The organism is Streptomyces sp. SD15 (genome assembly GCF_054462255.1).
On record NZ_JBTLMO010000004.1, the window covers coordinates 57,672 to 288,357 of the forward strand.

Genomic DNA, 230,686 nt, shown 5'->3' on the forward strand with positions numbered 1-230,686 from the left:
CAGGTAAGGTAGTGCTCGCACCGACCGGTGAAAGCTGGTCGGGGGCAATGCGGACGTAGCTCAGTTGGTAGAGCGCAACCTTGCCAAGGTTGAGGTCGCGAGTTCGAGCCTCGTCGTCCGCTCCAGGAAGCAAAGGCCCCGGTCAGTCGACCGGGGTCTTTCTCGTGTGCCCCCGCAATGTCGGCTGTCCGTGGCGTCTGACATTTGTCATGCGGACCGATGACACCGCGCACTGCTGCCGGGCCCGGTCCGCAGCGACGCTGATTCCATGAACACGAACGAGCAAGATGACGTGATCGAGGTCACTGATCTGCGGCGCGTGTACGGGGGAGATTTCGAGGCCGTGCGCGGAGTCACCTTCTCCGTGGGCCGCGGCGAACTCTTCGCGCTGCTGGGGACGAACGGCGCGGGCAAGACGTCCACGGTCGAGCTGCTCGAGGGCCTCGCCCCTCCGGCCGGCGGCCGGGTCCGGGTCCTCGGGCACGATCCGTACGGGGAGCGCGCGGCCGTCCGGCCCCGGATCGGTGTGATGCTGCAGGAGGGCGGCTTCCCCTCCGAGCTGACCGTCGCGGAGACCGTACGGATGTGGGCGGGCTGCACGAGCGGGGCCCGGCCGACCGCGGAGGCCCTGGACATGGTCGGGCTCACACGACGGTCCGGCGTACGCGTGAAGCAGTTGTCCGGGGGCGAGAAGCGACGCCTGGACCTGGCGCTCGCACTCCTCGGCCGCCCCGAGGTCCTCTTCCTCGACGAACCGACGACCGGACTCGACGCGGAAGGGCGCCGGGGCACCTGGGACTTGGTGCGGGAGCTGCGCGACGCCGGTACGACCGTGCTGCTGACCACGCACTACCTGGAAGAGGCGGAGGAACTGGCCGACCGGCTCGCGATCCTCCACGAGGGACACATCGCGGCCTCAGGCACCCCGGCCGAGGTGACCGCGTCGCAGCCGTCCCGGATCTCCTTCGAACTGCCCGCCGGCTACTTCCTCGGGGACCTGCCCCCGCTCGCCGGACTCGGCGTGACCGACCACGAGACGGCGGGCCGCGCCATCAAGCTGCGCACCAACGAACTCCAGCGCACCGCCACCGGACTGCTGATGTGGGCCCAGAAGAAGCAGGTCGAGCTGCGGGGGCTCGATGTGCGGTCGGCCTCGCTGGAGGAGGCGTTCCTGCGGATCGCGCGGGACGCGGCGGGGGCGGCCGGGCCCGGCGCCGCAGCCGCGGATCGTCGTACGGGGTTCAAGACGGCTGAGGAGACGGTGGCGTGAGCGCGACGGTTGTGACGACGAAACCCACAGGGACTGCTGCACGGACCACCACGGCGGCGGGGCGGATGGCCGCCCTCGCGCGCGCCGAGCTGACGCTGCTGGGCCGCACGAAGGCGACCCTCGCCGCGGCCTTGTTCGTGCCGCTGGCCTTGCCGTTCAGCCTCCGCTCGACGGTCGACCAGATGGATCTGCAGGGCACCGGGCTCTCGGTCGGCTCGGTCGTCCTGCCGTCCTCCGTCGGCTTCTCGCTCCTCTTCGCCGTCTACAGCTCGCTGGTGAGCGTGTACGCGGCCCGCCGCGAGGAGCTCGTCCTGAAGCGGCTGCGCACCGGCGAGCTACGGGACGCGGAGATCCTCGCGGGCGCGGCGCTGCCCTCGGCCGCGATCGGTTTGGTGCAGTGCGTGGTCCTGACGGTCGCGTGCGCCGCGCTGCTGGACGTCGGGGCGCCCCAGGCACCCCTTCTCGCGGTCCTGGGGCTGCTGTTGGGCCTGGCCATGTGGCCCCCGCTCGCGGCGGTCACCGCGAACTTCAGCAGGAGCGTGGAGGGTGCCCAGGTCGCCGCCATGCCGCTGATGGTCGTGTCGCTGATGGGCTCCGGCACGTTCATCCCGCTCGAGGTCATGCCCGACCGGCTGGCCTCGGCCTGCGAACTGCTGCCCCTGACGCCGGTGATCACCCTGATCCGCGGCGGCTGGACCGGTGACCTCTCCGCGTACGACGCCCTGGGCGCCGTCGGGACGGCGGTGGCCTGGATCGTGCTCGCGGTGTTTGCTGTACGACGGTGGTTCCGGTGGGAACCGCGGCGGTGAGCATCGACTCAGGGGCGGGCATGCGCGAGGCGGGCGGCTGGTGGCGGGGCAAGAGCACACCGGCGAAGGTCGAGACGTACACGCGGTGGTCGTTCCACTTCTTCGCCGTGATCGAGATCGCGGCGTTCGGGCTGCCGGCCTTCGGCCAGGTGGGGTCGCGGCTCGCGGGCTGTCTGTTCCTGATGGTGTGCGCGCACGCCGGGCTCTGTGCCGTGGCCGCGTCCCGGGCGCTCGACTGGACACGCGGCAGCCGTGAGCAGCCCGTACGACTGCTGTGGGCGCTCGGCGTGGTCACGGCGCTGATCGCGAACGTCGCGCTCGCGCTCACCACGCACGGTCCCGGTGGCGCGGACGCGGACGCCGCGGCGGGGTCGCTCTTCGTGGGCTCGCTCGCCTTCGGTGCCGGCACCATGGCGCTCGGCGTCCGCAACCGGCGGCGCGTGATCGCGATCGTGGCGGGCGCGGGGGTGGGCGCCGGAGTCGTGGCGTTCCTGCTGGGCCTGCCCGGGCCCGCCGCGCTGGGCACGGCGTTCGCGGTGCTGGTCACCGCCGGGTTCCTCGCCTTCACCTCCGTCTTCTCCGTCTGGCTGCTCAACTCCGTCTACGAACTCGACGAGGCCCGCGAGACCCGCACCCGGCTCGCCGTCGCCGAGGAGCGGCTGCGCTTCGGGCGCGATCTGCACGATGTGATGGGCCGGAACCTGGCGGTGATCGCCCTGAAGAGCGAGCTCGCGGTGCAGTTGGCGCGGCGCGGGCGACCGGAGGCCGTGGAGCAGATGATCGAGGTCCAGCGGATCGCGCGGGACTCGCAGCGGGAGGTGCGCGAGGTCGTACGCGGCTATCGCGAGGCCGACCTGCGGGCCGAACTCGCGGGCGCCCAGGGCGTGTTGGCTGCCGCCGGTATCGACTGCGAGGTAAGCGGCTCGGCGACCGGACTGCCCGCGCAGATCCAGTCGGCGCTCGGCTGGGTCGTACGGGAGGCGACGACGAACGTCCTACGGCACGGGGACGCGGAGAGCTGCGCGGTGTCCCTGCGGGTGGCGGAGGGGCGGGTGACCCTCACCGTCGAGAACGACGGGGCGCCGGACGCGGGGGCCGATGCCGACGCCCCGGAAAGGGGGTCGGGGCTCGCGGGGCTGCGGGAGCGGCTGGCGGAGGTGGACGGGGTGCTGCGGGCCGGGGTGTGCGGGGGTGGCCTGTTCCGCCTCACGGCACAGGTGCCGTTGCCTTCAGGGGAGGTGCCGTTGCCTTCAGGGAAGGTCCCGGCCCCTGTCTCGGCCCCGGAGTCGGTCTCGGCTCCGGGAATCGTGCCGTCCCCCGTCTCTCCACAGTGAGTGAGGTCACCTCATGACATCCGTACCGGCATCCGTACCACCTGTGCGCCTGCTGCTCGCCGACGACGAACATCTGATCCGGGGGGCGCTCGCCGCGTTGCTGGCACTGGAGGACGACCTCGTGGTGGTCGCCGAGGCGGCGACCGGTCCGGAGGCACTGGCGATGGCGCTGGCGCACGGGCCCGACGTCGCCGTCCTGGATCTGCAGATGCCGGGCGCGGACGGTGTGAGGGTGGCCACATCACTGCGGGCCGACCTGCCCGACTGCCGGGTGCTGATCGTGACGAGTCACGGTCGGCCGGGGCATCTGAAGCGGGCGCTTGCGGCGGGTGTACGCGGGTTCGTCCCGAAGACGGTCAGTGCGCAGCGGCTCGCGGAGATCATTCGCACCGTGCACGCGGGAAACCGTTATGTGGACCCGGAGTTGGCCGCCGACGCGATCTCCGCCGGTGACTCGCCGCTGACCGCGCGCGAGGCCGAGGTGCTCGAGTTCGCCGCCGACGGGGCGCCCGTCGCGGAGATCGCGGAGCGGGCCGCGCTGTCGCAGGGGACGGTGCGGAACTATCTGTCTTCGGCCGCGGCCAAGCTGGGGGCGGAGAACCGGCATACGGCGGTGCGTCTCGCACGTGAGCGAGGTTGGGTATAGTTGGTCTCGCGCCACGGCGCAACGCGGACGTAGCTCAGTTGGTAGAGCGCAACCTTGCCAAGGTTGAGGTCGCCAGTTCGAACCTGGTCGTCCGCTCAGGGAAAGAAGCCCCCGACCCTCCCGGGTCGGGGGCTTTTTCGTGTGTTCCCTACCAGCTGGTGCCGGTGAGGCGCTCGTACGCCTCGATGTACTTGGCGCTGGTCGCTTCCACTACGTGCGGCGGCAGCGCGGGGGGCGGCTGCTCGCTCTTGCGGTCCCAGCCGGACTCGGGGGAAGTCAGCCAGTCGCGGACGAACTGCTTGTCGAAGGACGGCTGGGAGCGGCCCGGCTCCCACTCGTCGGCGGGCCAGAAGCGGGAGGAGTCCGGGGTCAGCACCTCGTCGGCGAGGATGAGCGTCTCGCCCTCGTAACCGAACTCGAACTTGGTGTCCGCGAGGATGATCCCGCGCGCCCGCGCGATCTCGCGGGCGCGGCCGTAGACGGCGAGGGTCGTCTGGCGCAGCTGGGCCGCGGTCTCGGCGCCGACCTGGCGGGCGACCTCCTCGTACGACACGTTCTCGTCGTGCTCGCCGACCGCGGCCTTGGTCGCGGGGGTGAAGATCGGTGCGGGGAGTTCCGAGCCGTCGACGAGGCCCTCGGGGAGGGCGAGGCCGCAGACCGTGCGGGACTCGTTGTACTCGACCAGGCCCGAGCCGGTGAGGTAGCCGCGTGCGACGCACTCGACCGGGACCATCCGGAGGGACTTGCAGATCAGGGTGCGGCCGGCCCAGTCGGCGGGGGCGCCCGGCGGGAGTTCGGTGCTCAGCACATGGTTGGGGACCAGGTCGGCGAGCTGGTCGAACCACCAGAGGGAGAGCTGGGTGAGGACCCGGCCCTTGTCGGGGATCTCGGTGGGCAGCACCCAGTCGAACGCGGAGATGCGGTCACTGGCGATCATCACGAGGTCGCCCGCCTCGTTCTGGTACAGGTCGCGCACCTTGCCGGTGTGCAGATGCACCAGACCCGGAACCTGGAGGGGCTCGGGCTTTTCGACGAATCCGGACACGGTTCCTCCCCGTAGTTCTGTCCAACGGCACCGATTGTCCCCTACCTGGGGGCGACCTGTTGCGGCAGGTCAGGGCCTGTCCGGCGGATCATGCCGGAAACGCGGGCCCCGCCTGCGCTGACGGGTGCCCGTTGCCGCTCTCCGACTGGGTCCGCCGGACAGGTCCTAGCGTCGGAGCGCCTCGGCCGGCTGTATTCGGCTGGCGCGCCAGGCCGGGTACAGGCCGGCCAGCAGACCGGTCAGCAACCCGGTCACCGGGGCCGAGAGGACGGTCACCGGGTGCACGACGGGTGTCCACGCCCGGGCCGCCGCCACGGCCACCACGGTGATGGTGCCGAGCGATGTCCCGATCAGCCCGCCCAGTGCCCCCAGCGCGCCGGACTCGGCAAGGAACTGGCTGGTGATGTGCCGACCGCGGGCCCCCAGAGCGCGGCGCAGCCCGATCTCACCCGTGCGTTCCAGCACGGCGACCAGGGTGGTGTTGGCGATGCCCACCGCGCCGATGACCAGGCAGATGGCGGCGAGGAGCAGGAACAGCTGGTTGAGGTCGGAGCTCACGGACGAGCGCAGGGCCTTGGGATCTGGTGGAGGCACCGCCTTGAAGCGCTCGGGGTGGGCCGGGTCGAGGGCCAGCGGCGCCTCGTCGGCGATCTGGGTGGCCGCACCCAGATCGGTGGAGACAAGCATCTTGGCGGGTGCGTCGGCGCCCGGCTCACCCCAGACCTCCTGGGCCACCGTGGCGGGAATCACGACCGACAGCAGAAGGTCGGCCTTGCGCTCCACATCGTTGACGATGCCTATCACCGTGAACGCCCGGTCGCCGATGAAGACAGCCGGCTGCGTGTCCAGCGTCGTGATGCCGAGCCTGCTGGCCATGCCGGAGCCGATGACAGCCACAGGCTCGGCCCGATCGACGTGAAAGCGATCGAAGAGCCGCCCTTCCTGGAGCGTGGGGGAGGCGGCCTGGAGAACCCCCGAGGAAGCCGCGACCACCTGGGTCTCGTCCTCGGCCATCGAGGCACCGACCGGAGCCGAGCGCACCGTCTCGTCCTCCGAGAGCGTCACCGGCCAGTAGACCCCGGCGCTCTGCACCCCGTTCAGGTCCTCGATGCGTGCGTCGGCATCCTCGGGAAAGGACATTCCGGCGAACGAATCCTCCGGGTCACCGACGTCTTCGACCGTGACCTCGGTCGCGGTGAGCGCGTTGAAACGCGAGTCGATCTGGGACGAGGCCGTCGCCGTCAGACCGAGAATGGCGACGAACGTGCCAACTCCCAGGACGGTCCCGAGCGCGGTGAGGGCCGATCGTGCCGGCCGTTGGAGCATCCCCGCCACAGCTTCGGAGAGCAGGTCTCGGAAGGCGAAACGGGAGGGCTCGACTTCGGGGACGCGGCGCGCGCGGCGGCGACGTCCGCTCGGTCTCATGGGGTCACCTGCACAGCTCCGGCCTGAGCGTTCTCGCTGAGAACACCGTCTCTGATGGAGAGAGTCCGTTCTCCTCTGGCCGCCACCGACGGATCATGCGTGATGACGACGATGGTCATCCCGTCCCCGTGCAGTTCGTCGAGGAGGCCCAGAATCGAGTCCGCGGTGGCCGTGTCCAGGTTGCCCGTCAGCTCGTCGCACAGCAGCAGCGAGGGACGGCCGACGATCGCACGCGCGATGGCGACCCGCTGCCTCTCCCCTCCCGACAAGCGGGTCGGCAGCGCGTCCATACGGTGTCCGAGCCCCACCCGGACCAGGGCGTCACGGGCTCTGGTCCGGCGCTCGGAGCGAGGCACGGAGTCGTAGACCATCGCCAGCAGGACGTTCTCCAGCGCGCTGCGGTGGGGCAGCAGATGAAAGGCCTGGAACACGAAGCCGATCCGGCGTCCGCGCAGACTGGTGCGTTGCGCGTCCCTGAGGTTCACCGTGTCGATGCCGTCGAGCAGATACCGGCCGTCCGTGGGCGCGTCGATGAGGCCCGCGATGTTGAGGAAGGTCGACTTCCCGGAGCCCGACGGTCCTACGACCGTGACGTACTCTCCCTGGCGGATCACCAGGTCCGTGGGACGGAACGCGCACACGGGCGGCGGTCCCGGATAGGTGAGGCCCACGGCACGGAACTCGATGACCGGAACCAGGGTCACGAAACACCGTCCTCTTCGCCGGCCGCGGTGTTCCCGCTTCCCACGATCACCTTGTCGCTCTTGGCCAGAGCCCCGTCGGCCGCGGGAGTGACCTCGACATAGCCGTCGCCGGACAGCCCCGCGCGCACCTTCACCCGGCGCCGGTCACCGCTCGCTTCGAGCACCGTGACGACCGTACTGCCGTCGGCCGCCGCGGAAACGGCCGAGTACGGCACCACGAGCACCTTGCCCTTGGAGTTCGCCGCCTCGACCGTCAACCGCACGTCCTGGCCGGCGAGTTCCACCGGGATGGTGTCGTCGGGTTTGACGGTCATGGTGTAGAAGACTCCCGACGCCCCGCTGTCCTCGCTGCCCTCCTCGCCGTCGCCTTCGGCTGCGGCATCGGCTGTCTCCGGATCGGCGATCGACGCCACCATGCCGTCGAACTCGTCACCCGTCGCCTCCGAAAGGACACGCACGCTCTGCCCGGTCCGCACGACACTCTTCTGGCTGGGCGTCAAAGTTGCCTGGACAGCAAGCGCCCCCGAGGACACGGTCATGACCTTGCTCACGGCTTTGTCGCCGACCCGCACGGGGACCGACTCGACCCGGGCGGGAAAACTGTCCAGGACGACGGTCTCGGCGGCGGGTAGCATCGCACCGGCTTGGAGCCTCGCGTCGGTCAGCGTTTGCTGCGCGGTCGCCAGATCCTCCTCGGCACGCGCCTCGTCCGTCGCGTCGGCATCGCTGTCGGCCCGCACATCCTGAAGCGCCCTGTCCGCCTGCGTGACCGCCTTCGTCGCGGACTCCACCTGAGAGGCCCCGTCCTGCGAGACCGGCTGAGGCTCATAGCCGATCGACGTGTAGAAGGAGGCCAGCGCGCTCTGCGTACCCGCGCCGAACTCCCCGCTCGTATCAGTGCCCGAGCCGAATCCGAGGTCGGACAGCGCCCGTTGAAGCTGCTTGACGTCGTCGCCCTTCGCGCCTGGCTTGAGGTCCCGGTAGGCGGGAAGGGAACCACGCAGCACGAAGACCGGGCGTCCCGATATCTCGACGAGCACCTGCCCCGCCTTCACCTTGTCCCCGGCCTCGACCGGCAGCTTGGTGACGACGGCCGTGGCACCCTCGGCACTGCTCGCGGAGGGTGAGACGGTCACCGTGCGGTCTGCCGCGACCAGTCCTCTGACGATCACCGACTCTTTCAGGACCCGGTACTCGACCGGAGCGGTCAGGACGTCGCGCTCCGGTGCACCGGCGTCGGCGGCCGCCTGGGCGGGCGACTTGATCAGCGTCGAGGCGGCGATGCCCGCCCCGGACAGGACAACGGCGCCCACCACCACCGCGATCAGCAAGGTGCGCCGACGGGTCAGTGGGGAACCGCCGGTGCCACTGGCCTGCTCAGCGGTAAGCCCGCTCGTGTCAACCTGCGTTGAGCGCCTTGTTCGCATTCTCAATCCACTTGGCAGTCTTGTCCTTGGCGTCCTGGAGAATCTCGGCGTTCTCCTCGATCACCTGCTTCTCGTAGGCGGACACCAATGCCACGCCGATACCGAGGTAGTTGACCTTCTGCTTGCAGCGCATGTCCGCGACGGCCGTCGTTGTCTCCGCCTTGCCCACCTGGCTCGTGTCCGACCAGCGCTTGTCGTTCCGCGGCTCGGTGGGGGTGTCGTACTCGTACCCCTGGCTCTTCATGCAGTCCGACCACTCGGCGGTCGACTTCTCGTAACGGCTGTCGCTGCGCACCTTGGTCATGGCCTTGCCGCGCGCCGAGGAGACCATCATCTCCGCGTAGCCCTCGCCGAAGCCGCCCTCACCCGCGCCGGCCTTGGAGCCGTCGGGCATCGTGATCTCCTGTGGCGTCGTGGCTCCCTTGGTGAGGGTGCGCAGCGCCTCGCCCTCGCATCCCCCCTTGGGAACGGTCTTGCCGTTGAAGGTCGCGATACGTCCGGACAGCAGTTGTCCCTGGAGCTTCGTCGTCTTCTTGGTGTACGTCGCCTCAGCCGACTGCCCCTGGGTGTTCTCGTCCTGGGGGCTTTCGTAGCCGTACTGCTCCACCTGCGACACCGGCGCCACCTGGAACTCCGAGTGCTCCAGGTAAGCCTTGCCCGTGTACGCCCCCAGAGGCTGCGGGTTGTCCGGGTAACCGAGCTGTCGCATGCACTGGTTGACCAGCAGGATGCGTGCCTTCTTGAGCGTGTAGTTCTCCTCCGGCGTCGAGAGGTACGCGTCGAGCGGCGTGGAGATCTTCGCCGGGTCCAGGCTGCTGGGGGTCGGCACGGAGCCCAGGTCCGGCTCCGCGGACGCGGACCCCAGCCCCCCGCATCCGCTCAGCGCCGCCATCGCCACGAGGACGACAACGGCGCTACGCCTGGCGGCTGTGAGGTGTGTCAGCATCCGGTCTTCTTGAAGGAGGAGAACTCGTTGTTGTTGTCGTAGAACGTGAGGTACTGGAAGTTGCGCGACGCGAAGTAGCTGGTGTCCCCGTAGTTGATGTCCCACCAGAAGGTGAAGCCCGCGCAGGAGGTGTACGTATCCGCGTCGTTCGATGCCGCGCCGATTGAGTCGCCCAGGTAGGACGAGTCGATGAGGTAGTACATCCCGTGGAAGTTGGGGTGCGGGTCGTTCAAGTCGTAGTAGCCGTAGTGGTAGCTCGTCGGCTCCTGGTAGTCGAACACACAGATGTTTCCGGCATCCGTGCAGTCGCCGTCCCCGTCGGCCTGGGCGGTGACCGCCCCTCCGACCACGAGGGACGCTGTGGCCACGCCCAGGACAACGGCACGGCCGATCGAGTTTCTTATACGCATTCCTGTTGCCTCTCGCGATGTCACGAAGAACGTCGTGACGTGACGGACAACAGGAGAGGGCGATTGCGCTCGCCGCAGGAGCCCCCCCTGAGCAAGTCCAAGTCCCCCCGGTGAAACCGGACTTGAACTGCGAGGAACATACAGGGAACGTAAGAGCTTCCACAAGATCAGATAAACATCTTATGAAGGCCCCTCATATGGGATCAGTCGCGTTTGCAGATGCGGTCCAAAAGGTTTGCGGTGGCGCGTTGGATACGGGTGTCGACGTGGCCGGGGCGGTCGAGCGCCGGGGACCAGGCGAAGGTTCCGGATGCGAAGACCAGGGCGCCGGAGGGCGCTCGGTAGAGGGAGGTTTCCTGGTGGCGGACGGTGCCCTGGCTGTCCCGGTACGGGGAGTGGGCCAGGAGGATACGGCCGTGATGCTCCGGCAGCGGGGTGCGCGGGAAGTAGCGGTCGGCCTCCCCCGCGACCATGCCGTCGAGCTCGTCGCCCTCGTGCGCGCCGGTGGCCTCCCACAGCCAGTGGTCGGCGTTGCGCACGACCATGGGGTGCGGCTCGGGGACTCTCCCCGCGTACTGGATCCCGATCAGCTGTTGCTCCGGACGGTCGATTTCGCGCCAGAGCGCCGGCTTTCCAGGGCCTCTGCGCTTGCGGCAGGTGAGCAGGCGGTCGGGGACGCCGGACGGGGACGGGCCCAACTCGACCTGCCAGTACATGGTGTTGGCGGAGAGGAAGACCAGGGAGGTGCCGTTTTCGCGGGCGAGTTCCGCGGTGCGGCGCATCGGCGTCGACCAGTACTCGTCGTGGCCCGGGAAGACCAGGCCGCGGTAGTGGGTGGGATCGACGCGGCCGGCGTGCAGGTCCCGGGCGTCGGCGTAGGCGAGGTCGTAGCCGTAGCGCTCGGCCCAGCGGATGAAGTCGTAGGCGTGGCCGACGTGGAGGGGGAGGCCCGCGCCGGCGTACGGGCGGTCGAAGGAGACCGTCGTCGCGGCGTCGGACTCGCCGAGCAGACGGCCGTTCTCGTCCCAGGCGTGGTAGAGGCTGGCGCCGGTGTGGCCGTCCTCCGGGTAGAGGTTGTACGCCTGCCAGGTGACGTCCGGGAGCAGGAGCAGCAGGTCCGCCGGGTGGTTGTCGCGGACCGTGAAGGGGACGTGGGAGCGGTAGCCGTCGGCGGTGGTCAGGACGGCGACGTATGCGCCGATGTTCCAGTAGCTCGGGATCTGCAGGCGCCAGGACAGCCACCAGTGGTGGCAGGAGACCGTGCGGTCGGCGGTCAGGGGTGGTGGCTGGACGATGCCGGAGAGGCGGGGGCTGGTGGTGATCTTGCTTGCGCCGTCGCCGCCGTAGTGCCCGATGCGGTAGATGTCGACGCTGAATTCCTGAGGCGGGTCGACGGTGACGTGGAAGTCGATGGCCTCGCCGGGGGCTGCCGCGCCGGTAGTGGTGAAACCCTTGATCTGGCGGTGAACGTCATCGGCCGAACGAGGGCCGCCGACTCGGGGACGGGGGATGGGGGGCTTGCGTGTCCCTTGCGCGCGTGTCTCTTGGGGGAGGGCGCCGGACCGGCGTTCGAGGTGGTCGGCGAGGTCGATGTGGCCGGTGGCTGGGTCGATGTGATCGATGTACCACGGGACGACGTGGCCGGTGTCGTCGAAGTAGTGCTCGTCGCCGCGGAGCCAGGGGACTGGGCCCTGGCCGAAGGGATCCGTCACGGCGTGCGCGAGTGCTCCCGACTCCCAGCGGCGGATCTGCTCCGACCCCATGCCCTTTCCCTCCCTCGTGCCCCCGTCGGTTCCGTAAGCCTTGGTCCTGCCGTGGCCCTGCCGGTCCTGCCTTGGCCCCGCCTTGGCCCTGTCGGGGTCCTGCCTGGCCTTGCCTCGGTCTCGCTCGCCTCGGTCTTGTGCGCGATCGATCCCAGCACATCACATTACGCACGCGGTCCGTCACCGTTCGTCGCGAATAGGTGTGATGGGAAGGCGAGGCTCCGGATTTGGTGTTCGCCGTCGTCGGCGCCCCCGGCAACGCCCTCACACCAGACGAACCGGCTTTTCAGGGCGGACGCCCAGGTGGCGGAGCCAGTCCCGGAGGGGGCCGGGGTCCCCACGCTCGACGAGAGTCAGGACGCGCGGGCCCAGGTCGGCGGCGCGCTCGCCGCCGACGAGCAGCGACGGACCGTCGAGCCAGTCGAGCCCCGGCGCCGCCCCGGCGGTGTCCATCGCGGCGCAGCAGACCATCGCGGTGACATGGTCGGCGAGCAGCTCACGCCCGGTACGCGGCGGCTGGAGCGGAAAGAGCGGCAGCATCCCGTCGTCCCAGAACGCCCGGTCGGGCCCCGCCTGCTCAGCGCCCCCGCCCGGCGCGGTCGCCACGGCCGGCGCCGCTGTCTCCTCACGGGCCACCTCCGCTCTGAGGCCGGCCGCAAGCGCCGCCGTCCGCTCATTGCCGAGGGCGAGGTCCCCGTCGTCCTCATCGTCGCCCTCAGCCCCGTCCAGGCCTATGCCCATCTCCTCGTACGCCCCCCGACGATTGGTGGCGAGGGCGGTGGCGGCCGGGTCCGGGTCGGGGCCGGTGCTGTCGGCGGGCGACGCGGTCAGGTGGTCCATCACCCGTCTCAGCGTCGGACCGACCTGGTCGGGCGCCGTCGGGTCCGTGGGGTGGCGGACGCCCAGCGCGTCCAGGACCCGGTGCAGGCGGGCCGCGTCGGTGCGCCATTTACGGTCCACGACCTCGTCCGGATACTCCTGCCAGTCCACCGGCGCCCAGTCGGGTCCGGACTCGGCGGGCCCGCCGTGGAAGAGGCGGGCGGCGAGCAGCGAGGCCGCCTCGTCCATCGTGCCGGGCTCTTCGAGCAGGTCGCAGGCGGGGCGCTCGCCGAGGCGGGAGGCAAAGCCCTCGGCCAGGCGGTCGCGGCGCGACAGCTCGGTGAGGGCCGCGACCACGCCCGCGTCCAGCCGGGCGGGCCAGCGGCCCATCCGCCAGGCGGGCAACGCCACGCGGGTCAGCAGCCGGTCCCAGCCCGCGTAGGCCAGGCCCACCTGTTCCTGCGCGACGATCCGCAGGCCGTAGTCCACAGCCTGTGCACGCTCGGCCGCGGCGGCCGCCACTCCCCGCTCCATTTCTGCCGCGTGGCCCCGGCAGCTGCGCAGCAGCAGGCGGGTCACCCAGCCGACGCCGGCGAGGACCGTACAGACCGGCCGGCCGTGGGTGGGCACCGAGGTCACGGCCACGGCCGCGTCCAGGCCGCGTACGAAACGACGGGCCGCGGCTATGTCGGGGTGGGCCGAGGGGCCCGTACCGGCGACGACCGGGGCGAGGACCGCGCGCAGCTCCCCGACCCGCATCCACCACAGGAAGGGCGAGCCGATGACGAGGACGGGTGCGGCGGGGGTACGGCGCGGGTGAGCCAACCCGCCTCGCACTCCTCGTACGCCTTCTATTTCGTCCCTGTTCTCGGGTGGTGGTGGGCCGTGCGCCGGGTGGGTGCGGTCCTCCAGCCAGCTGTCGCAGTCGGGGGTGAGCGCTATGGCGGAGGGGGGTGGGACGTCGAGGCGGTCGGCCAGGTCCCGGACCATGCGGTAGAGGTCGGGCGCGGACTCCTCCGCGACCGCGACCGTGGGGCTCACGGCGGGCCGGGCCCGGGCGACCACGAGCGCGATGCCCGCGGCCGCGAGGAGGACGAGTGCGGCAAGGATCGCCACGATCCAGCGCGTGATCCCCCAGCCTCCGCCGGTGATGTGGCCGGTGGAGACGCCGACGAGCAGCACGACGGCGACGGCCGCGGGAAGCAGGGCCACGGCCAGCGCCCTGCTGCGGATACGCAGCACGGCGAGAGCCCGGGAGCGCGCGGCCTGCGCGCCAACCTCCACACCCATACCGGTCACGACCGGACGTCACCCCCAACTGTCGGCCCGGCGCGCGCTGTCTCACAGCCCGCGCTCACGAATGCCCTGGCGTTGCTCACTCCCCCACTGTGGCACCCACCACTGACATCGCAATGCCGGTGGGCCAAGTGCCGGAACGCTTTCGCCGCACCCTAGTTGGGGCCCCGGCCCCCGTCAGCCGGATACGGCATCGGTCACTCGATGGAATGCCTTTGGGGAAAGGTGGATGACGGTGGGCAACGATCAGGCCCCGGATTCCGTACGGAATCCGGGGCCTGGGGTTCTCGGGTGAGCGTCACGGGCACACGGGCACATGCGCACTTGGCTAGGCGCCCGCCTTCGCCTCCAGCGCCGCCTTCGCCGCGATGTCCGTACGGTGCTGCGAACCGTCGAGGCCGATGCGGGAGAGCGCCGCGTACGCGCGGGCGCGGGCCTCGGTGAGGTCGGCGCCGATCGCTGTGACGGAGAGCACCCGCCCGCCCGCGCTCACGACCGCGTCGCCGTCGCGCTTCGTGCCGGCGTGCAGGACGTACGCGTTCGGGGCGTCCTGGGCCGCCACCTCGTCGAGCCCGGTGATCGGGTCGCCGGTGCGCGGGGTCTCCGGGTAGTTGTGCGAGGCCACGACCACGGTGACCGCCGCGTCGTCGCTCCAGCGCAGCGGTGCCAGGTCGGCGAGGGTGCCGTTCGCCGAGGCCAGCAGCACTCCGGAGAGGGGGGTCTTCAGGCGGGCGAGGACGACCTGGGTCTCGGGGTCGCCGAAGCGGGCGTTGAACTCGATGACCCGTACGCCACGACTGGTGATCGCCAGACCCGCGTAAAGAAGGCCGGAAAACGGGGTACCGCGGCGGCGCAGCTCGTCGACCGTCGGCTGGAGGACGGTCTCCATGACCTCGTCGACCAGCTTCGGGTCCGCCCAGGGCAGGGGCGAGTACGCGCCCATGCCGCCGGTGTTCGGGCCCTCGTCGCCGTCCAGCGCGCGCTTGAAGTCCTGGGCGGGCTGCAGCGGGACGACGGTCTCGCCGTCGGTGATCGCGAAGAGGGAGACCTCGGGGCCGTCGAGGAACTCCTCGATGACGACTCGGTCGCAGGCGTTGGCGTGCGCGCGGGCCTTCTCGAGGTCGTCGGTCACGACGACGCCCTTGCCGGCCGCGAGACCGTCGTCCTTCACGACGTACGGGGCACCGAAGGCGTCCAGCGCCTCCTCGACCTCGTCCGGCGTCGTACAGACGTACGAGCGTGCCGTCGGGACGCCCGCACCCGCCATCACGTCCTTGGCGAAGGCCTTGGAGCCCTCCAGCTGCGCGGCCTCCTTCGAGGGGCCGAAGCACGGGATGCCCGCCTGGCGCACGGCATCGGCGACCCCGGCGACGAGCGGGGCCTCCGGGCCCACGATCACCAGCTCCGCACCGAGCTCGGTGGCCAGCGCGGCCACGGCGGCGCCGTCGAGGGCGTCGACCGCGTGGAGTTCTGCCACCTCCGCGATGCCTGCGTTCCCGGGGGCGCAGTGCAGGGCGGTGACGTCGGGATCGAGGGACAGGGAACGGGACAGGGCGTGTTCGCGGGCGCCGCTACCGATGACGAGGACCTTCACGGGGTCAGCCTAACCGCCGGGGGCGGGTGCTTTTGTGCGGGCTTCCGAAGCGGGGGGTGGGGACGATTGGTGGGATCGTCCTAAGGGGGTCTTGTGGATGTGGTCTTGTGATGAGGTCTTCTGGACGGGGTCTTCTGAACAACCCCGCTCGAGACACTCCTCCTTCGCCGGCCCCTTCGTTCTGGAACTCCGCGTTCTAGAACTCCGCGCACTCCTCGCTCTAGAACTACTCGTTCTGGAACTCCTCCACCACCGTGGCCCCCAGTTCGCGGACGATCAGGTCGTGGCCCGAGAGGGCGGACTCGTCGAGGTCGGGGTCGTCGTCCTCGGGGATGTCGTCCTCGGGGGCGACCGGGGGCGGTTCGTGGGCGGCGGGGGGCGGGGTGGGTGCATGAGCCGGTGCGGCCGGAGCCTGGCCCGCGGGCGGGCCCTGCGGCGTGGCGGGGCGCGGCGCAGGGGCCGGTGGCTGCTGGGGCGCTGCGGGCCGCGGCGCGGCCGGAGCGCCGCCGTAGCCCCCGCCGAACCCAGGACCCGTGGTCGCCACCGGTGGTGGTGCCGAGCCGCCCGAGGCGTCGACGATCGCCTCGATCTTCCACTGGACGTTGAACTGCTCGGCCAACGCCTGCTTCAGCACTTCCTCGCTGCCGCTGCTCGCGAAGTTGTCCCGAGCGCCCGCGTTGACGAAGCCGATCTGCAGGGTCGTGCCGTCGTAACCCGTCACCTGCGCGTTCTGGCTGAGCAGGATCCAGGTGAAGCGGCGGCGGTTCTTCACCGCCTCCAGGATGTTCGGCCACAGCATGCGGGGGTCGAGGCCACCGGCCGCGGGAGCCTGAGCCGGAGCGGAGGCGGGTGTGGATGGGGGTGCGGCGGCAGGAGTGGGAGCCGTCCGGGGAGCCCCGGGCGCGCTGGACGCGGCGGGCCCGGCCGGAGCCTGCCCACCACCCGCGGGTGCCGCCGTCGGCCAGCCACCGGGACGCCGACCGCTGCCCGCGGCCGTCGCGGTGGGCCAGGCACCGGGTGCGGCTCCTGGCGGGGAAGCAGGGGGCGCGGCCGGAGCCTGCGGCTGCTCGACCACCGCAGCGGCGGGCGGGGGCGCGGCAGCAGCCGTGTACGCGGCCGCGGGCGCCACCGGGGCAGGAGCCGTCCCCGCGCCCTGCGCCGCAACACCGGCACCGGCGGTTCCGTACGTCCCATGCCCCTCAGCTCCAGCTCCCTGCCCGCCAGGTCCCGCCGACCGCACGGCGGCGCGAGCCGCGGCGGCCCCGCCCCCCGGCGGAACCGCCGGAACGCCCGAGACCGGCGCCCCTCCATGGACTTCAGGACCGGGGACGTACCCCATGGCCGGCCCGCCCCCGCCGCCGCCGGAGAAGTTCACCCCGCGCTCCATGCGGTCCAAGCGGGCCATGATGGAGCGCTCGTCCCCGTACGCGGCGGGCAGCAGCACGCGCGCGCAGATGAGTTCGAGCTGGAGGCGGGGCGAGGTGGCGCCGCGCATCTCCGTCAGCCCCTCGTTGACGAGATCGGCGGCACGGCTCAGCTCGGCGGCACCGAAGACACCGGCCTGGGCCTGCATGCGCTCCACCACGTCGGACGGGGCATCGATGAGCCCTTTTTCCGCCGCATCGGGCACGGCAGCCAGAATCACCAGGTCCCGCAACCGCTCCAGCAGGTCGGCGACGAACCGCCGGGGATCATTTCCGCCCTCGATCACGCGGTCCACGACCTCGAAGGCCGCGGCGCCGTCCCCCGCGGCGAAGGCCTCGACCACGGAATCGAGCAGCGACCCGTCCGTGTAGCCGAGCAGTGAGGTGGCCATGGCGTACGTCACACCGGCTTCGGCCGCGCCCGCGAGGAGCTGGTCCATCACGGACATGGAGTCACGCACGGACCCGGCACCGGCCCGCACGACCAGCGGCAGCACCCCGTCCTCGACAGGAATGCCCTCGTGCCCGCAGACCTCGCCCAAGTACTCCCGCAGCGTCCCCGGGGGCACGAGCCGGAACGGATAGTGATGCGTCCTCGACCGAATTGTCCCGATGACCTTCTCGGGCTCGGTCGTGGCGAAGATGAACTTGAGATGCTCCGGCGGTTCCTCGACCACCTTCAGCAGCGCGTTGAAGCCGGCTGACGTGACCATGTGGGCCTCGTCGATGATGTAGATCTTGTACCGACTGCCGGCGGGCCCGAAGAAAGCCTTCTCGCGCAGGTCACGGGCATCGTCCACACCACCATGGGACGCGGCGTCGATCTCGATGACGTCAATGGACCCCGGCCCGTTCCTTGCCAGGTCCTGGCAGGACTGGCACTCGCCGCACGGCGTCGGCGTCGGCCCCTGCGCGCAGTTCAGACACCGGGCCAGGATCCGCGCGCTGGTCGTCTTGCCACACCCACGCGGGCCGCTGAACAGGTACGCGTGATTGACCCGGTTGTTCCGCAGCGCCTGCTGCAACGGGTCGGTGACATGCTCCTGCCCGATGACCTCGGCGAACGACTCCGGGCGATAGCGGCGGTACAGCGCGAGAGACGACACACATACGAGGTTATAGGCGCCCACTGACAACGAGGACCGCTCGCTGACGCATCCCCCGAGGGGCCGCTCGCCGACGGATCACTGAGGAACCGCTCGCCGACGCATCGCCGAACCATCCCCGCAAACGCAAGCGCCCCCCACGCACCCGCCAGAGCCAACCTACCCTTGCTGCCTTCCGGCCCTGGGGGAGTTCAGTCAGATAGCGCCACGTGAGGGGCTCCGCACAGAGTACCCGATCGCAGCGGGGGGAACGAGTTCGCGAGCACTCCTCAACGTCTTGTATTGTTTGCCGCGGAGGATTCGCCTAGAGGCCTAGGGCGCACGCTTGGAAAGCGTGTTGGGGGCAACCCCTCACGAGTTCGAATCTCGTATCCTCCGCCAGTGCCTCACCGGGCACGATGTCGAAGGGCCCCACCGCTTGCGGTGGGGCCCTTCGACGTTGTCCGTCTCAGTTTCCGTCTCAGTTCACCGATCCGCTGACATCCGGTTCAGCCGCCTGCGATGCTGCGCGTCATGCTCATGATCGCCACCGCATCGGCCAACGTGCGCGGCGCCGTTGACGCAACGCTGGCGCGCCGACGGGCCGCTCTGGAACTGAGGGGCCAACGCACAGGCGACCTGAGCCTCGCGGACACCAAGAGCCGCGCTGCGCCGACGCGCGCCCACTGGTGGATAGGGCCGGTGGCCATGAGTCGATCACCGCATTGAGCGGCCCACGGCCAAAAGACGATGGTTGCGGACGCTGCCCCCTCCGGAACAACGAAGAGACCACCCATCCGGCCGGGTGGTCTCTTCGTTCTAGGGCCTGTCCGACGGGTCGCGTCACCGACCCCGCACCCGACAGCACTGTCACCCGAATGGCCCAACATGACGTGCCACCCACATGGGTGAACATCAAGCTGATTAGTGCCCCAACCGAAGGCAATCCGTGAAAGGCGAACCAAATGCGCATTCGACGAATCCTCGCCGCCGTCATCGCGACGGCAGCCCTCGCCGGACTCGGCCTCACAGGCGCCGCCACCGCCGCCACCGCACAGGGTGCCCCATCCGTCGTCACCCCTTCTGAGTGCAGGGAGGGCGGCGGAACGCCCGATCTGGCGGACAACCGCTGCAAGGGCGGTACGTACGACGGGGAGCAGATCGACTAAACCCCACAAGGCGCCCCGCAGCCACGCGCCGCGGGGCGCGGGGCGCTCCCGCGCGAGCGTAGCCGGGAGAGTCGCAGGGACTGTGCCGACCCGTCGGGCACGCTAGGTCCGAGTCGGCCCGGAAACACGCGGCGGGCGGGAGCTCCCGAACGCCGTCGCGCGCGAGCGCAGCGAGCTGCCAAGGTTTGCGCGGCCGTAGGCCGCACCTTCTGTTACTGAGGCAAGAAGCCGGGGGTTCCTTGCCCAAGCTCGCCGGAGGCGACCGAGGTAGTCCGCCTCCGGCGGGGGATCGGCCGGCACCGGGATGGAGGGGGCGCCGTTCCCGACTGCGGGCCCGTAGGGGCGTGCGTGTGGTGCTCCCATCCCGTCCACCATCGACCCAGGCAGAGCCGAGCAGACGCGGCCCCTGGCGTCCAGGTCGTTCGTACAGTGGCGCGCTCCACCTGGACGCCATGAACCACGCCCGCTCCACGGTGTGTGGGTCGACGGCGGACGGGATGGGAGCTGGGGTGGGTGGGGTTGAGGCCGCTCCACCGACCTTGACGGATGCTGCGCGCGCGACCCACCCCCGCCAGGCCACGGCCCAATGGGGGCAGGGAGGGCACCACCAAAGGGCGGATACCGGGACGAGAGGGCCGTCAGTGCTTGGCGATCCCCATGCCGAGGAAGATGCCCGCCAGCAGTGCGACGCTGCCGACACCCATCACTGCCCAGGTCCCGCTTTGCGTAGCGCCGAAAGTCGTGGTCATTCCTGCTTGAGTCGCTGCCTGCGTGGCTTGAGCCCCGGCCATGGCTGCTTCTTGCACCGCAAGAGCCGTCTCCAGCGTTTGGACCTTGGTCTCCAGTTCAGATGCTTCCATCGTCATTCCTTTCTGCGTTGTGCCACTACCGGCTCAACGTCGATCGGTGTCCCGCCGACGCGACACGGTCTCCGCCGGCGGGGGCCGGAACACCCGTGATGAGTGCCACGGTCTTCGGAGGGTGAGGGATGATCACCTACGCGGGGACGAGCGGTCGCCGGACGACTGATCCACCGGGCGGGCGGCTGCGGAGGCCATGAGGGCCAGCATGAGCGCGATCACGCCGACGATGATGTTGTTGACGATCGTCCTGGTGGTGCTGACGTCGCCTGCCACGACCCACGGCGCAAAGATCGTCCACACGCTGAGCGCGCAAGCGGCCCACGCCATGCTGTGCGACCGCTCGTATGCCCGGCCGAAGCCACCGCTCATGATCACGGCGTATGCGATGCCGACGATCAGATTGTTGACCGCCAGGGTGGAGAACTCGTTGAAACCCGCGATCCACGGTGAGGCCGCCAGGTAGAGGCCTGTGATCAGGGCCATGGCTTCGACGGCCTGTGCCCTCGGAGTAGTCGCGACACGCTCGGCCATCTCGTGCCGATTTCGCATGGCGAGGATGTCGGGATGCGTTGCCATGTCCGACCGGGGCTGTGTCGTCATTCCGATACCTCCGATTTGCCTGTTATGTCTACTACGTGAAAGCGAGTACCCAACGAGGACGGGGTAACCGTCGCTGAGCTGCGTGAGTCCGAAGACGCTGCGGGGGAGGTGGCCTGCGGGGCACTTCTCGTTGTGGAGCTGGAGCCGAAAGGGAGCCTGTGTCAAGACCGCGTACGGCGACTGACACCAGCGACTGACACCAACAAGCACGAACAGCGGCGCTCGGCTCCGGACCTCGGTGGACGATCGACCGAGGCGCAGGGCAGGCTGGTCGACTTCGGCAGCGCCGCATGATCGACCTGATAAGGATGCGGGCCGAATTCAAAGCCTGTGCGCGGTCGTGCCCCATCCGTGCCCGACCGGGAACTCACGGGGAACTGCGGTCACCAAAAGGCAACCTGCATGGCGAAGGCCCCGGACCGATGTTGCTGGTCAGGGGCCTTCAACCTGCGCGGTGGGTGTGGGATTTGAACCCACGGTGACTCGCGCCACGACGGTTTTCAAGACCGTACGCCGCAGCCCAAGGCGTATAGATGCTGTGGGAGATGGGGGTCGGTCAGTCGCCAGTGAAGACAGGGACGATCACTGCTGCGATCGCAGAGAGTAGGCCCACTACGGCCAAGAAGGCGTTGAACTTCTCTTTCGCAGTAGGGAAGACGGCACGACTCATGTCTCCGACCTTGCTCCGCAGCACGATCATCTTGAGCTTCTGCCAACGATGCTGGCGGTTTCGGCACCCCATCAGCACGCCATAGGCGTTGTTCCGACAGTATGTCCGTCCGTCGCGATTGACCGCCCCACACCAGACCGGAACCTGGAAGGAGGCGAAGGCGAAGACCGCAACGGACAAGGCAGCGACAACTGAGAGGGCCCATTGCTGGGTCCAGGCGACGATGAGAACCCCAACCGCGATGTATCCCCAGTACAGGCGCATGGCTTCCCCATGAACGCGAAGCCTAATGGCATATGCGCAGGTCAGACAGCGGCAAGAACTAGACAGAGTGCGTCGCCATGGCGTGTAGCTACCTCTTGGCTTCTGTTGCCTCTGGCGGAGTGGCCTGGGCCGTCCGAGGCCGCTCAACAGCGGTCGACAACAACCAATGACGACCACTCAGGCAGCCGCGACCAGGCCCGGAGCTGCAAAAACGCAGGCCCCCAAGATCCCCGACAAGACCCAGGGCAAGAAGACAGGCCTTGAGTCGCCCATTGAGACGTTGAGCGCGGCAGGCATCGTCAGTGGTGCCGCCTAGAGTGCGCAGCATCAGCACTGGATCGAACACCCAGGGGTGGGACATGAAGGAGCCCGAGCGGTCCGCACTGCTGCGGATCACCGGTAGGTACGGCGGCAGTGTCGTGGTCGAGTTGAACGACTCCTATGCCCCGGGCATCCCGGACGTGAAGGGACAGCTCCTGGTCCACAACGACTTCGTGGCCGGTGTCCTCGACACCTATGTGGATCCAAGAGACCTGGCCGGCTGGGCACACGTATTGGACGAGGTCGCCGCGGGGCACGACGCCGTCTGGCGTGAGGCTGCGCGAGTCGCCGAGATCGGCATCCGCCTGAACTGGCGGGAGGACGACCACGATGGGATCACGGTCACCATCGCAGACCAGCAGACCACCAGGCTGGCAGTCTCCCTCACCATGGATCGCGGCTGGATCGACGAGCAGCGTGCCCTGCTTGAGAGGCTCCGCGCCGTCTGGGCGCACCTGATCCCCGCGGACTGAGGAGCTTCAGAGGGGATCAGCCCGTGCCACAGGCGTGCCAGATTGCGCGGGGACTCACGGAGAAAAGCGGCGGTCAGCGGGACTCAGGTGCCGCAGGCACCGAAGTCGGGGTTACCGAGGTCAGCGACAGCCTCGCCCCACCTCGCCCTCCTAACGCGGTGCTCTGAGAAGCTGTGCGTGCCGCACTCGGCACGTGAGATGGCTGTCATCATCATTGGATGGCAGGCAGGCAGCTACCGGCCGGTTGGACCCTGGAGGAGATCCGCAAGGTCTCCGGCGACCGGGAGGCCACACCTCTCGACACCGATCGCGTCGTGATGGGCTGGCCGGCACAAGGCGAGCGGCTCTACCTCGAGATCGTCTTGGGATTTCATGGACTCTGTCTGGTGAAAACCGTCAACGACGACGACTGGTACATGGGCAGCCTGAACAACGACGGCAGCGTCACCTGCTGGAGCACCTACGGCGACCTCTACGAGGCACTTCGCGGCCTGTAGCCCGACGACACCTGTACCGGCTGGACGGCGACGCCCGTCTCAGTTTCCGTCTCATTCAGCGCCGTTCACGGCCGTTCAGACGAGACCCGAAGCCGTCCCAGCGCAGACGCTCAGCCGCCAATGAACCCAGGCGAACGGCCCTGAACAAGCCCCACCACTCCACCAACACAGTTGGAAAGCGTGTTGGGGGCAACCCCTCACGAGTTCGAATCTCGTATCCTCCGCCAGTGCCTCACCGGGCACGATGTCGAAGGGCCCCACCGTTCGCGGTGGGGCCCTTCGACGTACGCAGTCTCATCTGCAGTCTCAACGCGCCCCTGCGGAGCCCTCCGGGCCGCCCTCGTCGGCAGCCTTGGCCACCTCCCAGATGAGACCTCCGACCCGCTGCGCCACGTCGGCCAGGATCCCTCCCGTCACGTGCTGGTAGCGGGCTGCCATCGCGGTGGACGACCACCCCATGATCTGCATCACCACTCGTTCCGGAACGCCGAGGATGAGCAGGACCGTGGCAGCGGTATGCCGGGCATCGTGCAGACGGCCGTCCCGCACCTTGGCGTCAGTCAGTAGCTGCTTCCACGCGTCGTAGTCCGTGCTGGGCACCAGCGGCTGCCGGCGACCGCCGCAAGGCGCTCTCGGAAGCTCGGCGCGTAGTGAAGCCTGGTGGGCTCGTAGCCGCAGCAGCGATCAACTGCTACGCCTCACTGCTCGAGCACGTCACGTACGCGCACTTGCACACCGACCACATGCAGGACGCGATCTCCAAGATTCTCGCTACCGCGGTGCATGATGGCCCCCACTTCACCCTGGCCTACTTCCACCGTGCAGAGGAGCTCGCCGATGAGCTTCGGGAGTCGGGGCTTACCAACGTGGCGGTCTTCGGGATCGAAGGCCCAGCATGGTCGCTGGTATGAACGGGGCATTCCGGTGCGCTGCTTTAGTCCCCGACGGCGCGGCCTTCTCCCGCAATGAACCGCCAGACGAGGGCGTGGCCCAGGATGATCAGGGCAATCAGCATGAGTGCCTCGGCCTGGATAGGGCGCAGCCCGACGTGGCCGGCGAGTTCGGGGAACGCGCCGACGACCGCGATCAGGGCGTAGAGCAGTGTGGAGCCGGCCTGCTGCCAGGCGACGAAATCGTCGCCGCCGGTGCGGGCCAGCAGCCGCACGGTGCACACGCAGCCGACTACCGCGATGGCGATGAAGGCCGCCCGCCAGACCTGCGGCTGCTCGGTGCCGCCGACCTGGGCGAACAAGCCCATCACGGCGGGCAGCAGGAAAGACAGGTAGACCCCGCCGACGACGCGGCGCTGGGCGGGGTCGCGCATCCAGTCGGCACGACGCTGAACGACGTTCCACCACAGGCCGACCAAGGTGAAGCAGGTCGCGGAGAAGAGGGCGTAGAAGGTGGTGATATCCATGGACGACGAGGGTTGCAGTGCTCGCAGCCCCGACCTGCGCCACACGCCGTGCGCCCGCCCCGCCCCCGCCGGTACGGACTAGCCGCCGGCACGCGGCCTGCTTCCATGCGGAGCATCGGTGACTGACGAGAACGCCGCGAGGTGCGGTGCCAGGCAACGCGGGCCCTGCATGATCCAGAAGACAGGGCCCAGGTCCCGCGCATCCGTCCGGGCATGGTGGGATGTGCGGCATACGGAAGTGGTCTGCGGCCATCCTTCACCGTCTTCGCCTCGGACGTCGACGACCTGGAGAAGCTGGTCCCGGACACGATCGTCGTCAAGAAGGTGTGACCCGACCCGCTCCGGTCTCAGCAACCCCTCACGAGTTCGAATCTCGTATCCTCCGCCAGTGCCTCACCGGGCACGATGTCGAAGGGCCCCACCGCTTGCGGTGGGGCCCTTCGACGTTGTCCGTCTCAGTTGGTTTTTCCGACAGCGCCGGGCGGCTGCCAGAGAACATCCCCCGACTTGTTGCGCGCCCTGTGTGCCGTCCGGCCCGTGGCTGGTGCTCTTGTGCACACTCGCCGACACAATGGTAACAATGGAGATAGTATCTCTCCCGATACTGTCGCCTACGGGGGTGTTCCCATGCGTCGTTTCATCGGGCGGGACCGCGAGCTGAGTGTGCTCCGTGACGCCTTCGAGTCAGTTCACGATGCCTCCGGGTCGGCGAAACCAGGCCAATGCATCCTCATGCGGGGAAGGCGGCGGGTCGGCAAGTCCAGCCTCGTCGAGGAGTTCCTCCGACGCACCGAGGCACCGAACCTCTTCTTCACCGCGGCGGGCGGCACGGCGGCGGACGAATTGACGGAGCTGCTCGACGCCGTCGCCAGATCCTCCCTGCCGGAGCGGGAACTGTTCTCGGAGGAGACCCCGGAGCAGTGGAACGCCGCATTCAGGCTGCTTGCGGAGATTCTTCCCGACGACAGCCCGAGCGTGGTCGTCATCGATGAGGTGCCGTATCTCATGGACCGCATCGACGCCTTCGAGGGCATGCTCCAGCGGGCGTGGGACCGCCTGCTCAGCCGCAAACCCGTACTCCTCCTCCTGGTCGGATCCGACCTGTCGATGATGGAGGCGCTGAACAGCTACGACCGCCCCTTCCATCAGCGGGGCCGGGAAATGGTCGTGGGACCGCTGAACCCGGCCGACATCGGCGAGATGCTCGGCCTCTCGTCGGCGGCCGCCTTCGACGCCGCTCTGATCACGGGCGGTCTCCCGCTGATCTGTGCGGAGTGGCGGCCTGGAGCGGATATCTGGGAGTTCCTCGGCAACTCGCTGGACAACCCGATCTCGGCGCTGCTGGTATCCGCCGAGCGCTCACTGGCCGCGGAGTTTCCACCGCAGGCGATGAGCAGGGAAGTCCTGCGGGCCATCGGAAGCGGAGAGCGGACCTTCACCAACATCGCGCGCGCCGCCGGCGGCATCGCCCACACCACTCTCACCCGAGCCACGGATGTCCTGACCGAGAAACGGGTGGTGGCAGCCGAACTGCCCCTCTCCCTGCGGCCGTCGAAGGAACGCCGCTACCGAGTGGCCGACCCTTACCTGCGGTTCTGGCTCGCGTTTCTGGATCCGCACATGGCGGAGATCGAGCGGATGCGGGGAGATCTCACGCTGAGCCGGATCAAGGAGCAGTGGGCGAGCTGGCGGGGCCGCGCGATCGAGCCCCTGGTCCGGGAATCGCTCGCCCGCCTCCTGCCGGACGGGCTGCTGCCCGCCGCCCCGGCGATCGGCGGGTACTGGACCCGCAGCAACGACGTCGAAATCGACTTGGTGGGCGCCGACCGGCAGCCGGTGGCCAAGCAGTTGCTCTTCCTCGGCTCGGTCAAGTGGCTGGAGAACTCCGCGTTCGACAGCCACGACCTGGCCGCGCTGCAGAAGCACCGGGCTGCGATCACCGACGAGCCCGTGCCGCTCGTGGCGGTCTCCCGCAACGGGGTCAGCTGTTCCGGACTCCAGGCGGCCTACGGCCCCGAAGAGCTGCTCAGCGCCTGGCGGAGGGCATGAGCGGGCTGAGCTCCCGTGGTTGCGGTTCTGGTTGCAGTCGCCTCGGTCCGGCGCGGGTCCGGCCGGAGGCCTGGGTGCGATGTCCTGTTGACGCCCGGCGGTCGGTCCCGGGCGAGAGGTGAGTAGCCCCCGGGCCCATGGTGCAGCTAGCTCCACCATCGGTTCGGGGGTGTACGTACTCGTCTCGGCGAGCGGGCGACGGCATCGTTGAACCCAGATGATCCCGGCCGATTCCGGCTGATCCCGAGGTTCACCGCTCCCCCCCGCCCGGAAGGAAACCACCATGAATTCGCTGCTCTCGTCGAGGCCTGGAACGGCGTACGAGACGCAGCCCGTGGCTCCCGGTCCGGCCGTTCCCGGTGCGTTCGCTTCCTTCGCGCGGTTCGTACTGTTCGGCGGCGGTGTCGGGGTCGCCTCCAGCGGCGCCGTGGCACTGCTGGCCGGGCTGATGCCCTGGGCGGTGGCGAACGCGCTGATCACCGTCGCCTCGACGATCCTCTGCACGGAGCTGCACGCGCGGTTCACCTTCAGGAGCGGGCGGCGTGCCGAATGGCGTCAGCACGTGCAGTCCGCGGGGTCGGCCACGGCCGCCTACGCGGTGACCTGCGCCGCGATGTTCGTCCTGCACATAGTGCAGTCGTCGCCCGGGATACTGACCGAGCAGATCGCCTACCTCGGCGCCGCCGGGCTCGCCGGCATCGGTCGCTTCCTCGTCCTGCGCCTGTTCGTCTTCGCCACCGGCCGAAGCCGGAACGCGGAGAACCGGAACCCGGGGAACCGGAACCCGGAATACCGCAACGCGGAGAACACCTCTCCGGTGCGCTGGCCCAGATGGAATGGCGCGGGCGTGCTGACCGCGGCCCGCTCCGGAGCACTGGCGACGGTCTGAAGCAATGGAATGGCCTGAAGCGACGGTCTGAAGGACCACGTCAGGAGAGAGGCGGGGCCCCACAGGGGAGCCCCGCCCCACGCGTCTGCCGGGTCCGGGTCAGGCGGGCGTCACAGGGACACCGCGACCGCGTTGAACGTCGTCTCCGGCGTCTGCGGGGTGGTGAAGCGGGCGTTGACGAGGTACAGGCGGTCGCCGAAGCGGGCGACGGTGGTGGGGACGTCGAAGCGGGGATCGGTGATCGTGCGGCGCAGGGTGGCGGTGGTGACCTTGGCGTCGAGGTCGAACACGCTGATCAGGTTCAGCCGGTTCTGTACGACGTACAGCGTGCGGCCTATGCGGTAGAGGCCGTCGCCGTTGACCACGGTGTCCGCGCCGACCAGCGTGATCTTGGTGGCGTACCCGGTCTTGAGGTTCACGTTGTAGAGCTCTCCCGGCGAGCTCTTGACCACGATCAGAGCCTTGCCGTCGGGGGTGCCCACGATGCCGTTGGCGTTGTTGACGTCGGGCGTCTGGACCCAGTCGCCGGTGAGGGGGAGCGCGCGGACCTCTCCGTCGCGGCCGCGCGGTACGCCGTAGAGCACGGCGTCGCGCGAGTCGGTGAACCAGGCGCGGGCGCCGAGCAGGGTGACGTCGTTAATGAAGTGGCCGGTCGGGACGGTCAGTTGATACGTCGTCACCTGCTCGCCGGTGCGAGAGTCGACGATCCGGGCGACTCCCGTGTTTCCGGCGATGTACAGCAGGCCGTCGTCGTCCAGCTTCAGGCCGACGGACACCTGGCCGGTGCCGCCCGGGTAGAGGATCTTTCCCTCGCCGGTGCGCAGGTCGGTGCGGTAGACGGCGCCGTTGGCGCGCGAGCCCATGTAGGCGTACGGCTTTCTGCCGATGGCGATGCCCTCGGGGAGAAACGCGTCGGGGAGCGGGAACTCGGTCGGCCAGGTGGCGACTCGGCCGGCGGAAGCGACGCTCGCGGCGCTTGCCTGGCCGGCGCCGGCCGCCGCCGCGAGTGCGGCGACGGCGGCACCGCCGAGAACGGTGCGCCGGGAGGGCTGGGGGTGGTTTCGGGTCATGGTTTCCGGGCCTCCGTGCGGAGTGGGGGGAAGTCTTCAGACTCGACAACTCAACTCAACACGACACGACATGGCATGACACGAGGCGCTACGAATCGACAGGAGATCGACAGGGCGCGCATCGATACGACTGGACACGACTCAACCCTGGACCGCGCACTCCGAGCATGGCGGGTCAGCCGATCTTCACGGTCTTCGACACCGTGACCTGGTCGATGTCGGTGGTGCGGACCGTGGCCTTCAGCGTCCAGGTGCCCGGCACCGGAAGGGTGACGCCGTCCGCCCCCCAGTAGCCGCCCAGGTTCGTGAGCTCGGCGTCGATCGGGCCGATCTCCTGCGCGGACAGGGTGAAGGTGAGGCGGAGTTCGGGGACCGTCGCGATGCCGCCGTCGGGGCCGAAAATCACGGCCTGCACGGAGTTCTCGCCCACCCGGCCCGGCGCCAGTTCGATCTGTACCTTGCCGTGGCCGCCCGGCGTCCCCACGTCGAACGGGATCACCGTCATCGCCGCCGGGGGCTGCTCGGACGCCGCGCTGCCCGACGCCGCGGCGGCCTCGGTCTCGGCACGGCCCGGCTGAGTGCCCGTGAGCAGGGTGGTGATCACGAGCACGACGATCCCGACGCTGACCTCCGCCAGGACCGAACGACGCAGCGCGCGCCGGTACACAGCGGTCCGATCGGTGGGATCACCTTCATCGGTCGAATCACTCTCATCGGTGGGATCACTTTCATCGGTGGAATCAGCAGGGGCAGCGGCGTCGGAGGGCAGATCAGCCCGTACGTCCTTGGCGGCGGCCCCGGCCATCTCCGGCACCCGTTCCCTCACCGCCACCCGTTCCTCCGCCACCAGCATCAACCGCCCCGTCCAGCGCCGCGAGAAACCCGCCCCCGCCAGCAGCAACAGCACCGCGGCCAGCTTGACGGTGAGGATGCGGCCGTACGACGTCGAAGTCAGGGCGTCCCAGGAGCCGAGGCCGCGCCAGGACTGGTAGACGCCGGTGACGACCAGGACGGCGACCGAGGTGAGGGCGAGGCGGGAGAAGCGGTTGACGGTGGCCGCGGGGAGCGGCTCGGCCGACCGGTACAGCGCGGTGAGCAGGGCCGTCAGACCGCCCAGCCAGACCGCCATCGACAGCAGGTGCAGTACGGAGGAGGCCATCGCCACGGGGACCTGGATCCCGGCGGAGGCGTGCTCGGCGGCGGCCCAGGTGACCGCGAGGGAGATGGTGAGCAGCCCGCCGAGCGCGAGCACGCCCCGGTTCCGCCCCCGCTCCCGCTCCGCCACCTGATGGACGGGATAGAACACCGCCGCCCCCAGCAGCACCAGCCGCGCCGCCAGCGCCAGTCCCGGCCTGCTGGTCAGGGTCTCGCTCAGGACGGACGGGTCGAAGGCGTCCGCGGGACCGCTGCCGCGTTCGTACGGGCCGCGCAGGAGCAGCAGCGCGACGGTGGTCAGGACGAGGGTCCACCAGCCCGCGAGGAGCAGCCGCCGTACCGGGCCGGGGAAACCGCAGACCAGGACGAAGGCGGACGCGCCGATGAGGAGGGCCAGGCCGCCGTACGCGACGTAGCGGGCGAGGTCGTAGAGCGTGCCGGCGGCGCTGTTCCCGTTGGGGTCGGAGGGCAGGACGACGCTGGTCGCGGACGGCTTGCCGATGGAGAAAGTGAAGGCGCCGGAGACCGGGTGGCTGTCCGCCGAGACGACCCGCCAGGCCACGGTGAACGTGCCGGTGCCCAGGCCCTTCGGCAGGCTCACACGGGCGGTGTCGGAGCGGTCGCCCGCGTGCCCCGGCTCGCCCGTGTGGACGCGCCGGTTGTCCGGGTCGAGCACCCGGAAGGAGTCTTCGAGGAGCCCGATGGACTCGGTGAAGGTCAGGGTCACCTGGGTGGGCGCCGACTTCAGCACGCTGCCGTCCTGCGGATCGGAGCCCGTCAGTGCGGCGTGGGCGGACGCGCCGCCCACGCCGCCGAAGAGCACCAGAACCAGCACCGTGCCCAGCAGTGCCAAGCCCCGGACGACGTGCCGTCGCTCCCGCTGTCCGCGTCCGCCACGTCCGTTCACACGCCGTCTCCGTATCCGTGTTTCCAGGGTCTTGGATACGTACGGACGAATGGGGCGCCCGTACTCACCCGACCGGCAACGCACCCTCCCCGAAAGCCGTCTTGCGGGTCAAAAAGGCCAGTTGGGCGCGCTTCTCGGGCAAGTAGACCTCGGGCAGGTCGATTTCGGGAAGCACGATCTCCGCTTCCGGCACGAAGCCCTGCCGGACCAGCCGGTCGATCGCCTTCGTGTTGCGCGCGTCGGGTTCGACCACGACCCGCTGCCGGTCGAGGCCGATCAGCGCGTAGGTGGTGAAGGCGGCCAGCAGGGCGGACGACCAGCCCGGTCGGCCGCCGCCGGGCCCCGCGGGGCCGATCAGCAGATGGATGCCGATGTCGCCGGGCTCGACGTCGTAGCACTCGCTGACCCGGTCGGCCTCGGGCTCGTACGTCTGGAAGAGCGCCGCCGGTTCGCCGTCCTTGACCGCGAGGAAGGCGTGGTGGGTGTCGAGCGAGTCCAGATGGACGTACGTCTGCAGGACCTGGTCCTTCGTGAGCCCGTTCATGCCCCAGAACCTGGCGCGCTCCTCGGTCACCCAGCCGTGGATCACGTCCAGGTCGGCGTGCGGGTCGACGGGCAGGATGCGAACGGTGCCGAAGCCGTCGAGCCGCTGCTCGTGGACGGCCTCGCGGGTGTGGGCGTACGGCTCAGTGGTCATGGTTCTCTTCTGCTTCCTGTGCTTCCTGTGCTTCCTGTGTGAGCTGCTTCCAGTCGGTGATCACCGGGGCCAGGTCTCCCTTGAGCCACAAGGGGAGTTGGTCGCGGTGGTGGGCCGAGCCGGGGACGCCCGAGGCGCCGAACGGAACCACCCACAGACTGTTCTCGCGGTCGGCGAGGTCCCAGACATAACGGGCGGCGGGGCCGCGCGCGCTCAGGTCGGTGAGGCCGGGGACCGCCGAGGTGCACAGCACGCAGTCGTGGTCTCCGGAGAGACCTGGTTCGTCGTACGAGGTGGTGGTGAGCGCGCGCCAGGGGGCGAGGCGGTGGGTGTCGCCCCAGGTGCCGAGCGGCTCCGCGGCCGCCTCCTCGACGGCTTCGCGTACGAGGGCGGCGCGGTCGATGCCGTACAACTCCTCGGCCTTCAGCAGGTTTTCGAGGGCGAAGCCGATGCGAGGGAGAAGGGCGAGCCAGGGGCGGAAGATCTCCGGGTACGGGGGCGGGTCGGCCAGCGCGGCGAAGGCGGGGTGGGCGGCGAGCCGTCGTACGACCCCGCCGCGCACCGCGGAGTACGCCGCCGCCCCCGTGCTGTCGGCCGTCATCCGGCGGTCCCAGCGCAGCAGCCGGTCGCGCAGGGCCGTCGCCTCCAGGGTCAGGCCGTCGAGGGCGGCGAGGTGGTCCATCAGGGGGGCGGCGGAGGCGAGATGGGTGTCCATGTGGATGTCCGCCATCTCCGGGGCCGACCACGCGGGCTGCCGGTCGAGGAGGTGGCGGATGCGCGCGGCACGGTGGACCGGGGCGAACTCGACGCCGAGCGGGGTCGCGGGCCCGCGCTGGTTCGCCATCACGGCGACACCGTCCGCGAGATCCTCGGCGGTCCCGTACGGCATCTCGTGCCAGCCCTGCCACTCGTGTCCCGGCTCCCAGGCGGCGACGATCCGCGTGCGGTTGTCCTGGCCGCGGACCGGGACCCGGCCCGCGACCCGGTGCAGGACGCCGCCTTCGGTGTCGGCGGCCTGGACGACGTTCACCGGCTCGACCCACTGGTCGAACGCCCGGTCCACGTCGGCGACCCGGCGGGCGCGGAGGAGCGGGAGGAGCGCGCTGAAGCCGAGGTCTTCGGTGACGCGGGGCGGGTAGCGCAGGCTGAGGGGAGCGGTGGCGGCGTCCTCGTCGCTCCCGGCGTCCTCGTCGCTCCCGATGCTCCCGATGCTCCCGATGACGATCGGTCCGCGTGCTGTCTCGATCACCTCCACCTCGACCGGCTCGCCGCCCGCCACCTCGATCGTCTCGACATGCCGGGCCACCGGCCGCCACTCCCCGTCCGGGTCCAGAGCTTCCAGGGCTTCCAGGGTCTCCGGTCGCTCCACGGCCTGCGGCCCGACCCGTCGCAGCCGCTCCCGGTACAGATCCTGGTAGTCGGCCATCGCGTTGGTGATGGCCCAGGCGACCGTGCCCGTGTGGCCGAAGTGGGCGATGCCCGGGATGCCGGGGACGGCGAGGCCGACGACGTCGAACTCGGGGCAGGAGAGGTGGATCTGCTGGTAGACGCCGGGGTCCTCGATGAAGCGGTGCGGGTCGCCCGCGATGACCGGTTGCCCGGTGACGGTCCGCTCGCCGGTGACGAGCCAGCCGTTGCTGCCGGAGGTGCCGGGCCCGTCGGTGGCGAAGAGCCCGACCGCGTCGGCGCCGAGCCGGCGGACGACCTCCTCGCGCCACAGCTTGGCGGGGAAGCCGGCGAACAGGATGTGCGTGGCGAGCCACACGCCGAGCGGGGTCCAGGGCTCCCAGCGTCCCGGGGCGAGGCCCGTCTCCGCGAATTCCGGTGCGCGGCGGGCGCCTTCGGCCAGCCCCTCGTTGACTCCGTCGACGTACGCGACGACCCAGTCGGCGGTTTCCGGGTCCGTTCTCGCCAGGGCTCTGAAGCAACGTCTCGCGGTGTCGTCGAGCCGGGCCTGCCGTGCGAACCGGTCCCAGGCGACGGCCTCGGCGCCGAGGAACGCGGCAGAGGTGCCCTGCGAACGGTGCCGTTCGACCTCGAGCTGCCAGGCTCGGTCGGCGGCAGTGGTACGGCCCTGGGTGTGGGCGAGCTCGCGTGCGTCGCCGGCGCGCAGGTGCGGGATCCCCCAGGGGTCACGGTAGATCTCGACGGTCACGTTCCATCCCCAATTTTCTCAGGTTAGGCTAACCTAACTCCCAATGTGCCGAAATCGTACGCGAGGGGTGGAGACGCGATGGGCCAGGGGCACGGCTGGGAGGGCGCGGTACTCAAGCTGCTGCGCGGCAAGGACTTCGCGTTCACGGTGACCGAGGCCGAGGACGTCACCCCGCGCTACCGTCGGCTGCGCCTCACCGACGGCGGCACGCTCGCGGCGACCGGCGTGCACCCGACCATGTGGGTCAGGCTGTGGTTCGACACCGCGGGCAGGCCGCACCAGCGGGCGTACACGCTGGTCGACCCCGATCCGGCGGCCGGCACCTTCAGCCTGGAGTTCGCCCTGCACGACGGCCGCGCGAGCGACTGGGCACGGGCGGCCCGCCCCGGCGACACGATCGAGGCGACGGTCCACGGCAGCGCCTTCACGGAGCCGAGCCCGGCGCCCTCCCACGTCTTCGCCGTAGCCGACACGGCCTCGCTCCCCGCCCTCAACTCCCTCCTGGACACGGTGGGTACGGCCCCGGCGACGATCTGGTTCGAGACGGACCACGGCACGGACGGACTCCCCCTCCGCGCCGCCCCCTCCCGTCACGACCTCCGCGAGGTCCCCCGCCGCGACCAGGGCGCCCACCTCGTCTCCGAGATCAAGGCGACCCTCCCCGGCCTCCTCAAGGACCAGCCGGCCCCGTACGTCTGGATCGCCTGCGACACCACCACGACCCGCTCCCTGACGTCGTACGTCCGCAAGGACCTGTCCCTGCCGAGGCAGCGGGTGAACGCGATGGGTTACTGGCGCGCTGCCTGAGCGGTCCCCCCGCCCGGGGAGGCATCCCTCCCCCTCGCGCGGGATCATCGAGGCATGGACGTCACCCTTCACATCGCCCAGGATCCCGACGCCGACGAGCTGCTCGGCCGGAGTCCGCTCGCCGCTCTGATCGGGATGCTGCTGGACCAGCAGGTGCCGATGGAGTGGGCGTTCAAGGGACCGCGCACGATCACCGAGCGCCTCGGCACGGACGAACCGGACGCGCACGAGATCGCGGTGTACGACCCCGAGAAGTTCGCCGCGCTGCTGTCGGCGAAGCCCGCCGTGCACCGCTATCCGGGCTCGATGGCCAAGCGGATCCAGCAGCTGTGCCAGTACCTCGTGGAGCACTACGACGGAGACGCCGCCGCCGTCTGGGAAGGCGTCGGTACGGGCACCGAACTCCTCCGGCGGCTCAAGGACCTGCCCGGCTTCGGCGCCCAGAAGGCCCAGATCTTCCTGGCCTCCTCGGCAAGCAGTTCGGCGTGCGCCCCAAGGGCTGGCGCGAGGCCGCGGGTCCGTACGGCGAGCCGCAGTCCTTCCGCTCGGTCGCCGACATCACCGGCCCGGAGTCCCTCGCGAAGGTCCGGGCCCACAAGCAAGAGATGAAGGCGGCGAAGGCCTCCGGCAAGTAACCGCCACTCCTACGCGTCCGTACCTGGTGGTCCCACTCTCCCTGGGGGCTGCCGCCCCCAGGCAGGGGTCCAGGGGGCGCAGCCCCCAGGGATGGGACGGGTCGGGCGGCGGGGGCGAGAAACCACCCCGCACGACGTCCCCGTCCACCACTCGGCCCACCCCGATGGCACCCCACCCCCGCCCGGCCAAAGCATGAATCATGACCGAGGCACCAAGCGACTCCCCCTGGGGCCCGCAATACGACGACCGCCAGATCCACGGCCGCGGCCGCGGCCGCACCCCGCATGTCCCGCGCACGCTCTGACCCACGGCGCACGTCACGTCGTACGTCACCCGTCCTGTCGTACGTCACACGTCATGTCGAACTCCGCCCCATACGTCAACTTCGCGCCCAGCTCATAGGCCAAGAGGGCGGATCTCCCCGCCGGCCCGATGCGCCGCCCTCCCGCGGTGGGGACATGCCTCCCATGAGACCCACTCCGCACCGGCGGCCGTACATGCTGCGCCGGCACGCGTGGATGCGGGTTCTGGCGCTGCTCGTCGTCACGGCTCTCGCGGCGGGCGCGTACGTCGAGGCGCACGCCGTGGACCACGTCGCGGCCTCCTCGGAATCGGGCGGCGGCGCCGAGCACGACGTACTCGACACGGCACTGCGACCGCCCGCCCGGCAGGAAGACCGCCCCCTCGCCCCACTGCGGCCCGCACCTCACCCCGCTCCCGGGCTTTCGCGGCCCGCGCGTCGCCCCCGCTCCGTACCGGCATCGTCCGTCCCCACCCCGCGCGCCCTGCGCTCAGTGGTCCTGCGCTGCTGACAGGCCCGGCCCCCCTCCGGACCCCTCCGTCACAAGCCGACCACCGAACGCAAGGACACAGCCATGCCCAACGATCCGTACGCGGTCCTCCGCGCCCTGCTGCGCGCCGAAGCCGCACGCAACGCGCCCAAACCGAAGCCGGAGTCGCGGCCCGGGCCCGCCGACCGGCAGCAGAGCACACCCCCCAAGGAATCCGGAAGCAACTGAGCGGCCAGGCAACAACGAAGGCGACCGCCCCGATACGGGGCGGTCGCCACGCCTGCCACCCGCCTTCCCACCACCGACTACCGTCTGCGTCGCGCCGTCCCGAAGAGCGAGCGGGTGATCTCCCGCCCGATCTGCGTACCCACCGACCGGGCCAGGGACTTGAAGATGCCGCTGCCGACCACCTGCTCGACGACCGAGGCTTCCTCCTTCCCCTCCCTCTCCCTCTCCCTGGAACCCTTGGTGCGTCCCTTCGGCGGCGCCTGCGCGGCTTCCTGGGCAGCCTGTGCGCGGGCGGCCTCCCGCGCGGTGAGCTTCTCGTACGCGGACTCGCGGTCGACCGCCTGCGCGTAGCGCCCGTACAGGGAGGACGCCTTCACGGCCTGGCCCAGGACGGTCGCGTCGACCGGGCCCATCAGGGACTGCGGCGCCCGCAGCCGGGTCGCCGCGACCGGTGTCGGCGCGCCCTTCTCACTCAGCACGGTGACCACGGCCTCGCCGGTGCCGAGTCCGGTGAGCACCTCCTCCAGGTCGTACGCGGAGTTGGGGAACGTCTTCACCGTGGCCCTGAGCGCCTTCTGATCGTCCGGCGTGAAGGCACGCAGCGCGTGCTGAACCCGGTTGCCGAGCTGGGCCAGGACGTCGCCCGGAACGTCCTTCGGCGTCTGCGTGACGAAGAAGACGCCGACCCCCTTCGAGCGAATCAACCGCACGGTCTGGGTGATCGAGTCCAGGAAGGCCTTCGACGCGTCGGTGAACAGCAGATGCGCCTCGTCGAAGAAGAAGACGAGCTTCGGCTTGTCGGCGTCGCCGACCTCCGGCAGATCGTGGAAGAGATCCGCGAGCATCCACATCAGGAACGTCGAGAAGAGCTGCGGTTTGTCCTGGACCTCGGGGAGTTCGAGAACGGACACCATGCCGCGCCCGTCCGACGCCGTCCGCAACAGCTCGCTCGTGTCGAACTCCGGCTCACCGAAGAACGGGCTCATGCCCTGCGCCTCGAACGCGGTGAGGGAACGGAGGATCACCCCCGCCGTGGCGGTCGACAGCCCACCGATCCCCTTCAGCTCCGCCTTGCCCTCGTCCGAGGTCAGGAAGGTGACGACCGCGCGCAGGTCCTTGAGGTCGACCAGTTCCAGGCCCTTCTGGTCGGCGTAGTGGAAGATCAGGCCGAGCGACTGCTCCTGGGTCTGGTTGAGTTGGAGCACCTTGGACAGGAGCACCGGACCGAAGCTGGTGATCGTCGCCCGTACGGGGATTCCGTGGCCCATGCCGCCGAGCGCGAGGAACTCCGCCGGGCAGCCGGTCGGCGTCCACTCCTGCTGGACCTCCTGGGCGCGCGCCCGCACCCTGTCGTTCGACACGCCCGGCGCCGAGATCCCCGAAACATCACCCTTGATGTCGGCGAGGAACACCGGCACGCCCTGGGCCGACAACTGCTCGGCTATCAGCTGCAGCGTCTTGGTCTTGCCGGTGCCGGTCGCGCCGGCGACCAGGCCGTGCCGGTTGAGCATGGGCAGCGGGATGCGGATCTGGGCGTCCGACAGGCACTGACCGTCCCAGAGCAGGGCGCCCAGGTCGAGAGCGGGCCCGGAGAAGGCGTACCCGGAGGCGATCTCCAGGGCCTCCTCGGGAAGCGCGGCGCCACCACTCATGGCCTCGGATCCGACGCCACTCGCAGTACTCGCAGCACGCGCACCCGCGGATCCAGCACCGCTCGCACCCTCGGATCCGGCGCCGCCGGCACCACTCACACCTTCGGGTGCCACCGTCGGCGGTCCCTCGCTGTCACTCATGTCAGGCCCCTGTTCCCTGTTCGGGTGCGCCCAGCCGGTGCGGGCAAGCCAGGCGAGTTACCGTTATGCCCGCGTTTGCAACGTCTTTTCCAGCGTCGCACTCCGCCGCCATGGCTGCGCCCGGAAGGTCTGGGCCGGTAGGCTTTCCGTGTGATCTTCAAGCGCATCGGAAACGGCCGGCCGTACCCCGACCACGGCCGGGAAAGCACCCGGCAGTGGGCGGACGTCGCGCCGCGCCCGGTCCGCCTCGATCAGCTCGTGACGACGAAGGGCCAGCTGGATCTGGAGACCCTCCTCGCCGAGGACTCCACGTTCTACGGCGACCTCTTCGCTCACGTCGTGAAGTGGCAGGGCGACCTGTACCTCGAGGACGGCCTGCACCGCGCCGTCCGAGCCGCGCTGCAACAGCGGCAGGTCCTTCACGCGCGCGTCCTCGAACTCGACTGACCTCGCGGGCGTACGGGTTGACCCTTTTGGGTTGGACTGGGCGCGGGGCAATGATCATTTAGTAGGCATCGCCGCCGCAGCGCATTACGCTGCGCTCATGAGCATGCTCACTCCCCCTGGCATGGGCGGCCAATACCGGATCACGGGGGACAAGTACCCACGGATGCGCCGACCCCGGGGGCGCCGCAGGCTCGTGTTCCTGGTCGTCGCCTCCGTCACCGCGCTCGGGCTGATCAGCTGGGGAACCCTGCAGCTCATCGACGTCTTCACGGGCGGCGGTGACAAGGCCACGGCGGTCGGTGCCAAGACGGACTGCGCATCCAAGGCCGGCGCTTCGTCCACGGCGTCCGCCGCACCCGCCGACCCCCAGGCCCTGCCCAGACCCGGCCAGATCACCGTCAACGTCCTGAACGCCACGCCCCGCAGCGGGCTCGCCAAGGAGACCGCGGACGAGCTGAAGAAGCGCGGGTTCCGCATCGGCGACGTGGGCAACGCGACGGAGGCGTACGACAAGAAGGTCAAGGGCTCCGGAATACTGCTCGGCGCCGAGTCGGCCGTCCAGGCGGCGCTCCCCGTCCTGAGCACCCAGCTCTCGGGCGCCACGGTGAAGACCGACGGGCGCGCGCAGGCCGACCAGGTCGACCTCATCATCGGCAACGACTTCAAGGCGCTGACGGAAAAGGAGGACGCCGACAAGGCGCTGGCCGTCCTGGCCCAGCCCCAGCCGACGCCCTCCACCACACAGAAGAGCTGCTGAGCTTCGTAGGTACGCCACTCACGCTTTCGTAGGTACGCCACTCACCTGCAGAGCGGCGTGCCTACTCGGCTGCCCCGTACATCCGGTCCCCCGCGTCGCCCAGGCCCGGCACGATGTAGCCGTGCTCGTTCAGGCGTTCGTCGACCGATGCCGTGACGACGGTGACCGGCGTGCCCGCGAGGTCGCGCTCCATGACCTCGACGCCCTCCGGGGCGGCGAGGAGCACCACGGCGGTGACATCGTCCGCGCCGCGCTTGATCAGTTCCTGGATCGCCGCGACGAGCGTGCCGCCGGTGGCCAGCATCGGGTCGAGGACGTACACCTGGCGCCCGGAGAGGTCGTCCGGCATGCGGGTCGCGTACGTGGACGCCTGGAGCGTCTCCTCGTCGCGCACCATGCCCAGGAAGCCCACCTCGGCGGTCGGCAGCAGCCGCACCATGCCGTCGAGCATGCCGAGGCCCGCGCGCAGGATCGGCACGACCAGAGGGCGCGGGTGGGACAGCTTGACGCCCGTGGTGGAGGCGACCGGGGTCACGATGTCGACCTGCTCGGTGCGTACGTCCCGGGTGGCCTCGTACGCGAGCAGGGTGACCAGCTCGTCGGCGAGCCGCCGGAAGGTCGCGGAGTCGGTGCGCCGGTCGCGCAGGGTGGTGAGCTTATGGGCGACCAGGGGGTGGTCGACGACGTGGAGACGCATGCCGATAACAGTAACCGCGCCCCCGCGTCCCTCGCGCTGGCGTCAAACCGCCCGTCCGAGGGAAAGTGGGAGAGACGGACCCGGACCTGGGGTGGTGTGCCTATGCCGGACCGGGAAGAGCGGCACCCGGAGCAGCTGGAGCGTCGGAAACGGCAGGAACCGCCGGAACGGCAGGAATCGCCGGAACGGCAGAAACCGCCGGGTTCGCCGGAATCGCCCGAACGGCAGGAGTCGGACGCCGAGCGCAGGCGGCGACGCGCCCAGTTCCTCCGCGAGCGGGCCGAGGCGCGTGAGCTGCGCGACCGTGTCCAGCCCCGGCGCGCCAAGGCCGCCCGCCTGCGTCACGCCGTGCGCATGCGCACCTTCCGTTGGTAACTCCGTCGGCGTCACGCCCACGCCGTGCGGGCGGGGACATGCACGTGTGACGCCGAGTGCCGCGTACGATCCGCTGGTAGCGATCAAAAGTGGCAGACACAGCAGGCCGAAGACATCCCCTGAACGCTCTGTTTCTGCCACGATTCCGAGTGGGTGGGGCTCGGAGCAGCACTCCCCGCCCATCAACCTCCGCCGGGGGGACCCCCAACCGGCACGCCTATGACCAGTGGGAGAGTCACGGTGTACTTCGCCGCACTGCTCGCGCGCACCGAAGACGGGTGGGAAGCGAGCGACACAGAGCTCGACGATGTGGAAACCCTGTCGGATCTGACCGACCTGGCCCGTGAAGCCTCGGAGGAGGACACGGTGCTCGTACTCATCGAGCAGGAGGACGCGTGGTTCGGCGTCGTCCGCCTGGACGGTGAGGAAGACCCTCGTATCTACGTCTCGGACGCCGCCGCCGCTGCCCGCAGCTCGTACGGCGAGATCCTGCTCACGGACGAACTACTAGGACGGGAGCCCGGCGACGACGACACCGACCTGGACTCCCTCGACCTGGACGGCACGGAAGACGGTGAGCCCGACAACGCAACCGACGCCGACGACGAGGACGAGGAGGCGTCCGGCGAGGCCGTGTCGCACAGCCCCGTCGGAGACCGCGAGATCCTCGCCGACCTCGGTGTGAGCGAGAAGGAACTCCTCGCCCTGGACGAAGGCGACGCGCTCAGCACGATCGCCGACGCCCTGGGAGCGGCGGAGGTCCTGGAGACCGTCCGCTAGCTTTCCGGGCTGGGCGGTTTTCCGGGTACGTGGCTCCCCGGGTCGGGCAGTTCCGGGTACGCGATTTCCCGGGTGAACGGCCCTCCGGGGTGCGCGGCTTCCCGGGTGCGCGTTTCCCGGCTCCGCGGCTTCCCGGGCGGGCGGTTTTCCGGGGGGCGCGGCTTCCCGGGGCCGGTCGTTTCCTGGGGTGCACAGTTTCCCGGCTCGGGCGGTTTCCCGGGTTAGGTTTCCCGGGTGAGCATCACAAAAGAGACGTTTCCATCAGATCCGGTACGCGAACGCTGGCGGGCCGCGATGCGGCTCGCCCTGGACGAGGCCGACCGGGCCGTCCAGGGCGGTGATGTCCCCGTCGGCGCCGTCGTGCTGTCCACGGACGGTACGACGGTGCTCGCGGCCGGTCACAACGAACGCGAGGCCACCGGCGATCCGACCGCGCACGCCGAGGTGCTCGCGATCCGTGGTGCCGCCCAGCGGCTCGGCGAGTGGCGGCTGTCCGGCTGCACGCTCGTCGTCACGCTGGAGCCCTGCACGATGTGCGCGGGCGCGCTCGTGCAGTCCCGGGTCGACCGGGTCGTCTACGGCGCCCGCGACGAGAAGGCGGGCGCGGTCGGCTCCCTCTGGGACCTCGTACGCGACCGTCGGCTCAACCACCGGCCCGAGGTGATCGGCGGCGTACTCGAGGACGAGTGCGCGAGCCGCCTCACCGACTTCTTCCGCGACCGCTGAGCGCACCCCACGAGCGCCGGGAGCACGGGAAACGGATTTCAGACCACGACCCACCTTGGGGTAGGGTCTCCCTCGGTAGCGTGTCCGAGCGGCCGAAGGAGCTCGCCTCGAAAGCGAGTGTGGCGCAAGTCACCGAGGGTTCAAATCCCTCCGCTACCGCTTGAGAAGGGCCCCGTCGACAGACGGGGCCCTTCGTGTTTCCGTGTACCCGGATAAGCCCCGGCGCCGCCGCTCGCAAAAGGCGTCGCCCAGCGGGGCCGTTGATCCTAAAAACGGGTGTGAAGGTTACACTCACCGCCGGCAACAGGGGGCCCAGCGGGCGCAGCAGTCACAGGGGAGGCCGCGATGGCGGTGAATTCGAAGAAGATCGCCGTCTATGTGCTCGTGGTCTTCGTGGTCTACGTGATCATCACGGATCCGGCGAAGGCGGCCGATTACGTACAGATAGGGTTCGAAGGTATTTCGAGTGCCGCTCAGGCCATAGGCGACTTCATGACGTGGATCGCTGAAGGGGCCAAGGACTGAGCGGCGACCCACGCGCCACCAGGGAGTGCCCGTGATCCGCCATCTGGTCCTCTTCAAGCTCAACGAGGGTGTCGAGCGCGACGACCCGCGCGTCGCCGAGGGCGTGGCCGCCTTCCGCGCGCTCGGCGGTCAGATCCCCGAGCTGCGGTTCTGGGAATGCGACTGGAACATCACCGACCGGCCCATCGCGTACGACTTCGCGATCAACTCCGCGGTCGACGACGCCGACGCGCTGAAGCGGTACTTGGAGCATCCCGCGCACCAGGCGGGCGTCGCACTGTGGCGCGAGTTCGCGACCTGGGTGATCGCCGACTATCCGTTCTGACCCGCGCGCCCCGAAGCCCCTCGCCGGAACCGGCGGGGGGCTTTCTGGCGTATTGCGCCCCAACTCTCCCCAAATCCCCTTCAACACGGCCTTATACGGTGCTTGCACACAGTGCACATGTCTTGTGATGCTATGACCGCTTTTGACGGATGCGTTGACAGATCTGATGGATCATAGAGGTGGAGTTGACCGTGCCGGCCAGTACTGCGCCTCAAGCACCACCCCAGGAGCAAGCGCTGCTCCAGGAACGGCAGCCGCTCCAAGAACGGCCACCACTCCAAGATCGCGCACCGCTTCAAGAACAGGCGCCACTCCAAGAACAGGAGTCACCTCAGGAAGCCACCCCGGAGCGACGACGCGGCGCCGACACCCGGGCCCTCACCCAGGTGCTCTTCGGCCAGCTCAAGACGATGCAGCCGGGCACCTCGGAGCACCACCGCGTACGCGGGGCGCTCATCGAGGCGAACCTTCCGCTCGTCCGCTACGCGGCCGCCCGCTTCCGCAGCCGCAACGAGCCGATGGAGGACGTGGTCCAGGTCGGGACGATCGGGCTCATCAACGCCATCGACCGCTTCGACCCCGACCGGGGCGTGCAGTTCCCGACCTTCGCGATGCCCACCGTCGTCGGCGAGATCAAGCGGTACTTCCGCGACAACGTCCGCACCGTCCACGTACCCCGCCGACTGCACGAGCTGTGGGTGCAGGTGAACAGCGCGACGGAGGACCTCACGACGGCCTTCGGGCGCTCGCCCACGACCGCCGAGATCGCCGAACGGCTGCGCATCACCGAGGAGGAGGTGCTGTCCTGCATCGAGGCGGGGCGCTCCTACCACGCGACCTCCCTCGAAGCCGCCCAGGAGGGCGACGGGCTGCCGGGACTGCTCGACCGGCTCGGCTACGAGGACCCCGCCCTCGACGGGGTCGAGCACCGCGACCTCGTACGCCACCTTCTCGTACAACTGCCCGAACGCGAACAACGCATCCTTTTCCTGCGCTACTACAGCAATCTGACGCAGTCACAGATCAGTGCCGAACTGGGAGTCTCCCAGATGCATGTGTCAAGGCTGCTCGCCCGCAGCTTCGCGCGTCTTCGATCCGCAAACAGGATCGAGGCGTAACCGGTAAGAGCGAATCGTTCAACGGATCCCTTTCCGACAGTTCAGCGTCGAAAAACCGTCAGACCCCCTTTTTCCAGGGCCGATTCATCCCTTCCATGTCGACATGTCACTACAGCGTGTTGCCGACATGTGACATTCTGCCGGAAGAGCGTTTGCCGCGGCCCCGCCGCCGGTATTCAGGTGGAGGCTGCGTTCCTCCGACGGGAGCGTCCGCCGCGACCGTCCGCGACCCAAAGGGGGTGGCATGTCCGCAGACCAGGGCAGCTCCAAGGTGCTCACGCTCATGAAGAGCGAATCCGCGCCCGACGCGCTTCACGATGTCCCGGCCCTCCCGGCCCCCGACGCCGACCCGGCGCTCTCGGCCCCCGATGCCGCACCGGTCCTCCCGGTCGCCCCCGAGACCTCGGGAGCCATCGACACCCGCACCCTGTCCCGCTCCCTGTTCCTGCGGCTCGCCGCACTCGGCGAGAACAGCCCGGAGCGCGCCTACGTCCGGGACACCCTGATCGAGCTGAACCTCCCGCTCGTCCGGTACGCGGCAGCCCGCTTCCGCTCCCGCAACGAGCCGATGGAGGACATCGTCCAGGTCGGCACGATCGGCCTGATCAAGGCGATCGACCGCTTCGACTGCGAACGCGGCGTGGAGTTCCCCACCTTCGCGATGCCGACGGTCGTGGGCGAGATCAAGCGGTTCTTCCGCGACACCTCGTGGTCGGTGCGGGTGCCGCGCCGCCTCCAGGAACTGCGACTCGCCCTCACGAAGGCCAGCGACGAGCTCTCCCAGAAGCTCGACCGCTCCCCGACGGTCGCCGAACTCGCCTCGGTCCTCGGCGTGTCCGAGGAGGACGTGGTCGACGGCCTCGCCGTCGGCAACGCGTACACGGCGTCCTCGCTGGACTCGCCGGCCCCCGAGGACGACGGCGGCGAAGGCTCCCTCGCGGACCGCCTCGGCTACGAGGACACCGCCCTGGAGGGCGTCGAGTACCGCGAGTCGCTGAAGCCGCTGCTCGCCAAGCTCCCGCCCCGCGAGCGCCGGATCATCATGCTGCGCTTCTTCGCGAACATGACCCAGTCGCAGATCGGCGAGGAGGTCGGCATCTCGCAGATGCACGTCTCCCGGCTCCTCACCCGGACCCTCGCCCAGCTGCGCGAAGGGCTCATCTCCGACTGATCCCTTCTTGATCCTGTTGTGAACGCTTGCCGACCGCTTCATAATTGACGGATCGTCAGCCACACTGGCGCGATGCGTCGAGCGACTTGGCTCCATGGCCGTCGAGGCGCCCTGGTGGGCGCCTCGACGGCTGTTGTCTGTCTGAGTGCCGTGGCGGCCGCCTGCGGAGGTGGTGGGGGCGGCGGCGGTTACGTGGCGGTGGGAGCGCCCGCGCAGTCAGGGGCGGCCGTGGCCCCTACCGGGGACGTCTCACTGATGCCGCTGACCGGAGGAGAGGCTTCCGCCTCTCAGGGAGGCGCTCCGCCCGGGAGTTCGGGCCCAGGTCCAGGAACAACCGCCTCGGGCTCCGGTGGCACCGGGGCGGGCGCGAGCGCCGCGAGCAGCGGTACGTCGACACCCGCTTCCGGGGGTGCCGACTCTGGTCGTACGAGGGGAAGTTCCGGCGCTGCGTCCGTGCCGCCGGCCGTCCCCACACCCACCACCCCCGGGCCCGCCGCCCTCGACGTGGGCGAGCCCCTGCGGGAGGCCGCCGATCAGCGCTGGTGCGAGAACGTCACCGTCTCCTTCCACAACACCGGGGGCAGCGCGGTGCGTTCGGGCACGGTGACTTTCGGGACGCACATCATCGGGGCGCTCGGCATCGACTGGGCGACGATCGGATCGACCGAGGACCTGCCCGCGCCGATCGCCGCCGGAGCGAGCAGGCAGAAGACCTGGACGGTCTGCGTCGACGCCTGGCGCGTGCCACTGGGCATGCACATCGAGACGCGGGACGTGTCCGTCCAGTGGAAGTGACTCGTCTTCTCCTTGTTCTCCTACGTGTCCTGCTGCGTGTTCTGCTCGCGGGGCGTCCTTATGCCAGCGCGAGCCACGCCACCGCGGCCACGACCACCACGGCGACGACGACGCCGAGGATCAGACCCATGCGCGGGCCCGCCGGGGCGGCCGCCTGCTGCTGCCGGGCCTGGGGGCCCTCGTCGACGAAAGCGCGGAACATCTGGGTGCTACCCGCGGGGTCGTAGTTGCCCTCGGGGCCCTGGGTGTTTGCCATGGCCCAGGACCCTAGCGAATGCGCGAGGGTTGCCCAAGTGCGGGGCCCCATGAAGGCCTGACACGGGCACACCGCCCCAGGCACCGGGCATACCGCCCCCGACCTGCAAGTTTACATTTGCCAATGCTTGCCTTTGCCAAGGTTTTAGGTCCAGAGGCCCGATTTAGTTTGCCTGCAGCAACCAACTTATTTATGGTTGCCCTAAGCAACGAAACAACGGGAGGCGTGATGGCCGAGCAGGCGCAGTACAAGGAACTGGCTCGCCAGCTCAGTGCCATCGGCGCCGTGAAGAGGGAGATGGCGCGGATCCTGCCGGTCGACTGCCCGGCGGGTTCCGCCGCCGTGCTGACGCTGATCGACCGGTACGGAGAGATGCGGATGAGCAGGCTCGCCGAGCTGCTCGCCGTGGACATGTCCGTGACCAGCCGCCATGTCGCGCACATCGCGGACCGCGGCTGGATCGAACGGTCCCCCGACCCGGCCGACAAGCGCTCGCGCATCCTGCGCCTCACCGCCGAGGGGCACCAGCAGCTCGACGAACTTTCCCGGCGCACCTCGCAGCTCTTCGCCGACCGGCTGAGCGACTGGTCCGATCACGAGGTCGGGCAGCTCATCCAGCTGATGGGCCGACTGCGCGAAAGCTTCGGCGACTGCCGCTCCACGCAGCAGCGACCGCCCCAGGCGCCCCCGCATGCAACAGACGTAACAGAACTGACCACCCGTACACCCGCGTAAGTACGTAAGAAAAGGAAGCCCATGGCAACGACCACACCATCCGGTGTGCGGGGCTCTCACGCCAAGCACGGAGGCGCCCCCGACGGCGCTCCGATGACGCACCGACAGATCATGGAGGCGCTCTCCGGGCTGCTGCTCGGCATGTTCGTCGCGATCCTGTCGTCGACGATCGTCACCAACGCCCTCCCCGAGATCGTCGGCGACCTGGGCGGCGGCCAGTCCGCCTACACCTGGGTCGTCACCGCCTCGCTGCTGGCCATGACCGCGACCACGCCCCTGTGGGGCAAACTCTCCGACCTGTACAGCAAGAAGGCGCTCGTACAGATAGCCCTGGTCATCTACGTCCTGGGATCGGCCGCCGCGGGTCTGTCGCAGAACACCGGCATGCTCATCGCCTGCCGTGTGGTCCAGGGCATCGGCGTCGGCGGTCTGTCCGCCCTCGCGCAGATCGTGATGGCCGCGATGATCTCCCCGCGTGAGCGCGGGCGCTACTCCGGCTACCTCGGCGCGACCTTCGCTGTCGCAACCGTCGGCGGTCCGCTGCTCGGCGGAGTCATCACCGACACGAGCTGGCTCGGCTGGCGCTGGTGCTTCTACGTCGGTGTGCCCTTCGCGATCATCGCGCTGATCGTGCTGCAGAAGACCCTGCACCTGCCCGTCGTGAAGCGGGACGTGAAGGTCGACTGGGGCGGCGCGTTCTTCGTCTCCGCCGCGGTATCGCTGCTGCTGGTCTGGGTCACCTTCGCCGGTGACAAGTACGACTGGGTGTCCTGGCAGACGTACGCGATGGTCGGCGGCTCCATCGTGCTCGGGCTGCTGTTCGTCCTCGTCGAGTCGAAGGCGAGCGAGCCGATCATCCCGCTGCGGCTGTTCCGCAACCGGACCGTCACCCTGTCGTCGATCGCCTCCCTCTTCGTGGGTGTCGCGATGTTCGCCGGCACGGTCTTCTTCAGCCAGTACTTCCAGCTCGCCCGGGGCAAGTCGCCGACGATGTCCGGCGTCATGACGATCCCGATGATCGCCGGTCTGTTCATCTCCTCCACGGTCTCCGGCCAGGTCATCACCAAGACCGGCAAGTGGAAGCACTGGCTCGTCGCCGGTGGCGTCCTGGTCACCGCGGGTCTGGGTCTGCTGGGCACCATCCGGTACGACACGGACTACTGGCAGGTCGCGATCTTCATGGCGGTCATGGGTCTCGGCATCGGCATGATGATGCAGAACCTGGTGCTGTCCACGCAGAACCAGGTGGCCCCCGAGGACCTCGGCTCCGCCAGCTCCACGGTGACGTTCTTCCGTTCCCTCGGTGGCGCGATCGGCGTCTCCGCGCTGGGCGCGGTGATGGCCACCCGGATCACCGACTACATCAAGGACGGCCTGGCCGACCTCGCCCCCAAGTACGCCAAGCTGGCGTCCGGTTCCAGCTCCGACAGCATCCCGGACATGGACAAGCTGCCCGAGCCGCTGCGCACCGTCATGGAGAGCGCGTACGGCCACGCCATCGCGGACGTCTTCCTGATCGCCGCGGGCACGGCGCTGATCGCCCTCTTCGTGACGCTGTTCATCAAGGAAGTCCCGCTGCGGACCTCGGGCTCGCTGGCCCAGGCCGCGGACGCCAAGGCCGCGGACGCCAAGGCCGAGGCTCCGGCCGCCGAGCCGGTCGAGGCGAAGGTGCCGAGCTGGGCCGTCGCGGAGACCGAAGCGGGTCCCGAGGGCACCCAGCGCCTGGCCGCCGTCGCCACTGCCACGAAGGAGACCTCCCCGGTGCCCACTTCCGGCGGAATCCCGATACGCGGACACGTCCGCGGCGCCGAAAGCGCACCCGTCCCGCAGGCCGCGGTCACGCTGATCTCGCTCGCGGGACGACAGCTGGGCCGGTCGGTCGCACAGGCCGACGGCTCCTACGCGGTGGACGCGCCCGGCACGGGCTCGTACGTCCTGATCGCCTCCGCCGACGGCTTCCAGCCGCAGGCCTCGACGATCATCGTCAACGACGAGCCGGTCGCCTACGACATCCTGCTGAGCGGCACGAGCGGGCTGAGCGGGCTGGTGCGGGCCGCCGAGACCGGGACCCCGGTCAAGGACGCCATGGTCATCGTGACCGACGTCCGCGGTGATGTGCTGGCCACCGGGACCACCGGCGAGCAGGGCGAGTTCAGCTTCGCCGAGCTGGTGCCCGGCCCGGTGACCATCGCGGTGAACGCGGCCGGCCACCGCCCGCAGGCCCACCCCGTCGAGGTCGGCGGCACCGGGGTCACCCGGGTCGAGGTCGAACTCAGCTCGGGAGCGCAGCTCCAGGGTGTCGTACGGGCGCCCGGCGGGCCGCTGGGCGACGCGCGGGTCACGCTGGTCGACGCGGCCGGCAACGTGATCGGCACGGCCAGGACCGGTGCGGACGGCGCGTACGCCTTCACCGACCTGGACAGCGGCGAGTACACCGTCATCGCGACCGGCTACCCGCCGGTGGCGACGGCACTGACCGTGGGTGGTCGCGGCGTCGACAACCACGACATCGAACTCGCCCACCCCGGCGAGTAGGTGAAAGGCCCCGGCCCGTGGGGAAGCGCGCACTCTGAGCGGAGGTGCGCCCCCACGGGCCGGTTTCATTGCTAGGCAGGAGTGAGTAGGACATGGGACTGACCGCACGGATTCGTACGCGGGACGGATGGGCCGTATCGCACGCGGTCGTCACGGTGACCGACATGACGGGCACGCAGGTGCTGCGGGCCGAGGCGGACGCGGAGGGCGCCGTACGGGACGCGAACGCACTCGCCCCCGGCGCGTACACCGTGATCGTCACCGCGGTCGGGTACGCGCCCGCGGCGTCCAGCGCGATCGTCACGGCGAGCGGACGGGCCGAGATCGGCACCGTGACGCTCGCCCGCCAAGGCGGCACCGAGCTGCCGCCGCCCGGACCGTGGGCCATCGACCCGGCACACTCGTCCGTCGGCGCGGTGGCGCAGCACCTGGGTATCTCCAGCGTGCACGGACGGTTCACCGAGTTCGCGGGCACGATCGAGATCGCCCCGGACGAGGTGGCCAAGTCCCGCGTCGAGGCGGTGATCCAGGCCGCCTCCATCGACACGGGCAACGGCATGCGCGACGGCCACCTGAGGTCACCGGACTTCCTGGACGTGGAGACGTACCCCGAGATCACCTACCGCTCGACGGGCCTGACCCCCGCCGGCTCCGACCGCTGGACCGTCCACGGCGAACTGACCATGCGTGGCGTCGTACGGCCGGTGGACCTGGACCTGGCGTACCTCGGCACGGGTGGGGACCCGTGGGGCGGCACGCGGGCGGCGTTCCGGGCGACGACGGAATTGCACCGCGAGGACTTCGCCATGAATTACAACCAGGTCGTCCAGGCGGGCATCTCGGCGATCGGCACGACGCTGAAGGTGGAGCTGGACGTCCAGGCGGTGCAACAGACGTGAGGTGAGGCGCCTCACAGGGGCGCGGGGCTGTGACATGGTGCGGCTCCGCCGCGTGGGCGCGACGGGCCACAAAGAACCCGCACCCGAACAACCACCCTCTACGCTCCCCCTATGGCACCGAACATCGCGACGAACACCCCCGTATCCCGCGAAGAACTACTCGACTTCGTACGCCCCCGTCACCGAGCCATCCTCCTCACCCGCCGCACCGACGGCAGCCCCCAGGGTTCTCCCCTGACCTGCGGGGTCGACGACGCCGGGCGGATCGTCGTCTCGACGTACCCCGAGCGCGCGAAGACCCGCAACGCCAAGCGGGACGAGCGGGTCAGCCTGATCGTCCTGAGCGACGAGTGGAACGGACCCTGGGTGCAGATCGACGGGACGGCCGAGGTCCTCGACTCGCCGGACTCCGTCGAGCCCCTGGTCGAGTACTACCGGAACATCGCGGGCGAGCACCCGGACTGGGACGAGTATCGGGAGGCGATGCTCAAGCAGGGCAAGTCGATCATCCGGGTCACGCCGGTGAAGTGGGGCCCGGTCGCGACCGGGGGCTTCCCGGCCCGGCTGGCAACCCAGGACTGACCAGCACCTGTCACCCGCCCTCACTGCGGGCGACCATGGACTCGATGCCCGCGATCAGGGTCTCCAGGGCGAAGGTGAAGTCGCGTTCGCGCATCTCCTCGACCGTGTCGCCGCCGCGGGCCTCCATGAGGTCCGCGGCGCTCTCGAGGAGGACCGCGAACTGCGGCTGTCCGCTGATCGAGCTCATGGCCTGGCGGAAGTACTCGTCCTGCGTCATGCCCGCCGCGGCGCAGCGCTGCACGAAGTGGCCCTCGATGGTGCCGAAGCCGTACACGAACTGGAAGACCGCCGAGAGCGCGCCCATCTGGCCGTACGGCGGCAGGCCGGTGGTGCGGACCACCTGCTGGACGCGGAGCGAGAAGGCCATGGAGTGCGGGCCGATGTTCAGGAAGGTGCCGCTGAGCGGGGACACCCAGGGGTGGCGGACCAGCAGCGCGCGGTAGCCGGTGGCGAGGGCGCGGAGCTGGTCGCGCCAGTCGACGCCGGACTCGGGGTCGGGCAGCTCCAGTTCGCCGTAGACCGCGTCCAGGGCGAGTTCGAGCAGGTCGTCCTTGGTGTCGACGTACCAGTACACGGACATCGCGGTGACGTTCAGCTCGGCGGCCAGCCGGCGCATGGAGAACTTCGCCATTCCCTCGGCGTCCAGGAGTCGCACCGTGGCCGCGGTGATCCGGTCCCGGTCGAGCCCCGACGGCTGACCGCCGCCGCGCGCCGTGCCGCCCCGGGGCGCCTTGCCCTCCAACCAGACGCTGGTCCGCGCCGGGCGCTCGGCCCGGTCGGCTGCCCTCACCATGGCGCACCTTCCTCGGAACGGTGGATCCCTGATGCTTCACAACGGGGGATCCCTGATGCTGATGCTAAGCGCGCCTCACGCGGAACCTGCCATCGCGGGGTCTGCCCTCCCCCAGTACTTAACGTCTGGGTGGTACCCCCACCGCACGCCGTAGCAACGCCGCGGCCAGCAGTCCACCGAGGAGTACGGCCACCGCTCCCACCAGCTGGCTGGTCTCCAGTCCCGACGAGAACGCGTCCGTGATCCGCCCGCGCTCCTGGGCCGAGTCCGCCGACGCGAGCGCCGCCGGCAGGGAGGCCGCCGCCAGCGGAATCAGCGCCGCGAAACGGGAGTTGAGCACCGCGCCGAGCACCGCCACGCCCAGCCCGTTACCGAACTCGGCGAGCGTGCCGTTGATGCCCGCGCCCACGCCCGCCTTCTCCGGCGGGATCGCGCTCATGATGGCGTACGCCATGGCGGGGTTGGCCACCGCGCAGCCCGCGCCGATGAGCAGGAGTCCGAGGAGTGTGCCGCCGTACCCGTGCCCGGTGAGCGTCGCGATCGACACCAGCCCGGCCGACATCGCCACCATGCCGAGCGCGATCGACACCGGTGTGCCGAGCCGCGCCGTCCACTTCGCCGACAGACCGGAGAAGTTCAGCGCCACGACCGTGAGCGCGAGCGGCGCCGTCCGCAGTCCGGCCTCCAACGGGCCGTACCCCAGGACGAATTGGAGGTGCTGGGTGAGCAGGAAGAGCGCGCCGCCCATGCCGAAGGTGATGAGCACCGCGCCCGCGACGGCCCCGGTGAAACGGCGGTCGCGGAAGAAGTGCAGGTCGAGCATCGGGTACGGGATCCGGCTCTCCCAGTACGCGAACCCGGCCAGCACCACCAGCGCGAGCGCCGCCGTGGCCAGGACTCGGACCGACGCCCAGCCGTGCTCGGGGCCGGAGATGATCGCGTACACGAGCGCGGTCATGCCGATGGTGGAGAGGAGGGCGCCGAGGAGGTCGGGCCGGTCCCCTCGCGGATTCTTTGATTCCGGTACGAGGGCCACCACCGCGGCGAGTGCCAGCGCCGCCACCGGGAGGTTCAGCAGGAAGATCGCGCCCCACCAGAAGTGGTTCAGCATGAAGCCGCCGAGGAGGGGGCCGGCGGCGAAGCCGAGCGCGTTGACGGCGCTCCAGATGCCGATGGCCTTCGGATGCTCGTCGGGGGTGAAGATCTGCATCGCGACGGCGAGCGTGGTGGTCAGCAGGAGCGCGCCGCCGACGCCCATGCCCGCCCGTGCGGCGATCAACTGGCCGGTGGAGTCGGCGAGTCCGGCCACCAGTGAGCCGATGCCGAACAGGACGAGCCCCGCGATCAGCATCTTCTTGCGGCCGTAGCGGTCGGCCGCGCTGCCCGCCGTGAGCAGCAGCCCTGACTGCACCAGCGAGTACGCGTTGATCATCCACTGGATGTCGGAGGTGGCGGCGCCCAGCTCCTGGGTGAGGGAGGGGATCGCGACGTTCAGCACGGTGTTGTCGAGCAGCACGGTGAGCTGCGCGAGGCAGATGACGCCGAGGATCAGCCAGCGCTGGGGATGCCCTTGGGAAGTCGACATGCTGTACACCGTAGAACACTTCCTATACGGCGTACAACGAGCGTACGACGAGGTGATCCCGCACCCCACGCGCAAAGGGCGGTGGCCCGGAGCGGGATCGCTCCGGGCCACCGCCCCTCACAAGGGTCCCTCGGTCAGCTCGTCGGCTGCGTCAGGTCGTAGAAGGTGGCCGAACCGACCGTCACCTTCGTGTAGTTGGCCTCGACCCACGAGGTGATCTGGGAAGAGGTGCCGGTGCTGCTGCCGCCCATGCCGCCGCCGCTGCTGCCGCTCGAGATGAAGTAGTGGATCTTGCCGTCCGTCACGTACTTCTTGAACTGGGCCAGCGTCGGGGACGGGTCGGTGCCGTTGAAGCCACCGATCGCCATCACCGGCTCGCCGGTGGCGAGCTGGTAACTCGCGGAGTTCTGGGCGCCGATGGCCGCGGCCGCCCAGGTGTAGTCCCCCGCGTTCTTCTGCAGCAGCTTCTTTGCCTCGGAGGTGACGGTCGCGCCGTTGAGCAGACCGCCCATGCCACCGCCGCCCATACCGCCGCCTTCGCCACCGCCCATGCCGCCGGGCATGCCGCCCTGCTGACCCTGCTGACCGTTCTGGGTGGAGCCGTTGCCCTGCTGGTTCTGGCCGCCGCCCGGGAAGCCGCCCATGCCGCCGCCCGTCGGGGGCTGGCCCATGCCGCCGCCCTGCGAGCCGTTCGGGGTGGTGCCGTTGCCGCCCTGCTGGGTGTTGCCGCCGCCGGGGAAGCCGCCGCGCATGCCACCGCCGCCACCGCCACCGGGACCGCCACCCATCATGCCGGCGCCGGACGGACCGGCCGTCACGATGGAACCGGTGTGCCCGGTGTTCACGGTGGACAGCGTGTACGCGGTCGGACCCGCGACCGAGGCCACGAAGCTCAACCCGACCGCCGCGAGGGCGAGCTGACGGCCCAGTTTGGCCGCGAAGATCAGGCCGAGCGCGCCGACCAGACCGCCGACGAGGACCAGCCACTTCAGCCAGGGCAGGTAGTCGGAGGTGCGGTTGAGGAGGACGTATCCCCAGGCCGCGGTCGCGGTGACCGCGCCTGCGAGGGTCAGCGAGGCCCAGATCCTGGACCGCTCCTCCCACAGCACCGTCGCGCCCATGCCGACGACGGCCGCGAGGTAGGGGGCCAGGGCCACCGTGTAGTACTGGTGGAAGATGCCGGCCATGTAGCTGAAGACGACCATGGTCATCAGCAGCGCCCCGCCCCAGGCGAGGAACGAGCCACGGACCAGGTCGGTGCGCTTGGCCTTGCGCGTGAGCACGATGCCCGCGACGAACAGGATCAGCGCGGCCGGCAGCAGCCAGGAGATCTGGCCGCCGATCTCGGAGTTGAACATCCGGTTCCAGCCGGTCTCGCCCCACTGGCCGGTGCCCCCGGCTCCGCCACCGCCGCCGACGCTGCCGGTCTCCTCGCCGTTGATACGGCCGAGCCCGTTGTAGCCGAAGGTCAGTTCAAGGAACGAGTTGTTCTGCGAGCCGCCGATGTACGGGCGCGACGACGCGGGCCACAGCTCCACGATCGCGACCCACCAGCCGCCGGAGACGACCATCGCGACCGCCGACAGCCCCAGCTGTCCGAACCGCTTCTTCAGCGCCACCGGCGCGCAGACCGCGTACAGCACGGCGAGCGGCGGCAGGATCAGGAAGGCCTGCAGGGTCTTGGCGAGGAAGGCGAAGCCGACCGCGACACCCGCCCAGACCAGCCACTTCGTCCGGCCGTCCGCAAGCCCGCGGATCACGCAGTAGACCGTGACGGTCATCAGCAGCGCGAGCATCGCGTCCGGGTTGTTGAACCGGAACATCAGCGCGGCGACGGGAGTGAGCGCGAGCACCGCACCCGCGATCAGACCGGCCGCGGGGCTGAACCGGCGGCGCACGGCCGCGTACAGGACGCCGACCGTGGCGACGCCCATCAGCACCTCGGGGACGAGGATCGCCCAGGAGCTGAGGCCGAAGATCCGCACCGCCAGGGCCATCGGCCACAGCGAGGCCGGGGGCTTGTCGACGGTGATGGCGTTGGCCGAGTCGAGCGAGCCGAAGAAGAAGGCCTTCCAGCTCTCGCTGCCGGCCTGGACGGCCGCGGAGTAGAAGGAGTTGGCGTAGCCGGAGGCGCTCAGGTTGTAGAGGTAGAGCACACCGGTGACGACGAGCAGGCCGAGGAAGGCGGGGCGCACCCAGCTCGGGTCCTCGGGCCGGCCGCGCCAGACGCGGCGCGCGAAGGGCTGCTTGGGCTCACCGGACTGCGGGGCCGCGGTGGGTGCGGCGGGCGCGGCGGGTGCGGCGGGCTCTTCCAGGGCTCTCGGCGGCCCCACGGAGGGACTCGCGTCCCCGGAGAGACTCGCGTCCCCCTGATAGCTCGTATCGGACTGAGTGGTCATCGTGCGTCCCTCGGGTCGTGATCGTGCGGGCGCACCGCCTGCAGCTGCATGGTTGCGTCCCCCCAGGTGCGGTTCGCGGCGTCACTGGCGCGGAACTCGTCGGTGCCGTGCGTGTGGTGGTACGGAGATTGCGTGGCCGCCGGGCGCTGCGGCAGCGGCGGGTGCTGGTGGCCGTGGGCCGCCGTCGTGTACGTGGCCGAGACCGGGTGGTGCGAGGCCGGGTGGTGCGAGGCCGGGTGGTGCGAGGCCGGGTGGTGCGACGCCACCACCGTGGACGGCGTCTCGTCACGCCGGTCCGGGAAGACCCAGGCCCGGAAGAGCAGGAACCGCAGCACGGTCGCCGCGAGGTTGGCGGCGATGAGCACCGCCAGTTCCGTGGAGTGCGAGGGGTCGGCCGTCGCCGCGCTCAGGGCGGTGAGCGAACCGCTGGTGAGGGCGAGACCGATACCGAAGACGACCAGGCCCTGCGCCTGGTGCCGGACGGCCCCGCCCCGGCCACGCACCCCGAAGGTCAGCCGCCGGTTGGCCGCGGTGTTGGCGACCGCCGAGACGAGCAGAGCGAGCGCGTTGGCGATCTGCGAGCCCGAGAACGACCGGAAGGCGCTGTAGAGCACCAGGTAGAAGAGGGTGGACAGGGCGCCCACCACGCAGAAGCCGACGAGCTGGCGGGCCAGTCCCGTGGGTACGTCGGTCAGGTCACGGTCGCGCGGGTCGTCCCCGAACGGGCGCGCGAGCCGGTCGAGCGGCAGCGACCCGGTGGCGAGGGCACGGCCGACGCGCCACACGCCCTTCAGGTCGTCGGTCGCGGTCTTCACGATGTGGACCGTCGAGTTCGGGTCGTCGACCCAGTCGACCGGCACCTCGTGGATGCGCAGTCCGGCGCGCTCGGCGAGCACCAGCATCTCGGTGTCGAAGAACCAGCCGGTGTCCTCGATCAGCGGCAGCAGGACCTGGGCGACATCGCGGCGGATCGCCTTGAAGCCGCACTGCGCGTCCGAGAAGCGGGCCTGCAGCGAACCGCGCAGGATGAGGTTGTACGTGCGACTGATGAACTCCCGCTTGGCGCCGCGCACCACGCGCGAACTCCTCGCCAGCCGGGAGCCGATCGCCAGGTCCGAGTGGCCCGAGATCAGCGGGGCCACCAGCGGCAGCAGGGCGTTGAGGTCGGTGGACAGGTCCACGTCCATGTAGGCCAGGATCGGAGCGTCCGAGGCCGACCACACGGTGCGCAGGGCGCGGCCGCGACCCTTCTGCTCAAGCCGGAAGGACCGGACCTCCGGGATCTCCGACTCCAGCCGTGCGGCCACCTGGGGGGTGGTGTCCGTCGACGCGTTGTCCGCGACCGTGATGCGGAACGCGTACGGGAAGGTGCGCTTGAGGTGATCGTGCAGTCTCACCACACACGGCTGGAGGTCCTTCTCCTCGTTGTAGACGGGGATCACTACGTCCAGGACAGGCGTACCGGCATTTCCGGCCGGGAGGTGCTCCCGCGCCGGCAGGTTGCCGGGAGAAGAGTCGGTTCGCATGGGAACGACTCTGTTCAAGCCCCCTGTTGCACCCATGTGGTGGCACTGTGCTGCGCCTGTGAGTGCAGTTGCGCCTTTGTTTCCATCGTTTCCACGAGGGGTTCGACGGGGAGCGCGGGCAGGTGCAGGGTGAACACGGTCCTGCCGGGCATGCTGTCGACGGTCACCGCACCGCCGTGCGCGGACGCGACGGCCTGGACGATGGCGAGCCCGAGACCGGTCGAGCCGGAGGAGCGGGAGCGCGAGGAGTCGCCGCGCGCGAAGCGTTCGAAGACGCGCGGGAGCAGGTCGGGCGGGATACCGGGGCCGTCGTCCTGGACGTCCACGCACAGCCACGGACCGTGCCGGTGCACGCGCGCGGTGACCGTCGTACCGGGTGGGGTGTGCGTTCTGGCGTTCGCGAACAGATTGACCATGACCTGTTGCAGCCGCGCCGCGTCCGCCAGTACGAGCGCGGGCTCGTCCGGCAGTTCGAGGCGCCAGTTGTGATCGCGCCCGGCCGCCCGCGCGTCGCTCACCGCGTCGATGACGAGCGGTACGAGGTCGGTGTTGTCGTACTGGAGCGGGCGTCCGGCGTCGAGCCGCGCGAGCAGCAGGAGGTCCTCCACCAGCCCGGTCATCCGGCTGGCCTCGGACTCGATCCGGCCGAGGGCATGCCGGGTGTCGGGCCCGGTCTCCTCACGTCCGCGTCGGGTCAGCTCGGCGTACCCACGGATCGACGCCAGCGGCGTACGCAGCTCATGACTCGCGTCCGCGACGAACTGACGTACCCGCATCTCGCTCTGCTGGCGCGCGTGCAGGGCGCCGTGGATGTGGTCCAGCATCCGGTTGAGCGCGGCGCCGACCTGGCCGACCTCGGTGTGCGGGTCGGACTCGGACTCGGGGACACGCTCGTAGAGGGTGACCTCACCGGTGTGGAGGGGGAGTTCGGAGACGCGGGTGGCGGTGGACGCGACCTTGCGCAGGGGGCGCAGGGCGACACCGACGAGGACGCTGCCCGCGATGCCGGCGGCGATGAGACCGGCACCGGTGACGCTGATCTCGACGAGGATCAGGGTGTCGATGGTGTTGGTGACGGACTCGGTGGGGATCGCGACGTAGTAGGCGCCCCTGGCGCCTTCCTGGTACTTGACGCGGTACTCGCCGAGGCCGGGGAGGTCCACGCTGTGCACGCCGGTCCTCGAGACGGAGCCGAGCGCCGCCCGTTGGACCGCGGTGAGGTCCTGGGCGGTCATGCTGTCGAAGCCGCCGGTGCTGGCGGCCTTCTCCTTCTTGATCTTCGCCTCGGTGATCCCGCCGTTCTCCACGACGGCGGCGATCGTGTTGACCTCGTTCGGTCCCCGGGTGAGGAAGGTGAAGGGGTCGCTCGTCGCAGAGGCGTCTTCGCCGTTCCCGCCGTCCGGCGGACTGTCGGCCGGGCCCTCGCCGTCCGGCTTCACGGGGCCGCCGGCCGCCCGCATGGCGGTCTCGTCCAGCGTCCTGTCCAGCTGCTTGAACAGGTGCTGCCCCAGCGCGATGGTCGTCACCGTGCCGATCACGGCGCAGACCACGGCGATCAGGGTGACCGCGGAGACGACCAACCGCGTCCGCAGTGTGCGCGGCTGTCGTCCTCGCCTCTGCTTACGCGGCCGTCGTCGCCCGCTCATGACGCCGCAGGCTTGATCAGGTAACCGGCTCCGCGCCGGGTGTGGATCATCGGCTCACGTCCCGCGTCGATCTTCCGACGCAGGTACGAGATATAGAGCTCGACGACATTGGCCTGGCCGCCGAAGTCGTACGACCACACGCGGTCGAGTATCTGCGCCTTGCTGAGCACACGCCGGGGATTACGCATGAGGAACCGCAGGAGTTCGAACTCCGTGGCGGTGAGGTGGATGTTGTCACCGGCCCGGGACACCTCGTGGCTGTCCTCGTCGAGGGTGAGATCACCGACGACCAGCACGGAGTCGGAGCGCCGGTCGGCGGCACCGGAACGGCGGATGAGCCCGCGCAGCCGGGCCACGACCTCTTCGAGGCTGAACGGCTTGGTGACGTAGTCGTCGCCGCCGGCCGTCAGTCCCGCGATGCGGTCCTCGACGGCGTCCTTGGCGGTCAGGAAGAGGACCGGTACCTCGGGCAGCTCGCGCCGCAGCCGACCGAGGACGGTCAGCCCGTCCATGTCCGGGAGCATCATGTCGAGCACCACGGCGTCGGGCCGGAACTCGCGCGCGGTCTGCACCGCACCCGTCCCGTCACCCGCGCTGCGGATCTGCCAGCCTTCATAGCGAAGGGCCATGGACAACAGCTCGGTGATCGACAACTCGTCGTCCACCACCAGCACGCGGACGGGGCTCCCGTCCGGCCTCAGCAGTTCGGTGCGCCCCTGGGGCGAGGTCGTGGTCATAGCGGACACCTTGGCGGGGTCCTCTGAGAGCATGCTTTCGGGAACCTGTGATTTCCCTGAGAAACCCACAGGTGCCTCTCAGGGAACTCCTGGGAAGATCACGAGGTTCCCCGGGGGCACTCACTCAGGAAGCGATCTCGAAGAGGTGAGCGCCGTTCTCTTGACGTGCGGTCGGTGTGTGCGGACTTCGAGTGCGAGCTGGTGCAAGTTCAACGGCGAGGACAACCACGTCCACCTCCTGGTGAACTTCCCGCCCAACCTGTCTGGCGACTGAAACCCGTCGGCCGTCAGCCGTCAGCCGTCAGAAGAGTCCGTCCTGCGTCACCCCCATCCCCGCACCCCCGATCCCCCCGATCCCCCCGACTCCGAACTCCCTGACCGGCACGGTCACTTCGTGTTGATCCACGGCAGTCAACTCCCACCCCGTCATGAGCCGCGTATCGAGAACGACCACCCCACGCCCGGTCGCCAGATGCAGATCGGGCCCGGCGGCAGCAACCAGCTCACCGCTCACCTCACCACCCCCGACCAGCTCGCTCACGAAGCCGACGGCGGCCGGAAGACCCCGCAGCCCGAACACCCCGAAGTGATCCACGACCTGGAACGGCGCGCGCTCCAGGGACTCGGGCCAGCCGTCGAGCAGCCCCACACGAGCGTGCAGCTCCCGAATCTCGGCGACCCGCTCTTCCGCCCCCGGCAACCTCGCCCGCACCGCCCGCTTGTCGGCGTACGGAATCCGGTCCGGCACCTTGAGCGCGGCCCGCAGCAACTCCTCGGCCCGCCGGGCGGCCATCAAGGGCCCCTGCCCCAGCCAGCTGAAGGTGACGGCACCCTGCTCCAACAGCCGCGCGGACCCTCTCTCGACCCCGGTGATCCCGACCTTCACCATCCCGGGCCCGAACCACGCGAGATACACGCGGTACGGTCTCGGATCGTCGGCCATCGTGTCGGCGGCGACGGAGTGCGCCCGGTCCAGCCGCGCGCATTCCTCGCACCGGGCCCCCGTACTCCGCCCTGAGACGCCTGCCCGCACGGGGCACGCGTTACCCCGCGCCCCCACACACGTCCGTACGCCCCCGTCCACCACCCCAAAGGCCACCCGCTTCCCCCAGGACAGCGCACTGCCCCGCGCACCGCTCCAGCGCAACACCGGGCCGTCCGCCGACCACCGCAGCCCCGAACATCTCCACGCCTGTGCCATCACTCAAAAGCGTAGGGGCTGCCACTGACAACGGCGGCGGACGACCGGGTCCGCCGCCACCACTGCCGTCGTCAGACAACGGGCTCCGTCGCCTGCTCACCCCGCACGGCGACGTCGGTCACGACCGCGGGCCGCCCCCACCGCCCGGCACCCGACGCACCCCGGATGCCCGTCCCGCGCACCGCGATCCCTGACCCGCCACCCCCGCTCCGCGACGGGCCGACGCCCGGGCGGCTTGCCCCACCCCGCGAGATGGAGCACCCAGGTGACCACCACCCCGATCACCACGACCGCCAGCCCGCCCCACACCCCCAGGGCGTCCCCCACGCAGAGCCCCACTCCGCTCCACGCCGCCCCCACGCTGGCGATCCCGAACCCGGCCCACCCGGCGAGGGTGTGCCCTTCGTCGTGCTGATGTGCGCTCACGTATCTGCCTCCCTGGAAACGAGACGACCGAGACCACCAAGATGAACCAGATGAACGAAACAGAACAGAAGGCCATGGAAAAGCCCCGCTCCGATGATCGGAACGGAGCTCTTGCCTGTGCGCACTCAGAAGGGAGGCGAGTCCGGTTGGGAAGGTGCGCGATTGGCACCCTTGAGCAGGTTGATGATCCGCTCATGGGTGTCTCCGACTCGATCAACTACCTGCACTTTGACGAATACGTTCTCCACCTCGCTCATGGCCTCCTCCGTGAACCAGCCCAGGAACATCAACTGTTCCCCTGGGATAGGCCGGCCAGGTCCTATGAGGTCGAGGGCAAAATCTCGCCTGCTCAGGAGCGCTCGGCTTTCCATCGAGTCCACCGCCGCCTGATGGGTCATCCAGTCCGAAGAGTCAGCGGCACCGCCCCGGGCCTTCGCGGTGGACGTGTAGGTGACCCAGTAGCTCAGGTGCGTCGTAACAGCCACGTCCTGGCCGCCGTTGAACAAGTGGCACGCCCAAGCCAATCGGCTGTCCGGGGCCATGCCGTCAATGACGCGGCCGAAGTAGCCGATAGCGGGTCTGACGGTGCGCGCGTACTGGGCACGAGCCAGAGATGCCCCGCCCGTGGCGAGGACGGCCGCCGTCGCGCTCTGGATGTCCAGAAGCTTGAGCTTCCACGGCCAGTCACGGGTAACTCGCTGAGGGAGGTTCTCCCGGACCAGGGTGTAGCAGAGGAGCAACACCGCGAGCCCTACGAGTACCAGCAGGAACTTTGAGAACAGCCCGTTCCGGTGGACCACGCGCTGCGTCGTCTCCATGCCCCCACCCCAGTCGCCCCGCCTAGTTGATCAAACTCTAGGGAGCAATCTTGGATGGAGACAGAGGGCGTGGACGCTTGAGTACTGCGGCGCGCTGGGTGACGACTGTGAGAGCGCCGACACCCCGTTGCTGTACTTCCCTGCTGTACGACCCGAAAACGCCAGGGGCCCCGGATCTCTCCGGGGCCCCTGGTCTGTGTGCACTCGGCAGGATTCGAACCTGCAACCTTCTGATCCGTAGGCGCGTGCAGCACCATCACGAACCGCTCGCCTGCTGGAATCTGTCGGCTCGTCCACCCATCACGGGCGTGCCACGGTGCGCGGTTGTACGCCTCTGTTGATGTCAGCTACTGATGTCACGCAACATGTCCCGTTCGGGGGCGGCTGCTGGGTTGCGGTACTTCACTGCTGTACGCCTGCCTCTGGACTCGGCTCCGCGTGCGAGCAGGAGTACTCGCCTCGGATGGACAAAGCGTTGAAACGGGCCTCGTGCGTTGGTCGCCGCTGCGACGAGGGATGTGCCGGGGCCCGTTTCTGATGTTCGTCGATCAGGCCGGAGGCGTGTGGGGTGGGTCAGAAGCAGCCGGGTCCGATGGAGGGGTTGAAGCAGGCGTTGGAGCCGGGGCCGCCGTCGTTGGTGTTGGTGCCGGGGCCACCGAAGAGCGCGTCGTTGCCGGGACCGCCGAAGAGGGCGTCGTTGCCGTTGTTGCCGTTCAGGTTGTCGGTGCCGTTGCCACCTTCGATGCGGTCGTTGCCGTCGCCGCCGGACAGCACGTCGTTGCCGTCGCCGCCGCAGATGAGGTCGTTGCCACCGCGGCCGTCGACCACGTCGTTGCCGCCGAGAGCGAAGATCACGTCATTGCCGGAAGTGCCGATCAGGATGTTGTTGCCGTTGGTGCCGGTGATGGTGGCCGTGGCGGTCGCGCAGGTCAGCGCCGGCGCCGGAGGGGGCACGACCCCGATCGCCACCCCGAACGGGAGGTCGTCGACGGGGACGGTGGCCACGACGGTGTTGGTGGCGGTGTTGATCACGGACACCGTGTCGTCGTTGGCGTTGGTGACGTAGGCGCGGGTGCCGTCCGGCGACACCGCCACCTCTCGAGGCGCATCGCCGACGGGGATGGTGGCCACGACGGTGTTGGTGGCGGTGTTGATCACGGACACCGTGTCGTCGTTGGCGTTGGTGACGTAGGCGCGGGTGCCGTCCGGCGACACCGCCACCCCCTGGGGCACATCGCCGACGGGGATGGTGGCGACGACCGTGTTCGTGTTCGTGTTGATCACGGACACCGTGTCGTCGTCGGAATTGGTGATGTAGGCGCGGGTGCCGTTCGGCGACACCGCCACCCCGAACGGGAAGTCGCCGACGGGGATGGTGGCGACGACCGTGTTCGTGTTCGTGTTGATCACGGACACCGTGTCGTCGTCGGAATTGGTGATGTAGGCGCGGGTGCCGTTCGGCGACACTGCCACCCCGATGGGAGCATCGCCGACGGGGATGGTGGCGACGACCGTGTTGGTGTTCGTGTTGATCACGGACACCGTGTTGGCGCTGAAGTTGGTGACGTAGGCGCGGGTGCCGTCCGGCGACACCGCCACCCCCAGGGGCTCAAGGCCGACGGGGACGGTGGCGACGACCGTGTCGGTCGCGGTGTTGATCACGGACACCGTGTCATCGGCGCGGTTAGTGACGTAGGCGCGGGTGCCGTCCGGCGACACCGCCACTCCCCACGGCGCATCGCCGACGGGAACCGTGACCACCACCGTGTTCGTCGCTGTGTTGATCACCGACACCGTGTCATCGTTGAAGTTGGCGACGTAGGCGTAGGTGCCGGGCGGCACGGCCTGGGCGGGCTGCGGGGCCACCATGGGCAGGGCCAGGCCGGCCACTAGGACGAGACCTGCCACCAGCGCCCGCAGCAACCCACCCCACCACGAGCGACGCACTCGAAGACCAGGCGGCGCCGACGACGGGAGGGCCTCCTGCGCGCCCACCCCCCTCACGGTTTGACAGATAGTCACAGCAATCCTCCCGACCGGGCTGACAGAATGGACATATTATGACAGTTCGCCACATTCAATATGGCGGGGACACGCGACCGCCCCGACCATGGGCCGGGGCGGTCGCCTGGACGTTCGTGCGCCCCACCGAGACCGCACCCGGTCCGGTGCCGCGACTGAACCGGAGGATCCGGGGCACGGAGGCGGGCGACTGGACCCAGGCACGGTGAGCACGACGGGCCGGGAGGGGCACCCTCCGCCGACAATCACTCGGCAGGGGGGAGGCTCAGGAATTCGTTGATCCGGCGCAGGGTGGCGCACCCACAACGCTTACGCACGTGCCGTACGTGCCTGACGATCCCTCGGATACCCGTAAGGCATGTACGAAAACGGCCACTTGCCCTACATGCCTGCTGCCTCGCTGGCACCCGAGATAACCACGGTGCTGCTGATCCTGGGAGTGTCCGAGCGTGCCGTGATGGGGCTCATGGGCTGGTCGTCCACGGCCATGGCCGCGCGGTACCAGCACATGGTCGACACGGTCCGCACCAATATCGCCCGACAGGGCGGCGGACTCATCTGGAAGCCGGACGGAGCATGGCACGGACGACGACGATGACGGGCTCGCCGGGGCCCTCGTGAAGGCCCAACTGAGACGGAAACTGAGACGGAGAACGATGAAGGGGCGGTCCCAATCGGGCCCACCCCTTCATCTACCAGCGGTAGCGGAGGGATTTGAACCCTCGGTGACGGGTTACGCCACACTCGCTTTCGAGGTCTGTTCGTGCTGGTCAGAGCGTGATCCAGAGTCGTTCAGCCTTGTTCATCCTCGTACTCTCGGCCGTCGCGTGAACCGCTGTGGACGTCGTCGGACGAGGGTGAATGAGACGTCTGAGAACGTCGTTCACCTCCACAAGCCCACCGACCCCCCGACCGGCGAGACGGCGCCGACCGTGCTCACCGTGGTGCCGGACGCGCCGCCGGCGCCGCCCGTTCCCCTGTGGGTGCGCTCCGGGCGTGCGGTGAAGTCGGCCGTCACGCATGAGTCGACCCGGGCGCCGGTCCGGGCGGTCGCCCGGCACGGGTCCTACACGTTCAACGGGGGCCGGATCGTGGCCCGCCGCACCTGGGACGGCAAGACCGGCGCCCGCTACGAACGCATGATCCGCGCCGCCGAAGCCGCGGGGAATCTGGAAGCGGCGGAGGAGTGGGAGGAGCGCCTGACACGCTTCCGTGCGGCCCGCCATCACCGCCGCATGGACCTGCTCCACTCGCCCCTGGAAGCCGCCAAGGGCGTCGCGGTCGGCGCCGGTATGAGCGTCGGTGTGCTGGTCGCCCTCGGTGTCGTGATGGCGATCAACTCGGGCGAGGTGCGGGACGTGGTCACCCCGCTGTCCGCGACCATCGACTTCATCGCCCTGCTGATCCGGATCGTGCAGATCGTGTGGGGACCGGCGCTCACCATAGGCCCGTTCCTCGCGCTGCTGGCCCTGTGGTCGGTCGGCCGCAAACAGCACGCCGCACCCGCGTGGGCGCTCCCCGCGAACGTCCGCAACGGTGAGGGTGAGCCGATCACCCCGTCCATCGTGGTCAAGGCCCTGCGCGATCTCGGCGTCCCGGCCCTGCGCAACGCCATCAAGGAGATGGGCGACGCCGGCGCGTCCATGCTCGGACCGATCCGGATCGCCGGATGCGGTGTCGAGGTGGACGTGACCCTGCCCTCCGGGGTGGCGACGAACGAGGTGCAGCAGCGCCGCCGGAAGCTCGCCGAGAACCTGACCCGGCATGAGCACGAAGTGTTCATCACGATCCCGGAGGCGGCCCGCACGGTCCGGCTGTGGATCGCCGATTCCGGGGCGCTGGACGAACCGATCGGCCCCTCTCCGCTGGTCACCGACGAGACGATGACCGCGAACTACAAGACCGGCAAGGCCCCGTGGGGGCAGGACCTGCGCGGCGACGCCGCCGCGATCAGCCTGTATCAGCGGCACCTGCTGGTCACGGGCCTGTCCAACCAGGGCAAGACCGCCGCCCTGCGCGCCCTCGCCCTGTGGCTGGCGCTTGACCGGTCGGTGCAGTTCTGGATCGCCGACCTGAAGGGCATCGGCGACTGGGCCATGTTCGAGGGCATCGCGCAGGTACTGATCGAGGGCCCCTCCGACGAGCACGTCATCCAGGCGACCGAGATGGTCGAGGACGCGGTCGAGGAGATGAACCGGCGGATCGAGGCACGCCGCAAGGACCCGAGCATCGTGTTCGAGCCGCTGATCGTGCTGGTGGATGAGGCGCAGTTGGCGTTCATGTGCCCGGTCGTCGGCGACGACAAGCGGCCCTACGGCGGCTCCAAGGCCACGTCCCGGTACTTCATGGCCGTCCGCAAGGTCCACAACCAGGGCCGTGCGGTCGACGTGCTGATGTGGCAGGGCACGCAGGACCCCACCGACCAGAACCTTCCCAAGCTGGTCCGGGAAGGCGCCCACACCCGCGCCTCCCTCTGGGCACGGAGTCGCAGGCCCGGATGGCGCTGGGCGACAAGGCCGTGGACGGCGGCGCCGCCCCGCACCTGCTGCGCCAGGGTCTGGACAAGGGAACCCTGGTCGTCGCTTCGGACGGCATCACGATCCCCGCCGGGCAGGCGTCCATCACGGTGCGGACCCACTTCATCGACGAGGACCCGGCCAAGGGGGTCGCCGACCGGGCCAAGGCCCTGCGCGACGGCGTCACCACCCTGCGCGTGGTCGACCAGGGCGAGGAGCGGGACGCACTCGCGAAAACACCCTTTTAGGGAGGCGGGGAGGCACGCAGGTCAGACCGCTGAAAACCCCCTCCATACGCCTCCCGCAAGGGGGTGGCCCCGCCTCCCCAGATCAGCACCGGAAGGGATTCCGCATGTACCCCGAACACCCCGCCCACGGCCGGTACGAGACGGCCGTGGACGTCCACCACCCACCCCGCTCACCCCCGTCGTCGCCGCGCCGGCGCCCCTCGTGCCCATGCAGCCGGGCAACGTCCCGACCGTGGCGAGCATCGTCCTGCCCGACGGGCGGGTCGTCACCGGCTACGCCATCAACCCCACCCAACCCGAACCCCTCGCGGCCAAGCCGCCCGTCTCCCGCGCGGCCGTGAACATCGCGCTCGGGGGGATCGGGTTCGGCGCGGTCTGTGGCGGGCTCCTGCTGCTCACTACGTTCATCGCCGCACTCACCGCGCTCATCACCCAACTGATCACGCTGGCCGCCGTCATCTTCGGCGGATGGATCGCTGTGCAGATCTTCTCCGCGAACGGCTCCAAGGGCGGGACCACGGTCAACATCCGCAAGGCCGTGATCAAGCGCAACCACTTCCACGGCTGACGGTTCAGCCGCTCGCCGCGCCGGCCCGCCGACGGTCCCGGCGGTACTGGAAGTACGGCTCGCTCACCGCGAAAGCGGCCGCATACAGCATCCCGCCGAGCCAGGCCAGACCCGTCAGGAAGTGCAGGACCACGACCCCCGCCGCGTAGAACGGCACGTTCCGGCAGAACACCCACAGGTGCCGCGTCCACGGCCGTCCTGCCCGCTCGCCCACCACACCGACGGGCTCCCTCGCCTGCTCCTCCATGCGCCGCTCCCCCTCAAAGAGCACACCTGCACATTCAACTGCCAACCACGCCAAGGGCGACCCCGCATCTCGCCAAAGAACTGGGTCGCCCTTGCCAACCAGCACCCGCCAAAGGAACTGGAGACATCCAGCATGACCCAACCCACCACCCTCCCGCGAGCCTTACCGCCGGAAGATCCCGCCGGGAACGATCACCAAGTGAAAGGACGGCCGCTATCACGCAGCCGCCTACGTCTACCGCCCCGACGGCACGCGGACCCGGAAGTTCGTCTACGGCAAAACCCGTTCCGAAGTCGCGGACAAACTGACCGAGTTGCAGGAGCTGACCCGTCAGGGCATCCCGGCCGCGTCATCAACGATGGCGTTCGGCGACTACCTGACGTACTGGTTGGCCACCGTTGCCCCGGAGCGGCTGAAGCCAGCAACGCTCAACAGCTACGAGGGTCTCTCTCGGCTCTACATCCGTCCCGCCCTGGGCAAAAAGCGGCTCAACCGGTTGTCACCGACGGACGTGCGACGGTTCCTGACTGAGTTCAAGGTCGCCTGTCTCTGCTGCTTGCGGGGCGCCGACAAGGAGCGAGCCGAGGACAAGCGGGTCTGCTGCGCTGTGGGCCGCTGCTGCAAGCGTCGGCCGTCGGCGCGCACGGTGCAGTACATCCACGCGGTGCTGAGGTCTGCACTGCAACAAGCGATGCGAGAGGAGCTGATCGCGAGGAACGTCGCTCGGATCGTAGAGACACCGACGGTTGACAGCCAGGAGGTTCGTCCCTTGGACGCGGCAGAGGTCCGGATGTTGCTCAAGGTCGCCCAGCCCCACCGCCTCTACGCGTTGTGGCTGTTGCTCGTATCCACAGGCTTGCGACGTGGGGAGGCTCTCGCCCTGACGTGGTCGGACATCGACCTCACCGCGGGAACACTCCGGGTCCGGCGGAACGTGCAGCGCATCCGGCGGGAACTCATCTTCGGCACTCCCAAGACGAAGCGCTCCGTGCGCACGATCTCACTGCCTCAACGCTGTGTGCGGGCTCTCACCGCACACCGCGAGCAGCAGGAACGCGAGCGCAAGGTCGCGGGGGCGAAGTGGAAGCCCACACCGGGGCAGCCAGCCGGACTCGTGTTCACCACGACGACCGGGGGTGTCACGGACCCAAGGGGCCTGAACCGGATGCTCACGATCTTGTGCCGTGACGCACGGGTGCGGCGGGTGCGGGTGCACGATCTGCGACACACATGCGCCTCTCTGCTGCTCGCCCAAGGCGTCGACGCCCGCACCATCATGGAGACGCTGGGCCACAGCACGATCACGATGACGCTGGACACGTACGCGCATGTGATGGGGACGGCTCTGCGGGCTGCGTCCGATCGGATGGACGACGTGTTGGGCCCCGACGTTTCCGAAGATGATCCGGAAGGCGAGAGCGCAGCCTGATCGGCGCAATCCGGGGACGTTGATGTCACCCGTTGATGTCAAAGGCCCCGCCGGTTGAACCGGCGGGGCCTTTGACCTGTGTGCACTCGGCAGGATTCGAACCTGCAACCTTCTGATCCGTAGTCAGATGCTCTATCCGTTAAGCTACGAGTGCTTGTTTTGTTTTTTTCCTGCTTCGTCCCGCTACCCGGGCTTTCGGCCCGCTCGCGGCGACAGGAAGAACATTACATGACTGCCGCCGCCATGTGAAATCCGTTTGCCGCACCCGTTGTGAGCTGGGCAAACGTGCCTCAGCAGGGGGTAACACCGAAGCCCCGGTCCAGGTGGACCGGGGCTTCGGATCTTGTGGCGGAGGCGGAGGGATTTGAACCCTCGATGGGCTTTAAGGCCCAAACCGCATTAGCAGTGCGGCGCCATAGACCGGACTAGGCGACGCCTCCAGCACAACCCCCCGCGCGAGCGCGAGTGGTGCGTGCAGATGATGACACAGCCGAGCGGGCTGTCACCAATCGGCTCCTACGGTACTAGGCAGGCGGGTCGCAGGGCAAAGCCGTAAGAGCCGTGGCGGCCCGCGCAACCGCGCGGCACGCGTGGCGTTAGTCAGGTCATGTTCCGTAGTCAGGGTCAGGTCATGATCCGTCGTCTCGTCCTCGCCGTCACCGCGTCCGCCGCCGCGGTGTCCGCCGTGCCCGCCATGCCCGTCGCCGCGTACGCGTACGCGGAATCCACCCCACCACTGACCCCGGCCCAGGCGGAGGCGCCTCCGCCGGTCCGTGCCGACGACGCGGGGGACCGGCTGACCGTGACCTTCCGCGACGCGGGAAGCGGTGCGGATAGGACGGACGGGGCGGACGGAGCGGACGGGACGTACGAGCTGCGGTGTCATCCCGCCGGCGGCAGCCACCCCGGCGCGGCCGAGGCCTGCGCGACGCTGGACCGGAGGACCACCTGGGGCAAGGACCCCTTCGCTCCGGTGGCGCCCGGCACGATGTGCACGATGACGTACGGCGGTCCGGCCACCGCGCATGTCTCCGGGACCTGGGCCGGGCGCCCCGTCGACGCGCGGTTCCACCGGGCCGACGGGTGTCAGATCGCGCGCTGGGACGCCTTGGTGCCTCTGCTGCCGGACACCCGTTCATAGGCGGCGCACGGCTCGGTCACGGTGATGTCATGGATCCGTGGAGGGAGCCATCAGGAAGCGAAGAGGGATCGACGAAGTCGAAATGCGCGGTCACAGCTTCTGCGTCTCTTCTGCGTGCGACCTCCCTCTCATCCGGCGCCGCCGGCGCGACCTCTGCCCGTAGACTCCCTCGCGTGACACGCTGCGGGACGGTTGGCAAGATGGCCCTCGCGGTCGGCAAGGTGCGGTAACAGGGAGGAAGCGTCTCGTGAGCAGCAGGCCATCCCGAGGCGCTGCTCGCCTCGCAGCCATACTGGACGCGCTGCCCGATGCGTTGGTGCTGGTCAACGCCAATGGGACCGTCGTCAACGCCAACAGCATCGCCCTGGAGGCCTTCGAGGCCCCGGGCACGGCTCTGGTGGGCCGGGGGCTGCTCGATCTGCTGCCGCAGTTCGACTCCCGGCTGATCCCGGGATCGATGCGGCGGCCCGAGACCATCGACCAGAGCGGGCGGACGAAGCCGACCCGGATGATCGCGCGCCGGACCGACGGCAGCGAGTTCCCGGTCGAAGTCACCAGCGCGAATCTGGAGAACGGCCAGCAGGCCTACGACAGCTACGGCCCGACCCCTGACGAGCTGCTCATGCTCGTCGTACGTGATCTGTCCGGCACCGTCGATACCGAGGCCGAACTCGCGCGTTCGCAGCGCCAGACCGAGATGATCCTGCGGGCCGCGGCCGAGGGTGTCGTCGGGACGGACACGGACGGGCGGGTCGTCCTCGTCAATCCGGCCGCCGCTCAGATACTCGGTTATCGGGCCAGCGATCTCGGCGGCCAGGACCTGCACGCCCTCATCCTTCACTCGCGCGCGGACGGCGAGCCCTTCGCGTACGAGGAGTCGCCGCTCGCCGACACCCTGCGCTCCGGGCGCAAGCACCGGGTGCGCGGGCAGGTGCTGTGGTCCAAGGCCGGGGACCAGGTGCCGGTCGACCTGACGACCGCGCCGGTCCGGGACGGGGATCAGCTCGTCGGCGCCGTCATGACCTTCACCGACCGGCGGCCGTACGACACCCTCGCGGAGGAGAAGGACGCCGAGGCGACGCGGCACGCGGAGGAGCTCGCGCGGATCGCGGACGAGCACGCGGCTGAGCTCGAGGCGCTGCGTGAGACGCATGCGGCCGAGCTGGCCGAGGTGGGCGAGCGGCACGAGGAGGAACTCGCCGCGGGCGACGAGCGGTACGCGGCACTCGGCGAGCGCGAGAAGGACCGGTACGAGGCGCTGACCGCCCGGCACGAACAGCTCCTCGCCGTGCTCGGGCAGTCCCTGCGTGGACCGCTCGACCAGCTGCGCGGCGAACTGTCGAAGCTCGCCGCCGACGACGCCGGACAGCTGTGGCCCGAGGCCAACCAGGTTCTGCACCACCTCGCCGCGGGCTATTCGCGGATCACCACTCTGGTCGACAACGTGCTCGGCTATCAGCGGCTGGACGCGGGCGCCGAGGACATCGTCCGTACGAAGGTCATGCTCGACGCGGTCGTCGCGGCCGGTGTCGACGGGGCGGTCGAACTGATCGGGCCCGGACGCGTGCAGTTCGCCGTGCACGCGCCGCCCATCGAGGCCGAGGTCGACCCGCAGCGGCTCGCCACCGCGCTCGCGCATCTCGTCGCGGACGTGGCGGGCGTCGACGCGACCGGCAACGCGCCGGTGTCCGCCGGCGGCTACATGGACAACACCGTCGTCGTGGCGGCGGCGCAGCGCGGCGAGGTCGTACGGATCGAGGTGCGCGGGCCGTACGCCGGGGGAGACCCGGTGCACGAGCCGATCGTGCGCGGGATCGTGCGCGCGCACGGCGGAGTGCTGCAGACGCACGAGGTACCGGGGATGAGCGGCAGCGCGTTCGTGCTCGAGGTGCCGATCGGGGGCGGAGCCGGGGCGGTCGCGCCGTCCGTGGAGGCCGAGGCCCAGGTCCAGCCCCAGATCGAGCCCCAGGTTCATGGCTCGACCGGTGCCGAGGTCGCCCTGCCCGAGCAGGCCTCGCATCAGAGCGGTGGCAGGCGCCGGGCCCGGCGGTCCTCTGTGGACGCCTTCCTGGAGAGCGAGGTCGCCACGGAGCTGCCGACGGCGTCCGATGCCGGTGCGGCCGCTCCCACCGGGCGGCGCCGGCGTCGTATGGCCGCGGAGCAGGAGACCGGCGCGGAGTCGGTGACAGCGGATCCGGCGGTTTCGGCGGTTCCAGCGGTTCCGGCGGCTTCGGCCGTAGCGATTCCGGCGCAGGGGTCGGGGGGCGAGGGCTCCGGTCACGGCGACGGCTCCGGTGGTACCGGGCGCCGACGCGGACGGCCGAGTCCGGCCGAGGGCGTCGGCGACGGTGTCTCCGAAGGCGCGGTCGTCATGGCGGCCGAGCACGCGGCGGGGACCGCGGCCGTGGGTACGGGGCTGGGCGGGACGGTGCCTCCGCAGGGGGTGCCCGTGCCCGCCGGGCGGCGTACGCGGCCGGACGGCGAACAGCATGCGCTGCCGCCCGCGTTGCCCGCGGCTCCCAGCGCGCCGCATACTCAGCCGAATTCTCAGGGGGGACCGGAGGCCGGTGTCTCCGCCGAAGGCGCCGGTGCGCAGCCGAACGGGCGGCGTCGGCGTGCGCTGGCCGCGGCGGCCGACCGCGCTGCGGCGCCGCAGGACGGGGGCGCCCGCCCGGTGTTCGCCCTTCCGCCTGCGGAGGCGGACCGCTCACCCGAGTACGTCCTGGCCCAACAGCAGGCCCAAAGGGCCCAGCAGCAGGCTCTTGAGCAGGCGGGCGACGCCATCGGCAGCGGCGCCGGCCACGACCAGAGTGACGAAGGCCGTCACGACGCGATGCCGCACGACCAGGCCGACGATCACACCCCGCCCCAGCCGCACCCCGTTTCCAACCCGACGGGCCGACGCCGCGCACGCCAGGCTCCGACGGTGGCTCCGGTGCAGTCGGATGCGGTGGGGACCTCCCCGCAGCGCGTCCCGGCGCAAGGCGTCCCGGCGCAGGCTGTCCCGGCGCAGGCTGTCCCGGCGCAGGGTGTACCGGCTCAGGGTGTACCGGCTCAGGGTGTACCGGCACAGCCGACCCCGGTGCCGGGAGTCCCTGCACCGGCCGCCGCGCAGGCCCCGGCCCCGGCTGCCCAGCCCTGGCCCACCCCGGGCGCCGACGACACCTCCGGCGCCGGGACCCCCGTACAGCCCGGAACCCCCGTACAGCCGGCCGCGCAGCCCGGCGTGCCCGCGCAACCCGCGCCCCCCGCCCCGGCGGCCACCCCACAGCCACAGATGCCCGCCCCCGCCGCGCCCCTCCCCCCGGAGCGGCCCACGCCGCCGCAGCCGCAGCGGGCCGCTCAGCCGCTGCCCGCGGAGGCCGCCGCGCCGGTCGATCCCAACTCGACGCAGGGACGCGCGATCAGCGTGCGGACGCTCGGGCAGGGCGTCCCGTTCAGCCGCCAGGCCGCGCCGAACCAGGGACAGCCCCAGGCACAGGCCGCCACGCCCCTTCCGCATCAGACCAACGGCTCCGGCCGTCGCCGCAAGCTCGGTACTCCCCCCGAGCCCGCCGCCGAGCGCCCGGAGACCGCGGCCCGTCCGCATCCGTCGGCCGGGCAGGCACCCGGGCCCAGGCTGCCCGGAGCCACCGAGGGCGCCGGACGGTCGTACGCCATAGGAGCCCCGGACAAAAACGCCGACGAAGGTCCCGAGCCGCTGGACGGTCCCGGCGGCGCGGTCGAGGTCGCCGATCAGCCGCAGCCGCGGCCCCTGGACGACGAGTTGCCGCCGGAACCGCTGGACAACCCGCGACGCCTGCTCGTGTGGCCCGCGCCGGACGTGACGACCCAGCAGGCGCTGAGCGACCGCGGCTACCGGCCCGTCATCGTGCACTCGCGCGAGGAGGTCGACGCGCAGATCGCCGCGTTCCCGGCCGCGCTCTTCGTCGACCCGCTGACCGGTCCGATCACGCGTACGGCACTCCAGTCGCTGCGGCAGGCCGCCGTCGCCGCCGAGGTGCCGGTGCTGGTGACGGCGGGACTGGGGCAGGCGACGCGCGAGGCGGCGTACGGCGCCGATCCCGCCGTGCTCCTGAAGGCGCTGGCGCCGCGGGACTCCGAGCAGCACCCGCCGCGCGTCCTGCTCATCGAGGAGCACGCGGAGATCGCGCTGGCACTGACCTCGACGCTCGAACGGCGCGGTATGCAGGTCGCGCGGGCGTCGACGGACGCGGACGCCGTGACGCTGGCCTCGCAGATGCGGCCGAACCTGGTCGTGATGGATCTGCTGCAGGTACAGCGTCGTCGTTCCGGGATCGTCGACTGGCTGCGGGCGAACGGGCAGTTGAACCGCACCCCGCTCGTCGTCTACACCGCCGCCGTCGACCGGGCCGAACTGCCGCGGCTCGCCGCGGGCGAGACGGTCCTGTTCCTCGCCGAGCGCTCGACGAGCGTCGAGGTGCAGGAGCGGATCGTCGACCTGCTCGCACGAATCGGTACGAACTGAGCGCGCTCACCGGGCGGTGAGCCGTCGTGCCACCGCCCGTACACGCTCGACTGGAAGACGGTTTCGATACGTCGATGAGCTGCGCGTACGCCGATGCGCTGTCCATACACCGGAGCGCTGTCCGTACGCCGGGCGGGGAGCCGTGGGGCGGGCACCCCGCCCGGCGTACGGGGCCGTGTCAGAGCTTCGTCACGTCCAGCTCGCCCTCGGCGTACTTCCGGCGCAGTACCTTTTTGTCGAACTTGCCGACGCTTGTCTTCGGGACCGACTCGATGATCGTCCAGCGCTCGGGAAGCTGCCACTTGGCGATCTTGGCCTCCTCGGCGAGGAAGGCACGCAGCGACGCGAAGTCGGCGGTGGCGCCCTGCTTGAGGACGACGGTGGCGAGGGGTCGCTCGCCCCACTTGTCGTCGGGGACGGCGACGACGGCGGCCTCGGCGACCTCCGGGTGGGACATGAGGGCGTTCTCCAGGTCGACGGACGAGATCCACTCGCCGCCGGACTTGATGACGTCCTTGGCACGGTCGGTGAGGGTCAGGAAGCCGTCGGGGCTGATCGTGCCGACGTCGCCGGTCTTGAGCCAGCCGTCCTCGCTGAACTTGTCGGCGGGACGGAGGACTTCGGCGCCCTGGCCGCCGTAGTACGCGCCTGCGATCCACGGGCCGCGCACCTCCAGCTCGCCCGCGGACTCGCCGTCCCAGGGGAGCCGCTCGCCGCCGGGGCCGGTGAGGCGGGCCTCGACGCCGGCCGGGAAACGGCCCTGGGTGAGGCGGTACGCGAACTCCTCGTCCGGGTCCACGACACCGGCCGGCGGCCGGGCGATCGTGCCGAGCGGCGAGGTCTCCGTCATGCCCCAGGCGTGGCAGACCCGCATGCCCAGCTTGTCGAAGGCCGCCATGAGCGAGGGCGGGCAGGCCGAGCCGCCGATGGTGACCTGGGTGAGGGAGGAGACGTCCCGGGGCTTGGCGTGCAGCTCACCGAGCAGGCCCTGCCAGATGGTGGGGACGGCCGCGGCGTGCGTCGGCCGCTCGGTCTCGATCATCTCGGCGAGCGGCGCGGGCTGGAGGAAACGGTCCGGCATGAGCATGTTGATGCCGGTCATGAACGTGGCGTGCGGCAGGCCCCAGGCGTTGACGTGGAACTGCGGGACCACGACCAGCGAGGTGTCCTGGTCGGTGAGCCCCATCGACTGCGCCATGTTGACCTGCATGGAGTGCAGGTAGATCGAACGGTGGGAGTAGATGACACCCTTGGGGTCGCCGGTCGTGCCGGAGGTGTAACACATGGCCGCGGCGGCGCGCTCGTCCAGCTCCGGCCAGTCGTACGTGGTCGGCTTGCCCGCGATCAGCTCCTCGTACTCGTGCACCCGCACGCTCGCTCCGGCGAGCAGCGACCGGTCGCCGGGCCCCGAGACGACCACGTGCTCGACCGTCTGCAGATGAGGGAGCAGCGGCGCCAGCAGCGGAAGCAGCGAGCCATTGGCGATGATCACGCGGTCGGCGGCATGGCCGACGATGAAGACGAGCTGCTCCGCGGGCAGGCGGAGGTTGAGCGTGTGCAGCACCGCCCCCATGGAGGGGATCGCGTAGTACGCCTCCACGTGCTCGGCGTTGTTCCACATCAGCGTCGCCACGCGGTCGTCGCCCTCGATCCCGAGGTCCTCGCGCAGGGCATGCGCCAGCTGGGCCGCCCGGGCCCCGATCTCGGCGTAGGAGCGGCGCTGCGGCTCTCCCTCACCTGTCCAGGTGATCACCTGCGATGTGCCGTGGATGACCGACCCGTGGGTCAGGATCCTCGAAATCAGCAGCGGTACGTCCTGCATCGTGCTCAGCACGGTGTCCTCCCGGGGCGACATTGCCTACGAGGCGGTAAGGGTTGCGCTGATTCTGCGCACATACCGTTCGGTATGTCACTAGTTCCGGGCGATCGATCAGGTTACAGGGCCCACCGGGGGGCACCACAAAGGCTCAGGGGCACCGACAGGCTCCAGGAGAGGTCACCGCACAGGCTCGAGTAGAGGTCACCGCACAGGCTCCAGCTCAGGGTCCTCGCGCAACTTGCTCAGCGCCCGCGACACCGCTGACTTGACCGTCCCGATGGAGACACCGAGCACCTCCGCCGTCTGCGCCTCGCTCAGGTCCTCGTAGTACCGCAGTACGACCATCGCCCGCTGCCGCGCCGGCAGCTTCATGATCGCGCGCCACATCGCGTCGTGCAGCGCCTGCTGCTCGGCCGGGTCCCCGGCGGGCATCCCCTCCGGTTCCGGCATTTCGTCGCACGCGAACTCGTCGACCTTGCGCTTGCGCCACTGCGACGTCCGGGTGTTCAGCAGCGCACGCCGTACATAGCCGTCGAGCGCCCGGTGGTCCTCGATCCGCTCCCACGCGACATACGTCTTGGCCAGCGCGGTCTGCAGCAGGTCCTCCGCGTCGCTCGGGTTCGCGGTCAGCGACCGGGCGGTACGCAGCAGCACCGGCTGACGGGCCTTCATGTACGACGAGAACGACGGGTATGCCGCGTACGGAAGGGTCCGCGTCGCGACGTTCGCAGCGCTGGTGCAGACGAGTGTGGTCATGGCTCCACGCTAGGAGTGCCCCCTACTCTTTCGGATCGGCCGCAGGTCCCGAAGCCGTGTCCCCCTCAGGTTGTAGGAAGGGGGTTGACCCCACCTCCTGAGGGTGGATGAGCGGCGCCTGCACCCTGAGGGTTCATCCCTGAGAGACGAGTACCGGGGTAGTACACCTCCTACTCCTCCCCTGTTCCTTCCCCCGTTCCTTCCCCCGTTCCTTCCCTTATTCCGTACCCAGGATCAGCCCCGACGTGGGGACCCCGGTGCCCGCGGTGACCAGGGTCCGGCGGGCGCCCGGTATCTGGTTCACGGACGTGCCGCGCAACTGTCTTACCGCCTCCGCCACCCCGTTCATCCCGTGCAGATACGCCTCCCCGAGCTGCCCTCCGTGCGTGTTCAGCGGCAGCCGCTCCGCGGCGACGAAGTCCGCGGCCTCCCCCGGCTCGCAGAACCCGAACTCCTCCAGCTGCGACAGCACGAACGGCGTGAAGTGGTCGTACAGGATCCCCACGTCGATGTCCGTAGGGGCCAGCCCTGAGGTCCGCCACAGCTGCCGCGCCACCACCCCCATCTCCGGCAGCCCGGTCAGATCGTCCCGGTAGAAGCTCGTCATCTGTTCCTGCGCTCGGCCCGCGCCCTGGGCGGCCGCCGTGATCACCGCGGGCGGGTTCGGCAGATCACGGGCACGCTCCAGGGAGGTGACCACCAGCGCCTGGCCTCCGTCCGTCTCCTGGCAGCAGTCCAGCAGCCGCAGCGGCTCCACGATCCACCGCGAGGCCGCGTGCTCGGCGAGCGTGATCGGTCTGCCGTGGAAGTACGCCGCCGGATTCGTCGCCGCGTACTTCCGATCCACCACGGCGACATGGCCGAACGCCTCGGGCGTCAGTCCGTACCTGTGCAGATACCGCTGGGCCGCCATCGCCACCCAGGAGGCAGGCGTGAGCAGCCCGAACGGCAGGGACCACCCCAACGCCACCCCTTCCGCCGACGGCTCCCGCTGCTGCACCCCGGCACCGAACCTCCGTCCCGACCGCTCATTGAACGCGCGGTAGCAGACCACGACCTCGGCCACCCCCGTCACCACCGCGAGCGCCGCCTGCTGCACGGTCGCGCAGGCCGCCCCGCCTCCGTAGTGGACCCGCGAGAAGAAGGACAGCTCTCCGATCCCGGCTGCCTGGGCGACGGTGATCTCCGGGCTGGTGTCCATCGTGAACGTGACCATCCCGTCCACATCGGCCGGCGCCAGCCCGGCGTCGTCGAGCGCCGCCCGCACCGCCTCCACGGCGAGCCGCAGCTCACTGCGCCCGGAGTCCTTGGAGAACTCGGTGGCGCCGATCCCGACGATCGCCGCCCTTCCGCCAAGGCCGTCCCTCGTCCGTACGCTCACGACACGGCTCCCGCCGGGGAGGAGGGGACCGGGGCGCCGGCCGTGACCGTCACGGTCACCGCGCCGGTGACGTGCTTGCCGATGCCGTTCGCCCCGACGACCTTCACCGTGACGGTGTCGCCGCCGAACTCCTCGACCGTGCCGGTCAAGACCATGGTGTCGCCGGGGTAGTTGGGCGCCCCGAGGCGTATGGCCACCTTGCGGAGAGTCGCGCTCGGGCCGAAGTGATCGGTGACGTACCGCCCGACCAGCCCATTGGTCGTCAGGATGTTCATGAAGATGTCCGGCGAACCCTTCTCCCTCGCCAGCTCCGCGTCGTGGTGCACGTCCTGATAGTCGCGCGATGCGATGGCCCCGGCGACGATCAGCGTGCGGGTGATCTCGATCTCCAGCGGTGGCAGCCGGTCACCGATCCTCAGGTCCGCCGTCACGACTCCCCCTCTCCGCGCTCTCTCCACTCACGATCAACTGACCCAACTCCTGCAAGACTTCACTCCCACACCCCAGATACGCGTCCAGCTGTCTTCCCCACAGGAAGTGCCGATGCACGGGGTGCTCCAGGTCGGCCCCCGTCCCGCCGTGCAGATGCTGGCCCGTGTGCACGACCCGCTGCCCCGCCTCGGACGCCCACCATGCGGCGGTCAGGGCGTGCGTCGCGTACGCGAGCCCCTCGTCGCGCCGCCATGCGGCCTCGTACGCCGTCACCCGTATCGCCTCGGTGTCCATGTACGCGTCGGCTGCCCGAAGCTGGACCGCTTGCTTGGCGGCGAGCGGGCGCCCGAACTGCTCGCGTGTATTGGTGTGCTCCACGGCTCTGGCCAGCGACCCCGCGCACACTCCGGCCTGCAGCCCCGCGAAGGCGGTACGGGCGGTGGCGAGCACGTCGTCATACGTGCCGTCGTCCCACGTGTCGTCGTCCCACGCACCGTCGCCATACGTGCCTTCGCCATACGCGCCGTCATCGCCGTCGTGATGCGCGCCGCCGTCCCCACCCAGCGGCTCAGCCGGTGTCCCGTCGAGGGTCAGCCGACCTGCCGACCAGGGCGCCGTCAGCTCCACCGGCGCGCACCGTGCATCCGCGGTCCGCGCCAGCCACAGTCGACGCCGGTCGTCCGCGACGAGCACGTGGGTGGCGTCCCGCAACCACGGCACCACGGGGACAGTTCCACTCAACCGCCCCGGCGCTCCCCTCCGTACCTCTCCGGCCCGCACCGCGCCCGGCTCGAACACCGCCCCGCACACCACCACCGTCCCGTCCCCGATCCCGGGCAGCAGCCGCTCCCGCTGCTCCGGTGAACCGTGGGCGGCCACCGCCAGCAGCCCGTACACACAGCTCGCCGCGAACGGAACCTGGGCCGTGGTCCGCCCCTGCTCCTCCAGGAGGAGCACCAGACCGAGAAGCCCGGTGTCCTGCACGGCCGACACCAGCCCGGCCGCACACAGCGCCTTCCACAACTCGACGTCACTGCCGGTCCCCGCCGCGGCGAGCCGCTCGTGCGTGGAGAGGTCGCCGAAGATCCGCGCGGCCAGATCACGGGCGGCCGTCTGCTCCTCGGTGGGCGTGAAGTCCATGTCAGCACTCACCACCTTCCGCACGTCCACCGAGGTCACGTGAGTCACCGCCCCGGAAGACCGGCAGCACCAACTCCTCGTCACACCGCTCGAATTGGAGTCGCACGGGCATCCCGATCCGCACCTTGTCGTACGGCACCCCGATCACGTTGCTCACGATCCGCACGCCCTCGGCGAGCTCGATCAGAGCGACCGCGTAGGGAGGGGAGAAGGCCGGGAAGGGCGGATGATGCATGACCACGTACGAGTAGACGGTCCCGTCGCCGCTCGCCTCGACCGTGTCCCACTCCAGGCAGCCGCACGCGGCGCACCCCGGCAGCCAGGGAAACCGCAGGGCCCCGCAGGCGCCGCATCGCTGGATCAGCAGCTGATGCCGCCCGACGCCCTCCCAGAAACCCGCGTTGTCCCGATTGACCACTGGGCGGGGGCGCCTGACGGTCGGCTTCCTCCGCGTCGGCGCGTATTTGAGGATCCGGAACCGATGGGTGCCCGCAGGCTCCCCTCCCGCTCGTACGTCCATCCGCGTCGTGACGAAGTGCCCCGTGCCCAGCTTGGTCGTCTTGCGCTCGGAGACCGACTCGATCACGGCGTCGAAGGTGATCTCGTCACCGGGCCGCAGCGGCCGCAGATACTCCTGCTCGCAGTCGGTGGCGACCACGGAGGTGTACCCGGCGTCGTCGAGCAGCCCGAGCAGCTCCTCGTACGCGTCCGAACGGGCGACGTGCCCGGAGAGGCCGCCCATCGTCCACACCTGGAGCATGGTGGGCGGCGCCACGGCGTCGGGTCCCTCATACGCCGGATTGGTGTCGCCCATCGCCTCGCACCAGTGCCGGATCATCGGCTCGTTGACCGGGTCCTTGCCCATGCCCGCGACGGCGGCCGCGCGCCCCTCGTACGCCTTGAGACGCATCCCCCACTCGTCACTCACGTCGCTCACCGCCGCCCCCTCATCATCCCGAGCCGCATGGTCGCCACGATCTCCCGCTGCACCTCGCTCACCCCGCCCCCGAACGTGTTGATCTGCGCCGCCCTGTTCATCCGCTCCAGCTCGCCGTCCCCGAACATCCCCGGCGAACCGGAGCGCACCAGCGCATCCGCTCCCACAATTTCCTGACACATTCGGTACACCGCGACCGCCGATTCGGTTCCCACCACTTTCACGCCGCTCGCGTCGCCCGGGGCCGGCCGACCGGCCCCGACATCCCCCACCAAACGCCAGTTGAGCAGGCGTGATGCCGCCAGCCGGGCATGCACCTCGGCCAGCCTCGAGCGCACCCACGGCTCGTCAACCCGACGCCGACCCGTCACCGGATCGGGGGTGAGCGCCGCCTCCAGCGCGGCCGCGTAGAAGTCCTCCGCCTGCATCCCGATCGCGGCAAGCGCGACCCGCTCATGGTTGAGCTGGTGGGTGATGAGACCCCAGCCGCCGTTCTCCTCCCCGACGAGATGCGTGGCGGGGACACGGACGCCGTCGTAATACGTGGCCGTGGTGGTCAGCCCGCCCACCGTCTCGATCGGCGTCCAGGAGAACCCGGGCGCGTCCGTGGGCACGAGGATGATCGAGATGCCCCGGTGCTTGGGCGCGTCGGCGTCGGTGCGGCAGGCCAGCCAGATCCAGTCGGCGTTCTGGGCGTTGGAGGTGAAGATCTTCTGCCCGTCGATCAGCCAGTACTCACCCTCCGGCTCCGCGCCCTCCGGCACCGCACGCGTCCGCAGCGAGGCGAGGTCCGTCCCCGCCGAGGGCTCCGAGTACCCGATCGCGAAGACGAGGTCCCCGCTCAGGATGCGCGGCAGGAAGTACTCCTTCTGCTCCGGGCTCCCGTACTCCATGAGGGTCGGCCCGACGGTGTTCAGCGTGACCATCGAAACCGGCACACCGGCCCGGTACGCCTCGTCGAAGAACACGAACTGCTCGTCCGCGCCGCGCCCTTGCCCGCCGTACGCGACGGGCCAGCCGAGCCCGAGCATCCCGTCGGCGCCGATGCGGCGCAGCAGGGCACGCCGCCGCCCGGGGTCGTCGGCGGACGGAGGCCCCTCGGGCATCAGGTCCCGGAAGTACGCACGCAGCTCGGCGCGCAGCCGTTGCTGGCGCTCGGTGGGGGCGAGGTGCACGGCGGCGGCCCTCCCGGACCTCGTACGAACAAGGGTTTCTGACTGTCCGTCAGACAATGGGGACTGTCAAGGTCACCGGACACCCGTGCGCAGGAGACGCACGGCAGAAGGCGGCACTCGCACGGCACCCGAAAAAACGTCTGCGCGACGGCACCGAAGTACCGCCGCGCAGACGCGTTACACCCCAGAAAGCACACCCCACACGGTGTTTCACGGCCGAGGAGCCCGATAAGGGCGCATCGACCTCCGACTCACCAGAGGTCGGTGAAGTTGACGACGGTGTTCGACTGGTCGATGGCCGTGAACGCGGAGCGGTTCACCTGAGCCGTGTTGCTCTGGTTCGAGGCGCCGGAGCCGACCGCCTGCTGCTGCGTGGTGGAGGAGTTGCCGCTGTTGTCGTGTCCGACCCCGCTGCCGCTGACGGTTGCCACGCCTGCGTTCGATCCGTTGTCCGCGAAGGCGCCGTTGTCTGCCGCCGCGACACCCGTGAAGAGGGCGGCGGCGAGGGGCAGGGCCGAGACAGCGGCGAGAACACGGGCAGTACGGATGCTTGCCATGTGAATTCCTCCAGAACCAGGTGTACAGAACCAGATGTACGAGCCAGATGTACGAGCCAGTTGCACGAGCTAGACGCACGCACCCGTGCGCACCGGGAAGTACGGCTTGTTCCAAGGCAGTTGGCCGACCGCCTCAGCGTTGTTCACGACGTCGCGAGTCCAGACTTGCCCATCGAATCCCCGGCGAACCACCCCGGAAGCTCTGATTCCCCCTCAAGCGTGAGGACTTGTCGATAAACACCCTTCGTGACAGCAAAACCCCAGCTCAGCCTGGGCCGGGCGACTCAATCCCAGGCGCCGCAAGGGGTGAAGCGTTCCGCCACATTTTCGGCCAATATCCCCCGGGGCCCCGGTGAGCGCCCACGTGCCAGGCGCACCCTTCCTTTTTTCGAACACTCGTACGAAAATAAAGGCATGGCCACCACCGACCGGCAGGCCACGACCGTGGCCCTGGCCCACGCCCTGTCCGCCGCCGAGCGCGGCCTCGCGGTGATCCCGCTGTCCCGGACGAAGCTCCCAGCCCTGCGTTCCCCCCACCGCGCCGCCCCTCACCACGACGCCCCTCACCGCGACGGCCCCGACCACCCCACGACACCCGCCTGCCACGGTGAATGCGGCCGGTTCGGACACGGCGTTTACGACGCCTCGACCGACCCCCGCCGCATCCGCGAGCTCTTCGCCGCCGCTCCCTGGGCCACCGGCTACGGCATCGCCTGCGGGCTCGAACCGCACCACCTCATCGGCGTCGACCTCGACACCAAATCGGGCACGGACTCCTCGACTGCCCTGCGCGAGCTGGCCCTGCGCCACCTGTTCACGATCCCGGAGACCGTAGTCGTCCTGACCCCCAGCGGCGGCCGCCACCTCTGGCTCAGTGGACCGCCGGACGTGGTCGTCCCCAACTCGGCCGGCCGCCTCGCCCCCGGCATCGACATCCGCGGCGCCGGCGGCTACCTGGTCGGCCCCGGCTCACGCACCGACCACGGCGTGTACCGCACGGCTCCGGGCACCGCGCAACTGCCGCCCGCGCCCTGCCCGCGCGCACTTCTGCGCCTGCTCACGCCTCCGCCCCGTACGCACCACCGCACGCCCCCTGCGACCGGCCAACACGGCCAGGGACTCGTCCAGTTCGTGCTCGCCGCCCACGAGGGCCAGCGCAACACCCGCCTCTTCTGGGCCGCTTGCCGCGCCTACGAGAACGGCATCGGCCCGGACCTCGTAGACCCTCTGGTCGCCGCGGCCCGGAGCGCGGGCCTCAGCGAACGCGAGGCCCGCGCGACGATCGCGTCGGCCGCGCGGATGACGGGGCGAGAGACGGGCGGATGACAGGGCGTCGACCCCAGCCTTCGCACCCGTAGTTCGCCTCGAGATGGTCGCTGCGGTCCTCATCAGCGGCCGGTGCGTTCTCAGGAGTAGAAGCCAAGCCAGTACTCGTCATGACCGCATGCGAAGTCATTCGGGCGGTCCACCCGCAGCACCTCATACCGGGCAACAAAAACGTCCAGGGCCTCATGGAGCGAGCAACCGAGATGCTCACGGAGCGTCTCGATGCCGCGGATGATCTGCTTGGCGAGGATCTGGTCATCAGCGACGTCGACTGCGCCACCATCGGTCATGACCGTGATCGAAGTCGATCGGTACCTCGTCTGCAAGCGAATTCGCTGCCGCGGACCACTCGACAGGAGGCCGTGCCCCAACCGTGCCCGATCGAGCGGGAAACCGCGGCGCCCAACGGACACCCGCAGGCACCGCGCAACACGACGGCCCCTGACCGATTGACCTGGTCAGGGGCCGTCAAACCTGCTGCGGTGGGTGTGGGATTTGAACCCACGGTGACATCGCTGCCACGACGGTTTTCAAGACCGGTCGCCACTGAGCCTCGAAGTTACCCCTGGCCAGCACCTTGGGGTCACTGGGTAGTCAAGGGGGCTCATCCTGGCCGCAGGATGGCCGCGAGGTCGGGTGCAGTTCAGGGCTGTACGCGCTCTGCGGCGTGAGCGTTGTCGTCCTTGGCCTGGGCTCGAGTACCGGGGGTGACACAGACGAGGTCGCTGGGTTGAGCCTCACGCCACACGAACCCAGATTTGCACGTGGGGTCGGTGGCGCTGATCCGGCGCTCTGCTGCGTGAGCGTTGTCATCCTTGACCTGGGCGCGAGTACCGGGGGTGACACAGACGAGGTCGCTGGGGGCAGCCTCACGCCACACGAACCCAGATTTGCACGTGACCGACACTGAGGGCAGCTCCGGGACCGCCCCCGCCGCAGTTGGCAGCATGATGCTCCCTGCCACTGCAACTAGAACAGCCGAGGCAACGGTGATCACGCGAGGACGCTTGAGAATACTTGCCATGCTTCGTACTCCCTGTCGTGGGATTTCGGGACTCTCCATCCCGCGTACTCGAACGGTGCACTGACTTGAGAAGACCGTGACCGGGCAGCATCATCGTGGTGCGACATGTACGCAGGGCCCTGACTCCCGAACTGGAGCGCCTCTGCTGTCAGATGAAAGTCGTGCGGCCTGACCAATCACTTCCGCGTATGCCATTGCGATAGCCATAGCGTGCAGACGGTTTATTGGAGATTCCTGCCTCTCCCTACCGGGTCCTGATGCTCAGCATGGCACTTCACTCTTTTGGGTGCATCTTGAGTGATCTGCGAGCGCAGTGCACAGATTCCCCGGTGCTGACAGGCTTGCTGGCCTGTGCGCGTGTCCTCAACCGGCCTTTCTTACGTCACGGTTGTCATCTACACGCCCGGTCGGCACCGCCGAGACTTCGACTGCGAACGCTTCCGTGCGGGTGCTGGCGCGGCCAGCCTTCCCGGCCTCCCCTTCGTTCATGGCGCGCTTCACAGCGCCCACTCGGGCCCTCAGTTCCGCTCGGCTGCGTCCGGCACAAGCCGACTCGTGAAGCCCGCGTCGCGCAGACGCTCGTACGCGGCGGCCACGTCGTCGGGGATGCGCTGCTCAATCATGAACCCCTGCTTGGGGTAGACCATGAGCCGCTGCTGAGCGCCGACCAACATGTCGATCACGAGGCGCGCGTCCTGGATGGAGTCGACATACTCAATCATTGCCATGGGAGTGGACGTGCTCAGCCACTCAACTTCGGGCCACAGTTTGCGCGCCGTGGCGTAGGCCCGGCGTTCCTCGTACGGTTTGCTGACCAATAGGACCGACGAGACGGGGACGCGCCGTGCTTCTAGCAGTGCGCGAGAGAAGCGGATGTTCTCTCCCGTGTTCCGGGCGTGCGGCTCGACGAGGATCGCTTCTCCGGAAACTCCCAGCTCCACCGCTCGCTCGCGGTTAGTGCTCAGCCTCCCCCTGCGGCATGCGGTCACGCGTCGTAAGGCTGGTCGCTCCGGTGAACACGATCAGCGGCACCATGCCGCGGTGGTAGAGATCAGCGGTCGTGTCCGCCACCCCGAGATCGTGGCTGCCGAGCCCGATCGCGACAGAGCATGGGCGCACCTCATGGCCCATCTGCTGGAAGTCCCAGAGCCGTTGAGCGTCGGCCCATGCCTGCGCTGAGATCACTTGCTCTCGCCCTCCGCTTTCGCTGAGTCGGGAACCTCGAAGTCGTAGGTCCATGCAAAGCGCATTGCAGCATGAACCCCGATCGCGAATTCCACCACGGTCCCGTCTGCGGTGAAGGTAGTGCGGTGGAGTTCCACCACCCACTCGTCGGGCGAGAGTTGGAGGAGCTGGGTTTCCTCAGCCGTGGGGACGCGCGCAAACAGCGTCTCCCGCATGTGGTCGATCTCGTATCCGGCGTCGTACAGGACGCGGAAACCGCCGCCTCGCCCGGCTGGGCCCGGCGTGGGGTCGACGATGCGTGTCCCTTCCACGTGCTCGGGACGGTAGTAGCTGGTCAGAGTATGGGTTGGTTGCGAACCTTCCTTGACCACACGCGCACGTGCATAGACGTCGGCACCCTCATGCAAGCCGTGCGCTTTCGCCACGATGGCCTGGCGGGGAGTGGCCCGAGCGGGCGCGCGCGGCATGCGTGGCGCTGGTGACCGCTTCCAAGGCCAACGACAAGGGCAGCTTGGGTGTCCGGCTACTGACTGATCTGCGCGATCACGTCATGGTCGGCATCGATCGCCTGCCCACCGTCGCCATCCTGGACCGGCTCAACGCCCTGGACGACGCCCCGTGGGCCGATCTGCACGGCAAGCCGCTCGACAACCGGCGCCTGTCGAAGATGCTCGCGGAGTACATGACGGCCGACAACGAGCCCATCGGCTCCCGCAACATCAAGACCGCCGGGAGCGTCCTCAAGGGCTACTACGCCGCCGATCTCTGGGACGCATGGGCCCGCTACTGCCCCCCACCCCCGGAAAGTCCGCTACCTCCGCTACCCGGCACCGAAAACATGGTCTGACCTGCGACAACGGGGTAGCGGCAACCGCCACCGCGACCCGCTACCCCGCCGCTACCGCTGCCCCTTCCCGCTACCTCAAACAGGCCCCTGACCTGCGCAGTAGCGGCGGTAGCGGACTTCCTGGAAGGGCCGAACGGCCAGACACGTCGAAGGAGTCACCACCTTGGCCAGCACCAAGATGCTCAAGCTCCCCGAAGTCCTCGAAGAGATCGAGATGAGCCGCGCAGCCTTCTACCGGATGCGCGCCCGCGGCAAGGCACCGAAGCTCATCAAGCTCCCGAACGGGCAGCTCCGTTGCCGTCGCGGTGACTTGGACGCGTGGTGGGCCGAGCACGAGATCGCAGCCTGACCGTTGACCATCCCGAAGGGACCCTGCCAGGCGACGGGGTCCCTTCTCCATGAGGGAGCACGATGCACAGCTATGACGTGCGCGTTTGGAACATCCGCAAGCGCCCCAGCAAGGCCGCTCCGTTCCAACTGCGCTGGCAGGTGGACGGGACGGAACATCAGGAGAAGTTCGCAACCAAGACGCTCGCGGACGCCCGCCGCGCGGAGCTGTTGACCGCGACCCGCACGGGCGAGCCGTTCGACACGGAAACCGGGCTTCCCGTCTCGGAGATGCGCGAGCGCAACCGCACGAGCTGGTACGCCCATGCGCACGCGCACGCCGCGCGGAAGGCCGACCGCAGCGGCAAAGCACCGCGCGAGCATCGCAGAGAGCCTGACCATCGCCACGATGGCCGTGTGCCCGGCGGGGAAGGGACGCCCGGCTGACGAAGTCCTACGCCGCGCGCTCTACCAGTGGGGATTCAACGCCGGCCGCCATGGCCAGGAATTGCCGGAAGCCGAGGCCAAGGCGCTGGCGTGGGTCGAGCGCTACGCGCCGGCCGTGGTCGACCTCGACAGTGCCAAGCGCATGCGCACGGTGCTGGAACACCTGGCCAAGCGCCAGGACGGCAAGCCAGCCGCCGCGAACACCTTCCGGCGCCGCCGCGCTGTGCTGAGCAACTGCCTACGCCTGGCAGTCGAACACGAGTTGCTGCCCGGCAATCCCCTGCTCCGCGTCCACTGGGAGACCCCCAAGGCAGTGGAGGAACTGGACGTACGCAGCGTGGCCACTCCCGCACAAGCACGGGCGCTACTGGACGCCGTCCGCGCGCAGGGCCCGCGCGGTGCTCACCTGGTCGCGTTCTTCGCCTGCATTTACTACGCCGCGATGCGGCCGGAAGAGGTGTCCATGCTGAGCCCTGACCAGTGCGACCTACCCGAGGAAGGGTGGGGTCGGCTCATGCTCGCCGGCGCCCGCCCGCAGGTGGGTTCCGCCTGGACCGACGATGGCAAGCCGTACGAGGAACGACAGTTGAAGCACCGGGCCCGCCGCGCGGTCCGGCCCGTGCCCATTCCGCCGGTCCTGGTCGCCATCCTGCGCGCCCACCTCGAAGCGTTCGGCACCACGGCCGAAGGTCAACTGTTCAGCGCGGTACGCGGCGGTCCGGTCCGCTCGCAGGAATACGGCGCGGTGTGGAAGGAGGCTCGCAGGAAGGCGCTCACCGTCGCGCAGGTGGCCTCTCCGCTGGCCGCCATCCCGTACGACCTACGGCACGCCTGCGTGTCGTTTTGGCTCCGCTCCGGGGTGAGCCTTGCCGAGACGGCACGGCGTGCGGGGCAGAGCGTCGCCGTCCTCCAGCGCTACTACGCCAAGGTGTTGGACGGCGAGGAAGCCAAGATGAACGCCCTGATTGAGCAGGGGTTGGCGGAGCAGGAGGAGGATGCCGACGGCGCGTGAATCCTGGCCGCAGGTTGGCCGCACGCACTGGTCAGAGGTGGGATACCGCCGAATCAAGGTGAGACACGGTGCACGCACAAGGGGTGCCTCTCTGGAGAGTGGCACCCCTTGTGACCTGCGAGCCTCTGACCTGCTGCGGTGGGTGTGGGATTTGAACCCACGGTGACATCGCTGCCACGACGGTTTTCAAGACCGTTCCCTTAGGCCGCTCGGGCAACCCACCCCGCGCCGCCCACGATTGTTGGTGGCGCGGGGACAAGACTAACCGGTCAGCTGTCGCCCTCGCGCTGTCCGAGGGTGACCTCGGCGGTCTGGGTCTTTCCGTCGCGCGTGTACGTGAGCTTGACGACGTCGCCGGGCTGGTGGGTCCAGATCTCGCCGATGAGGGTCGGGCCGCTGTCGATCACCTGGTCGTCGAGCTTGGTGATGACGTCGCCGGGCTTGAGGCCGGCCTTGTCGGCCGGGCCGCCGGAGGTGACGGCGGCGGAGCCGCTCGCGCCTTCCTCGGTGATCTTCGCGCCGCCGGTGCCCTCTTCGAGGGAGACCGACGCGCCGATCACCGGGTAGACCGGCTCGCCCGTCTTGATCAGCTGCTGGGCGACGTGCTTCGCCGAGTTGATCGGGATGGCGAAGCCCAGACCGATCGAGCCGGACTGGCTCGTGTCGCCCAGGCCGCCGCCGCTCGTCGACTGAATCGCCGAGTTAATGCCGATGACAGCGCCCTGCGCGTCCAGGAGGGGGCCGCCGGAGTTGCCCGGGTTGATCGAGGCGTCGGTCTGCAGAGCGCTCATGTACGAGGCCTTGCTGCTGGCGCTGCCGTCGCTGGAAGCCACCGGGCGGTTCTTGGCGCTGATGATGCCCGTGGTCACCGTGTTGGAGAGGCCGAAGGGCGCGCCGATCGCGATCGTGGAGTCGCCGACGGCCACCTTGTCGGAGTCGCCGAGAGCGAGCGGCTGAAGGTTCGACGGGGCGTTCTCGAGCTTGATGACCGCGACGTCGTAACCCTGTGCGTGGCCGACCACGTCGGCGTTGTACTTCTTGCCGTTGGGGAAGGTCGCGGTGACCTTGCCGCCGTCGACCGCGTCCGCCACGACGTGGTTGTTGGTGAGGATGTGGCCCTGCTTGTCGAAGACGAAGCCGGTGCCCGTGCCACCCTCGCCGCTGCTGCTCTGGGCCTCGATGGTGACCGTGCTCGGCAGCGCCTTGGCGGCCACGCCCGCGACGGTGCCCGCGTCGCGCTTGAGGGTGCCGCCACTGTCCGCGGCGGAGACCGTCGTCGAGTCGGTGGAGTCGTCGTTGTCCTTGGCCAGCGAATAGCCGATGCCGCCGCCGACGCCGCCCGCGACCAGTGCGGCCGCCAGGATCGCGGCGACCAGGCCGCCGCGCCCCGACTTGGGCTTCGGCGCGGGCTGCTCGTAGGAGGAGCCCCAGCCGCCGGCTCCCGAGCCGCCGCCGTCCGCGTACGACGGGGTGGCGGGCGGCGGAGGCGGCCAGCCTGCCTCGGCGGCGGAGGCCGGTGCCCCGGCGCCGTATCCCTGTGGGTCAGGGGTTCCGGCGCCCACGGACGCGTACGCCGACTCGGGCTCCTGCACGCCGGGGGCGCTCGGAGGCACCGCCGGGATCGGAGCGGTCGGTGCGCCCTCTCCGGGCGCAGCGGTCCGCGCGGAAGCAGCGGGAGTTTCCACCGGCACAGGAGGTGCGGACGGGGCCGGGGGGACTGCGGTGCCCTCGTTCTCGGTGCTCACAGCTCTTCTCCTCGATCCACGGCTGTTGTTCTCGGTCGCACTCGGTCACGCTCACTCACGCTTGTCGATGGCCCGGCGCGATTCAGCTGTGCATGTGCTTTTGTACGTGGTCAGCTTTTCCCACGGGACGTCAGGGCACCATAAACGGTGGCTGTGGGTCCTCGACCATCCTTTATATCGGACCTTTCGGGCGTAACAGATAAATTCCTGGCGTCTCCCACCCCACGCCTGCCCCGCGGCGGTGGCACCATGACGCGGTGACCCACGCACGACAGCACCCGATCCAGGTCGTCGCCCATCGCGGAGCCTCCGACGAGGCCCCCGAGCACACCCTGGCCGCGTACAAGAAGGCGATCGAGGACGGTGCCGACGCCCTCGAGTGCGATGTCCGGCTGACCGCGGACGGACACCTCGTGTGCGTCCATGACCGCCGGATCAACCGTACGTCCAACGGCCGCGGAGCGGTCTCGGCCCTGGAGCTCGCCGAGCTCGCGGCGCTGGATTTCGGCGCCTGGAGGAACCGCGACGAGGCCCCCGACTGGGAGTACGGCCCCGGAGACCCCGAGGACACCTCCGTCCTCACCTTGGAGCGGCTGCTCGAACTCGTCGCCGACGCTGGTCGCCGCGTGGAACTGGCCATCGAGACCAAGCACCCCACCCGCTGGGCCGGCCAGGTCGAGGACCGGCTGCTGTTCCTCCTGAAGCGCTTCGGCCTGGACTCCCCGGAGAGCGCCGCCACCTCGCCCGTACGCGTCATGAGCTTCTCGGCGCGCTCCCTGCACCGCATCCGGGCCGCGTCCCCGACGCTGCCGACGGTCTATCTGCTGCAGTTCATCTCGCCCCGGCTGCGCGACGGGCGACTGCCCGCGGGTGTCCGGATCGCAGGCCCCTCGATGCGGATCGTGCGCAATCACCCCGGGTACATCGAACGACTGAAACGAGCCGGGCACCAGGTGCACGTATGGACCGTGAACCAGCCCGAGGACGTCGATCTCTGCGTTGAGCTGGGCATTGACGCCATCATCACCAACCGCCCGCGCGCGGTACTGAGCCAGCTCGGCCGCTGACCTCACCACGCCTGCGCCGGAGGCGCATCGCCAAAACACAGAAGACCACCGTCGAAATCCAGCCAGCTGATGACAGGGAGTGCCCCGGCGCGTTCGGTCCGTATTCGATTGTTACGAGTGCGTCAGGACACGTGGATCGGCCGGTTTCCGGTCCAGGCCGAAGGGGCATCCACACCGTGGCGTGGGGCAAAGGAGGTCTCGGGGGTGGCGTTGGTGGTGGCACAGGAGGTGCCCACGTCGTCGAGCATGGCCGTACCCCATGGCCCTGCGGGCGTGGGGACAGCAAGGCATCGGATGCGGGATCAGCTGCGCACCGGTGGAGTGGCGGAATCGGTCATCGACGATGCCGTACTGATCCTTTCCGAACTGCTGAGCAACGCGTGCCGGCACGGCAGGCCACTCGGCGACGCGCTGGCGGGTGACGGCGACGTCCGGGCCGCGTGGCGCGTCGACGCGGCCGGAAGACTCATCGTCGAGGTGACGGACGGCGGTGGTCCGACCCGCCCGGTTCCGGCCACGCCCTCGGTCACCGCCCACGGCGGCCGCGGGCTGAACATCATCACAGCACTGGCCAAGGACTGGGGCGTACGGGACGACGCCCCCGGAGAGGTCACGGTGTGGGTCGTCGTCCAGGAAAACGTGGACGACTCGGCGGGCGGGTACCGACATGACGAGTTCGCTACGCGCGTCACGCCGCCGCCCCCGCGACGGCCACCGCACATGCCGGACGCGGGGATACCCGAGCTGGACTTCGCGGACGCCTTCGACGACCTGGACTGAGAACGACCTGGACTGAGAACGGCTTGGACTCACAAGGGCTTGGACTCACCAGGGCTTGGACTGAGGACGAGTCCGGCTGAGACCTACGGCTGAGAAAACGACTGGGCCCGAGCCCTACTCGGGCCAAGAACTACTCGGGTCGAAACGTATGAGCTGAGGCGCCTTGTCCACAGGTTCCCGTCCGCCGTCGCACGAACGGCTAGGCTCGCGCCGTACGAGACGAGCCGTGATCGGGAGACACCCACGATGGCCAAGAAGCGACCCCAGACGAAGGCCAAGCAGCCTCAGATCAGCGACGGGGCTGAAGGAAACTTTCCGGTTGTCGGCGCTCGCGAACCCTGCCCCTGTGGCAGCGGCCGCCGCTACAAGGCCTGCCACGGCCGAGCGGCCGCGCACGCGGTGACCGAGCTGGTGCAGCGCCCCTTCGAGGGCCTGCCGGGCGAGGCCGACTGGATCGCGCTGCGCGAGCTGGTGCCCGCCGCGACCGTCGAGCTGAAGCTCAAGAAGAGCCTCCCCGAGGGTGTCCCCTCGGTCACGCTCGCCACCGTCCTGCCGATGGCCTGGCCCGCGCTGCGCCGCGACGACGGCTCGGTCCTGCTCGGTCTGCAGAACGACACGGCGTCCGGCGACATCAGCCGAGACCTCGCCGACACCCTCCAGCGCGCGCTCACCGCGACGCCCGGCACCCCGGTCCCGGGCCGCCGCGCCCCGGCCGACGGCCCGCGACTGCAGGAGCTGCTCGACCCCGAAGGCACGTTCGAGCCAGTTGTGCACGCGGGCTTCGAATTCTGGGTCCCGGACGCCGAGCACTCGACACCCGAGGTGGCCGCCTCCCTGGAGCGGGCCAACGCCGCGGCCATCCCCACCGTGAAGCTCTCCGGCGTCGACGCGGCGTACTGGTGCGAGACCCCGGACAAGAACCACCTGCGCTGGGTCATGCCGTACCCCGAGGAGCAGCTTCTGGACGCTCTCGCGCGGCTGCACGCGGCCGGTCGGTCGAGCCTCGGTGAGGGCACCCGCCTGGTCGGCTCCTTCCGTGCGCACGGGCTCACCGTGCCGGTCTGGGATCTGCCGTCCGGCGTCACGGCCGACGACGTCGAAAAGCCGGCGGCCGAGTTCGCCGAGCGCCTCGCGACCGCCCTGGCCACGGACGCGCCGCTGACCGCGGACGAGCGCCGGGCCCGCGGCGGCCTCACCAACCGACAGGTCACACTCAGCTGACACACAGGACAGGAACTGACCGACCAGTCAGCTGGTCGGGGTCTCACGGAACAAGTGACCCCTGTCACAACTCCCGGTCGTGACAGGTAAATCCCTGTCCGAATAGCCGAGATCGAATTTGCGAACCGCCGATCTCTTGTTACCGTTCGAGTAGCCCGGTTGCTGGTGCATCCCCCGTCGCCAGCAACCGGGTCTTTCCATGTACGGATCCACGTACGGATCCATGTGCGGTTTCTGTATGGATCCCCGGGTGACGTCAACCGCCTTGCTACGGCGCCGAGTTGCTCCCCGAGCGCAACAAAAGCGGTCCATACCCGTCGCCCTTCGAGAACTCCGCGACCGCCGTGTACGCCGCGTACGCCCCCATGTCACCCGCCGTGCGCTCCCTGGGCGTCTCGCATACCCCGGGGTCGTCCTGTGCGTCCACCACGCAGTTGATCTGCACCGTGTGACCGCCGGGCCCCAGGAGGCTCAGCGCGGAGCTCAGCCCGTCGCCGGTCGCGTTGCGGTAGTAGGTACGCGCCCAGGTCTCCTCCCCCTGGGTCAGGACACACGTCTGCGCCTCGATGCCGTCCGGCGAGGAGAGTTCGGGGCCGCACCGAGCGGCGGTGGCCAGGCCGAGGCCCAGCAGCCGGGGCGAGGGCGTGGGCGTGGGCGCGGGAGTCGACCCCTTGTCGTCGCCATCGCCATCGCCATCGCCGACGCCGACGCCGACGTCCTCGACGTCATCGACGTGTTCGGATGCACGTACAAGCGCAGGGGTCGCGTCGCCGACCGGTCCTGCGGATGCCACGGCCAGCGGCAGGGCGATCGTGAACGCCACGGCGATCGCCAGCGCCACCAGGCGAACTTTTCGGGGGTCCGGGGGGCGCTCCCCGGGATGACGCAGCATGAGGGGCAACATAACGAGCGCGGGTGGGCGCGCGGCTCACCGCGCGCCGGGCACGCTACAACTCGGGCGCGCTCACACCCGTACGAGTGAGTGCCTCCACCACGGCATCCACCACGGCCTCCACGTCGGGCACCCAGGGCGCCGCGGAGCCGGGCAGTGGTGCCCGCTCCCAGCGGATCTGGCCCAGGCCGGTCTCGGACGGGGGCAGTGCGATGTAGCCGCCCTCCCCGTGGAAGCGCAGAGACCCGGGCACGAAGTCCTGGGCATAGAGGAGCTCGCCGAGCTGCTCCATCGAATACGGCGCCACGAGAATCGCCCAGCGCGTGGGGGCAGCGACGACCGGGCCGAGGCGCATGCCCTTGCCGTCGAGCGCGTCGAGCGCGCGGGCCGCCGCGAGGGCGGGCAGGCTCACCGCGCAGGGGGCCTTGCCTCCGGTGGCCAGCACGATCGGTGCCGACGGCCGGTTGGTCCACCACCAGCGCACCATGCGCTCGTCGGTGGTGGCCGCGAGGAGGCCGGGGTCGAAGGGATGAGCACCGGGCACCGTGCACTCCGGGTCCGGGCACCCGCAGTGGGCACGCCCCTGCGGGTCCGGTGCCACACCCGGGAGTACGGGCCACTGCCAATCGGTCGCGAAGGTCAGGGCCGCGCTGAGCATCTCAGGCCTGCCGTTGTTTCGCCTGGACAGGAGCCTGCGTCGCCTTCCGAGGATCTCGCGCATGAGCGCTCGTTCCTTTCCGTTGCACGCCTGGCAACACCGTGGATCACATCACACCATGTGTCGATCACTTCACTGTGCGTACCTGCTGGCGCATCACACCCTTGTGCGAGACAAGGGGAACCCATCTGGGCCGAGCGTTGGCTGCGTCCGCGTCCATACTGCGTCTGTCTAAAGCATGGGCATGGCGTGGGGTGGCGGCGCCTGGCGTTTCTCGTCCCGCGTATTTCTTGCCGCCTCCGCCACGGGAGGATGGGGCACGGTCGTCGGTGGTTAAGACGCCCGGGTCCGTTGCCAGGTTCCGGGCGGATCCCAACCACCCCTGGCCTTCACCGAGTACGTACCCAACACGACCGCTGTGACGCTCCGTCGAACTAGGCCAGTCGACCTCAATAACCCGTTACCCGAGTCAGTTTTAAGCCAACTTCACTTTCCCGCAAGAGCCTCACCAGAGTCTCACGGACACCAGGAATCCCAGCAGGACAATGCTGGACATCTCCTCACGAGTGCGTGTACATGTGGAGACACCGCTAGCGGCGCAGAACGACATGGGGGTTTGCGATGCTATTGAGCAATACGCACCGGTCGGAAAGCCGGACGCCATGAACGCCCCTCACCTTCCGAAAGTGGCCGGAATCGATTCCACGGTTCCCTCGCCCGCACACACTGTCGCGCCGACGTCTTCCGTCACGGGTACCTCTTCGGCCACCTCATCCACCGGCCCAGGAGCTGTATCCACCGGCCCAGGAGCCGTTCTGCAAGATCGTCTCGCGGGGTGGGTATCCGATCTCACCACGCTCCACGAGCTCACCGAGCGCTTGGTGCGCACCGCCACACTGAGCGACGCACTCCAGGAACTGCTACGCGCCGGAGCCGCCCTCGTGGGCGCCCGGCGCGGTCTCGTCGTCATGGAACCGGGCGACGGACTCGGCCCCGACACGACGATCGGCCTGGGTCTCGCACGGGCCGATCTCGGCCACATCGAGACGGTCCCGCGCAGCTGCATGTCGTACGGGAAGATCCTGGACGGACTCCCGGGCGGCGACGGCGAGATCGCGCAGCCGGATCTCTTCTCCGAGGACGGGCTCGACCCCCGCCACCGCGAGGTGGCCGCCCGGCTCGGCTACGCGGCGAGCTACGCGCTGCCCCTGTCCACCGAGGCAGCCGGCCGCCTCGGCGCCGCCGTATGGCTCTACGACGAGCCCGCCGAGCCGGTGGAACGCCAGCGACATCTCATCGGCCTCTACGCCCGGTACGCGACCGAGCACCTGGCACGGCTGCTGGAACTGGTCCGCACGCGCGCGTGCATGACGACGATCTCCGAGGAACTGCTTCCGCCGCGGCTGCCCCGGGTCTGCGGCGTGCAGCTCGCGGCCCGGCACCGCACGGGTCCGCGCGGCGGCGGCGACTGGTACGACGCGCTGCCGTTGCCCGACGCCACGCTCGGCCTGGCGGTCGGCTCCGTCACCGGTTCCGGACCCAGCGCGCTCGCGGCGATGGGCCGCCTGAGGGCGTCCCTGCGGGCGTACGCCGTGATGGAGGGCGAGGACCCCGTCGCCGTTCTGTCCGACCTCGAGCTGCTGCTGAGGCTGACCGAGCCCGCCCGCTCGGCGACGGCCCTGTTCGCGTACTGCGAGCCCGCGGCGCGCAAGATCACGATGGCCGGCGCCGGGCACAGCCCGCCCCTGGTGATCGGCGCGCGGCGCACCGAGTTCGTGGAGACCTCCCTGTCCGCGCCCCTGGGGATGCTCGCCTGCTGGGAGGCGCCCAGCGTGGAGCTGTGCGCGGAGCCCGGCGAGACCGTGCTGCTGTACACGGACGGACTGCTGCACCGCACCGGTGACGCCATGGACCGCGCCTTCGCCCGGTTGCACGCGGCGGCGGCGAGCGTCCCGCGGGGGATGCGCGACGACCCGGGCGCCGTCGCCGATCACGTCCTGCGGAGTGTGCTGCCGGACGGGCTCGACGAGGCCGACTCCGAGGAGGATGTGGTGTTGCTGGCGGCGCGCTTCGAGTGAGCCGTAGGTAACAGGTCTTCCCGCCCTGGGCCTTCTCCTGTACGACCGTACGATGGGGGAGGTTCAGAGTCGTATCTAGGAGGCAGACCGTGTCGGAGGCGCTCAACCCGGAGACCCCGGAAGCCGTACTCGACGACGCCGCTGACGCAGCGGGCGAAGAAGAGCCGATCAAACAGCGTAAGAACGGCCTGTACCCGGGCGTGTCCGACGAGCTCGCCGAGAACATGAAGTCCGGCTGGGCCGACACCGAGTTGCGCGGCCTCACGCCGATCGCGCAGGCCGAGTACACCGCCGCCCGCCGCGCCGCACTCTCCGCGCGCTTCCCGGGAGAGCGCCTGGTCGTCCCCGCGGGCAACCTGAAGACCCGCTCTAACGACACGGAGTACGCCTTCCGCGCCTCGGTCGAGTACGCGTACCTCACCGGCAACCTGACCGAGGACGGCGTCCTGGTCCTGGAGCCGACCACCGCCGGGCACAAGGCGACGATCTACCTGCTGCCGCGTTCCGACCGCGAGAACGGCGAGTTCTGGCTGTCCGGGCAGGGCGAGCTGTGGGTCGGCCGCCGCCACTCCCTCGCCGAGGCCGAACAGCTGTACGGCATCCCGGCCTCGGACGTGCGTGAACTGGCCGACAAGTTGCGCGAGGCCACCGGTCCGGTCCGGGTCGTGCGCGGCTACGACGCCGGCATCGAGGCGGCGCTCACCGACAAGGTGACCGCCGAGCGCGACGAGGAGCTGCGGGGCTTCCTGTCCGAGGCGCGACTGGTCAAGGACGAGTTCGAGGCCGGGGAGCTGCAGAAAGCCGTCGACTCGACGGTGCGCGGCTTCGAGGACGTCGTACGGGTCCTGGACAAGGCCGAGGCGACCAGCGAGCGCTACATCGAGGGAACGTTCTTCCTGCGCGCCCGGGTCGAGGGCAACGACATCGGCTACGGCTCGATCTGCGCCGCCGGCCCGCACGCCTGCACGCTGCACTGGGTGCGCAACGACGGCCCGGTCCGCTCCGGCGACCTGCTCCTGCTGGACGCGGGCGTCGAGACGCACACGCTCTACACCGCCGACGTCACGCGCACGCTGCCGATCAACGGCACGTACACGGAGATCCAGAAGAAGATCTACGACGCTGTGTACGAGGCCCAGGAGGCCGGTATCGCTGCCGTGCAGCCGGGTGCCAAGTACCGCGACTTCCACGACGCCGCGCAGCGCGTGCTGGCCGAGAAGCTCGTCGAGTGGGGTCTGGTCGAGGGCCCGGTCGAGCGCGTCCTGGACCTCGGTCTGCAGCGCCGCTGGACCCTGCACGGCACCGGCCACATGCTCGGCATGGACGTCCACGACTGCGCGGCCGCGCGGACCGAGACGTACGTGGAGGGCACCCTCGAGCCGGGCATGTGCCTGACCGTCGAGCCGGGTCTGTACTTCCAGGCCGACGACCTGACCGTGCCCGAGGAGTACCGCGGCATCGGCGTCCGCATCGAGGACGACATCCTCGTCACGGAGAACGGCAACCGGAACCTGTCCGCGGGGCTGCCGCGGCGCTCCGACGAGGTCGAGGCGTGGATGGCGGAGCTGAAGGGCTGATACGAGACGGGTGGCCGGGTACCGATGAGAGGTACCCGGCCGTTCGTGTGCCTGGGACGCCGCCGTCAAGTGGCGACTGGCCCGTGAACCGACCCGCCCCGCGTCAGGCCGCGAGCCCGGCCCGTGAAGCGGCCACCACGGGCAGCGAGTCCACGAACAATGCCCCCGCGAGCAGTCCCCCGCTGCCACGGGGGCTCCACGCGCGCGCGTGGAGGTCGTCGTCGAAGACGGTCAGGGCCTCCCGGCCGGCCGACGTCGCAGTGCTGCCCGCTGCCAGCACGCCCCGCGCGCCCGCCTGCACATGGCGGAGGCCGTGAGGGCCCGCCGTGTACAGCAACTCGGTGTCCTGGAGCGTGGACATGACGGTGAGCAGGGCGTCGAGCCAGGCGTACGGCTCGGGCGCACCGGCCGAGCGGGAGGTCGCGAGCGCGTCCAACGCCCGCCGCACGTGCGGGAATCCGGCGCGTGCCTCGCCTCGCGCCCCCGCCGCACCGTACTTCGCCGACACGGACGACCCGCGGGAGGGCCGCCGCGGCGCCCCCCGGTCGGGGTGCGCCGCGATCCGCTTGGCGGTGGCGGTGACGTCGCTGCCCATCGCCCGGGGTTCCAGGGCCGCCGCCGCGACCAGGAACCCGAGGGCCCACAACGCCCCGCGGTGACCGCCGCCCGCCAGGGCCACGGAGTGCTCGGTGGAGCGGCCGATCGCGCCCAGCTCCGCACGGAGTGCGGACGTGGGTTCGCCGGTGCGGCGGGCGGCGGCCGCCATGGCCGCGAGGCCGGGCGCCAGCGCCTTGGCCGACCAGCGCAGAGCACAGAGGTCCCGGCGGGTGGCCCGGGCGCCCCGATCGCGCGGGTCCGGCAGTCCGGGCTTGGGGGTGAGCTCCAGTTGCCACGTCAGCGCGGCCACGGCGGCCTCCGCCAGCGTCTCGTCCTCGCGGCTGCTCATGGCCGCACCTTACGAAGACGCCGACGCGGACGGGCTGGCACTGTCGCTCGGGGCGTCGCTCGGCGGCGTACCGGCCGGGGCGTCGCCCGGGGCGCCGCTCGGGGGCGTACCACCGCCACCGCTGCCCGCGCCGGTGCTCTCGGCGTCGGGGTCGATGCCCAGGGTGATGAACCCCTTGTATCCCTTGGACGGGTCCTTCTTGTGAACCGGCTTCAGGGTCAGCAGGCCGCCGGCCGCGCCGTTGTCCTCGTACACCATGTCGTCGGCGAGCTTGGTGTAGCTGCCGGTGTGCTGGGAGTACGGCTCCAGCGCGAAGATCTCCGCGGCGACGTCGTCGTCGAAGAACAGCTGGCCGGTGAAGTTCACCGTGCCGCCCTCGTACGTGCCGTCCTCCTTCTCGCCGCCGGTGTGCACCCTGACGTGGATGTGGCAGGTGCGCGGCGTGTACCAGCCGGGGAAGATCGTCTCGAACTTCACGACTCCGTTGGCGCCTGCGACCTGGTAACCGCGCAGGTACGTCTTGTCGTTGGCGGTGGAGCCGTCCTCGCTCTCGGCGGGGGCCGAGCCGCCGGGGTTGGCGGTGGTGTAGCCGGAGTAGTAGCCCCAGGCGTCGCAGTGCCAGATCTCGACGGCGGCGCCGGCGACCGGGGCGCAGGAGTCGGTGGTGTCCTGAACGGTGATGCGCAGTGTCAGCGGGACGCCGCTCTTGCCCTCGGTGATGTCCTTCCGCACCAGGGCGCCGTCGAGGTAGTACGGCCCCTCGGTGACGCTGGACATCAGCACGCACTGGCCGCTGCTGCTGGAGGTCGCCGAGACGGTGGTCTCGGCCTCGGTGGTGGTGGTCGTCGTCTCGTCGGCGAAGGCCGACTGGTAGCCGGCGACCGCCAGCCCGCCCGCGGCGACCGTGCCTCCGGTCACCGCTAGGGCGCGGCGCCGGGTGATCGTGGTGTTCTTGTGGTTCCCAGTCATGATCCGAAGCTAGGAAAGGCTCCCGTCAGGGATGTGGGGTAAGGCTGTGAGGAGGCTAAGAATCGTGAGAAAGCTGAAGTCGGCGGGAAATCGCCCTCCAAGGTGGGGGCCTTGGGCGGGAGACCCCTAGAACGCCAAGCCGTGGGACAGCAGGAGCTGATCGGGGGCCGGGGGGACCCTCCTCGGGAACCGCCATGCATGGGGTGGGGGAGACACCGGGAGACACTGCCGACCAGATGCGCCAAAAGCCGGTCCGGGACACCGCGGCGCGCCCTCACCACGCGTAGGGGAGATCCACCAACACCCACGCCGAGGGCCGCCCGTGACAACACCGGCGGCCCTTCGGCCCGCCGGCCTGGGCCGCACCGGGTTCGGGCAGTGGCGCCTCCGCGAACGCGGCATCGGCCATCAGCTCACGTCGTCCTCTGCGCGGCACCGACGTCCGGCCGGGGCACCTCTCAGGCGCTGACCGGCGCCTACATCCTGGCCGGGGAGCCGGCCGCCGTGGACCACACGGCGGCCTTCGCGGCGTACGAGCGGGAAATGCGGGGATACGTGACGGAACATCAGCAGGCCGGCCGGGAAGGAGCCCAGCGATTCTTCATGGGCACCCTCCCCCAGGAGATGCTCGACATGCTCGCCGCGAACGCGCCGGAGGCGTCCACGGAGACGGTCAGGCTTGAAGGACTACTCACCTGACCAGCACGGCTAGGACCTGTCCGGCCGATCACCGTGGAGGACTCGCTACACCGCCATCAAAGGGGCGTCCTTCCTCCACTTGAGGATCTTGTCGAAGCTGACCACCGCGCCGCCCTGCCCCGGCTCATTGCCGATCTGGACGTGGTCGGCGAGTTCCTGGATGAGACACAGGCCCCGGCCGTGCTCGGCGTCGGCGCGGACGGGGCGGAACGGGGTGCGGGAACGTCCTGAGGGGAAGCCGGGTCCGGAGTCGGAGACTTCGATGCGGCACTTCTCGCCGTCGAGGTAGGCAGTGACCCGGTAGGCCTCGGAAGAGGCACCGGTGTCACCGCCGTGCTCGACGGCATTGGCGCAGGCCTCACTGAGGGCGACGGAGAGGTCGTACGAGACGTCCGGGTCGACGCCCGCCGTCTCCATCGTGCCGAGCAGCAGGCGTCTGGCGAGCGGAACGCTCGCAGCCTCGCGCCGCAAATGGAGTGACCACCAGATGCTCATGCTCCAGCCTCCTGGCCGCGGCTCGACATACCGTTACGTATTGCCGCAAGCACCCGTGCGCAATCGCCCACTTGACGTGATGCCGCCCATACGGTGGACGCGCGCGCGACCGGGATCGGTGTATGTGCGGGCGGGTACCCCAGATGGCGCCGCTGATCCCCCGAGACAGCGCGGGCGAATTCCCCCCAGATACGGATCTTCCGTACGGTACCCAGCGGAACGTCACCTTGTGGACCTGCCGTAGGGGGCGGGTCAGGCCAGTGCGATGATGAGCCCGCCATGACTGCCCCCCACCAACGAACGGCGCGCTCCGGATACGAGGTCCGGACCCTGCGGGCCGCGGTGTTCGCCGCGGTCTGCGTCGCGCTGGCCGCGGCAGGTCATGGGATCGCCTCCTGTACCACGGTCCCCCTGTGGACACTGGGCGCCGGATTCCTCGCGGTCTTCGCCGTCGCCGCCGCGCCGGCGGGGCGCGAACGTTCACTTCCGGGCATCGCCGCGCTGCTCGCCGTCGGCCAGACCGCGCTGCACACACTGTTCGGGCTCGGTACGACGACTGTCGGCTCCAGTGTCTCCGGATCCATGTCGATGGCCGACGCCTCGCTCGTCGAACGTGCCGCGCGGCTGGTGTGCGGTACGACCGCGGCGGCGATCAGCCCCGCGCAGGCCCAGAAGATCCTCGCCGACGCGCGGATCGACACGGGTACGACGCTCTCCATGCACCACCCCGCGGACGCGATGTCGACCACCGCGGACTCCTCGATGTCGGTGCTGCCGTCCCTGCCGATGCTGCTCGGCCACGTCCTCGCGGCCCTCGCCGCCGGATGGATGCTGCGCCACGGGGACCTGGCACTGCTGCGGCTCATGCGACTGTCCGCGCACGGGGTCACGGAAGGGGCGCTCGTACGGTCCCTGCGCGGGGCGCTCGCACTCGTACGCGCCCTGCGGGCGGGACTGCCGGGAACGCCCGGTGTGGCACCGCGCGCCCCGCGCACCGCGCTGCTCACGCCGCCGAAGCCCCGTACCACCACGCTTCAGCACACCGTGATCCGGCGCGGACCGCCACACTCCACCGCTCTCGTCCTCGCCGCCTGACACGACGCGCCTCTCCACGAAGTCCAAGGGGAGCCGTCGTGCGGCACGCGCGCGTGCCGTTGTCGCACGCGCACCCCTTACCTCATCGGAATTCCGTGATCGAAGTTCCGTATCGGACTCACAGTGGAGTGTTCCCTTCCATGAAGGCTTCCCGTATCGCCGCCGCCGGCGCTGTCGCCGCCTCGGCCGTCCTCGCCCTGTCCGCCCCGGCCTTCGCGCACGTCAGCGTCCAGCCGGAGGGCGAGGCCGCCAAGGGCGGCTACGCCGTCGTCGACTTCAAGGTCCCCAACGAGCGTGACAACGCCTCGACCACCAAGCTCGAGGTCACCCTCCCGACGGACCACCCGCTCTCGTCCGTCATGCCGCAGCCGCTGGACGGCTGGTCCGTGAAGGTCACCAAGAGCAAGCTGGACACCCCGGTCACCCTGCACGGCGAGAAGATCTCCGAGGCCGTCTCCAAGGTCACCTGGACCGCCACCGGCAAGGGCATCGAGCCGGGCTTCTTCCAGAAGTTCCCGCTCTCCATCGGCCAGCTGCCCGAGGACGCCGACGAACTGGTCTTCAAGGCGATCCAGACGTACTCCAACAAGGACGTCGTGCGCTGGATCGAGGTGCAGGAGGAAGGCGCGGAGGAGCCCGAGAACCCGGCTCCGGTGCTCGCGCTCTCCGCCGCATCCGAGGGCGACCACCACGGGGCGTCCGCCACGGACGAGGCCACTGCCGAGGAAGCCTCCGACGAAGCCACGACCGCCGCCGTCCCCGCGGCCGCCGAGTCCTCCTCCGACTCCAGCGACACCACCGCCCGCGTCCTCGGCGTCGTGGGCATCGTCGTCGGCGCGGCGGGCGTGGCGTACGGCGTTCTGGCCGGGCGTCGGCGTACCACCGCCTGAGGCCCACGCACCCTTTCCGTTGTGCACCGGCGGGTCGTACGGCCTCGTCAACGACGTCATCAGACGTTGTCAACGACGTCGTGCGACCCCGGTGCACGCCGGATCCCTCACATCTGGGACATTTTTCTATGCGCAAGAAGACGTATGCCGCGGTCGCCCTGTTCGCCGCCGCCGCACTGACCCTTTCCGCCTGCGGCAGTGGTGACGACAGCAACAAGCCGATCGCCGACGTGTCCGCCGAGTCCGGCTCGGGCAAGGTCGCGACGGTACTCGACCAGCCGTTCGAGAAGCCGGACCTCGTACTCACCGATACTCAGGGCAAGAAGTACGACCTCCGGGCGGAGACCAAGGGCGCGCCGACGCTGATCTACTTCGGCTACACCCACTGCCCCGATGTCTGCCCGCTGACGATGAACAACCTCGCCGTCGCAAAGAAGCAGCTGCCCCAGGCCCAGCAGGACAAGCTCCGCGTCGTGTTCGTCACCACCGACCCGGACCGCGACACCCCCTCCGCGCTGGGCAAGTGGCTCAAGGGCATCGACTCCGACTTCGTCGGCCTGACCGGCGACTTCGCCACGATCCAGGCCGGCGCCCGCACTCTGGGCATCTCCATCGATCCGACGTCGAAGGACAAGGACGGCAAGCTCGTCTCCGTGCACGGCACCCAGGTCATCGCGTTCTCGCCGAAGACCGACGGCGGCTATGTGCTGTACGGCGAGGACGCCACCGTCGACGACTACACCAAGGACCTGCCCAAGCTCATCAAGGGACAGAACCCGTGAGGCGTCCGGCGGGAACCGCCGTAGTGATCGCCGCGGCCGCCCTGACGCTCGCGGGGTGCGGCGCGGACAGTTCCGCGAACACCTCGGCCAAGCCCGAATTGAAGGTCACCGGCGCCTACATGCCTGCCCCCAGCATGGACACCATGGCGGCCGGCTTCTTCACCGTCACCAACTCCGGTGGCGCCGACACCCTGACCTCGGTCACCAGCGACCTCTCCGACGACGTCACGCTGCACTCCACCAAGGGCGGCGCGATGAAGGAGGAGAAGTCGTTCGCCATACCCGCGGACGGCACGCTCGGCTTCGCGAGCGGCGGCAACCACCTCATGTTCGAAAAGCTCACCCACAAGCCCCAGGAGGGCGAGAAGGTGTCGCTGGAGCTGCACTTCGCCAAGACCGGCACGGTGAAGATCTCCATGCCGGTGAAGTCCGCGACGTACAACCCGAAGACCGGGCACTGAGGGAGCGATCACTGTGACGCAGACCATCACTCCCACGGTCGTCGGCCGTAGCACCGCTCTTCGGGTACGGACGCTGCTGTTGCTGTTGCTCGCCGTCGTGGGCTCGGTCCTCGCCGGTGCGGCGCCGGCCTCCGCACACGCCGCGCTGACCGGAAGCGACCCGCAGCAGGGAGCGGTGGTCGAACAGGCGCCCACTCAGGTCTCGCTCACCTTCTCCGAACAGATCGCGCTGTCCGACGGCTCGCTCCGCGTACTCGACCCCAAGGGCAAGCGCGTCGACACCGGCAGGGCGACCAACCTGAGCGGCACCACGTACGGCGTGAAGCTGCACTCGGGGCTGCCCGACGGCACCTTCACCGTCACCTACCAGGTGGTCTCGGTGGACAGCCACCCCGTCTCGGGCGCGTTCACCTTCTCCATCGGGGCGCCCTCTCAGACCTCCGTCGCACTGTCCGACCAGACGGCGGGCGGCGGAGTCGTCGGCGCGCTCTACGGAATCGGGCGCTATGTCTCGTACGCCGGATTCATTCTCCTCGTCGGCGGCGCGGCCTTCGTACTGGCCTGCTGGCAGCGGGGGGCCGGAGTCCGGCCGGTGCAGCGGCTCGTGGTCTCCGGGTGGCTCGCGCTGACCGGCGCCACCCTCGCGCTCCTGCTCCTGCGCGGCTCGTACGTCGGCTCCGGCAAGGTCGGCGACATCTTCGACCTGACGCTTCTGGGGCAGGTGCTGCAGACCAAATCGGGTGCGGCTCTGGTCTCGAGGCTGCTGCTGCTCGCTGCGGGCGCGCTGTTCATCGCGGTGCTCTTCGGGGCGTACGCGCGGCGTGACGAGGCAGACCGGTCCGACTCGTCCGACGAGGCCGCCGACGAGAAGAATGACCTCACCTTCGGGCTCGCGATCGGCGGCGCCGTCGTCGCGGCGGGCCTGGCCGCGAGCTGGGCGATGGCCGAGCACGCTTCGACCGGCGTCCAGGCGGGCCTTGCGATGCCCGTCGACGTCCTGCACCTGCTGGCGGTCGCCGTCTGGCTGGGCGGTCTGTCGACGCTCCTCGTGGCGCTGTTCCGGGCGCCGGCCGAGGCACAGATCGAGGCGGCGACCGTACGGCGCTTCTCGCGCGTCGCGTTCGGCAGCGTGACCGTGCTGGCCGCGACCGGGATCTACCAGTCGTGGCGCCAGGTCGGCTCCTGGTCGGCACTCACCGGCACGGCGTACGGACAGCTGCTGCTCGTCAAGGTCGGCCTGGTGGCGGTGCTCGTCGGCATCGCGTGGATCTCGCGGCGCTGGACGGCGCAGCTGTCCGAGGCGCCGCCCGCGAAGGCCGTGGCGGCCAAGGCCATGGCAGGCAGAGCGGCGCCGGCCAAGGCGGCGAAGCAGCGTGCGACGGCGAACGAGCCCGCCGCGGTGGCCGCGGACTCCGGAGACTCCCGGCGCGCCTCCCAACTCGCCCGGCAGCGGGCCGCCGTGGCCACGGCGCGCGAGAAGCGCATCCGCGATGCCGACCCGATCCGTACCGGCCTGCGCCGCTCGGTGCTCGCGGAGGCGGGTGTCGCGGTCGTACTGCTGGCCGTCACGACCTTGCTGACATCGACCGAGCCGGGGCGCACGGAGGAAGCCGCCCAGCAGGCCACCGCGTCCACGTCGCAGCGGTCCGGACCGCTGTCGCTGAAGATCCCGTTCGACACCGGCGGCGAGGACGGCAAGGGCACCGTGGAGGTCACCCTCGACCCGGCCGGGGTCGGCAGCAACGAGATGCACGTCTTCGTGGTGCGGCCGAACGGCAAGGCCTTCGACGTCCCCGAGGTGAAGGTCGCCTTCACCCTCGCCGCCAAGGGCATCGGCCCACTGCCCGTGACCCCTGACCGCATGGCCACCGGGCACTGGTCGGCGAGCGGGGTCCAGCTCCCCATGGCGGGCGACTGGAAGATCGCGGTGACCGTGCGTACCTCCGACATCGACCAAGCGACCGTGAACAAGAACGCGAAGATCGGCTGAACCTCACCATGGCTGACCAGTCCACTCCGGGGGCGCCCGCTCAGAAGTCCTCTCAGGGCTCGTCTCAAGGCTCGTCTCAGGACTCGTCTCAAGGCTCCTCTGAGGGCTCGCCTCGAGGGGCCGACGGCGTCTTTACGCGGCGCCGACTGCTCGGCACCGCCGGTGCCACCGGTCTCGCCCTGGGCGCGGCCGGAGGCGCCGCCGGGTATGGGGCGGCACCCTCCGCCGACAACGCCACGCCCCTGACCTCGCTCGGCGCGGACACGGTGATGTTTCACGGGAAACATCAGCCGGGCATCACCACGGCCCTCCAGGCACGCGGCCATCTCGTCGCGTTCAACCTGGCGGCGGGCGCGGGCCGCAAGGAGGCAGCCGCACTGCTGCGCCGCTGGTCGACGACGGCCCAGAGGCTGATGGCGGGCGAGGCCGCCGCGCACGACGACACGGACGTCGCCCGCGACGCCGGCCCGTCGTCCCTGACGGTCACCTTCGGCTTCGGCCACAGCTTCTTCGCGCGTACGGGTCTGGAGAAGCAGCGCCCGGTCGCCCTCGACCCCCTGCCCGACTTCTCCTCCGACCACCTCGACAAGGCGCGCAGCAACGGCGACCTGTGGGTGCAGATCGGCGCGAACGACGCGCTGGTCGCCTTCCACGCCCTGCGCGTGATCCAGAAGGACGCGGGCGGCGCGGCCCGGGTGCGCTGGCAGATGAACGGCTTCAACCGTTCGCCCGGCGCCACCTCCCAGCCGATGACGGCCCGCAATCTGATGGGCCAGATCGACGGCACCCGCAATCCGAAGCCGTCCGAGTCCGACTTCGACCAGCGCATCTTCGTGCCCGCCTCCGGCGACCCGGCATGGATGGCGAACGGCTCGTACGCCGTCGTACGACGGATCCGGATGCTCCTCGACGACTGGGAGAAGCTCTCGGTCACCGCCCAGGAGGACGTCATCGGGCGGAAGAAGGCCAACGGGGCACCGCTGACCGGCGGCACCGAGACCACCGCGATGAACCTCGACAAGACCGACGCCGACGGGAGGCTCGTCGTCCCCATCAACGCGCACGCCCGCATCAGCCGGCCCGACCAGAACGGCGGCGCCGCGATGCTGCGCCGTCCGTTCTCCTTCCACGACGGCTTCGACCCGGACGGCGTGCCCGACGCGGGCCTGCTCTTCGTCTGCTGGCAGGCGGATCCGCTGCGCGCCTTCGTCCCCGTCCAGCGCAAGCTCGACCGGGGCGACGCGCTGTCCACGTTCATCCGCCACGAGGCGAGCGGGCTGTTCGCGGTGCCGGGCGGGGCGGCGGAGGGGGAGTACGTGGGGCAGCGGCTGCTGGAGGGGTGAGGGCCCCCTTCGGGCCGCGGTTTCCCCAGGCGTGAGCCGGGTGGGACACGGCCCATTAGGGTGAGGTCATGCCAGCCAGCTATGCGTATCTCGGTCCCGAAGGCACCTTCACCGAAGTCGCCCTGCGCACGCTTCCGGAGGCTGCCACCCGGCAGCTCGTCCCGATGGTGTCGGTTCCCGCCGCGCTGGACGCCGTCCGCAACGGCGAGGCCGATGCCGCGTTCGTGCCGATCGAGAACTCGGTGGAGGGCGGCATCACCACGACGCTCGACGAGCTGGTCGCGGGCAAGCCGCTGATGATCTACCGCGAGGTGCTGCTGTCGATCACCTTCGCGCTGCTGGTCAGGCCCGGCACGAAACTGTCGGAGATCAAGACCGTGTCCGCGCACCCCGCCGCGCAGCCGCAGGTGCGCAACTGGATGAAGGCGAACCTCCCGGACGTGCTCTGGGAGTCCTCGGCCTCGAACGCGGACGGTGCCCGACTCGTGCAGGAGGGCCGGTACGACGCCGCCTTCGCGGGCGAGTTCGCTGCCGCCACCTACGGTCTGGAACCGCTGGAGACCGGTATCCACGACGCGGAGAACGCGCAGACACGCTTCGTACTGGTGGGCAGGCCCGCCCGGCCCGCCGCGCCGACCGGTGCGGACAAGACGTCCGTGGTCATCTGGCAGCGCGACGACCACCCGGGCGCCCTCCTGGAGCTGCTCCAGGAGTTCGCGGTGCGCGGCGTCAACCTGATGCTGTTGCAGTCCCGGCCGACCGGCGAGGGCATCGGCAACTACTGCTTCGCCATTGACGCCGAGGGCCACATCTCGGACAGCCGTGTGGGCGAGGCGCTCATGGGGCTCAAGCGGGTCTGCCCTCAGGTGCGCTTCCTCGGCTCGTACCCCCGCGCGGAGGTCGACCCCAAGGACGTACGCGCGCCCCGGGCCGGTACGTCGGACGGCGAATTCGCCGCCGCGTCGGACTGGCTGGCGCGCTGCCAGGACGGCCGGTTCTAAGCGGTTCGCGCCCCGCCGCCGCGACTCGTTCTCGCCAGTCTTACCTGCAGATTGTCGTCATCCACAGTGTTATCCACAGGTGGGCTTCTCGACCTGGGGACAAGTCGACAACGAAGCGCTACATCGTCGACAAATCGGCCTACAGGCCCCCACTTCGTCCACAGCTCGGCACATCACCCCTCGTCCACCCTTTTCCCTTGATCAACCCTTTAGGGGGAAGCATTTCCACTCGAACGTGGGTGCAGGGGTGGTTTGACCCGGGAATCCTTCGTCCCACATGCGGCTTTCGGAATGATCACCTCCGAAGTCCACAGATCTTCCGCACAGCCTGTGGATAACTTTTCGGGGATATGGGCCCCTGTGGACAACCCCCACCAAGTTCCGTTCTCCACAAGGGAGTCCGGTCAACCGGTCAACCACCGTCTGCCCCGTTTCAGGGAGTACCGTCCCTTTCATTGACGCTCATCGACGATCAAGGGAGCGAGTGAGGGAGCGGGGAAGGGATTCGCTCCGGCATTTCACTCATAACGCAACAGACCCCGCACACCGGAATATCGAGTCGTTGGCCGGAAGCACGCACCGGTAGCCTTGAGGGGTGATTGACCTTCGCCTGCTCCGTGAGGACCCCGACCGTGTGCGTGCGTCGCAGCGCGCCCGTGGAGAGGACGTCGCACTCGTCGACGCCCTCCTTTCCGCCGACGAGCGGCGCAGGTCGTCCGGCGTCCGCTTCGACGAGCTCCGTTCCGAGCAGAAGGCGCTCGGCAAGCTGATCCCCAAGGCCTCCGGTGACGAGAAGGCAGAACTGCTGAAGAAGGCCGGCCGGCTGGCCGCCGACGTCAAGGCGGCCGACGCCGAGCAGCACGAGGCGGACGAGGAGACCAAGCGGCTCCTGCTCCAGCTCGGCAACCTCATCCACCCGGACGTCCCGATCGGCGGCGAGGAGGACTTCGTCGTCCTGGAGACGCACGGCACGATCCGTGACTTCGGCGCCGAGGGCTTCGAGCCCAAGGACCACCTGGAGCTCGGCGAGGCGCTCGGCGCCATCGACGTCGAGCGCGGCGCCAAGGTGTCCGGCTCGCGCTTCTACTACCTGACCGGTGTCGGCGCGCTCCTGGAGCTCGCCCTCGTCAACGCGGCGATCGCGCAGGCCACCGAGGCCGGCTTCATCCCGATGCTGACCCCGGCGCTGGTCCGCCCGCGCGCCATGGAGGGCACCGGCTTCCTCGGCCAGGCCGCGGAGAACGTGTACCACCTGGAGAAGGACGACTACTACCTGGTCGGCACCTCCGAGGTCCCCCTCGCGGCGTACCACATGGACGAGATCCTCGACGCCGACAAGCTGCCGATGCGCTACGCCGGCTTCTCGCCGTGCTTCCGCCGCGAGGCCGGCACCTACGGCAAGGACACCCGCGGCATCTTCCGGGTGCACCAGTTCGACAAGGTCGAGATGTTCTCGTACGTCGACCCCGAGGACGCGGAGAACGAGCACAAGCGGCTCCTGGACTGGGAGAAGCAGTGGCTGACCGGCCTCGAGCTGCCCTTCCAGGTGATCGACGTGGCGTCGGGCGACCTCGGCGCCTCCGCTTCCCGCAAGTTCGACTGCGAGGCGTGGATCCCGACCCAGGGCAAGTACCGCGAGCTGACCTCGGCCTCGAACTGCAACGGCTTCCAGGCCCGCCGCCTGTCCGTGCGGATGCGCGACGGCAAGAAGGTCCAGCCGCTGGCCACGCTGAACGGCACGCTGTGCGCCGTACCGCGCACGATCGTGGCGATCCTGGAGAACCACCAGCTGGCCGACGGTTCCGTGCGGGTGCCGGAGGTGCTGCGTCCGTACATGGGCGGCCGTGAGGTCCTGGAGCCGATCTCCAAGTGACCGGTGCTACTGGCTCGTTCCCCTACAAGCTCGTAGCGACCGATCTCGACGGGACGCTGCTGCGCTCCGACGAGACGGTCTCGGAGCGTACGCGTGAGGCGCTCGCCGCGGTGACCGCCGCGGGCGCCGCGCACATCGTCGTCACCGGGCGCGCGGTGCCGTGGACCCGGCACATCCTCGACGACCTCGGCTACGAGGGCCTCGCGGTGTGCGGCCAGGGGGCACAGGTGTACGACGCGGGGGAGCACCGGCTGCTCACCTCGGTGACGCTGGACCGACAGCTGGCGGGTCTCGCGCTCGCCAAGATCGAGGCGGAGGTCGGCCCGCTGCTGCTGGCCGCGAGCCGCGACGGGCTCGACGGCGAGGTGCTGGTCGGGCCCGGTTACCGGAGGCTGGAAGGCTCGCTCCCGGTCCTGCCGATCAAGGACGCGGCGGACCTCTGGTCGGCGCCCCTGAACAAGGTGTACGTGCAGCACCCGACGCTCTCGGACGACGAGCTCGCCGCGGTGGCCACGGAGGTCGCGGGCGGACTCGTCGGCGTCACGATGGCCGGAGCGGGGATAGTGGAACTTCTCCCCCTCGGCCTCTCGAAGGCGACGGGGCTGTCCCTGGCGGCCCGCCGCCTCGGCGCGAAGGCCTCGGACACCATCGCCTTCGGCGACATGCCGAACGACATCCCGATGTTCGCCTGGGCCGCCCACGGCGTGGCCATGTCCAACGCCCACGACGACCTCAAGTCGGTCGCGGACGAGGTGACTTCGTCGAATGAGGAGGACGGGATCGCCGTGGTGCTGGAGCGGTTGCTGACGTAGCCGAAGCATTGGCTGTAGCCGTGGCCGTGATCGGGCCCGGCCCCGCCCGCCCTGAAACGAGGGCGGGCGGGTGGGGAAATCCCGCCGCGCAGCGGCGGATCGGGACGCCGCCGAACCGCAGCGGCAGAGTTTGGGTGGGCGGCCCGCGCGGCGAACGCGCGCTCGAAGCGGCCGCCCCGGGCAGCCCCCCGTGCGAGGCGGGTTCGACGGAGAGGTGACTACTCCGGAACCCCCCGCGGGCTGCCCTGTAGGGAGCTCGACGGACTGCTACTGATGGGCATCGTCGCGCTCCTCTCCCAGAACGTGGCGCCGACTCGATGCGGCGGCGCGGACAGAACTACTGTGCCCGCACGCCGACTTGGGCGCCACTGATTAAAGACCGCCCTCGAAGGGGTTCACCGGCGGCGCCACCTGCGCCGCCGGGCCTTGCTGAAGAACCACCCGGCCGGCGGCTCGTCGGAGCGCCAGGGCTGCGGGTCGGGTCCCCCTTCGCGCCAGCGGGCGGCGAGCATACGGGCGCGGGCCGAGGGTTCGGTCGTCCCCGCGGACCGTATGAAGTTCTCGTCGAGTTCGAGGTCGTCCCAGACGTCCTCGGACTCCCGCTGTTCCTCACCCTGCGGTTCTGCCATCCCCGTTCCTCCTAGCCGTACATCCTCTTCGGCCAGTTTGCCCAGACAGGGGTGAAGTTCCTGTCAAGAAGAGGGCTCACTCCTCCCCGGCAAGCGTCAGTGTCCGCAGCTTCTGCCCGGCGTACCAGGTGGCGAGCACGGTGACCGCGACCAGCAGCACCGTCGCGGTCGGCAGGCTCACGTCCGAGGTGACGAGGTCCCCGTCGGCGACCTTGTGGCCCACCGCAAGCGCCCACTGCTGGACGCTGAGCGTGCGGGCGCCGGACACCAGCGACCCGAAGAGGGTCTCCCAGACGAGCGCGTAGATGAGCCCGAAGACCACCGCGTGCCGGGTCACCGTCCCCAGGAGCAGGAACAGGGCGGCGTACGTGATCGACGCGACCAGCGCGGCCACGGTGTAGGCGACGGCGATCTGCTGCCCGTTGCCGTTCAGGATCATGCCCGCGATGAAGGTCGGCACCGCCGAGAACGCCATGGTGACGCCGACGGCGACGATCAGCTTGGTGTAGATGATCGTCGGCCGCTTCAGGGGCTTGGCGAGCAGATACACCACGGAGCCGTCGTCGATCTCGGGGCCGATCGCGCCCGTACCGGCGATGACGCCGATGATCGGCACCATCGTGGCCAGCGCGAACCCGCCGAGCAGGTCGGAGGCCACCTGGTCGTCGGCTCCGGTGAAGCCGCGTACGGCAGCCGAGATCACGATGAGCAGGACGGGCAACGCGCAGAGGATGAGGGCCCGGCGGCGGCCGAGCAGGGCTCGATAGGTGAGCCGGGCGACTGTGGGGTCGTACATTTTCGGCCTCCTACGCCGCGACGAGATACGAGAAGACGGACTCGAGGGACTCGTCGGAGGGCGAGACCGTGAGCAGCCGGATGCCGTGCTCGCGCGCGACGCGCGGCAGCAGAGCGGTGAAGCGGCCGAAGTCGACCGCCTGGATGCGCAAGGCTCCCTCGTCCAGGTCCACTTCGATGCCGGCCGTCGACGGGTCGGCGATCAGCGCGGCGGCCAGCTCCCGGTCGTCGCTGGAGCGGACGAGGTAGCGGTGCGGGCGGTCGGTCATCAGCCGGCGGATGCGCCGGAAGTCACCGCTCGCCGCGTGCCGTCCGGCAACGATCACCTCGATGTGCGCGGCGAGTTGTTCGACCTCTTCGAGGATGTGGGACGAGAACAGCACCGTGCGGCCCTCGTCGCCCATGCGCCGCAGCAGGTCCATGAGCTGCATGCGCTGGCGCGGGTCCATGCCGTTGAAGGGCTCGTCGAGCAGCAGCAGGGAAGGGTCGTGGACGAGCGCGGAGGCCATCTTCACGCGCTGCCGCATGCCCTTGGAGTACGTCGAGATCTTGCGGTCCTGCGCGTACTCCATCTCGACCGTGTTCAGCGCCCGCTGGGCGGTCTTTTCGCCGAGGCCGTGCAACTCGGCGTTGGCGACGACGAATTCGCGGCCGGTGAGGAAGTCGTACATCCCCTCGCGCTCGGGGACGATGCCGATGTGCCGGTAGATCTGTTCGTTGCGCCAGACCGACTGGCCGTCGAGGGTGACGGTGCCCGTGGAGGGGGCGAGGAAGCCGCCCATCATGTTGATGAGGGTGGACTTTCCGGCGCCGTTCGGGCCGAGCAGGCCGGTGACGCCGGGCCCGATCGTCATCGTGATGTCGTTGACCGCCACCACGTTGCCGAACCAGCGCGAGACGTGGTCGATGTTGAGCGTGGTCACAGCCCGACCTTTCGGTAGCGGCGCATCAAAAGGCCGTAACAGCCCACGATGAGACCCAGGACGACGATGAGGTGGACGACGCCCTGCCCGGTCGAGGGGCCTTCCCCTCCGGGGTAGGCGGAGGTGGCGCCGAGGAAGGCCGTCTGCACTCCGTCGATGAGCGTGATGGGCGAGAAGAGCCCGAGCCAGGGGACCGCCGTGGTGCTGGACTGCTCGAAGGCGATGGCCTGGACGGTGGACACCGCTCCGTAGGAGATCGTCAGCACGGCGATGACGGCCGCGATACCGAAGCCTCGGCGCGGGGTGACGGCCGAGATGACCAGGCCGATCCCCGCGAAGAGCAGTGACAGCAGTGCCACGGAGACCATTGCCTGCGCGAATCCCTTGGTCTGGTCGGCGAAGTCGAGCTTCGCCAAAAGCGCCCCTGCATAGAGCACGATCAGCGGCGCGGCCGTCAGGACGAACAGCGCCGAGGCGAGCGCGGCGTACTTGGCGCGTACGTAGTCGACGGTCTCGATGGGTCGGGAGAAGTACAGCGGCACGGTCTTGAAGCGCAGGTCGCGCGAGACGGACTGGGGTCCCTGGGAGGCGACGTACAGGCCGATGACGGCCTGCAGGATGACCGCGTAGCGCGTGTAGTCGACGGGCAGGTCCTTCGCGTTGGTGGCGACCGTCACCGCCACCATGATGAGTGCGGGCACGCACATCACCACGAGGAGCAGCATCGGCAGCACCTTGGACTTGATCGAGCGGCCCAGGCCGTAGGCGCCGCGCAGGGACTGCGAGTACAGCGAGCGGCGGGCGTAGGCGCGGCCGAGGCGCGGGCCGTCGTAGTGGCGGTAGCCGATGTTGTGGATGCGGGTCTGTTCACCGCGCTGGGCCGGTGTCTGGATCCGGGGCTGCTCAACTGCCATGTCCGACCGCCTCCTTCCGCTGCTCGTGCTCGTCGCCTTCGGTCTCGTCGCTTTCGGTGCGGAAGACCTCCGCGATGTGGTGCCTGCGCTGTTCCATCCGGACCAGGCCGAGGCCGAGGTCGGCGACGATGTCGCGGACCAGGTCGTACGTCTCCTCGCCCTCCGCCGTCAGCAGCAGGATGTGCCCGGCGCCCGGCAGCCCGCTGCCGTCGTGGGTCTCGACCCCGCGCGCGTGGAGCGCGTCGCGCACCGCGCGGGTGCCGTCCGGGTGCTCGTCGGTGTCGGTGACCTCGATGGCGAGGGTCGTGGTGGTCTGGGTGAAGTCCGTGGTGGAGCTGGAGCGCAGCAGCTTGCCGCCGTCGATGACGACGACGTGGTCGCAGGTGCGCTCCAGCTCGCCGAGGAGGTGTGAGGTGACCAGGACCGAGATCCCGAAGTCGGTGTGGATGCGGCGGATCAGGCCGAGCATCTCGTCGCGGCCGACCGGGTCGAGACCGTTGGTCGGCTCGTCGAGGAAGACCAGCTGGGGGTCGTGGACGAGGGCCTGCGCGAGCTTGACGCGCTGCTTCATGCCCGTCGAGTAGCCACCGATGGGGCGGTAGCGCTCCTCGTACAGGCCGACATGGCGCAGCGTGTCCGCGGTGCGCTCGCGGGCCGCGGCCGGCGGGAGCCCGGACATGCGCGCCATGTGGACGACGAACTCGGTGGCCGAGACGTCGGGCGGCAGGCAGTCGTGCTCGGGCATGTACCCGACCCGCTCGCGGATGGTGCCGCCGTCGGTGGCGACGTCGAGGCCGAGCACCTGTGCGCGGCCCTCCGTGGCGGGGGACAGCCCCAGCAGGATCTTGATCAGAGTGGACTTCCCGGCTCCGTTGGCTCCGACGAGTCCGGTCACGCCGGGCCCCACGTCCACGGAGAGCCGGTCAAGAGCGGTCACCCTGGGGTACCGCTTGCTCAGGCTTTCGGTAGCGATGACAGTCACGTCGTCGACGGTAGTGGCGCACGCCACAGCAGGCGTCACCCCACGGAGCTGGATTCGCGTCCGCCTTCAGTCGTACGGGCCCGTAGGGGTCCCCCTGAGGTCGAACAACCGGCAACCGCTCATCCACATCGGAGCGGTTGTCCACAGGCGCCCTGCAGGTCTATTGACGCAGCCTCTAACGACTGTCACATTCACGAGTGTCACGTTACGAACACGTACCGCGGTCAGCGTGGACATGGTGGAGCGGGTGGCATGACAACGGCAGCGGCAGGCGAACTCTCGGCGGAACTGCGGGGGTTCAGAGACGTACAGCGCCTCGCGTACGAGTGCGCGGAGGCGGTCGCGGCGCGGCTGAAGCCGGGTGTGACCGAGCGCGAGGCGGCGCGCATGCAGCGCGAGTGGCTGGGCGAGCACGGGGTGCGCGACTGGTTCCACCTGCCCTTCGCCTGGTTCGGCGACCGCACGGCGTTCGCGAACTTCCGCATCCCACTGCAGTTCTTCCCCACCAACCGCCGCCTGGAAGCGGGGATGCCGTTCATCCTCGACATGGCCCCCGTCCACAGGGGCTTTACGGCGGACATCGGCTACTCGGGCTCCCTGGGCCCGAATCCCGTGCAGGACAAGCTGCTCGCCGACCTGGAGGCGCACCGAGAGCTGATCCTGCGGGAGGTGCGCGAACGCAGGCCCCTGCGCGAGATCTATGAGGACGTTGACCGGCTCATGGTCCGCCAGGGCCATGCGAACCGGCATCGCGCGTACCCCTTCGGCGTGATCGCGCACAAGGTCGACCGGGTGCGGGAGCGTCCCTGGTCGCCTCGCCTGTTCGGGTTCGGCACGCAGTCCCTGAAGGGGCTGGCGAGCGACGCGCTGCACGGGCACCGCGACGGCTGGTCGCCGCTGTGGTCGCCGTACAAGTTCTCCGACCATCCGCCCCGGCCGGGGCTGTGGGCGGTCGAACCCCACCTCGGATTCCGGGGTACGGGTGCGAAGTTCGAGGAGATCCTGGTCGTCACCGACTCCAAGGACCCTGATCAGAGCGCGTTCTGGCTGGACGACGAGCTGCCGCACGTGCGGCGCTGGGCGGAGGACAAGTGAGTCTCGAGGGCGCGCGCGAGCGCTGGGTTCGGACGGGCGGAGTCGAACTGTGCGTCGCCGAGTTGGGCGATCCCGCACAGCCCACGGTAGTGCTCGTGCACGGCTATCCGGACTCCAAGGAAGTGTGGTCCGAGGTCGCGACACGCCTCGCCGAGCGCTTTCATGTCGTGCTCTACGACGTCCGAGGACACGGCAGATCGACGGCGCCGCAGCCGCTGCGCGGCGGGTTCACGCTGGAGAAGCTGACGGACGACTTCCTGGCGGTCGTGAACACGGTCAGCCCCGACAGGCCGGTGCACCTGGTGGGGCACGACTGGGGCTCGGTGCAGTCCTGGGAGTTCGTGACGGTGGAGCGCACGGAGGGCCGGATCGCGTCCTTCACGTCGATGTCCGGGCCGTCCCTCGACCACTTCGGGCACTGGATCAAGCAGCGGGTGAAGCGGCCCACCCCGCGCAGGATCGGCCAACTTCTGGGCCAGGGAGCCAAGTCCTGGTACGTGTATCTGCTGCACACCCCCCTCCTGCCCGAGCTCGCCTGGCGCGGCCCGCTCGGCAAGCAGTGGCCGAAGATCCTCCAGCGGGTCGAGAAGGTGCCTTTGGGCGGGGGCGACTATCCGACCCCGTCACTGCCCTCGGACGCGGCGCACGGTGCCTGGCTGTACCGCGACAACGTCCGGGCACGGCTGAGCAGGCCGCGTCCGGATGCGCACGCGCACGCGCCCGTGCAGCTCGTCACGCCCCTGGGGGACCCGTTTCTCTCCGAGCGGCTCTACGACGAGCTGGAGCAGTGGGCCCCGGGGCTGGTGCGTCGCACGCTTGGGGCCAAGCACTGGATTCCGCGCACGCGTCCCGATCAACTGGCCGCCTGGATCACGGAGTTCGCGCAGGCCCATGAGGGCGGCGCATCCGTGCCTCCGGCCCTGGCCACCGGCAAGTACGCGGACCGGTTCGGCGGACAGCTCGTGCTGGTCACCGGCGCGGGCAGCGGCATCGGGCGGGCCACCGCCTTCGCGTTCGCCGAGGCCGGTGCGCGTGTGGTGGCCGTCGACCGCGACGCCGAGGGCGCGACCCGCACGGCGGAGATGTCCCGGCTGATCGGCTCCCCCGAGGCCTGGGCCGAGACGGTCGACGTCTCGGACGAGCAGGCCATGGAGAAGCTCGCGGACAAGGTCGCCACCGAGTACGGCGTCGTGGACGTGCTGGTGAACAACGCCGGGATCGGGTTGTCGGGCTCCTTCTTCGACACGACTCCGGAGGACTGGAAGAAGGTCCTCGACGTCAACCTGTGGGGTGTGATCCACGGTTGCCGGCTCTTCGGGAAGCAGATGGCCGAGCGCGGCCAGGGCGGCCATATCGTCAACACCGCGTCGGCGGCGGCGTACCAGCCGTCAAAGGCGCTGCCCGCCTACAGCGCCTCCAAGGCGGCCGTGCTGATGCTCAGCGAGTGTCTGCGCGCGGAGCTGGCAGGCCAGGGCATCGGCGTCTCGGCGATCTGCCCCGGCTTCGTCAACACGAACATCACCTCGACCGCGCACTTCGCCGGGGTCGACGCCACCGAGGAGAGGCGCCGGCAGAAGAAGTCGGCGCGGCTGTACGGGCTGCGCAACTACCCGCCGGAGAAGGTGGCCGACGCGATCCTGCGCGCGGTCGTCCGCAACGAGGCGGTCGTGCCCGTCACCCCCGAGGCGCGCGGCGCCCACCTCATGTCCCGTTTCATGCCACGGGCGTTGCGGGCGATCGCACGAGTGGAGCCGCCGCTGTGAGCGACTGAAAGGAGCTCGGCACAGCCGTACTCCGGTGTCCACAGCGGCCGTACCATCCCTCGCAGGAGGGCCGGGGGATGGACCCGGGAGGGCAGGGAGCGTGAACGACGAGCCGGTCGGTGCCGCGTACCGCATCGAGGACCTGGCGCACCACAGCGGCGCCACGGTTCGCACGATCCGCGCCTATCAGGACCGCGGGCTGCTGCCCCGCCCCGAGCGGCGCGGCCGCGCCAATGTGTATGCGGACGCGCATCTCGCCCGGCTGCGGCAGATCGCCGACCTCCTGGACCGCGGCTACACGCTGGCCTCCATCAAGGAGCTTCTGGAGGCCTGGGATACGGGCCGTGGCCTGGGCGGGATCCTCGGGCTGGTCGCGGAGGTCGACGGACCGTGGACCGACGAGGAGGCGATACGGATCTCGCGCTCGGAGCTGGACGAGCGGTTCGGCAACAGCCCCGACGACGCGGCGGTGGCCGACGCCGTGGAGCTCGGCGTGCTGGTGCCGGTCCCGGGCGACGAGGACTCCTTTCTCGTTCCGAGCCCCCAAGAGCTCGCCGTGGCCGTGGAGTTGTACGCGGCCGGTGTTCCGCTGTCCGCGATCTCGGGCCACCTGCGGGAGTTGAGGGTCAAGGTCGAGCACATCGCCTCTCGTTTCCTCGAGTTCACCACCGAGCACGTCTTCGCGCGCTATCTCGGCGAGCGTCCGCCGACGGACGCGGAAGCGGTCGAGGCGGCATCGCTCGTACGCCGTCTGCGGCCGCTCGCACAGCAGACGGTGGACGCCGAACTGGCCCGCGCCATGCGGCTGTTCGCTGTTCGACATCTGCGTCAGCACCTGGGCGCGGAGCAACCGCGGGAGCGTCGGAGCGCGACACACTCCGTGGAGATCCCCGCGGAGACAATGCGCGCTGTGGAGCGGCTGGTTGGCGCGGACGAGGTGGCCACGTTCATCGCGGCGGCCGCCGAACGGGAGGTACAGGCACGGATCTTGAACCGACTCGCCTCAAACCAGGACAATGACAGCCCTATTGATGAAATACCCTAACTCACCATCGAGTTGTCCACAGATTCGCCAATTCCTCTGTGGATAACCGCACTTGGTTGTGGATCAAACCTCCGAACCAAAATCAAATGCGTGATCCGTCTCTCGCGGGCACCCTGGAGTGATGGATGAAAGACGCACCGTGAAGGTGTCGAAATACCTCTCGAAACATCTGCGGCATCAGCCCGAGCGGATCGGGCTCACGCTCGGTGAGGGCGGCTGGGTCGAGATCGACACCCTGATCGCGGCAGCCGCCGCGCACGGCTTCCGGTTCAGCCGCGACGAGCTCGACCACGTCGTGGCCACGAACGACAAGCGGCGCTTCGCCGTCGAAGGCACCCGCATCCGGGCCAGCCAGGGTCACTCCGTCGAGGTCGACCTCGGACTGCCCCCGGCGACCCCGCCGGCGTACCTCTACCACGGGACCGTGGCCCGCAACCTGGACGCGATCCGCGCCGAGGGCCTCAAGCCCATGAACCGGCACGACGTGCACCTGTCACCGGACCGGGAGACCGCCACCCGGGTCGGCGCGCGCCGCGGCCGACCGGTCGTGCTCGGCGTGGACGCCGCCGCCATGCACCGCGACGGCCATGTCTTCCGGGTCAGCGCGAACGGAGTGTGGCTCACCGAGGCCGTCCCGCCGGGCTACCTGCGGTTTCCCGGACCGCACTGACCGGCCGCCGCTACCGAGAGCCGCCACGGTCACCCCGCGCTCACGCTCCGCGCCGGGCACGGTCACCCCCCGCCTCCGCTTACGCTCGATGCATGAGTCTGCGTCTGAGCACTGTGATCCTGCCGTACCTCCGCTGGCACGAGGGCGGGCGGCACGCCTGGCAGCGTGCGGAGCAGCTGGGCTTTCACGCCGGGTTCACGTACGACCATCTGTCGTGGCGGACCTTCCGGGACGGCCCCTGGTTCGGTGCCGTACCGACACTGACCGCCGCGGCCGCCGTCACCGACCAGATCCGCCTCGGCACGCTGGTGACCTCGCCGAACTTCCGGCACCCGGTGACCCTCGCCAAGGAACTGATCTCCCTCGACGACATCTCGAACGGCCGGATCACCCTGGGCGTCGGCGCGGGCGGCACCGGCTTCGACGCGACGACGCTGTTGAAGAGCGACGAGGACCCCTGGACGCCGCGCGAGCGCGCCGACCGCTTGGGCGAGTTCGTACCGCTGCTCGACCGGCTCCTCACCGAGGACGGTACGGACGGGGTCTCGCACGACGGCGACTTCTACTCGGCGCACGAGGCGCGCAACATCCCCGGCTGTGTCCAGCGCCCCCGGCTGCCCTTCGCGGTGGCCGCCACCGGTCCGCGCGGACTGAAGCTCGCCGCCCGGTACGGGCAGGCGTGGGTGACGACGGGAGACCCGAAACTTTACGAGACGGGCACCCCTGAGCAGTCGATTCAGGCCATTCGCGGTCAGGCCGAGAAGTTGGCCGCCGCCTGCGCCACGGTCGGCCGGGACGTGGCCGAGCTCGACAAGATCCTGCTCACCGGTTTCACCCCGGACCGCGGCCGTCCGCTGCAGTCCCTGGACGCGTTCGTCGACTTCGCGGGCAGACACGCGGAGCTGGGCTTCACCGACATCGTGATCCACTGGCCCATCCCCGACTCCGACTTCGCGGCGGACGAGAAGGTCTTCGAGCGCATCGCCATGGAGGCCCCTGCGCAGCTGGGCTGACCCCGAGGCTGTCGGCGGCCGCGACAGCGGGGTGTGACGGTGCTGGTGAGGGCGGTAACCACTCGCCTGTGCGGACTGCCGCACGACCGTGCGGGCATATGCGCGAGAATGGCCGGGTGACCTCAGCGACTCGACAGCCCGAACCCCCGGCCTCCCCCAAGCTCTCGGCTGCGCTCGAGCGGGAAGGTACCCCCGTCCTCCCGCCACGGCTGATCGCCACGGACCTCGACGGCACCCTGCTGCGCGACGACAAGTCCGTGTCCGAGCGCACGGTCGCCGCCCTCGCCGCCGCCGAGGAGGCCGGCATCGAGGTCTTCTTCGTCACCGGCCGCCCGGCCCGCTGGATGGACGTCGTCAGCGACCATGTCCACGGACACGGACTGGCGATCTGCGGCAACGGCGCCGCCGTGGTCGACCTGCACGGCGGCCCCGGCGCCCACCGGTTCGTGAAGGTCCGGGAGCTGGCCCGGGAGAACGCGCTCGACGCCGTACGACTGGTGCGCGAGGCCGCGCCGGGCACCGTGTTCGCCATCGAGCAGACCTACGGCTTCTACCAGGAGCCGGAGTACCCCAAGCTGCACATGGAGACTCCCGACAGCCTCGCGCCCGCGGAGAAGCTCCTGGCCCCGGATGCGCCTGGTGCCGACGAACCGGTACTCAAGATCCTCGCCTTCCACCACGAGCTCGCCCCCGACGCCTTCCTCACCGCGGCCCGCATCGCGGTGGGCGACCGCGCCACCGTCACCCGCTCCAGCCCCAGCGCTTTGCTGGAGATCAGCGGCCCCGGCGTCTCCAAGGCCAGCACACTCGCACTGTGCTGTGCCGAGCGCGGCATCTCCCCCGAGGAGGTCGTCGCCTTCGGAGACATGCCGAACGACGTCGACATGCTCACCTGGGCGGGCACGTCGTACGCGATGGGCAACGCGCACCCCGACGCGATCACCGCGGCCTCCGGCCGCACGGTCGCCAACAACGACGACGGGGTCGCCGTCGTCATCGAGCGGATCATCGCCGAACGGCGGTAAGAGACGCCCACCAGGAGAACGCCTCTTACAGGCCGCCGGCTGACGCCCCCTACCGGACCGTGACCCCGTGCTCGGCCAGCCACGGCACCGGATCGACGGCCGAGCCCAGCTCGGGTGAGACCCTCGCCTCGAAGTGCAGATGCGGCCCGGTCGAGTTGCCGCTCGTGCCCGACTGTCCGATCCACTGCCCGGTCGTCACCACCTCACCCTGGTCGGCAGTGACGGAGGCGAGGTGCGCGTACTGCGTGCTGTAGCCACCCGGGTGCTCGATCACGATCTCGATGCCGAAGGCGCCGCCGCACGACACCTTCACCACCCGGCCCTCGCCGACCGCGCGCACCGGAGTGCCGATGGGCACCGCGAAGTCCTGGCCGGTGTGCTCGTTCGCCCACAACTCGCCATCGCTGCCGAAACCCGCGGAGAGTCGATACGTCTCCACCGGCGCGACCCACGCGGGCAAGGGCCCCGGCACCGGCTGATCGAGCCGGACGGCACCACGGCAGGAGCCGGACGCCACGGAGGCGTCCGCCTGGCTCTGCAGCGTCCACCGCGCCATCTCCAACTTCGCCTGGATGTTCCGCTTCAACTCGGCGAGATCGGCCTTCCACCGCTCCACCGCCTGCCACTCCGACCGGGCCTTCGCCTCGTCGGCGGCGAGCTTGGCCTCGGCCCGACGATTCTTGGCAACGGCGTTGCTGACGGCGAGATCCGCCTGCCACAGGGCGTGCTGACCGCGCATCAGCTCATCGGCGTTGTCCGCGAGCAGCAAATGCGCGACGTAGGGCAGTCCACCGCCCTCGCGGTACTGGGCGCGCGCCATCCGGCCCAGGTCCGCGTGCAGTGCCGCGATGTCGCGCCGTTCGCGCGCCAGGCGTTGCTCGGCCCGCCGCGCCTCGACCCGCCGTGCGTCGGCTTCCTTCCGTCCCGCTTCGTACTGCCGCGTCGCCACGGAGACGTCGTCGTACAGCCGCGCCACCTGCGCGGCGATGCCGGGGTCACTCCCGGGCCCGCTCTCGTCCTCGGCCGCCGAGGGCCAGGCCACCAGCACCGCGAATACGCACAGCAGCGTCGGCACGAGCAGGTGATGACGACGATATGAGCGCATGTCAGCAATCGTGTGCCGATCCGGCGGTCGCAGTCCTGTTCACGTCGTACACCCGGGGGACGCACACCCCCTGATGGCTCACCGAGTCGCACTGCGCTCCGCCGCGTGGGCGCGCTCACCCACAAACCACCCGCAGACTCAGAACGGCTCAACCCGCGGAGCGACCGGCGCCTGCCACACCACCGTCGCACCGCCGCCGTCCCCGCCGAGCCCCGGCCCGTACCAGCTGTCGCCGCCCAGCGACTCGGCGCGCTGCTTGAGGTTCTTCAGGCCGCTGCGTCGGCCGCCGTCGGGGATGCCGACGCCGTCGTCCGCGACGGTCAGCCGTACGCCCTGCCGCCCGTCCGGCAGCACCACGGTCGCGTCGACGACGACCTCGACGCGGGAGGCCCGGGCATGCCGGAAGGCATTGGAGAGGGTCTCGCGCAGGGCGGCGATGAGGTTCTTGCCGGTGAGTTCGCCGACCGCCGTGTCGACGGGCCCGACGAAGCGGTGTGCGGGCTTGAAGCCGAGGGGCACGGCGGCCATGTTGATCTCGCGCAGCACGCGGGTGCTCAGCCCGGACGGCCATTCGGCGGGGCCCTGTTGGAGTGCGAAGACCGCGGTGCGAATCTCCTGGATGGTGACGTCGAGTTCGTCGACCGCCTTGCCGATGCCCTCCCTCGCCTCGGGCGCGGCGGAGCTGCGCTGGGCGCTCTCCAGCATCATCCCGGTGGCGAACAGCCGTTGGATGACGAGGTCGTGCAGATCGCGGGCGATCCGGTCGCGGTCCTCGTAGACCGCGAGCCGCTCCCGGTCGCGCTGCGCCTCGGCCATCACCAGCGCGAGCGCGGCCTGCGAGGCGAAGTGGGCGGCGAGGGTCCGCTCGTTTGCCGTGAACGGGCGTCCGCCCCGCAGGCGGGACGTGCAGAGGGCCCCCAGGAGGCGGCCGTCGCTCAGCAAGGGAAGGATCATGGTCGGCCCGTAGGGGCGGGCGATTTCGGTAAGCGCACGTGGGTCGGTGGCCGCGTCGTCCATGAACACGGCCTCGCCGTCGAGGAGTTCGACAACTATCTCGCTCTCCGGCGGGATGACGAGTCCGAGCGTCGTGGGCGGGTGCTCCGAGGCGACGGCGACGATCTCCAGTCCGCCCTCGTCGGCGGGCAGTAGCACGAGCCCGGCGGCCGAGCCGGAGAGCCGGCGGGCCTGTTCGGCGACGACCCGGAGCGCGTCCTCGGCGTCGCGGCCCGACAGGAGCGCTGTGGTCACGGCCACCGAGCCGTCGATGCACCGCTCGCGCTGCTTGGCAGCCTCGTACAGCCGGGCGTTGCCGATCGCGATGCCCGCCTGCGTGGCCAGCACGTGGACCATTTTGAGGTCGTGGTCGTCGAACGGGCCGCCGCGTTTCTCGGTCAGGTACAGATTCCCGAAGACCTCGCCCTGCACGCGGATCGGAACACCCAGAAAGGTGCGCATCGGTGGGTGGTGCTCAGGGACGCCGCACGAGCGCGCGTCCTCGGTCAGTTGCGCGAGCAGTACCGGTTCCGGGTCGTGGATGAGCGCCCCGAGCAGCCCCTTGTGCCCGTCGGGCAGCCGCCCGATCCGCCGGGCGGTCTCCTCGTCGACCCCGTGGTAGACGAAGTCCACCAGCCCCTCGCCGTCCTCCGCGGCGACCCCGATGGCCGCGTAGCGGGCGTCGGCCAGCTCGGCCGCCGTCTCGCAGATCCGGATCAGCGTCGCGTGCAGCTCCAGGCCCGATCCGACCGACCGCAGCGCCTCCAGCAGCCTCGGCACCGACGGGTCCGGGCTGCCGCCGGGGCCGGGCGAGGTGGGGGCTACTGACATGCCTCGAGAGTAGTTAGTCCCATTTGTCATGGAAAGCGGGAGCCTGGTGGCCGGACGAGGATGTTCCCCGCCGAGGACGTTCCCCGCCGCCTCCGGCTCCTACGTGGTGTCGGCCTAGTGCCCCACTTTCACGGCCCCGAACAGCAGATCTCCCGCGGCCTCCCGCTCCACCATTTCCCGCAGCGGCCCCTCCAGCACGGACAGCTCGGCATACGCACCACGCTGCACCACACGCCCCTCGGCCAGCACGATCACCTCGTCCACCGCTTCCAGCCCGGCCAGCCGGTGCGTGATCAGCAGCGTCGTGCGGCCCTCGGTCACGGCCAGCAGGTCCGCGGTGAGCGCATCGGCCGTAGGCAGGTCGAGGTGTTCCGCGGGCTCGTCGAGGACGAGGACCGGGAAGTCGGCGAGCAGGGCGCGGGCGAGGGCGAGCCGCTGGCGCTGGCCGCCGGACAGCCGCGCCCCGTGCTCGCCGATCAGTGTGTCGAGCCCGGCGGGCAGCCCGTCCGCCCACTCCAGGAGCCGGGCCCGCGCGAGCGCGTCACGCAGCTCGGTCTCCGTGGCGTTCCTCCGGGCCAGCAGCAAGTTCTCGCGCACCGTGCTGTCGAAGAGGTGCGCGTCCTGGGCACAGAGCCCGACCAGACGGCGTACTTCGTCCCCGTCCATCTCGTTCGCATCCACACCGCCCAGCGTGTACGACCCCGCCTCCGCGTCCAGGAACCGCAGCAGCACCTGCGCGAGCGTGGTCTTTCCGGAACCGGAGGGGCCGACGACGGCGATCCTGCGGCCCTGCTCGAGGGTCAGGTCGAGGCCGGCCAGCGCGTCCCGGTCCTGTCCGGCGTGTCGGGCCTTGAGCCCTCGCGCGCGCAGCGGGAACGGTGAGGCGGGCGCCGCCTGCGGCCGCTCCGGTTCGCGTACGGGATCGGGGGCGTCCAGCACCTCGTACACACGCTCCGCGCTCTTGCGCACTCGCTGCCGGTACTGAACGGCCAGCGGCAGCCCCAGGACGGCCTCGAACGCGGCCAGCGGCGTGAGGACGACGACAGCCATCGCCACCCCGCTCAGGCGCCCTGCGGCGACCGCCTGGGCGCCGAAGAGAGCGGTCACCGCGACGGTCAGCCCGGTCGCCAGCGCGGTGAGCCCGTCCCCGAGCGCGGTCGCGGTGGCGGCCCGGGAAGCGATACGGGTGAGCACGGTGTCGGCCCGGCGGGCATCGGCCGTACGGGCGGGCAGCGCGCCCGCGACCGTCAACTCGGGCGTCCCGGTCAGGAGATCGGTCACGCGGGTCGCCAGGGCGCCGCGGGCGGGGGCCAGCCGCTGTTCCGCCCGGCGCGCCACAGCACCGGTCACCAGCGGGACACCGGCCCCCGCAGCCAGCAGCCCGACGGCGAGGACGGCCCCGGCCTCGGGCAACAGCCAGGTGGTGAAGCCGACGGAGGCGGCGGACACGAGGACCGCCGCGCCGGCGGGCAGCAGCCACCGCAGCCAGTAGTCCTGCAGGGCGTCCACGTCGGCGACGAGCCGCGACAGCAGATCGCCGCGCCGGGTCGTGCGCAGCCCCGCGGGGGCGAGGCGCTCGAGGCGTCGGTAGACGGCGACCCGGGTGTCGGCCAGCATCCGCAGCACCGCGTCGTGCGACACGAGCCGCTCCGCGTACCGGAAGACGGCCCGGCCGATCCCGAACGCCCGCGTGGCCGTCACGGCCAGCATCAGATACATGACCGGCGGCTGCTGAGAGGCCCGAGAGATGAGCCACCCGGAGGTGGCCATCAGCCCGACGGCACTGCCGAGCGCGAGGCTCCCGAGAAGCAGGGCCAGCGCGAATCGGCCGCTCCGGGGGCCCGCCATGGCACGGACCCGGGCAAGCACGCCGCCGCTCGGCTGCGGGGACAGGTACACCTCTTCCGCGTCCGCCGCGGGCAGGCCTTCCGGCTCGACCGGCCGGAGCTCCTGTGCGTCTCCGGTGTGCACGGAACCGGCCGCCGCGACAGGGTCCCCCGACTCCAGCCGCACCACCCGGTCGGCCACCGCCAGCAGTGCGGGCCGGTGCGCCACCAGCAGCACCGTCCGCCCGACGGCGAGCCGGCGCACCGCCGCCACGATCGCTTCCTCCGTCGCTCCGTCGAGCGATGCCGTCGGCTCGTCGAGGAGGAGCACCGGCCGGTCCGCCAGAAACGCCCGGGCCAGGGCGAGACGTTGACGCTGCCCGGCGGACAGACCGGCGCCGTCCTCGCCAAGGACCGTCTCGACCCCGTCGGGGAGGACGTCGACGAATTCCAGCGCCCCCGCGTCGGCCAGCGCCCGCCGCACCGCCGCGTCGTCGGCATCGGGCCGCGCCAGCCGTACATTCTCGGCGATCGAGCCGACGTAGAGGTGCGGCCGCTGCGGCACCCAGGCCACCCGGGAGCGCCACTCCTCCACATCGGCCTCGGCAAGATCGACCCCTCCGATCCGCACTCGGCCCGCAGCGGGCTCCACGAATCCCAGCAGCACGTTCAGCAGCGTCGACTTGCCCACACCGCTCGGCCCGACCAGGGCGACCGTCTCGCCGGGCTCGACCACGAAGGAGACATCGGAGACCGCGTCCCCTGAACGCCCCGGGTACCGGACCGTCACCCCCTCGAAGCCGATCTCCCCCTTCGGCACGAGAAGCGCCCCGGCGGCCGGCGCCGGGGTCTCCAGCACCGAGAAGATCTCCTCCGCCGCCGCGAGCCCCTCGGCGGCGGCGTGGTACTGCGCCCCCACCTGGCGCAGCGGCAGATACGCCTCGGGCGCGAGGACGAGGATGACGAGCCCCACGTAAAGATCCATGTCGCCGTGGACGAGCCGCATCCCGATGGTCACCGCGACCAGCGCGACCGAGATGGTGGCAAGCAGTTCCAGCGCGAAGGACGACAGAAAGGCGATCCGCAGCGTCCGCATGGTCGCCTGCCGGTACTCCCCGGTGATCCGCCGGATCGACTCGGCCTGCGCCTTGGCCCGGCCGAAGACCTTGAGCGTCGGCAGCCCGGCGACCACGTCCAGGAAGTGCCCGGAAAGCCGTGACAGCAGCCGCCACTGCCGGTCCATCTGCGACCGCGTGGCCCAGCCGATCAACGCCATGAAGAGAGGGATGAGCGGCAGCGTGACGACGATGATCGCCGCCGATACCCAGTCCTCGGTGACGATCCGCGCGAGCACTGCCACGGGCACCACGACCGCAAGCCCCAACTGCGGGAGATAACGCGAGAAGTAGTCGTCGAGTGCGTCCACTCCCCGCGTGGCGAGGGCGACGAGCGAGCCCGTCCGCTGTCCGCTCAGCCACCCGGGACCGAGCGCGGCGGCCCGCTCCAGCAACCGTCCCCGCAACTCCGACTTCACCGCCGCGCTTGCCCGGTGCGCGGCGAGCTCGGTGAGCCATGCGACAACCGCCCGGCCGATCGCGACCGACGCCAACAACATGAGCGGCGTCCGTAGTTCGGCAACCGACATCTCGTGCTGGAAGGCGCCGACCACCACTTCGGCGATGAGCATCGCCTGGGCGATGACCAGCGCCGCCCCGAGGCCTCCCAGGCCGACGACCGCCACGAGGAAGAGGCGGGTGGCGCGGGCATATCGGAGAAGACGCGGGTCAATTGGTTTCACGTGAAACACACCCTTGGCTCATCGGGCATGTTTCACGTGAAACATGCCGGTAGTTCGGAATCAGTGCCCGGTCTCCACCGCGAGGTGCTGCGTACCGATCCGCTTGCGGAACACCCAGTAGGTCCACGACTGATAGAGCAGGACCAGCGGCGTGGCGATCCCCGCGCACCAGGTCATGATCTTCAGGGTGTACGGACTCGACGAGGCGTTCGTGACGGTCAGGCTCCAGTCGTCATTGAGCGAGGACGGCATGACGTTCGGGAAGAGCACCAGGAAGAGCATCGCGACGGCCGCCACGATGGTGAGCCCCGACCATGCGAACGCCCAGCCCTCACGCCCGGCCCTGACCGCTACCAGAGCCACCACCAGCGCGACCACGGCCACGATCATGGCGGCCAGAGACGTACCGTCGCCCTTGTCGGCCTGCGTCCAGATCAGGAAGACGAGCGCCAGCACGGCAGTCACCAAGCCGACCTGAAGCGCCAGCTTCCGCGCCCGTTCCCGTATGTCCCCGACAGTCTTGAGCCCGACGAACACCGTCCCGTGGAAGGTGAACAGCGTCAGCGTGACCAGCCCGCCGAGAAGCGCGTACGGATTGAGCAGGTCGCCGACCGTACCCACGTACTCGAAGCTCTGGTCGATCTTCACGCCGCGCACAATGTTGCCGAAGGCCACACCCCACAGGAACGCGGGAAGCAGCGAGGTCCAGAAGATCGCGGTCTCCCAGTTGCGCTGCCAACTCTCCTCGGGCCGCTTCACCCGGTATTCGAAGGCGACACCGCGCACGATCAGGCACACCAGGATGAGCAGCAGTGGCAGATAGAAGCCGGAGAAGAGCGTGGCGTACCACTCGGGGAAGGCGGCGAAGGTCGCGCCGGCCGCGGAGAGCAGCCACACCTCGTTGCCGTCCCAGACGGGGCCGATCGTGTTGATCAGGACCCGCTTCTCGGCGCGGTCCCGGGCCAGCAGCTTGGTGAGGACGCCGACCCCGAAGTCGAAGCCCTCCAGGAAGAAGTAGCCGGTCCAGAGGACCGCGATGAGGACGAACCATACGTCGTGGATTTCCATGACTTGAGCGCTCCCTGGGCCTAGTAGGAGAAGGCCATCGGCTTGTCGGCGTCCTGGGAGTCGCCGCCGATCTTGGTGGGCGGGTTGAGGTCGGCCTCGGTGAGCTCCGGCGGCCCCTGTTTGACGTACTTGAGCATCAGCTTCACCTCGATGACGGCGAGGATTGCGTAGATGAGGGTGAACACGATCAGAGAGGTCAGCACCTCACCCTGCGAGACCCCCGGCGAGACCGCGTCCTTGGTCCTCAGCAGGCCGTAGACCACCCAGGGCTGACGCCCTGTCTCGGTGAAGATCCAGCCCCACGAAATGCCGATGATCGGGAAGATCAACGTCCACTGGGACAGCCGCCACCACCAGATGCCGAGCCTCGGCGTCAGCTCCCGGCGCTTGGTCAGCATGAGCTTCGGTACGTCCTCGTCGCCGGTGCGGTGTTCCGGTGCCAGCCAGAGCTTCCGCCTGGTCAGCCAGAGGCCGGCGGCGCACAGGGTCATCGAGACCCCGCCGAAGCCGATCATCCAGCGGTACGACCAGTAGGCGGTGGGGATGTTGGGACGGTAGTCGCCGGGCCCGAACTGCTCCTGTTCGGCCTTGTTGATGTCGTTGATGCCGGGAACCTCGGCGTTGAAGTTGCCCTTGGCGAGGAAGGAGAGTACCCCCGGGACCTCGATGGCGACCGTGTTGTGGCCCTTGGCGACATCGCCATACGCGAAGAGCGAGAAGGGTGCGGGCTGCTGCGATTCCCACAGGGCTTCGGCGGCCGACATCTTCATCGGCTGCTGCTCGTACATCACCTTGCCGAGGGTGTCGGCGCTGACGACGGTGAGGATCGTGCCGACGAGCGCGGTGACCAAGCCGAGCCGCAGTGACATCCGCATGGTGCGGATGTGCCGCTTCTTGCGGAGGTGGAAGACCGCGATGCCGGTCATGAAGGCGCCGCCGACCAGGATGGAGGCGCTGATGACGTGCCAGAAGTTGACGAGCGCCGTCTCCTGGAAGAGCACCTTGGGAAAGTCGGTGAGCTCGGCCCGCATCGTGCCGTCCGCCTTCTTCACGAGCCGGTAGCCGACCGGGTGCTGCATGAAGGAGTTGGCCGCCATGATGAAGTACGCCGACAGGATGGTGCCGATGGAGACCATCCAGATACAGGCGAGGTGGATCTTCTTCGGCAGCTTGTCCCAGCCGAAGATCCACAGCCCGATGAAGGTGGACTCGAAGAAGAAGGCGATCAGGGCCTCGAAGGCGAGCGGGGCACCGAAGACGTCACCGACGAAGCGCGAGTAGTCGGACCAGTTCATGCCGAACTGGAACTCCTGCACGATGCCGGTCACGACACCCATGGCGATATTGATCAGGAACAGCTTCCCCCAGAACTTGGTCGCCTTGAGGTAGTGCTCCTTGCCTGTCCGCACCCAGGCGGTCTCCAGAATCGCCGTGAGCGCGGCGAGCGAGATCGTCAGGGGAACGAAGAGGAAGTGGTAGACGGTGGTGATGCCGAACTGCCATCGCGCCAGTGTCTCCGGCGCCAAAGCCAATTCCACGTCGTCAGTCTCCTTACGTCGCCGTGACCACTGCGGAAGTTTGCCCCGTTTGTCAGGCACATCACGGGAGCAACCGGGACACGCTTGTGAACGCGTTCACATTCACAAGCAATTATGACGCATAGCCGTTCGAGACTGGAGGGGAGGGGGCCCTAAGACCGAACCGACCGGCCCTCCACGCAAACGGGCCGGTCGGAACCTTCGCGAGCGAGGACTAGTGCCCCCCGTGGAACGCCTCCGTCGTCTTCAGCAAGATGTCGTTCGCCTCGGTCTCGCCGATCGTCACGCGAACCCCCTCCCCGGCAAACGGCCGCACAACGACCCCCGCCTGCTCGCACACGGCGGCGAAGTCGAGCGTGCGCTCCCCCAGCCGGAGCCACACGAAGTTGGCCTGCGTCTCGGGCACCGTCCAGCCCTGGCCGCGCAACGCCTCGACCACGCGGACGCGCTCGGACACCAGCGAACCGACCCGGCCGAGCAGCTCGTCCTCGGCCCGCAGACTGGCCACCGCGGCGTCCTGGGCCAGCTGGCTCACGCCGAAGGGCACCGCCGTCTTGCGCAGCGCCGCCGCCACCGGCTCGTGGGCGATCGCGAAGCCGACCCGGAGGCCGGCCAGCCCGTAGGCCTTGGAGAAAGTGCGCAGCACACAGACGTTGGGCCGGTCACGGTAGATCGAGACGCCGTCCGGCACCTCGAGGTCGCGGTTGAACTCGCGGTACGCCTCGTCCAGGACCACCAGGACGTCGCTGGGCACGCGGTCGAGGAACCGCTCGAGCTCGGCCCGGCGCACCACGGTGCCGGTCGGGTTGTTCGGGTTGCAGACGAAGATCAGCCGCGTTCTGTCGGTGATCGCGTCGGCCATGGCGTCCAGGTCGTGCACGTCGCCCGGCGTCAGCGGCACCTGCACCGAGGTCGCCCCGCTGATCTGGGTGATGATCGGGTACGCCTCGAAGGACCGCCAGGCGTAGATGACCTCGTCGCCCGGACCACTGGTCGCCTGCAGCAGCTGCTGGGCGACCCCGACGGAGCCGGTGCCGGTCGCCAGGTGCGACAGGGGGACCCCGAAGCGGTCCGACAACTCGTTCATCAGGCCCGTGCACGCCATGTCCGGGTAGCGATTGAACGACCCGGTCGCGGAGGTCACGCTGTCGATCACGCCCGGCAGCGGCGGGTAGGGGTTCTCGTTGGAGGACAGCTTGTACGCCACCGCGCCGGCCGCGGCAGGCTTACCCGGCTTGTAGGTGGGGATACCCTCCAGCTCGGCACGCAGCTTGGGGCTCGTCTCGCTCACCGCAGTCCTCCTCGTCGACCATCAATACTTCTCACCTTATGAGGATTCGGCACGCCTGCGTGCGGCCGCGCAGGCATCCACGCAACGACAGAGCGGCCATCCACGTACGGCCGAGCAGGCATCCACGCACGAAGGCGTACGAAATGGGGGGCGCGCCATCCGTAACCTCACGCGCCGGTGGCTCACGCCGTAGCGCGCATCGCTCGTGAAGGTGAGTTGAGACCTCTTCGAAACATGGCTCACTTGGCAGGCCCATGCGCGTCGACAAGTCACGTCCTGCCATTGGATCGTTCAACTTCCTTTGTTTCCAAGGCACTTACCTGGCCTTGACCATGCAGAAACGTGCCTGTCAACGAGTGCATATGCGTCCGCACTACCCCACCGCATGAGCCCTACTATCGGCTCGCCATGACAGCAGCAGGGAAGCACCAGGTGAGCCGGGCGGAGACCTCCCGCCGAGGCGGTCGACCGGGCCGGGCGGGTATCAGAGACGTGGCCGCGGCCGCAGGGGTCTCGATCACGACCGTGTCCGATGCCCTCAACGGGAAGGGCCGGCTCCCGGACGCCACCCGACGCCACGTCCGCGAGGTCGCCGACCGGCTGGGCTACCGCCCGTCGGCCGCGGCCCGAACCCTCCGTACCGGCAAGTCGGGCCTCATCGGCCTGACCGTGACGACATACGGGGATGAACCTTTCACCTTCACGGAGTTCGCGTACTTCGCGGAGATGGCCAGAGCCGCCACCTCGGCCGCGCTCGCCCGGGGCTACGCCCTGGTCATCCTCCCCGCGACCTCGCGCCACGACGTGTGGTCGAACGTCGCCCTGGACGGAACCGTGGTCATCGACCCGTCCGACCAGGATCCGGTCGTCAGCGAGCTGGTCCGGCAGGGTTTACCGGTCGTCTCCGACGGCCGCCCGGCGGGATCACTCCCGGTCACCGCCTGGGTGGACAACGACCACGAGGCCGCCGTACTGGGCATCCTCGACCACCTGGCCGACGCCGGCGCCCGCCGGATCGGCCTTCTCACCGGCACCTCCACGGACACGTACACCCATCTCTCCACCACCGCGTACCTGCACTGGTGCGAGCGGGTCGGACAGGATCCGGTGTACGAGGCCTACCCCGCCCACGACCCGTGCGCGGGCGCCGTCGCCGCGGACCGGCTGCTGGCCCGGCCCGACCGGCCCGACGCCGTCTACGGCCTCTTCGACCCGAACGGCACCGACCTCCTGGCCGCGGCCCGGCGCTACGGCCTGCGCGTACCGGACGACCTGCTGCTGGTCTGCTGCAGCGAGTCCACCGTCTACGCCAGCACCGAACCGCCCATCACCACGCTCTCGCTCAAACCGCGCCGGATCGGCACGGCCGTGATCCAGCTCCTCATCGACGCCATTGAAGGGGTTGAATCGGACAAGCCGGTCGAACAGGTGATACCGACGGAACTGATCGTGCGGACGTCCTCCGAGCGTCGTCCACCTCGGACGACGGTCAGTCCACCTCGGTCGCCCGAGAAGGGGTAGCTCGGCCTCCGTCGAGGTTGACGTCCGGAAGACTTGCGGCGGGGCATCCACCAGGGAAAGCTCCGCCCAATTCGGGCGAAAACCGCGATGAACTGGGCTCCTGCTCCGATTCACCACCCCTGGGTCACCACATGGCGCGATCCGCATTCCTATGATGGGCCCACGACACCGCGGGCCGCTGCGACCAGGCAGTCCGATCCGGTGCAGATGCGGCGCGATGGTGGTGGAGGGGTCGATGACTCAGGGGGCCGGTCAGGGACCCGAGGCGGTGCGGACGGCGACGTTGCGCGACTTCCGGGTGCCCGCGTACGTCCACGAGACCGGTCCGTACGCGCAGAACACGCCTCCCGACGCGGGTAACAGACCCGCCGAGGAGCCCGAGGGGTATACGCCCACGCGGCGCGATCTGCCCGTGATCAACCGGGGCGACACGGTTCAGGTCGTCATCGACCCCGAATCCGTACCGGCCCCGCAGCCGGCCGCCGGGCCGGGCCCGCTGTACGTCGTCGGCGACGTCCACGGCTATCTCGACGAGCTGGTCGCCGCGCTCCAGGAGCAGGGCCTCATCGACGCCGCGGGAAGCTGGTCCGCCGGGACCGCGCGCCTGTGGTTCCTCGGCGACTTCACCGACCGCGGCCCGGACGGCATCGGTGTGATCGACCTCGTGATGCGGCTGTCCGCCGAGGCGGCCGCGGTCGGCGGTTACTGCAAGGCGCTCATGGGCAACCACGAGCTGCTGCTGCTCGGCGCCAGGCGGTTCGGCGACACGCCCGTCAACTCCGGAGCGGGCACCGCCACCTTCCAGGCCGCCTGGCTGCTCAACGGCGGCCAGAAGACCGACATGGACCGCCTCCAGGACCACCACTTGCAGTGGATGGCCCGCCTCGACGCGATGGAACAGGTCGACGGGCACCTGCTGGTGCACTCCGACACCACGGCCTATCTGGACTACGGCGACTCCATCGAAGCGGTCAACGACACCGTCCGCGAGACCCTCACACGCAACGACGCGGACGAGTGCTGGGACCTCTTCAGGAAGTTCACCAAGCGCTTCGCCTTCCGCGACGACGGCGGCGCCGAAGCCGTGCTCTCCCTGCTGGACACGTACGGCGGCACGCGCATCGTCCATGGTCACAGCCCCATTCCCTACCTCCTCGGCGAGGTCGGCTCGGAGGACGGCGAGGACAGCGCGGGGCCGGTGGTCGACGGACCGCATCTGTACGCCGACGGGCTGGCCATCGCGATGGACGGCGGAGTGACCATGGCCGGAAAGCTGCTGGTACGGCAACTGCCGCTGGATAGCTGAGGGTTCTCCGGGCAGGCGTCCCCCACGAAGGACTGCGCCGACGGGGGGCCAATTTCTGCAAACCCCCTGTCATGGCGTGCCGTCACCGCTCTACCATCGGTTTATCCGTAGCAGGCTCCCCTCCGTTTCTGCCCAACGGCTCGTCAGCGTGCGAGCCATCAGCCCTACGGAGCATCGGGGGATGCACATGAACAGCGTTCCGCAGCACCTGCTGAGCGAGGACCGCCAGGAATACGAGCGGATCCTCGGCGAGGCGCTGCGCTCCGCCCCACACCGCCCGGAACTCGCCGCTGTCGGCCAGCGGCTCAACCCCGAACAGCTACGCACCATGGCGCTCAACGCCACCGCGCTCATCACGGCGGCCGCGGCGACCGAGTACGCGCACTATGTGAAGGTCCGCGAGGAACTGCGCCAGCCGACGCCGTCCACCCCGACCGTGAGTGAAGAAGCCGGCTCCACGGAGTCGGGCACGACCGCGATGGGGCTCGCCACCACCATGGGGGAGGTTGCCGAGACCGCCGGAGCGGGCGTCATGGCCGTCGTCGCGGTGCTCGCCCCCGTCCTCGCCGGGACAGCCGCGGCGATCTTCCTGATCGTCGGTTACATCCTGAAGATGCTCGACCCCGAGCCGACGTTGGCCAAGACCCTCCTGACCACCGGCTGGGTCTTCGGCGCGGTCGCGGCGGCCGCGACGCTGGCCGCCGCGGTCGGGCTGCTGCTCACCGCGCTGCGCGACGGCTCGTCCTCGCTCCAGGCCGGAGCACACGGCGAGCGGAACGCGGAGGTGGCCCGGGCCAGGGAAGCCTGGCGCAAGGCCCTGCTGGAGCGCGGCATCATGCCGTTCCTCCGGGAGGCACTCGCCGATCCGGGTACGGCGGCACTGGGTCGTCCGTCCCCGGCGCCGACCACCGGCCGCATGCCGCACCTCGGCTACAACCGGCCGGGGTTCAGCAGCCCCGAGGGCGGACCCGCGGCGGGCCCGCGCCCGAGCTTCACCAGCCCGGACTTCACGAGCCCGGACTTCGGAGGACCCGAGCACCAGCCGGAGTGACACCCGCCGGGCCCACACCGGAGCGACGGCTCAGCGAACACTGGGACGACAGGCTCTGCGGACACCGCGGTGACGGGAAGGACCGGGCCCGCGCTGACGCAGCGCGGGCCCTGCTCCGTGCGCGGCATACGCTCGTACGCTCCTCGGCGAGCGGGCTCAGACGATGCCCAGCCGCCGGGCCGCGGTCATCCAAGCCGGGAACTGTGAGAGCAGCCGGTCGTACAGCTCCGGGTCCGGGACACGACTGATGTCGTCCACGGCGAAGAACCCGACGTTGTCGACGCGTCGTCCCGGCAGGGTGTCGAACCGCTCCAGCACCCCGTAGTTGGACCGTCCCAGACCCACGAACTGCCAGAAGATCGGCTCATCCACCGCTTCCAGCAACTCCTGCTCGATCTCCTTGTTGCGGTAGACACCTCCGTCGGAGAAGAACAGCACCAGCGTGGGGTCGGCGGCCGGATGCTCACGAACATACGAGCGAACCTCCGCGATCGCCTTCTGCTCCTCGTTCTGGATACCGACCGCCCGCATGTCCACCTGCCCCGGCAGCAGGCCCTTCCGCGGCTTCTTGCGCCGGAACAGGCTCAGCTCGCCGATCCGGACATGGAGTTCGAGCCACTCGGGCAACTCGCCCAGCCTCAGATCCGGCAGCCGGGCCGCGTGGGAGGCGAATGTCCACGCCTGCATCACACCGTCGTCGTCCAACTGCGCGGCCACCGCGGCCATCCGCTCCACCACGTCGGCCACGACGCCCTTCGAGTACAGGAAGGACATGGAACCGGAGGCATCGAGGATCAGCACGACACGCGCCGTGACGCCCGCGGCACCGTGCTTCCGCAGACTGACGGCCACCTGCTCCTTGCGCAGGGAGAGCCGCTTGCGCATATCGACGGGCAGCTGCTCCTCGCCCTTGCTGAGGCGTGCCGCGGAGGGTGTTGCCGTGGGTGGGGTTGCGGTGGGGCCCCAGGATGCGGCGGACCCGGGTGTTGCCGCCGGCGTCGGGGGCGTTGGGGGCATCGGCGGGATCTGCGAGGTGGGCCCGGGGATCCCTGGCGTAACCGCGGCCGAAGCCGCCGGAGGGGCCGCGGGGTGGACCGGCGACGCACCCACGGACGCCTCCTCATCGACGCTGATGCCGAAGTCGGTTGCCAGGCCCGCGAGTCCGGACGCATACCCCTGTCCCACGGCACGGAACTTCCACTGACCGCCGCGCAGATACAGCTCACCCCCGATGAACGCCGTCTCCGTCGTGGCCTCCATCTCGAAGCGCGCGAACTCCTGCTGCGTTCCGGCGTCGAACAGCCGCAGCGTCAGTCCGGACAGCTCACCGAAGGTGCCACCGTCGGCCGAAGCGCACAGAACGACCCGCTCGATCTCCGTTTCCAGGGCGCGCAGGTCCACTTCGACCGTGTCCGTCGTGGCATCGCCATCCTGCCGCTTACCGAGATGGCGTACGGCGCGGGAGGCATGCTGCGGCTGGTTGTAGAAGACGAAGTCGCCGTCGTCCCGCACCCGTCCCCCCACGCCGAGCAGCAGCGCCGAGGCGTCCGCGTCCGGCGCACCGGCTCCTCCTCTCCAGCTGAGCACGGCCTGCAGTGCCCCAGCAGTGACGGGAAGATTGGCGCCCTTGCTCATGGCTGTCGATGTCATGCGCCCAGTCTGCCGAGAGAACGCGGCCACGGAGCCGTTCGATGCACATACATCCCGCTTCGAACGGCCCACGGACACACTCACCACATACCTGCGCTTCAATCCGCCAACGGCAGATGGACCTGGTTGCCTGCGGCGGCGAACTTCTTGGACTTCTGCGCCATACCCTCCTTGATCTCCGCCTTGGTGCCTCCGTATTCACGGCGGATGTCCTGCGAGATCTTCGTGCTGGAAAATCGCGCCCCTGAGTTGGCCCGGCCAGAGCAGACTCAGCATCCAAGCAAAGCCAGCCCCGGGCACAAACGATATGCCGGACCCGAAAACCGTCTGCCGAAACGCTGGGGGGCGCGGTAGCGTCCGCGTTCCTGATCACACCCACTGGGGGGACAGATGCTCACCGTTGCGGAACGAATCAAGGGGCTCACTCCTCAAATGAGACAGCAAAGGATTCAGCTTTGGTTGAGGCCGACGCACGCCCCCTGACCACGGAACAGTTAAAGCCCCTTGCCTTCCAAGAGAAGGTGTTTGACTCCATTTGATCAAAAAGCAGGTCGAGCGGCTGAGGAATGCCCAACGAAAATAAACTACGGCGGTGCTTCCTGGCCGACTGCCCCAAGGAGCACCGCCGTTCCAGCATTCAGTCTGCCAGCGGCAGGTAGACCCTGTTCCCGCTCGCCGCGAACTCCTTCGACTTCTGGAGCATCCCCTCGGCTACCTCATCCGCCGTCGCCCCAGCAGCCGCCGTACCACCGAACCGCTCCGTGATGCTTTGGCTAATCTTCATGCTGCAGAACTTCGGGCCGCACATGGAGCAGAAGTGCGCCGTCTTGGCGGGCACGGCCGGCAGGGTCTCGTCGTGGAACTCCCGTGCCGTGTCCGGGTCAAGGGCCAGGTTGAACTGGTCCTCCCACCGGAATTCGAAGCGAGCGTCGGACAGCGCGTCGTCCCATTCCTGCGCACCTGGGTGCCCCTTGGCGAGGTCGGCTGCGTGGGCGGCGATCTTGTAGGTGATGACGCCGGTCTTGACGTCGTCACGGTTGGGCAGGCCCAAGTGCTCCTTGGGCGTGACATAGCAGAGCATGGCCGTGCCCCACCAGGCGATCATCGCGGCACCGATGCCGGAGGTGATGTGGTCGTACGCCGGCGCGACGTCCGTCGTCAGCGGGCCGAGCGTATAGAACGGAGCTTCATCACAGATCTCCTGCTGAAGGTCGATGTTCTCTTTGATCTTGTGCATCGGGACATGTCCCGGGCCTTCGATCATCGTCTGTACATGAAAACGCTTCGCGATCGTGTTGAGTTCCCCGAGCGTCCTCAACTCCGCAAACTGAGCCGCGTCGTTGGCATCCGCGATCGACCCGGGTCGCAGCCCGTCGCCCAGCGAGTACGTGACGTCGTAGGCGGCGAGGATCTCGCAGAGCTCCTCGAAGTTCGCGTACAAGAACGATTCCTTGTGGTGCGCCAAGCACCAGGCCGCCATGATCGAGCCGCCGCGCGAGACGATGCCGGTCTTGCGGTTCGCGGTGAGCGGCACGTACGGCAGACGTACACCCGCATGGACGGTCATGTAGTCCACGCCCTGCTCGGCCTGCTCGATGACGGTGTCCTTGTAGATGTCCCAGGTCAGCTCCTCGGCGTGGCCGTCGACTTTCTCCAGGGCCTGATAGAGCGGCACCGTGCCGATAGGGACAGGGGAGTTGCGCAGGACCCATTCACGCGTGGTGTGGATGTTGCGGCCGGTGGACAGGTCCATGACCGTGTCGGCGCCCCAGCGGGTTGCCCAGGTCATTTTCTCGACCTCTTCCTCGATGGAGGAGGTGACGGCGGAGTTGCCGATGTTGGCGTTGACCTTCACCAGGAACCGCTTGCCGATGATCATCGGCTCGATCTCCGGGTGATTGACGTTCGCGGGCAGTACCGCGCGGCCGGCGGCGATCTCCTCACGGACGATTTCAGGGTCGACGTTCTCGCGGATCGCCACGAACTCCATCTCGGGCGTGATCTCGCCGCGGCGAGCGTATGCGAGCTGTGTGACCGCCTCTCCGGGACGGCCGCGGCGCGGCTGGCGCGGCCGCCCCGGGAAGACTGCGTCGAGATTGCGCAAGCCCCCGCGCGGCGAGGTGTGCTTGATCCCGTCGTCCTCGGGACGGACGGGACGACCCGCGTACTCCGCGGTGTCACCGCGGGCGGTGATCCAGTTCTCGCGCAGTGGCGCCAGGCCCCTGCGTACGTCGGTGTCGGTGGTCGGGTCGGTGTACGGACCGGAGGTGTCGTACAGCGTGACGGACTGCCCGTTGGTGAGGTGCACCTGACGGACCGGCACTCGTAGGTCGGGGCGCGAACCCCCGACGTATGCCTTGTGCCAGCCGATGGACTTCCCGGCCTCCTTCGGCTGTTCGCCCTGGCTGGAGGCAGGCGTGCGTACGTCCTTGTTGGTCATGAGACCTACTCCCTACGCCGGCATTACCCGGTAACAGGTTCAGCGGTCGACGCAGCGGCTTCCGTCTGCCGATGTTTCATGTGAAACATCGCTAAGACGAAGGTCAGCGCCCTCTCAGCCCGGTGCTCCGAGCTCCCGCGTGTGCAAAGGTGCCTCCACGCTAGCGTCATATCTGGCGCGGTGAACAGAGGGCCCTCGCCGTTCTTGCGATGATCGGTAGGTGACCACATCGCAGAAGCCCTCGTTCCCACCGCCCGACCCGCCGCGCCGACCCGGCTCCGGTGACGGCCATGGACATGGCTCCGGTGGCGGCCACGGGCATGGACCGGACGGCGACCGTGGCCCCGGGCCCGGAGACGGGCACGGCCCCGGAGACGGGCACGGATCGGGTGGCGGGCACGGATCGGGTGGCGGGCACGGATCGGGCCACTCTCACAGTCACAGCCATGGCCCCGCCGCGCCCGTCTCCAAGCACCTGCGCAAGGTCATCGCCGCGGTGCTGATCCCCTTCGCCGCCGCGGTCTTTGTGGGTCTCCTGGTGCTCTGGCCCGGTGGTGCCCCGTCCCACGAGCGCACCGGCGTCGGCTTCGACCGGCAGACCCAGCAGGCCACGGTCACCAAGGTCGACAAGGTGGACTGCAAGTCCGTCAACGCGTCGGGGGAGACCCCGACCGGCGACACCTCCACCGCCGAAGGCTCCTCCGCCCAGCAGCAGGCGACGGGCGACTGCAAAAAGGCGACGATCCGGGTCGACACCGGCAAGGACAAGGGCCGTACATTCACCGAGATCGTCCAGCCCGACCAGTCACGGCAGTTGCACCAAGGCCAGAAGGTCGTGGTCGCATACGAACCCTCCGCGCCCAAGGATCTTCAGTACTCGGTCAGCGACGTGAACCGGAAGTTCCCCCTGGCGCTGCTCGCCGGGATCTTCGCCGTGGTCACCGTGGTGGTGGGCCGGATGCGCGGCGTCATGGCGCTGATCGCGCTGGCCGTCAGCTTCCTCATCCTGACGTTCTTCATCCTGCCCGCGATCCTGCAAGGCTCGGATCCACTGATCGTGGCGATTGTCGGGGCCAGCGCCATCATGCTGATCGCGCTGTACATGTGCCATGGCCTCTCGGCCCGCACGTCAGTGGCGGTGATCGGCACACTGCTCTCGCTGGTGCTGATCGGCGTACTCGGCTCCGTGTTCATCGGCTGGGCCGCGCTGACCGGCAACACGGACGACAACACTGGACTGATCCACGGCTTGTACCCGTCCATCGACATGAGCGGTCTACTGCTCGCCGGCGTCATCATCGGTTCGCTCGGTGTCCTCGACGATGTGACGGTGACACAGACGTCCGCGGTCTGGGAGTTGCACGAGGCCAATCCGACGATGGGCTGGCGCGGTCTGTACCGCGCGGGCATTCGGATCGGCCGCGACCACATCGCGTCGGTCGTCAACACGCTCGTCCTGGCATACGCCGGCGCCGCGCTGCCGCTGCTGCTGCTCTTCTCGATCGCGCAGAGCAGTGTGGGCGCAGTCGCCAACAGCGAACTGGTCGCCGAGGAGATCGTGCGCACCCTGATCGGCTCGATCGGTCTCGTCGCCTCAGTGCCGGTGACCACCGCGCTGGCCGCCCTGGTGGTCTCGGCGGACCGGCCAGGGGGTCCTGCCACCCCCGTGGAGCCCGCCGGGAGCAGGACTCCGGTGCGTGGCGGGAGGGGTCGCCGCCGCAAGCGCTGAAGCCTCCCGGACCGCCTCACTTGTGAGGAAGCGTTACTCCACTTGGGGGTGCCGGAGCGCTGTCAGCCCGCGCTCTGCTCCTCCGCAAGGATCCGGTCCAACGCCTCGTCGAGGTGGGCGTCGAAGTCGGCCAGGGAACGCTCCTGCCCCAATGGCACCAGCTTGTCCGTGCGGTCGAGGAATGCCACGAGCGGCGCCGCCCCGGACCGGAACAGCGCGTGGTCGCCGCCCACCTGAAGCCGGATCAGCACCTCACCGAAGGCGTCCGGATCGGCGGGCGCGATGTGCACATCGCCGTCGCCGCACGGCCGGCCCACGCCGTCGATCAGCAGCTCCCGCCCGAACGCCCAGGTCACGGGCGCATCTCCGGGCAAGTGGAAGGTCAGCCGCACCGCGTAGGGATCACAGGTCTCGTATCGCAGCTCCACCGGAATGCGGAAAGAGAGCTCCTCCGACACGAGGAAGCTCATCATGATCTCTGCCTGTACCGACTCGCGCATCGCCTACCCCGTCGTTTGCCGTCGACTGGCCAGGAATCATCCCCCTGACACTGCCGAAATCTTGCTCAACGTACACGCGAGATCACAAGGAGTGAGTTTTCAGATGCTGATAGAGATCGCGAGTGTCCCCAACAGCCTGCCGATCTCACCCTGTAGCTGCCGTGCAGCGGGTAGCAGTCGATCGGCCTGGTGAACAGGCAGAGAAATGGCCAAAGTCGCGGCAGTTGTGCCGGCCGTGAGGGGGAGAGCGGCGCAGACCGTGCCCAGCGCGTACTCCTGCCGCTCGATGACGGGCTCCATCCGCCCCGTACGCTCCAGGCGCCGCAGCAGACTGGCGTTGTCACGCACCGTGTACGGAGTGATCGACTGCACCGGATAGCGATCGAGGTGATCCCGGCGGGCCTTCTCGTCCAGTTGGGACAGCAGACACTGGCCGACCGCGTGGGCGTGGCCGGTCTCCCGGAAGTCGGCCCACTCCTCCACCGCCGGATTCCCCGGGGTATCAGCGACGCACATGACCTCGATCTCGCCGTCGCGGTAGACCGCGTAGTACACCGGCACACCGATCGAATCGCGCCACTGGGCGAGCGTTTCGCTCACCGTGCTGCGACGTTTCTGCTGGGCTCCGCTGCTGCTCAGCCGCTCGGCGGCCTCCCCCAGGAAGAACAGCCCTTTGTCACGGCGTAGATAGCCCTCGTGCACCAGCGTGCGCAGCAGATGGTAGGCCGTCGGCAGCGCGAGTCCGGCTTCCCGGGCGAGTTGCTTCGCAGGTGCCCCGTGCTCGCGTGCGGCGACGCCCTCCAGGAGCCGCATCGCCCGCTGCACGGAGCCGATCAAGGTCGTGGGAGGAGGCTCCGAGGGCGGGACCTCCAGGGGAGGAGTACGCGGTTCCGCAAGCGGGGTTCGTACCTCCGCAAGCGAGGTGCGTGGCTGTGCCGGGGGGGCACACGGCCCCGCGGAGGCATGGGATCGCTGGATGGGCGGAGCGGGTGATTCTGCGGGTGCGGTGTCAACCGTGGCCAAGGGGCACTCCCGAAGCGCGAGGGGGACCGCCCGTGCGGGGGAACACGGGAGGGAGCTGTGCGCTGCCCGCGGGGATCGCCCCCGCGTCGAATTCCGGACTTTAACGGCCTGCCACCGCTTACAGACGGCCTCGCCGGAAACTTCCCTCGGCCGAGGGAACCTCGAGTTCCCCTTTACCGACCTGCTCGTTACCAGGTGCTCCCCCGGCTGCGCCTCACCAATCGCTGCGCGACGACGAACTCGACGTGAACTTCCGTACTACGTAGATCAAACCGCCGACGAGCGCGACGAAGACCAGCACCTTGAAGAGCAGGCCGATCACGACAGTGAGCACACTGACTATCACGGTGCCGAACACGACCAGGGCGATGACCGGCACCGCGATCCACTTCACCCACCACGGCATCCCGTTGAAGATCTCTTGCATCTCCCTTGTCCTTGCCTCTCTTCGCCCGTCGCCCCAAGTCCAGGACTCTGATTCCGGGTTCTCTGATGTCCTGCACTCGATGCTAGAGCCGACAGGGCACCCGGCGGGGGCCCCGCACCCCTTGTCCTCCCCTGACCGTTCCCCTAGGGAACCCTGAGGCGGACGTCAGCTCTCGGGCGGAGAGAACACCACCACAACCCTCAGGTCCTCGGTGATGTGGTGGAACTTGTGGGCAACCCCCGCGGGTACGTACACGACGCTGCCGCGTGCCACCTGCGTGGTCTCCAGACCGACCGTGATCGCGGCCCGCCCGCTCACCACGAGGTACACCTCGTCCTGCTGGTGCGGCTTCTGTGAGTCCAGTTCGCCCGCATCGAGTGCGTACAGGCCGACCGACATGTTCCGCTCGCGCAGGAACTGCAGGTAAGCACCGTCGTTGGCGGCGCGTTCCGCCTCCAGTTCGTCCAGCCGAAATGCCTTCATCGCCCTTGTCCGCTCCCGTACTCCACAGGCTGTGTCCACAGCCTTGCTCACCAGTCGATCTCTTCTGTCACGATCAGACACATGAAGAATTTCGTAGTCAAGACGATCGCCAACGCGGGGGCCCTGGCCGTCGCCGTCTGGCTGCTCGACAAGATCACCCTGACGGGCGGCAGCACCGGCAAGAAGGTCGGCACTCTGCTGCTCGTCGCGCTGATCTTCGGGCTGGTGAACTTCCTGGTCAAGCCAGTCGTGAAGGTGCTGACCTTCCCGCTCTTCATCCTCACGCTCGGCCTGATCACCCTCGTGGTCAACGCCCTGATGCTGCTGCTCACTTCGTGGCTGGCCGACAAGCTCGACCTGAGTTTCCACGTGGAGGGCTTCTGGACCGCGGTCGTGGGCGGCCTGATCATCTCGATCGTCTCCTGGGCGCTCAACGTCGTCCTGCCCGACAGCAAGGACTGAGTGCTCGCGATGCCCTATCGCATCTGTTTCGTCTGCACCGGCAACATCTGCCGCTCCCCGATGGCCGAGTCCGTCTTCCGTGCCCGTATAGAAGGGGCCGGACTCGAAGGCCTGGTCGAAGTCGACAGCGCGGGCACGGGCGGCTGGCACGAGGGAGACGGCGCCGACGCGCGCACTGTCGCCGTGCTGGAGGCGGGCGGTTATGAGAGCAGCCATGCGGCTCGCCAGTTCCACGCCGCGTGGTTCTCCCGCCTCGACCTCGTCATCGCCCTCGACGCCGGCCATCTCAAGGCCCTGCGCCGTCTCGCGCCCACGCCCGAGGACGCGGAGAAGGTCCGGCTGCTGCGGTCGTACGACCCCGCCGCGGGCGACGATCTGGACGTCCCCGATCCGTATTACGGACCCGTGGACGGCTTCGAGGAGTGTCTTGAGATGGTGGAGGCGGCGAGCCCTGGACTGCTTGCCGCGGTAAAAGATCAAGTGAAGGGACGGGCGGCATGACGTCAGGGGATTTTGCGACGGACAGCGGCGACGGCACACGCGCGGTACGGGCTGGGCTGCCCGAACCCGTCAAGTACGAGCCGACGCTGCCGGGCCCGGTCTTCGCCGCGCACTTCCATCTGCCGGGCGAGCCGACCGGCCCATATACCTACGGCCGTGACGAGAACCCGACCTGGACACTCCTGGAGCGTGCCATCGGGGAGTTGGAGGCACCCGGACAGGGCGACGCCACGACGCTCGCCTTCCCCTCCGGCATGGCCGCCATCTCGGCAGTGCTCTTCTCCCAGCTGCGCGCGGGAGACATCGTGGTGCTGCCCAACGACGGCTACCAGGTGCTGCCGCTCGTGCGCGAACAGCTGACCGCGTACGGCATCGAGGTGCGCACCGCCCCGACCGGCGGCGACGCCCAGCTCGAGGTGCTCGACGGCGCGAAGCTGCTGTGGATCGAGACGCCGTCGAACCCCGGGCTCGACGTGTGCGACGTACGACGGCTTGTCGCGGCCGCCCATGCGCAGGGCACGCTCGTCGCCGTCGACAACACCCTGGCGACCCCTCTCGGGCAGCGCCCGCTGGAGCTGGGCGCCGACTTCTCCGTGGCCAGCGGCACCAAGATGCTCACCGGGCACGGCGATATCCTCCTCGGATACGTCACCGCACTCGATGCCTCTCTGATGACGTCCGTGCGGCGCTGGCGGAAAGTCGTCGGAGCGATCCCCGGCCCCATGGAGGCCTGGCTTGCCCACCGCTCCCTCGCCACACTCCAGCTGCGCGCCGACCGGCAGAACGCCAACGCCCTGACGATCGCCGAGGCACTCCGGGCTCGGCCCGAGGTGACCGGACTGCGCTATCCGGGACTGCCCGACGACCCCTCGCACAAGATCGCCTCGCAGCAGATGCGGCGCTTCGGATGCGTGGTGTCCTTCACGCTGCCCACGCGCGCGCATGCCGATCGTTTCCTCGACGCGCTGCGTCTGGTGGACGACGCGACGAGTTTCGGCGGGGTGCGGTCCACGGCCGAGCGGCGCGGCAGGTGGGGCGGCGACGCCGTGCCGGAAGGCTTCGTCCGCTTCTCGGCCGGTGCCGAGGATCCCGAGGACCTGGTGGCGGATGTGCTGCGCGCGCTCGACGAGTCCGCGGAGTGACCCCTTCCTGAGCGACCGGTAGGTGCGCTGTGACGCACATCCGGGCCACCGGTTTAGTACCTCGCTACGTACAACGGACGGTCCGAGCCTCCCCCCTCGTGGCTCGGACCGTCCCGGTTCTGCGCGCGAAGAACCGCGCGAACAAGGCTAGTTGACTCTGTGTCAGTGTCCAATCACAGTAGCGACAGAGACCTATCGACTTATTTATAGTTGGGGCTCTGCCGGGGCGGTTGGGAGGGGAGGTGCGCCATGGATTTAGCACTGCTGCGCACGTTTGTGACCGTGCACCGTGCCGGTTCCTTCACCCGTGCCGCCGCCCTGCTCGGTCTGTCCCAGCCTGCCGTCACGTCGCAGATCCGCACGCTGGAGCGACAGCTGGGGCGACCCCTCTTTCTGCGCCAGGCCCGCGGGGTGACCCCCACGACGATCGGCGACGAGCTCGCCCACAAGGCCGCACCGCATCTCGACGCCCTGGTGGAGATCGCCGAAACCGGACTCGAAGAGGACTCATCGCTGCGCACTCTGCACCTGGCCGGACCGCCGGAATTCACCGCCGAGCGGGCTCTGCCCGCGCTGGCAGAGCTGACGGGGGACGACGGCCAGGGTTTCGCGCTGCGCGCCTCCTTCGGGAACGCCGAGGAAACACTCGAGGGGCTCGCCGCCGGACATCATGATCTGGCCATCACCACGGCCCGTCCGCGCGGCGCCCTGCTCACCGCGACTCCACTCTGCGACGAGGAGCACGTCCTGGTCGCCGCCCCCCGCTGGGCTGCCCGTATCGGTCCCGGGAAGCTGCGCCGCAAGGGCTCGCACGCACTGGAGAACATCCCCGTCGTCGAGGTCCACGAGTCACTCCCACTCGTCGCCCGATACTGGTCGTCCGTCTTCGACTCCCGCCCTGCCACCGCGGGCACCGTCGTCGTCCCCGATCTCCGTGCGGTGCTCGCCTGCGCCGTCACGGGCGCGGGCCTCGCAGTGCTGCCCCGCTATCTGTGCGCCGCCGCCCTGGAGCGCGGCGACGTCGTGGCCCTCCTCGATCCCACGGTGCCTCCGCTGCGTACGTACTTCCTGGCGATCCGCACCGGCACACTCGCCATGCCACATATCGCGCGAGCGTATGACTGGCTGCTTCACGCCGCGGCCGATTGGTCCTGAGCCCCTCGTGGGGCCCTTCTGAGGCTCTCGGGGCTCCCCGATGTTTCACGTGGAACCAGGCGGGCCACATTTCTCCCATGACCGTCCGACCCGTGGTCAAGCGCACCGCCCGCGCCATCCTGCTCGATGGCGATGACCTCATTCTGATCAAACGCACCAAGCCCGGCGTCGATCCCTACTGGCTGACTCCGGGCGGCGGGGTCGAGCCCGATGACACGACTGTCGTCGACGCGCTCCATCGTGAGGTGCACGAGGAACTCGGCGCCAAGATCACCGACGTGGTGCCCTGCTTCGTCGACACCGTTGAGCACATCGGCGACGACGGCGGGGCGACCGGCGTGAAGGTGCAGCACTTCTTCGTCTGCCGCCTGGAGTCCATGGATCCGGCCCTGCGGCACGGCCCCGAGATGGACGAACCCTGCGGCGAGTACGAAATCGTGCGGATTCCGTTCACCCGGGTCGGGATCGCCTCCGTCCACCTCGTGCCGCTGTCCTTGCGGCACTATCTCGACGGGAACATCGAGGGCGTGCGGGCGATGCACGCGCCCGACCTGGGGTGAAGACCTTCTCTTACGGGGCTCGCGGCTCGTGTTGATGGGGCGGCGCCGTCAGTCCCCGGCGGCGACGAGTTCCTCGACGGAGTCGTGGCGTATACGGTCCGACGGAATGCCGATGTCCTTCAAGGCGTCCACCCCGCTGCGGATCATGCCGGGCGGGCCGGAGAGATAGGCGTCGTACTCGTTCCACGGTCCGTACTCGCGTACAACGTCGGGCAACTGGAGATGGGCCTGCTGGTCGACCACCGGGCGCACGGCGAGCCAGGAGTGGCTCTGCTGCAGCCGCAACATGGTGTCGATGTCGTACAGATCATGACCGGTGCGGGCGCCGTAGAAGACCTCGACCGGGCGTCGTTCCCCGTGCTCGGCAACATCCTCGACCAGCGCCTTGATGGGCGCGATACCGGTGCCGCCGCCCAGACAGAGGAGTCCGCTGTCGGTGGTGTGGTCGACGGTCATCGATCCGGCCGGCGGACCGAGCCGGATGATGTCGCCGGGACGGGCGCGATGCACCAGCGCGTTGGACACCCAGCCCGCCGGAACCGCCTTCACATGGAACGACAGCAGCCCGTCGGACCGGGGGGCCGAGGCGAACGAGTAGTGCCTCCATATACGCGGCCACCACGGTGTCTCCAGGCTCGTGTACTGCCCGGCGAGGAATGGGTACGGCTGGTCCGGGCGGACGGTGATGACAGCGATGTCCTGGGTCCTGAGATCGTGCGCGACCACCTCGGCATGCCACCAGGCCGGCGCTCGCAGTTCGTCGGAGGCCGCCGCGTCGATCATGACTTGGGAAATCGTCGTATATGCGCGGATCCAGGCCGCCTCGGTCTCCGCGTCCCAGATCGCCGAGGCGAACCGGCTGAGCGAGCCGATGAGGCACTCGCCGACGGCCGGATAGTGCTCGGGCCGAGTGCCGTACTTGCGGTGACCACGGCCGAGGTTCTGCAGATAGTCGACGAGAACCGGGGTGTTGTCGATGTGCTCGGCGGCGGTGAGCAGCGCTTTGAGCAGCCGGTCCCGCTGCGTATCCATCGCGGCGGGGAACAGCGACCGCAGATTCGGGTGGCGCACGAAGAGCAGCGCATAGAAGTAGGAGGTGACCTTGTCGGCGACGGGGCCGACCTCGGCCATGGTCCGGCGGATGAGCACGGCGTCGGGGGACGGCTCCGGAGTGGGGACGGACCTTTGGGCGGGCACCCGCGGCTCCGGCGCATGTACGCGCGGCTCCGGCAACCGCGGCTCCTGGGCGGGCACTCTCGTGGCGGGACCGAGGTCGGGCTGCTGCCTGCCAGGAGCCTGCTGCTCCCTGCCGAGGTTCGTCCGCTCCTGTCCAGGACCGGACCACTCCCGGCCGGCATCGACCTGCGAAAGGCCATGATCGGACTGGGTGGGATCTGACTGCGGCCGTACGGCTTCGTGGGCGATCTCCGGCTCGGAGCGCCGAGCGTCAGCGGGCGTGGCCTCATGAGGAGTCGGTGCTGCTTCCACGGCCGGGGATATTCGTTCCTGCTCCGGCGTTGCGCGGCCTGCGGTCGGCCGGCCGACCGGGCGCATCGCTGCCAGACGGCGACCGTCAGCGGACTCCCGCTCTCCACCGGATGGCGCCGGATCTTTGCGCGGCGTGAACCAGCCGCCCCCGCTGTGCCCTCCGGAAGTGCCGTTGTCGGCCGACGTGGTGGTCGGAGCGTCCATGGTGTGCCTCGCCTCGAGCATCTTTCGGTCGGTCTGCGCACCTCCGCGGTCGGAAGATGCCTAATTTCCCCCGTAGATGGCTTGCTTTCCTGCCCCGTTCAGCCCCCACCGGCCGATGCGGCCACATTCAACCCGGATTCCACTGCTGTACGGACAAGTAAGGAGAGAGTGTGACATTGGACGCACTTCTCTCATTGCAGCATCCCACTCCGCGTCAACCCCCGGCCGCATAACGGAATATGCGGGTCTTCGATCTCTCCGTCCCGTTAAGCTGCATTGGCCTGCGTTCGTGCCCCCACGAGACGTGCACACATCACGGCGGACGCGAACCGGAGTCGACCATACCGGCAGCCGCCCCAGGCACAAGTCCCCCCTTCCTTCATCACGAATTTGATGCCCTCGAACATCAATTGCCGCCATTACAGAGCGCGTCGGACCAACTCATAGGCATCCCACAGATCCCGCCCTATGTAGGAGTGGGTGGCGAGGCCTGCCAGGTGCCGATCCGCATTGACGGCGACGGACACCGGCACCGCTTCGAACAGGTACTTGTCCGACAGCGAGTCGCCATAGGCAACACAATCGGCCCGTGTCACCCCGAACTCTTCACAGAGACGATCCGCGATCTGCACCTTCGCCGCGGCGCTGAGAACGCCGCCGAGGTCCACGGGCTCAGTGAAGGGCACAGCAGGGAAGCGCGATCCATATGCCGCATGCGCACCCCAGCCGGTCAGTCGCTCCACGAAGAAGGAGGGCGAAAGCGAGACGACGGCGCAGTAGTCGCCGTTGCCTCTGATCTCGGCCCAGACGTCCTCGATGCCGGACAACCACGGCGCCCCCTCGAAGGCCGCCGCCACATGCGCCTCCGTGAGATCCGCCCATAGGGCGTACACCTGCGTCGCGTACTCCGGCGGGCCTATCGTCCCTGCCGAGATGGCCTGATCAAGCGCGATGGTCTCGGCCTCCACTCCGAGCTGCCGCGAGATCTCCACAGGCGCCGAACTCCCGTGGAGCAGCGTTCCGTCAAGGTCGAACAGATGAATGCGCGCCATGTGAGCCGAGGCTAGCGGGGTGCCTCGTGTCCCCTCTGCCGGGTAGCCCATACAAGGTCCACCCGTCGGTTTTCGCTGTTTCACGTGAAACGTCTGTCCACGCACCGCACGAAGCACATGACCTGGCCAAAAGTGCATACGCCTGCGGGCAGACAGCTCGGCCGGAACAGGCTACGGATCGACGACCCCGAGGGTGGCCTCATCACCACGTGCGTCGTAACCGAGTACGGGGCACCCGCAAGGCCCGATCTAGGAGCGATCGGCATAGTGCTGGTCGCCGAGCGACATGCCCGCCAGGGTGTCGGCCGACAGCCACCGCCGAGGGCCTCACCGCACACCGACTGCCGGCTGCGCACCGACATCGACGTACGGCACGAAGAGCTGCTGTTCTGAGTGAAGAACCACCGGCCTCCCACACCCCTCGTGCCGCAGCGAAGCGCCGGTCCCCGATATCTGCTGGGGGCCGGCGCTTCACTGCGGGGTGCGGTCAGGCGAGCGCCTCCACGGCGGCGATGGCAAAGCCGTGGTCCTGCTCGGGCGCACCGCCGCCGACCCCGATCGCCCCGATGAGGCGGCCGTCGCGGTGAACCGGCACACCGCCCGCGATGAACAGGAGTGGCCGGTCAAGCGCCGTGGGCAGGGTGTGGAAGACGCCGCCGGGCTGGACCGCGTCGACGAGGTCAGCGGTGGCGGAGTTCAGCTGGAGCGCCGTGTAGGCCTTGCGGGTGCTGGTCTCGCCGGAGATCAATACGGCCCGGTCGTCTCGCCGGAAGGTGAGCAGATGGCCTCCTGCGTCGAGAACGGTGACGCTGACCGTGATCCCAGCGGCTTCGGCGGCACGGCGGGCAGCGGAGACAAGAAGCTCTGCGTCTTGCGTGGTCAGTGGTGCGACGGCAGTGGTGGTGCTCATGGGGGGCTTTCTCCTTGGGGGCGGTGCTCAACCGTGGTCGGTCAATGGGCTGTGCTCGGTCATGGACGGTGGGTGGTTGTCATTCAGTGGCTCAGTGGTGCACTGCAGGCCGCTGCTCGGCGGGCGTACCGCTGGCGATGACGGCACTGGGGGCACCCGTACGGCGCTCCAGAGCGGCCGAGAGGACGGCGAGGACCAGGGCACCCGCCGCGAGGATGGCGCCGACCCAGTTGGGGGCGGTGTAGCCCAGGCCCGCGGCGATGACCAGACCGCCGAGCCAGGCCGAAAGGGCGTTGCCGAGGTTGAAGGCGCCAATGTTCACGGCCGAGGCCAGTGTGGGGGCGCCGTGCGCCTGGTCGAGGACGCGCTTCTGCAGCGGCGGCACGGTCGCGAACCCGAGGGCGCCGATCAGAGCGATCGTGACGGCCGCGAGGATCTTGTGGTGCGCGGTCACGGTGAACAGCGCGAGCACTACGGCGAGGCTGCCAAGAGACACGTACAGCATCGGCATCAGCGCGCGGTCGGCGAACTTGCCGCCGATGAGGTTTCCGCCGACCATGCCGAGGCCGAACAGAACCAGCAGCCAGGTGACGGAGCCGTCGGCGAAACCGGTGACATGCGTCATCATCGGCGCGATGTAGGTGATGGCGGCGAAGACTCCGCCGAAGCCGAGAACAGTCATCGCCATGGCGAGCAGAACCTGAACGTTCTTGAAGGCGGCGAGCTCGTGACGGAGGTGCACGCCTGCCGGCTTCGGCAGTTCGGGGACCAGCCTGGCGATGCCCAGCAGACCGACCACGCCGAGCGCGGCAACGCCGGCGAAGGTGACACGCCAGCCCACGGACTGCCCGATCAGCGTGCCCAGGGGGACACCGACGACATTGGCGATGGTGAGTCCGCTGAACATCATGGCGATCGCGCCGGCCTTCTTCTCGGGCGCCACCAGTTCGGCGGCGACGACCGAGCCGATGCCGAAGAAGGCTCCGTGGGCGAGCGAGGCGACGACCCGGCCCGCCAGCATCAGCCCGAAGACCGGGGCGACGGCGGAGAGCAGATTACCGAGCACGAACAACCCCATCAGCAACATCAGCATCCGCTTGCGGGACACCTTCGTGCCGAGCGCGGTCATGATCGGGGCACCGATCACCACGCCAAGGGCATAGCCGGTCACCAACAGTCCGGCAGTGGGGATGGAGACTCCGAAGTCACTGGCGACCTCGGGCAGCACGCCCATGATCACAAACTCGGTGGTTCCGATTCCGAAGGCCCCGATCGCGAGGGCCAGAAGCGCGAGAGGCATGGTGGGGTGCACCTTCCCAGACGATTGCAGGAGCGCTTTACGTGCACTCACAATACTTGCAGACGCGGGTTAAATGCAAGAGCGGACTATTGCGTCGATGTTCTATCCTTGAGCCAGCCGCTCCGGGACGGAGGAACACGCCATGACAGCCACGGACCCCGCACTCACCGCCCTTGCTCAGGGCTGGTGCGCACTCTCTCTGCTGCACGGGAGGATCGAGGCCCACATCGAGCGCGCTCTGCAGGCCGGGCACGTCCTGAGTGTGCGGGAGTACTCCTTGCTCGACGTGCTCAGCCGACAGCACGACGGCGAGGGCGGCCATCTACAGATGAAGCAGGTCGCGGACGCGGTCGTGCTCAGCCAGAGCGCCACCACCCGGCTCGTCACCCGGCTCGAGGACCGCGGGCTGCTTTCCCGCTATCTGTGCCCGACCGACCGTCGCGGCATCTACACGAACGTCAGCGAAGCAGGCCTCAAGCTCCTCGACGAAGCGCGGCCCACCAATGACGCCGCCCTGCGCGAGGCGCTCGACGAAGCGGCCAAGAACCCCGAGTTGGCCCCGCTGGTCCGCGTCGTGGAGTCGGCTGGCGTGCCGGTATAGGAGCACAGGGACGGCATTCCGTGCCTGTATAGGGTGCGGTCATGGGAGATCTTGAAATACGACCGGCCGTCGCGAACGACATCGCTGCCATCGTTGCGATGCTCGCCGACGATCCACTCGGCGCCCAGCGGGAGTCGCCGGACAATCTGACCCCATACCTGGCGGCGCTCGAGCAGCTCAGCCGCGACCCGAACCAGCACCTTGTCGTCGCCGTGCGCCATGAACGTGTCGTCGGCACCCTGCAACTCACGATCATTCCCGGGCTGTCACGCAAGGGCTCGACCCGCTCCCTCATCGAGGGCGTACGCGTCCACGGTGACGAACGCGGCAGTGGCCTCGGCACCAGGCTCATCGAGTGGTCGATCGACGAATCCCGGCGCCGGGGCTGCCAATTGGTCCAATTGACCTCCGACGCGAGCCGCACCGACGCCCACCGGGCCTCACACGTGGGCTTCAAGTTGGCGCTCTGAGCGCATCCCTCGTCCACTCCGAGGCGGCCTGTTTCACGTGAAACAGGCCGCCTCGCGTCGTAGCGGTGCCTACTGGATCCCTCGCCAGCCCCCGGGATCCACCCCACCGGGCACAGGAGCGTCCTCACCGTACGGCTGACGGGTGAAGACGAACGACCCTAGGTCCAGATGACTCAAGGACCCGTCCGGGCGCCGCACGGCCCGCAGCGGCTCCCCTGCGTAGTACCCATCGAGCCCCGTCCAGGTCCCGTCACCGTTCGCCCGGAAACGAGACCGGCGGCCACCCCCCGACAGCGGGACCAACTCGACCAGACCGTCAGCCGTCAGGCGCAGCGCGCACGCCTGAGTGCCCCAATGCCAGGGTCCCGCCATCTCCAGTACAGAGTGGTCGACTTCGCGCGCCGGGCGCCATGGCTCGGGGATCCGGGGCTCGGCCTCGGCGACGATCCGTACGAGATCGGTGGCCACTGTCAGCGGTCGCGGACCGGAGGTGCAGTTCGACAGAACCACCGCAGCCACGTCGTCCTCCACTCCGATCACGAGGGCCGCCATGAAGCCGGGCAAGGAACCGGAATGTCCCACGAGAATCCGGCCGTCCCGATGCAGAACCTGCAAGCCCAGGCCATAGGCCTCTCCGGACGCCAACTCCTCGGCCTCCGGAGGAGCCGCGGGTGAACGCATCTCCAGGAGCGACTCCGCGCTGAGCACCCGTTCATCACCCTGGACCAGGAAGACGGCGAAGCGTGCCAAGTCACCCGTGGTGGACCACAGTTGTCCGGCCGGAGCCATCCGGCCGAGATCCTCGACGGGCTCCGGCATCATGACGTCCGCCCAGGGATGCACGGCCCAGCCGCCCGCATGGGGTGCCTGCGGGCGCCCGTTCGTCCGGTGCAGGCCCAGCGGTTCGAGCACCTCGCGCTGCAGGACCTCTTCCCAGGGGGCTCCCCTCAGTTCCTCGATCAGAGCGCCGAGCAGGGTGTAGCCGGGGTTCGAGTAGTGGTGCCGTCGGCCGGCGGGATGCAGAAAGGGCCGTTCGCCGAGTACGTCGGCGAGCTCGGGGCGCAGCGAGCCGGGTGTGCGCTCCCACCAAAGACCTGGCGTCTCGGCCGCCAACCCCGCGGTGTGCGCGAGCAGTTCAGCAATCGTGGCCTCCCCCGCGCCAGTGCCCGGCAGGTGCTTCTCCAGCGGGTCACCCAGGTCGAGCAGCCCCTCGTCGCGCAACCGCAGCACCAGCACGGCGGTGAAGGTCTTGGTGATCGAGCCGATCCGGTACTGCACGTTCTCGTCCGGCCCGTGCCCGTCCACCGATGTGCGCGACCCGTGCCACACCGGCTCCCCGCCCCGGACGATCGCCGCGATCAGCGACGGCGCGCGCCCCTCGGCCTGAGCGGCGGCGATACGGTGCATCAGCGTTCGGCGTGTGGTCGGCAGCAACTCTTCCTGAGGTGGTGTCATGCCCCCAGTCCACCTGGCCCGGCACCTCGCGTCGAGTCCATTTCGCATGCGAACCGCATGTCCCCTGGGCCCACGCCAAGAAGCCGGATCAGGTCTGTGCCATGTCCACGAAGCGCGAGTAGTGGCCCTGGAAGGCCACGGTGATCGTGGCCGTCGGGCCGTTACGGTGCTTGCCCACGATGATGTCCGCCTCACCCGCGCGCGGTGACTCCTTCTCGTACGCGTCCTCGCGGTGCAGCAGGATCACCATGTCGGCGTCCTGCTCGATCGATCCGGACTCACGAAGGTCGGAGACCATGGGCTTCTTGTCTGTGCGCTGCTCGGGGCCACGGTTGAGCTGCGACAGTGCGATCACCGGGAGCTCCAGCTCCTTGGCCAGCAGCTTCAGGTTTCGCGACATGTCGGAGACCTCCTGCTGTCGGCTCTCGGACCGCTTGCCGCCGGACTGCATCAGCTGCAGATAGTCGATGACGACGAGCTTCAGGTCACTGCGCTGCTTGAGGCGGCGGCACTTGGCGCGGATCTCCATCATCGACAGGTTCGGGGAATCGTCGATGTAGAGCGGCGCGGCCGAGACGTCCGGCATCCGGCGCGCGAGCCGGGTCCAGTCCTCGTCGGTCATCGTGCCGGATCGCATGTGGTGCAGGGCGACGCGGGCTTCGGCGGACAGCAGACGCATCGCGATCTCGTTGCGCCCCATTTCGAGCGAGAAGATCACGCTGGGCATGTTGTGCTTGATCGAGCAGGCTCGCGCGAAGTCCAGTGCCAGGGTGGACTTACCCATGGCCGGACGCGCGGCGATGATGATCATCTGGCCCGGGTGCAGCCCGTTCGTGAGCGAGTCGAGGTCGGTGAAGCCGGTCGGCACTCCGGTCATCTCCCCCGACCGCGAGCCGATCGCCTCGATCTCGTCGAGCGCGCCCTCCATAATGTCACCGAGCGGCAGATAGTCCTCGGTGGTGCGCTGCTCGGTAACCGCGTAGATCTCGGCCTGAGCGCTGTTGACGATCTCGTCGACGTCGCCGTCGGCCGCGTATCCCATCTGCGTGATGCGCGTGCCCGCTTCGACCAGACGGCGCAGGACCGCACGCTCGTGGACGATCTCCGCGTAGTACTCGGCGTTCGCCGCCGTGGGGACCGTCTGGACGAGGGTGTGCAGATACGACGCCCCGCCGACCTTGGTGATCTCGCCTCGCCTGGTGAGCTCGGCGGCGACGGTGATCGGGTCGGCCGGTTCACCCTTCGCATACAGGTCGAGGATCGCCGTGTAGATCGTCTCGTGCGCGGGGCGGTAGAAGTCGTGGCCCTTGATGACCTCGACGACATCGGCGATGGCATCCTTGGACAGGAGCATGCCACCGAGGACGGACTGCTCGGCGTCCAGATCCTGCGGCGGCACGCGCTCGAAGGACGAACCTCCGCTCTCCCACGGCCCGTTGTCCCGGTCGCGGTCGTGCTGTTCGTCGCGACCCCGGCCACCATCGCGGCCCCGACGGGAAGATGGCAGACGATCACTGGGACCGCTGTCGGCCCACGGGTCGTCCAAGGGCTCGGAAATGCTCACCGAGCCACCTCCTCCCGTCCGCCGAGCGGACCTAACCGTGCTCTTTAGTTCTACGGCACGGCACTGACAAATAAGAGGCCCAACTCCGCTTCTGACGCGTCGGTTTTGCGAGCTTTCCGAGGGCGATGGAGAGAGTGAGCGACGCCCCACGTTAGGCCTGCAGGCACCGTCAGCCAATCTGGTTATCCACAGGCCATGTGGACGACGGCCCGGATGCTGTGGAGAACCCCGCGAAACCTGTGCACGACCCGGTGGACAGGCCTGTGAACAAGCCCTCAGTGACCCGGAAGAATCGGCTCTGACCTGCCACTTTCCCGTCCACCGGCTGTGCAGAAGAAAAACTTTCCCAGTCGGGCCAAGATCCCTGCAAGCAGTGCGCTGCGACACGCCCAGCGCAACAGATTGTAAGGACCTCAGGCACCTTGCATCTCTTACCTGTGGAAGATTAGATTGGTGCTCATGACACAGGCTCCCGCGACGCCCAGGGCCGCCCGACGCCGGCACGACCGAGAGATCGTCGCGCTGGCCGTTCCGGCCTTCGGCGCACTCGTCGCCGAGCCTCTCTTTGTGATCGCCGACAGCGCCATTGTCGGCCACCTGGGCACCGCGCAACTGGCCGGTCTCGGCGTCGCCTCCGCCCTTCTCATGACAGCCGTCAGTGTCTTCGTCTTCCTCGCCTACGCCACCACCGCGGCCGTCGCCCGTCAGGTCGGCGCGGGTGATCTGCCCGCCGCCATCCGTCAGGGCATGGACGGCATCTGGCTGGCGCTGCTGCTCGGCACCGCCGTCATCGCGGCTGTCCTGCCCTCGGCGCCCGCTCTGGTGGAACTCTTCGGCGCCTCGCACACCGCAGCCCCGTACGCGACCACGTATCTGCGCATCTCGTCGCTCGGCATCCCCGCGATGCTCATCGTGCTCGCCTCCACGGGGGTCCTGCGCGGGTTGCAGGACACGAAGACGCCGCTCTACGTCGCCGTCGCGGGCTTCGTCGCCAACGCCGGGCTCAACGCGGGCCTTGTCTACGGCGCCGACCTGGGCATCGCGGGATCCGCCTGGGGCACCGTCATCGCCCAGTTCGGTATGGCCGCGGTTTACCTGTTCGTCGTCGTCCGCGGAGCCAGGAAGCACGGTGCCTCGCTACGACCGGACGCCACCGGGATACGGGCCTGCGCCCAAGCAGGTGCACCCCTGCTCGTGCGCACGCTGTCGCTGCGAGCGATCCTCATGATCGCGACCGGCGTCGCAGCCCGCCTGGGGGACACCGACATCGCCGCGCACCAGATCATCATGGGGCTGTGGAGCCTCCTCGCCTTCGCGCTCGACGCGATCGCCATTGCCGGGCAGGCCATCATCGGGCGTTATCTCGGCGCGAACGACATTCAAGGGGCTCGCGAGGCCTGCCGCCGGATGGTCCAGTGGGGCATCGCCGCCGGTGTCGTCCTCGGCCTGTTGGTGATCGCCGCCCGCCCGCTCTTCCTTCCCTTGTTCACCAGCGATTCGGCCGTCCAGAACACGGCGCTTCCCGCTCTGGTCCTGGTAGCAGTGTCGCAACCGATCAGCGGGATCGTCTTCGTCCTGGACGGGGTCCTGATGGGCGCGGGGGACGGGCCGTACCTGGCCTGGGCAATGCTGCTCACCCTGGCGGTCTTTACTCCGGTCGCACTGCTGCTGCCCGCGCTCGGCGGCGGGCTCACCGCACTCTGGGGAGCGATGACGCTGATGATGGCGGTAAGGATGCTGACCCTGTGGCTACGCTCCCGCTCGGGCCGCTGGATCGTCACGGGCGCGACACGCTGAACAAGCCGCCCGACCAAGCGGGTTGACCGAGCAAGCTGACCGTTTCTGTGAAACCCACCCCCCGTTTCACGTGAAACCCCGCCCTCCCTGACCCGCCGCCCGCCTTCCCTGAACCGCCGCTTCTCCTGAACCCCCGTTTCACGTGAAACGAAGAAGGGCCGCACCCCAATGGGTACGGCCCTTCTCTCAGCTATGCCGAGCGCAGCGATCAGGCCGCGATGACCTCGATGTTGACCTTGGCGGCAACCTCGGGGTGCAGACGCACGGACGTCTCGTGGGCGCCCAGGGTCTTGATCGGCGCGCCGAGCTCGATGCGGCGCTTGTCGACCTCGGGGCCACCGGAAGCCTTGATCGCGGAAGCGATGTCGGCCGGGGTGACGGAACCGAAGAGACGGCCGGCGTCGCCGGAGCGAACGGCCAGACGGACCTTCACGCCCTCGAGGCGGGCCTTGATCTCGTTGGCCTGCTCGATGGTCGCAATCTCGTGGATCTTGCGAGCCCGACGAATCTGCTCGACGTCCTTCTCGCCGCCCTTGGTCCAGCGGATCGCAAAGTTCCGCGGGATCAGGTAGTTGCGAGCGTAACCGTCCTTGACGTCGACGACGTCGCCCGCAGCACCGAGGCCGGAGACCTCGTGGGTGAGGATGATCTTCATGTGTCAGTCACCCTTCCCTTATCGCGCGGTGGAGGTGTAGGGCAGCAGCGCCATCTCACGGCTGTTCTTCACGGCCGTGGCGACGTCACGCTGGTGCTGCGTGCAGTTGCCGGTCACGCGGCGGGCACGGATCTTGCCACGGTCGGAAATGAACTTCCGCAGCATGTTCGTGTCCTTGTAGTCCACGTACGTGACCTTGTCCTTGCAGAAAGCGCAGACCTTTTTCTTCGGCTTGCGCACAGGCGGCTTCGCCATGGTGTATCTCCTGTGTGATCAAGAAGTGGGGGTACGGCCCACCCTCGGCCCGGGGGCCTAGAAGGGGGGCTCGTCCGAGTAGCCGCCGCCAGAGCCGCCGGAGGAACCGCCGGAGCTTCCGCCCCAGCCGCCACCGCCGCCGCCCTGGTTGCCACCACCAGCGGGAGCGCTGGTCGCCCAGGGGTCGTCAGCGGGAGCACCGCCGCCGCCCTGCTGACCGCCGCCGGGGCCACCGCCCCAGCCGCCGCCCTGCTGGCCGCCGCCACCGCCGCCGCTGTAACCGCCCTGGCCACCTCGACCGGTGGTCTTGGTGACCTTGGCCGTGGCGTTCTTCAGGCTGGCGCCGACTTCCTCGACGTCCAGCTCGTAGACCGTGCGCTTGACGCCCTCACGGTCCTCGTAGGACCGCTGCTTCAGCCGGCCCTGCACGATGACGCGCATGCCTCGCTGGAGCGACTCGGCGACATTCTCCGCCGCCTGACGCCAGACCGAGCAGGTCAGGAACAGGCTCTCGCCGTCCTTCCACTCATTGGTCTGACGGTCGAAGGTGCGGGGAGTGGACGCGACACGGAACTTCGCGACCGCCGCACCGGAAGGGGTGAAGCGCAGCTCGGGGTCGTCGACAAGATTGCCGACGACCGTGATGACGGTCTCGCCTGCCATGGGGGTACCTCTCGGCGGGTTTGCTGCTGGCTGCTTGCTGCTACTCGATGCCCGAGATCAGCTGAGCTGGAGAGCTCAGTGGGTCTCGGGACGGAGGACCTTGGTCCGGAGGACCGACTCGTTCAGGTTCATCTGGCGGTCGAGCTCCTTGACGACCGCAGGCTCGGCCTGCAGGTCGATGACCGAGTAGATGCCCTCAGGCTTCTTCTTGATCTCGTAGGACAGACGACGACGGCCCCAGGTGTCGACCTTCTCGACCTTTCCGTTGCCCTCACGGACGACGGAGAGGAAGTTCTCGATCAGCGGGGAGACAGCGCGCTCTTCGAGATCGGGGTCGAGGATGACCATCACTTCGTAGTGACGCATGTGGAACCCACCTCCTTTGGACTCAGCGGCCACGGTCGTTCCGTGGCAGGAGGGTTGTGATGCGTACGCAACGGTATCGGCCGCCACTGACAACGGGGCTTCCCGATCGGGGATCCGAACGGGAAGACCTGTCGTGGCTTGTCGAGGCCTGGCATGGCCTGGGCAGACACCGGTGCAGAGGGTACAGAGTACCCGCACACCCGCTTCCGGTTGAAATCCGGCCGGGGTGACCGTCAATCTGTACACATCGGGTGTGTATGGCGCTACGATGCGCCGCCTTCCGCAGGAGGTGCCCCATGGCACAGACAATGCGACCCACCATCGCCGGCTCCCTGCTCGCGACGGACCACAAACGCCACCTTCTCCAGGACACGCTGCTCGCGGTGACCCTGGTGCTCGGCGCGACGGCTTTCATCACGGCACAGTTCCACAGCCTGCATCTGATCAGCTCTTGGACGGGACTGCTGGGCATCATCACCGGTGCCAGCGGCCAGTTCATCTCGGAGACGACCCGGGAGCGCTTCGGGCTGATCCTGGGTCTCGGTGCCTCGGCCTTCGGCTTCTTCCTCGGTATGTCACAAGGCGGTCTCTTCGGCGGTCTCATCGGCTGAGGCCGCCGACCCGACGGGCACGAATGTCCGCCCGGGTTGACCGACACAACACCCCATAACGTCCTGACCACGCATCGGTCCGGACGCAGGATCCATACGGCCAGACGGGGCGCTCGCAGGGCGCAGTAGGCTTCGGCGCGAGAGCCGGAGCCCCTGTACCCATGGGGACACACCAGCCCGAGGAGCGCCCCGAATGAGCCTGACCCTGAGGACCATCAGCCGAGAGCAGCATCTGGCATACATCCAGAGCCTGCCTTCGGCGAGCCACATGCAGGTCCCGGCCTGGGCTGATGTCAAGGCGGAGTGGCGCTCGGAGAGCCTCGGCTGGTTCGACGACAGGACCGGCGAGATGGTCGGCGCCGGGCTGGTGCTGTACCGCCAGCTGCCCAAGATCAAGCGCTATCTCGCCTATCTGCCCGAGGGCCCGGTCATCAACTGGTACGCGCCGAACCTCGACGAGTGGCTGCAGCCGATGCTCGCGCACCTCAAGCACCAGGGCGCCTTCTCCGTGAAGATGGGCCCGCCGGTGATCATCCGCCGCTGGGAGGCCACCTCCATCAAGGGCGGCATCCAGAACCCGGACGTGAAGCGACTGCGCGACATCGAGGCGGACTTCATCGAACCGCGCGCTTTCGAGGTCGCCGACAAGCTGCGCCGCATGGGCTGGCAGCAGGGCGAGGACGGCGGCGCGGGCTTCGGCGACGTACAGCCCCGCTACGTCTTCCAGGTGCCGCTGGCGAACCGCTCCCTGGAAGAGGTGCACAAGAACTTCAACCAGCTGTGGCGCCGCAACATCAAGAAGGCCGAGAAGGAAGGCGTCGAGGTCGTCCAGGGCGGCTATCACGACCTTGAGGAATGGCAGCGGCTGTACGAGATCACGGCCATCCGCGATCACTTCCGGCCCCGCCCGCTGTCGTACTTCCAGCGCATGTGGACGGCCCTCAACACCGAGGACCCCAACCGGATGCGGCTCTATTTCGCCCGGCGCGACGGCGTGAACCTGTCCGCGGCGACGATGCTGGTCGTCGGGGGGCACGTCTGGTACTCGTACGGTGCCTCGGACAACATCGGACGTGAGTTCCGGCCCTCGAACGCGATGCAGTGGCGGATGCTGCGCGACTCGTACGCCCTTGGGGCGACCGTCTATGACCTGCGCGGCATCTCCGACTCGCTGGACGAGACCGACCACCTTTTCGGCCTGATCCAGTTCAAGGTGGGCACGGGTGGGCAGGCAGCCGAGTACCTCGGAGAGTGGGACTTCCCGCTGAACAAGCTGCTTCACAAGGCGCTCGACATCTATATGTCGCGCCGCTGAGCCAGTCCGAAACAAGCCCCCCACCGCGTCCCGAACCGCATGTCGAGCCACTGATCCGGCCCGGTATCGCCACGTCGGCCCGGCGGATCCGCCACAATTTCCTTTCATACCTCTGATACACCGCAGCCACGAGAAAGGTTCCGGGACCGGCCATGGCGCTCACGCTCTACGTCGACACCGCGCGCTGGCGGGCACACCACAAGCAGGTGTCCGAGCAGTTCCCGGGGCTGGTCCCCGTCTGCAAGGGCAACGGCTACGGCTTCGGCCACGAGCGGCTCGCGGACGAGGCCACCCGCCTGGGCTCGGACGTCCTCGCTGTCGGCACCACGTACGAAGCCGCCCGGATCAAGGACTGGTTCGGCGGCGACCTGCTGGTCCTGACGCCGTTCAGGCGGGGCGAGGAGCCCGTGCCGCTGCCCGACCGTGTCATCCGCTCGGTGTCGTCCATCGACGGCGTGTACGGCCTCGTGGGCGCCCGTGTCGTCATCGAGGTGATGTCCTCGATGAAGCGGCACGGCGTGAGCGAGCAGGAACTGCCGCATCTGCACTCCGCCATAGAGAACGTCCGGCTGGAGGGCTTCGCCATCCACCTGCCGCTGGACCGCACCGACGGCTCCGACGCCGTCGAGGAGGTCATCGGCTGGATGGACCGGCTGCGCGCCGCCCGCCTGCCGCTGCACACGATGTTCGTCAGCCACCTCAAGGCCGCGGAACTCGCGCGGCTGCAGCAGCAGTTCCCGCAGACCCGCTTCCGGGCGCGGATCGGCACGCGGCTGTGGCTGGGGGACCACGAGGCGACCGAGTACCGCGGGGCCGTCCTGGACGTCACGCGCGTCTCCAAGGGCGACCGCTTCGGCTACCGGCAGCAGAAGGTGGCCTCCGACGGCTGGCTCGTCGTCGTGGCGGGCGGTACGTCGCACGGAGTAGGGCTGGAGGCTCCCAAGGCGCTGCACGGCGTCATGCCGCGCGCCAAGGGCGTCGCCCGCGCCGGCCTCGCCACGGTCAACCGGAACCTTTCTCCGTTCGTCTGGGCGGGCAAGCAGCGCTGGTTCGCCGAGCCCCCGCACATGCAGGTTTCGATCCTTTTCGTGCCTGCCGACGCCACGGAACCTAAGGTCGGCGACGAGCTCGTGGCCCATCTGCGGCACACCACCACGCAGTTCGACCGCGTCGTCGAACGCTGACGTCAGGGTCGTACGCCCCAGTACCCCTCCGAACCCCTCCGAACCCCTCCGACAGCCCAAAGGCCGTACACGGACCCCGTGTACGGCCTTTCGTGTGGCGTTCCCTAAGACCTGCTCACAGACCTGCTCACACCCTGCACGCGCACTGTTCGCTCAGGGCGAACCGCCCCCCGCGGCCGGCGCGGACGAACCCTGGGTGCCCCACTCCACCGGCGGCCCGTCGAAGTGGGCCGCATGCCGCGGCGGATGGGCCGCCGCGCCGAACACGAACACGTCCTCCGCACCGTCCAGGACACCGCCCGACGGATCGTCGTCGCCGGCCTTGCGCACCATGTCCCGCTCCGGCATGAAAATGTCGCGCACGACCACGGCGCACAGGTACAGCGTCCCCAGCAGATGGGCGGCGATGGCGATCTGGTACCCGTCGGTCGGCAGGCCCTTGTGGGCGTCCCCGCTGGTCGTGTACGCGAGGTACATCCAAATCCCCAGGAAGTACGCCACCTCGCACGCCTGCCAGATCAGGAAGTCCCGCCAGCGCGGCCGGGCCAGCGCGGCGAGGGGGACGAGCCACAGTACGTACTGGGGCGAGTAGACCTTGTTGGTGAGGATGAACGCGGCGACGATCAGGAAGGCGAGCTGGGCGAAGCGCGGGCGGCGCGGGGCGGTGAGCGTGAGCGCGGCGATGCCCGCACAGACGAGCACCATCATGACCATCGCCAGCGTGTTCGCCATGTCGGAGGTGATCGTGACCTTCCACCAGTTCGAGACGAACAGGAAAACCGAACCGAAGTCGATGCCCCGTTCGCGACTGAAGCTGTAGAACTTCGCCCAGCCTTCCGGGGCGAGGTACATCACCGGAAGGTTCACCACGAGCCAGGCCCCGACGGCGCCCATGAGCGCGTTCCCGAACTCGCGCCACTTGCCGGCCCGCCAGCACAGCACGAGAAGCGGACCCAGCACCAGGAACGGATAGAACTTGGCGGCCGTGGCGAGTCCGATCAGGATGCCGAAGGCGAGCGCACGGCCCCGCGACCACATGAGCATCGCCGCGGCCAGCAGGGCCACGGCGAGGAGGTCCCAGTTAATGGTGGCCGTCAGCGCGAAAGCGGGCGCGAGGGCGACCAGGAGGCCGTCCCAGGGGCGCCTGCGGTGAATGCGCGCGGTGCATACGGCGATGACCGCCGCGCACACCATGAGCATCCCGGCGTTGACCATCCAGTAGATCTGCTCCTGGTCCTGGATGCTGCCGCCGCCCGGCGTGAGCCAGGCCGCCACCTCCATGAACACACCGGTCAGCACGGGGTACTCGAGGTAGTCCATGTCGCCGGGGAGCTTGTCGAAGTACGGCACGAGACCGTCGGCGAATCCGCGCCCCTGGTACAGGTGCGGGATGTCCGAGTAGCAGGCGTGGGTGTACTGCGAGCTGGCCCCGAAGAACCAGCCGCCGTCGTAGCACGGCAGCTTCTGCACCATGCCGAGGGCAAACATGCCGATCGCGATGAGCGCGACGACCCGTACGGGGGTCCACCAGGACGTCCCGAACAGGGCCCTTCGTCCGATGGGGCCGCCGATCAGCTCACTTCCGGCCGCGGCGACCTCGTCCTCCTTGGTCGGCCGCACCGGCTCCGGCTCGCGCACGCTCGCTCGCGTCGTCTCTGCACTGGGCATGGCGCACATCCTGCCGTACGGAGCTGAGAGTGCGGAGTGCGGCAACCGATGCCTTCCCCACTCCCCACCGCTTGTGATCAAGACCACATGACGTCCCGGACATGGCACAGGGGCCGTCAGCCAAAGCTGACGGCCCCTGTTTCTTCGGACTCCGCGTCTATCGCTCAGCCCGTGGGTCCTCCGAAGAGGCTGCCGTTGGCATTACCTCTGGTATTTCCATTGGCGGTGTCGGTCGCCGTGGGCGTGGGCGATACGTCTCCGGTCGGATCACCGGTTTCGGTGCCCCCCGTTTCCGTACCGCCGCTGTCATCGCAGTTCCAGTCGAACTTGCCGCAGGACTCGCTCGCCGAGGGCGAGGGACTGGCCTCGGACTCGCTGGCCGTGATGCTCGGCGTCGGGCTCGGCTCCTCCGACTCCGTGACCGACGGGGTCACGCTCGGGCTCGGGGAGTCGTTGACGATCTCGCCGATGTCCTCGGCCTCTGGGAAGGGCTCATGTTCGGAGTTCTTGAGGGCCTCGGCCATGTAGTCCTTCCAGACCTGGGCCGGAATGTCACCACCGTGGATGGACTCCACACCGCCGGTGCCGTTCATGGAGAGCAGCTTGCCCTTGTCCGGGTCCGTCCTGAACAGGGTGACGGCCGTGGACAGCTCCCTGGTGTAACCGACGAACCACGCCGACTTGTTCTTGTCGGTCGTACCGGTCTTGCCGGCCACGGGGAATCCGATGTCTGCGACCTTCTTGCCGGTGCCGTTCTTGACGACGTTCTCCAGGACGTCGGTCACGTTGTCGGCGACCTTCGCGTCCATCGCGGTCTGCTTCGCGGGGGGCTTGAACTGCGGGAGCGTCTCACCGTCCTTGATCACCTTGGTGACCGAGTACGGCTCGTAGTGCGTCCCCGACGCGGCGAAGGTGCCGTACGCGTCGGCCATGCGGATGGCGCTGGGGGTCGAGGTGCCCAGCGAGAAGGACACGTTGTTGATATTCCCCTTGTCGAAGGAGTCCGGCAGGATGCCCATCGACTCCGCGACCTTCTGGGTCGTTTTGAGACCCACGTCGACGCCCAACTGCGCGAAGGGCGAGTTGATGGACTGTTCCATGGCCTTCTTGAGGGTCACCATCCCCCAGGCCGTGGTTCCCTCGTTCTTCTGACGGAACGGCTTGCCGTTGGATCCCATGATCGGATCGCCGTTCTGATCCTTGATCACGAGGAGGTCGTTGCCGTTGTAGCGGCTCATCGGCGAGAGGGGCTCCCCGTCGCTGGCGACGGTTCCGTACTCCATCGCGGAGGCCAGCACGATGGGCTTCCAGGTCGAGCCGACCGGCACACCCGTCGTATTGGCGTTGTTGGAGTAGTGGCCCTTGTCGAAGCCGGCGCCACCGTAGAGCGCCACGATCGCGCCGCTCTTCGGATCGACCGAGGCCGCGCCGAACTGCACGTTCTTGTCGGTCTTGGGGCGCTTCTTGGCGTCGAGGAAGCTCTTCTCCGTCGCCTTGACGGCCTTGGTCAGCTCGTTGACCTTCTTCTTGTCGAAGGTCGTGTAGATCCGGTAGCCGCCCTGCTCCAGTTGCTCCTGGGTGATGCCGGTCTTCTTCGCGACGTATTCCTTGGCGATGTCGACGAGATAACCGGTCTGTCCGGACAGGGTCGAGGTCAGCTTCTTCAGCTTGGGGAAGCTGCCGACCTTGTCCCGCTCGGCCTGGGTCATGTTCCCGACCGTGACCTCACGGTCCAGAATCCACTTCCAGCGTTCCTTGACCCGCTCCGTGTTGAGCGCCTGCGTGGCGTTCTCCCCGACACCACCGTCGGGGTTGTACAGGTTCGGCCCCTTGAGGACGGACGCGAGGAAGACGCACTGCTCGGTGGTGAGGTGCTTCGAGTCCTTGCCGAAGTAGGACTGGGCGGCCGCCTGGATGCCGTAGGAGTTGCGGCCGTAGTAGGCGGTGTTGAGGTAACCCTCGAGGATTTCGTCCTTGCTCAGCTTGGAGCCCACCTTGATGGAGATGAAGAGCTCTTTGAACTTGCGGGTGACGGTCTGGTCCTGGCTCAGGTACGTGTTCTTCACGTACTGCTGAGTGATGGTCGAGCCACCCTGTGTCTCACCGCCCCGGGCCATGTTGAACAGAGCCCGGCCGACACCCATCGGGTCGACGCCCCTGTCCGTGTAGAAGGACGCGTTCTCGGCGGAGACCACTGCCTTCTGCATGGCCTTGGGGATATCCCCGATCTTCACGTTCTGCCGGTTCGTGTCCCCGCCGGTCGCGGCCATCTGAGACCGGTCGGACCAGTAGAAGACGTTGTTCTCGGCCGCGGCGGCCTTGTTCGCGTCCGGGATGCCCACCATGGCGTACCCGATGCCTGCCGCGACCATCAGCCCGCCCATGAAGCTGAGGAACGTACCCGTCACCAGCTTCCAGGACGGAACCCAGCGTGCGGCTCCATACTTGCCCGCGCGCGGGTAGTCGATGAGGCGCTTCTTGACGGGCCCCGAGGGCCGGCCGCGGCCACGCCCAGGACCGGACGGGCCGCCGGGATCACCGCGGCGACCGCCGGGCCCCGCGGCGTCGGCGCCTCTGCGCCGGCTGCCACCACTACTGCTTCTCTGCGCCGCCCGCCGGGCCTCGGCACGGCTGGCGTACGGGCGCTCCTCTTCACCCCCCGACTCATGGGAGTCGGAGGGTGACCCGGTGGCGCCTCGCGGTGCCGCGCGGCGGCCGGAGGACGGGCCGGGCTGGCCGCGTCGTGCCGCGGCGCGTCCGCCGCCTTGCGGCTGCGGCGGTTTGCGACGGTGCTCGCTCATCGAACGATTACTCCTCGGGCAGGCGCACCCGTGCGCGCCTGGAAACGGCGGCTGGTTTCCGGTCCCCCCGAAGTACGGATGTGGTCGTGTGCATATTCACCCGTACTGCACCGAGGACGAAGACGTCCCCAGGCGTCACTTGGTTCCCGGTGGTCTGCATGCCGCACAGACTACGCACCGTCAAAACCCACTGAGAGCCGAAGTTCACCCCAAATCAGGCAACTCGCTTCGTATGAATCGGTGATGTGACGCCGTTCACCGTGATCACTCTTGCCGCATCCGCAGGGGCGTTCTATCGTGCTGATGTATCGAGTCGATACATCAGCTCGGCATAAGACCGTGCCGGGGAGGCTGCGGCAGAGAGGAGGCGACATGAGCCGGCGTTCCGGGATCCTCGAGTTCGCCGTACTCGGCCTGCTCCGCGAGTCCCCGATGCACGGCTACGAGCTGCGCAAACGTCTCAATACGTCACTGGGTGTGTTCCGTGCGTTCAGCTACGGGACGCTCTATCCCTGCCTCAAGACGCTGGTCGCCAACGGCTGGTTGATCGAGGAGCCGGGGAATTCCCCTGAGGACGCCCTTGCCGCTCCACTCGCAGGGCGTCGCGCCAAAATCGTCTATCGGTTGACGGCGGAAGGTAAGGAGCACTTCGAGGAACTGCTCTCGCAGACGGGTCCCGATGCGTACGAGGACGAGCACTTCGCCGCTCGCTTCGCCTTCTTCGGGCAGACGTCGCGTGACGTGCGCATGCGCGTGCTCGAGGGCCGCCGCAGTCGGCTCGAGGAGCGCCTGGAGAAGATGCGCGCCTCTCTGGCACGCACCCGGGAGCGCCTCGACGACTACACCCTTGAGCTCCAGCGCCACGGAATGGAGTCCGTGGAGCGCGAAGTGCGCTGGCTGAACGAGCTCATCGAGAGCGAGCGCGCAGGACGGGACGTCAAAGGTTCCGCCCCCGAGGGCTCCGCTCAGCAGAACAGCACATCTGGAGAGACGGGCGGCCTGCCCCGGCACCGGGACACCACCCGGCCGGATCCGTCCGACGACACCACCACGTGAGGTCCAGTCGGGGCTTCACCTCGTACACACAGGGAGCAACCGGAATGGGTTCGGTTCGCGTAGCCATCGTCGGCGTAGGCAACTGCGCCGCCTCGCTGGTGCAGGGCGTCGAGTACTACAAGGACGCCGACCCGGCGTCCAAGGTCCCGGGTCTGATGCACGTCCAGTTCGGCGACTACCACGTCGGTGACGTCGAGTTCGTCGCCGCCTTCGACGTCGACGCGAAGAAGGTCGGCCTCGACCTCTCCGACGCCATCGGTGCCAGCGAGAACAACACCATCAAGATCTGCGACGTCCCGAACAAGGGCGTCACGGTCCAGCGCGGTCACACCCTCGACGGTCTCGGTAAGTACTACCGCATGACCATCGAGGAGTCCGCAGAGGAGCCCGTCGACGTCGTCCAGATCCTCAAGGACCGCCAGGTCGACGTCCTCGTCTGCTACCTGCCCGTCGGTTCCGAGGACGCGGCGAAGTTCTACGCCCAGTGCGCCATCGACGCCAAGGTCGCCTTCGTCAACGCCCTCCCGGTCTTCATCGCCGGCACCAAGGAGTGGGCGGACAAGTTCACCGAGGCGGGCGTCCCGATCGTCGGCGACGACATCAAGTCGCAGGTCGGTGCGACCATCACGCACCGTGTGATGGCGAAGCTGTTCGAGGACCGCGGTGTCCGTCTTGAGCGCACCATGCAGCTCAACGTCGGCGGCAACATGGACTTCAAGAACATGCTCGAGCGCGACCGCCTCGAGTCCAAGAAGATCTCGAAGACGCAGGCCGTCACCTCGCAGATCCCCGACCGCGACATGGGCGAGAAGAACGTCCACATCGGTCCCTCGGACTACGTGGCCTGGCTCGACGACCGCAAGTGGGCGTACGTCCGCCTCGAGGGCCGTGCCTTCGGCGATGTCCCGCTGAACCTGGAGTACAAGCTCGAGGTCTGGGACTCCCCGAACTCGGCGGGTGTCATCATCGACGCCCTGCGCGCCGCGAAGATCGCCAAGGACCGCGGCATCGGCGGCCCGATCCTGTCGGCGTCCTCGTACTTCATGAAGTCCCCGCCGGTTCAGTACTTCGACGACGAGGCCTTCGCCAATGTCGAGAAGTTCATCAAGGGCGAGGTCGAGCGCTAAGACTCTGGTCTGACTCGCTGGTCTGACTCGGCTGTTGAGGGTCTCCGGGCATCGCGCCCGGGGACCCTCCCCCTATGTGAGGCTGTGCTCCATGGCTGTCGTGAGTGACCTGCGCGTCCTCCTGCGCTTCCAGGGCTTCCGACGCCTGCTCGGCGTACGGCTGCTGTCCCAGGGCGCCGACGGGGTCTACCAGGTCGCGCTCGCCACATACGTCGTCTTCTCGCCGGAGAAGCAGACCTCCGCGGCCTCGATCGCCTCGGCCATGGCGATCCTGCTACTCCCGTACTCCCTCGTCGGCCCCTTCGCGGGCGTCCTGCTCGACCGCTGGCGGCGCCGCCAGGTCTTCCTGTACGGCAACCTGCTGCGAGCCGGGCTGGCGTGCGTGACGGCCATCCTGATGCTGAGCCACGTCCCCGACTGGCTCTTCTACGTCTCCGCGCTGTGCGTCACCGCGGTCAACCGGTTCGTCCTCGCGGGCCTCTCGGCAGCCCTGCCCCGAGTCGTCGACGCCGACCGCCTGGTGATGGCCAACTCCCTGTCACCCACCGCCGGGACACTCGCCGCGACCGCGGGCGCCGGTCTCGCGTTTGTCGTACGACTGGTCGCCTCGGACTCCGACGCGGCGGTGGTCCTCCTCGGGGCAGCTCTCTATCTGTGCTCGGCGCTCGCCTCGCTGCGTATCTCCCCGGAGCTGCTCGGCCCCGACCAGGAGTTGATGCAACCACGCCTGGGCACAGCCCTCGTCGGCACCGCACGCGGTCTCGCGGCGGGCGTACGCCACCTCGCCGAGCCCGCGCGACGGGAGGCTGTCTGGGCGCTCGTGGCGATGACGCTGATGCGCTTCTGCTACGGCGCTCTGACGGTCATGGTGCTGATGCTCTGCCGGTACGCCTGGGCACCCGACCCCGACGACGGGCTCGCCCTGCTGGGGCTCGCCGTGGGCATCTCCGCGGCCGGCTTCTTCGTCGCGGCCGTGGTGACGCCCTGGGCGGTGGGGCGGTTGGGCCCCGGAGGCTGGATCATCGGGTGCGCAGGCGCCGCCGCGGTCCTGGAACCCGCGCTCGGCCTCCCGTTCGCCGTGGCGCCCATGCTGGCCGCCGCCTTCGTCGTCGGCCTGACCACGCAGGGCGCGAAGATCGCCACGGACACGATCGTGCAGTCATCGGTCGATGACGGCTACCGCGGCCGGATCTTCTCCGTTTACGACGTCCTGTTCAACGTCGCGTTCGTCGGCGCGGCCGCCGTAGCCGCACTGATGCTGCCTTCCGACGGTCGGTCGGTTCCCCTCGTCGTCACCGTGGCCGCACTGTACGCAGCAATTGCTGCCGCTATGACCCGCTTCGAAAAGCAGTAAGTGTCACATCGGCGCCACAGAGACGCTCTGAGCTACTGCGTTGTCACAGGTGCCCGATAGCTTACGTGCGACTTTTTTCGCCTCGCGCGCCTACATGCCAGGGAAACCCCAAAGTGACCACTCCGCCGCCACAGAGCCACAACCCGTTCGCCCAGGGCCAGTAGCCCCAGAGGCAGGCGCCCTACGGCGAGCCTCAGCCGCAGGGTTACCCACAGCAGCCCGGCCAGCCCGGCTTCCCTCAGCAGGCGACAGCCCCGTACGCCCCGATCCCGCCACAGCAGCCGAAGCGCGGCATCAAGCAGTACCTGCGCATCATTGGCTTCGTCGCGGTCCTCGGCATCGTCGCGGGCGGTTGGTTGCTCAGCGACAGCGATGACGCCAAGAAGCTGGCGGTCGGCGACTGCCTGTACAACAAGGGGACTTCGGACGACCCCGACGTCGTTCAGGTCGACTGCAGCGACTCCAAGGCCACGCACACGGTGCTGAAGAAGGCCGACGGCACCACGCTGCCTTCGCTGACGTGCGGCAGCGTCACGAACACGACGGCGACGTTGACGTTGACGTGGGAGGAAACCGGCGAGTCCTTCACGCTCTGCCTGGGAGACAATAAGTAACCCGCTGAGCCGGACGTGCCGAGGGGCGGTGTTTCACGTGAAACACCGCCCCTCGGCATTGTTCGTTCTCGGACATCCGGGGTCATGTTTCACGTGAAACATGACCCCGGATGTCGAGCTTCAGCCCTGCTCGGCCCACCACTCCTTGAGTGCGGTCACCGCCGCGTCGTGCTCCATCGGCCCGTTCTCCAGCCGCAGCTCCAGGAGGAATTTGTAGGCCTGACCGATCGCCGGGCCGGGGCCGATGCCCAGGATCTCCATGATCTGATTGCCGTCGAGATCGGGACGGATCGCGTCCAGCTCCTCTTGCTCCTGGAGCTGGGCGATGCGTTCTTCCAGGCCGTCGTAGGCGCTGGAGAGTGCGGCCGCCTTCCTCTTGTTGCGGGTGGTGCAGTCGGAGCGGGTCAGCTTGTGAAGGCGGTCCAGGAGGGGGCCCGCGTCGCGTACATAGCGACGAACCGCGGAGTCCGTCCACTCGCCGGTGCCGTACCCGTGGAAGCGGAGGTGGAGTTCGACCAGACGCGAGACGTCCTTCACGAGATCGTTGGAGTACTTGAGCTCCGTCATCCGCTTCTTGGTCATCTTGGCACCCACCACCTCGTGGTGATGGAAGGAGACCCGTCCGTCCCTCTCGAAGCGCCGCGTCCGCGGCTTGCCGATGTCATGCAGCAGCGCGGCAAGCCGCAGCGTCAGGTCCGGACCGCTCTCCTCCAGTGCCATGGCCTGCTCCAGGACGATCAGCGTGTGCTCGTACACGTCCTTGTGCCGGTGGTGCTCGTCGCGCTCCAGCCGCAGCGCGGGAAGCTCCGGCAGTACATGGTCGGCGAGTCCGGTGTCGACGAGCAGCGTCAGACCCTTGCGCGGGTACGCGGAGAGGACCAGCTTGTTCAGCTCGTCCCGCACCCGCTCCGCCGACACGATCTCGATGCGCTCGGCCATGTCCGTCATCGCGGCAACGACGTCGGGGGCCACCTCGAAGTCGAGCTGCGCGGCGAACCGCGCGGCGCGCATCATCCGCAGCGGATCGTCGGAGAAGGACTCCTCAGCCGTGCCTGGTGTACGCAGAACGCGAGCCGCCAGGTCGTCCCGGCCGCCGTACGGGTCGATGAACTCCTTCTCCGGCAGGGCCACGGCCATCGCGTTCACCGTGAAGTCGCGGCGCACGAGGTCTTCCTCGATGGAGTCGCCGTAGGACACCTCGGGCTTGCGGGAGGTCCGGTCGTACGCCTCGGAGCGGTACGTGGTGATCTCGATCTGGAAGGACTGCTGTACGTCGCCCACGTGGGCGTCCTTCTGTGCGCCCACGGTGCCGAAGGCGATCCCGACCTCCCATACGGCGTCCGCCCAGGGCCGCACGATCTTCAGTACGTCCTCGGGCCGGGCGTCGGTGGTGAAGTCCAGGTCATTGCCGAGCCGGCCGAGGAGCGCGTCCCTGACCGAGCCGCCGACGAGGGCGAGCGAGAACCCCGCCTCCTGGAAACGGCGGGCGAGGTCGTCGGCGACAGGGGACACCCGCAGCAGTTCACTCACCGCGCGGCGCTGCACCTGACTCAGGGCACTGGGGTTGTCTTCGTTGGCGTTCGGCACAACAGAAAAGGGTACGTGGCCGAGGCACCCGCGGGCGCCTCCATAAAACGTGCACAGGCCACCCCCCTGTCTGTGCACGCATTAATACGTACACATAGAGGACAGTCGGCCCAGTTCTCCGATCTTGTGGAGCAGTCCGCGGCACTTCCCCTCAGCGCGCATCGTTACCATGCGTGGACGCACATTCCGACGACCACTGACGATGAGGACGGACGAGCGCGTGGCCGAGGCGGCAGACTTCCAGGGGATGAGTCCCTCACCTGCCCGCCGGTGGCTGCGGCGCACCGGCGCACTGCTCGCCGGTGCGCCCCTGCTGGCCGGCGTGCTCCAGCTGCCCGCGTCCCCGGCCGCACACGCCGCCCAGGAGACCGCTGTGGCCGACGCCACCGGGTCCAGCACGGTCGATGTCGCCCTCGACTCGCTGAGTCCCAGCGTCCCCACGGACGACGACACGCTCACCATCTCCGGCTCGGTCACCAACAAGGGCAAGCAGGCAGTCACGGACGCCCACGTGGGCGTGCGCGTGGGGCCGTCGCTGAACAGTCGCGCGGCCATCGACAGCGCCGCGAAGCGCACGGGTTTCCAGGTGGGCCTCGACCCCCTGGAGGTCGGCGGCAAGTACGTCAAGGAGTTCTCCAAGCTCGCCGCAGGTGTCTCGCAGCGCTTCACCATCTCGGTACCCGTCAAGGAGCTGGACCTCGGCGCGGACGGGGTGTACCAGCTCGGTGTCTCGGTCTCGGGCGAGACCGCCGCGCAGCCGTGGGAGCAGGTGCTCGGCATTGAGCGGACGTTCCTGCCCTGGCAGCCCGACGAGGCGAACACGAGGACGAGCACGACGTATCTCTGGCCGCTGATCTCGACGGTCCACCTCAGGGCGGAGACCGGCTCGAACGCCCAGCAGACGCCCGTCTTCGAGAACGACGACCTGGCCAAGGAGATCTCTCCGGGCGGCCGTCTGGACCAGCTGCTGTCCCTGGGCAGCGACCTCAACGTCACCTGGGTCCTCGACCCGGACCTGCTGGCCTCCGTCGATGCCATGACGCGCAGCTACCGGATCCAGAACGGCGACACCACCACGGCCGGCAAGAACCAGGCAGTCGCCAACCAGTGGCTCGACAAGCTCGAGACGACGGTCGCGGACAAGGAAGTCGTCGCCCTGCCCTTCGCCGACCCGGACCTCGCGTCGCTGGCGCACAACGGCAAAGACGTCACCGGTTCGCTGAGCCACCTCAAGGACGCGACGGACGTGGCCGCCACCACAGTGGACACGATCATCCATGTGACGCCGAACACCGACTTCGCCTGGCCTGCGGAGGGCGCCATCGACCCGTCGATCGTCAAGGTCGCCACCTCCGCCGGCGCCGACAAGGTGATCGCCCGCAGCGACAGCCTGCGTGAGAGCAGCGGACTGTCGTACACACCCAACGCGGCCCGCCCGATCGGTGGCGGTACGACGGCGGTGGTCGCGGACTCCCGGCTGTCGACCGCGTTCCAGGGCGACATGGCGAAGGCCGACAACTCCACGGAGGCCGTGCAGGAATTCCTCGCGCAGAGCCTGCTGGTCAACCTGCAGGATCCGGGCAAGCAGCGCAGCATCGTCGTCGCGCCGCAACGGATGCCGTCAGTGAGCCAGGCCCAGACGATGGCGACGGCACTCAGGGCCCTCCAGGACGGAAACTGGTCCGACGTCCAGGACCTGTCCGCCGCCTCCAAGGCCAAGCCAGATCCACGCGCCACCACGAAGGTGCCCTCGGCCTCTTCGTACCCGTCCTCGCTGCGCAAGCAGGAGCTGCCGAGGTCGGCCTTCGAGCAGATCCAGGCCACGCAGAGCGCGCTCGACAACTTCAAGGTCATCCTCACCGACAAGTCCCGCGTGGTCACTCCGTTCGGTCGGGCCATGGACCGGGGGATGTCCACGTCGTGGCGCGGCCGTGCCGCACAGGCGGAGACCTTCCGCGAGGACGTCGAGTCCTACCTCGGCGACCTCACCGATCTCGTCAGGCTGATCGACAAGTCCGACGCGAAGCTCTCGGGCCGCAGCGCCACAATCCCCGTGACCGTGCAGAACAACCTCGTACAGGGCGTCGACAACCTGGTACTGCGCCTCACGTCGCAAAAGCCCAACCGACTCAAGATCGGCAATGGCGCGTACGACGAGCAGCCGATCACGGTCGCGGGCGAGCACAGTCAGTCGGTGAAGTTCACCACCTCGGCCGAGGCGAACGGTCCGGTGGCGGTGGTCGCCCAGCTGTTCACGGCGGACGGCCAGGCGTACGGTCCGGAGGTCACCTTCGAGGTGAAGGTCACCGAGATCACCGCCACGGTGATGCTGGTCATCGGTGGTGGCGTCCTGCTGCTCGTGCTCGCCGGATTCCGGATGTTCACGCAGCGCAAGCGGGCGACCGCCCGGCAGGCCGAGCAGGAGCGGGAGAACACACCCGAGACCGAGGAAGAGATCGGCGTGAACACGGACGCCGGAAGCACCGTAGACACTGAGGACACCGAGCGCTCCACGGAGGGTCCCGAAGGGGAATCCACGACGGAGCCCGGGGCAGACGACCCTGAGCACCCGAGTGACCCGACACCGGACACCGCACAGGAAAGCACCGACCCGTCCGGCACGGGTGAGAGAGTGGACCGTTGAGCGATGTCGTGGCCGGTGGGCCCGGGGACGATGAGGTGGGGTAACCATGAACGCGCCGTACGACGGTGACCGCGGCCAGGGCGCGGGCAGCTCGGGCTACCCCGAGGGCTACCCGGACCAGGGCGCGGGCAGCGCCGGTTATCCCGAGGGCTATCCCGAGGGCCCGCCGCCCGAGCCCGGCCAGATGCCGCCGGGCCCCTACCCGGACATGTACTTCCAGGACGCCTACGCCCAGGACCCGTACCGGGCGCAGGATCTCGCCGCCCAGGACCCGGTGTCCGAGGCGCTCTACGACCGTGCCGCGCACCCCCCGCCACCCCCGGGCACGTACTACCCGCAGCAGTCGCTCTACGCCCAGCCGCCCACTTCGCAGTACGCCCCCGACCCGCGTGTATGGGCCCAGACGCCGCCCCCTGAGCCGGCCGGTCCGACACGGCACCTGCCGTACGGCGAAGACGCGCGCACGACCCAGTTCGTGGGCGTCGACGACCTCGTCACCCAGGCCGGCGAGCAGCACCACGAGCCCGACGCCTTCGCTCACCTTTTCCGCGACCAGGGCCAGGTCGGCTCCAGCCCCCATGTCGCCGCGCCCGGCGTGCCGTCGCCGACCCCGGAACCTGCCCCGGCCGCCCCAGAGCCCCCTGCGCCCGCCGCGAAGAAGACCGGTGGGCGTGCGTCAGGGTTGCTGAAGTCGAGCGCGGTGATGGCAGCGGGCACGATGGTGTCCCGGCTCACCGGCTTCGTACGCACCATGATCATCACGGCCGCTCTCGGCGCCGCGACGCTCGGTGACGTCTGGACCGTCGCGTACACCCTCCCGACGATGATCTACATCCTGACCGTCGGTGGCGGACTCAACTCGGTCTTCGTGCCCCAGCTGGTGCGATCCATGAAGGACGACGAGGACGGTGGAGAGGCCTACGCCAACCGTCTGCTGACCCTTGTGATGGTCGCCCTCGGGGTGATCGTCACCGCTGCCGTCTTCATCGCACCGCTGCTGATCCAGCTGATGTCGGACTCCATCGCGAGCGACCCGGTGTCGAACAACGTCGCCGTCTCCTTCGCCCGCTACTGCCTGCCCACGATCTTCTTCATGGGCGTCCACGTGGTCATGGGCCAGATCCTCAACGCCCGCGGGAAGTTCGGCGCGATGATGTGGACTCCGGTCCTGAACAACATCGTCATGATCTCCACCTTCGGGATGTTCCTCTGGGTGTACGGGACCGCCGAGAACTCCGGCATAAGGGTGACCAACATCCCGCCGGACGGCATCCGTCTGCTCGGCATCGGTACCCTGCTCGGCCTGGTCGTGCAGGCTTTGGCGATGATCCCGTATCTGCGTGAGACCGGGTTCCGGTTCCGCCCGCGCTTCGACTGGAAGGGCCACGGCCTCGGCAAGGCGGTCAAGCTCGCCAAGTGGACGGTCCTTTTCGTCCTCGCCAACCAGGCGGGCGTCCTCGTCGTCACCCAGCTGGCCACCGCGGCGCAAAAAGCCTCCGGTAAGAGCGGTGCGGGCATCCTTTCCTACTCCAACGCCCAGTTGATCTGGGGCATGCCGCAGGCGATCATCACGGTCTCCGTCATGGCGGCCATGCTCCCCAGAATTTCTCGTGCGGCCCACGACGGGGACCCGGGTGCCGTCCGTGACGACATCTCCCAGGGACTGCGCACCTCAGCGGTGGCGATCGTCCCGGTCGCCTTCATGTTCGTCGCCCTGGGCATCCCCATGTGCACCCTGCTCTTCGGCTCCAGCGGTATCCCCGCCGCCCAGTCCATGGGCTATGTCCTCATGGCCTTCGGCCTCGGTCTGATCCCGTTCTCGGTGCAGTACGTGGTCCTGCGTGGCTTCTACGCCTACGAGGACACCCGCACCCCCTTCTACAACACGGTCATCGTGGCCGCCGTCAATGCCGCCGCGTCGGCAGCCTGCTACTGGGTCCTGCCCGCCGAGTGGGCCGTCGTCGGCATGGGAGGCGCGTACGGCCTGGCGTATGCCGTCGGCGTCGGAGTGGCCTGGCAGCGACTGCGCAGGCGACTGGGCGGAGATCTCGACGGCGCCCGCGTGCTGCGCACGTACGCCCGCCTCTGCCTGGCATCCATCCCGGGCGCTCTGGTGGGCGGCGCCGTCGGCTTCGCGATCACCCGGGTCCTCGGGCACGGGGCCCTCGGATCGATCGCGGCACTCCTCGTAGGATCGGTCGCCCTGCTCGGCGTCTTCTACATCGCCGCGCGGAAGATGCGCATCGAAGAACTCAACTCAATGGTCGGAATGGTCCGCGGGCGCCTGGGGCGCTAAGGCGGGGGTAGGCGCACAACCATCGTCCGTCGCCGTGTGTCGTGCATAGCGTGGGACTGTGGGCACAATTGGTTTCTGCGTCGGACAGCGCGCAATTGGATGGGGAGGCAGGGACGACGGTGGCGGAACGGAGCACGGCTGCCGTCGACGTGGCAGACAACAGCGGTGACGAGCCGCTGACCGCCAAGGCGGACCAGTCCACGTCCGACGGGGTGGCCCAGAACCGGGAGCGGGACACGGACAGCGAAGAGGCACAGGGGAGGGGCGGGACCGAGAATCCTGGAAAGGCCTCACCGCCCGAACTGCACAGCGGCCACAAGCTCGCCAGACGCTACCGCCTCGAAGAGTGCGTCACCCGTCTGGACGGATTCAGCAGTTGGCGTGCGGTTGACGAGAAACTCCGTCGCGCCGTCGGTGTGCACCTGCTGCCCGCCGACCATCCGCGGGCTCGTTCCGTGCTGGCGGCGGCCCGTTCCTCCGCCCTGCTGGGCGATCCCCGCTTCGTCCAGGTCTTGGACGCGGTCGAGGAGAACGACCTTGTCTATGTCGTGCACGAATGGCTCCCGGACGCCACGGAGCTGACGACGCTTCTGGCCTCGGCTCCGCTGGAAGTGCACGAGGCCTACCAAATGGTCAGCCAGGTCGCCCAGGCCATGGCCGCCGCACATCGCGAAGGCCTCGCGCATCTGCGGCTGACTCCGAGCGCCGTGCTGCGTACCTCGACCGGCCAGTGGCGCATCCGCGGGCTCGCCGTGAACGCCGCGCTGCGCGGCATCAGCTCCGACACCCCGCAGCGCACCGACACGGAGGCGATCGGCGCATTGCTGTACGCCGCGCTGACCCAGCGCTGGCCGTATGACAACGACGCCTATGGTCTGTCCGGGCTGCCCAAGGGCGTCGGCCTCATCGCGCCCGACCAGGTACGCGCCGGCGTCCACCGCGGCCTGTCCGAGCTCGCCATGCGCGCGCTCGCCAATGACGGCGCCACCGCCTCCCGCCACGAAACGCCGTGCACCACGCCGGAGGAGCTGGTGAAGGCGATCGGCGAGATGCCCCGCATCCGCCCGCCGGAGCCCACGTTCACCGCCCCGCCGGACTACCAACGCACGACGTACCAGCAGGGCAGCTACGGCCGCCCGGCGCCCCACATGGGGGCTACCCAGCCCGTAGCGGCCCCGCCGCCCCCGCTGCAGAGCCGTACCGGCACGGCCCTCAAGTGGGCGGTGTCGGCACTCCTCATCGCGGCGCTGGGCCTCGGCAGTTGGCAGCTCGCTGAAGCACTGATGGATCGCGGCGGCGAGTCCGACGACACCAACCAGACGCAGACGACGGACGACAACGACAAGAACACCGACAAGGCCAAGCCGGTCGAGCCGATCACGATCCAGGGTGCGCAGGAGTACTACCCGGACGGCAAGGCTCAGCACCCCGGCGACGTGGGACTCACCTACGACGGTGACAGCTCTACGTACTGGCGAACCTATTCCTTCAACGACGGGCCTGTGCTGGCGCCGTACAAGCAGGGCGTCGGCATCGTCTACGACCTCGGGTCCACCCAGAGTCTGTCGGCGGCTTCGATAGGGCTGAACTACGGCGGCGATCGCACGGCGGTGTCGCTGTACGCGGCGGACTCCCTCTCGTCGTCGGCCCCGCTCAGCTCCATGAAGGAGATCGCAGCCGCCACGACCTCCGGCCAGGAACTGAAGATCTCCGCCAAGGAGGCGGTGAAGACGCGGTACGTGCTGGTGTGGATCACCGCAGCGCCTTACTCGGGCAAGGACGAGTACAGCGGCGTCGGCTACAAGCAAGCCATCACGGACGTGAAGTTCAGCGGCTGACGCTCGTCTACGAAGGGGAGGGGGTCCGATGGCGGATAAAGCCGTGCACGGCGGTGTAAGCGATCAGGACCTCCTCACCCGCCATGTGGAGGGCGACCCCGAGGCCTTCGGTGAGCTCGTGCGGAGGCACCGCGACCGGCTCTGGGCGGTGGCCTTGCGAACGCTGGGAGACCGCGAGGAGGCCGCTGACGCGGTCCAGGACGCACTGGTCTCCGCCTACCGGGCCGCCCACACCTTCCGCGGCCAGTCGGCCGTCACGACCTGGCTGCACCGCATCACGGTGAACGCCTGCCTGGACCGAGCCCGCAAGGCCGCCTCCAGGAAGACGTCGCCCGTGGACGACACCGAACGCCTGGAACAGCTCCTCGAGCCGCATGAGTCCGCCTCCGCTCCCGCCGAGCGCAATGATCTGCACCGCGAGCTGCTGGCCGCCCTGGGCACGCTCCCGCCCGACCAGCGCGCCGCCCTCGTCCTGGTGGACATGCAGGGCTACCCCGTGGCGGAGGCCGCGCGTGTCCTCGACGTGCCGATCGGCACGGTGAAGAGCCGCTGCGCACGCGGCAGAGCCAGACTGCTCCCGCTGCTCATCCATCTCCGCACGGAGAACGGAAACGGCGAGGGCAGCGACAAGTCGGGCGGCGTAAGGAACCGGACGCAGGGGACATCCGTCCCACCGGCAGCGGGACCACACGACGCTGGTCCGCACGAGCCAGGGCCAAGCGATTCAGCTGCTGTGAAGGGCGGAGGTGGGCGAGCGTGACATCCACGACGGATACGGCCGGGCACCCGGACGTCGCGGAGATCTCCGACCTCACTGAGGGACTGCTCCCGCCCTCCCGGACCGCAGACGTACGGCGACACCTTGACGACTGCGTGCTCTGCGCCGACGTGTACGACTCCCTGGAGGAGATCCGAGGACTGCTCGGCACGCTGCCGGGCCCGACCCGCATGCCCGACGACGTGGCCGGTCGCATCGACGCCGCCCTGGCATCCGAGGCCAGCTTGAGTGCCACGACGCCTGGCCGTGAATCCGGGGCGGAGGATGACCGCGCCACTGTTTCACGTGAAACATCGGGCGCAGGGGTCTCCGTTGGACAGGCCGACCCGAGCTCTGCTTCCTCCGCAGACCGTCCCTCGGGACATCCCCACGCCGCTACCGGCCCTGGCCGTTCACATCGGGCACGCCGTGGGCGCCGTAGGGCAGCCGTTCTCGGCACAGCGTTCACAGCCGCCGCTCTGGGACTGGGCGCCATCCTCCTGCAGTCGATGGGCGACGACAGCTCCGACAAGGACCGGACAACGACACAGCAGGGGTCGACGACCACCTTCTCCGAAGGCGAGCTGGAGAGTCAGGTCGCAGATCTCCTCACGAAGAACAAGGCCACGGAGAACCACTCCGGCAGCGCGAAGCCTCCCTGGGGAGTCGAATCCCACACCACAGGCTCCGGGTCCGGCGGGGTCGACACCTTCATCACCCCCGCGGTGCCGGTGCCTGACTGCGTTCAGAAGGGCACTGGAAGCAGCGCAGCTGTCCTCGCCGCTCAGAAGGGCACGTACAAGGGGACGAGCGTCTATCTCGTCGTGCTGCCCGACGCCTCCGACAGCACAAAGGTCACGGCGTATATCGTCGACGACGCCTGCACGAAGCAGGACCCGTCAACCCCAGGCAAGCTCCTGTTGACGCACTCGTACGCCCGCTCCTGAGCGCGTAGGCGTCGAGCACCCTGCTTCCCAGTAACCCCACGGCCTCTCTGTGCGGTGTCCCGTCTCCGTGTGCCCGGACACACCGGGAATGCAAGCCCCTTAGGATCCGTTGGGTGGGGTGAGAGTTCTGAGAGAGGCTCCCACCGGCAGTACGCAGCAGTCTCCAGAGACGAGGAATCAAGCCGTGACCGACGTCCGAAACGTGATCATCATCGGCTCCGGGCCTGCCGGCTACACAGCAGCGCTTTACACCGCGCGTGCGTCGCTGAAGCCGCTGGTCTTCGAGGGCGCCGTCACTGCAGGCGGTGCGCTGATGAACACCACCGAGGTGGAGAACTTCCCCGGCTTCCAGGACGGCATCATGGGTCCCGAGCTCATGGACAACATGCGCGGACAGGCCGAGCGCTTCGGTGCCGAGCTCGTCCCGGACGACGTCATCGCCGTCGACCTGGCGGGCGAGATCAAGACCGTCACGGACACCGCGGGCACCGTGCACCGCGCCAAGGCCGTCATCATCACCACAGGGTCGCAGCACCGCAAGCTCGGCCTGCCCAACGAGGACGCCCTCTCCGGACGTGGCGTCTCCTGGTGCGCCACCTGTGACGGCTTCTTCTTCAAGGAGCACGACATCGCCGTGATCGGCGGCGGCGACACCGCGATGGAGGAGGCGACCTTCCTCTCCCGCTTCGCCAAGTCCGTGACGATCGTGCACCGTCGCGACACGCTGCGCGCCTCCAAGGCCATGCAGGAGCGCGCGTTCGCCGATCCCAAGATCAAGTTCGTCTGGGACAGCGAGGTCGCCGAGATCGAGGGCGACCCCAAGCTCTCCGGCCTGAAGCTGCGCAATCTGAAGACGGGCGAGATCTCCGATCTGCCGGTGACCGGTCTGTTCATCGCGATCGGTCACGACCCTCGCACCGAGCTCTTCAAGGGCCAGCTCGACCTGGACGACGAGGGCTACCTCAAGGTCGAGGCGCCCTCGACCCGGACGAACCTGACCGGTGTCTTCGGTGCCGGTGACGTCGTCGACCACACGTACCGCCAGGCGATCACCGCGGCCGGCACCGGCTGCTCCGCCGCCCTTGACGCCGAGCGCTACCTCTCCGTCCTCGCGGACAACGAGGCCGCCGCGGCTGCCACCGTCTGACCCCCGTCCGCCCCACCGCACCAACCAGCTAAGGAGCCCGCCGTGGCCGGCACCCTGAAGAATGTGACCGACGACTCCTTCGAGCAGGACGTCCTCAAGAGCGACAAGCCCGTCCTGGTGGACTTCTGGGCCGCCTGGTGCGGTCCGTGCCGTCAGATCGCGCCGTCGCTCGAGGCGATCGCCGCCGAGTACGGCGACAAGATCGAGATCGTCAAGCTCAACATCGACGAGAACCCTGGCACCGCCGCCAAGTACGGCGTCATGTCCATCCCCACCCTGAACGTCTACCAGGGTGGCGAGGTCGCCAAGACCATCGTCGGTGCGAAGCCGAAGGCCGCGATCGTGCGCGACCTGGAGGACTTCATCACCGACAGCGTCGAGAAGACCGCCTGATCGACATCGGCGCCCCACAACGGCGGCGGTGTTTCACGTGAAACACGAATGGGCCAATCCTCGCGGGTTGGCCCATTCGCTTTACAGCCCTTTCGCCTACAGGGGACGCAGCGCCGGTTCCTTCTGTACCGCCCCCAGAAGGCGATCCAGCGCCAGCTCCACGTCTTCCTTCCAGGAGAGCGTCGTCCGTAGCTCCAGCCTCAGGCGGGGGTACGTGGGGTGGGGTCGCACGGTCTTGAAGCCCACCGCAAGGAGATGGTCCGCCGGAAGCACACACGCCGGTTCTCTCCACCGCGCATCCCCGAAGGCCTCGATCGCCTTGAAGCCCCTACGCAACAGATCCTTGGCGACCGTCTGGACCATCACACGGCCGAGTCCCTGGCCCTGATAGCCCGGCATGATGAAGGCAGTCATCAACTGGACGGCATCCGGCGACACCGGGCTTGTGGGGAACGCGGTAGAGCGGGGGACATAGGCAGGAGGCGCATACAGCACGAAGCCCACCGGTACGTCATCCACGTAGACCACGCGTCCGCAGGATCCCCACTCCAGTAGGACGGCGGAGATCCACGCCTCCTTCTCGAGTTCGGGCGTTCCCGCCTTTAGCGCGGCTTCCCCGCTGACTGGGTCGAGTTCCCAGAAGACACACGCGCGACAGCGCTGGGGAAGGTCCTGAAGGTTGTCCAGCGTGAGCGGTACGAGCCGACGCCCCATGAAGGATGTTCCTCGCTTCCTTCGCCCGCGGCGTCGCGGGCGGCTGTCAGAGCGCTTCGCTCTCTGAGCAGGCTGCCGACGAACCCTCCGACGGCCCCCAACCCCAGGCCCGCAGTCACCAATCCGGTACGGCTCGCGATTTGCATGGCCCCCGCCTCCCCAATAAAGGTGCCCCAGGTGGATGCGCCATACCCGTTCGCATCGTATCGACGATGTGATGGCATCGATACCGCCGGACAACAAAGAGCGGGCCGTGTTCCGGTACACGCCGGACACGGCCCGCTCTCGTGGTTGGCCTTCGAAGACCGGGCAACCACCAAACGACTCAGGCCTCCGCGTCCTCGGAATCGTCGTCCAGAAGACTCTTCTGAAGGACCGGGCCCTCACCCGGGGCGAGGGTGCCGAGGATCCGCTCGAGGTCGTCCATCGAGGCGAACTCGACCGTGATCTTCCCCTTCTTCTGCCCCAGGTCGACCTTCACCCGCGTCTCGAACCGATCCGAAAGACGGGTGGCCAGATCACCCAATGCCGGAGAGAGCCGGGTGCCGGCCCGCGGCCCCTTGGAGCGCGGAGCAGTCTGGGGACGCGATCCCATCAGGGTGACGATCTCTTCGACCGCCCGCACCGACAGACCCTCGGCCACAATGCGGTGGGCCAGCCGGTCCTGCTCCTCGGAGTCCGCAACAGAAAGCAGAGCCCGTGCATGCCCCGCGGAGAGGACTCCGGCGGCAACACGACGCTGAACCGCGGGAGAGAGCTTCAGCAGACGCAGGGTGTTCGAGACCTGCGGGCGCGAGCGGCCAATGCGATCCGCCAACTGGTCGTGCGTGCAGTTGAAGTCCTGAAGCAGCTGGTCGTAGGCAGCCGCCTCTTCCAAGGGATTCAGCTGAGCGCGGTGCAGGTTCTCCAGCAGCGCGTCCAGGAGGAGCTTCTCGTCCTCCGTGGCCCGCACGATCGCCGGAATGGCCTCCAGGCCGGCCTCACGGCAGGCCCGGAAGCGCCGCTCGCCCATGATGAGCTCGTAGCGCGCCGGACCTACCTGACGTACGACGACGGGCTGGAGAAGCCCGACCTCCTTGATGGAGGTGACGAGCTCAGCAAGAGCGTCCTCGTCGAACACCTCACGAGGCTGGCGCGGGTTGGGCGTGATGAAATCGAGGGGCAGCTCGGCGAAGTGAGCGCCGACAGGCGCCGGGGGCACCTCCGGACCTCCGTTCGCCGACGGCGCCTCGGTTTCATGTGAAACAGGCGGCAGCGTGGCCACCTTCGCTGCCGCCACCCCGCGCTCCGCGGTGAGCACGGGTCCGGCCGTCGGTGAGGCGGACACTCCACCCGCCGCCAAGGAACCCGACTTCTCCCCTGTCGGAGCCGCAGGGATGAGTGCGCCGAGGCCCCGCCCCAACCCCCGTCGTCGCTCGCTCACTGGATCCCCTCCACCATGCTCTGATCATTCTGTGCGCCCACATGGACGTGTTGCGCGTCGTATGCCACACCGACTCCTCGAAGCGCGATTTCTCGTGCGGCCTCAAGATACGACAGGGCACCGCTCGATCCTGGATCGTAGGTCAGCACCGTCTGCCCGTAGCTCGGGGCCTCGGAGATACGGACCGAGCGCGGAATGCTCGTCCGCAGCACCTCGCCACCGAAGTGGCTGCGCACCTCATCCGCGACCTGAGACGCGAGGCGCGTCCGGCCGTCGTACATGGTGAGCAGGATCGTCGAGACGTGGAGGTTGGGGTTGAGGTGCGCCCGTACCAGGTCGACGTTGCGCAGGAGCTGGCCCAAGCCTTCCAGTGCGTAGTACTCGCACTGGATGGGGATGAGAACCTCCGCGCCGGCGACCAGCGCGTTGACCGTCAGGAGGCCGAGCGACGGCGGGCAGTCGATGAGGATGTAGTCGAGTGGCTGCTCATACGCCTGGATCGCTCGCTCCAGTCGGCTTTCCCGTGCCACCAGGGACACCAGCTCGATCTCCGCACCGGCGAGGTCGATCGTGGCAGGTGCACAGAAGAGGCCCTCGACATCGGGGACCGGCTGAACGACCTCGGAGAGCGGCTTACTGTCGATCAGCACGTCGTAGATGGACGGGACTTCGGCGTGATGGTCGATGCCCAGAGCGGTGGAAGCATTGCCCTGAGGGTCGAGGTCGATCACCAGGACACGGCCGCCGTGTAGGGCGAGCGAGGCAGCAAGGTTGACCGTGGTCGTGGTTTTTCCCACCCCGCCCTTCTGGTTCGCGACCACCATGACGCGGGTTTGCTCGGGCCGTGGCAGGCCCTCACCGGCGCGACCTAGCGCCTCCACCGCCAATTGGGCAGCACGACCGATGGGAGTGTCGTCCATTGGGGGCGGTGTTTCACGTGAAACATCCTCCCCCATCGACTCGGTACGGGGACCGGGGACCGGATCGGTCATCGGTCCCGCGATGTTGGCGTCGGACCGCAAGGATTCACTCTCCTCGACTTCAGGCTCGCAATGAACAGAGCCTCCCATGTCTTCGGGGTCGTGAACCAGCGAGGCCCGTTCTTCTGTGGAGAAAACCACCTCTGTGGACAACTCCGCGCCCTCCCCGAGTGAACCGAGAGGCCTCCGGTCGCGGGGTTCGGCCGCGGCGCGGCCCCGACTGATGATGCCGTGCAGCAGTGAGCGACGTTTCACGTGAAACACGATGCATAGCGACCGGGGCGATCTCGGCGCGACACTCCGAGATGCGTAGGTTTGGCAGCTTGTGTGGAGTACGGCTCGTCGTCAGGACGGATCAGCTCGTCGTCAGGACGGATCAGAGGGAGTGACGAACAACTCCTGGCTCCACACGTACTGGCTCCACACAAAAACTCCTGACTCCACCCCGCGGAGCCAGGAGTCCAAGACCAACATCAAGCCTTCAAGGTCAGCGACGCCGCCGCGTGCGCCCCGTCCGGGCGGCCTTCGCCCGCTTCGCCGCGAAGCGCACCCCGCCAGGACTCTCCCCGACCTCGACCCGCACGACGGTCGACAGCGGATCCACGACACCCTCGCCGACATGCAGGATGGACGTCGCCACGGCGCCGAGCTTGCTGAGCGCCGTCGCAGCGCTCTTCAGCTCCTCCTCCGCCGTATCGCCCTTGAGCGCAAGCATCTCGCCGTACGGACGCAGGAGCGGGATGCCCCATGCCGCCAGTCGGTCCAGCGGAGCGACCGCCCGAGCCGTCACCACATGGACCGAAGGCACCTTCCCCATGACCTCCTCGGCACGGCCTCGCACGACGGTCACATGGTCGAGGCCAAGGAGCTCGACGACTTCAGTGAGGAAATTGGTCCGCCGGAGCAACGGTTCGAGCAACGTGATCTTCAGGTCTTCCCGGACCAGGGCCAGCGGGATACCGGGCAGGCCGGCGCCGGAGCCCACGTCGCACACGGTCACACCCTCGGGCACGACCTCGGAGAGCACAGCGCAGTTCAGCAGGTGTCGCTCCCACAGTCGGGGCACCTCACGCGGGCCGATCAGCCCGCGCTGCACTCCCGCCTCGGCCAGCAGTTCCGCGTACCGGACCGCGTCCGCGAAGCGATCGCCGAAAACCTCACGCGCCTGCTCGGGCGCGGGGGGAAGCTCCGCTGCCTCCGTCACGGGGGACCGTCCTTCCGTACCGCATAAGCGCACTGAGCGCTGACCACCAGGACTATCAGGGACTACCAGGGACTACCAGGGACTACCAGGCTGACAAACTTCGGCCCCGCCTGCTCAACAGACGGGGCCGGAGGAACTGCGTACCGATCAGGCGGGAAGCACGACGACGAAGCGCTGCGGCTCCTCGCCCTCGGACTCGCTGCGCAGGCCCGCGGCCTTGACCGCGTCGTGGACCACCTTGCGCTCGAAGGGCGTCATCGGCTTCATCTTCACCGGTTCGCCAGAGCTCTTGACCTCGGCCGCGGCCTTGGCGCCCAGCTCGGAGAGCTCCTCGCGCTTCTTGGCGCGGTAGCCCGCGATGTCCAGCATCAGCCGACTGCGGTCGCCGGTCTCCCGGTGGACGGCCAGGCGCGTCAGCTCCTGGAGTGCCTCGAGCACCTCGCCGTCACGGCCGACCAGCTTCTGCAGATCGCGGCCGCCGGCGTCGCTGATGATCGAGACAGCGGCGCGGTCGGCCTCGACGTCCATGTCGATGTCGCCGTCGAGATCGGCGATGTCCAGCAGACCCTCGAGGTAGTCCGCCGCGATCTCGCCTTCCTGCTCAAGGCGGGTCAGGGTGTCGCCCTCGGTGGCGGCGGAGGTGGTGCCTTCCGTCACGGGATGGACTCCTTCTTACTTCTTGGACGGGGACTTGGGCCGCTGCGGGCCCTTGCGCTGTCCGGACTGGGCTTTGCTGCGGGTACCGGAGCCGGGCTTGTTGCCGCCGCCCGCGGGCTTGGGGGCGGGCTTGGCGTCCTGCGGCTCATCGGACTTGCTCAGCGAGGTCTTCGGCTCACCCTCACCCGCCGCCTTCGCCACGCCGGACTGACGCTGCGACTTGGACTGGCGCTTCGGCTGCTGGCGCTTGGGAGCGCCGCCGCCAGTGGTGATCGTGGTGCCGTCCTCGGTCTCGATGACCGTCGTGCTCTCGCCCTTCGCCACGACACCGTCGGCGTTGGCCACGAGGCCCGCCTTGGTCAGACCGTTGATGAACTTGCGCTCGAACTCGTTACGGTCGCGGCCCTTGGCGACGATCGCCTTGACGATGACCTTCTCGCTGCGCTTGCGGGTCTTGCCGTGGTGCGTGACGTGCTTCTGCAGGCGCTCCAGGTATGCGGCCTGGGCCTTGCTGCCCGGAGTCGGGTTGTTGCGGATGACGTACATCTGCTGGCCCATGGTCCACACGTTGGTGGTCAGCCAGTAGACGAGGACACCGACCGGGAAGTTGATGCCGAAGACGGCGAACATGACCGGGAAGACATACATCAGCATCTTCTGCTGCTGCATGAAGGGCGTCTTCACCGTGGTGTCGACGTTCTTCGTCATCAGCTGACGCTGGGTGTAGAACTGCGACGCCGACATCAGGACGATCATGATCGCGGTGACAACGCGGACGTCGGTCAGCGTGGCGCCGAGCTGGGCGACCTTGTCGGCTCCGTCGGTGAACTTCGCCGCGAGCGGAGCGCCGACGATGTGCGCCTGACGGGCGCTGGCGAGCAGCTGCTCGTCGATGACGCCGATCGTCTTGCCGGTCGCGATGCTGTTCAGCACGTGATAGAGGGCAAAGAAGAACGGCGACTGCGCCAGGATGGGAAGGCACGAGGAAAGCGGGTTGGTACCCGTCTCCTTGTACAGCTTCATCATCTCTTCGGACTGGCGCTGCTTGTCGTTCTTGTAGCGCTCCTGGATCTTCTTCATCTCGGGCTGCAGGGTCTGCATGGCCCGAGTGGCCTTGATCTGCTTCACGAAGAGCGGGATCAGGCAGATACGGATCAGGATCACCAGGGACACGATGGACAGGCCCCAGGCCCAGCCTGTGTCGGCACCGAAGATCTTGCCGTACACAGAGTGGAACTGGACGATGACCCAGGAAACGGGTGTCGTGATGAAGCTGAAAAGACTGGCAATCGTGTCCACTAATCAGGCTCCTTGAGCATGGGACGGGGTCTCGGCGGCCGGGCTCGAGGGAAGGTCGGACATACCTTGCCCCTCGATGGCCGGTTCGGCGGCGGAGTTCCCGCCCTTGCGTGCGCGCCAGGCGTTACGCAGCATTTCGTGCCACCGCGGACGCTTGCGCGGTGGAACATGGTCCACACCGCCCAGCGACCACGGATTGCATCGCAGGATGCGCCAGGCGGTGAGTGCCGTTCCCTTGATCGCACCGTGCCTGTCGATGGCTTGGTAGCCGTAGTGGGAACACGACGGGTAGTACTTGCACACCGGCCCGAGCAGCGGGCTGATCGTCCACTGGTACAGCTTGATAAGAGCCAGCAGCGGGTACTTCATCGCGCGCCCCCTCCCAGCAGCCGCTCAAGGGCGGCATCCAGGTCTCGGGCCAGCTGTGCATGGTCGGCGTCGCCCGCACCGGGCAGCGCTCGTACGACTACCAGGCTACCGGGGGGCAGCAGTGCCACTCGGTCACGCATCAGATGGCGAAGTCTGCGCTTCACCTTGTTGCGTATGACCGCTCCACCCACGGCTTTGCTCACGACGAAACCCGCACGCGTCGGGGGAGCGCTCTCCCCAGGCGCGTGCGGGTCCGTTGCACCGCTACGTAGATGGACGACGAGAAGCGGGCGTCCGGCCCGGCGTCCTCGGCGTACCGCGGTCGCGAAGTCCTCGCGCCGCCTCAGCCGATGCTCGGTAGGCAGCACGACATCATGACCTGTAGGTAATCAGGCGGACAGGCTGGCGCGACCCTTGCCACGGCGGTTCGCGAGAATCGCGCGGCCGGCACGGGTGCGCATCCGCAGGCGGAAGCCGTGGGTCTTGGCGCGACGACGGTTGTTCGGCTGGAAGGTGCGCTTGCTCACTCGGGGGCTCCAGAAAGAATCGGTGGTGGCGGGGTGCCGCCCTGGCTGTCACCGTGCGCCCACGAGTAGCTCGTATTACGCCCGAGTGCACCGCTTCCCGATCACTCACGCGATCTATGCCCATCGGAGGCAGGCGGCAGCAGCCATCGACAACTCGACCTGGTCACGGTACGCGCGGCTACGCCATCCGGTCAAACCGGCATCCAGTGCGAGACACTATCCACAGGCTGGGGACAACAACTTGAACCGCAGCGGTAGCCCTGACTACCGTGGCTGAACTCCGATTCGTTCCCTTCCCACCGCCCCAGCGGATTTGTTCCCACTGCCCCACCCGACTGACTTCCCAACCTGTTCCCAGAACCACACGTTCGTGGGACCCATGAGAGAGCGTGCCCTGTGGCTGACGTACCTGCCGATCTTGCCGCAGTGTGGCCACGAGTGCTCGAAGAACTTCTCGGGGAAGGCCGCGGCCAAGGTGTCGAGGCGAAGGACGAGCACTGGATCAAGCGCTGCCAGCCCTTGGCGCTGGTCGCGGACACCGCGCTGCTCGCGGTCCCGAACGAGTTCGCGAAGGGCGTACTCGAAGGACGCCTCGCGCCGATCGTCAGCGAGACGCTGAGCCGCGAGTGCGGCCGCCCGATCCGTATCGCGATCACCGTCGACGACTCGGCGGGTGAGCCCCCGGCACCACCGGTCCAGCCCCGGTACGAGGAGCCCGAGCTTCCCTCCGGCCCGGGCCAGGGCCGTGACACGTACGACGGCCAGGGCGGCGAAGAACGGAACACGTACGAGAGCCAGGGCCGCGACGAGCGGAACACCTACGGCGGCCAGGGCGACGAGCGAAACGCGTACGGCGGTCAGGGCCGCGACGAGCGCAACAGTTACGACACTCAAGGGCGCGAAGAGCGAGGCGCCTATGACAATCAGCGCCGCGACGGATATGAGGGGTACGGCCGCCACCGCGCCGACGACCACCGCAACGGTCGCTCCGACCAGCCGCCCGGCGACCATCTCCCGACCGCCCGCCCCGCCTACCCGGACTACCAGCGGCCCGAGCCCGGCGCCTGGCCGCGGCATGCCCAGGACGATTACGGCTGGCAGCAGCAACGCCTCGGCTTCCCGGAGCGCGACCCGTACGCCTCGCCGTCGCAGGACTACCGGCCGCAGTCGATGGAGCGTCCGCCCTACGAGCAGCAACGCCCGGACTACGACCAGCCACGCTCCGACTACGACCAGCGCCCCGACCGCCGCGACCGTCAGGAGCCGTCCTCCGGCGGCGGTCCCATGCACCGCGGCGGCCCCGCGCTGCCGACGTCCAGCGGCGCACCGGGCCCGCTGGCCGCGAAGCCCGCGCCGGCGTCCGGGCCGGGCGAGCCCACCGCGCGCCTCAACCCGAAGTACCTCTTCGACACCTTCGTCATCGGCGCCTCGAACCGCTTCGCGCACGCCGCCGCGGTCGCCGTCGCGGAGGCACCGGCGAAGGCGTACAACCCCCTCTTCATCTATGGGGAGTCGGGTCTCGGCAAGACGCACCTGCTGCACGCGATCGGGCACTACGCGCGCAGCCTCTACCCGGGCACGCGGGTGCGGTATGTGAGCTCCGAGGAGTTCACCAACGAGTTCATCAACTCCATCCGCGACGGCAAGGGCGACAGCTTCCGCAAGCGGTACCGGGAGATGGACATCCTGCTCGTCGACGACATCCAGTTCCTCGCGGACAAGGAGTCGACGCAGGAGGAGTTCTTCCACACCTTCAACACGCTTCACAACGCGAACAAGCAGATCGTGCTCAGCAGCGACCGGCCGCCCAAGCAGCTGGTGACCCTGGAGGACCGACTGCGGAACCGTTTCGAGTGGGGTCTGATCACGGACGTCCAGCCGCCCGAGCTGGAGACACGTATCGCCATCCTTCGTAAGAAGGCGGTGCAGGAGCAGCTGAACGCTCCGCCGGAGGTGCTGGAGTTCATCGCGTCCCGGATCTCGCGCAACATCCGCGAGCTGGAGGGCGCGCTGATCCGGGTGACGGCGTTCGCGTCGCTCAACCGGCAGCCGGTGGACCTCGGTCTGACGGAGATCGTCCTCAAGGACCTGATTCCCGGTGGCGAGGACTCGTCCCCGGAGATCACCGCGCCGGCCATCATGGCGGCCACCGCCGACTACTTCGGCCTCACCGTGGACGACCTGTGCGGATCCTCACGCAGCCGCGTCCTGGTAACTGCGCGGCAGATCGCCATGTACCTGTGCCGCGAGCTCACCGACCTGTCGCTGCCGAAGATCGGCGCGCAGTTCGGCGGCCGCGACCATACGACGGTCATGCACGCCGACCGCAAGATCCGCGCGCTGATGGCCGAGCGCCGCTCCATCTACAACCAGGTCACCGAACTCACGAACCGCATCAAGAACGGCTGACAGACACGGCGGTACGTCGCTGAAGGCGCCCCGGGACACACTCCCGGGGCGCCTTTCGACGTCTCCAGAGGGCTTCTCACCCGAGCCTCCAAGAGCCTGGGGACGCCTCTCCCACGCGGCACGAGACACCTCTCGACCGCATCCCGGGGGCAGCCGGCGTCCTTCCTCGGCCACACACTCGGCACCTGTTGTTCGAATACGAGCCGGGTTACGGCCACTCTCCACAGATTTGGTGACTTTCTGGCGTCCACACCCTGGGGACCGCAGAGTTGTCCCGATCGTGTCCACAGGGGGCGCTGTTGAAGGACGATCAGACCAGGTCACCCCCCTGTGGATTCGTGGACGAACGCTCTCCACAGACTGTGGACAAAGAAAAGTTCCACAGGCTGTGCACGAAGTTGTCCACCGCCGACCCACAGGCTGGGGTCGGTTGTCCCCAGTGATCCCCAGCTTCTCCACACCCCTGTCCACTGTTCGGCAAACCGACGCGCTCCCTCACTGTGTCGAGTGAAAGGCGTCACACGAAGGTGACTGGTTGGGCTGTGGGGAACGTGGGTAAAGCTGGGGACGGCGCTGGGGAGAAGTGGGCCGAGGCTGTGCATCGAGTGTGCAGAACTTTTCGCCGTCCACAGAAACGCCCGGTTGTCCACCGCCTCCACCCACAGGGTCGGTGGACAAAAAATCCCCACTGAGCTGCGAAAACGGGGTTATCCACGGTTTCCACAGGCCCTACTACTACTGCCAACTAGAGAGAGCCTGGGAATCGTTTCGAAGACGGGGCTGTGCACAACTCGCGCTCGGAGGCTCAGGTGCCGCTCGGCACGACTTGACCCCGAGGGGCACCGACTGTCAGCGCGGTGCGTCAGACTGGTCCCCGGTGTCCTTCCCCTCACAAGGACGAGCGACACCGAGTCAGACGACGAAGGCCAGCAGGGCGAGAGCGCCGGCAACAAACGGAGGCGGCAACGGTGAAGATCCGGGTGGAACGCGACGTACTCGCGGAGGCAGTGGCCTGGGCGGCACGCAGCCTCCCGGCCCGTCCGCCGGCGCCTGTGCTCGCTGGCCTCCTTCTGAAGGCCGAGGAGGGTGCCCTGAGCCTCTCCAGCTTCGACTACGAGGTCTCGGCGCGGGTTTCCGTGGACGCGGAGGTCGACGAGGAGGGCACGGTCCTCGTCTCCGGCCGTCTGCTCGCCGACATCTGCCGCGCCCTGCCCAACCGGCCGGTGGAGATTTCCACAGACGGTGTACGGGCGACCGTGGTGTGCGGCTCCTCGCGCTTCACCCTCCACACCCTCCCTGTGGAGGAGTACCCGGCGCTGCCGCAGATGCCGTCGGCGACCGGCACCGTCCCCGGTGAGGTCTTCGCCTCGGCGGCTGCGCAGGTGGCCATCGCGGCGGGGCGGGACGACACACTTCCTGTCCTCACCGGTGTGCGCATCGAGATCGAGGGCGACACGGTCACCCTGGCCTCCACAGATCGCTACCGCTTTGCGGTCCGTGAGTTCCTGTGGAAGCCGGAGAACCCGGACGCGTCTGCGGTGGCCCTGGTGCCCGCCAAGACGCTCCTGGACACCGCCAAGGCCCTCACAAGCGGCGACAGCGTGATCCTGGCGCTGTCCGGATCGGGCGCCGGCGAGGGTCTCATCGGTTTCGAGGGCGCCGGACGCCGGACGACCACGCGACTGCTGGAGGGCGACCTCCCGAAGTACCGCACGCTGTTCCCGACGGAGTTCAACTCCGTGGCCGTGATCGAGACCGCCCCGTTCGTGGAGGCCGTCAAGCGTGTGGCCCTGGTCGCTGAGCGGAACACCCCGGTGCGGCTGAGCTTCGAGCAGGGCGTGCTCATCCTGGAGGCCGGCTCCAGCGACGACGCACAGGCTGTGGAAAGGGTCGACTCCCAGCTGGAGGGCGACGACATCTCGATCGCCTTCAACCCGACCTTCCTGCTCGACGGCCTGAGCGCCATCGACTCGCCCGTGGCTCAGCTCTCCTTCACGACGTCCACGAAGCCCGCGCTGCTGAGTGGCAAGCCTGCCGTGGACGCCGAAGCGGACGAGGCCTACAAGTACCTGATCATGCCGGTGCGTCTGAGCGGCTGAGCACTGTCGCCTGCCGGTTCGGTCGGCCCGGCAGGCGAATCCACAGGTGGGCGTGCGTTTGAGCGGCTATGCCCACAGGTGTGCGTGAGCGTCCGGGTCTAGGCTCGGACACAGGTACGAAAGTGCCTTCACGCCACGTCGCAAACCTAAGGAACAACTGATGGAGCTCGGTCTCGTCGGCCTCGGCAAGATGGGCGGCAACATGCGCGAGCGGATTCGCCGCGCAGGCCACACCGTCATCGGATACGACCGCAACCCGGACCTCGCCGATGTCCACAGCCTGGAAGAGCTTGTGGGCAAGCTCAAGGGCCCGCGCGTCGTGTGGGTGATGGTCCCGGCCGGTGCCGCGACGCAGTCCACCGTCGACGAGCTGTCCGCGCTCCTGGAGCCGGGCGACGTCGTGGTGGACGGCGGGAACTCGCGCTGGACGGACGACGAGAAGCACGCGGAGGAGCTGGCCGCCAAGGGCATCGGCTTCGTCGACTGCGGTGTCTCCGGCGGCGTCTGGGGCCTGGAGAACGGCTACGCGCTGATGTACGGCGGCGACGTCGAGAACATCGCGAAGGTGCAGCCGATCTTCGACGCCCTCAAGCCGGAGGGCGACTTCGGCGCCGTACACGCCGGCAAGGTCGGCGCGGGCCACTTCTCGAAGATGGTCCACAACGGCATCGAGTACGCCATGATGCAGGCCTACGCCGAGGGCTGGGAGCTCCTTGAGCGGGTCGACTCCGTCACGGACGTGCGCGAGGTCTTCCGCTCCTGGCAGGAGGGCACGGTCATCCGCTCCTGGCTCCTCGACCTGGCGGTGAACGCCCTGGACGAGGACGAGCACCTGGACAAGCTGCGCGGTTATGCACAGGACTCCGGCGAGGGCCGCTGGACTGTGGAAGCCGCCATCGATCACGCGGTGCCGCTGCCCGCGATCACCGCGTCGCTGTTCGCGCGGTTCGCCTCGCGGCAGGAGGACTCGCCGCAGATGAAGATGATCGCGGCGCTGCGGAACCAGTTCGGCGGCCACGCGGTCGAGAAGAAGTAATCCACAGATCCACAGGCTGAGAGGCCGTGGATCCACAATCCTGGGGGAGGTCGGCGAACGACCATGCACGTCACGCATCTGTCGCTGGCCGACTTCCGCTCGTACGCCCGGGTCGAGGTACCGCTCGACCCGGGCGTCACCGCGTTCGTGGGCCCCAATGGGCAGGGCAAGACGAACCTGGTCGAGGCGGTCGGCTATCTCGCGACCCTCGGCAGCCACCGCGTCTCCTCCGATGCGCCGCTTGTCCGCATGGGAGCCGACCGCGCGATCATCCGGGCCAATGTCCGGCAGGACGAGCGCCAGCAGCTCATCGAGCTGGAGCTGAACCCAGGCAAGGCCAATCGCGCCCGCGTCAACAGGTCCTCGCAGGTCAGACCCCGGGACGTACTCGGCATCGTCCGGACCGTGCTGTTCGCGCCCGAGGATCTCACCCTGGTCAAGGGCGACCCCGGCGAGCGGCGCCGCTTCCTCGACGACCTGATCACCGCCCGCTCCCCGCGCATGGCCGGCGTCCGTTCCGACTACGACCGGGTTCTCAAGCAGCGCAACACCCTCCTCAAGACGGCCGCGCTGGCCCGCCGCCACGGCGGCCGCACCATGGACCTCTCCACACTCGACGTGTGGGACCAGCACCTCGCCCGCGTGGGCGCCGAACTGCTCGCCCAGCGGCTCGACCTGGTCGCCGCGGTCCAGCCGCTGGCCGACAAGGCGTACGAGCAGCTGGCGCCCGGCGGCGGCCCGATCGCACTGGAATACAAGCCGTCCTCGCCGGAAATCGTCGGCCACGCGCGCGAGGATCTGTACGAGCAGCTGATGGCCGCCCTCGCCGAGTCCCGCAAGCAGGAGATCGAGCGAGGCGTCACGCTGGTGGGCCCGCACCGGGACGAGCTGCTGCTCAGACTCGGCCAGCTGCCCGCCAAGGGATACGCGTCGCACGGCGAGTCCTGGTCGTACGCACTGGCGCTGCGTCTGGCCTCGTACGACCTCCTCAGGGCAGAGGGAAACGAGCCGGTCCTGGTCCTCGACGACGTCTTCGCCGAGCTCGACACCCGCAGGCGGGAGCGCCTCGCGGAACTCGTCGCCCCCGGCGAGCAGGTCCTCGTGACCGCCGCGGTCGACGACGACGTACCGGACGTACTGACGGGGACGCGGTACGTCGTGTCCGAGGGCGCGGTGGTTCGCGTATGACGGAAAACACACCGGACGAAGCGGCTGCCGCCGAGGCCGCGGAGAAGGCGTCCAAGAAGACCCCCGAGCCCTCCGGCGTCGACCTCGCGCGCGTGGCGTTGCGCGCCGCGAAGGAGCAGGCACGCGCGCGAGGGGACGCGGCGCAGCAGAAGAAACAGGCGCGGCGCGGCGGTCTGCGCTCCGGCGCGCGCGCCGATGGGCGCGACCCGATGGCGCTCGGTGCCGCGATCAACCGGCTGCTCACCGAGCGTGGCTGGGAGACCCCGGCCGCCGTGGGGGGCGTGATGGGCCGCTGGCCGCAGATCGTCGGCGACGACCTGGCCAAACACTGCGTTCCGCTGCGGTATGACGACGACCCCGCCGAGCGGGTGCTCACGGTGCAGTGCGACTCGACCGTCTGGGCCACACAGCTGCGTCTGCTGGCTCCGCAACTGGTCGCGCGGTTGAACCAGGACCTCGGGCACGGCACGGTGCGGTTGATCAAGGTGCAGGGGCCGGGAGGTCCCGCGCGCCGCTTCGGCCCTCTGCGTGCCCCCGGGAGCACCGGGCCCGGGGACACCTACGGGTGACCGGGACCTGCGGGAATCGTCGGTCGCCCGTGACCGAACGCGGTTGCGAACACTGACCTGACTCCGCAGTAGCCAAGGGTTGACACCCGGAAGCGCTGAGTGCCGCTGTAAGCCCCTTTGAGCCCGGGTCCACATATGGGGAGTCGGGAGAGACCGGTTCAGGGCGGCACATGCGGACTCAGGTACCGGCAAACCCCCATCACTGTCGGCGCTACCGGTAGACTGGGGGCTAATCCCGCCCCGCTTGTGGGGACCGCCGGGAGATGGTGTGCAACGCTGACTAAAGGCTTACCAACGCAACACGCCGCAGCCGCTCCGGCCACAGCCGGGAGTTCGGCTTGTGCTGTGCCAGAAAGGGCGCTTCGTGGCCGATTCCGGCAACCCCAACGAGAACATCCCGTCCACCGACGCCGGCGACAACGTCGCGGCCGCTACCTCCAACGGCGAGGTCACGGCTTCGTACGACGCCAGCGCCATCACCGTCCTCGAGGGTCTGGACGCGGTCCGCAAGCGACCCGGCATGTACATCGGCTCGACTGGTGAGCGCGGACTTCACCACCTCGTGTACGAGGTCGTCGACAACTCCGTCGACGAGGCGCTGGCCGGCCACGCGGACACGATCGACATCACGATCCTCCCCGACGGCGGCGTGCGCGTCGTCGACAACGGCCGTGGCATCCCGGTGGGCATCGTCCCCTCCGAGAACAAGCCGGCCCTCGAGGTCGTGCTGACGGTGCTGCACGCCGGCGGCAAGTTCGGCGGCGGCGGCTACGCGGTCTCCGGTGGTCTGCACGGCGTCGGCGTCTCCGTCGTGAACGCCCTGTCGAGCAAGGTCTCCGTCGAGGTCAAGACCGACGGCCACCGCTGGACGCAGGACTACAAGATGGGCGTCCCGACGGCCCCGCTCGCCAAGCACGAGGCCACCGACGAGACGGGCACCTCGGTCACCTTCTGGGCCGACAGCGAGATCTTCGAGACGACCGAGTACTCCTTCGAGACGCTCTCGCGGCGCTTCCAGGAGATGGCGTTCCTCAACAAGGGTTTGACGATCAAACTCGCTGATGAGCGCGAGTCGGCGAAGGCCACTGCCGGGGCGGACGAGGCGGGTGCTGACGAGAAGGACGAGGTCAAGACCGTCACGTACCACTACGAGGGCGGCATCGTCGACTTCGTGAAGTACCTCAACTCCCGTAAGGGAGAAGCGGTGCACCCCACCGTCATCGACCTCGAGGCCGAGGACAAGGACAAGAGCCTGTCCCTCGAGGTCGCGATGCAGTGGAACAGCGGCTACAGCGAGGGCGTGTACTCCTTCGCCAACATCATCCACACGCACGAGGGCGGTACGCACGAAGAGGGCTTCCGTGCCGCGCTGACCTCGCTGATCAACAAGTACGCGCGCGACAAGAAGCTGCTGCGCGAGAAGGACGACAACCTCACGGGTGACGACATCCGTGAGGGTCTGACCGCGATCATCTCGGTCAAGCTGAGCGAGCCCCAGTTCGAGGGCCAGACCAAGACCAAGCTGGGCAACACGGAGGCGAAGACCTTCGTCCAGAAGGCGGTCTACGAGCACCTCAACGACTGGCTGGACCGCAACCCGAACGAGGCCGCGGACATCATCCGCAAGTCCATCCAGGCGGCCACCGCGCGCGTGGCGGCCCGCAAGGCCCGTGACCTCACCCGTCGTAAGGGCCTCCTGGAGACGGCGTCACTGCCGGGCAAGCTGTCCGACTGCCAGTCGAACGACCCCACCAAGTGCGAGATCTTCATCGTCGAGGGTGACTCCGCCGGCGGCTCGGCCAAGTCCGGCCGTAACCCGCAGTACCAGGCGATCCTCCCGATCCGAGGCAAGATCCTCAACGTCGAGAAGGCGCGGATCGACAAGATCCTGCAGAACCAGGAGATCCAGGCGCTGATCTCCGCCTTCGGTACCGGAGTCCACGAGGACTTCGACATCGAGAAGCTCCGCTATCACAAGATCATCCTGATGGCGGACGCCGACGTCGACGGCCAGCACATCAACACCCTGCTGCTGACCTTCCTGTTCCGCTTCATGCGGCCGCTGGTCGAGGCCGGACACGTGTTCCTCTCCCGCCCTCCGCTGTACAAGATCAAGTGGGGCCGGGACGACTTCGAGTACGCGTACTCGGACCGCGAGCGCGACGCGCTGATCGAGCTGGGCCGCCAGAACGGCAAGCGCATCAAGGACGACTCGGTCCAGCGCTTCAAGGGTCTCGGTGAGATGAACGCCGAGGAGCTGCGCATCACGACCATGGACCAGGAGCACCGCGTCCTGGGCCAGGTGACGCTCGACGACGCCGCCCAGGCCGACGATCTGTTCTCGGTCCTGATGGGCGAGGACGTCGAGGCCCGCCGTGCGTTCATCCAGCGCAATGCCAAGGACGTCCGCTTCCTCGACATCTGAGTCGGTCTCAGCTGACCGCACCAGGAAGGATCTTCACCAGCAATGGCCGACGAGACACCTCTTTCTCCTGCCGATCCGAGTACGCCTGAAGAAGGCGGCGAGATCATTCTGCGCGTCGAGCCCGTCGGGCTCGAGACGGAGATGCAGCGCTCCTACCTCGACTACGCGATGTCCGTCATCGTGTCGCGCGCGCTGCCCGATGTACGGGACGGTCTCAAGCCCGTCCACCGCCGCGTGCTGTACGCCATGTACGACGGCGGCTACCGGCCCGAAAAGGGCTTCTACAAGTGCGCCCGCGTCGTCGGTGACGTCATGGGTACCTACCACCCGCACGGCGACTCCTCGATCTACGACGCCCTGGTCCGCCTGGCCCAGCCGTGGTCGATGCGGATGCCCCTGGTGGACTCCAACGGCAACTTCGGCTCTCCGGGCAACGACCCGGCGGCCGCCATGCGCTACACCGAGTGCAAGATGGCGCCGCTGTCCATGGAGATGGTCCGTGACATCGACGAGGACACCGTCGACTTCACGGACAACTACGACGGCCGTAACCAGGAGCCGACGGTCCTGCCGGCGCGCTTCCCGAACCTGCTGATCAACGGCTCGGCGGGCATCGCGGTCGGCATGGCCACCAACATCCCGTCGCACAACCTCCGCGAGGTCGCGGCCGGCGCCCAGTGGTACCTCGAGAACCCCGAGGCCACCCATGAGGAGCTGCTCGACGCCCTTATGGAGCGCATCAAGGGCCCCGATTTCCCGACCGGCGCCCTGGTGGTGGGCCGAAAGGGCATCGAGGAGGCCTACCGCACGGGCCGTGGCTCCATCACGATGCGCGCGGTCGTCGAGGTCGAGGAGATCCAGAACCGCCAGTGCCTGGTGGTCACCGAGCTCCCCTACCAGGTCAACCCCGACAACCTCGCACAGAAGATCGCCGACCTCGTGAAGGACGGCAAGATCGGCGGCATCGCGGACGTCCGCGACGAGACCTCGTCGCGCACGGGCCAGCGGCTCGTGATCGTGCTCAAGAGGGACGCGGTCGCCAAGGTCGTCCTGAACAACCTCTACAAGCACACCGACCTGCAGTCGAACTTCGGTGCGAACATGCTGGCGCTGGTGGACGGCGTACCGCGCACGCTGTCGCTCGACGCGTTCATCCGCCACTGGGTGACGCACCAGATCGAGGTCATCGTCCGCCGTACGAAGTTCCGGCTGCGCAAGGCCGAGGAGCGCGCGCACATCCTGCGCGGCCTCCTGAAGGCCCTGGACGCCATCGACGAGGTCATCGCGCTGATCCGGCGCAGCGACACCGTCGAGATCGCCCGTACGGGCCTGATGGGCCTCCTGGAGATCGACGAGATCCAGGCCAACGCCATCCTCGAGATGCAGCTGCGCCGCCTGGCCGCCCTGGAGCGTCAGAAGATCATCCAGGAGCACGACGAGCTCCAGGCGAAGATCACCGAGTACAACGCGATCCTCGCCTCGCCCGTGCGTCAGCGCGGCATCATCAGCGAGGAACTCGCGGCGATCGTCGAGAAGTTCGGCGAGGACCGCCGCTCCAAGCTGGTGCCCTTCGACGGCGACATGTCCATGGAGGACCTGATCGCCGAAGAGGACATCGTCGTCACCATCACGCGCGGCGGCTACATCAAGCGGACGAAGACCGAGGACTACCGCTCGCAGAAGCGCGGCGGCAAGGGCGTACGCGGCGCGAAGCTGAAGCAGGACGACATCGTCGACCACTTCTTCGTGTCGACGACGCACCACTGGCTGCTGTTCTTCACCAACAAGGGCCGCGTCTACCGCGCGAAGGCGTACGAACTTCCGGACGCCGGCCGTGACGCACGCGGCCAGCACGTGGCGAACCTGTTGGCCTTCCAGCCGGACGAGGCGATCGCCGAGATCCTCGCGATCCGTGACTACGAAGCGGCGCCTTATCTGGTGCTGGCCACCAAGGGGGGCCTCGTCAAAAAGACGTCCCTCAAGGATTACGATTCGCCTCGCTCGGGCGGCGTCATCGCCATCAACCTTCGTGAAACGGAGGACGGTTCCGACGACGAACTGATCGGAGCCGAACTCGTCTCGGCCGAGGATGATCTGCTTCTGATCAGCAAGAAGGCGCAATCGATCAGGTTCACCGCGACGGACGACGCGCTGCGCCCCATGGGTCGTGCCACCTCGGGCGTCAAGGGCATGAGCTTCCGTGAGGGCGACCAACTGCTCTCGATGAATGTTGTTCGACCCGGTACGTTCGTGTTCACTGCCACAGACGGTGGGTACGCGAAGCGGACCAACGTCGACGAGTACCGCGTCCAGGGTCGCGGTGGCCTCGGCATCAAGGCCGCCAAGATCGTCGAGGATCGTGGCTCTCTCGTCGGTGCGCTGGTGGTCGAGGAGACCGACGAGATCCTCGCCATCACGCTGTCCGGCGGTGTGATTCGTACGCGAGTCAACGAGGTCAGGGAGACGGGCCGTGACACCATGGGCGTCCAACTGATCAACCTGGGCAAGCGCGATGCCGTGGTCGGCATCGCTCGTAACGCCGAGGCCGGTCGCGAGGCGGAGGAAGTCGACGGCGAGGATGCCGAGGACGAGACCGTTGAAGGCGGCGAGGCCGCCGGTACGGACGAGGGCGAGCAGTCCTCGACCGAGTAGCGCGAGGAAAGTGAGTCATCGTGAGCGGAGCCACGGGCGCCGGATCGGCCGGTACGGAAACGGACGGCGGCGGTCGTGGCTCCGCCACGGAGACGACCGACTCGCATGACACTCATGGATCCCAGGGGGGAACTGTGACGGACACCCGAGGCCCGCAGGCCCAGCAGCACGCGGCCGGAGCGGGCCCGGCGACTCCGGGCGCACCGGCCGCGGCCGGTCCTGCCGCGGCCAGTACCGCAACGACTACCGCGGCCGCTCCGGCGGCCGGCTCCCCGCTGCCGGGGGAGCGGCAGCCACAGCCCGCGCAGCCGTACCACCCGCCGCAGGCGTACCCGGCTCAGGCGCCGGAGGGCGCCGTGCGTCGGCCGCGGACCGGCGCCCGCACCACGCCCCGCACCCGTAAGGCGCGGCTGCGGGTGGCCAAGGCCGACCCGTGGTCGGTGATGAAGGTCAGCTTCCTGCTGTCCATCGCGCTCGGCATCTGCACGATCGTGGCGGCGGCGGTGCTGTGGATGGTTCTGGACGCGATGAGCGTCTTCTCGACGGTCGGCGGCACGATCTCCGAGGCGACAGGCTCGAACGAGTCGAACGGCTTCGACCTGCAGGCGTTCCTCTCCCTGCCGCATGTCCTGATGTTCACGTCGATCATCGCGGTCATCGACGTCGTCCTCGCCACGGCACTCGCGACGCTCGGCGCGTTCATCTACAACCTCTCCGCGGGCTTCGTCGGCGGCGTTGAGCTGACCCTCGCCGAGGACGAGTGACAGCGACTGCTCAGCCCTTCCCGGGGTGCCTGGGATACCGATTTTGGGACTGGCCGCGTCGTGCGCTAATCTTCAGAGGTCAGCGCGCGGGACACACACCGCAAAGCGCGGCGGGGCTATAGCTCAGTTGGTTAGAGCGCATCCCTGATAAGGATGAGGCCACAGGTTCAAATCCTGTTAGCCCCACCAGCGAAAAGACCCCCAGGCGATCAAGCCTGGGGGTCTTTGACATCTACGGCTGACATCAGCCGATGAGCGGGTCTTCCAGGAGTTCGGCGAGCAGCGCGACGGCTTCCCGCTCGTCGGAACCGACCACATGCGTATAGACGTTCATGGTCATGCTGATCTGGCTGTGCCGGAGGATTGCCTGAGCCACCTTGGGGTGCACCTTCAGGAAGGCGAGCAGGGTCCCGCAGGTGTGCCGAGCCAGCCGAACCGTGATGCGACGCACACCCGCGCGCTTCACGAGACGATCGAAGGTACGGGAGAAGCCCACCGGATCGATCATTCCGCACCTGGACCACCGATCCCGTCACCGCCGACGGCGAGTGGCGCCACTACCGCGTCCTCATCACCAACGACGGCGGCACCACCACCTACAACCCGGACCGACTCGACGCCACCGCCACCAATGACCTCTGGCTCGGCATCCCCGACGGCATCGCCCCCTACTACGTCCCCGACCTGACCCTGGGCTCCTGCGCGAGCGGCATCCAGGCGACTGCCACCGACAACACGTCGGCCCCGATCCGTGACTTCACCGGCTTCGAGATCGAGCGCCGCGAGGCGGGGACGGACACCTGGTCGGTCGTCCTGCACAAGGCACAAGGCCTTCGACCCGCGCCTCGCCTCCGCCACCGTCTGCGACCCGCTGCCCACCGAGGGGCCTACCTATGAGTACCGGGCCCGTACCTAGGACGCGGCCGGGAACTACTCGCCGTACAGCGAGATCCGTGCCATGGCTGTGCCGGTCGACTGACGGTCACGGGGAACACGCGACAGCGGCCCTCTGATCGACCTGGCAAGGATGAGACCACAGGTTCACATCCTGTTGGCCCCGCCAGTACAAAGACCCTCAGCCGATCACGGCTGAGGGTCTTTGTCGTCCGGGGCAGCTCTCCGGGCCTTGGAGTCTGTGTTCGGAGTCTATGTGTGGCGGTGTACGCAAGTTCGCCGCTGGGTCAGGGTGGTGCCGCGCCGGTCAGCGCTGGAGGGGAGCGGCGATGTGCTGGAGAGGAGCGGCGTCGCGCTGGAGGGGCGTGTCGGGCTCGCGGAGGGTCGCGGGATCGGCCGGGGTCTCGGGGGCGCAGCGGGCCGCGGGCTCGGTCGGATCGACATCGGTCGGCGGGCGGTGGCGGCAGCTCGGTGAGGAGCCGTGGGCCTCGGCGTGGATGCGTTGCTTCATCGTGGGGGGCAGGTTCCTGCTGTGGGGGCCGGTCCAGGGGGACGTCGGCGGCACCGTTACGGAGGTCGCGCTGTTGCGCGTCGTTCCGGCCTGCGGTACGGCCGCGGCCGCGGTGGTCGTGATGAATCCGAGCGCCGTGCACAGCGCGAGGAAGGCGGTGACGATGGCGGTCCACAGCTTCATGACCTTGTTCTGGGTCATGGCCCCTCACTTTCGGGTCAGGCGATTTGCGTACTTTCCTCATGATGTGTATGCGGGCCGCGAAGTGGTGGACCGACGCCCGTGGCGCGTCGATGTTCAGATGAACAACACCCGGATGGGCGTAAATGGCCAGGAAAGCTCCGAAAAAGTACGAGAGGGCGATGAACGTCACCGTGTGTGAGGTGCGATCACCCTGTGATCGGAGCGGTCGCGCCCGGTCCTATTGCCATCCGGGGAGCGGGAGTTGGGGGTCGATGCAGGTCACCGATCGATATCGGTCGGTGTGTATAGTCGGGCGCCAGAGGTCCCCTACGTCAAGGAAAGACGAGGTCGCGCGGTGAAGAAGCTTCTCCTGGTCGCACTGGCCGCCATCGGCGGGCTCCTCGTGTACCGCCAGATCCAGGCGGATCGCGCCGAGCAGGATCTGTGGACGGAGGCGACTGACTCCGTGCCCACGGGTTCGTGAGTATCGACACCAGTCTCAGAGCAGACCCCGGCCGCCCTCGCGGTCGGGGTTTTGTGTTGCCAGGGAACCGCCCCCGGTTCACCCCGGCAAATGGGCTGATTGCGTCAGCAAATTTATCGACCTTGTAGACGGGTGCTTTCGGCCGCTTGTACGGATAGCACGGTGGCCCCGTGACCGGCGGGGCAGGATGGGCCACGGTCCGGGGCTACGACGAGGGGTGGCGCGTGATGGGGCGGCGCACGATGAGGCGGCGCGCGGCCGGGCGGCGTACGGCGGCGGCGCGGTACGGCCAGGCGCTGGCGGCTGTCGTAGCGGCCCTCTGCGCGACGGTCGCGGCGCCGGGGACGGCCTCCGCGGCGGTTACGGCAGCCGAGTCCGGTACGCCGAAGCCGTACGCCTTCGCCGAGGACGCCACGACGGTCGAAGGCGCCACGGACACCACGAACGCCGTACGACTCGAGCCCGGCAGGACGTACAAGAGCTCCATCGCCAAGGACGGCAAGCTTTACTACCGCCTCGAGCTCGACGCCACGACCAACGCATACGTCTCTGCCACCGTCGTCCCCAGGCCGGGCACGACGGTCTCCTACGCGGACGGCGTCAAGGTCTCCGTGCAGGACGGCGACAGCCGCCGCTGCTCCTCCTCCGCGACCGCCCACTTCGGCGCCACCCAGAGCCCGCACCCCATCGCAGCCTGGGCGTCGCGCGAGATCGGTGCCAACAAGTTCGCCTGTCAGGCGGCCGGGTCGTACTACGTGGTCGTCGAGCGCAGCGACGCGTCCGGCTCCTCGCTCTCCTCGTCCTCGTCCTCCTCCCCCGACGACTGGGATCTGGAGCTGAGTCAGGTGTCGGAGCCCCGCCTGAAGAAGGCGGCTTCGACGACCGCTCCGGAGATCTGGAACTCCGCCTCACCCGAAGCACTCCAGGGGGACGCGGAGGAACGCAAGGGCGGCGCGGGGTTCGCCACGGCCGGCGACTTGAGACAGGGAGTCTGGAAGAACGGGATCAGCCCAGGACAGACGCTCTTCTACAAAGTGCCGGTCGACTGGGGACAACAGTTCTACGCCACTGCGGAACTCGGCAGTTCGGGCGGTGGCGGTGACGGCTTCGTGGCCACGGCGCTGGTCATGTCCCTCTACAGCCCCGTGCGCGGATTCGTCGACGACATCGGCTCCGGATACGACGGAAGCCAGCGGTCGGCCGCGCTGGATCCGCTGCCGCCCGTCGAGTACCGCAACCGGTACGCCTTCACCGACCGGATCAGCAACATGAGGTTCGCGGGTTCGTACTACCTCGTGGTGCATCTCGCCGGGCAGGTCGCTGACAAGTTCGGCGACGGGCCCTTCGGGCTGACGCTACGTGTACGGGTGGCTGGCGGGGCGCATGCAGGCCCGGCGTACGTGGGGTCGGCCGAGCCCCGGGACGTGTTCGACGCCGCGGCCGGCGGCGACTTCGAGGAGGGGTCCGCCGGGGCGGTGGGGGGCGGTGGCACGGTGGGTACCGGGGGCGGAGACGGCTCCACCATGAAGCTGGTCGCGGCGAGCGGTATCGGTACAGGGACCGTCCTGCTGCTGACGCTCGGGGTGTGGACGGTGGTCGCGCGGCGGCGGGGGGTGGTGGTGCCGGGGGGAGCGGATACGACGGCTACGGCTGTGGCTCCCGCTCCGTGGGATCACGAGGCTCCGCGGGGCTAGTAGGCGCCGGTTCTAGCGGGTGACAGGGGCACGCGGTATGGCCGGGAGCGCGTGCGAGTCCGCCGGTCCAGGGTGACGAGCTCGCGTCTGGGGCTCCGGTCCGGGTCTCGGACGCGGGTCTCGGATCCGGGTCTGGGATCTGGGTCTCAGAGCTGGGCCAGCGCCCAGAAGCCCACCGCGAAACAGGCCAGCGCCAGGAGCAGGACCGGGATGGCCACCTTCGCGGGCGGTCCCGGGCGGGGCCGCCCGCGCCTTGCACGGTGCCCTGGAATTGCCCCTGTCTGATGCGGAACCTGCGGGGATCGAGCGGTGTATGAATCAGTAGAGGCGTACGCGTGCTGGGGCATTGGGGCGGTCGGAGCGGTGGACTGAAAGGGGGAGGGCACATGGGCGGGGGTGTGGTCGAAAGGCGGAGCGTAGACGGGAGTTGGAGCCGGCAGCGCGACCGAGGTGGGGGGAGTGGGCGTCTGCTCGGGCTGGTGTTGCGGCCGGTGAGGGGTGGAGTGCTGCTGAGTCTCGTGCCATGCCTGCTGTGGTTGTGGCTGTGGCTGTGGCTGGGACAGAGGCTGGGGCTGGGATTGCGGCTGCGGCTGCGGCTGCGCTTGGGGAGTGGTCGTCTGGGGTGGCGGCAAGTGGAAGCTGCCGGTGTCCGACATCGTGGACGGCTGCGGGGGCAAGGCGTCGGGGGCGAGATGTGGTGGTACGCCAGCAGGACCAGTGTCGGTTCCGAGCCCTCGATCAGGGCCAGAGGCAGGACCAGTGCCGGGACCGGATCCGGACCACGAAGGTGTGTGCTCGGCGTCGAGTCGCTGCGCTGCGGCGCCTATGTGTGGCCGCGTCTGTCCACCCACGCCCGGACCGCTGTCCGAGGCGCCGCTCACACCGTCACCGGACCCCCCGCCGGAGGTGCCACCCCTCTCTACGCCCGAGGTGTTACCCACCCCTACGCCCGAGGTGTGGCCTCTGCCCGCCCCCGAGGTGCCCGTCCTGACGCCCGAGGTACCACCACCGCCTACGCCCAAGGTGCCGCCCGCGTCCGACAGGTCATCCGGACCCGGGCTCACCCCTGGCGCTGTCCTGAGCGGGCCTTCGGGGCCGAACCCCGGGGGAAGTGGGCCGAGCTGGTCGAAGACCTCGACCAGCTCGTCGTCGGGGCCGGGCTCGGGCAGCAGCTCGGCGGCCGAGGCCAGCGCCTTGCGCGCCCCCGTCGCGGTGCGGAACCGCGCATGAGGGTCTGGCTGCACCAGCGTGGCCACGACCTGCCACAGCGGCTCGGGTATGCCCTGCGGGGCGGCCGGTGTGCCGTGCGCCGCGAAGTACTCGATCAGCGCCTTGGCGTCGGGCTTGGCCCCTTCAAGGAGATACAGGGCAACCAGACCCACGGCGAACAGATCGGCGGGGAAGTCCGGCTCGGCGCCCATCATCTGCTCGGGCGCGAAGTAACCGGGCGTTCCCACTACATAGTTGGTCTCGGTCAGCCGTGGCTCACCGAGCCGCATGGCGATGCCGAAGTCGGACAGCCGCAGCCGTGGCCGGGTCGTTCCGGTCGCCTCGAGCAGCACGTTGGCGGGCTTGATGTCGCGGTGCACGACCCCCTCCGCGTGCACCGCGGCAACCCCCGCCAGTAGCTGGTCGAGCAGGGTGCAGACGAAGGGAGGAGGCAGCGGCCCGTAGTCATTGACCAGGTGGACCAGTGACCCTCCGGCGACCAGATCCATGGTGAACAGGACCTTGTCGTCGTCGGCGGCCCAGCTGGCGGGCGCGAGCACATGGGGGTGATCGATCCGTAGTGCCTGCTCCCGCACGAAGCGCAGCAGCGCGTGCGCGTCGCTCTGCTGGAGCACCTTGGCGGCCACATACCGGCGCCGCCGGTGGTCCCACGCGCGCCAGACCGCACCGACTCCCCCGCGGCCGATCGGGTCGGCAAGTTCGTACCGTCCGGCGAAGACCTCACCCATGGTCGTACGTCGCTCCCTTTCGGCGGTCGGTCCGGTGGCCGCTGCGAGGTGCCCGGACGTCCGGGCACCTGCGAGGTTCCGGACGGCCTGGCCCTCCGTCGGTGCCGGACTGCCCGGACGCCATGACATGCCCGGCAGCCTGACCTGCGGCGCTGGACGGTGGTCCTGGGCCTGCGATGGCGCCGGGCCGTCGGCTCAGCTCTGGTGCGACTGGTAGTGCGCGACTGCGTCGGAGGTGCGGCCGGCGCCGTATACCCGGAGGAACTCTGCCAGTTCCGGGTGGGTCGGGGCGAGGGTGTCGGCCGCCTCGATGATGTCCCCCGCGGCTGCCACGGAGCGCAGCAGCGACTGAATCTCGCGGACCACCCGCTTGACCGTGGGTGCACCCGAACTACTCGTCGACTGCGTGGTGTTGCTGAGCACCGAGCCCCCCTGCGACTTCTTGATCTCGTCCATGCGCTCGGTGGCCTCGGCGGCGCTGATGCTGCCGTCCGCGACCTGCCCCGCCAGGTCCTGCAGCAACTGCACGCGCTGGACGACCGCAGGGTTGCCGATCTTGGCGCGTTGGCCACTCATCAGCTGCGACAGCATGGGCGCGGAGAGGCCCAGTACCCCGGCAAGACGCGCCTGGTTGAGGCCCAGATCGTCGATGAGCCTACGGAAGAGCGCCCCCAACGGCTCCCCATACCAGCTCCGCTGCAGCTCCTGGGCTCTTGCGGTTGCTTCTTGCTGTGCGGCGTCCATTTGCGTCTCCCCATCGCTTCCCCAAATACCGTGGTTCGCTGTAGCGAACCACGTCGAGCATCTTACGGAGAGTGGTCGTTCACGGGGACCCCCAATCTTTTTGCGAGATCCCGGGGGTGACCCGGTACTCTGGTCTGCGGCGCCCACCGGTATCCGTTTCTTCCGGCCGGACGCTCCTCTTTCGGGGCCTTAGCTCAGTTGGTAGAGCGCTGTCTTTGCATGGCAGATGTCAGGGGTTCGACTCCCCTAGGCTCCACTCAGTAAAACCCTCTGACCTGCGGAAACGCGGTCGGAGGGTTTTCTTTGTGTCGGTTCCCGTGCAGGGGGAGGTCTACTCGCGTCGGTAAGACGCTGTCGCGGGAAGCGTCAGGCGTCCACGCTGATCCGACTCGACTACCCCGCCCTGCTCGCCGCCGCCCGCTGCGCGTGCCCAGGGCTTCGGGATCGTGCGCAGACAGCGACGCCTGCCGTTCCTGGCCGACGACAACCTGTTCCCACGTCCCGGATCATCGCTCTCCCGGGTTCCGCCGGTTTCGTCGGTTCCACGTGAAACACCGCCGTGGGGCGGGAGACCCTCGGGTCTCCCGCCCCACGGCGGTGTTGATGTCCAGGTTCAGGGGCGGCGGTCGTCGCGATCTGCCGCTTCCTCCTGTGCTTGCTTGGCCTGGACCTCGGGGTCCAGCTCGGACTGGCCGGTGCCGTCGACCGACGTCAGGCGGCCCGTCTCGGGCACCTCCGTCGCGGCGGGCGGTTCGACCAGCCAGTCGGGGTTGGCCTGCTTGTCCCACCACTTCCAGGCGACGAAGGCGCCGCCCGCCAGAATCCCCAGGATCGCCAGCCCCTTGGCGAGACGGCCGGCCTTCGCCCGCCGCTCGTGCTTGCGGACCAGCTTCTGGATCTCCTCCGGCGAGACCTGTCCGCGTAGCGCGGCCAGTGCGGCCACCCCGCGTGACGCGGCCTCTTCGCGTACGGGCTGAGCCGCGGCCACCACCTGCTCGATCCTCGGCTTGGTGTAGTCGGCGGCTTGATGAGCCGCCTGTCGGGTACGGACGGCAGCCGTATGGGCAGCCAGGTCCACCTTCGGCGGTACATGCGTACGGGCCTGTTCGAGGCGCGGCGCGAGGTGGGCGTCGTATTGGACGCGGGCCTGATCGGCGGCCAGCGACATCTTGGGCGCGAGCCGTACGCGTGCTTCGTTCGCGTAGTGCGAGGCCCGGTCCTTGGCCGTGTCGGCGTACGGCGCCACCACTTCCGCGGCGTGCAGCACGCTGTCCTTCGCCGAACCGGTCGCGGCGCGCACGCTGTCAATGCGGGTCACGGGTTTTCCTCCTCCTCGGTGGCGTACGTGGGCGTTCGGGTACCCCAACAAAGGCACAGTTCACCTTTCCACCCTTTTCGAGATCATGCCCCCCGCGGGACCGCGAGGCATGCGAGATGGGGCATACGGGGCAACGGGCGCTTGTCGTCGACAATGCCACGGATCGTCGCCTCGCGGCCCGCTCCAGGGAGGACTCGACCGGATTTCTGCAAGCGTGACGCCCGGTTATTCGCCCGGAGGTGGTGGTCGGGCGACGGGTGACCCGGTACGTGCGAGGATCGGGGAGTCAAAAGAAGGCAACGGAAGGCAGATCGTGGCTGAGCAGCTTTACGCCACCCTGAAGACCAACCAAGGCGACATCGAAATCCGGCTCCTGCCGAACCATGCGCCCAAGACGGTCCGGAACTTCGTGGAGCTCGCCACGGGCGAGCGTGAGTGGAGCAACCCCAGCACGGGTGCGAAGTCCACGGACAAGCTCTACGACGGCACGGTCTTCCACCGGGTGATCAGCGGATTCATGATCCAGGGCGGTGACCCCCTGGGCAACGGTACCGGCGGCCCCGGCTACCAGTTCGAGGACGAATTCCACCCGGAGCTCGCCTTCGACAAGCCGTACCTGCTGGCCATGGCCAACGCGGGCCCGGGCACCAACGGCTCGCAGTTCTTCATCACCGTCTCCCCGACGGCCTGGCTGACCCGCAAGCACACCATCTTCGGCGAGGTCACCGACGCGGCCAGCCAGAAGGTCGTGGACGCCATCGCCGGCACCCAGACCAACCCGCGCACCGACCGCCCGGTCAAGGACGTCGTCATCGAGTCGGTCGTCGTCGAGACCCGCAAGGGCTGAGCCCCGCGAGGCCTGAGTTTCGAGGGGCCTGAGTTTCGAGGGGCCTGAGTTTCGAGGGGCCTGAGTCTCGAGGGGCTCATGCGGGCGCGCCATCGGGTCCGATCGCTCCCGCAGGGAACCAAACGCCCCGCTCATCCGTAAGGATGGACGGGGCGGAGCATTGTGTACGACGGATTGAGGGGACCCCCATGGACCAGGCGCCAGGCAGCCCGCAGGGCCCGCGGGACCAGGGACCGCAGGACGCCCAGAGCCTGCCCACCTGCTACCGGCACCCGGACCGCGAGACCGGCATCCGCTGCACCCGCTGCGAGCGCCCGATCTGCCCCGAGTGCATGGTCAGCGCCTCCGTCGGCTTCCAGTGCCCCGAGTGCGTCCGCCGCGGCTCCGGCACGGGGCACGCACCGACGGCCTCCCAGCCGCGCACCCTCGCCGGCGGCACCATCACGGCGGACCCCCGACTCGTCACCAAGGTCCTGATCGGGATCAACCTCGCCTTCTTCCTGGTCCAGTTGTCGGTGGGCGACAGCTTCACCGACCGCTTCGAGCTCATCGGCCAGGCGGCCTTCTCTGCCTACGGCCCGGTCGAGGGCGTCGCGGAGGGTCAGTGGTACCGGCTGCTGACGGCGATGTTCCTGCACGGCAGCTATATCCACATCATGTTCAACATGCTCAGCCTGTGGTGGATCGGCGGCCCGCTGGAAGCGGCTCTCGGCCGCGCCCGCTATATCGCCCTGTACGTCGTCTCGGGCCTCGCGGGCAGCGCGCTCAGCTACCTCCTCGCCGCCCCGAACCAGCCGTCGCTAGGCGCCTCCGGCGCGATCTTCGGCCTCTTCGGCGCGACCGCCGTCCTGATGCGCCGGCTCAACTACGACATGCGCCCCGTCATCGCCCTGCTGGTGATCAACCTGATCTTCACCTTCGGGTGGTCCAACATCGCCTGGCAGGCCCACATCGGTGGCCTCGTCGGCGGTGTCGTCATGGGCTATGCGATGGTCCACGCACCGCGCGAGCGGCGGGCCCTGATCCAGTACGGGGTGTGTGCCCTGGTCCTGGCCGCGGTGGTCGTCGTCACGCTGGTCAGGACCGTTCAGCTCACCTGAGCAACCGGCGTTGTCCACTGAGCGACCGGTGTTGTCCACAGATCGTGGTGGATCTTGTGCACGCTGTGTGGGAACAGCTGTGCCCCCTGTCACTGACCCGAGTTTTCGCAGGTCAGGCAGGGGGCGAACACGCTTCCGGATACCGGTAGGTCAGTCACACCGGCGTCAATGCCGGATGGGTTATCCACAGATCGTCTTTCTTTTCCACCTGTGGACAACGGCTGTGGATAACTCAGGGGATAACCGTGGGCAGAGCTACTTCCACTGCGTCGAGACGCCGAATCCCGCCGCGATGAAACCGAAGCCGACCACGATGTTCCAGTTGTCGAGCGCGTCGATCGGCAGCGAGCCGTCCGTCACGTAGAAGACAACGATCCAGGCGAGGCCGATGAGGAACATCGCCAGCATGGCCGGTGCGACCCAGCTGTTGCTGGTCAGCTTGATATTGGTCGCCTGCTTCGCCGGGGGCGGCGTGTAGTCGGCCTTCTTGCGGATACGTGACTTCGGCACGAGGGTCTCTCCTGTCGATGCGCTGCGTGGCCGCGCAGGGAACTGGGGGCGGGCGGGCTCCGGGGCAGCGTACAAGGGGACACTGAGCGCTCCCCCGGGCGTCAGTTAGCGTAGTGCTTCCGCGGCGCTTAAGGAGATAAGGGTACGTTGAGCAATTCTGCCGACTCCCCAGGGACGGGTTCCAGTCCTGCCGATACGCGCCGATTCCGGCCCGTGCGCGTCCTCACCGCGGCCGTCTTCGCCCTCGCCGGACTTATTTTCTTCACCAGCTTCAACACGGCCAAGGGCACCAATATCCGCACGGACGCCTCCTTGCTGAAGCTCTCCGACCTGATCCAGGAGCGCAGCCACAAGAACGCGTCGCTCGACGAGTCCAACGGCACTCTGCGCGACGACGTGGACGCGCTCGCCGGGCGGGAGAACGGCAGCAGCAAGGCCGAGGACGCCAAGCTCGCCGCGCTGGAGAAGAACGCGGGCACCCAGAAACTCAAGGGCGAGGCCGTCACGGTCACCCTCAACGACGCCCCGCCGAACGCCACGGCCAAGCTCCCCGGCTATCCCGAGCCGCAGCCCGATTACCTGGTCATCCACCAGCAGGACCTGCAGGCCGTGGTGAACGCCCTGTGGCAGGGCGGCGCCCAGGGCATCAAGGTGATGGACCAGCGGCTGATTTCCACGAGCGCCGTGCGCTGCGTCGGCAACACCCTCATCCTCCAGGGCCGGGTCTACTCACCCCCGTACAAGATCACCGCGATCGGTGACCCGCAGAAGCTCCAGACGGCCCTTGCCGACTCCACGGCGATCCAGAACTACATGGTGTACGTCAACGTCTACGGGCTCGGCTGGAAAGTCGAGGAGGACGGGCCAGTGACTCTGCCCGGCTACTCGGGCACAGTGGATCTCCACTACGCAAAACCTGTGGAGTAGCCGAAGCCGCTGCCGCTGGGGGGTCCTGTGTGGGTGCGAGTGGTCGTCAGGACGTTGAGCGAACTGTGCATCACCATCGGCGCCCTGATCGTGCTCTTCGTTGTCTACGTGCTGTTCTGGACGGGCGTGAAGGCCGACAGCGAGATGAACCACCAGATCGACGAACTCCAGAAACAGTGGTCCAAGGGCTCGGTCGCCCAGGAGTCGAAGGCGCCCACGGCCACCCCGACCAGCCCGGCCGACAAGAGCCCCAAGGCGCCCACGAGTCCCAAGGCGCCAGCCCCCTACACGTATGGCAAGCCCTTCGCGGTCATGTACATCCCGCGTCTTGGTTTCACGTGGAACAAGCCCGTGCTCGAAGGCACCGGTACGGGCGTCCTCAAGAAAGGTCTCGGCCATTACCGGGGGACGGCTCAGCTCGGACAGACGGGGAACTTCGCGGTCGCGGGTCACCGTCGTACGTACGGCGACCCCTTCAAGGACTTTCCCAAGCTGCGCCGTGGCGACGCGGTGGTGCTGATGGACGGGACGACCTGGTTCACGTATCGGATCGACAAAGGCCCCTACAAAACAGTGCCCACGGACATTGAGGTGATCGATCCTGTACCGCGTAAGTCCGGGTACAACGCTTCGGGCCGCTATCTCACGCTGACCACGTGCGAGCCGGAGTGGGGACACAGTCATCGGCTGATCGTCTGGGCACACCTCGACGCCACACAGCCTGTAGAGGCTGGGAAACCGGGGGCTCTACGCCGTTAGTCTGGTCCCGTACGGCGTGAGTCCGGTGATGTGGAGTGTGGCTCTGGTGCCGTGGTGCGACGGAAGGGACGGCATGTACGGCTTCATCTGGCGGCATTTGCCGGGGAACGCATGGGTGAAGGCGCTGATCTCACTCGTGCTCGTCCTCGGAGTGGTCTACGTGCTGTTCCAGTACGTCTTCCCGTGGGCCGAGCCGCTCCTTCCCTTCAACGATGTGACGGTGGACGACTAGTGAGCACGCGGATTCTCGTCGTCGACAACTACGACAGCTTCGTCTTCAACCTGGTCCAGTACCTGTACCAGTTGGGCGCCGAGTGCGAGGTGCTGCGCAACGACGAGGTGTCGACGGCACACGCCCAGGACGGCTTCGACGGAGTGCTCCTGTCGCCGGGCCCCGGAGCCCCCGAACAGGCCGGAGTCTGCGTCGACATGGTCCGGCACTGCGCCGCGACCGGCGTTCCCGTCTTCGGCGTCTGCCTCGGCATGCAGTCGATGCAGGTGGCGTACGGCGGTGTCGTGGACCGGGCGCCCGAGCTGCTGCACGGCAAGACCTCGCTCGTCGAGCACGGGGGGAAGGGCGTCTTCGCGGGACTTCCTTCGCCCTTCACGGCGACGCGTTACCACTCGCTGGCGGCCGAGCCCGAGACCGTGCCGGCCGAGCTGGAGGTCACGGCCCGCACGCACGACGGGATCATCATGGGGCTGAGGCACCGTGAACTCCCGGTCGAGGGCGTGCAGTTCCACCCCGAGTCGGTGCTGACCGAGCACGGTCACCGGATGCTCGCCAACTGGCTGGCGGAGTGCGGCGACAAGGTGGCCGTGGCGAGGTCGGCGGGGCTCGCCCCGGTGGTGGGCAGGGCCACGGCGTGACCGCGCTGCGCCCCGAGCGCGAGTCCGGCGCCGCCTACGGTGCCGCCGGAGAAGACGGGTCCTCGTACGGGCAGCAGCCGTACGGGGCGCCCGGCGCGTTCGAGGTGCCTGGCGCGTTCGAGGCCGCGGTGGAACAGTTCACGGACCCGCTTACGGACCCGCTTACCGATCCCCTCCCGGGCGCACGGCCTGCCGGGCGGCACGCGGCCCCGTCGGCCTCCGCTGTGCCGCCCGCCACCGGGCCCGAGGTCCGGTCCGAACAGGATTGGTCCGGCCAGCACCGGTACGCCGGGGACGGACCCGAGGCGTACCCGCGGGACTGGCAGGGGGCCTCACAGGGCACACCGCAGGGCGCCTACGAGGAAGTACGGCAGCCGTATGCGGAGCCGACGGCCCCGCCCCCCGCGCCCGCATACGACGAACCGTTGACCCGGCCCATGCCCGTGTACGACGAACCGGTCGTCGCCGAACCCGTCGTAGCTGTCCCGCTGTTGGACGACGAGACCGTGGCGCTGCGGGCGTCGGAGGTCTCGGTAGCGCGGCGGATTGCCGCGAGCGAGCCCATACCCGCCCTCGGGGGCCGTGCGGCGCGGCGCAAGGCGGCCAGGCGTCACGGGCGCCGTGGTGGCGCCCTGGAGCCCCACGAGGAGCCCCAGGGACCCCAGGAGCCCCTGGACTCCCAGGAGTCGGCGGTGAAGCCCGCTGAGGCGCCGCTGAGCCGTATGGAGGCCCGGCGTGCGGCGCGGGCGCAGAAGCCCGGCGCGGCCGTCATCGTGAGCCGGGTGATCGGCGAGGTGTTCATCACCACCGGTGTCCTGATGCTGCTGTTCGTGACCTACCAGTTGTGGTGGTCGAACGTGCGGGCGCATCAGCAGGCGGGCAACGCCACGAACCACCTCCAGGAGGACTGGGCGGAAGGCAAGCGGAGTCCGGGGACGTTCGAGCCCGGGCAGGGGTTCGCCATCCTGCACATCCCGAAGCTGGACGTGGTCGCGCCGATCGCGGAGGGCATCAGCAAGACGAAGGTGCTCGACCGCGGAATGGTGGGCCACTACGCCGAGGGCAGCCTGAAGACGGCGATGCCGGCCGCCAAGACGGGCAACTTCGGCATCGCGGGGCATCGCAACACCCACGGCGAGCCGTTCCGGTACATCAACCGGCTGAAGCCCGGCGACGAGATCGTGGTCGAGACCCAGGACGACTACTTCGTGTACAAGATGGCGTCGATCCTGCCGGCGACGTCGCCGTCGAACACGAGTGTGCTGGATGCGGTCCCTCCGGGGTCGGGTTTCACGGCGCCGGGCCGCTACATCACACTGACCACCTGTACGCCGGAATTCACCAGCAAGTACCGCATGATCGTGTGGGGCAAGATGGTCGAGGAACGCCCGCGCAGCAAGGGCAAGCCGGACGCGCTCGTCGAGTAGGCGAGCGGGAGCACCGTCGGGCAAGGGCGGGGCGTACGTGAGACAAACTGAGACAGATCAGACGGGGCAGATGCACAGTGGCAGCGAGGACCGACCACGACGAGCGCACCGACGCCGACGCTGAGGTGCACGCACCGAAACGCCGTGGACCCGGCCGGATCGCGATGGCGGTCAGCGTCCTCGGTGAACTCCTCATCACCGCGGGCCTGGTGCTCGGTCTGTTCGTCGTCTACTCGTTGTGGTGGACGAACGTCGTCGCGGACCGCGAGGCGAACAAGCAGGGCGACAAGGTCCGCGACAACTGGGCGCAGGACGACAGCGGCCCCGGCGCCCTGGACACCAAGGCCGGCATCGGCTTCCTGCACGTCCCGGCGATGAACGACGGCGAGGTCCTCGTGGAGAAGGGCACGTCGACGAAGAACCTCAACGACGGTGTCGCCGGCTACTACACCGACCCCGTCAAGGCGTCACTGCCCACGACCGGCAAGAACGGCAACTTCACGCTCGCCGCCCACCGCGACGGCCACGGCGCCAAGTTCCACAACATCGACAAGATCAAAAAGGGCGACCCGATCGTCTTCGAGACCAAGGACAAGTGGTACGTCTACAAGGTCTACGGCATCCTCCCGGAGACCTCGAAGTACAACGTCGAGGTCCTCGGCTCCGTCCCCAAGGAATCGGGCAAGAAGAAGGCGGGCAAGTACATCACCCTGACGACCTGCACGCCCGTCTACACGTCCCGGTATCGGTATGTGGTCTGGGGCGAGTTGGAGCGGGTGGTCAAGGTGGACAGCAAGCGGACGCCGCCGGAGGAGCTGCGTTAGCGCGACGCGCCGTCACGCTTAAGATGAGCTGGGTCCGAAGTCGCAACTATTCCTTGCGACTTCGGACCCTTTCAATGGTGTCTGGTGACGCCTACTGGAGGACAGACAGCGGAACGCCCGCACTCCACTTCTCCAGGTGGGCGCGGTCCACGAGCATGACGCCGTAGGTCTCCGCGATGGCACGCGCGTCGGGCGTGAATGATGTCGTGGCGACGAAGAGCGCTACGTCGGCCGTGTGCTGGACGCGTGAAGCGCCGAGGAACTTCTGCAGTTCGCCGCTCCACACCGGGCGGTATGGCGCGAAGCTCTTACACTGCGCGACGACCGAGCGGCCGTCGGCGGTGCGCGCGGTGACATCCACTCCCCGGTCACCCGGGCCACCGTGCACGATGACGTCCGTGCAGCCGTCGCGGCGCAGCAGGACGGCGATGTGGTGCTCGAACTCCCGCCAGTTCATGGCGTCGATGGAGGCCATGATTCCGGTGTACGGGCGCGGACCACGAGTGCGTTCGAGATCGGTGATGCGGGTGTCGTGGTTGCACAGCCGCTGCTCGATCCGTTGGACATCCTCACGGAGGGAGATGAGTTCCTGACGGTGTTCGCCTGAAGCTTCGATCAGGGCGTTGAACATGGGGACGACGGTCTTGCCGAGGATGTGGGTGATGCGCTGGTCGATGCGGTCGTCGAGCGACACTACGTCGCTCGCGGCGGGTTCCTCGACGCGGCGGGTGCGCGCCAGGTACTCCATGTCGAGGAGGTAGGTGCGGACGTGGCGGGCGATGTCGCTGTCGCGGAGGAGCATAGCGATGTTGAGGATGGCTCGGCGGGAGTAGATGGTGAGACTCCGGCGGGCCTGTGGATAACTCCCCAGCGAGAGTGACATGTTGTCACTCTCGAATTTCCGCAGGTCAGCGCCACGCAGCACGACCAGTCCGTTGACCTCCAGTTCCTCACGATGGCGCTTTACGAGCTGTCGGACGGCCTCGACGGTGACGCCGAAATACGTGGCGACCATCGCCGTCGTCACATGCATGCCGTCCGGAAGCAGTGACAGTGCCTTGACTCTGTCGAGTACTTCCGTGCGGTCTAGCACGCTGCCCCGCAGCGCCTTCGATTCCAGCAGAGCCGCTTCGTTGATCACGTTCTGCCCCTTCTGGTCGTGTCGTGGCCGTACGGCCGGGGCAGAACTTCGATTCCCCGCCCCACCCCTTCAACGAGTCGGTAAGTACGAAGATGCGCTCTGATTTCGTACTGAAGGTCGGAAAAGCCTGGTTCTGTTGACGGAAAAAGTCCCGGCTCCCTCGTCAGGAGAGAGCCGGGACTTTTTCCGTGTTGCCAGGCGGCCTGAGGCCTCCGCGCGGGCCGCCTAGCCGGTGACGCCGCCGAAGATGTTGGTGCCGCCGTTGTTGCCGCCGTTGTTGCCGACACTCACGGTCGTCAGGGTGATCGGCGTGCCGGCGGGGTTGTCGACCTCGGTGCCCGCATCCGGGTCCTGGTCGACGACAAACGCGGTGTCGCTTCCGTCGCTGCCGTTCGCGATCTGGACGTTGGTGAAACCAGCCGCCTGCAGGGTCTGCCTGGCCTGCGCCACGGTCTGCCTGAAGACGTCCGGGACCTTCGTCTTCTGTGCCTGCGCCTTGCCGATCTTGATCTGAACCGTGGAGTTCTTGTCGGCCTGCTGCCCGGCCTGCGGCGTGGTCTCGAAGACCTTGCCGACCTGGTTCGGGTCGGTCACCTCCACCTCGGTGCAGGTGCCGACCAGGTTGTTGGCCGTCATCTGCGCCTGGGCGGCTTCACAGCTCGTCTGGCCGATGACATCCGGGACGGTGGCCTTCTCCTCGGCCTTGGCGATGGTGAGGGTGATCGTCGATCCCTTCTCCACTTCCTTGCCGAGCGTCAGGTCCTGCTCCAGGACGGTGTTCGGGTCCTCCGTGGACACCTGGGTCTTCGTCTTGACGTCGAACTCGTACTCGTCGCCCTGGAGCAACGCCTTGGCTTCGTCCAGGCTCTTGCCGAGAACACTCGGCACCGCGACCTTCGGCGCCCCGGTGGACACCACCAGATTGACCGTGGTGCCCTTCTTGACCTCCGTGCCTTCCTTCGGGTCCTGGGAGCAGACGTTGCCCGTCTTCTGGGCCTCGCAGGGCTTCTTGGTGACCGACAGCTCCAGGTCGGTGTTCTGGGCGATCTTTGCCGCGTCCTCCTGGGTCTCGTCCACGAACCTCGGTACGGAGACGTTCGAGTCGGCCGCGTTGTCGCCGCTGGTCGCCCACTTGCCGATGAGGATCGCGCCGATGAGGACCAGCACACCGGCCACGACCAGCAGGATCGTCGAGGTGTTCGACTTCTTCTGCTGGCGGCGTCGGGGTGGGCGGTCGTCGTAGCCGAAGCCGCCGTCGTCCGGGTTCATCGGGGGGAGCATGGACGTGGCCTGGGCGTCCGTGGAGCGCAGGGCGGTGGTGGCCTGGTCGTCCTGGTAGCTGCCGTAGCCGACCGAGCCCATGGCGGCGGTGGCCGCGACCGGCTGGCCGTCGAGGCAGGCCTCGATGTCGGCGCGCATCTCGTCGGCGGACTGGTAGCGGTAGTCCGGGTCCTTGGTGAGCGCCTTCAGGACGATGGCGTCCATCTCGGGCGTGATCTCGGGGTCGAAGACGCTCGGCGGCTGCGGCTCCTCGCGTACGTGCTGGTACGCCACCGCGACCGGGGAGTCCCCGATGAACGGCGGGCGGACCGTCAGCAGCTCGTAGAGCAGACAGCCGGTCGAGTAGAGGTCCGAGCGCGCGTCGACCTGTTCGCCCTTGGCCTGCTCCGGGGAGAGGTACTGGGCGGTGCCGATGACGGCCGCGGTCTGCGTCATCGTCATGCCGGAGTCGCCCATGGCGCGGGCGATGCCGAAGTCCATGACCTTGACCTGGCCGTTGCGCGTCAGCATGACGTTGGCCGGCTTGATGTCTCGGTGGACGATGCCCGCGCGGTGGGAGTACTCGAGGGCCTGGAGGATGCCGATGGTCATCTCCAGGGTGCGCTCGGGCAGCAGCTTGCGGCCCGAGTGCAGCAGCTCGCGCAGCGTGGACCCGTCGACGTACTCCATCACGATGTACGGGATGGAGATGCCCTCGATGTAGTCCTCACCCGTGTCGTACACGGCGACGATCGCGGGATGGTTGAGCGAGGCGGCCGACTGGGCCTCCCGGCGGAACCGGGCCTGGAACGACGGATCACGTGCGAGGTCGGCCCGCAGCGTCTTCACCGCCACCTGGCGACCGAGCCGGGTGTCATGGGCGAGATGGACCTCGGCCATGCCACCACGGCCGAGCACATGGCCCAGCTCGTACCGGCCGCCGAGGCGACGCGGCTCTTCCATAGCTACCTACCAGCCCTCTCCGTCGGTCCCGACCGCACGCATGTGTGGTCCGGCGGTGTGCCGTCCGGGCATACCGTACCCGGATCGGCTTGTGTGACCTGGCCAAGCCCGTCACCCGATACAGGACCGGTATCGCAACGTGCACCGATGTGAAGGGGACGTGACGGGGTTCACTTCTTGCTGTCGATTACTGCCTTCATCACGCTCCTCGCGATGGGGGCGGCGAGGCCACCACCCGAGATGTCGTCCCGGTTGGCGCTCTCGTCCTCCACGACCACGGCGACGGCGACCGGGGAGCTGCCGTCACTGGTCTTGGCGTACGAGATGAACCAGGCGTACGGGTTCTCGCTGTTGTCGACACCGTGCTGGGCGGTACCGGTCTTGCCGCCGACGGTGACGCCGCTCTCGTTGATCTGGGCGTTCTTGCCCGTACCGTCCTTGACGACCGTCTCCATCATCGACTGGAGGATCTGGGCGTTCTCCTCGGAGAGCGGCTGGCTCATCTTCTCGGGCTCGGTCTGCGAGATGACGTCCAGGCTCGGGGCCTGCAGCTTGTCGACCATGTACGGCTTCATCAGCGTGCCGTTGTTGGCGACGGCGGAGGCGACCATGGCCATCTGCAGCGGGGTCGCGGCGGTCTCGAACTGGCCGATCGAGCTGAGCGCGGTCTGCGGCTGGTCCATCGACTTGGGGAAGACGGAGGCGTTGGAGCGCACCGGCGTGAACTGCTCGGAGTTGAAGCCGAACTTCTCGGACTCCGCCAGCATCTTGTCCTTGCCGAGGTCCGCGCCGATCTTGCCGAAGACGGTGTTGCAGGAGTACTGCAGGGCGACCCGCAGGGTGGCGTTCTTGCAGGGGATGTTGCCCTCGTTCTTCAGCTCGGTCGTGGTGTTCGGCAGGATGTACGGCAGCGGCGTGTCGGTCTTCTGGTCCGCTGCGGTGTACAGGCCGTCCTCCAAAGCCGCCGCCGCGGTGACCACCTTGAAGGTGGAGCCCGGCGGGTAGGTCTCGCGCAGTGCCCGGTTGAGCATCGGGTCGTCGGGGTCGTTCTTCTTCTGGAGCTTCGACCAGGCCTTGCCGTCGACCGACGTCGAGTTCCCGGCGAACGTCGACGGGTCGTACGAGGGAGTGGAGGCCAGCGCCAGGATCGCGCCGGTCTCCGGGTCGATCGCGGCGACGGCGCCCTTGCCCTGCTTGAGCAGACCTTCGTACGCGGCCTTCTGCGCGGCGGCGTTGAGGGTGGTGACGACGTTGCCGCCCTGCTTCTTCTTGCCTGTGAGCATGTCCAGGGTGTTGCGGAAGAAGAGCTGGTCGTCGTTGCCCGTGAGGATGCCGTCGTCGATGCTCTCCAGCTGGGTGGCGCCGAAGGCCTGCGAGGCGTACCCGGTGACGGGCGCCCACATCGCGCCGTCCTTGTAGGTGCGCTTGTACTCGAAGTCGTTGAAGCTGTCGCCCGAGGTCTTCTTGGAGCCGGTGATCGGTTCGCCGTCGACGATGATGTCGCCGCGCGGTGTGGCGTACCGCTCGATGGCGACGCGGCGGTTCTTCGGGTCGGACTTCAGGGAGTCCGCCTGGACGTACTGGAGCCAGTTGTCGCGGATCAGCAGGGCGAGGACGAGGAGTCCGCAGAAGAGCGCGATCCGGCGCAGGGGCTTGTTCACGGGCGGACCACCTGGGTCATCTCGGCGTCGGGGTTGGGGGCGGGGGCGGGCGCCGGGCGGCGTGCGGTGTCGCTGATTCTGATCAGGATGCTGATCAATGCCCAGTTGGCGATGACGGAGGAGCCTCCGTAGGCCACGAACGGCATCGTCATACCGGTCAGCGGGATCAGGCCCATGACGCCGCCCGCGACGACGAAGACCTGGAGGGCGAAGCCGCCGGAGAGGCCGACGGCGAGGAGCTTGCCGAACGGGTCGCGGGCGGCGAGCGCCGTGCGGACGCCGCGCTCCACGATCAGCCCGTAGATCACCAGGATCGCCATGATGCCGGCCAGGCCCAGCTCCTCGCCGAAGGTGGCGAGGATGAAGTCGGAGTTGGCGGCGAACTTGATGAGGTCGGAGTTGCCCTGGCCGAGGCCGGTGCCCAGGGTGCCGCCGGAGCCGAAGGCCCACAGGGCCTCCATGGACTGCTCGGAGTGGCCGGCGACGCCCTGCTGGCTGAGGGTGTACTCCTTCATCGGGTCGAGCCAGGCCTGGACGCGCTGCTGGACGTGCGGTTCGAAGGAGGCGACGCTGACCGCGCCGACGGCCGACATCAGCAGACCGAAGACGATCCAGCTGGTCCGCTCGGTGGCGACGTACAGCATGATCACAAACATGCCGAAGAACAGCAGCGAGGTACCGAGGTCGGTCTCGAAGACCAGGATCAGGATGGAGACGAACCAGACGACCAGGATCGGGCCGAGGTCGCGTCCGCGCGGCAGGTAGAGGCCCATGAAGCGGCGGCTGGCGAGAGCGAGCGCGTCGCGCTTCACCATCAGATAGCCGGCGAAGAAGACCGCGAGGACGATCTTCGCGAACTCACCGGGCTGGATGGTGAAACCGGCGACCGAGATCCAGATCTTGGCGCCGAAGACGTTCAGGCCGAGGCCCGGTACGAGCGGCAGCAGCAGCAGGATCAGCGCGCCGACCATGGAGATGTACGTGTAGCGCTGCAGGACGCGGTGGTCCTTCAGGAAGATCAGCACGACGACGAACAGGGCGATACCCATGGCGGTGTAGAGCAGCTGGCGGGGTGCGGCCTCCACGTAGGCGTCCAGCGCCTGGAGCCGCTTGGACCGGTCGAGCCGCCAGATGATGACCAGACCGAGTCCGTTGAGGAGGGTGGCCAGGGGCAGTAGCAGCGGGTCCGCGTACGGCGCGAACTTGCGTACGGCGAGATGTGCGACTCCGGCCAGCAGGCCGAGGCCCAGACCGTAGCTCAGCAGGCCCGCGGGCACTTGGTTCTTGATGGCCAGGCCCACGTTGGCGTACGCGAACACCGGGATGACAACGGCGAACACCAACAGCGCCAACTCGGTGTTGCGGCGGCTCGGTGTGCCGATGGAACCGATGGTCGACGTGTGGTGCGTCGGCGTGTTCGTACTACTGCTCATGGTGTGACAGGGCCCCTCACGGCTTCTTACTGCTTACCGCACAGCGAGACCAGCTTCTGCTCTTCGTCGGAGAGGCTGGGGCCGGGTGTGGGAGTGGGTGCGGGTGCGGTCGTGGAATTGGAGGACGACGGTGCCGAGTTCGAGGGATTCGGCGTCGCCGACGGCGTGACTGTGGCCTTGGACGTCAGAGAGGCGGTTGTGGTTCCCGTGGTCCCACCTGCCTCGCCCTCACCGGTCTTCGCGTTGTTCGTCGTCTCGGCGGCGCGGCGCTGGGCGTCCTTCTCGCATGCGGAGGCCTGCACGGCGAGCTCGCTGATCTTCGACTGGGCGTCCTTGAGGCCGCCCTCCGCGATCGTCGCCTTGACCTGCTTCTGCTGGTACGGCGGCAGGTACTTGAGTTCGATCTCGGGGTGGTCCTTCTCCACCTTCGAGAGCGAGACCCAGGCCAGGTCCTGGCTGATTCCGCGGTACAGCGCGACGTGCTCGCCCTGGGTGCCGACGTAGTACTGCGTCTGCGTCCAGCGGTAGCCGCCGTACAGACCGCCGCCGATGACGCCCAGCGTGAGCGCGGTGTAGAGGGATCTCTTCAGCCACTTGCGTCCGGTGCGCGGCTTGACGAAGTCCTCGTCGGAGTAGTCGCCGAAGCCGCCCGCGGGTACGTAGCCGGTGGTGTCGCCGCCGCTGCCGGGCGGGCCGAACTCGCCGCCACCGCCCTGTCCGGGTACCGGACGGCCGAGGCTGGAGGCGCGCCCCGCGGGCGTCTGCATCGCGCCGTTGTCGTGCAGCTGGTGCTGCTGGTTCTCGGCGACCGCGCCCACCACGACCGGGGTGTCGGAGAGCTGGACGGCGAGGGTGTCCCCGCCGTCGATGTCGAGGACGTCGGCCACGATGACCGTGATGTTGTCGGGGCCGCCGCCGCGCAGCGCGAGCTCGATCAGCAGCTGCACGGTCTCCTGCGGGCCCTGGTAGCTGGCGAGGGTCTCCTCCATCGTCTGATGGGAGACGACGCCGCTGAGGCCGTCGGAGCAGATCAAGTAGCGGTCGCCGGCGCGGACTTCGCGGATGGAGAGGTCCGGTTCGACGTGGTCGCCGCTGCCCAGTGCGCGCATGAGCAGGGAGCGCTGGGGGTGGGTGGTGGCCTCTTCCTCGGTGATGCGTCCCTCGTCGACGAGGCGCTGCACCCAGGTGTGGTCCTGTGTGATCTGCGTCAGTACGCCGTCACGCAGCAGGTACGCGCGGGAGTCGCCGACGTGCACCAGACCGAGCCGCTGACCGGTCCACAGGAGGGCGGTGAGGGTGGTCCCCATGCCTTCCAGCTGGGGGTCCTCCTCGACCATCATCCTGAGCTGGTCGTTGGCGCGCTGCACGGCGGTGCCGAGCGAGGTGAGGATGTCGGAGCCGGGCACGTCGTCGTCGAGCGCGACGATGGTGGAGATCACCTCGGAGGAGGCGACCTCACCGGCGGCCTGGCCGCCCATCCCGTCGGCGATCGCGAGCAGCCGCGGACCGGCGTAGCCGGAGTCCTCGTTGCCCTCGCGGATCATGCCTTTGTGCGATCCGGCGGCGAAGCGCAGTGACAGACTCATGCGCACCTCGCCCGTCGGCTCCGGGTACATCCGCACGGTGCCCACCCTCCGGTCGGGAGCGCGCGGGCGTCCAACGCGTGGACCGCCGCTGCGTGCTCGCTCCGCTCGCGCTCATTCATGACGTAGCACTACTTCCGCAGCTCGATGACGGTCTTGCCGATGCGGATCGGTGCGCCCAGCGGAATCGGCGTGGGAGTCGTCAGTCGGCTCCGGTCGAGATACGTGCCGTTGGTGGAGCCGAGGTCCTCGACGATCCACTGGCCGTCCCGGTCCGGGTAGATCCTGGCATGGCGGCTGGACGCGTAGTCGTCGTCCAGCACGATGGTGCTGTCGTGCGCGCGGCCCAGGGTGATGGTCTGCCCCTGGAGCGCGACCGTGGTTCCCGTGAGGGTGCCCTCGGAGACGACCAGCTTGGTGGGGGCGCCGCGCCGCTGTCGGCCGCCGCTGCTAGGTGCGGCGGCCTGTTGGCGCTGCTGCGGCGGCGCGGCCTGGCGCGCGGCCTGCTGCGGTCTGGCGGCGTCCCGTCGCGAGCCGCGCTGTGTGACGCGCGTTCCGAACAGGTCGCTACGGATGACCTGCACGGCCACGATCACGAACAGCCACAGTACGGCCAGGAAACCCAGCCGCATGACCGTGAGGGTCAGCTCTGACATTGCCCCCGCTTCACCCTTCGGCTTGCCGGTAAATGATGGTGGTGCTGCCCACGACGATCCGCGAGCCGTCGCGGAGCGTAGCGCGGGTGGTGTGCTGCCCGTCCACCACGATGCCGTTGGTGGACCCGAGATCCTGGATCGTCGAGGGCGTTCCGGTCCGGATCTCACAGTGCCGGCGGGATACGCCGGGGTCGTCGATCCGCACGTCGGCTTCGGTGCTGCGACCCAGCACCAGCGTCGGGCGGGAGATCTGATGGCGGGTGCCATTGACCTCGATCCAGTGCCGCATGCGGCCGCCGGCCTGCGGTCCCGCCGCCGCGCCGGGCCGGGAGGCCATGGGCGTGGGGCCGGGGCGCGCGCCGGGCGGCGGTGCGGACGGCATGGGGGGAGCGCCCATCGGACCAGGACCGGCGGGCTGGGCGGTCGGCGGATAGCCGTAGCCGCCGCCACCGGGCCGACCCGGGGGCGGGCCCGCGGGGGCGCGCTCGGGTGCCTGCTGGTCGGTGGAGGAGGCGAGCGTACGGCTCCGCACCCGGTACAGACCGGTGTCGAGGTCGTCCGCCTTCTCCAGGTGCACCTTGATGGGGCCCATGAAGGTGTAGCGCTGCTGCTTCGCGTAGTCGCGCACCATGCCGGCGAGCTCGTCGCCGAGCTGGCCGGAGTAGGGGCTGAGGCGCTCGAAGTCCGGCGTGCTCAGCTCCACGATGAAGTCATTGGGTACGACGGTCCGGTCGCGGTTCCAGATGGTGGCGTTGTTGTCGCACTCCCGCTGGAGTGCTCCGGCGATCTCCACTGGCTGGACCTCGGACTTGAACACCTTGGCGAAGGTGCCGTTGACCAGACCTTCGAGACGCTGCTCGAACTTCTTCAGGACTCCCATGGGGCACCTCCTCCTTCGTAGCCGTCCTGGTACTGCTTACTGATCGTATCCACGCGTCGGGAAATCGGCTGGTTCCCCCTGTCGGCCCGGTCGCCGGGTTGTCGACGCCTTCCTGAGTCCCCTCCCGAAGTTCCCTCCGGGGCTCCTCTTCGAACTCTTCCCGGCACTACTTCCTGCACTGCTTCTGCCAAGGATCGTAGAGGCGGCCCGTCACCAGTGTCCCGCACCCGACCGTGCACCTGGTCCGGCTCCTGGGGAGATGGCCCGGACCGGTACGAGGTTGATACGTGAACCGGTTCTTGTTGATACGTGGACCAGTGCCGATGTGCTCGGAGCAGCGGCGCACGGGAGGTGGCCTGGGCCGGAGCCGGGCGGGAGGGGGCGTGAGCCCGGGGAAAGGGATGTGAATCGGCCCCTGGCACCGTGCTAATCTTCTGCATGTCGAAAGGCGCTCACCCCACTCGGTGGGAGACGGACGACACATTCAATGCGCGAGTGGCGGAATGGCAGACGCGCTGGATTCAGGTTCCAGTGCCCGCAAGGGCGTGGGGGTTCAACTCCCCCCTCGCGCACAGCGAAGAACCGATGAACGGGTCTTCACCAAGGACGAAAGTCCTGGTGAGGGCCCGTTTCTCGTTGCGGTGACGGGCGGCGGCCCGGCGGTGACGTG

196 protein-coding genes, 11 tRNA genes, 1 other RNA gene and 11 pseudogenes are annotated in these 230,686 nt (G+C 68.9%); 112 read left to right on the plus strand and 107 right to left on the minus strand.

The genetic code is table 11. The features are described 5' to 3' along the window. Positions 1-49: 49 nt before the first annotated feature. The 6 genes from ACX28W_RS05255 to ACX28W_RS05280 all read left to right on the plus strand — a co-directional run bounded on the left by ACX28W_RS05255 (position 50) and on the right by ACX28W_RS05280 (position 4,155). Positions 50-125: transfer RNA gene (locus tag ACX28W_RS05255), tRNA-Gly, on the plus strand. A gap of 143 nt (positions 126-268) precedes the next feature. Further along, entirely contained in the window at positions 269-1,270 is a 1,002-nt protein-coding gene (locus ACX28W_RS05260) for an ABC transporter ATP-binding protein (protein WP_458997574.1), read from the plus strand. Then, positions 1,267-2,079 (plus strand): ABC transporter permease, encoded by an 813-nt coding sequence (locus tag ACX28W_RS05265; RefSeq protein ID WP_458997575.1) that lies wholly within the window; start codon positions 1,267-1,269, stop codon positions 2,077-2,079. Before ACX28W_RS05260 ends, ACX28W_RS05265 begins: the two co-directional genes overlap by 4 nt. Positions 2,080-2,099: 20 nt before the next feature. Continuing rightward, complete coding sequence (locus ACX28W_RS05270; RefSeq protein ID WP_458997760.1) at positions 2,100-3,413, plus strand: sensor histidine kinase; 1,314 nt, start codon at positions 2,100-2,102, stop codon at positions 3,411-3,413. 13 nt (positions 3,414-3,426) lie between these two features. Further along, positions 3,427-4,059 (plus strand): response regulator, encoded by a 633-nt coding sequence (locus ACX28W_RS05275; protein ID WP_458997576.1) that lies wholly within the window; start codon positions 3,427-3,429, stop codon positions 4,057-4,059. A gap of 23 nt (positions 4,060-4,082) precedes the next feature. Continuing rightward, positions 4,083-4,155 (plus strand) — tRNA-Gly (locus tag ACX28W_RS05280). A gap of 52 nt (positions 4,156-4,207) precedes the next feature. Here the strand turns inward: ACX28W_RS05280 and ACX28W_RS05285 are convergent. From ACX28W_RS05285 to ffs, 11 genes are all read right to left on the minus strand, one after another. Further along, entirely contained in the window at positions 4,208-5,104 is an 897-nt protein-coding gene (locus ACX28W_RS05285) for a phosphoribosylaminoimidazolesuccinocarboxamide synthase (RefSeq protein WP_458997577.1), read from the minus strand. Between the two features lie 165 nt (positions 5,105-5,269). After that, on the minus strand, positions 5,270-6,529 hold the full coding sequence (locus tag ACX28W_RS05290; protein WP_458997578.1) for an ABC transporter permease: 1,260 nt from the start codon (positions 6,527-6,529) through the stop codon (positions 5,270-5,272). Then, the gene (locus ACX28W_RS05295) at positions 6,526-7,233 is read right to left on the minus strand and encodes an ABC transporter ATP-binding protein (protein WP_458997579.1); all 708 of its coding nucleotides are present in this window, start codon (positions 7,231-7,233) and stop codon (positions 6,526-6,528) included. Before ACX28W_RS05295 ends, ACX28W_RS05290 begins: the two co-directional genes overlap by 4 nt. Further along, complete coding sequence (locus tag ACX28W_RS05300) at positions 7,230-8,546, minus strand: peptidoglycan-binding protein (RefSeq protein ID WP_458997580.1); 1,317 nt, start codon at positions 8,544-8,546, stop codon at positions 7,230-7,232. The genes ACX28W_RS05295 and ACX28W_RS05300 overlap by 4 nt, the downstream gene beginning before the upstream one ends. An 85-nt stretch (positions 8,547-8,631) precedes the next feature. Further along, positions 8,632-9,606 carry a hypothetical protein gene (locus ACX28W_RS05305; RefSeq protein ID WP_458997581.1) on the minus strand — a complete coding sequence of 325 codons (975 nt, stop codon included), beginning with the start codon at positions 9,604-9,606 and terminating at the stop codon, positions 8,632-8,634. Next, positions 9,600-10,016 carry a hypothetical protein gene (locus ACX28W_RS05310; protein ID WP_458997582.1) on the minus strand — a complete coding sequence of 139 codons (417 nt, stop codon included), beginning with the start codon at positions 10,014-10,016 and terminating at the stop codon, positions 9,600-9,602. Before ACX28W_RS05310 ends, ACX28W_RS05305 begins: the two co-directional genes overlap by 7 nt. Before the next feature lie 203 nt (positions 10,017-10,219). Then, positions 10,220-11,779, minus strand: a complete 1,560-nt coding sequence (locus tag ACX28W_RS05315; protein WP_458997583.1) for a N,N-dimethylformamidase beta subunit family domain-containing protein — start codon at positions 11,777-11,779, stop codon at positions 10,220-10,222. Positions 11,780-12,043: 264 nt separating this feature from the next. After that, positions 12,044-13,888, minus strand: coding sequence for a M48 family metalloprotease (locus ACX28W_RS05320; RefSeq protein ID WP_458997584.1), 1,845 nt, complete (start codon positions 13,886-13,888; stop codon positions 12,044-12,046). Between the two features lie 334 nt (positions 13,889-14,222). Beyond that, positions 14,223-15,488, minus strand: coding sequence for a phosphoribosylamine--glycine ligase (purD, locus tag ACX28W_RS05325; RefSeq protein ID WP_458997585.1), 1,266 nt, complete (start codon positions 15,486-15,488; stop codon positions 14,223-14,225). A 226-nt stretch (positions 15,489-15,714) separates the two neighbouring features. After that, on the minus strand, positions 15,715-18,018 hold the full coding sequence (locus ACX28W_RS05330; protein ID WP_458997586.1) for a DNA polymerase III subunit gamma and tau: 2,304 nt from the start codon (positions 18,016-18,018) through the stop codon (positions 15,715-15,717). 123 nt (positions 18,019-18,141) lie between these two features. Beyond that, positions 18,142-18,240: signal recognition particle sRNA small type (ffs, locus tag ACX28W_RS05335), an RNA gene on the minus strand. 71 nt (positions 18,241-18,311) lie between these two features. Here ffs and ACX28W_RS05340 point away from each other — a divergent pair. Both ACX28W_RS05340 and ACX28W_RS05345 read left to right on the plus strand, forming a co-directional pair. Further along, positions 18,312-18,399 (plus strand) — tRNA-Ser (locus ACX28W_RS05340). A gap of 563 nt (positions 18,400-18,962) precedes the next feature. Beyond that, a complete protein-coding gene (locus ACX28W_RS05345; protein WP_458997587.1) occupies positions 18,963-19,166 on the plus strand; it encodes a hypothetical protein in 204 nt (67 codons plus the stop codon). 638 nt (positions 19,167-19,804) lie between these two features. Here the strand turns inward: ACX28W_RS05345 and ACX28W_RS05350 are convergent. From ACX28W_RS05350 to ACX28W_RS05360, 3 genes are all read right to left on the minus strand, one after another. Next, entirely contained in the window at positions 19,805-20,026 is a 222-nt protein-coding gene (locus ACX28W_RS05350) for a hypothetical protein (protein ID WP_458997588.1), read from the minus strand. Between the two features lie 132 nt (positions 20,027-20,158). Further along, positions 20,159-20,629 (minus strand): SPW repeat protein, encoded by a 471-nt coding sequence (locus ACX28W_RS05355; RefSeq protein ID WP_458997589.1) that lies wholly within the window; start codon positions 20,627-20,629, stop codon positions 20,159-20,161. A gap of 556 nt (positions 20,630-21,185) precedes the next feature. Further along, positions 21,186-21,563, minus strand: a complete 378-nt coding sequence (locus ACX28W_RS05360) for a hypothetical protein (RefSeq protein ID WP_458997590.1) — start codon at positions 21,561-21,563, stop codon at positions 21,186-21,188. 359 nt (positions 21,564-21,922) lie between these two features. Between ACX28W_RS05360 and ACX28W_RS05365 the strand changes: the two genes are divergently transcribed. Beyond that, positions 21,923-22,357 (plus strand): DUF5959 family protein, encoded by a 435-nt coding sequence (locus tag ACX28W_RS05365; protein WP_458997591.1) that lies wholly within the window; start codon positions 21,923-21,925, stop codon positions 22,355-22,357. 218 nt (positions 22,358-22,575) lie between these two features. Then, positions 22,576-22,854 carry a hypothetical protein gene (locus ACX28W_RS05370; protein WP_458997592.1) on the plus strand — a complete coding sequence of 93 codons (279 nt, stop codon included), beginning with the start codon at positions 22,576-22,578 and terminating at the stop codon, positions 22,852-22,854. A gap of 306 nt (positions 22,855-23,160) precedes the next feature. Here the strand turns inward: ACX28W_RS05370 and ACX28W_RS05375 are convergent. Further along, a pseudogene (locus ACX28W_RS05375) lies at positions 23,161-23,463 on the minus strand (tyrosine-type recombinase/integrase); the annotation flags it as partial. 2 nt (positions 23,464-23,465) lie between these two features. Here ACX28W_RS05375 and ACX28W_RS05380 point away from each other — a divergent pair. Then, a pseudogene (locus tag ACX28W_RS05380) lies at positions 23,466-23,762 on the plus strand (SAM-dependent methyltransferase); the annotation flags it as partial. Between the two features lie 26 nt (positions 23,763-23,788). Here ACX28W_RS05380 and ACX28W_RS05385 read toward each other — a convergent pair. After that, positions 23,789-24,271: a hypothetical protein gene (locus ACX28W_RS05385; protein ID WP_458997593.1), complete on the minus strand. Its 483-nt coding sequence runs from the start codon at positions 24,269-24,271 to the stop codon at positions 23,789-23,791. Between the two features lie 627 nt (positions 24,272-24,898). Here ACX28W_RS05385 and ACX28W_RS05390 point away from each other — a divergent pair. Together ACX28W_RS05390 and ACX28W_RS05395 are read left to right on the plus strand one after the other, a co-directional pair. Next, complete coding sequence (locus tag ACX28W_RS05390; RefSeq protein WP_458997594.1) at positions 24,899-26,320, plus strand: ATP-binding protein; 1,422 nt, start codon at positions 24,899-24,901, stop codon at positions 26,318-26,320. 283 nt (positions 26,321-26,603) lie between these two features. Beyond that, a complete protein-coding gene (locus ACX28W_RS05395) occupies positions 26,604-27,209 on the plus strand; it encodes a GtrA family protein (protein WP_458997595.1) in 606 nt (201 codons plus the stop codon). 110 nt (positions 27,210-27,319) lie between these two features. Here the strand turns inward: ACX28W_RS05395 and ACX28W_RS05400 are convergent, their stop codons facing one another. The 4 genes from ACX28W_RS05400 to ACX28W_RS05415 all read right to left on the minus strand — a co-directional run bounded on the left by ACX28W_RS05400 (position 27,320) and on the right by ACX28W_RS05415 (position 33,193). Then, positions 27,320-28,279, minus strand: coding sequence for an SMP-30/gluconolactonase/LRE family protein (locus ACX28W_RS05400; RefSeq protein ID WP_458997596.1), 960 nt, complete (start codon positions 28,277-28,279; stop codon positions 27,320-27,322). A 175-nt stretch (positions 28,280-28,454) separates the two neighbouring features. Beyond that, complete coding sequence (locus ACX28W_RS05405; protein WP_458997597.1) at positions 28,455-30,341, minus strand: copper resistance CopC/CopD family protein; 1,887 nt, start codon at positions 30,339-30,341, stop codon at positions 28,455-28,457. 64 nt (positions 30,342-30,405) lie between these two features. Continuing rightward, positions 30,406-31,038, minus strand: a complete 633-nt coding sequence (locus ACX28W_RS05410) for a GNAT family N-acetyltransferase (protein ID WP_458997598.1) — start codon at positions 31,036-31,038, stop codon at positions 30,406-30,408. Next, positions 31,028-33,193, minus strand: a complete 2,166-nt coding sequence (locus tag ACX28W_RS05415) for a penicillin acylase family protein (protein ID WP_458997599.1) — start codon at positions 33,191-33,193, stop codon at positions 31,028-31,030. The genes ACX28W_RS05410 and ACX28W_RS05415 overlap by 11 nt, the downstream gene beginning before the upstream one ends. Before the next feature lie 78 nt (positions 33,194-33,271). Here ACX28W_RS05415 and ACX28W_RS05420 point away from each other — a divergent pair, with 78 nt between their 5' ends. The 4 genes and pseudogenes from ACX28W_RS05420 to ACX28W_RS05435 all read left to right on the plus strand — a co-directional run bounded on the left by ACX28W_RS05420 (position 33,272) and on the right by ACX28W_RS05435 (position 35,655). After that, positions 33,272-34,000: a siderophore-interacting protein gene (locus ACX28W_RS05420; protein ID WP_458997600.1), complete on the plus strand. Its 729-nt coding sequence runs from the start codon at positions 33,272-33,274 to the stop codon at positions 33,998-34,000. A gap of 54 nt (positions 34,001-34,054) precedes the next feature. Next, positions 34,055-34,635, plus strand: a pseudogene (locus ACX28W_RS05425) (HhH-GPD-type base excision DNA repair protein). Positions 34,636-35,103: 468 nt separating this feature from the next. After that, positions 35,104-35,448 (plus strand): hypothetical protein, encoded by a 345-nt coding sequence (locus tag ACX28W_RS05430; RefSeq protein WP_458997601.1) that lies wholly within the window; start codon positions 35,104-35,106, stop codon positions 35,446-35,448. A 63-nt stretch (positions 35,449-35,511) separates the two neighbouring features. Further along, positions 35,512-35,655 carry a hypothetical protein gene (locus ACX28W_RS05435; RefSeq protein ID WP_458997602.1) on the plus strand — a complete coding sequence of 48 codons (144 nt, stop codon included), beginning with the start codon at positions 35,512-35,514 and terminating at the stop codon, positions 35,653-35,655. A gap of 77 nt (positions 35,656-35,732) precedes the next feature. Here the strand turns inward: ACX28W_RS05435 and ACX28W_RS05440 are convergent, their stop codons facing one another. Beyond that, positions 35,733-37,307: a helicase HerA-like domain-containing protein gene (locus tag ACX28W_RS05440; RefSeq protein WP_458997603.1), complete on the minus strand. Its 1,575-nt coding sequence runs from the start codon at positions 37,305-37,307 to the stop codon at positions 35,733-35,735. Positions 37,308-37,598: 291 nt separating this feature from the next. Between ACX28W_RS05440 and ACX28W_RS05445 the strand changes: the two genes are divergently transcribed. Further along, positions 37,599-37,895, plus strand: a complete 297-nt coding sequence (locus ACX28W_RS05445; RefSeq protein WP_003999914.1) for a type II toxin-antitoxin system VapB family antitoxin — start codon at positions 37,599-37,601, stop codon at positions 37,893-37,895. Between the two features lie 97 nt (positions 37,896-37,992). Next, positions 37,993-38,652 carry a LytR C-terminal domain-containing protein gene (locus ACX28W_RS05450; protein WP_458997604.1) on the plus strand — a complete coding sequence of 220 codons (660 nt, stop codon included), beginning with the start codon at positions 37,993-37,995 and terminating at the stop codon, positions 38,650-38,652. A 61-nt stretch (positions 38,653-38,713) separates the two neighbouring features. On the opposite strand, the gene upp is transcribed toward ACX28W_RS05450, so the two are convergent. Beyond that, entirely contained in the window at positions 38,714-39,349 is a 636-nt protein-coding gene (upp, locus tag ACX28W_RS05455) for a uracil phosphoribosyltransferase (protein ID WP_362073806.1), read from the minus strand. Positions 39,350-39,484: 135 nt separating this feature from the next. On the opposite strand from upp, the gene ACX28W_RS05460 reads away from it, so the two are divergent. The 9 genes from ACX28W_RS05460 to ACX28W_RS05500 all read left to right on the plus strand — a co-directional run bounded on the left by ACX28W_RS05460 (position 39,485) and on the right by ACX28W_RS05500 (position 45,164). Next, on the plus strand, positions 39,485-39,724 hold the full coding sequence (locus ACX28W_RS05460; protein ID WP_458997761.1) for a hypothetical protein: 240 nt from the start codon (positions 39,485-39,487) through the stop codon (positions 39,722-39,724). Positions 39,725-39,964: 240 nt separating this feature from the next. Continuing rightward, positions 39,965-40,504 carry a tRNA adenosine deaminase-associated protein gene (locus tag ACX28W_RS05465; RefSeq protein WP_458997762.1) on the plus strand — a complete coding sequence of 180 codons (540 nt, stop codon included), beginning with the start codon at positions 39,965-39,967 and terminating at the stop codon, positions 40,502-40,504. Positions 40,505-40,798: 294 nt separating this feature from the next. Then, positions 40,799-41,230: a tRNA adenosine(34) deaminase TadA gene (gene tadA / locus ACX28W_RS05470; RefSeq protein ID WP_362073866.1), complete on the plus strand. Its 432-nt coding sequence runs from the start codon at positions 40,799-40,801 to the stop codon at positions 41,228-41,230. Between the two features lie 74 nt (positions 41,231-41,304). Then, a tRNA-Ser gene (locus tag ACX28W_RS05475) sits at positions 41,305-41,389 on the plus strand. Positions 41,390-41,575: 186 nt separating this feature from the next. Then, positions 41,576-41,755: a hypothetical protein gene (locus tag ACX28W_RS05480; RefSeq protein ID WP_458997605.1), complete on the plus strand. Its 180-nt coding sequence runs from the start codon at positions 41,576-41,578 to the stop codon at positions 41,753-41,755. Between the two features lie 31 nt (positions 41,756-41,786). Next, complete coding sequence (locus ACX28W_RS05485; RefSeq protein ID WP_362073794.1) at positions 41,787-42,080, plus strand: Dabb family protein; 294 nt, start codon at positions 41,787-41,789, stop codon at positions 42,078-42,080. Positions 42,081-42,271: 191 nt separating this feature from the next. Further along, a complete protein-coding gene (locus ACX28W_RS05490) occupies positions 42,272-43,198 on the plus strand; it encodes an RNA polymerase sigma factor SigF (protein WP_458997606.1) in 927 nt (308 codons plus the stop codon). Between the two features lie 244 nt (positions 43,199-43,442). Next, positions 43,443-44,369, plus strand: a complete 927-nt coding sequence (locus ACX28W_RS05495; RefSeq protein WP_458997607.1) for an RNA polymerase sigma factor SigF — start codon at positions 43,443-43,445, stop codon at positions 44,367-44,369. Between the two features lie 453 nt (positions 44,370-44,822). After that, the gene (locus ACX28W_RS05500) at positions 44,823-45,164 is read left to right on the plus strand and encodes a hypothetical protein (RefSeq protein ID WP_458997608.1); all 342 of its coding nucleotides are present in this window, start codon (positions 44,823-44,825) and stop codon (positions 45,162-45,164) included. A 58-nt stretch (positions 45,165-45,222) separates the two neighbouring features. On the opposite strand, the gene ACX28W_RS05505 is transcribed toward ACX28W_RS05500, so the two are convergent. After that, positions 45,223-45,420 (minus strand): hypothetical protein, encoded by a 198-nt coding sequence (locus ACX28W_RS05505; protein WP_458997609.1) that lies wholly within the window; start codon positions 45,418-45,420, stop codon positions 45,223-45,225. A gap of 228 nt (positions 45,421-45,648) precedes the next feature. Between ACX28W_RS05505 and ACX28W_RS05510 the strand changes: the two genes are divergently transcribed. The 4 genes from ACX28W_RS05510 (at position 45,649) to ACX28W_RS05525 (ending at position 50,171) form a co-directional block, all read left to right on the plus strand. After that, the gene (locus tag ACX28W_RS05510; protein WP_458997610.1) at positions 45,649-46,155 is read left to right on the plus strand and encodes a MarR family winged helix-turn-helix transcriptional regulator; all 507 of its coding nucleotides are present in this window, start codon (positions 45,649-45,651) and stop codon (positions 46,153-46,155) included. Between the two features lie 93 nt (positions 46,156-46,248). Further along, the gene (locus ACX28W_RS05515; RefSeq protein ID WP_458997763.1) at positions 46,249-48,690 is read left to right on the plus strand and encodes an MFS transporter; all 2,442 of its coding nucleotides are present in this window, start codon (positions 46,249-46,251) and stop codon (positions 48,688-48,690) included. 92 nt (positions 48,691-48,782) lie between these two features. Continuing rightward, positions 48,783-49,589, plus strand: a complete 807-nt coding sequence (locus ACX28W_RS05520) for a YceI family protein (RefSeq protein WP_458997611.1) — start codon at positions 48,783-48,785, stop codon at positions 49,587-49,589. Positions 49,590-49,700: 111 nt separating this feature from the next. Then, positions 49,701-50,171, plus strand: coding sequence for a PPOX class F420-dependent oxidoreductase (locus ACX28W_RS05525; protein WP_458997612.1), 471 nt, complete (start codon positions 49,701-49,703; stop codon positions 50,169-50,171). Between the two features lie 10 nt (positions 50,172-50,181). Here the strand turns inward: ACX28W_RS05525 and ACX28W_RS05530 are convergent, their stop codons facing one another. The 10 genes from ACX28W_RS05530 to ACX28W_RS05575 form a co-directional block, all read right to left on the minus strand. Continuing rightward, positions 50,182-50,964: a TetR/AcrR family transcriptional regulator gene (locus ACX28W_RS05530; protein ID WP_458997613.1), complete on the minus strand. Its 783-nt coding sequence runs from the start codon at positions 50,962-50,964 to the stop codon at positions 50,182-50,184. A 118-nt stretch (positions 50,965-51,082) separates the two neighbouring features. Next, positions 51,083-52,549: an MFS transporter gene (locus ACX28W_RS05535; protein ID WP_458997614.1), complete on the minus strand. Its 1,467-nt coding sequence runs from the start codon at positions 52,547-52,549 to the stop codon at positions 51,083-51,085. 134 nt (positions 52,550-52,683) lie between these two features. Next, positions 52,684-54,948, minus strand: coding sequence for an ArnT family glycosyltransferase (locus ACX28W_RS05540; RefSeq protein WP_458997615.1), 2,265 nt, complete (start codon positions 54,946-54,948; stop codon positions 52,684-52,686). Next, on the minus strand, positions 54,945-56,474 hold the full coding sequence (locus tag ACX28W_RS05545; protein WP_458997616.1) for a bifunctional glycosyltransferase family 2/GtrA family protein: 1,530 nt from the start codon (positions 56,472-56,474) through the stop codon (positions 54,945-54,947). The genes ACX28W_RS05540 and ACX28W_RS05545 overlap by 4 nt, the downstream gene beginning before the upstream one ends. Before the next feature lie 14 nt (positions 56,475-56,488). After that, entirely contained in the window at positions 56,489-58,120 is a 1,632-nt protein-coding gene (locus ACX28W_RS05550) for a sensor histidine kinase (RefSeq protein ID WP_458997617.1), read from the minus strand. Beyond that, the gene (locus tag ACX28W_RS05555; protein WP_458997618.1) at positions 58,117-58,857 is read right to left on the minus strand and encodes a response regulator transcription factor; all 741 of its coding nucleotides are present in this window, start codon (positions 58,855-58,857) and stop codon (positions 58,117-58,119) included. The genes ACX28W_RS05550 and ACX28W_RS05555 overlap by 4 nt, the downstream gene beginning before the upstream one ends. Before the next feature lie 301 nt (positions 58,858-59,158). Beyond that, positions 59,159-60,058, minus strand: coding sequence for a DUF2797 domain-containing protein (locus tag ACX28W_RS05560; protein ID WP_458997619.1), 900 nt, complete (start codon positions 60,056-60,058; stop codon positions 59,159-59,161). A 96-nt stretch (positions 60,059-60,154) separates the two neighbouring features. Beyond that, positions 60,155-60,484 (minus strand): HGxxPAAW family protein, encoded by a 330-nt coding sequence (locus tag ACX28W_RS05565; RefSeq protein ID WP_458997620.1) that lies wholly within the window; start codon positions 60,482-60,484, stop codon positions 60,155-60,157. Between the two features lie 125 nt (positions 60,485-60,609). Further along, on the minus strand, positions 60,610-61,302 hold the full coding sequence (locus tag ACX28W_RS05570) for a hypothetical protein (RefSeq protein ID WP_458997621.1): 693 nt from the start codon (positions 61,300-61,302) through the stop codon (positions 60,610-60,612). A gap of 573 nt (positions 61,303-61,875) precedes the next feature. After that, positions 61,876-63,297 carry a YVTN family beta-propeller repeat protein gene (locus ACX28W_RS05575; RefSeq protein WP_458997622.1) on the minus strand — a complete coding sequence of 474 codons (1,422 nt, stop codon included), beginning with the start codon at positions 63,295-63,297 and terminating at the stop codon, positions 61,876-61,878. A gap of 445 nt (positions 63,298-63,742) precedes the next feature. Between ACX28W_RS05575 and ACX28W_RS05580 the strand changes: the two are divergent. From ACX28W_RS05580 to ACX28W_RS05590, 3 pseudogenes are all read left to right on the plus strand, one after another. Beyond that, positions 63,743-63,944, plus strand: a pseudogene (locus ACX28W_RS05580) (site-specific integrase); the annotation flags it as partial. Between the two features lie 237 nt (positions 63,945-64,181). Beyond that, a pseudogene (locus tag ACX28W_RS05585) lies at positions 64,182-66,073 on the plus strand (FtsK/SpoIIIE domain-containing protein); the annotation flags it as partial. Between the two features lie 119 nt (positions 66,074-66,192). Further along, positions 66,193-66,656: pseudogene (locus ACX28W_RS05590) on the plus strand (hypothetical protein). A 4-nt stretch (positions 66,657-66,660) separates the two neighbouring features. On the opposite strand, the gene ACX28W_RS05595 reads toward ACX28W_RS05590, so the two are convergent. Next, positions 66,661-66,903, minus strand: coding sequence for a hypothetical protein (locus ACX28W_RS05595; protein WP_458997623.1), 243 nt, complete (start codon positions 66,901-66,903; stop codon positions 66,661-66,663). Between the two features lie 358 nt (positions 66,904-67,261). Between ACX28W_RS05595 and ACX28W_RS05600 the strand changes: the two genes are divergently transcribed. Continuing rightward, a complete protein-coding gene (locus ACX28W_RS05600) occupies positions 67,262-68,332 on the plus strand; it encodes a tyrosine-type recombinase/integrase (protein WP_458997624.1) in 1,071 nt (356 codons plus the stop codon). Between the two features lie 81 nt (positions 68,333-68,413). Here the strand turns inward: ACX28W_RS05600 and ACX28W_RS05605 are convergent. Together ACX28W_RS05605 and ACX28W_RS05610 are read right to left on the minus strand one after the other, a co-directional pair. Further along, a tRNA-Arg gene (locus ACX28W_RS05605) sits at positions 68,414-68,486 on the minus strand. Positions 68,487-68,678: 192 nt separating this feature from the next. Then, positions 68,679-68,772, minus strand: a tRNA-Ser gene (locus tag ACX28W_RS05610). Positions 68,773-68,963: 191 nt separating this feature from the next. Between ACX28W_RS05610 and ACX28W_RS05615 the strand changes: the two genes are divergently transcribed. Beyond that, positions 68,964-69,473 carry an SSI family serine proteinase inhibitor gene (locus ACX28W_RS05615; protein ID WP_458997625.1) on the plus strand — a complete coding sequence of 170 codons (510 nt, stop codon included), beginning with the start codon at positions 68,964-68,966 and terminating at the stop codon, positions 69,471-69,473. A 247-nt stretch (positions 69,474-69,720) separates the two neighbouring features. Next, complete coding sequence (locus ACX28W_RS05620) at positions 69,721-73,962, plus strand: hybrid sensor histidine kinase/response regulator (protein ID WP_458997626.1); 4,242 nt, start codon at positions 69,721-69,723, stop codon at positions 73,960-73,962. Positions 73,963-74,140: 178 nt separating this feature from the next. Here ACX28W_RS05620 and ACX28W_RS05625 read toward each other — a convergent pair whose 3' ends face one another. The 8 genes from ACX28W_RS05625 to ACX28W_RS05660 all read right to left on the minus strand — a co-directional run bounded on the left by ACX28W_RS05625 (position 74,141) and on the right by ACX28W_RS05660 (position 82,159). Next, entirely contained in the window at positions 74,141-75,817 is a 1,677-nt protein-coding gene (locus ACX28W_RS05625; protein ID WP_458997627.1) for a long-chain fatty acid--CoA ligase, read from the minus strand. 165 nt (positions 75,818-75,982) lie between these two features. Further along, on the minus strand, positions 75,983-76,537 hold the full coding sequence (locus ACX28W_RS05630) for a SigE family RNA polymerase sigma factor (RefSeq protein WP_458997628.1): 555 nt from the start codon (positions 76,535-76,537) through the stop codon (positions 75,983-75,985). 217 nt (positions 76,538-76,754) lie between these two features. Beyond that, positions 76,755-77,918 carry a lipid-transfer protein gene (locus tag ACX28W_RS05635; protein ID WP_458997629.1) on the minus strand — a complete coding sequence of 388 codons (1,164 nt, stop codon included), beginning with the start codon at positions 77,916-77,918 and terminating at the stop codon, positions 76,755-76,757. Beyond that, positions 77,915-78,337 carry a MaoC family dehydratase gene (locus ACX28W_RS05640; protein WP_458997764.1) on the minus strand — a complete coding sequence of 141 codons (423 nt, stop codon included), beginning with the start codon at positions 78,335-78,337 and terminating at the stop codon, positions 77,915-77,917. Before ACX28W_RS05640 ends, ACX28W_RS05635 begins: the two co-directional genes overlap by 4 nt. Then, the gene (locus ACX28W_RS05645; RefSeq protein WP_458997630.1) at positions 78,324-79,490 is read right to left on the minus strand and encodes an acyl-CoA dehydrogenase family protein; all 1,167 of its coding nucleotides are present in this window, start codon (positions 79,488-79,490) and stop codon (positions 78,324-78,326) included. Before ACX28W_RS05645 ends, ACX28W_RS05640 begins: the two co-directional genes overlap by 14 nt. 1 nt (position 79,491) lies before the next feature. Further along, entirely contained in the window at positions 79,492-80,400 is a 909-nt protein-coding gene (locus ACX28W_RS05650) for a bifunctional MaoC family dehydratase N-terminal/OB-fold nucleic acid binding domain-containing protein (RefSeq protein ID WP_458997765.1), read from the minus strand. 23 nt (positions 80,401-80,423) lie between these two features. Then, entirely contained in the window at positions 80,424-81,602 is a 1,179-nt protein-coding gene (locus ACX28W_RS05655) for an acyl-CoA dehydrogenase family protein (protein WP_458997631.1), read from the minus strand. Between the two features lie 251 nt (positions 81,603-81,853). Further along, positions 81,854-82,159 carry a hypothetical protein gene (locus tag ACX28W_RS05660; RefSeq protein WP_458997632.1) on the minus strand — a complete coding sequence of 102 codons (306 nt, stop codon included), beginning with the start codon at positions 82,157-82,159 and terminating at the stop codon, positions 81,854-81,856. Positions 82,160-82,573: 414 nt separating this feature from the next. Here ACX28W_RS05660 and ACX28W_RS05665 point away from each other — a divergent pair, with 414 nt between their 5' ends. Beyond that, positions 82,574-83,485 (plus strand): bifunctional DNA primase/polymerase, encoded by a 912-nt coding sequence (locus tag ACX28W_RS05665; RefSeq protein WP_458997633.1) that lies wholly within the window; start codon positions 82,574-82,576, stop codon positions 83,483-83,485. Between the two features lie 80 nt (positions 83,486-83,565). On the opposite strand, the gene ACX28W_RS05670 is transcribed toward ACX28W_RS05665, so the two are convergent. The 4 genes and pseudogenes from ACX28W_RS05670 to ACX28W_RS05685 all read right to left on the minus strand — a co-directional run. Continuing rightward, complete coding sequence (locus ACX28W_RS05670) at positions 83,566-83,775, minus strand: hypothetical protein (RefSeq protein ID WP_458997634.1); 210 nt, start codon at positions 83,773-83,775, stop codon at positions 83,566-83,568. A 193-nt stretch (positions 83,776-83,968) separates the two neighbouring features. Next, a tRNA-OTHER gene (locus tag ACX28W_RS05675) sits at positions 83,969-84,050 on the minus strand. Positions 84,051-85,027: 977 nt separating this feature from the next. Beyond that, positions 85,028-85,694: pseudogene (locus ACX28W_RS05680) on the minus strand (YdcF family protein). Next, positions 85,691-86,125, minus strand: a pseudogene (locus tag ACX28W_RS05685) (UTRA domain-containing protein); the annotation flags it as partial. The pseudogenes ACX28W_RS05680 and ACX28W_RS05685, both read right to left, overlap by 4 nt. A 2-nt stretch (positions 86,126-86,127) precedes the next feature. On the opposite strand from ACX28W_RS05685, the pseudogene ACX28W_RS05690 reads away from it, so the two are divergent. The 4 genes and pseudogenes from ACX28W_RS05690 to ACX28W_RS05705 form a co-directional block, all read left to right on the plus strand. Further along, positions 86,128-86,541: pseudogene (locus ACX28W_RS05690) on the plus strand (DUF3631 domain-containing protein); the annotation flags it as partial. A 163-nt stretch (positions 86,542-86,704) separates the two neighbouring features. After that, a complete protein-coding gene (locus ACX28W_RS05695; RefSeq protein WP_458997635.1) occupies positions 86,705-86,890 on the plus strand; it encodes a helix-turn-helix transcriptional regulator in 186 nt (61 codons plus the stop codon). A gap of 62 nt (positions 86,891-86,952) precedes the next feature. After that, positions 86,953-87,315, plus strand: coding sequence for a hypothetical protein (locus tag ACX28W_RS05700; RefSeq protein ID WP_458997636.1), 363 nt, complete (start codon positions 86,953-86,955; stop codon positions 87,313-87,315). Further along, positions 87,278-88,327, plus strand: a complete 1,050-nt coding sequence (locus ACX28W_RS05705; RefSeq protein ID WP_458997637.1) for a tyrosine-type recombinase/integrase — start codon at positions 87,278-87,280, stop codon at positions 88,325-88,327. Before ACX28W_RS05700 ends, ACX28W_RS05705 begins: the two co-directional genes overlap by 38 nt. 136 nt (positions 88,328-88,463) lie before the next feature. Here the strand turns inward: ACX28W_RS05705 and ACX28W_RS05710 are convergent. Then, positions 88,464-88,550 (minus strand) — tRNA-Ser (locus ACX28W_RS05710). A 46-nt stretch (positions 88,551-88,596) separates the two neighbouring features. Next, complete coding sequence (locus ACX28W_RS05715; RefSeq protein WP_458997638.1) at positions 88,597-90,072, minus strand: S1C family serine protease; 1,476 nt, start codon at positions 90,070-90,072, stop codon at positions 88,597-88,599. A gap of 257 nt (positions 90,073-90,329) precedes the next feature. On the opposite strand from ACX28W_RS05715, the gene ACX28W_RS05720 reads away from it, so the two are divergent. From ACX28W_RS05720 to ACX28W_RS05730, 3 genes are all read left to right on the plus strand, one after another. Then, positions 90,330-91,139 carry a glycerophosphodiester phosphodiesterase gene (locus ACX28W_RS05720; RefSeq protein ID WP_458997639.1) on the plus strand — a complete coding sequence of 270 codons (810 nt, stop codon included), beginning with the start codon at positions 90,330-90,332 and terminating at the stop codon, positions 91,137-91,139. A 117-nt stretch (positions 91,140-91,256) separates the two neighbouring features. After that, complete coding sequence (locus tag ACX28W_RS05725) at positions 91,257-91,919, plus strand: ATP-binding protein (protein ID WP_458997640.1); 663 nt, start codon at positions 91,257-91,259, stop codon at positions 91,917-91,919. A 246-nt stretch (positions 91,920-92,165) separates the two neighbouring features. Continuing rightward, positions 92,166-93,140, plus strand: coding sequence for a DUF5926 family protein (locus ACX28W_RS05730; protein WP_458997641.1), 975 nt, complete (start codon positions 92,166-92,168; stop codon positions 93,138-93,140). Positions 93,141-93,408: 268 nt separating this feature from the next. Here the strand turns inward: ACX28W_RS05730 and ACX28W_RS05735 are convergent, their stop codons facing one another. Together ACX28W_RS05735 and ACX28W_RS05740 are read right to left on the minus strand one after the other, a co-directional pair. Next, positions 93,409-94,032: a hypothetical protein gene (locus tag ACX28W_RS05735; RefSeq protein WP_458997642.1), complete on the minus strand. Its 624-nt coding sequence runs from the start codon at positions 94,030-94,032 to the stop codon at positions 93,409-93,411. A 55-nt stretch (positions 94,033-94,087) separates the two neighbouring features. Continuing rightward, on the minus strand, positions 94,088-94,753 hold the full coding sequence (locus ACX28W_RS05740; RefSeq protein ID WP_458997643.1) for a bifunctional DNA primase/polymerase: 666 nt from the start codon (positions 94,751-94,753) through the stop codon (positions 94,088-94,090). A 482-nt stretch (positions 94,754-95,235) separates the two neighbouring features. Here ACX28W_RS05740 and ACX28W_RS05745 point away from each other — a divergent pair, with 482 nt between their 5' ends. Both ACX28W_RS05745 and ACX28W_RS05750 read left to right on the plus strand, forming a co-directional pair. After that, positions 95,236-96,768 (plus strand): PP2C family protein-serine/threonine phosphatase, encoded by a 1,533-nt coding sequence (locus tag ACX28W_RS05745; protein WP_458997644.1) that lies wholly within the window; start codon positions 95,236-95,238, stop codon positions 96,766-96,768. 89 nt (positions 96,769-96,857) lie between these two features. Then, positions 96,858-98,345, plus strand: a complete 1,488-nt coding sequence (locus ACX28W_RS05750; protein ID WP_458997645.1) for an aminopeptidase P family protein — start codon at positions 96,858-96,860, stop codon at positions 98,343-98,345. A 103-nt stretch (positions 98,346-98,448) separates the two neighbouring features. Here the strand turns inward: ACX28W_RS05750 and ACX28W_RS05755 are convergent, their stop codons facing one another. Both ACX28W_RS05755 and ACX28W_RS05760 read right to left on the minus strand, forming a co-directional pair. Next, positions 98,449-99,291 carry a triphosphoribosyl-dephospho-CoA synthase gene (locus tag ACX28W_RS05755; RefSeq protein ID WP_458997646.1) on the minus strand — a complete coding sequence of 281 codons (843 nt, stop codon included), beginning with the start codon at positions 99,289-99,291 and terminating at the stop codon, positions 98,449-98,451. Positions 99,292-99,300: 9 nt separating this feature from the next. Beyond that, positions 99,301-100,260, minus strand: coding sequence for an intradiol ring-cleavage dioxygenase (locus tag ACX28W_RS05760; RefSeq protein WP_458997647.1), 960 nt, complete (start codon positions 100,258-100,260; stop codon positions 99,301-99,303). Positions 100,261-100,764: 504 nt separating this feature from the next. Here ACX28W_RS05760 and ACX28W_RS05765 point away from each other — a divergent pair. Then, positions 100,765-100,959: a hypothetical protein gene (locus tag ACX28W_RS05765; RefSeq protein WP_458997648.1), complete on the plus strand. Its 195-nt coding sequence runs from the start codon at positions 100,765-100,767 to the stop codon at positions 100,957-100,959. Between the two features lie 45 nt (positions 100,960-101,004). Here the strand turns inward: ACX28W_RS05765 and ACX28W_RS05770 are convergent, their stop codons facing one another. Next, a complete protein-coding gene (locus tag ACX28W_RS05770; protein ID WP_458997649.1) occupies positions 101,005-101,454 on the minus strand; it encodes an ATP-binding protein in 450 nt (149 codons plus the stop codon). A 279-nt stretch (positions 101,455-101,733) separates the two neighbouring features. Between ACX28W_RS05770 and ACX28W_RS05775 the strand changes: the two genes are divergently transcribed. The 9 genes from ACX28W_RS05775 (at position 101,734) to ACX28W_RS05815 (ending at position 111,701) form a co-directional block, all read left to right on the plus strand. After that, a complete protein-coding gene (locus ACX28W_RS05775) occupies positions 101,734-102,549 on the plus strand; it encodes a hypothetical protein (RefSeq protein ID WP_458997650.1) in 816 nt (271 codons plus the stop codon). A 140-nt stretch (positions 102,550-102,689) separates the two neighbouring features. After that, positions 102,690-103,439, plus strand: a complete 750-nt coding sequence (locus ACX28W_RS05780; protein ID WP_458997651.1) for a YcnI family copper-binding membrane protein — start codon at positions 102,690-102,692, stop codon at positions 103,437-103,439. 128 nt (positions 103,440-103,567) lie between these two features. Continuing rightward, entirely contained in the window at positions 103,568-104,221 is a 654-nt protein-coding gene (locus ACX28W_RS05785) for an SCO family protein (RefSeq protein ID WP_458997652.1), read from the plus strand. Beyond that, positions 104,218-104,682 (plus strand): copper chaperone PCu(A)C, encoded by a 465-nt coding sequence (locus ACX28W_RS05790; RefSeq protein WP_458997653.1) that lies wholly within the window; start codon positions 104,218-104,220, stop codon positions 104,680-104,682. The genes ACX28W_RS05785 and ACX28W_RS05790 overlap by 4 nt, the downstream gene beginning before the upstream one ends. Positions 104,683-104,695: 13 nt before the next feature. Beyond that, complete coding sequence (locus ACX28W_RS05795) at positions 104,696-106,672, plus strand: copper resistance CopC/CopD family protein (protein WP_458997654.1); 1,977 nt, start codon at positions 104,696-104,698, stop codon at positions 106,670-106,672. An 8-nt stretch (positions 106,673-106,680) separates the two neighbouring features. After that, entirely contained in the window at positions 106,681-108,015 is a 1,335-nt protein-coding gene (gene efeB / locus ACX28W_RS05800; protein WP_458997655.1) for an iron uptake transporter deferrochelatase/peroxidase subunit, read from the plus strand. A 68-nt stretch (positions 108,016-108,083) separates the two neighbouring features. After that, positions 108,084-109,016, plus strand: a complete 933-nt coding sequence (gene pheA, locus ACX28W_RS05805) for a prephenate dehydratase (RefSeq protein WP_458997656.1) — start codon at positions 108,084-108,086, stop codon at positions 109,014-109,016. A gap of 595 nt (positions 109,017-109,611) precedes the next feature. Continuing rightward, the gene (gene serS, locus ACX28W_RS05810; RefSeq protein ID WP_458997657.1) at positions 109,612-110,889 is read left to right on the plus strand and encodes a serine--tRNA ligase; all 1,278 of its coding nucleotides are present in this window, start codon (positions 109,612-109,614) and stop codon (positions 110,887-110,889) included. After that, complete coding sequence (locus ACX28W_RS05815; RefSeq protein WP_458997658.1) at positions 110,886-111,701, plus strand: HAD family hydrolase; 816 nt, start codon at positions 110,886-110,888, stop codon at positions 111,699-111,701. Before serS ends, ACX28W_RS05815 begins: the two co-directional genes overlap by 4 nt. Before the next feature lie 395 nt (positions 111,702-112,096). Here the strand turns inward: ACX28W_RS05815 and ACX28W_RS05820 are convergent, their stop codons facing one another. From ACX28W_RS05820 to ACX28W_RS05840, 5 genes are all read right to left on the minus strand, one after another. Then, positions 112,097-112,330 carry an SGM_3592 family protein gene (locus tag ACX28W_RS05820; protein ID WP_458997659.1) on the minus strand — a complete coding sequence of 78 codons (234 nt, stop codon included), beginning with the start codon at positions 112,328-112,330 and terminating at the stop codon, positions 112,097-112,099. 76 nt (positions 112,331-112,406) lie between these two features. Further along, positions 112,407-113,126, minus strand: a complete 720-nt coding sequence (locus tag ACX28W_RS05825) for an ABC transporter permease (protein ID WP_362071398.1) — start codon at positions 113,124-113,126, stop codon at positions 112,407-112,409. Positions 113,127-113,136: 10 nt separating this feature from the next. Then, positions 113,137-114,048 (minus strand): ABC transporter ATP-binding protein, encoded by a 912-nt coding sequence (locus tag ACX28W_RS05830; protein ID WP_458997660.1) that lies wholly within the window; start codon positions 114,046-114,048, stop codon positions 113,137-113,139. Continuing rightward, positions 114,045-114,962, minus strand: coding sequence for an ABC transporter permease (locus ACX28W_RS05835; protein ID WP_458997661.1), 918 nt, complete (start codon positions 114,960-114,962; stop codon positions 114,045-114,047). The genes ACX28W_RS05830 and ACX28W_RS05835 overlap by 4 nt, the downstream gene beginning before the upstream one ends. Beyond that, entirely contained in the window at positions 114,952-115,971 is a 1,020-nt protein-coding gene (locus ACX28W_RS05840; protein ID WP_458997662.1) for an ABC transporter ATP-binding protein, read from the minus strand. Before ACX28W_RS05840 ends, ACX28W_RS05835 begins: the two co-directional genes overlap by 11 nt. A 225-nt stretch (positions 115,972-116,196) precedes the next feature. Here ACX28W_RS05840 and ACX28W_RS05845 point away from each other — a divergent pair, with 225 nt between their 5' ends. The 6 genes from ACX28W_RS05845 (at position 116,197) to ACX28W_RS05870 (ending at position 122,555) form a co-directional block, all read left to right on the plus strand. Further along, a complete protein-coding gene (locus ACX28W_RS05845) occupies positions 116,197-117,039 on the plus strand; it encodes a M24 family metallopeptidase (RefSeq protein ID WP_458997663.1) in 843 nt (280 codons plus the stop codon). After that, a complete protein-coding gene (locus ACX28W_RS05850) occupies positions 117,036-118,802 on the plus strand; it encodes an SDR family oxidoreductase (RefSeq protein ID WP_458997664.1) in 1,767 nt (588 codons plus the stop codon). Before ACX28W_RS05845 ends, ACX28W_RS05850 begins: the two co-directional genes overlap by 4 nt. A gap of 100 nt (positions 118,803-118,902) precedes the next feature. Continuing rightward, a complete protein-coding gene (locus tag ACX28W_RS05855; RefSeq protein WP_458997665.1) occupies positions 118,903-119,847 on the plus strand; it encodes a MerR family transcriptional regulator in 945 nt (314 codons plus the stop codon). A gap of 121 nt (positions 119,848-119,968) precedes the next feature. Then, positions 119,969-120,517, plus strand: a complete 549-nt coding sequence (locus tag ACX28W_RS05860) for an RNA 2'-phosphotransferase (RefSeq protein ID WP_362071385.1) — start codon at positions 119,969-119,971, stop codon at positions 120,515-120,517. Between the two features lie 92 nt (positions 120,518-120,609). After that, positions 120,610-121,530 carry an LLM class flavin-dependent oxidoreductase gene (locus tag ACX28W_RS05865; RefSeq protein WP_458997666.1) on the plus strand — a complete coding sequence of 307 codons (921 nt, stop codon included), beginning with the start codon at positions 120,610-120,612 and terminating at the stop codon, positions 121,528-121,530. A 98-nt stretch (positions 121,531-121,628) separates the two neighbouring features. Next, complete coding sequence (locus tag ACX28W_RS05870) at positions 121,629-122,555, plus strand: HAD hydrolase family protein (RefSeq protein ID WP_458997667.1); 927 nt, start codon at positions 121,629-121,631, stop codon at positions 122,553-122,555. Positions 122,556-122,604: 49 nt separating this feature from the next. On the opposite strand, the gene ACX28W_RS05875 is transcribed toward ACX28W_RS05870, so the two are convergent. The 6 genes from ACX28W_RS05875 to hisC form a co-directional block, all read right to left on the minus strand. Further along, positions 122,605-123,660 (minus strand): murein hydrolase activator EnvC family protein, encoded by a 1,056-nt coding sequence (locus ACX28W_RS05875; RefSeq protein ID WP_458997668.1) that lies wholly within the window; start codon positions 123,658-123,660, stop codon positions 122,605-122,607. Between the two features lie 138 nt (positions 123,661-123,798). Continuing rightward, positions 123,799-125,484 (minus strand): GAF domain-containing sensor histidine kinase, encoded by a 1,686-nt coding sequence (locus tag ACX28W_RS05880; RefSeq protein WP_458997669.1) that lies wholly within the window; start codon positions 125,482-125,484, stop codon positions 123,799-123,801. A gap of 114 nt (positions 125,485-125,598) precedes the next feature. Beyond that, positions 125,599-129,108, minus strand: a complete 3,510-nt coding sequence (gene cydD, locus ACX28W_RS05885) for a thiol reductant ABC exporter subunit CydD (protein ID WP_458997670.1) — start codon at positions 129,106-129,108, stop codon at positions 125,599-125,601. Between the two features lie 60 nt (positions 129,109-129,168). Further along, entirely contained in the window at positions 129,169-130,176 is a 1,008-nt protein-coding gene (cydB, locus tag ACX28W_RS05890) for a cytochrome d ubiquinol oxidase subunit II (RefSeq protein ID WP_458997671.1), read from the minus strand. A gap of 20 nt (positions 130,177-130,196) precedes the next feature. Further along, a complete protein-coding gene (locus tag ACX28W_RS05895; RefSeq protein ID WP_458997672.1) occupies positions 130,197-131,714 on the minus strand; it encodes a cytochrome ubiquinol oxidase subunit I in 1,518 nt (505 codons plus the stop codon). A 214-nt stretch (positions 131,715-131,928) separates the two neighbouring features. Then, entirely contained in the window at positions 131,929-133,005 is a 1,077-nt protein-coding gene (gene hisC, locus ACX28W_RS05900) for a histidinol-phosphate transaminase (protein ID WP_458997673.1), read from the minus strand. Positions 133,006-133,413: 408 nt separating this feature from the next. On the opposite strand from hisC, the gene ACX28W_RS05905 reads away from it, so the two are divergent. The 3 genes from ACX28W_RS05905 (at position 133,414) to ACX28W_RS05915 (ending at position 136,883) form a co-directional block, all read left to right on the plus strand. Beyond that, entirely contained in the window at positions 133,414-134,526 is a 1,113-nt protein-coding gene (locus tag ACX28W_RS05905; RefSeq protein ID WP_458997674.1) for a LacI family DNA-binding transcriptional regulator, read from the plus strand. 235 nt (positions 134,527-134,761) lie between these two features. Next, positions 134,762-135,832 (plus strand): metallophosphoesterase, encoded by a 1,071-nt coding sequence (locus tag ACX28W_RS05910; RefSeq protein ID WP_458997675.1) that lies wholly within the window; start codon positions 134,762-134,764, stop codon positions 135,830-135,832. Between the two features lie 181 nt (positions 135,833-136,013). After that, positions 136,014-136,883, plus strand: coding sequence for a hypothetical protein (locus tag ACX28W_RS05915; RefSeq protein WP_458997676.1), 870 nt, complete (start codon positions 136,014-136,016; stop codon positions 136,881-136,883). A 156-nt stretch (positions 136,884-137,039) separates the two neighbouring features. Here the strand turns inward: ACX28W_RS05915 and ACX28W_RS05920 are convergent, their stop codons facing one another. Next, the gene (locus ACX28W_RS05920; protein WP_458997677.1) at positions 137,040-138,533 is read right to left on the minus strand and encodes a VWA domain-containing protein; all 1,494 of its coding nucleotides are present in this window, start codon (positions 138,531-138,533) and stop codon (positions 137,040-137,042) included. A 637-nt stretch (positions 138,534-139,170) separates the two neighbouring features. Next, positions 139,171-140,973, minus strand: coding sequence for a phosphomethylpyrimidine synthase ThiC (gene thiC, locus ACX28W_RS05925; protein WP_458997678.1), 1,803 nt, complete (start codon positions 140,971-140,973; stop codon positions 139,171-139,173). A 220-nt stretch (positions 140,974-141,193) separates the two neighbouring features. Between thiC and ACX28W_RS05930 the strand changes: the two genes are divergently transcribed. Continuing rightward, entirely contained in the window at positions 141,194-142,702 is a 1,509-nt protein-coding gene (locus ACX28W_RS05930; RefSeq protein WP_458997679.1) for a YibE/F family protein, read from the plus strand. Positions 142,703-142,764: 62 nt separating this feature from the next. Here ACX28W_RS05930 and ACX28W_RS05935 read toward each other — a convergent pair whose 3' ends face one another. The 4 genes from ACX28W_RS05935 to ACX28W_RS05950 all read right to left on the minus strand — a co-directional run bounded on the left by ACX28W_RS05935 (position 142,765) and on the right by ACX28W_RS05950 (position 145,135). Continuing rightward, positions 142,765-143,202, minus strand: a complete 438-nt coding sequence (locus ACX28W_RS05935; RefSeq protein WP_458997680.1) for an SsgA family sporulation/cell division regulator — start codon at positions 143,200-143,202, stop codon at positions 142,765-142,767. A gap of 99 nt (positions 143,203-143,301) precedes the next feature. Further along, positions 143,302-144,075 (minus strand): IclR family transcriptional regulator, encoded by a 774-nt coding sequence (locus ACX28W_RS05940; protein WP_458997766.1) that lies wholly within the window; start codon positions 144,073-144,075, stop codon positions 143,302-143,304. 364 nt (positions 144,076-144,439) lie between these two features. Then, positions 144,440-144,652: a DUF5326 family protein gene (locus tag ACX28W_RS05945; RefSeq protein ID WP_362071355.1), complete on the minus strand. Its 213-nt coding sequence runs from the start codon at positions 144,650-144,652 to the stop codon at positions 144,440-144,442. A gap of 165 nt (positions 144,653-144,817) precedes the next feature. After that, complete coding sequence (locus ACX28W_RS05950) at positions 144,818-145,135, minus strand: cupin domain-containing protein (RefSeq protein WP_362071353.1); 318 nt, start codon at positions 145,133-145,135, stop codon at positions 144,818-144,820. Between the two features lie 81 nt (positions 145,136-145,216). Between ACX28W_RS05950 and ACX28W_RS05955 the strand changes: the two genes are divergently transcribed. From ACX28W_RS05955 to ACX28W_RS05975, 5 genes are all read left to right on the plus strand, one after another. Next, entirely contained in the window at positions 145,217-145,597 is a 381-nt protein-coding gene (locus ACX28W_RS05955) for a phage holin family protein (protein ID WP_458997681.1), read from the plus strand. Between the two features lie 9 nt (positions 145,598-145,606). Beyond that, positions 145,607-146,098, plus strand: coding sequence for a low molecular weight protein-tyrosine-phosphatase (locus tag ACX28W_RS05960; RefSeq protein WP_458997682.1), 492 nt, complete (start codon positions 145,607-145,609; stop codon positions 146,096-146,098). Beyond that, positions 146,095-147,240, plus strand: coding sequence for a cystathionine gamma-lyase (locus ACX28W_RS05965; RefSeq protein ID WP_458997683.1), 1,146 nt, complete (start codon positions 146,095-146,097; stop codon positions 147,238-147,240). Before ACX28W_RS05960 ends, ACX28W_RS05965 begins: the two co-directional genes overlap by 4 nt. A gap of 249 nt (positions 147,241-147,489) precedes the next feature. Continuing rightward, complete coding sequence (locus tag ACX28W_RS05970) at positions 147,490-148,395, plus strand: LysR family transcriptional regulator (RefSeq protein ID WP_458997684.1); 906 nt, start codon at positions 147,490-147,492, stop codon at positions 148,393-148,395. A gap of 77 nt (positions 148,396-148,472) precedes the next feature. Then, the gene (locus ACX28W_RS05975) at positions 148,473-148,955 is read left to right on the plus strand and encodes an NUDIX domain-containing protein (RefSeq protein ID WP_458997685.1); all 483 of its coding nucleotides are present in this window, start codon (positions 148,473-148,475) and stop codon (positions 148,953-148,955) included. A gap of 48 nt (positions 148,956-149,003) precedes the next feature. Here ACX28W_RS05975 and ACX28W_RS05980 read toward each other — a convergent pair whose 3' ends face one another. After that, complete coding sequence (locus tag ACX28W_RS05980; RefSeq protein ID WP_458997686.1) at positions 149,004-150,668, minus strand: globin domain-containing protein; 1,665 nt, start codon at positions 150,666-150,668, stop codon at positions 149,004-149,006. A 398-nt stretch (positions 150,669-151,066) separates the two neighbouring features. Next, on the minus strand, positions 151,067-151,699 hold the full coding sequence (locus ACX28W_RS05985; protein WP_458997687.1) for an HAD family hydrolase: 633 nt from the start codon (positions 151,697-151,699) through the stop codon (positions 151,067-151,069). 174 nt (positions 151,700-151,873) lie between these two features. On the opposite strand from ACX28W_RS05985, the pseudogene ACX28W_RS05990 reads away from it, so the two are divergent. Then, positions 151,874-152,011: pseudogene (locus ACX28W_RS05990) on the plus strand (GNAT family N-acetyltransferase); the annotation flags it as partial. Positions 152,012-152,186: 175 nt separating this feature from the next. On the opposite strand, the gene ACX28W_RS05995 reads toward ACX28W_RS05990, so the two are convergent. Beyond that, positions 152,187-152,609 carry a GlcG/HbpS family heme-binding protein gene (locus ACX28W_RS05995; protein WP_458997688.1) on the minus strand — a complete coding sequence of 141 codons (423 nt, stop codon included), beginning with the start codon at positions 152,607-152,609 and terminating at the stop codon, positions 152,187-152,189. A 91-nt stretch (positions 152,610-152,700) separates the two neighbouring features. Beyond that, the gene (locus tag ACX28W_RS06000) at positions 152,701-153,909 is read right to left on the minus strand and encodes an MFS transporter (protein WP_458997689.1); all 1,209 of its coding nucleotides are present in this window, start codon (positions 153,907-153,909) and stop codon (positions 152,701-152,703) included. A gap of 142 nt (positions 153,910-154,051) precedes the next feature. On the opposite strand from ACX28W_RS06000, the gene ACX28W_RS06005 reads away from it, so the two are divergent. Then, complete coding sequence (locus ACX28W_RS06005; protein ID WP_458997690.1) at positions 154,052-154,510, plus strand: MarR family winged helix-turn-helix transcriptional regulator; 459 nt, start codon at positions 154,052-154,054, stop codon at positions 154,508-154,510. Between the two features lie 41 nt (positions 154,511-154,551). Further along, a complete protein-coding gene (locus tag ACX28W_RS06010; RefSeq protein WP_458997691.1) occupies positions 154,552-154,980 on the plus strand; it encodes a GNAT family N-acetyltransferase in 429 nt (142 codons plus the stop codon). 69 nt (positions 154,981-155,049) lie between these two features. On the opposite strand, the gene ACX28W_RS06015 is transcribed toward ACX28W_RS06010, so the two are convergent. Together ACX28W_RS06015 and dnaB are read right to left on the minus strand one after the other, a co-directional pair. Beyond that, a complete protein-coding gene (locus tag ACX28W_RS06015) occupies positions 155,050-156,435 on the minus strand; it encodes a serine hydrolase domain-containing protein (protein ID WP_458997692.1) in 1,386 nt (461 codons plus the stop codon). 88 nt (positions 156,436-156,523) lie between these two features. After that, positions 156,524-157,999: a replicative DNA helicase gene (gene dnaB, locus ACX28W_RS06020; RefSeq protein ID WP_458997693.1), complete on the minus strand. Its 1,476-nt coding sequence runs from the start codon at positions 157,997-157,999 to the stop codon at positions 156,524-156,526. Between the two features lie 450 nt (positions 158,000-158,449). Between dnaB and ACX28W_RS06025 the strand changes: the two genes are divergently transcribed. Next, positions 158,450-159,796, plus strand: a complete 1,347-nt coding sequence (locus ACX28W_RS06025) for an MATE family efflux transporter (RefSeq protein ID WP_458997694.1) — start codon at positions 158,450-158,452, stop codon at positions 159,794-159,796. A 208-nt stretch (positions 159,797-160,004) separates the two neighbouring features. Here ACX28W_RS06025 and rplI read toward each other — a convergent pair whose 3' ends face one another. The 4 genes from rplI to rpsF form a co-directional block, all read right to left on the minus strand. Next, positions 160,005-160,451: a 50S ribosomal protein L9 gene (gene rplI / locus ACX28W_RS06030; protein WP_458997695.1), complete on the minus strand. Its 447-nt coding sequence runs from the start codon at positions 160,449-160,451 to the stop codon at positions 160,005-160,007. Between the two features lie 18 nt (positions 160,452-160,469). After that, a complete protein-coding gene (gene rpsR / locus ACX28W_RS06035) occupies positions 160,470-160,706 on the minus strand; it encodes a 30S ribosomal protein S18 (protein WP_003949403.1) in 237 nt (78 codons plus the stop codon). 57 nt (positions 160,707-160,763) lie between these two features. Continuing rightward, positions 160,764-161,369, minus strand: a complete 606-nt coding sequence (locus tag ACX28W_RS06040) for a single-stranded DNA-binding protein (protein WP_458997696.1) — start codon at positions 161,367-161,369, stop codon at positions 160,764-160,766. A gap of 75 nt (positions 161,370-161,444) precedes the next feature. Then, entirely contained in the window at positions 161,445-161,735 is a 291-nt protein-coding gene (rpsF, locus tag ACX28W_RS06045) for a 30S ribosomal protein S6 (protein ID WP_006604399.1), read from the minus strand. A 296-nt stretch (positions 161,736-162,031) separates the two neighbouring features. Between rpsF and ACX28W_RS06050 the strand changes: the two genes are divergently transcribed. From ACX28W_RS06050 to ACX28W_RS06060, 3 genes are all read left to right on the plus strand, one after another. Then, entirely contained in the window at positions 162,032-162,346 is a 315-nt protein-coding gene (locus ACX28W_RS06050) for a hypothetical protein (protein WP_458997697.1), read from the plus strand. 193 nt (positions 162,347-162,539) lie between these two features. Next, on the plus strand, positions 162,540-163,661 hold the full coding sequence (gene femX / locus ACX28W_RS06055; RefSeq protein ID WP_458997698.1) for a peptidoglycan bridge formation glycyltransferase FemX: 1,122 nt from the start codon (positions 162,540-162,542) through the stop codon (positions 163,659-163,661). A 152-nt stretch (positions 163,662-163,813) separates the two neighbouring features. Next, positions 163,814-164,845, plus strand: a complete 1,032-nt coding sequence (locus ACX28W_RS06060; protein ID WP_458997699.1) for an alanine racemase — start codon at positions 163,814-163,816, stop codon at positions 164,843-164,845. Positions 164,846-164,998: 153 nt separating this feature from the next. Here ACX28W_RS06060 and ACX28W_RS06065 read toward each other — a convergent pair whose 3' ends face one another. Both ACX28W_RS06065 and ACX28W_RS06070 read right to left on the minus strand, forming a co-directional pair. Then, positions 164,999-166,513: a glycosyltransferase family 87 protein gene (locus ACX28W_RS06065; RefSeq protein ID WP_458997700.1), complete on the minus strand. Its 1,515-nt coding sequence runs from the start codon at positions 166,511-166,513 to the stop codon at positions 164,999-165,001. Positions 166,514-166,677: 164 nt separating this feature from the next. After that, a complete protein-coding gene (locus ACX28W_RS06070) occupies positions 166,678-169,314 on the minus strand; it encodes a transglycosylase domain-containing protein (protein ID WP_458997701.1) in 2,637 nt (878 codons plus the stop codon). Positions 169,315-169,686: 372 nt separating this feature from the next. Between ACX28W_RS06070 and ACX28W_RS06075 the strand changes: the two genes are divergently transcribed. From ACX28W_RS06075 to ACX28W_RS06090, 4 genes are all read left to right on the plus strand, one after another. Beyond that, a complete protein-coding gene (locus ACX28W_RS06075) occupies positions 169,687-170,370 on the plus strand; it encodes a PadR family transcriptional regulator (RefSeq protein ID WP_458997702.1) in 684 nt (227 codons plus the stop codon). Between the two features lie 44 nt (positions 170,371-170,414). After that, positions 170,415-171,497, plus strand: a complete 1,083-nt coding sequence (locus tag ACX28W_RS06080; protein ID WP_362071310.1) for an inositol-3-phosphate synthase — start codon at positions 170,415-170,417, stop codon at positions 171,495-171,497. 91 nt (positions 171,498-171,588) lie between these two features. Beyond that, the gene (locus ACX28W_RS06085; RefSeq protein WP_458997703.1) at positions 171,589-172,851 is read left to right on the plus strand and encodes an MFS transporter; all 1,263 of its coding nucleotides are present in this window, start codon (positions 171,589-171,591) and stop codon (positions 172,849-172,851) included. A 356-nt stretch (positions 172,852-173,207) separates the two neighbouring features. Then, positions 173,208-173,465, plus strand: a complete 258-nt coding sequence (locus tag ACX28W_RS06090; RefSeq protein ID WP_458997704.1) for an LppU/SCO3897 family protein — start codon at positions 173,208-173,210, stop codon at positions 173,463-173,465. Positions 173,466-173,585: 120 nt separating this feature from the next. Here the strand turns inward: ACX28W_RS06090 and ACX28W_RS06095 are convergent, their stop codons facing one another. Then, entirely contained in the window at positions 173,586-175,052 is a 1,467-nt protein-coding gene (locus ACX28W_RS06095) for a CCA tRNA nucleotidyltransferase (RefSeq protein WP_458997705.1), read from the minus strand. Between the two features lie 220 nt (positions 175,053-175,272). On the opposite strand from ACX28W_RS06095, the gene ACX28W_RS06100 reads away from it, so the two are divergent. The 7 genes from ACX28W_RS06100 (at position 175,273) to trxA (ending at position 185,074) form a co-directional block, all read left to right on the plus strand. Continuing rightward, complete coding sequence (locus ACX28W_RS06100; protein ID WP_458997706.1) at positions 175,273-177,696, plus strand: DUF6049 family protein; 2,424 nt, start codon at positions 175,273-175,275, stop codon at positions 177,694-177,696. 46 nt (positions 177,697-177,742) lie between these two features. After that, a complete protein-coding gene (gene murJ / locus ACX28W_RS06105; RefSeq protein ID WP_458997707.1) occupies positions 177,743-179,992 on the plus strand; it encodes a murein biosynthesis integral membrane protein MurJ in 2,250 nt (749 codons plus the stop codon). Positions 179,993-180,111: 119 nt separating this feature from the next. Continuing rightward, positions 180,112-181,830 (plus strand): protein kinase family protein, encoded by a 1,719-nt coding sequence (locus tag ACX28W_RS06110; protein WP_458997708.1) that lies wholly within the window; start codon positions 180,112-180,114, stop codon positions 181,828-181,830. A 28-nt stretch (positions 181,831-181,858) separates the two neighbouring features. After that, entirely contained in the window at positions 181,859-182,590 is a 732-nt protein-coding gene (gene sigM / locus ACX28W_RS06115; protein ID WP_458997709.1) for an RNA polymerase sigma factor SigM, read from the plus strand. Beyond that, positions 182,587-183,534: an anti-sigma factor family protein gene (locus ACX28W_RS06120; RefSeq protein ID WP_458997710.1), complete on the plus strand. Its 948-nt coding sequence runs from the start codon at positions 182,587-182,589 to the stop codon at positions 183,532-183,534. The genes sigM and ACX28W_RS06120 overlap by 4 nt, the downstream gene beginning before the upstream one ends. Positions 183,535-183,718: 184 nt before the next feature. After that, on the plus strand, positions 183,719-184,681 hold the full coding sequence (trxB, locus tag ACX28W_RS06125) for a thioredoxin-disulfide reductase (RefSeq protein ID WP_458997711.1): 963 nt from the start codon (positions 183,719-183,721) through the stop codon (positions 184,679-184,681). Between the two features lie 42 nt (positions 184,682-184,723). Then, positions 184,724-185,074, plus strand: coding sequence for a thioredoxin (trxA, locus tag ACX28W_RS06130; protein ID WP_458997712.1), 351 nt, complete (start codon positions 184,724-184,726; stop codon positions 185,072-185,074). Positions 185,075-185,170: 96 nt separating this feature from the next. Here trxA and ACX28W_RS06135 read toward each other — a convergent pair whose 3' ends face one another. From ACX28W_RS06135 to rpmH, 9 genes are all read right to left on the minus strand, one after another. Beyond that, the gene (locus tag ACX28W_RS06135) at positions 185,171-185,788 is read right to left on the minus strand and encodes a GNAT family N-acetyltransferase (protein WP_458997713.1); all 618 of its coding nucleotides are present in this window, start codon (positions 185,786-185,788) and stop codon (positions 185,171-185,173) included. 325 nt (positions 185,789-186,113) lie between these two features. Then, positions 186,114-187,211 (minus strand): ParB/RepB/Spo0J family partition protein, encoded by a 1,098-nt coding sequence (locus ACX28W_RS06140; protein ID WP_458997714.1) that lies wholly within the window; start codon positions 187,209-187,211, stop codon positions 186,114-186,116. Continuing rightward, positions 187,208-188,281, minus strand: a complete 1,074-nt coding sequence (locus ACX28W_RS06145; protein WP_458997767.1) for a ParA family protein — start codon at positions 188,279-188,281, stop codon at positions 187,208-187,210. Before ACX28W_RS06145 ends, ACX28W_RS06140 begins: the two co-directional genes overlap by 4 nt. 397 nt (positions 188,282-188,678) lie before the next feature. Continuing rightward, on the minus strand, positions 188,679-189,395 hold the full coding sequence (rsmG, locus tag ACX28W_RS06150) for a 16S rRNA (guanine(527)-N(7))-methyltransferase RsmG (protein WP_362071285.1): 717 nt from the start codon (positions 189,393-189,395) through the stop codon (positions 188,679-188,681). Positions 189,396-189,542: 147 nt separating this feature from the next. Next, positions 189,543-190,052, minus strand: a complete 510-nt coding sequence (locus ACX28W_RS06155) for a Jag family protein (protein WP_362071283.1) — start codon at positions 190,050-190,052, stop codon at positions 189,543-189,545. 15 nt (positions 190,053-190,067) lie between these two features. Continuing rightward, on the minus strand, positions 190,068-191,351 hold the full coding sequence (gene yidC / locus ACX28W_RS06160) for a membrane protein insertase YidC (protein WP_458997715.1): 1,284 nt from the start codon (positions 191,349-191,351) through the stop codon (positions 190,068-190,070). 3 nt (positions 191,352-191,354) lie between these two features. Beyond that, positions 191,355-191,720, minus strand: coding sequence for a membrane protein insertion efficiency factor YidD (yidD, locus tag ACX28W_RS06165; protein WP_458997716.1), 366 nt, complete (start codon positions 191,718-191,720; stop codon positions 191,355-191,357). Then, on the minus strand, positions 191,717-192,088 hold the full coding sequence (gene rnpA / locus ACX28W_RS06170; protein WP_458997717.1) for a ribonuclease P protein component: 372 nt from the start codon (positions 192,086-192,088) through the stop codon (positions 191,717-191,719). Before rnpA ends, yidD begins: the two co-directional genes overlap by 4 nt. 21 nt (positions 192,089-192,109) lie before the next feature. Beyond that, entirely contained in the window at positions 192,110-192,247 is a 138-nt protein-coding gene (gene rpmH, locus ACX28W_RS06175) for a 50S ribosomal protein L34 (RefSeq protein WP_006381191.1), read from the minus strand. A 396-nt stretch (positions 192,248-192,643) separates the two neighbouring features. Here rpmH and dnaA point away from each other — a divergent pair, with 396 nt between their 5' ends. The 9 genes from dnaA to ACX28W_RS06220 all read left to right on the plus strand — a co-directional run bounded on the left by dnaA (position 192,644) and on the right by ACX28W_RS06220 (position 205,578). Next, a complete protein-coding gene (gene dnaA, locus ACX28W_RS06180; protein ID WP_458997718.1) occupies positions 192,644-194,656 on the plus strand; it encodes a chromosomal replication initiator protein DnaA in 2,013 nt (670 codons plus the stop codon). 968 nt (positions 194,657-195,624) lie between these two features. Next, a complete protein-coding gene (gene dnaN / locus ACX28W_RS06185) occupies positions 195,625-196,755 on the plus strand; it encodes a DNA polymerase III subunit beta (RefSeq protein ID WP_362071276.1) in 1,131 nt (376 codons plus the stop codon). Positions 196,756-196,915: 160 nt separating this feature from the next. Continuing rightward, entirely contained in the window at positions 196,916-197,791 is an 876-nt protein-coding gene (gnd, locus tag ACX28W_RS06190) for a phosphogluconate dehydrogenase (NAD(+)-dependent, decarboxylating) (RefSeq protein ID WP_458997719.1), read from the plus strand. A gap of 63 nt (positions 197,792-197,854) precedes the next feature. Next, positions 197,855-198,979: a DNA replication/repair protein RecF gene (recF, locus tag ACX28W_RS06195; RefSeq protein WP_458997720.1), complete on the plus strand. Its 1,125-nt coding sequence runs from the start codon at positions 197,855-197,857 to the stop codon at positions 198,977-198,979. Beyond that, positions 198,976-199,548 carry a DUF721 domain-containing protein gene (locus ACX28W_RS06200; protein WP_458997721.1) on the plus strand — a complete coding sequence of 191 codons (573 nt, stop codon included), beginning with the start codon at positions 198,976-198,978 and terminating at the stop codon, positions 199,546-199,548. Before recF ends, ACX28W_RS06200 begins: the two co-directional genes overlap by 4 nt. Positions 199,549-199,888: 340 nt before the next feature. Beyond that, on the plus strand, positions 199,889-201,973 hold the full coding sequence (gyrB, locus tag ACX28W_RS06205) for a DNA topoisomerase (ATP-hydrolyzing) subunit B (protein ID WP_458997722.1): 2,085 nt from the start codon (positions 199,889-199,891) through the stop codon (positions 201,971-201,973). Between the two features lie 42 nt (positions 201,974-202,015). After that, entirely contained in the window at positions 202,016-204,625 is a 2,610-nt protein-coding gene (gyrA, locus tag ACX28W_RS06210) for a DNA gyrase subunit A (protein ID WP_458997723.1), read from the plus strand. Between the two features lie 20 nt (positions 204,626-204,645). Continuing rightward, positions 204,646-205,389, plus strand: coding sequence for a DUF3566 domain-containing protein (locus ACX28W_RS06215; RefSeq protein ID WP_458997724.1), 744 nt, complete (start codon positions 204,646-204,648; stop codon positions 205,387-205,389). Between the two features lie 112 nt (positions 205,390-205,501). Beyond that, a tRNA-Ile gene (locus ACX28W_RS06220) sits at positions 205,502-205,578 on the plus strand. A gap of 55 nt (positions 205,579-205,633) precedes the next feature. On the opposite strand, the pseudogene ACX28W_RS06225 reads toward ACX28W_RS06220, so the two are convergent. Beyond that, positions 205,634-205,906, minus strand: a pseudogene (locus tag ACX28W_RS06225) (tyrosine-type recombinase/integrase); the annotation flags it as partial. 684 nt (positions 205,907-206,590) lie between these two features. Then, positions 206,591-206,995 (minus strand): DUF6344 domain-containing protein, encoded by a 405-nt coding sequence (locus tag ACX28W_RS06230; RefSeq protein WP_458997725.1) that lies wholly within the window; start codon positions 206,993-206,995, stop codon positions 206,591-206,593. A 337-nt stretch (positions 206,996-207,332) separates the two neighbouring features. On the opposite strand from ACX28W_RS06230, the gene ACX28W_RS06235 reads away from it, so the two are divergent. Both ACX28W_RS06235 and ACX28W_RS06240 read left to right on the plus strand, forming a co-directional pair. After that, a complete protein-coding gene (locus tag ACX28W_RS06235) occupies positions 207,333-207,461 on the plus strand; it encodes a DLW-39 family protein (protein ID WP_003999697.1) in 129 nt (42 codons plus the stop codon). A gap of 227 nt (positions 207,462-207,688) precedes the next feature. After that, a complete protein-coding gene (locus ACX28W_RS06240; RefSeq protein WP_458997768.1) occupies positions 207,689-209,155 on the plus strand; it encodes a hypothetical protein in 1,467 nt (488 codons plus the stop codon). Between the two features lie 146 nt (positions 209,156-209,301). Here ACX28W_RS06240 and ACX28W_RS06245 read toward each other — a convergent pair whose 3' ends face one another. Continuing rightward, on the minus strand, positions 209,302-211,113 hold the full coding sequence (locus ACX28W_RS06245; RefSeq protein ID WP_458997726.1) for a serine/threonine-protein kinase: 1,812 nt from the start codon (positions 211,111-211,113) through the stop codon (positions 209,302-209,304). 195 nt (positions 211,114-211,308) lie between these two features. Further along, positions 211,309-211,857: a helix-turn-helix domain-containing protein gene (locus ACX28W_RS06250; protein ID WP_458997727.1), complete on the minus strand. Its 549-nt coding sequence runs from the start codon at positions 211,855-211,857 to the stop codon at positions 211,309-211,311. Between the two features lie 183 nt (positions 211,858-212,040). On the opposite strand from ACX28W_RS06250, the gene ACX28W_RS06255 reads away from it, so the two are divergent. Further along, positions 212,041-212,113, plus strand: a tRNA-Ala gene (locus ACX28W_RS06255). A 357-nt stretch (positions 212,114-212,470) separates the two neighbouring features. Here ACX28W_RS06255 and ACX28W_RS06260 read toward each other — a convergent pair. Further along, the gene (locus ACX28W_RS06260; protein WP_458997728.1) at positions 212,471-213,175 is read right to left on the minus strand and encodes a DUF5324 family protein; all 705 of its coding nucleotides are present in this window, start codon (positions 213,173-213,175) and stop codon (positions 212,471-212,473) included. Positions 213,176-213,488: 313 nt separating this feature from the next. On the opposite strand from ACX28W_RS06260, the gene ACX28W_RS06265 reads away from it, so the two are divergent. Both ACX28W_RS06265 and ACX28W_RS06270 read left to right on the plus strand, forming a co-directional pair. Beyond that, positions 213,489-214,022, plus strand: a complete 534-nt coding sequence (locus tag ACX28W_RS06265; RefSeq protein WP_458997729.1) for a peptidylprolyl isomerase — start codon at positions 213,489-213,491, stop codon at positions 214,020-214,022. Between the two features lie 188 nt (positions 214,023-214,210). Further along, on the plus strand, positions 214,211-215,122 hold the full coding sequence (locus ACX28W_RS06270; RefSeq protein ID WP_458997730.1) for a rhomboid family intramembrane serine protease: 912 nt from the start codon (positions 214,211-214,213) through the stop codon (positions 215,120-215,122). A 255-nt stretch (positions 215,123-215,377) separates the two neighbouring features. On the opposite strand, the gene crgA is transcribed toward ACX28W_RS06270, so the two are convergent. Further along, on the minus strand, positions 215,378-215,632 hold the full coding sequence (crgA, locus tag ACX28W_RS06275) for a cell division protein CrgA (protein ID WP_362084582.1): 255 nt from the start codon (positions 215,630-215,632) through the stop codon (positions 215,378-215,380). Positions 215,633-215,779: 147 nt separating this feature from the next. Between crgA and ACX28W_RS06280 the strand changes: the two genes are divergently transcribed. From ACX28W_RS06280 to ACX28W_RS06305, 6 genes are all read left to right on the plus strand, one after another. After that, positions 215,780-216,559 (plus strand): DUF881 domain-containing protein, encoded by a 780-nt coding sequence (locus ACX28W_RS06280; protein WP_458997731.1) that lies wholly within the window; start codon positions 215,780-215,782, stop codon positions 216,557-216,559. A gap of 33 nt (positions 216,560-216,592) precedes the next feature. Then, positions 216,593-217,318, plus strand: coding sequence for a class E sortase (locus tag ACX28W_RS06285; RefSeq protein WP_458997732.1), 726 nt, complete (start codon positions 216,593-216,595; stop codon positions 217,316-217,318). 28 nt (positions 217,319-217,346) lie between these two features. Next, complete coding sequence (locus ACX28W_RS06290; protein WP_458997769.1) at positions 217,347-217,550, plus strand: hypothetical protein; 204 nt, start codon at positions 217,347-217,349, stop codon at positions 217,548-217,550. After that, positions 217,550-218,188, plus strand: a complete 639-nt coding sequence (locus ACX28W_RS06295) for an aminodeoxychorismate/anthranilate synthase component II (protein ID WP_362084591.1) — start codon at positions 217,550-217,552, stop codon at positions 218,186-218,188. Before ACX28W_RS06290 ends, ACX28W_RS06295 begins: the two co-directional genes overlap by 1 nt. Continuing rightward, positions 218,185-219,615, plus strand: coding sequence for a class E sortase (locus tag ACX28W_RS06300; RefSeq protein WP_458997733.1), 1,431 nt, complete (start codon positions 218,185-218,187; stop codon positions 219,613-219,615). The genes ACX28W_RS06295 and ACX28W_RS06300 overlap by 4 nt, the downstream gene beginning before the upstream one ends. Positions 219,616-219,692: 77 nt before the next feature. Beyond that, positions 219,693-220,439: a class E sortase gene (locus ACX28W_RS06305; protein ID WP_458997734.1), complete on the plus strand. Its 747-nt coding sequence runs from the start codon at positions 219,693-219,695 to the stop codon at positions 220,437-220,439. Between the two features lie 91 nt (positions 220,440-220,530). Here the strand turns inward: ACX28W_RS06305 and ACX28W_RS06310 are convergent, their stop codons facing one another. The 7 genes from ACX28W_RS06310 to ACX28W_RS06340 form a co-directional block, all read right to left on the minus strand. Beyond that, the gene (locus ACX28W_RS06310; RefSeq protein ID WP_458997735.1) at positions 220,531-221,580 is read right to left on the minus strand and encodes a restriction endonuclease; all 1,050 of its coding nucleotides are present in this window, start codon (positions 221,578-221,580) and stop codon (positions 220,531-220,533) included. A 225-nt stretch (positions 221,581-221,805) separates the two neighbouring features. Further along, on the minus strand, positions 221,806-223,803 hold the full coding sequence (gene pknB / locus ACX28W_RS06315; RefSeq protein WP_458997736.1) for a Stk1 family PASTA domain-containing Ser/Thr kinase: 1,998 nt from the start codon (positions 223,801-223,803) through the stop codon (positions 221,806-221,808). Between the two features lie 170 nt (positions 223,804-223,973). Beyond that, positions 223,974-225,464 carry a peptidoglycan D,D-transpeptidase FtsI family protein gene (locus tag ACX28W_RS06320; protein WP_458997737.1) on the minus strand — a complete coding sequence of 497 codons (1,491 nt, stop codon included), beginning with the start codon at positions 225,462-225,464 and terminating at the stop codon, positions 223,974-223,976. Beyond that, positions 225,461-226,897 (minus strand): FtsW/RodA/SpoVE family cell cycle protein, encoded by a 1,437-nt coding sequence (locus ACX28W_RS06325; RefSeq protein ID WP_458997738.1) that lies wholly within the window; start codon positions 226,895-226,897, stop codon positions 225,461-225,463. Before ACX28W_RS06325 ends, ACX28W_RS06320 begins: the two co-directional genes overlap by 4 nt. Positions 226,898-226,923: 26 nt before the next feature. Further along, a complete protein-coding gene (locus ACX28W_RS06330; protein WP_458997770.1) occupies positions 226,924-228,513 on the minus strand; it encodes a Stp1/IreP family PP2C-type Ser/Thr phosphatase in 1,590 nt (529 codons plus the stop codon). 98 nt (positions 228,514-228,611) lie between these two features. Further along, complete coding sequence (locus ACX28W_RS06335; RefSeq protein WP_458997739.1) at positions 228,612-229,136, minus strand: FHA domain-containing protein FhaB/FipA; 525 nt, start codon at positions 229,134-229,136, stop codon at positions 228,612-228,614. 10 nt (positions 229,137-229,146) lie between these two features. After that, a complete protein-coding gene (locus ACX28W_RS06340) occupies positions 229,147-230,016 on the minus strand; it encodes an FhaA domain-containing protein (protein ID WP_458997740.1) in 870 nt (289 codons plus the stop codon). A 489-nt stretch (positions 230,017-230,505) separates the two neighbouring features. Between ACX28W_RS06340 and ACX28W_RS06345 the strand changes: the two genes are divergently transcribed. After that, positions 230,506-230,588: transfer RNA gene (locus ACX28W_RS06345), tRNA-Leu, on the plus strand. Positions 230,589-230,686 lie beyond the last annotated feature (98 nt).

Coding starts and splice junctions, on each gene's coding strand:
- ACX28W_RS05260 (WP_458997574.1), top strand. CDS start 269: ATGAACACGAACGAGCAAGATGACGTGATCGAGGTCACTGATCTGCGG.
- ACX28W_RS05270 (WP_458997760.1), top strand. CDS start 2,100: ATGCGCGAGGCGGGCGGCTGGTGGCGGGGCAAGAGCACACCGGCGAAG.
- ACX28W_RS05275 (WP_458997576.1), top strand. CDS start 3,427: ATGACATCCGTACCGGCATCCGTACCACCTGTGCGCCTGCTGCTCGCC.
- ACX28W_RS05290 (WP_458997578.1), bottom strand. CDS start 6,529: ATGAGACCGAGCGGACGTCGCCGCCGCGCGCGCCGCGTCCCCGAAGTC.
- ACX28W_RS05305 (WP_458997581.1), bottom strand. CDS start 9,606: ATGCTGACACACCTCACAGCCGCCAGGCGTAGCGCCGTTGTCGTCCTC.
- ACX28W_RS05310 (WP_458997582.1), bottom strand. CDS start 10,016: ATGCGTATAAGAAACTCGATCGGCCGTGCCGTTGTCCTGGGCGTGGCC.
- ACX28W_RS05315 (WP_458997583.1), bottom strand. CDS start 11,779: ATGGGGTCGGAGCAGATCCGCCGCTGGGAGTCGGGAGCACTCGCGCAC.
- ACX28W_RS05320 (WP_458997584.1), bottom strand. CDS start 13,888: ATGGGTGTGGAGGTTGGCGCGCAGGCCGCGCGCTCCCGGGCTCTCGCC.
- ACX28W_RS05345 (WP_458997587.1), top strand. CDS start 18,963: ATGCGCATTCGACGAATCCTCGCCGCCGTCATCGCGACGGCAGCCCTC.
- ACX28W_RS05350 (WP_458997588.1), bottom strand. CDS start 20,026: ATGGAAGCATCTGAACTGGAGACCAAGGTCCAAACGCTGGAGACGGCT.
- ACX28W_RS05355 (WP_458997589.1), bottom strand. CDS start 20,629: ATGACGACACAGCCCCGGTCGGACATGGCAACGCATCCCGACATCCTC.
- ACX28W_RS05360 (WP_458997590.1), bottom strand. CDS start 21,563: ATGCGCCTGTACTGGGGATACATCGCGGTTGGGGTTCTCATCGTCGCC.
- ACX28W_RS05365 (WP_458997591.1), top strand. CDS start 21,923: ATGAAGGAGCCCGAGCGGTCCGCACTGCTGCGGATCACCGGTAGGTAC.
- ACX28W_RS05370 (WP_458997592.1), top strand. CDS start 22,576: ATGGCAGGCAGGCAGCTACCGGCCGGTTGGACCCTGGAGGAGATCCGC.
- ACX28W_RS05385 (WP_458997593.1), bottom strand. CDS start 24,271: ATGGATATCACCACCTTCTACGCCCTCTTCTCCGCGACCTGCTTCACC.
- ACX28W_RS05390 (WP_458997594.1), top strand. CDS start 24,899: ATGCGTCGTTTCATCGGGCGGGACCGCGAGCTGAGTGTGCTCCGTGAC.
- ACX28W_RS05395 (WP_458997595.1), top strand. CDS start 26,604: ATGAATTCGCTGCTCTCGTCGAGGCCTGGAACGGCGTACGAGACGCAG.
- ACX28W_RS05400 (WP_458997596.1), bottom strand. CDS start 28,279: ATGACCCGAAACCACCCCCAGCCCTCCCGGCGCACCGTTCTCGGCGGT.
- ACX28W_RS05410 (WP_458997598.1), bottom strand. CDS start 31,038: ATGACCACTGAGCCGTACGCCCACACCCGCGAGGCCGTCCACGAGCAG.
- ACX28W_RS05420 (WP_458997600.1), top strand. CDS start 33,272: ATGGGCCAGGGGCACGGCTGGGAGGGCGCGGTACTCAAGCTGCTGCGC.
- ACX28W_RS05430 (WP_458997601.1), top strand. CDS start 35,104: ATGAGACCCACTCCGCACCGGCGGCCGTACATGCTGCGCCGGCACGCG.
- ACX28W_RS05435 (WP_458997602.1), top strand. CDS start 35,512: ATGCCCAACGATCCGTACGCGGTCCTCCGCGCCCTGCTGCGCGCCGAA.
- ACX28W_RS05440 (WP_458997603.1), bottom strand. CDS start 37,307: ATGAGTGGTGGCGCCGCGCTTCCCGAGGAGGCCCTGGAGATCGCCTCC.
- ACX28W_RS05450 (WP_458997604.1), top strand. CDS start 37,993: ATGAGCATGCTCACTCCCCCTGGCATGGGCGGCCAATACCGGATCACG.
- upp (WP_362073806.1), bottom strand. CDS start 39,349: ATGCGTCTCCACGTCGTCGACCACCCCCTGGTCGCCCATAAGCTCACC.
- tadA (WP_362073866.1), top strand. CDS start 40,799: ATGCGGCTCGCCCTGGACGAGGCCGACCGGGCCGTCCAGGGCGGTGAT.
- ACX28W_RS05480 (WP_458997605.1), top strand. CDS start 41,576: ATGGCGGTGAATTCGAAGAAGATCGCCGTCTATGTGCTCGTGGTCTTC.
- ACX28W_RS05495 (WP_458997607.1), top strand. CDS start 43,443: ATGTCCGCAGACCAGGGCAGCTCCAAGGTGCTCACGCTCATGAAGAGC.
- ACX28W_RS05505 (WP_458997609.1), bottom strand. CDS start 45,420: ATGGCAAACACCCAGGGCCCCGAGGGCAACTACGACCCCGCGGGTAGC.
- ACX28W_RS05510 (WP_458997610.1), top strand. CDS start 45,649: ATGGCCGAGCAGGCGCAGTACAAGGAACTGGCTCGCCAGCTCAGTGCC.
- ACX28W_RS05515 (WP_458997763.1), top strand. CDS start 46,249: ATGACGCACCGACAGATCATGGAGGCGCTCTCCGGGCTGCTGCTCGGC.
- ACX28W_RS05520 (WP_458997611.1), top strand. CDS start 48,783: ATGGGACTGACCGCACGGATTCGTACGCGGGACGGATGGGCCGTATCG.
- ACX28W_RS05525 (WP_458997612.1), top strand. CDS start 49,701: ATGGCACCGAACATCGCGACGAACACCCCCGTATCCCGCGAAGAACTA.
- ACX28W_RS05530 (WP_458997613.1), bottom strand. CDS start 50,964: ATGGTGAGGGCAGCCGACCGGGCCGAGCGCCCGGCGCGGACCAGCGTC.
- ACX28W_RS05535 (WP_458997614.1), bottom strand. CDS start 52,549: ATGTCGACTTCCCAAGGGCATCCCCAGCGCTGGCTGATCCTCGGCGTC.
- ACX28W_RS05540 (WP_458997615.1), bottom strand. CDS start 54,948: ATGACCACTCAGTCCGATACGAGCTATCAGGGGGACGCGAGTCTCTCC.
- ACX28W_RS05545 (WP_458997616.1), bottom strand. CDS start 56,474: ATGCGAACCGACTCTTCTCCCGGCAACCTGCCGGCGCGGGAGCACCTC.
- ACX28W_RS05550 (WP_458997617.1), bottom strand. CDS start 58,120: ATGAGCGGGCGACGACGGCCGCGTAAGCAGAGGCGAGGACGACAGCCG.
- ACX28W_RS05555 (WP_458997618.1), bottom strand. CDS start 58,857: ATGACCACGACCTCGCCCCAGGGGCGCACCGAACTGCTGAGGCCGGAC.
- ACX28W_RS05560 (WP_458997619.1), bottom strand. CDS start 60,058: ATGGCACAGGCGTGGAGATGTTCGGGGCTGCGGTGGTCGGCGGACGGC.
- ACX28W_RS05570 (WP_458997621.1), bottom strand. CDS start 61,302: ATGGAGACGACGCAGCGCGTGGTCCACCGGAACGGGCTGTTCTCAAAG.
- ACX28W_RS05595 (WP_458997623.1), bottom strand. CDS start 66,903: ATGGAGGAGCAGGCGAGGGAGCCCGTCGGTGTGGTGGGCGAGCGGGCA.
- ACX28W_RS05600 (WP_458997624.1), top strand. CDS start 67,262: ATGGCGTTCGGCGACTACCTGACGTACTGGTTGGCCACCGTTGCCCCG.
- ACX28W_RS05615 (WP_458997625.1), top strand. CDS start 68,964: ATGATCCGTCGTCTCGTCCTCGCCGTCACCGCGTCCGCCGCCGCGGTG.
- ACX28W_RS05625 (WP_458997627.1), bottom strand. CDS start 75,817: ATGTCGCCCCGGGAGGACACCGTGCTGAGCACGATGCAGGACGTACCG.
- ACX28W_RS05630 (WP_458997628.1), bottom strand. CDS start 76,537: ATGACCACACTCGTCTGCACCAGCGCTGCGAACGTCGCGACGCGGACC.
- ACX28W_RS05645 (WP_458997630.1), bottom strand. CDS start 79,490: ATGGACTTCACGCCCACCGAGGAGCAGACGGCCGCCCGTGATCTGGCC.
- ACX28W_RS05650 (WP_458997765.1), bottom strand. CDS start 80,400: ATGCGTCTCAAGGCGTACGAGGGGCGCGCGGCCGCCGTCGCGGGCATG.
- ACX28W_RS05660 (WP_458997632.1), bottom strand. CDS start 82,159: ATGGCAAGCATCCGTACTGCCCGTGTTCTCGCCGCTGTCTCGGCCCTG.
- ACX28W_RS05665 (WP_458997633.1), top strand. CDS start 82,574: ATGGCCACCACCGACCGGCAGGCCACGACCGTGGCCCTGGCCCACGCC.
- ACX28W_RS05670 (WP_458997634.1), bottom strand. CDS start 83,775: ATGACCGATGGTGGCGCAGTCGACGTCGCTGATGACCAGATCCTCGCC.
- ACX28W_RS05700 (WP_458997636.1), top strand. CDS start 86,953: ATGCACAGCTATGACGTGCGCGTTTGGAACATCCGCAAGCGCCCCAGC.
- ACX28W_RS05705 (WP_458997637.1), top strand. CDS start 87,278: ATGGCCGTGTGCCCGGCGGGGAAGGGACGCCCGGCTGACGAAGTCCTA.
- ACX28W_RS05730 (WP_458997641.1), top strand. CDS start 92,166: ATGGCCAAGAAGCGACCCCAGACGAAGGCCAAGCAGCCTCAGATCAGC.
- ACX28W_RS05735 (WP_458997642.1), bottom strand. CDS start 94,032: ATGCTGCGTCATCCCGGGGAGCGCCCCCCGGACCCCCGAAAAGTTCGC.
- ACX28W_RS05740 (WP_458997643.1), bottom strand. CDS start 94,753: ATGCGCGAGATCCTCGGAAGGCGACGCAGGCTCCTGTCCAGGCGAAAC.
- ACX28W_RS05745 (WP_458997644.1), top strand. CDS start 95,236: ATGCTGGACATCTCCTCACGAGTGCGTGTACATGTGGAGACACCGCTA.
- ACX28W_RS05755 (WP_458997646.1), bottom strand. CDS start 99,291: ATGAGCAGCCGCGAGGACGAGACGCTGGCGGAGGCCGCCGTGGCCGCG.
- ACX28W_RS05760 (WP_458997647.1), bottom strand. CDS start 100,260: ATGACTGGGAACCACAAGAACACCACGATCACCCGGCGCCGCGCCCTA.
- ACX28W_RS05770 (WP_458997649.1), bottom strand. CDS start 101,454: ATGAGCATCTGGTGGTCACTCCATTTGCGGCGCGAGGCTGCGAGCGTT.
- ACX28W_RS05775 (WP_458997650.1), top strand. CDS start 101,734: ATGACTGCCCCCCACCAACGAACGGCGCGCTCCGGATACGAGGTCCGG.
- ACX28W_RS05780 (WP_458997651.1), top strand. CDS start 102,690: ATGAAGGCTTCCCGTATCGCCGCCGCCGGCGCTGTCGCCGCCTCGGCC.
- ACX28W_RS05785 (WP_458997652.1), top strand. CDS start 103,568: ATGCGCAAGAAGACGTATGCCGCGGTCGCCCTGTTCGCCGCCGCCGCA.
- efeB (WP_458997655.1), top strand. CDS start 106,681: ATGGCTGACCAGTCCACTCCGGGGGCGCCCGCTCAGAAGTCCTCTCAG.
- pheA (WP_458997656.1), top strand. CDS start 108,084: ATGCCAGCCAGCTATGCGTATCTCGGTCCCGAAGGCACCTTCACCGAA.
- ACX28W_RS05820 (WP_458997659.1), bottom strand. CDS start 112,330: ATGGCAGAACCGCAGGGTGAGGAACAGCGGGAGTCCGAGGACGTCTGG.
- ACX28W_RS05825 (WP_362071398.1), bottom strand. CDS start 113,126: ATGTACGACCCCACAGTCGCCCGGCTCACCTATCGAGCCCTGCTCGGC.
- ACX28W_RS05835 (WP_458997661.1), bottom strand. CDS start 114,962: ATGGCAGTTGAGCAGCCCCGGATCCAGACACCGGCCCAGCGCGGTGAA.
- ACX28W_RS05845 (WP_458997663.1), top strand. CDS start 116,197: ATGACAACGGCAGCGGCAGGCGAACTCTCGGCGGAACTGCGGGGGTTC.
- ACX28W_RS05860 (WP_362071385.1), top strand. CDS start 119,969: ATGGATGAAAGACGCACCGTGAAGGTGTCGAAATACCTCTCGAAACAT.
- ACX28W_RS05865 (WP_458997666.1), top strand. CDS start 120,610: ATGAGTCTGCGTCTGAGCACTGTGATCCTGCCGTACCTCCGCTGGCAC.
- ACX28W_RS05870 (WP_458997667.1), top strand. CDS start 121,629: ATGCGCGAGAATGGCCGGGTGACCTCAGCGACTCGACAGCCCGAACCC.
- ACX28W_RS05875 (WP_458997668.1), bottom strand. CDS start 123,660: ATGCGCTCATATCGTCGTCATCACCTGCTCGTGCCGACGCTGCTGTGC.
- ACX28W_RS05880 (WP_458997669.1), bottom strand. CDS start 125,484: ATGTCAGTAGCCCCCACCTCGCCCGGCCCCGGCGGCAGCCCGGACCCG.
- cydB (WP_458997671.1), bottom strand. CDS start 130,176: ATGGAAATCCACGACGTATGGTTCGTCCTCATCGCGGTCCTCTGGACC.
- ACX28W_RS05905 (WP_458997674.1), top strand. CDS start 133,414: ATGACAGCAGCAGGGAAGCACCAGGTGAGCCGGGCGGAGACCTCCCGC.
- ACX28W_RS05910 (WP_458997675.1), top strand. CDS start 134,762: ATGACTCAGGGGGCCGGTCAGGGACCCGAGGCGGTGCGGACGGCGACG.
- ACX28W_RS05915 (WP_458997676.1), top strand. CDS start 136,014: ATGCACATGAACAGCGTTCCGCAGCACCTGCTGAGCGAGGACCGCCAG.
- ACX28W_RS05920 (WP_458997677.1), bottom strand. CDS start 138,533: ATGACATCGACAGCCATGAGCAAGGGCGCCAATCTTCCCGTCACTGCT.
- thiC (WP_458997678.1), bottom strand. CDS start 140,973: ATGACCAACAAGGACGTACGCACGCCTGCCTCCAGCCAGGGCGAACAG.
- ACX28W_RS05935 (WP_458997680.1), bottom strand. CDS start 143,202: ATGCGCGAGTCGGTACAGGCAGAGATCATGATGAGCTTCCTCGTGTCG.
- ACX28W_RS05945 (WP_362071355.1), bottom strand. CDS start 144,652: ATGCAAGAGATCTTCAACGGGATGCCGTGGTGGGTGAAGTGGATCGCG.
- ACX28W_RS05950 (WP_362071353.1), bottom strand. CDS start 145,135: ATGAAGGCATTTCGGCTGGACGAACTGGAGGCGGAACGCGCCGCCAAC.
- ACX28W_RS05955 (WP_458997681.1), top strand. CDS start 145,217: ATGAAGAATTTCGTAGTCAAGACGATCGCCAACGCGGGGGCCCTGGCC.
- ACX28W_RS05960 (WP_458997682.1), top strand. CDS start 145,607: ATGCCCTATCGCATCTGTTTCGTCTGCACCGGCAACATCTGCCGCTCC.
- ACX28W_RS05965 (WP_458997683.1), top strand. CDS start 146,095: ATGACGTCAGGGGATTTTGCGACGGACAGCGGCGACGGCACACGCGCG.
- ACX28W_RS05970 (WP_458997684.1), top strand. CDS start 147,490: ATGGATTTAGCACTGCTGCGCACGTTTGTGACCGTGCACCGTGCCGGT.
- ACX28W_RS05975 (WP_458997685.1), top strand. CDS start 148,473: ATGACCGTCCGACCCGTGGTCAAGCGCACCGCCCGCGCCATCCTGCTC.
- ACX28W_RS05980 (WP_458997686.1), bottom strand. CDS start 150,668: ATGCTCGAGGCGAGGCACACCATGGACGCTCCGACCACCACGTCGGCC.
- ACX28W_RS05985 (WP_458997687.1), bottom strand. CDS start 151,699: ATGGCGCGCATTCATCTGTTCGACCTTGACGGAACGCTGCTCCACGGG.
- ACX28W_RS05995 (WP_458997688.1), bottom strand. CDS start 152,609: ATGAGCACCACCACTGCCGTCGCACCACTGACCACGCAAGACGCAGAG.
- ACX28W_RS06000 (WP_458997689.1), bottom strand. CDS start 153,909: ATGCCTCTCGCGCTTCTGGCCCTCGCGATCGGGGCCTTCGGAATCGGA.
- ACX28W_RS06005 (WP_458997690.1), top strand. CDS start 154,052: ATGACAGCCACGGACCCCGCACTCACCGCCCTTGCTCAGGGCTGGTGC.
- ACX28W_RS06010 (WP_458997691.1), top strand. CDS start 154,552: ATGGGAGATCTTGAAATACGACCGGCCGTCGCGAACGACATCGCTGCC.
- ACX28W_RS06015 (WP_458997692.1), bottom strand. CDS start 156,435: ATGACACCACCTCAGGAAGAGTTGCTGCCGACCACACGCCGAACGCTG.
- rplI (WP_458997695.1), bottom strand. CDS start 160,451: ATGAAGATCATCCTCACCCACGAGGTCTCCGGCCTCGGTGCTGCGGGC.
- rpsR (WP_003949403.1), bottom strand. CDS start 160,706: ATGGCGAAGCCGCCTGTGCGCAAGCCGAAGAAAAAGGTCTGCGCTTTC.
- ACX28W_RS06040 (WP_458997696.1), bottom strand. CDS start 161,369: ATGGCAGGCGAGACCGTCATCACGGTCGTCGGCAATCTTGTCGACGAC.
- rpsF (WP_006604399.1), bottom strand. CDS start 161,735: ATGCGTCACTACGAAGTGATGGTCATCCTCGACCCCGATCTCGAAGAG.
- ACX28W_RS06050 (WP_458997697.1), top strand. CDS start 162,032: ATGGCACAGACAATGCGACCCACCATCGCCGGCTCCCTGCTCGCGACG.
- femX (WP_458997698.1), top strand. CDS start 162,540: ATGAGCCTGACCCTGAGGACCATCAGCCGAGAGCAGCATCTGGCATAC.
- ACX28W_RS06060 (WP_458997699.1), top strand. CDS start 163,814: ATGGCGCTCACGCTCTACGTCGACACCGCGCGCTGGCGGGCACACCAC.
- ACX28W_RS06065 (WP_458997700.1), bottom strand. CDS start 166,513: ATGCCCAGTGCAGAGACGACGCGAGCGAGCGTGCGCGAGCCGGAGCCG.
- ACX28W_RS06070 (WP_458997701.1), bottom strand. CDS start 169,314: ATGAGCGAGCACCGTCGCAAACCGCCGCAGCCGCAAGGCGGCGGACGC.
- ACX28W_RS06075 (WP_458997702.1), top strand. CDS start 169,687: ATGAGCCGGCGTTCCGGGATCCTCGAGTTCGCCGTACTCGGCCTGCTC.
- ACX28W_RS06080 (WP_362071310.1), top strand. CDS start 170,415: ATGGGTTCGGTTCGCGTAGCCATCGTCGGCGTAGGCAACTGCGCCGCC.
- ACX28W_RS06085 (WP_458997703.1), top strand. CDS start 171,589: ATGGCTGTCGTGAGTGACCTGCGCGTCCTCCTGCGCTTCCAGGGCTTC.
- murJ (WP_458997707.1), top strand. CDS start 177,743: ATGAACGCGCCGTACGACGGTGACCGCGGCCAGGGCGCGGGCAGCTCG.
- sigM (WP_458997709.1), top strand. CDS start 181,859: ATGGCGGATAAAGCCGTGCACGGCGGTGTAAGCGATCAGGACCTCCTC.
- ACX28W_RS06135 (WP_458997713.1), bottom strand. CDS start 185,788: ATGGGGCGTCGGCTCGTACCGCTCACGCTGGACAACCTTCAGGACCTT.
- ACX28W_RS06145 (WP_458997767.1), bottom strand. CDS start 188,281: ATGGGAGGCTCTGTTCATTGCGAGCCTGAAGTCGAGGAGAGTGAATCC.
- yidD (WP_458997716.1), bottom strand. CDS start 191,720: ATGAAGTACCCGCTGCTGGCTCTTATCAAGCTGTACCAGTGGACGATC.
- gnd (WP_458997719.1), top strand. CDS start 196,916: ATGGAGCTCGGTCTCGTCGGCCTCGGCAAGATGGGCGGCAACATGCGC.
- recF (WP_458997720.1), top strand. CDS start 197,855: ATGCACGTCACGCATCTGTCGCTGGCCGACTTCCGCTCGTACGCCCGG.
- ACX28W_RS06200 (WP_458997721.1), top strand. CDS start 198,976: ATGACGGAAAACACACCGGACGAAGCGGCTGCCGCCGAGGCCGCGGAG.
- gyrA (WP_458997723.1), top strand. CDS start 202,016: ATGGCCGACGAGACACCTCTTTCTCCTGCCGATCCGAGTACGCCTGAA.
- ACX28W_RS06230 (WP_458997725.1), bottom strand. CDS start 206,995: ATGACCCAGAACAAGGTCATGAAGCTGTGGACCGCCATCGTCACCGCC.
- ACX28W_RS06240 (WP_458997768.1), top strand. CDS start 207,689: ATGGGGCGGCGCACGATGAGGCGGCGCGCGGCCGGGCGGCGTACGGCG.
- ACX28W_RS06245 (WP_458997726.1), bottom strand. CDS start 211,113: ATGGGTGAGGTCTTCGCCGGACGGTACGAACTTGCCGACCCGATCGGC.
- ACX28W_RS06250 (WP_458997727.1), bottom strand. CDS start 211,857: ATGGACGCCGCACAGCAAGAAGCAACCGCAAGAGCCCAGGAGCTGCAG.
- ACX28W_RS06270 (WP_458997730.1), top strand. CDS start 214,211: ATGGACCAGGCGCCAGGCAGCCCGCAGGGCCCGCGGGACCAGGGACCG.
- ACX28W_RS06290 (WP_458997769.1), top strand. CDS start 217,347: ATGTGGAGTGTGGCTCTGGTGCCGTGGTGCGACGGAAGGGACGGCATG.
- pknB (WP_458997736.1), bottom strand. CDS start 223,803: ATGGAAGAGCCGCGTCGCCTCGGCGGCCGGTACGAGCTGGGCCATGTG.
- ACX28W_RS06325 (WP_458997738.1), bottom strand. CDS start 226,897: ATGAGCAGTAGTACGAACACGCCGACGCACCACACGTCGACCATCGGT.
- ACX28W_RS06330 (WP_458997770.1), bottom strand. CDS start 228,513: ATGTACCCGGAGCCGACGGGCGAGGTGCGCATGAGTCTGTCACTGCGC.
- ACX28W_RS06335 (WP_458997739.1), bottom strand. CDS start 229,136: ATGTCAGAGCTGACCCTCACGGTCATGCGGCTGGGTTTCCTGGCCGTA.
- ACX28W_RS06340 (WP_458997740.1), bottom strand. CDS start 230,016: ATGGGAGTCCTGAAGAAGTTCGAGCAGCGTCTCGAAGGTCTGGTCAAC.